221 protein-coding genes, 6 tRNA genes and 1 other RNA gene (2 of these 228 only partly in view) are annotated in these 230,686 nt (G+C 45.1%); 68 read left to right on the forward strand and 160 right to left on the reverse strand.

Annotation, left to right across the window (positions count from 1 at the left end; translation table 11 throughout):
• The 20 genes from ACMXYT_RS14025 to ACMXYT_RS14120 all read right to left on the reverse strand — a co-directional run.
• Nucleotides 1-365 carry the start of an electron transfer flavoprotein subunit beta/FixA family protein gene (locus ACMXYT_RS14025; RefSeq protein WP_415895160.1) on the reverse strand. The gene continues 385 nt to the left of window position 1, outside the view, so only the first 365 of its 750 coding nucleotides appear in the window; the start codon lies at nucleotides 363-365; the stop codon falls past the left edge of the window.
• A gap of 316 nt (nucleotides 366-681) precedes the next feature.
• Nucleotides 682-1,254: a DUF3365 domain-containing protein gene (locus ACMXYT_RS14030; RefSeq protein ID WP_415911593.1), complete on the reverse strand. Its 573-nt coding sequence runs from the start codon at nucleotides 1,252-1,254 to the stop codon at nucleotides 682-684.
• A gap of 103 nt (nucleotides 1,255-1,357) precedes the next feature.
• Nucleotides 1,358-2,101: an enoyl-CoA hydratase-related protein gene (locus tag ACMXYT_RS14035; RefSeq protein ID WP_415911594.1), complete on the reverse strand. Its 744-nt coding sequence runs from the start codon at nucleotides 2,099-2,101 to the stop codon at nucleotides 1,358-1,360.
• Nucleotides 2,101-2,673, reverse strand: coding sequence for a DUF2889 domain-containing protein (locus ACMXYT_RS14040; protein WP_415911595.1), 573 nt, complete (start codon nucleotides 2,671-2,673; stop codon nucleotides 2,101-2,103). Before ACMXYT_RS14040 ends, ACMXYT_RS14035 begins: the two co-directional genes overlap by 1 nt.
• A 25-nt stretch (nucleotides 2,674-2,698) precedes the next feature.
• Entirely contained in the window at nucleotides 2,699-4,369 is a 1,671-nt protein-coding gene (locus ACMXYT_RS14045) for an AMP-binding protein (RefSeq protein WP_415911596.1), read from the reverse strand.
• A gap of 49 nt (nucleotides 4,370-4,418) precedes the next feature.
• Nucleotides 4,419-4,847, reverse strand: a complete 429-nt coding sequence (locus ACMXYT_RS14050) for an SCP2 sterol-binding domain-containing protein (protein WP_415911597.1) — start codon at nucleotides 4,845-4,847, stop codon at nucleotides 4,419-4,421.
• A gap of 13 nt (nucleotides 4,848-4,860) precedes the next feature.
• Nucleotides 4,861-6,648 carry an acyl-CoA dehydrogenase C-terminal domain-containing protein gene (locus tag ACMXYT_RS14055; protein ID WP_415911598.1) on the reverse strand — a complete coding sequence of 596 codons (1,788 nt, stop codon included), beginning with the start codon at nucleotides 6,646-6,648 and terminating at the stop codon, nucleotides 4,861-4,863.
• 295 nt (nucleotides 6,649-6,943) lie between these two features.
• Nucleotides 6,944-8,188 carry a flagellar hook-associated protein FlgL gene (gene flgL / locus ACMXYT_RS14060; RefSeq protein WP_415899179.1) on the reverse strand — a complete coding sequence of 415 codons (1,245 nt, stop codon included), beginning with the start codon at nucleotides 8,186-8,188 and terminating at the stop codon, nucleotides 6,944-6,946.
• 10 nt (nucleotides 8,189-8,198) lie between these two features.
• Nucleotides 8,199-11,414 carry a flagellar hook-associated protein FlgK gene (gene flgK, locus ACMXYT_RS14065; RefSeq protein WP_415911599.1) on the reverse strand — a complete coding sequence of 1,072 codons (3,216 nt, stop codon included), beginning with the start codon at nucleotides 11,412-11,414 and terminating at the stop codon, nucleotides 8,199-8,201.
• 76 nt (nucleotides 11,415-11,490) lie between these two features.
• Nucleotides 11,491-12,528 (reverse strand): flagellar assembly peptidoglycan hydrolase FlgJ, encoded by a 1,038-nt coding sequence (gene flgJ / locus ACMXYT_RS14070; protein ID WP_415899181.1) that lies wholly within the window; start codon nucleotides 12,526-12,528, stop codon nucleotides 11,491-11,493.
• Nucleotides 12,528-13,616 (reverse strand): flagellar basal body P-ring protein FlgI, encoded by a 1,089-nt coding sequence (locus tag ACMXYT_RS14075; protein WP_415899182.1) that lies wholly within the window; start codon nucleotides 13,614-13,616, stop codon nucleotides 12,528-12,530. Before ACMXYT_RS14075 ends, flgJ begins: the two co-directional genes overlap by 1 nt.
• A gap of 11 nt (nucleotides 13,617-13,627) precedes the next feature.
• Nucleotides 13,628-14,305, reverse strand: a complete 678-nt coding sequence (gene flgH / locus ACMXYT_RS14080) for a flagellar basal body L-ring protein FlgH (protein WP_415899183.1) — start codon at nucleotides 14,303-14,305, stop codon at nucleotides 13,628-13,630.
• A gap of 21 nt (nucleotides 14,306-14,326) precedes the next feature.
• Nucleotides 14,327-15,112: a flagellar basal-body rod protein FlgG gene (gene flgG / locus ACMXYT_RS14085; RefSeq protein ID WP_415899184.1), complete on the reverse strand. Its 786-nt coding sequence runs from the start codon at nucleotides 15,110-15,112 to the stop codon at nucleotides 14,327-14,329.
• 21 nt (nucleotides 15,113-15,133) lie between these two features.
• Nucleotides 15,134-15,874 carry a flagellar basal-body rod protein FlgF gene (flgF, locus tag ACMXYT_RS14090; protein ID WP_415899185.1) on the reverse strand — a complete coding sequence of 247 codons (741 nt, stop codon included), beginning with the start codon at nucleotides 15,872-15,874 and terminating at the stop codon, nucleotides 15,134-15,136.
• A gap of 133 nt (nucleotides 15,875-16,007) precedes the next feature.
• Nucleotides 16,008-17,999: a flagellar hook protein FlgE gene (locus ACMXYT_RS14095; protein ID WP_415899186.1), complete on the reverse strand. Its 1,992-nt coding sequence runs from the start codon at nucleotides 17,997-17,999 to the stop codon at nucleotides 16,008-16,010.
• A 10-nt stretch (nucleotides 18,000-18,009) separates the two neighbouring features.
• A complete protein-coding gene (locus ACMXYT_RS14100; RefSeq protein ID WP_415899187.1) occupies nucleotides 18,010-18,708 on the reverse strand; it encodes a flagellar hook assembly protein FlgD in 699 nt (232 codons plus the stop codon).
• 23 nt (nucleotides 18,709-18,731) lie between these two features.
• The gene (flgC, locus tag ACMXYT_RS14105; RefSeq protein ID WP_415899188.1) at nucleotides 18,732-19,169 is read right to left on the reverse strand and encodes a flagellar basal body rod protein FlgC; all 438 of its coding nucleotides are present in this window, start codon (nucleotides 19,167-19,169) and stop codon (nucleotides 18,732-18,734) included.
• A 2-nt stretch (nucleotides 19,170-19,171) separates the two neighbouring features.
• Entirely contained in the window at nucleotides 19,172-19,570 is a 399-nt protein-coding gene (gene flgB / locus ACMXYT_RS14110; RefSeq protein ID WP_415882405.1) for a flagellar basal body rod protein FlgB, read from the reverse strand.
• Between the two features lie 246 nt (nucleotides 19,571-19,816).
• Complete coding sequence (locus ACMXYT_RS14115; protein WP_415899189.1) at nucleotides 19,817-20,668, reverse strand: CheR family methyltransferase; 852 nt, start codon at nucleotides 20,666-20,668, stop codon at nucleotides 19,817-19,819.
• Between the two features lie 31 nt (nucleotides 20,669-20,699).
• Nucleotides 20,700-21,635, reverse strand: coding sequence for a chemotaxis protein CheV (locus tag ACMXYT_RS14120; RefSeq protein WP_415899190.1), 936 nt, complete (start codon nucleotides 21,633-21,635; stop codon nucleotides 20,700-20,702).
• 76 nt (nucleotides 21,636-21,711) lie between these two features.
• Here ACMXYT_RS14120 and flgA point away from each other — a divergent pair, with 76 nt between their 5' ends.
• From flgA to ACMXYT_RS14140, 4 genes are all read left to right on the forward strand, one after another.
• A complete protein-coding gene (gene flgA / locus ACMXYT_RS14125) occupies nucleotides 21,712-22,407 on the forward strand; it encodes a flagellar basal body P-ring formation chaperone FlgA (protein ID WP_415911600.1) in 696 nt (231 codons plus the stop codon).
• Between the two features lie 134 nt (nucleotides 22,408-22,541).
• A complete protein-coding gene (flgM, locus tag ACMXYT_RS14130) occupies nucleotides 22,542-22,850 on the forward strand; it encodes a flagellar biosynthesis anti-sigma factor FlgM (protein WP_415892523.1) in 309 nt (102 codons plus the stop codon).
• 8 nt (nucleotides 22,851-22,858) lie between these two features.
• Nucleotides 22,859-23,338, forward strand: coding sequence for a flagella synthesis protein FlgN (locus ACMXYT_RS14135; RefSeq protein WP_415899192.1), 480 nt, complete (start codon nucleotides 22,859-22,861; stop codon nucleotides 23,336-23,338).
• Nucleotides 23,339-23,410: 72 nt separating this feature from the next.
• A tRNA-Arg gene (locus tag ACMXYT_RS14140) sits at nucleotides 23,411-23,487 on the forward strand.
• 19 nt (nucleotides 23,488-23,506) lie between these two features.
• Here the strand turns inward: ACMXYT_RS14140 and ACMXYT_RS14145 are convergent.
• A complete protein-coding gene (locus ACMXYT_RS14145; RefSeq protein ID WP_415899193.1) occupies nucleotides 23,507-25,105 on the reverse strand; it encodes a response regulator in 1,599 nt (532 codons plus the stop codon).
• A 290-nt stretch (nucleotides 25,106-25,395) separates the two neighbouring features.
• On the opposite strand from ACMXYT_RS14145, the gene ACMXYT_RS14150 reads away from it, so the two are divergent.
• On the forward strand, nucleotides 25,396-26,319 hold the full coding sequence (locus ACMXYT_RS14150) for a histone deacetylase family protein (protein WP_415899194.1): 924 nt from the start codon (nucleotides 25,396-25,398) through the stop codon (nucleotides 26,317-26,319).
• A gap of 77 nt (nucleotides 26,320-26,396) precedes the next feature.
• Here the strand turns inward: ACMXYT_RS14150 and ACMXYT_RS14155 are convergent, their stop codons facing one another.
• The 14 genes from ACMXYT_RS14155 to pncC all read right to left on the reverse strand — a co-directional run bounded on the left by ACMXYT_RS14155 (nucleotide 26,397) and on the right by pncC (nucleotide 38,576).
• Complete coding sequence (locus ACMXYT_RS14155) at nucleotides 26,397-27,701, reverse strand: sodium ion-translocating decarboxylase subunit beta (RefSeq protein WP_415885800.1); 1,305 nt, start codon at nucleotides 27,699-27,701, stop codon at nucleotides 26,397-26,399.
• An 11-nt stretch (nucleotides 27,702-27,712) separates the two neighbouring features.
• Nucleotides 27,713-29,491, reverse strand: coding sequence for a sodium-extruding oxaloacetate decarboxylase subunit alpha (gene oadA, locus ACMXYT_RS14160; RefSeq protein WP_415882414.1), 1,779 nt, complete (start codon nucleotides 29,489-29,491; stop codon nucleotides 27,713-27,715).
• A gap of 56 nt (nucleotides 29,492-29,547) precedes the next feature.
• Nucleotides 29,548-29,784, reverse strand: a complete 237-nt coding sequence (locus ACMXYT_RS14165; protein WP_415882415.1) for an OadG family protein — start codon at nucleotides 29,782-29,784, stop codon at nucleotides 29,548-29,550.
• 223 nt (nucleotides 29,785-30,007) lie between these two features.
• Nucleotides 30,008-31,471 carry a tRNA uracil 4-sulfurtransferase ThiI gene (gene thiI, locus ACMXYT_RS14170; protein ID WP_415902034.1) on the reverse strand — a complete coding sequence of 488 codons (1,464 nt, stop codon included), beginning with the start codon at nucleotides 31,469-31,471 and terminating at the stop codon, nucleotides 30,008-30,010.
• Between the two features lie 63 nt (nucleotides 31,472-31,534).
• Nucleotides 31,535-31,611 (reverse strand) — tRNA-Arg (locus tag ACMXYT_RS14175).
• A 21-nt stretch (nucleotides 31,612-31,632) separates the two neighbouring features.
• Nucleotides 31,633-31,709 (reverse strand) — tRNA-Arg (locus ACMXYT_RS14180).
• A 31-nt stretch (nucleotides 31,710-31,740) separates the two neighbouring features.
• Nucleotides 31,741-31,817, reverse strand: a tRNA-Arg gene (locus tag ACMXYT_RS14185).
• 9 nt (nucleotides 31,818-31,826) lie between these two features.
• Nucleotides 31,827-31,916: transfer RNA gene (locus tag ACMXYT_RS14190), tRNA-Ser, on the reverse strand.
• A gap of 61 nt (nucleotides 31,917-31,977) precedes the next feature.
• Nucleotides 31,978-32,166 carry a carbon storage regulator CsrA gene (csrA, locus tag ACMXYT_RS14195; RefSeq protein ID WP_415882418.1) on the reverse strand — a complete coding sequence of 63 codons (189 nt, stop codon included), beginning with the start codon at nucleotides 32,164-32,166 and terminating at the stop codon, nucleotides 31,978-31,980.
• Nucleotides 32,167-32,316: 150 nt separating this feature from the next.
• A complete protein-coding gene (locus tag ACMXYT_RS14200; RefSeq protein WP_415899197.1) occupies nucleotides 32,317-33,552 on the reverse strand; it encodes an aspartate kinase in 1,236 nt (411 codons plus the stop codon).
• Nucleotides 33,553-33,568: 16 nt separating this feature from the next.
• Entirely contained in the window at nucleotides 33,569-36,124 is a 2,556-nt protein-coding gene (gene alaS / locus ACMXYT_RS14205; protein ID WP_415912204.1) for an alanine--tRNA ligase, read from the reverse strand.
• 293 nt (nucleotides 36,125-36,417) lie between these two features.
• Nucleotides 36,418-36,882 carry a regulatory protein RecX gene (locus tag ACMXYT_RS14210; protein ID WP_415911601.1) on the reverse strand — a complete coding sequence of 155 codons (465 nt, stop codon included), beginning with the start codon at nucleotides 36,880-36,882 and terminating at the stop codon, nucleotides 36,418-36,420.
• Nucleotides 36,883-36,950: 68 nt separating this feature from the next.
• Complete coding sequence (gene recA / locus ACMXYT_RS14215; protein WP_415882421.1) at nucleotides 36,951-37,994, reverse strand: recombinase RecA; 1,044 nt, start codon at nucleotides 37,992-37,994, stop codon at nucleotides 36,951-36,953.
• 105 nt (nucleotides 37,995-38,099) lie between these two features.
• Nucleotides 38,100-38,576 carry a nicotinamide-nucleotide amidase gene (gene pncC, locus ACMXYT_RS14220; RefSeq protein ID WP_415911602.1) on the reverse strand — a complete coding sequence of 159 codons (477 nt, stop codon included), beginning with the start codon at nucleotides 38,574-38,576 and terminating at the stop codon, nucleotides 38,100-38,102.
• Between the two features lie 109 nt (nucleotides 38,577-38,685).
• Here pncC and mutS point away from each other — a divergent pair, with 109 nt between their 5' ends.
• A complete protein-coding gene (gene mutS, locus ACMXYT_RS14225; protein ID WP_415911603.1) occupies nucleotides 38,686-41,250 on the forward strand; it encodes a DNA mismatch repair protein MutS in 2,565 nt (854 codons plus the stop codon).
• Nucleotides 41,251-41,308: 58 nt separating this feature from the next.
• Here mutS and rpoS read toward each other — a convergent pair whose 3' ends face one another.
• From rpoS to rpsB, 26 genes are all read right to left on the reverse strand, one after another.
• Nucleotides 41,309-42,325: an RNA polymerase sigma factor RpoS gene (rpoS, locus tag ACMXYT_RS14230; RefSeq protein WP_415899201.1), complete on the reverse strand. Its 1,017-nt coding sequence runs from the start codon at nucleotides 42,323-42,325 to the stop codon at nucleotides 41,309-41,311.
• A gap of 72 nt (nucleotides 42,326-42,397) precedes the next feature.
• Nucleotides 42,398-43,135 (reverse strand): peptidoglycan DD-metalloendopeptidase family protein, encoded by a 738-nt coding sequence (locus ACMXYT_RS14235; RefSeq protein WP_415911604.1) that lies wholly within the window; start codon nucleotides 43,133-43,135, stop codon nucleotides 42,398-42,400.
• A gap of 165 nt (nucleotides 43,136-43,300) precedes the next feature.
• Nucleotides 43,301-44,245 carry a DUF368 domain-containing protein gene (locus ACMXYT_RS14240; protein ID WP_415899203.1) on the reverse strand — a complete coding sequence of 315 codons (945 nt, stop codon included), beginning with the start codon at nucleotides 44,243-44,245 and terminating at the stop codon, nucleotides 43,301-43,303.
• A gap of 4 nt (nucleotides 44,246-44,249) precedes the next feature.
• Complete coding sequence (locus tag ACMXYT_RS14245) at nucleotides 44,250-44,888, reverse strand: protein-L-isoaspartate(D-aspartate) O-methyltransferase (RefSeq protein ID WP_415899204.1); 639 nt, start codon at nucleotides 44,886-44,888, stop codon at nucleotides 44,250-44,252.
• 26 nt (nucleotides 44,889-44,914) lie between these two features.
• Nucleotides 44,915-45,664 carry a 5'/3'-nucleotidase SurE gene (gene surE / locus ACMXYT_RS14250; RefSeq protein WP_415899205.1) on the reverse strand — a complete coding sequence of 250 codons (750 nt, stop codon included), beginning with the start codon at nucleotides 45,662-45,664 and terminating at the stop codon, nucleotides 44,915-44,917.
• Nucleotides 45,665-46,711 (reverse strand): tRNA pseudouridine(13) synthase TruD, encoded by a 1,047-nt coding sequence (gene truD, locus ACMXYT_RS14255; protein WP_415899206.1) that lies wholly within the window; start codon nucleotides 46,709-46,711, stop codon nucleotides 45,665-45,667.
• Nucleotides 46,712-46,717: 6 nt separating this feature from the next.
• Nucleotides 46,718-47,005 (reverse strand): cell division protein FtsB, encoded by a 288-nt coding sequence (gene ftsB / locus ACMXYT_RS14260; RefSeq protein ID WP_415911605.1) that lies wholly within the window; start codon nucleotides 47,003-47,005, stop codon nucleotides 46,718-46,720.
• A gap of 72 nt (nucleotides 47,006-47,077) precedes the next feature.
• Nucleotides 47,078-48,373 carry a phosphopyruvate hydratase gene (gene eno / locus ACMXYT_RS14265; protein WP_415899208.1) on the reverse strand — a complete coding sequence of 432 codons (1,296 nt, stop codon included), beginning with the start codon at nucleotides 48,371-48,373 and terminating at the stop codon, nucleotides 47,078-47,080.
• 62 nt (nucleotides 48,374-48,435) lie between these two features.
• A complete protein-coding gene (locus ACMXYT_RS14270; protein WP_415899209.1) occupies nucleotides 48,436-50,064 on the reverse strand; it encodes a CTP synthase in 1,629 nt (542 codons plus the stop codon).
• 74 nt (nucleotides 50,065-50,138) lie between these two features.
• On the reverse strand, nucleotides 50,139-51,467 hold the full coding sequence (gene tilS, locus ACMXYT_RS14275) for a tRNA lysidine(34) synthetase TilS (protein WP_415899210.1): 1,329 nt from the start codon (nucleotides 51,465-51,467) through the stop codon (nucleotides 50,139-50,141).
• Nucleotides 51,457-52,416: an acetyl-CoA carboxylase carboxyl transferase subunit alpha gene (accA, locus tag ACMXYT_RS14280; RefSeq protein WP_415882439.1), complete on the reverse strand. Its 960-nt coding sequence runs from the start codon at nucleotides 52,414-52,416 to the stop codon at nucleotides 51,457-51,459. Before accA ends, tilS begins: the two co-directional genes overlap by 11 nt.
• Nucleotides 52,417-52,541: 125 nt before the next feature.
• The gene (gene dnaE / locus ACMXYT_RS14285) at nucleotides 52,542-56,033 is read right to left on the reverse strand and encodes a DNA polymerase III subunit alpha (RefSeq protein WP_415899211.1); all 3,492 of its coding nucleotides are present in this window, start codon (nucleotides 56,031-56,033) and stop codon (nucleotides 52,542-52,544) included.
• A gap of 19 nt (nucleotides 56,034-56,052) precedes the next feature.
• Complete coding sequence (gene rnhB / locus ACMXYT_RS14290; protein ID WP_415912205.1) at nucleotides 56,053-56,637, reverse strand: ribonuclease HII; 585 nt, start codon at nucleotides 56,635-56,637, stop codon at nucleotides 56,053-56,055.
• Nucleotides 56,638-56,642: 5 nt separating this feature from the next.
• Nucleotides 56,643-57,803, reverse strand: a complete 1,161-nt coding sequence (gene lpxB / locus ACMXYT_RS14295) for a lipid-A-disaccharide synthase (RefSeq protein ID WP_415911606.1) — start codon at nucleotides 57,801-57,803, stop codon at nucleotides 56,643-56,645.
• A gap of 8 nt (nucleotides 57,804-57,811) precedes the next feature.
• Complete coding sequence (gene lpxA / locus ACMXYT_RS14300; RefSeq protein ID WP_415899213.1) at nucleotides 57,812-58,582, reverse strand: acyl-ACP--UDP-N-acetylglucosamine O-acyltransferase; 771 nt, start codon at nucleotides 58,580-58,582, stop codon at nucleotides 57,812-57,814.
• A 3-nt stretch (nucleotides 58,583-58,585) separates the two neighbouring features.
• Nucleotides 58,586-59,023: a 3-hydroxyacyl-ACP dehydratase FabZ gene (gene fabZ, locus ACMXYT_RS14305; protein ID WP_415882444.1), complete on the reverse strand. Its 438-nt coding sequence runs from the start codon at nucleotides 59,021-59,023 to the stop codon at nucleotides 58,586-58,588.
• Nucleotides 59,024-59,026: 3 nt separating this feature from the next.
• Entirely contained in the window at nucleotides 59,027-60,064 is a 1,038-nt protein-coding gene (lpxD, locus tag ACMXYT_RS14310; protein WP_415899214.1) for a UDP-3-O-(3-hydroxymyristoyl)glucosamine N-acyltransferase, read from the reverse strand.
• Between the two features lie 14 nt (nucleotides 60,065-60,078).
• The gene (locus ACMXYT_RS14315) at nucleotides 60,079-60,576 is read right to left on the reverse strand and encodes an OmpH family outer membrane protein (protein ID WP_415899215.1); all 498 of its coding nucleotides are present in this window, start codon (nucleotides 60,574-60,576) and stop codon (nucleotides 60,079-60,081) included.
• A gap of 10 nt (nucleotides 60,577-60,586) precedes the next feature.
• Nucleotides 60,587-62,905: an outer membrane protein assembly factor BamA gene (bamA, locus tag ACMXYT_RS14320; RefSeq protein ID WP_415899216.1), complete on the reverse strand. Its 2,319-nt coding sequence runs from the start codon at nucleotides 62,903-62,905 to the stop codon at nucleotides 60,587-60,589.
• A gap of 39 nt (nucleotides 62,906-62,944) precedes the next feature.
• A complete protein-coding gene (gene rseP, locus ACMXYT_RS14325) occupies nucleotides 62,945-64,300 on the reverse strand; it encodes a sigma E protease regulator RseP (RefSeq protein ID WP_415899217.1) in 1,356 nt (451 codons plus the stop codon).
• A 7-nt stretch (nucleotides 64,301-64,307) separates the two neighbouring features.
• Nucleotides 64,308-65,120 carry a phosphatidate cytidylyltransferase gene (locus ACMXYT_RS14330; protein WP_415899218.1) on the reverse strand — a complete coding sequence of 271 codons (813 nt, stop codon included), beginning with the start codon at nucleotides 65,118-65,120 and terminating at the stop codon, nucleotides 64,308-64,310.
• Nucleotides 65,113-65,874: a polyprenyl diphosphate synthase gene (uppS, locus tag ACMXYT_RS14335; protein WP_415899219.1), complete on the reverse strand. Its 762-nt coding sequence runs from the start codon at nucleotides 65,872-65,874 to the stop codon at nucleotides 65,113-65,115. Before uppS ends, ACMXYT_RS14330 begins: the two co-directional genes overlap by 8 nt.
• 40 nt (nucleotides 65,875-65,914) lie before the next feature.
• Complete coding sequence (gene frr / locus ACMXYT_RS14340) at nucleotides 65,915-66,472, reverse strand: ribosome recycling factor (RefSeq protein ID WP_415885836.1); 558 nt, start codon at nucleotides 66,470-66,472, stop codon at nucleotides 65,915-65,917.
• A complete protein-coding gene (gene pyrH / locus ACMXYT_RS14345) occupies nucleotides 66,462-67,220 on the reverse strand; it encodes a UMP kinase (protein ID WP_415882452.1) in 759 nt (252 codons plus the stop codon). The genes frr and pyrH overlap by 11 nt, the downstream gene beginning before the upstream one ends.
• A 97-nt stretch (nucleotides 67,221-67,317) precedes the next feature.
• Nucleotides 67,318-68,178: a translation elongation factor Ts gene (tsf, locus tag ACMXYT_RS14350; protein WP_415885837.1), complete on the reverse strand. Its 861-nt coding sequence runs from the start codon at nucleotides 68,176-68,178 to the stop codon at nucleotides 67,318-67,320.
• Between the two features lie 108 nt (nucleotides 68,179-68,286).
• Complete coding sequence (gene rpsB / locus ACMXYT_RS14355; protein ID WP_415885838.1) at nucleotides 68,287-69,021, reverse strand: 30S ribosomal protein S2; 735 nt, start codon at nucleotides 69,019-69,021, stop codon at nucleotides 68,287-68,289.
• A gap of 244 nt (nucleotides 69,022-69,265) precedes the next feature.
• Here rpsB and map point away from each other — a divergent pair, with 244 nt between their 5' ends.
• From map to ACMXYT_RS14370, 3 genes are read left to right on the forward strand one after another with little or no spacing between them, the layout of a single operon-like run.
• Complete coding sequence (gene map / locus ACMXYT_RS14360; RefSeq protein WP_415899220.1) at nucleotides 69,266-70,039, forward strand: type I methionyl aminopeptidase; 774 nt, start codon at nucleotides 69,266-69,268, stop codon at nucleotides 70,037-70,039.
• A gap of 41 nt (nucleotides 70,040-70,080) precedes the next feature.
• Nucleotides 70,081-72,780: a [protein-PII] uridylyltransferase gene (locus tag ACMXYT_RS14365; RefSeq protein WP_415899221.1), complete on the forward strand. Its 2,700-nt coding sequence runs from the start codon at nucleotides 70,081-70,083 to the stop codon at nucleotides 72,778-72,780.
• 49 nt (nucleotides 72,781-72,829) lie between these two features.
• Complete coding sequence (locus tag ACMXYT_RS14370) at nucleotides 72,830-73,120, forward strand: DUF1244 domain-containing protein (RefSeq protein WP_415912206.1); 291 nt, start codon at nucleotides 72,830-72,832, stop codon at nucleotides 73,118-73,120.
• 65 nt (nucleotides 73,121-73,185) lie between these two features.
• On the opposite strand, the gene ACMXYT_RS14375 is transcribed toward ACMXYT_RS14370, so the two are convergent.
• Nucleotides 73,186-73,671: an LPP20 family lipoprotein gene (locus tag ACMXYT_RS14375; RefSeq protein WP_415899222.1), complete on the reverse strand. Its 486-nt coding sequence runs from the start codon at nucleotides 73,669-73,671 to the stop codon at nucleotides 73,186-73,188.
• A gap of 8 nt (nucleotides 73,672-73,679) precedes the next feature.
• Entirely contained in the window at nucleotides 73,680-74,405 is a 726-nt protein-coding gene (locus ACMXYT_RS14380; protein WP_415911607.1) for a FlgO family outer membrane protein, read from the reverse strand.
• A 215-nt stretch (nucleotides 74,406-74,620) separates the two neighbouring features.
• On the opposite strand from ACMXYT_RS14380, the gene ACMXYT_RS14385 reads away from it, so the two are divergent.
• Nucleotides 74,621-75,832, forward strand: coding sequence for a flagellar assembly protein T N-terminal domain-containing protein (locus ACMXYT_RS14385; protein WP_415899224.1), 1,212 nt, complete (start codon nucleotides 74,621-74,623; stop codon nucleotides 75,830-75,832).
• A gap of 60 nt (nucleotides 75,833-75,892) precedes the next feature.
• Here ACMXYT_RS14385 and ACMXYT_RS14390 read toward each other — a convergent pair whose 3' ends face one another.
• On the reverse strand, nucleotides 75,893-76,549 hold the full coding sequence (locus tag ACMXYT_RS14390) for an OmpA family protein (protein WP_415899225.1): 657 nt from the start codon (nucleotides 76,547-76,549) through the stop codon (nucleotides 75,893-75,895).
• A gap of 240 nt (nucleotides 76,550-76,789) precedes the next feature.
• On the opposite strand from ACMXYT_RS14390, the gene ACMXYT_RS14395 reads away from it, so the two are divergent.
• Together ACMXYT_RS14395 and ACMXYT_RS14400 are read left to right on the forward strand one after the other, a co-directional pair.
• A complete protein-coding gene (locus ACMXYT_RS14395; protein WP_415899226.1) occupies nucleotides 76,790-78,700 on the forward strand; it encodes a beta-ketoacyl synthase in 1,911 nt (636 codons plus the stop codon).
• Between the two features lie 14 nt (nucleotides 78,701-78,714).
• Entirely contained in the window at nucleotides 78,715-79,116 is a 402-nt protein-coding gene (locus ACMXYT_RS14400) for a hypothetical protein (protein ID WP_415899227.1), read from the forward strand.
• Here ACMXYT_RS14400 and ACMXYT_RS14405 read toward each other — a convergent pair.
• Complete coding sequence (locus ACMXYT_RS14405; RefSeq protein ID WP_415899228.1) at nucleotides 79,108-79,875, reverse strand: TatD family hydrolase; 768 nt, start codon at nucleotides 79,873-79,875, stop codon at nucleotides 79,108-79,110. The two genes, ACMXYT_RS14400 and ACMXYT_RS14405, sit on opposite strands and share 9 nt — an antisense overlap.
• Nucleotides 79,876-79,949: 74 nt before the next feature.
• Nucleotides 79,950-81,530, reverse strand: coding sequence for a peptide chain release factor 3 (locus ACMXYT_RS14410; RefSeq protein ID WP_415899229.1), 1,581 nt, complete (start codon nucleotides 81,528-81,530; stop codon nucleotides 79,950-79,952).
• 117 nt (nucleotides 81,531-81,647) lie between these two features.
• Between ACMXYT_RS14410 and ACMXYT_RS14415 the strand changes: the two genes are divergently transcribed.
• On the forward strand, nucleotides 81,648-82,901 hold the full coding sequence (locus ACMXYT_RS14415) for an ATP-binding protein (protein WP_415899230.1): 1,254 nt from the start codon (nucleotides 81,648-81,650) through the stop codon (nucleotides 82,899-82,901).
• Nucleotides 82,888-83,424 carry a response regulator transcription factor gene (locus tag ACMXYT_RS14420; protein ID WP_415899231.1) on the forward strand — a complete coding sequence of 179 codons (537 nt, stop codon included), beginning with the start codon at nucleotides 82,888-82,890 and terminating at the stop codon, nucleotides 83,422-83,424. The genes ACMXYT_RS14415 and ACMXYT_RS14420 overlap by 14 nt, the downstream gene beginning before the upstream one ends.
• Before the next feature lie 6 nt (nucleotides 83,425-83,430).
• On the opposite strand, the gene ACMXYT_RS14425 is transcribed toward ACMXYT_RS14420, so the two are convergent.
• Complete coding sequence (locus tag ACMXYT_RS14425) at nucleotides 83,431-84,099, reverse strand: energy-coupling factor ABC transporter permease (protein WP_415911608.1); 669 nt, start codon at nucleotides 84,097-84,099, stop codon at nucleotides 83,431-83,433.
• A 126-nt stretch (nucleotides 84,100-84,225) separates the two neighbouring features.
• On the opposite strand from ACMXYT_RS14425, the gene ACMXYT_RS14430 reads away from it, so the two are divergent.
• Nucleotides 84,226-85,140 carry a GGDEF domain-containing protein gene (locus ACMXYT_RS14430; protein ID WP_415899233.1) on the forward strand — a complete coding sequence of 305 codons (915 nt, stop codon included), beginning with the start codon at nucleotides 84,226-84,228 and terminating at the stop codon, nucleotides 85,138-85,140.
• On the opposite strand, the gene rimI is transcribed toward ACMXYT_RS14430, so the two are convergent.
• The 3 genes from rimI to ACMXYT_RS14445 are packed head-to-tail and all read right to left on the reverse strand — an operon-like array spanning nucleotide 85,137 to nucleotide 88,004.
• Nucleotides 85,137-85,601, reverse strand: coding sequence for a ribosomal protein S18-alanine N-acetyltransferase (gene rimI / locus ACMXYT_RS14435; RefSeq protein ID WP_415899235.1), 465 nt, complete (start codon nucleotides 85,599-85,601; stop codon nucleotides 85,137-85,139). The two genes, ACMXYT_RS14430 and rimI, sit on opposite strands and share 4 nt — an antisense overlap.
• Before the next feature lie 9 nt (nucleotides 85,602-85,610).
• On the reverse strand, nucleotides 85,611-86,429 hold the full coding sequence (locus ACMXYT_RS14440; RefSeq protein WP_415911609.1) for a hypothetical protein: 819 nt from the start codon (nucleotides 86,427-86,429) through the stop codon (nucleotides 85,611-85,613).
• A 33-nt stretch (nucleotides 86,430-86,462) separates the two neighbouring features.
• Nucleotides 86,463-88,004, reverse strand: a complete 1,542-nt coding sequence (locus ACMXYT_RS14445) for a 2-isopropylmalate synthase (RefSeq protein ID WP_415885858.1) — start codon at nucleotides 88,002-88,004, stop codon at nucleotides 86,463-86,465.
• 296 nt (nucleotides 88,005-88,300) lie between these two features.
• Between ACMXYT_RS14445 and ACMXYT_RS14450 the strand changes: the two genes are divergently transcribed.
• Nucleotides 88,301-89,455 carry a MalY/PatB family protein gene (locus tag ACMXYT_RS14450; protein WP_415901133.1) on the forward strand — a complete coding sequence of 385 codons (1,155 nt, stop codon included), beginning with the start codon at nucleotides 88,301-88,303 and terminating at the stop codon, nucleotides 89,453-89,455.
• A gap of 3 nt (nucleotides 89,456-89,458) precedes the next feature.
• Here ACMXYT_RS14450 and ACMXYT_RS14455 read toward each other — a convergent pair whose 3' ends face one another.
• Nucleotides 89,459-89,884 carry a hypothetical protein gene (locus ACMXYT_RS14455; RefSeq protein WP_415899237.1) on the reverse strand — a complete coding sequence of 142 codons (426 nt, stop codon included), beginning with the start codon at nucleotides 89,882-89,884 and terminating at the stop codon, nucleotides 89,459-89,461.
• Nucleotides 89,885-89,901: 17 nt separating this feature from the next.
• Nucleotides 89,902-90,870, reverse strand: a complete 969-nt coding sequence (gene epmA, locus ACMXYT_RS14460) for an elongation factor P--(R)-beta-lysine ligase (protein WP_415899238.1) — start codon at nucleotides 90,868-90,870, stop codon at nucleotides 89,902-89,904.
• A gap of 189 nt (nucleotides 90,871-91,059) precedes the next feature.
• Between epmA and ACMXYT_RS14465 the strand changes: the two genes are divergently transcribed.
• Nucleotides 91,060-92,037, forward strand: a complete 978-nt coding sequence (locus tag ACMXYT_RS14465) for an ion channel (protein WP_415899239.1) — start codon at nucleotides 91,060-91,062, stop codon at nucleotides 92,035-92,037.
• 54 nt (nucleotides 92,038-92,091) lie between these two features.
• Here the strand turns inward: ACMXYT_RS14465 and efp are convergent, their stop codons facing one another.
• Entirely contained in the window at nucleotides 92,092-92,655 is a 564-nt protein-coding gene (efp, locus tag ACMXYT_RS14470) for an elongation factor P (protein WP_415882477.1), read from the reverse strand.
• 126 nt (nucleotides 92,656-92,781) lie between these two features.
• Between efp and epmB the strand changes: the two genes are divergently transcribed.
• The 11 genes from epmB to ACMXYT_RS14525 all read left to right on the forward strand — a co-directional run bounded on the left by epmB (nucleotide 92,782) and on the right by ACMXYT_RS14525 (nucleotide 105,576).
• Complete coding sequence (gene epmB / locus ACMXYT_RS14475; protein WP_415899240.1) at nucleotides 92,782-93,795, forward strand: EF-P beta-lysylation protein EpmB; 1,014 nt, start codon at nucleotides 92,782-92,784, stop codon at nucleotides 93,793-93,795.
• A 105-nt stretch (nucleotides 93,796-93,900) separates the two neighbouring features.
• Nucleotides 93,901-95,052 (forward strand): hypothetical protein, encoded by a 1,152-nt coding sequence (locus ACMXYT_RS14480; protein WP_415911610.1) that lies wholly within the window; start codon nucleotides 93,901-93,903, stop codon nucleotides 95,050-95,052.
• 350 nt (nucleotides 95,053-95,402) lie between these two features.
• On the forward strand, nucleotides 95,403-97,385 hold the full coding sequence (locus tag ACMXYT_RS14485) for an FAD-dependent oxidoreductase (protein WP_415911611.1): 1,983 nt from the start codon (nucleotides 95,403-95,405) through the stop codon (nucleotides 97,383-97,385).
• Nucleotides 97,386-97,400: 15 nt separating this feature from the next.
• The gene (locus tag ACMXYT_RS14490; RefSeq protein ID WP_415911612.1) at nucleotides 97,401-98,711 is read left to right on the forward strand and encodes a cytochrome c3 family protein; all 1,311 of its coding nucleotides are present in this window, start codon (nucleotides 97,401-97,403) and stop codon (nucleotides 98,709-98,711) included.
• 47 nt (nucleotides 98,712-98,758) lie between these two features.
• Complete coding sequence (locus ACMXYT_RS14495) at nucleotides 98,759-99,340, forward strand: DUF3365 domain-containing protein (RefSeq protein ID WP_415882482.1); 582 nt, start codon at nucleotides 98,759-98,761, stop codon at nucleotides 99,338-99,340.
• A 24-nt stretch (nucleotides 99,341-99,364) separates the two neighbouring features.
• Nucleotides 99,365-99,700, forward strand: a complete 336-nt coding sequence (locus ACMXYT_RS14500) for a c-type cytochrome (RefSeq protein ID WP_415911613.1) — start codon at nucleotides 99,365-99,367, stop codon at nucleotides 99,698-99,700.
• Between the two features lie 10 nt (nucleotides 99,701-99,710).
• Nucleotides 99,711-100,511 (forward strand): group I truncated hemoglobin, encoded by an 801-nt coding sequence (locus ACMXYT_RS14505; protein ID WP_415899245.1) that lies wholly within the window; start codon nucleotides 99,711-99,713, stop codon nucleotides 100,509-100,511.
• 11 nt (nucleotides 100,512-100,522) lie between these two features.
• The gene (locus tag ACMXYT_RS14510) at nucleotides 100,523-101,488 is read left to right on the forward strand and encodes a 2Fe-2S iron-sulfur cluster-binding protein (RefSeq protein WP_415899246.1); all 966 of its coding nucleotides are present in this window, start codon (nucleotides 100,523-100,525) and stop codon (nucleotides 101,486-101,488) included.
• A gap of 228 nt (nucleotides 101,489-101,716) precedes the next feature.
• Entirely contained in the window at nucleotides 101,717-102,595 is an 879-nt protein-coding gene (locus tag ACMXYT_RS14515) for an HAD-IIB family hydrolase (protein ID WP_415899247.1), read from the forward strand.
• Nucleotides 102,596-102,600: 5 nt separating this feature from the next.
• Nucleotides 102,601-103,827 carry a glycosyl transferase gene (locus tag ACMXYT_RS14520; protein WP_415899248.1) on the forward strand — a complete coding sequence of 409 codons (1,227 nt, stop codon included), beginning with the start codon at nucleotides 102,601-102,603 and terminating at the stop codon, nucleotides 103,825-103,827.
• Between the two features lie 12 nt (nucleotides 103,828-103,839).
• Nucleotides 103,840-105,576: a sugar phosphorylase gene (locus ACMXYT_RS14525; protein ID WP_415899249.1), complete on the forward strand. Its 1,737-nt coding sequence runs from the start codon at nucleotides 103,840-103,842 to the stop codon at nucleotides 105,574-105,576.
• 18 nt (nucleotides 105,577-105,594) lie between these two features.
• Here ACMXYT_RS14525 and ACMXYT_RS14530 read toward each other — a convergent pair whose 3' ends face one another.
• The 3 genes from ACMXYT_RS14530 to ACMXYT_RS14540 form a co-directional block, all read right to left on the reverse strand.
• Complete coding sequence (locus tag ACMXYT_RS14530; RefSeq protein WP_415899250.1) at nucleotides 105,595-105,909, reverse strand: DUF1820 family protein; 315 nt, start codon at nucleotides 105,907-105,909, stop codon at nucleotides 105,595-105,597.
• Nucleotides 105,910-105,962: 53 nt separating this feature from the next.
• Entirely contained in the window at nucleotides 105,963-107,630 is a 1,668-nt protein-coding gene (locus ACMXYT_RS14535) for a SulP family inorganic anion transporter (protein WP_415899251.1), read from the reverse strand.
• A gap of 204 nt (nucleotides 107,631-107,834) precedes the next feature.
• Nucleotides 107,835-108,632: a formate/nitrite transporter family protein gene (locus tag ACMXYT_RS14540; RefSeq protein WP_415899252.1), complete on the reverse strand. Its 798-nt coding sequence runs from the start codon at nucleotides 108,630-108,632 to the stop codon at nucleotides 107,835-107,837.
• Nucleotides 108,633-108,953: 321 nt separating this feature from the next.
• Here ACMXYT_RS14540 and miaB point away from each other — a divergent pair, with 321 nt between their 5' ends.
• The 5 genes from miaB to lnt are packed head-to-tail and all read left to right on the forward strand — an operon-like array spanning nucleotide 108,954 to nucleotide 114,128.
• Nucleotides 108,954-110,318 carry a tRNA (N6-isopentenyl adenosine(37)-C2)-methylthiotransferase MiaB gene (gene miaB, locus ACMXYT_RS14545; RefSeq protein WP_415899253.1) on the forward strand — a complete coding sequence of 455 codons (1,365 nt, stop codon included), beginning with the start codon at nucleotides 108,954-108,956 and terminating at the stop codon, nucleotides 110,316-110,318.
• Between the two features lie 4 nt (nucleotides 110,319-110,322).
• Complete coding sequence (locus ACMXYT_RS14550; RefSeq protein ID WP_415899254.1) at nucleotides 110,323-111,315, forward strand: PhoH family protein; 993 nt, start codon at nucleotides 110,323-110,325, stop codon at nucleotides 111,313-111,315.
• Nucleotides 111,312-111,758, forward strand: a complete 447-nt coding sequence (ybeY, locus tag ACMXYT_RS14555) for an rRNA maturation RNase YbeY (RefSeq protein ID WP_415899255.1) — start codon at nucleotides 111,312-111,314, stop codon at nucleotides 111,756-111,758. The genes ACMXYT_RS14550 and ybeY overlap by 4 nt, the downstream gene beginning before the upstream one ends.
• Nucleotides 111,759-111,789: 31 nt before the next feature.
• The gene (locus ACMXYT_RS14560; protein WP_415899256.1) at nucleotides 111,790-112,626 is read left to right on the forward strand and encodes an HlyC/CorC family transporter; all 837 of its coding nucleotides are present in this window, start codon (nucleotides 111,790-111,792) and stop codon (nucleotides 112,624-112,626) included.
• Nucleotides 112,627-112,631: 5 nt separating this feature from the next.
• Nucleotides 112,632-114,128 carry an apolipoprotein N-acyltransferase gene (gene lnt, locus ACMXYT_RS14565; protein WP_415911614.1) on the forward strand — a complete coding sequence of 499 codons (1,497 nt, stop codon included), beginning with the start codon at nucleotides 112,632-112,634 and terminating at the stop codon, nucleotides 114,126-114,128.
• 9 nt (nucleotides 114,129-114,137) lie between these two features.
• On the opposite strand, the gene ACMXYT_RS14570 is transcribed toward lnt, so the two are convergent.
• Complete coding sequence (locus ACMXYT_RS14570) at nucleotides 114,138-114,668, reverse strand: zinc ribbon-containing protein (protein WP_415899258.1); 531 nt, start codon at nucleotides 114,666-114,668, stop codon at nucleotides 114,138-114,140.
• 136 nt (nucleotides 114,669-114,804) lie between these two features.
• On the opposite strand from ACMXYT_RS14570, the gene leuS reads away from it, so the two are divergent.
• The 4 genes from leuS to ACMXYT_RS14590 all read left to right on the forward strand — a co-directional run bounded on the left by leuS (nucleotide 114,805) and on the right by ACMXYT_RS14590 (nucleotide 119,365).
• The gene (gene leuS, locus ACMXYT_RS14575) at nucleotides 114,805-117,396 is read left to right on the forward strand and encodes a leucine--tRNA ligase (protein ID WP_415899259.1); all 2,592 of its coding nucleotides are present in this window, start codon (nucleotides 114,805-114,807) and stop codon (nucleotides 117,394-117,396) included.
• 24 nt (nucleotides 117,397-117,420) lie between these two features.
• Complete coding sequence (lptE, locus tag ACMXYT_RS14580; protein ID WP_415911615.1) at nucleotides 117,421-117,930, forward strand: LPS assembly lipoprotein LptE; 510 nt, start codon at nucleotides 117,421-117,423, stop codon at nucleotides 117,928-117,930.
• A 6-nt stretch (nucleotides 117,931-117,936) separates the two neighbouring features.
• A complete protein-coding gene (gene holA / locus ACMXYT_RS14585; protein WP_415899261.1) occupies nucleotides 117,937-118,959 on the forward strand; it encodes a DNA polymerase III subunit delta in 1,023 nt (340 codons plus the stop codon).
• A gap of 73 nt (nucleotides 118,960-119,032) precedes the next feature.
• Nucleotides 119,033-119,365, forward strand: coding sequence for a c-type cytochrome (locus ACMXYT_RS14590; protein ID WP_415899262.1), 333 nt, complete (start codon nucleotides 119,033-119,035; stop codon nucleotides 119,363-119,365).
• Between the two features lie 17 nt (nucleotides 119,366-119,382).
• On the opposite strand, the gene ACMXYT_RS14595 is transcribed toward ACMXYT_RS14590, so the two are convergent.
• Together ACMXYT_RS14595 and ACMXYT_RS14600 are read right to left on the reverse strand one after the other, a co-directional pair.
• Nucleotides 119,383-119,955: a lysophospholipid acyltransferase family protein gene (locus ACMXYT_RS14595; RefSeq protein WP_415882499.1), complete on the reverse strand. Its 573-nt coding sequence runs from the start codon at nucleotides 119,953-119,955 to the stop codon at nucleotides 119,383-119,385.
• A gap of 20 nt (nucleotides 119,956-119,975) precedes the next feature.
• Nucleotides 119,976-120,368: a hypothetical protein gene (locus tag ACMXYT_RS14600; RefSeq protein WP_415899263.1), complete on the reverse strand. Its 393-nt coding sequence runs from the start codon at nucleotides 120,366-120,368 to the stop codon at nucleotides 119,976-119,978.
• Between the two features lie 182 nt (nucleotides 120,369-120,550).
• On the opposite strand from ACMXYT_RS14600, the gene ACMXYT_RS14605 reads away from it, so the two are divergent.
• Entirely contained in the window at nucleotides 120,551-121,099 is a 549-nt protein-coding gene (locus ACMXYT_RS14605) for an HNH endonuclease (RefSeq protein WP_415899264.1), read from the forward strand.
• 108 nt (nucleotides 121,100-121,207) lie between these two features.
• Here the strand turns inward: ACMXYT_RS14605 and ACMXYT_RS14610 are convergent, their stop codons facing one another.
• The 14 genes from ACMXYT_RS14610 to ACMXYT_RS14675 all read right to left on the reverse strand — a co-directional run bounded on the left by ACMXYT_RS14610 (nucleotide 121,208) and on the right by ACMXYT_RS14675 (nucleotide 133,941).
• Entirely contained in the window at nucleotides 121,208-121,645 is a 438-nt protein-coding gene (locus ACMXYT_RS14610) for an OsmC family protein (protein ID WP_415899265.1), read from the reverse strand.
• Nucleotides 121,646-121,898: 253 nt separating this feature from the next.
• Nucleotides 121,899-122,882, reverse strand: coding sequence for a lipoyl synthase (lipA, locus tag ACMXYT_RS14615; protein ID WP_415899266.1), 984 nt, complete (start codon nucleotides 122,880-122,882; stop codon nucleotides 121,899-121,901).
• Between the two features lie 6 nt (nucleotides 122,883-122,888).
• Complete coding sequence (gene lipB, locus ACMXYT_RS14620; RefSeq protein ID WP_415899267.1) at nucleotides 122,889-123,536, reverse strand: lipoyl(octanoyl) transferase LipB; 648 nt, start codon at nucleotides 123,534-123,536, stop codon at nucleotides 122,889-122,891.
• Complete coding sequence (locus tag ACMXYT_RS14625; protein WP_415882505.1) at nucleotides 123,536-123,814, reverse strand: YbeD family protein; 279 nt, start codon at nucleotides 123,812-123,814, stop codon at nucleotides 123,536-123,538. The genes lipB and ACMXYT_RS14625 overlap by 1 nt, the downstream gene beginning before the upstream one ends.
• 9 nt (nucleotides 123,815-123,823) lie before the next feature.
• Nucleotides 123,824-124,690, reverse strand: coding sequence for an aminotransferase class IV (locus ACMXYT_RS14630; RefSeq protein ID WP_415899268.1), 867 nt, complete (start codon nucleotides 124,688-124,690; stop codon nucleotides 123,824-123,826).
• An 80-nt stretch (nucleotides 124,691-124,770) separates the two neighbouring features.
• Complete coding sequence (locus ACMXYT_RS14635; protein WP_415899269.1) at nucleotides 124,771-125,928, reverse strand: D-alanyl-D-alanine carboxypeptidase family protein; 1,158 nt, start codon at nucleotides 125,926-125,928, stop codon at nucleotides 124,771-124,773.
• Between the two features lie 103 nt (nucleotides 125,929-126,031).
• Nucleotides 126,032-126,862, reverse strand: coding sequence for a septal ring lytic transglycosylase RlpA family protein (locus ACMXYT_RS14640; RefSeq protein WP_415899270.1), 831 nt, complete (start codon nucleotides 126,860-126,862; stop codon nucleotides 126,032-126,034).
• An 18-nt stretch (nucleotides 126,863-126,880) separates the two neighbouring features.
• The gene (mltB, locus tag ACMXYT_RS14645; protein ID WP_415899271.1) at nucleotides 126,881-128,065 is read right to left on the reverse strand and encodes a lytic murein transglycosylase B; all 1,185 of its coding nucleotides are present in this window, start codon (nucleotides 128,063-128,065) and stop codon (nucleotides 126,881-126,883) included.
• 80 nt (nucleotides 128,066-128,145) lie between these two features.
• Nucleotides 128,146-129,285: a rod shape-determining protein RodA gene (gene rodA / locus ACMXYT_RS14650; protein ID WP_415898263.1), complete on the reverse strand. Its 1,140-nt coding sequence runs from the start codon at nucleotides 129,283-129,285 to the stop codon at nucleotides 128,146-128,148.
• Nucleotides 129,285-131,192, reverse strand: coding sequence for a penicillin-binding protein 2 (gene mrdA / locus ACMXYT_RS14655; protein ID WP_415899272.1), 1,908 nt, complete (start codon nucleotides 131,190-131,192; stop codon nucleotides 129,285-129,287). Before mrdA ends, rodA begins: the two co-directional genes overlap by 1 nt.
• Nucleotides 131,193-131,207: 15 nt before the next feature.
• Nucleotides 131,208-131,675: a 23S rRNA (pseudouridine(1915)-N(3))-methyltransferase RlmH gene (gene rlmH, locus ACMXYT_RS14660; protein ID WP_415904520.1), complete on the reverse strand. Its 468-nt coding sequence runs from the start codon at nucleotides 131,673-131,675 to the stop codon at nucleotides 131,208-131,210.
• An 8-nt stretch (nucleotides 131,676-131,683) separates the two neighbouring features.
• Entirely contained in the window at nucleotides 131,684-132,016 is a 333-nt protein-coding gene (rsfS, locus tag ACMXYT_RS14665) for a ribosome silencing factor (RefSeq protein ID WP_415904521.1), read from the reverse strand.
• A 9-nt stretch (nucleotides 132,017-132,025) separates the two neighbouring features.
• The gene (gene nadD, locus ACMXYT_RS14670) at nucleotides 132,026-132,676 is read right to left on the reverse strand and encodes a nicotinate-nucleotide adenylyltransferase (protein WP_415904522.1); all 651 of its coding nucleotides are present in this window, start codon (nucleotides 132,674-132,676) and stop codon (nucleotides 132,026-132,028) included.
• Nucleotides 132,677-132,684: 8 nt separating this feature from the next.
• On the reverse strand, nucleotides 132,685-133,941 hold the full coding sequence (locus ACMXYT_RS14675; RefSeq protein ID WP_415904523.1) for a glutamate-5-semialdehyde dehydrogenase: 1,257 nt from the start codon (nucleotides 133,939-133,941) through the stop codon (nucleotides 132,685-132,687).
• A 140-nt stretch (nucleotides 133,942-134,081) separates the two neighbouring features.
• Between ACMXYT_RS14675 and ACMXYT_RS14680 the strand changes: the two genes are divergently transcribed.
• A complete protein-coding gene (locus tag ACMXYT_RS14680) occupies nucleotides 134,082-135,764 on the forward strand; it encodes a hypothetical protein (RefSeq protein WP_415911616.1) in 1,683 nt (560 codons plus the stop codon).
• A 27-nt stretch (nucleotides 135,765-135,791) separates the two neighbouring features.
• Nucleotides 135,792-136,133 carry a 5-carboxymethyl-2-hydroxymuconate Delta-isomerase gene (locus tag ACMXYT_RS14685; protein WP_415911617.1) on the forward strand — a complete coding sequence of 114 codons (342 nt, stop codon included), beginning with the start codon at nucleotides 135,792-135,794 and terminating at the stop codon, nucleotides 136,131-136,133.
• An 80-nt stretch (nucleotides 136,134-136,213) separates the two neighbouring features.
• On the opposite strand, the gene rnr is transcribed toward ACMXYT_RS14685, so the two are convergent.
• From rnr to queA, 6 genes are all read right to left on the reverse strand, one after another.
• Nucleotides 136,214-138,868 carry a ribonuclease R gene (gene rnr, locus ACMXYT_RS14690; RefSeq protein ID WP_415911618.1) on the reverse strand — a complete coding sequence of 885 codons (2,655 nt, stop codon included), beginning with the start codon at nucleotides 138,866-138,868 and terminating at the stop codon, nucleotides 136,214-136,216.
• Between the two features lie 145 nt (nucleotides 138,869-139,013).
• Entirely contained in the window at nucleotides 139,014-139,934 is a 921-nt protein-coding gene (gene secF, locus ACMXYT_RS14695; RefSeq protein WP_415904526.1) for a protein translocase subunit SecF, read from the reverse strand.
• A 10-nt stretch (nucleotides 139,935-139,944) separates the two neighbouring features.
• Nucleotides 139,945-141,798, reverse strand: a complete 1,854-nt coding sequence (gene secD, locus ACMXYT_RS14700; RefSeq protein WP_415904527.1) for a protein translocase subunit SecD — start codon at nucleotides 141,796-141,798, stop codon at nucleotides 139,945-139,947.
• Between the two features lie 65 nt (nucleotides 141,799-141,863).
• A complete protein-coding gene (yajC, locus tag ACMXYT_RS14705) occupies nucleotides 141,864-142,196 on the reverse strand; it encodes a preprotein translocase subunit YajC (RefSeq protein WP_415882520.1) in 333 nt (110 codons plus the stop codon).
• Nucleotides 142,197-142,252: 56 nt separating this feature from the next.
• Nucleotides 142,253-143,392, reverse strand: coding sequence for a tRNA guanosine(34) transglycosylase Tgt (tgt, locus tag ACMXYT_RS14710; RefSeq protein ID WP_415885909.1), 1,140 nt, complete (start codon nucleotides 143,390-143,392; stop codon nucleotides 142,253-142,255).
• Between the two features lie 31 nt (nucleotides 143,393-143,423).
• On the reverse strand, nucleotides 143,424-144,458 hold the full coding sequence (gene queA / locus ACMXYT_RS14715) for a tRNA preQ1(34) S-adenosylmethionine ribosyltransferase-isomerase QueA (protein WP_415904528.1): 1,035 nt from the start codon (nucleotides 144,456-144,458) through the stop codon (nucleotides 143,424-143,426).
• A 135-nt stretch (nucleotides 144,459-144,593) separates the two neighbouring features.
• Here queA and ACMXYT_RS14720 point away from each other — a divergent pair.
• A tRNA-Leu gene (locus ACMXYT_RS14720) sits at nucleotides 144,594-144,680 on the forward strand.
• 158 nt (nucleotides 144,681-144,838) lie between these two features.
• On the opposite strand, the gene ACMXYT_RS14725 is transcribed toward ACMXYT_RS14720, so the two are convergent.
• Nucleotides 144,839-145,588 (reverse strand): tetratricopeptide repeat protein, encoded by a 750-nt coding sequence (locus ACMXYT_RS14725; RefSeq protein ID WP_415911619.1) that lies wholly within the window; start codon nucleotides 145,586-145,588, stop codon nucleotides 144,839-144,841.
• Between the two features lie 110 nt (nucleotides 145,589-145,698).
• The gene (locus tag ACMXYT_RS14730; RefSeq protein WP_415911620.1) at nucleotides 145,699-146,274 is read right to left on the reverse strand and encodes a hypothetical protein; all 576 of its coding nucleotides are present in this window, start codon (nucleotides 146,272-146,274) and stop codon (nucleotides 145,699-145,701) included.
• Between the two features lie 254 nt (nucleotides 146,275-146,528).
• Between ACMXYT_RS14730 and ACMXYT_RS14735 the strand changes: the two genes are divergently transcribed.
• A complete protein-coding gene (locus tag ACMXYT_RS14735; RefSeq protein WP_415911621.1) occupies nucleotides 146,529-147,293 on the forward strand; it encodes an NYN domain-containing protein in 765 nt (254 codons plus the stop codon).
• 79 nt (nucleotides 147,294-147,372) lie between these two features.
• Here ACMXYT_RS14735 and ACMXYT_RS14740 read toward each other — a convergent pair whose 3' ends face one another.
• The 8 genes from ACMXYT_RS14740 to ACMXYT_RS14775 form a co-directional block, all read right to left on the reverse strand.
• A complete protein-coding gene (locus ACMXYT_RS14740) occupies nucleotides 147,373-148,281 on the reverse strand; it encodes a DMT family transporter (RefSeq protein WP_415911622.1) in 909 nt (302 codons plus the stop codon).
• Nucleotides 148,282-148,692: 411 nt separating this feature from the next.
• A complete protein-coding gene (nhaD, locus tag ACMXYT_RS14745; protein ID WP_415904530.1) occupies nucleotides 148,693-150,582 on the reverse strand; it encodes a sodium:proton antiporter NhaD in 1,890 nt (629 codons plus the stop codon).
• A 437-nt stretch (nucleotides 150,583-151,019) separates the two neighbouring features.
• Nucleotides 151,020-151,217: a hypothetical protein gene (locus tag ACMXYT_RS14750; protein WP_415904531.1), complete on the reverse strand. Its 198-nt coding sequence runs from the start codon at nucleotides 151,215-151,217 to the stop codon at nucleotides 151,020-151,022.
• Between the two features lie 183 nt (nucleotides 151,218-151,400).
• Nucleotides 151,401-151,667: a hypothetical protein gene (locus ACMXYT_RS14755; RefSeq protein ID WP_415911623.1), complete on the reverse strand. Its 267-nt coding sequence runs from the start codon at nucleotides 151,665-151,667 to the stop codon at nucleotides 151,401-151,403.
• Nucleotides 151,668-151,679: 12 nt separating this feature from the next.
• Nucleotides 151,680-151,826 carry a hypothetical protein gene (locus tag ACMXYT_RS14760; RefSeq protein ID WP_415895223.1) on the reverse strand — a complete coding sequence of 49 codons (147 nt, stop codon included), beginning with the start codon at nucleotides 151,824-151,826 and terminating at the stop codon, nucleotides 151,680-151,682.
• Nucleotides 151,827-152,101: 275 nt separating this feature from the next.
• Nucleotides 152,102-152,764 carry a cupin domain-containing protein gene (locus ACMXYT_RS14765; protein WP_415904533.1) on the reverse strand — a complete coding sequence of 221 codons (663 nt, stop codon included), beginning with the start codon at nucleotides 152,762-152,764 and terminating at the stop codon, nucleotides 152,102-152,104.
• A 17-nt stretch (nucleotides 152,765-152,781) separates the two neighbouring features.
• Complete coding sequence (locus ACMXYT_RS14770; RefSeq protein WP_415899322.1) at nucleotides 152,782-154,362, reverse strand: pyridoxamine 5'-phosphate oxidase family protein; 1,581 nt, start codon at nucleotides 154,360-154,362, stop codon at nucleotides 152,782-152,784.
• A 69-nt stretch (nucleotides 154,363-154,431) separates the two neighbouring features.
• Nucleotides 154,432-154,977, reverse strand: a complete 546-nt coding sequence (locus ACMXYT_RS14775) for a carboxymuconolactone decarboxylase family protein (RefSeq protein ID WP_415904535.1) — start codon at nucleotides 154,975-154,977, stop codon at nucleotides 154,432-154,434.
• 156 nt (nucleotides 154,978-155,133) lie between these two features.
• On the opposite strand from ACMXYT_RS14775, the gene ACMXYT_RS14780 reads away from it, so the two are divergent.
• Together ACMXYT_RS14780 and ACMXYT_RS14785 are read left to right on the forward strand one after the other, a co-directional pair.
• Nucleotides 155,134-156,033, forward strand: coding sequence for a LysR substrate-binding domain-containing protein (locus ACMXYT_RS14780; protein WP_415899324.1), 900 nt, complete (start codon nucleotides 155,134-155,136; stop codon nucleotides 156,031-156,033).
• A gap of 379 nt (nucleotides 156,034-156,412) precedes the next feature.
• Complete coding sequence (locus ACMXYT_RS14785) at nucleotides 156,413-158,677, forward strand: EAL domain-containing protein (RefSeq protein WP_415904537.1); 2,265 nt, start codon at nucleotides 156,413-156,415, stop codon at nucleotides 158,675-158,677.
• Here the strand turns inward: ACMXYT_RS14785 and ACMXYT_RS14790 are convergent.
• From ACMXYT_RS14790 to ffh, 21 genes are all read right to left on the reverse strand, one after another.
• On the reverse strand, nucleotides 158,674-159,909 hold the full coding sequence (locus ACMXYT_RS14790; protein WP_415899326.1) for a diguanylate cyclase: 1,236 nt from the start codon (nucleotides 159,907-159,909) through the stop codon (nucleotides 158,674-158,676). The two genes, ACMXYT_RS14785 and ACMXYT_RS14790, sit on opposite strands and share 4 nt — an antisense overlap.
• A gap of 186 nt (nucleotides 159,910-160,095) precedes the next feature.
• Nucleotides 160,096-162,375 carry a DNA topoisomerase IV subunit A gene (gene parC / locus ACMXYT_RS14795; RefSeq protein ID WP_415899327.1) on the reverse strand — a complete coding sequence of 760 codons (2,280 nt, stop codon included), beginning with the start codon at nucleotides 162,373-162,375 and terminating at the stop codon, nucleotides 160,096-160,098.
• A gap of 129 nt (nucleotides 162,376-162,504) precedes the next feature.
• Nucleotides 162,505-164,397 carry a DNA topoisomerase IV subunit B gene (gene parE / locus ACMXYT_RS14800; RefSeq protein WP_415899328.1) on the reverse strand — a complete coding sequence of 631 codons (1,893 nt, stop codon included), beginning with the start codon at nucleotides 164,395-164,397 and terminating at the stop codon, nucleotides 162,505-162,507.
• A gap of 52 nt (nucleotides 164,398-164,449) precedes the next feature.
• Nucleotides 164,450-165,061 carry a YqiA/YcfP family alpha/beta fold hydrolase gene (locus tag ACMXYT_RS14805; protein ID WP_415911624.1) on the reverse strand — a complete coding sequence of 204 codons (612 nt, stop codon included), beginning with the start codon at nucleotides 165,059-165,061 and terminating at the stop codon, nucleotides 164,450-164,452.
• Between the two features lie 59 nt (nucleotides 165,062-165,120).
• Complete coding sequence (locus ACMXYT_RS14810; protein WP_415899330.1) at nucleotides 165,121-165,885, reverse strand: metallophosphoesterase; 765 nt, start codon at nucleotides 165,883-165,885, stop codon at nucleotides 165,121-165,123.
• Nucleotides 165,878-166,321 carry a DUF1249 domain-containing protein gene (locus tag ACMXYT_RS14815; protein ID WP_415882542.1) on the reverse strand — a complete coding sequence of 148 codons (444 nt, stop codon included), beginning with the start codon at nucleotides 166,319-166,321 and terminating at the stop codon, nucleotides 165,878-165,880. The genes ACMXYT_RS14810 and ACMXYT_RS14815 overlap by 8 nt, the downstream gene beginning before the upstream one ends.
• Nucleotides 166,322-166,346: 25 nt before the next feature.
• The gene (locus tag ACMXYT_RS14820) at nucleotides 166,347-166,967 is read right to left on the reverse strand and encodes an NUDIX domain-containing protein (RefSeq protein WP_415882543.1); all 621 of its coding nucleotides are present in this window, start codon (nucleotides 166,965-166,967) and stop codon (nucleotides 166,347-166,349) included.
• Nucleotides 166,968-167,103: 136 nt separating this feature from the next.
• Complete coding sequence (locus ACMXYT_RS14825; protein WP_415899331.1) at nucleotides 167,104-168,906, reverse strand: EAL domain-containing protein; 1,803 nt, start codon at nucleotides 168,904-168,906, stop codon at nucleotides 167,104-167,106.
• 124 nt (nucleotides 168,907-169,030) lie between these two features.
• On the reverse strand, nucleotides 169,031-169,900 hold the full coding sequence (nfo, locus tag ACMXYT_RS14830; RefSeq protein ID WP_415911625.1) for a deoxyribonuclease IV: 870 nt from the start codon (nucleotides 169,898-169,900) through the stop codon (nucleotides 169,031-169,033).
• Nucleotides 169,901-169,983: 83 nt separating this feature from the next.
• Nucleotides 169,984-171,717, reverse strand: a complete 1,734-nt coding sequence (gene recJ / locus ACMXYT_RS14835) for a single-stranded-DNA-specific exonuclease RecJ (RefSeq protein WP_415911626.1) — start codon at nucleotides 171,715-171,717, stop codon at nucleotides 169,984-169,986.
• The gene (locus ACMXYT_RS14840) at nucleotides 171,717-172,535 is read right to left on the reverse strand and encodes a YdcF family protein (protein ID WP_415899342.1); all 819 of its coding nucleotides are present in this window, start codon (nucleotides 172,533-172,535) and stop codon (nucleotides 171,717-171,719) included. Before ACMXYT_RS14840 ends, recJ begins: the two co-directional genes overlap by 1 nt.
• Before the next feature lie 91 nt (nucleotides 172,536-172,626).
• Nucleotides 172,627-174,021 carry a threonine synthase gene (thrC, locus tag ACMXYT_RS14845; RefSeq protein WP_415882548.1) on the reverse strand — a complete coding sequence of 465 codons (1,395 nt, stop codon included), beginning with the start codon at nucleotides 174,019-174,021 and terminating at the stop codon, nucleotides 172,627-172,629.
• Between the two features lie 12 nt (nucleotides 174,022-174,033).
• Nucleotides 174,034-175,335: a homoserine dehydrogenase gene (locus tag ACMXYT_RS14850; protein ID WP_415882549.1), complete on the reverse strand. Its 1,302-nt coding sequence runs from the start codon at nucleotides 175,333-175,335 to the stop codon at nucleotides 174,034-174,036.
• Nucleotides 175,336-175,527: 192 nt separating this feature from the next.
• Nucleotides 175,528-176,268 carry a DsbC family protein gene (locus ACMXYT_RS14855; RefSeq protein WP_415899343.1) on the reverse strand — a complete coding sequence of 247 codons (741 nt, stop codon included), beginning with the start codon at nucleotides 176,266-176,268 and terminating at the stop codon, nucleotides 175,528-175,530.
• Nucleotides 176,269-176,355: 87 nt separating this feature from the next.
• Nucleotides 176,356-177,201: a site-specific tyrosine recombinase XerD gene (xerD, locus tag ACMXYT_RS14860; RefSeq protein ID WP_415901135.1), complete on the reverse strand. Its 846-nt coding sequence runs from the start codon at nucleotides 177,199-177,201 to the stop codon at nucleotides 176,356-176,358.
• A 105-nt stretch (nucleotides 177,202-177,306) separates the two neighbouring features.
• Nucleotides 177,307-178,701 carry a hypothetical protein gene (locus tag ACMXYT_RS14865; protein ID WP_415904545.1) on the reverse strand — a complete coding sequence of 465 codons (1,395 nt, stop codon included), beginning with the start codon at nucleotides 178,699-178,701 and terminating at the stop codon, nucleotides 177,307-177,309.
• Nucleotides 178,702-178,884: 183 nt separating this feature from the next.
• Entirely contained in the window at nucleotides 178,885-179,241 is a 357-nt protein-coding gene (gene rplS / locus ACMXYT_RS14870) for a 50S ribosomal protein L19 (protein ID WP_415882552.1), read from the reverse strand.
• A 17-nt stretch (nucleotides 179,242-179,258) separates the two neighbouring features.
• Nucleotides 179,259-180,008, reverse strand: coding sequence for a tRNA (guanosine(37)-N1)-methyltransferase TrmD (gene trmD / locus ACMXYT_RS14875; RefSeq protein ID WP_415885961.1), 750 nt, complete (start codon nucleotides 180,006-180,008; stop codon nucleotides 179,259-179,261).
• 3 nt (nucleotides 180,009-180,011) lie between these two features.
• Complete coding sequence (gene rimM, locus ACMXYT_RS14880) at nucleotides 180,012-180,545, reverse strand: ribosome maturation factor RimM (protein ID WP_415899345.1); 534 nt, start codon at nucleotides 180,543-180,545, stop codon at nucleotides 180,012-180,014.
• Nucleotides 180,546-180,572: 27 nt separating this feature from the next.
• Nucleotides 180,573-180,821 (reverse strand): 30S ribosomal protein S16, encoded by a 249-nt coding sequence (rpsP, locus tag ACMXYT_RS14885; protein ID WP_415882555.1) that lies wholly within the window; start codon nucleotides 180,819-180,821, stop codon nucleotides 180,573-180,575.
• A 155-nt stretch (nucleotides 180,822-180,976) separates the two neighbouring features.
• Complete coding sequence (ffh, locus tag ACMXYT_RS14890; RefSeq protein WP_415899346.1) at nucleotides 180,977-182,389, reverse strand: signal recognition particle protein; 1,413 nt, start codon at nucleotides 182,387-182,389, stop codon at nucleotides 180,977-180,979.
• Nucleotides 182,390-182,609: 220 nt separating this feature from the next.
• On the opposite strand from ffh, the gene ACMXYT_RS14895 reads away from it, so the two are divergent.
• Together ACMXYT_RS14895 and ACMXYT_RS14900 are read left to right on the forward strand one after the other, a co-directional pair.
• Nucleotides 182,610-183,395, forward strand: a complete 786-nt coding sequence (locus ACMXYT_RS14895; protein WP_415899347.1) for an inner membrane protein YpjD — start codon at nucleotides 182,610-182,612, stop codon at nucleotides 183,393-183,395.
• 97 nt (nucleotides 183,396-183,492) lie between these two features.
• Nucleotides 183,493-184,764, forward strand: coding sequence for an HlyC/CorC family transporter (locus ACMXYT_RS14900; RefSeq protein ID WP_415882558.1), 1,272 nt, complete (start codon nucleotides 183,493-183,495; stop codon nucleotides 184,762-184,764).
• A 61-nt stretch (nucleotides 184,765-184,825) separates the two neighbouring features.
• On the opposite strand, the gene ACMXYT_RS14905 is transcribed toward ACMXYT_RS14900, so the two are convergent.
• From ACMXYT_RS14905 to ACMXYT_RS14920, 4 genes are read right to left on the reverse strand one after another with little or no spacing between them, the layout of a single operon-like run.
• Nucleotides 184,826-185,125 (reverse strand): MTH1187 family thiamine-binding protein, encoded by a 300-nt coding sequence (locus tag ACMXYT_RS14905; protein WP_415899348.1) that lies wholly within the window; start codon nucleotides 185,123-185,125, stop codon nucleotides 184,826-184,828.
• A gap of 6 nt (nucleotides 185,126-185,131) precedes the next feature.
• The gene (locus tag ACMXYT_RS14910; protein WP_415885970.1) at nucleotides 185,132-185,323 is read right to left on the reverse strand and encodes a DUF1289 domain-containing protein; all 192 of its coding nucleotides are present in this window, start codon (nucleotides 185,321-185,323) and stop codon (nucleotides 185,132-185,134) included.
• Between the two features lie 4 nt (nucleotides 185,324-185,327).
• On the reverse strand, nucleotides 185,328-185,852 hold the full coding sequence (locus ACMXYT_RS14915) for a gamma carbonic anhydrase family protein (protein ID WP_415899349.1): 525 nt from the start codon (nucleotides 185,850-185,852) through the stop codon (nucleotides 185,328-185,330).
• Nucleotides 185,853-185,860: 8 nt separating this feature from the next.
• On the reverse strand, nucleotides 185,861-186,469 hold the full coding sequence (locus ACMXYT_RS14920; protein WP_415899350.1) for a CoA pyrophosphatase: 609 nt from the start codon (nucleotides 186,467-186,469) through the stop codon (nucleotides 185,861-185,863).
• Nucleotides 186,470-186,653: 184 nt separating this feature from the next.
• Here ACMXYT_RS14920 and ACMXYT_RS14925 point away from each other — a divergent pair, with 184 nt between their 5' ends.
• On the forward strand, nucleotides 186,654-187,211 hold the full coding sequence (locus ACMXYT_RS14925; protein ID WP_415899351.1) for an NUDIX hydrolase: 558 nt from the start codon (nucleotides 186,654-186,656) through the stop codon (nucleotides 187,209-187,211).
• Between the two features lie 13 nt (nucleotides 187,212-187,224).
• On the opposite strand, the gene ACMXYT_RS14930 is transcribed toward ACMXYT_RS14925, so the two are convergent.
• From ACMXYT_RS14930 to ACMXYT_RS14995, 14 genes are all read right to left on the reverse strand, one after another.
• The gene (locus ACMXYT_RS14930; protein ID WP_415899352.1) at nucleotides 187,225-190,056 is read right to left on the reverse strand and encodes a cache domain-containing protein; all 2,832 of its coding nucleotides are present in this window, start codon (nucleotides 190,054-190,056) and stop codon (nucleotides 187,225-187,227) included.
• Nucleotides 190,057-190,307: 251 nt separating this feature from the next.
• A complete protein-coding gene (locus tag ACMXYT_RS14935) occupies nucleotides 190,308-192,119 on the reverse strand; it encodes a V-type ATP synthase subunit A (RefSeq protein ID WP_415911627.1) in 1,812 nt (603 codons plus the stop codon).
• Nucleotides 192,119-192,808, reverse strand: coding sequence for a DUF2764 family protein (locus tag ACMXYT_RS14940; protein ID WP_415899355.1), 690 nt, complete (start codon nucleotides 192,806-192,808; stop codon nucleotides 192,119-192,121). The genes ACMXYT_RS14935 and ACMXYT_RS14940 overlap by 1 nt, the downstream gene beginning before the upstream one ends.
• Nucleotides 192,808-193,491, reverse strand: coding sequence for an ATPase (locus tag ACMXYT_RS14945; RefSeq protein WP_415899356.1), 684 nt, complete (start codon nucleotides 193,489-193,491; stop codon nucleotides 192,808-192,810). The genes ACMXYT_RS14940 and ACMXYT_RS14945 overlap by 1 nt, the downstream gene beginning before the upstream one ends.
• A gap of 14 nt (nucleotides 193,492-193,505) precedes the next feature.
• Nucleotides 193,506-193,952 (reverse strand): ATP synthase subunit C, encoded by a 447-nt coding sequence (locus ACMXYT_RS14950; protein WP_415882568.1) that lies wholly within the window; start codon nucleotides 193,950-193,952, stop codon nucleotides 193,506-193,508.
• Nucleotides 193,940-195,721: a V-type ATP synthase subunit I gene (locus ACMXYT_RS14955; RefSeq protein ID WP_415899357.1), complete on the reverse strand. Its 1,782-nt coding sequence runs from the start codon at nucleotides 195,719-195,721 to the stop codon at nucleotides 193,940-193,942. The genes ACMXYT_RS14950 and ACMXYT_RS14955 overlap by 13 nt, the downstream gene beginning before the upstream one ends.
• The gene (locus tag ACMXYT_RS14960; protein ID WP_415899358.1) at nucleotides 195,718-196,320 is read right to left on the reverse strand and encodes a V-type ATP synthase subunit D; all 603 of its coding nucleotides are present in this window, start codon (nucleotides 196,318-196,320) and stop codon (nucleotides 195,718-195,720) included. The genes ACMXYT_RS14955 and ACMXYT_RS14960 overlap by 4 nt, the downstream gene beginning before the upstream one ends.
• Nucleotides 196,321-196,329: 9 nt before the next feature.
• Complete coding sequence (locus ACMXYT_RS14965; RefSeq protein ID WP_415899359.1) at nucleotides 196,330-197,688, reverse strand: V-type ATP synthase subunit B; 1,359 nt, start codon at nucleotides 197,686-197,688, stop codon at nucleotides 196,330-196,332.
• Between the two features lie 29 nt (nucleotides 197,689-197,717).
• Nucleotides 197,718-198,029, reverse strand: coding sequence for an NGG1p interacting factor NIF3 (locus tag ACMXYT_RS14970; protein ID WP_415899360.1), 312 nt, complete (start codon nucleotides 198,027-198,029; stop codon nucleotides 197,718-197,720).
• A complete protein-coding gene (locus ACMXYT_RS14975) occupies nucleotides 198,017-198,454 on the reverse strand; it encodes a hydrogenase maturation protease (RefSeq protein ID WP_415899361.1) in 438 nt (145 codons plus the stop codon). Before ACMXYT_RS14975 ends, ACMXYT_RS14970 begins: the two co-directional genes overlap by 13 nt.
• 17 nt (nucleotides 198,455-198,471) lie before the next feature.
• Complete coding sequence (locus ACMXYT_RS14980; protein WP_415911628.1) at nucleotides 198,472-199,767, reverse strand: Ni/Fe hydrogenase subunit alpha; 1,296 nt, start codon at nucleotides 199,765-199,767, stop codon at nucleotides 198,472-198,474.
• On the reverse strand, nucleotides 199,760-200,539 hold the full coding sequence (locus ACMXYT_RS14985; RefSeq protein ID WP_415899364.1) for a sulfhydrogenase subunit delta: 780 nt from the start codon (nucleotides 200,537-200,539) through the stop codon (nucleotides 199,760-199,762). Before ACMXYT_RS14985 ends, ACMXYT_RS14980 begins: the two co-directional genes overlap by 8 nt.
• A complete protein-coding gene (locus ACMXYT_RS14990) occupies nucleotides 200,539-201,375 on the reverse strand; it encodes an FAD/NAD(P)-binding protein (RefSeq protein WP_415899365.1) in 837 nt (278 codons plus the stop codon). Before ACMXYT_RS14990 ends, ACMXYT_RS14985 begins: the two co-directional genes overlap by 1 nt.
• On the reverse strand, nucleotides 201,372-202,478 hold the full coding sequence (locus tag ACMXYT_RS14995; protein WP_415899366.1) for a 4Fe-4S dicluster domain-containing protein: 1,107 nt from the start codon (nucleotides 202,476-202,478) through the stop codon (nucleotides 201,372-201,374). Before ACMXYT_RS14995 ends, ACMXYT_RS14990 begins: the two co-directional genes overlap by 4 nt.
• A gap of 155 nt (nucleotides 202,479-202,633) precedes the next feature.
• Between ACMXYT_RS14995 and ACMXYT_RS15000 the strand changes: the two genes are divergently transcribed.
• Complete coding sequence (locus ACMXYT_RS15000; protein WP_415899367.1) at nucleotides 202,634-203,866, forward strand: diguanylate cyclase; 1,233 nt, start codon at nucleotides 202,634-202,636, stop codon at nucleotides 203,864-203,866.
• Between the two features lie 43 nt (nucleotides 203,867-203,909).
• On the opposite strand, the gene dapB is transcribed toward ACMXYT_RS15000, so the two are convergent.
• The 5 genes from dapB to grpE form a co-directional block, all read right to left on the reverse strand.
• On the reverse strand, nucleotides 203,910-204,716 hold the full coding sequence (gene dapB, locus ACMXYT_RS15005; RefSeq protein ID WP_415899368.1) for a 4-hydroxy-tetrahydrodipicolinate reductase: 807 nt from the start codon (nucleotides 204,714-204,716) through the stop codon (nucleotides 203,910-203,912).
• Between the two features lie 14 nt (nucleotides 204,717-204,730).
• Complete coding sequence (gene cysE, locus ACMXYT_RS15010; RefSeq protein ID WP_415899369.1) at nucleotides 204,731-205,537, reverse strand: serine O-acetyltransferase; 807 nt, start codon at nucleotides 205,535-205,537, stop codon at nucleotides 204,731-204,733.
• A gap of 50 nt (nucleotides 205,538-205,587) precedes the next feature.
• Nucleotides 205,588-206,721: a molecular chaperone DnaJ gene (gene dnaJ / locus ACMXYT_RS15015; RefSeq protein WP_415899370.1), complete on the reverse strand. Its 1,134-nt coding sequence runs from the start codon at nucleotides 206,719-206,721 to the stop codon at nucleotides 205,588-205,590.
• A gap of 157 nt (nucleotides 206,722-206,878) precedes the next feature.
• The gene (gene dnaK / locus ACMXYT_RS15020; RefSeq protein ID WP_415899371.1) at nucleotides 206,879-208,810 is read right to left on the reverse strand and encodes a molecular chaperone DnaK; all 1,932 of its coding nucleotides are present in this window, start codon (nucleotides 208,808-208,810) and stop codon (nucleotides 206,879-206,881) included.
• 148 nt (nucleotides 208,811-208,958) lie between these two features.
• Nucleotides 208,959-209,564 carry a nucleotide exchange factor GrpE gene (gene grpE / locus ACMXYT_RS15025; protein ID WP_415899372.1) on the reverse strand — a complete coding sequence of 202 codons (606 nt, stop codon included), beginning with the start codon at nucleotides 209,562-209,564 and terminating at the stop codon, nucleotides 208,959-208,961.
• A gap of 199 nt (nucleotides 209,565-209,763) precedes the next feature.
• On the opposite strand from grpE, the gene recN reads away from it, so the two are divergent.
• Complete coding sequence (gene recN / locus ACMXYT_RS15030) at nucleotides 209,764-211,428, forward strand: DNA repair protein RecN (RefSeq protein ID WP_415899373.1); 1,665 nt, start codon at nucleotides 209,764-209,766, stop codon at nucleotides 211,426-211,428.
• 98 nt (nucleotides 211,429-211,526) lie between these two features.
• Here the strand turns inward: recN and fur are convergent, their stop codons facing one another.
• A complete protein-coding gene (fur, locus tag ACMXYT_RS15035) occupies nucleotides 211,527-211,949 on the reverse strand; it encodes a ferric iron uptake transcriptional regulator (RefSeq protein WP_415882585.1) in 423 nt (140 codons plus the stop codon).
• Nucleotides 211,950-212,069: 120 nt separating this feature from the next.
• Between fur and ACMXYT_RS15040 the strand changes: the two genes are divergently transcribed.
• Nucleotides 212,070-212,411 carry an outer membrane protein assembly factor BamE gene (locus ACMXYT_RS15040; protein ID WP_415882586.1) on the forward strand — a complete coding sequence of 114 codons (342 nt, stop codon included), beginning with the start codon at nucleotides 212,070-212,072 and terminating at the stop codon, nucleotides 212,409-212,411.
• Between the two features lie 24 nt (nucleotides 212,412-212,435).
• Here ACMXYT_RS15040 and ACMXYT_RS15045 read toward each other — a convergent pair whose 3' ends face one another.
• From ACMXYT_RS15045 to ACMXYT_RS15055, 3 genes are read right to left on the reverse strand one after another with little or no spacing between them, the layout of a single operon-like run.
• Nucleotides 212,436-212,732 (reverse strand): RnfH family protein, encoded by a 297-nt coding sequence (locus tag ACMXYT_RS15045; RefSeq protein WP_415882587.1) that lies wholly within the window; start codon nucleotides 212,730-212,732, stop codon nucleotides 212,436-212,438.
• Between the two features lie 14 nt (nucleotides 212,733-212,746).
• Complete coding sequence (locus ACMXYT_RS15050) at nucleotides 212,747-213,178, reverse strand: type II toxin-antitoxin system RatA family toxin (protein WP_415882588.1); 432 nt, start codon at nucleotides 213,176-213,178, stop codon at nucleotides 212,747-212,749.
• A gap of 17 nt (nucleotides 213,179-213,195) precedes the next feature.
• Nucleotides 213,196-214,560: a sodium-dependent transporter gene (locus tag ACMXYT_RS15055; RefSeq protein WP_415895265.1), complete on the reverse strand. Its 1,365-nt coding sequence runs from the start codon at nucleotides 214,558-214,560 to the stop codon at nucleotides 213,196-213,198.
• Between the two features lie 274 nt (nucleotides 214,561-214,834).
• On the opposite strand from ACMXYT_RS15055, the gene smpB reads away from it, so the two are divergent.
• From smpB to ACMXYT_RS15140, 17 genes are all read left to right on the forward strand, one after another.
• Nucleotides 214,835-215,308, forward strand: coding sequence for an SsrA-binding protein SmpB (smpB, locus tag ACMXYT_RS15060; RefSeq protein ID WP_415886001.1), 474 nt, complete (start codon nucleotides 214,835-214,837; stop codon nucleotides 215,306-215,308).
• A 184-nt stretch (nucleotides 215,309-215,492) separates the two neighbouring features.
• Nucleotides 215,493-215,852: a transfer-messenger RNA gene (gene ssrA, locus ACMXYT_RS15065) on the forward strand.
• 184 nt (nucleotides 215,853-216,036) lie between these two features.
• On the forward strand, nucleotides 216,037-217,260 hold the full coding sequence (locus ACMXYT_RS15070) for a tyrosine-type recombinase/integrase (RefSeq protein ID WP_415911629.1): 1,224 nt from the start codon (nucleotides 216,037-216,039) through the stop codon (nucleotides 217,258-217,260).
• A 34-nt stretch (nucleotides 217,261-217,294) separates the two neighbouring features.
• Nucleotides 217,295-217,552: a hypothetical protein gene (locus tag ACMXYT_RS15075; RefSeq protein WP_415911630.1), complete on the forward strand. Its 258-nt coding sequence runs from the start codon at nucleotides 217,295-217,297 to the stop codon at nucleotides 217,550-217,552.
• A 115-nt stretch (nucleotides 217,553-217,667) separates the two neighbouring features.
• The gene (locus ACMXYT_RS15080; RefSeq protein WP_415911631.1) at nucleotides 217,668-218,480 is read left to right on the forward strand and encodes a DUF6387 family protein; all 813 of its coding nucleotides are present in this window, start codon (nucleotides 217,668-217,670) and stop codon (nucleotides 218,478-218,480) included.
• Nucleotides 218,481-218,633: 153 nt separating this feature from the next.
• Nucleotides 218,634-218,837: a helix-turn-helix transcriptional regulator gene (locus ACMXYT_RS15085; RefSeq protein ID WP_415911632.1), complete on the forward strand. Its 204-nt coding sequence runs from the start codon at nucleotides 218,634-218,636 to the stop codon at nucleotides 218,835-218,837.
• A 17-nt stretch (nucleotides 218,838-218,854) separates the two neighbouring features.
• Nucleotides 218,855-219,268, forward strand: coding sequence for a hypothetical protein (locus tag ACMXYT_RS15090; RefSeq protein WP_415911633.1), 414 nt, complete (start codon nucleotides 218,855-218,857; stop codon nucleotides 219,266-219,268).
• Between the two features lie 46 nt (nucleotides 219,269-219,314).
• A complete protein-coding gene (locus ACMXYT_RS15095; RefSeq protein WP_415911634.1) occupies nucleotides 219,315-219,728 on the forward strand; it encodes a hypothetical protein in 414 nt (137 codons plus the stop codon).
• A gap of 769 nt (nucleotides 219,729-220,497) precedes the next feature.
• Nucleotides 220,498-220,839 carry a hypothetical protein gene (locus ACMXYT_RS15100; protein WP_415911635.1) on the forward strand — a complete coding sequence of 114 codons (342 nt, stop codon included), beginning with the start codon at nucleotides 220,498-220,500 and terminating at the stop codon, nucleotides 220,837-220,839.
• A gap of 263 nt (nucleotides 220,840-221,102) precedes the next feature.
• Nucleotides 221,103-221,207: an excalibur calcium-binding domain-containing protein gene (locus ACMXYT_RS15105; RefSeq protein WP_415912207.1), complete on the forward strand. Its 105-nt coding sequence runs from the start codon at nucleotides 221,103-221,105 to the stop codon at nucleotides 221,205-221,207.
• A gap of 110 nt (nucleotides 221,208-221,317) precedes the next feature.
• Nucleotides 221,318-221,845 (forward strand): hypothetical protein, encoded by a 528-nt coding sequence (locus ACMXYT_RS15110; protein ID WP_415911636.1) that lies wholly within the window; start codon nucleotides 221,318-221,320, stop codon nucleotides 221,843-221,845.
• Between the two features lie 36 nt (nucleotides 221,846-221,881).
• The gene (locus ACMXYT_RS15115; RefSeq protein WP_415911637.1) at nucleotides 221,882-223,018 is read left to right on the forward strand and encodes a hypothetical protein; all 1,137 of its coding nucleotides are present in this window, start codon (nucleotides 221,882-221,884) and stop codon (nucleotides 223,016-223,018) included.
• 49 nt (nucleotides 223,019-223,067) lie between these two features.
• On the forward strand, nucleotides 223,068-223,823 hold the full coding sequence (locus ACMXYT_RS15120) for a hypothetical protein (RefSeq protein WP_415911638.1): 756 nt from the start codon (nucleotides 223,068-223,070) through the stop codon (nucleotides 223,821-223,823).
• Between the two features lie 92 nt (nucleotides 223,824-223,915).
• The gene (locus tag ACMXYT_RS15125; RefSeq protein WP_415911639.1) at nucleotides 223,916-224,245 is read left to right on the forward strand and encodes a hypothetical protein; all 330 of its coding nucleotides are present in this window, start codon (nucleotides 223,916-223,918) and stop codon (nucleotides 224,243-224,245) included.
• Between the two features lie 34 nt (nucleotides 224,246-224,279).
• Nucleotides 224,280-224,654, forward strand: coding sequence for a hypothetical protein (locus ACMXYT_RS15130; protein ID WP_415911640.1), 375 nt, complete (start codon nucleotides 224,280-224,282; stop codon nucleotides 224,652-224,654).
• 75 nt (nucleotides 224,655-224,729) lie between these two features.
• A complete protein-coding gene (locus tag ACMXYT_RS15135; protein ID WP_415911641.1) occupies nucleotides 224,730-225,107 on the forward strand; it encodes a DUF2513 domain-containing protein in 378 nt (125 codons plus the stop codon).
• A gap of 85 nt (nucleotides 225,108-225,192) precedes the next feature.
• Nucleotides 225,193-225,717, forward strand: a complete 525-nt coding sequence (locus ACMXYT_RS15140) for a hypothetical protein (protein ID WP_415911642.1) — start codon at nucleotides 225,193-225,195, stop codon at nucleotides 225,715-225,717.
• Between the two features lie 284 nt (nucleotides 225,718-226,001).
• On the opposite strand, the gene ACMXYT_RS15145 is transcribed toward ACMXYT_RS15140, so the two are convergent.
• Nucleotides 226,002-226,457, reverse strand: coding sequence for a hypothetical protein (locus ACMXYT_RS15145; RefSeq protein WP_415911643.1), 456 nt, complete (start codon nucleotides 226,455-226,457; stop codon nucleotides 226,002-226,004).
• Between the two features lie 663 nt (nucleotides 226,458-227,120).
• Here ACMXYT_RS15145 and ACMXYT_RS15150 point away from each other — a divergent pair.
• Nucleotides 227,121-227,690 carry a substrate-binding periplasmic protein gene (locus tag ACMXYT_RS15150; protein ID WP_415899374.1) on the forward strand — a complete coding sequence of 190 codons (570 nt, stop codon included), beginning with the start codon at nucleotides 227,121-227,123 and terminating at the stop codon, nucleotides 227,688-227,690.
• 61 nt (nucleotides 227,691-227,751) lie between these two features.
• Here the strand turns inward: ACMXYT_RS15150 and ACMXYT_RS15155 are convergent, their stop codons facing one another.
• Entirely contained in the window at nucleotides 227,752-229,194 is a 1,443-nt protein-coding gene (locus tag ACMXYT_RS15155) for an SLC13 family permease (RefSeq protein WP_415911644.1), read from the reverse strand.
• A 288-nt stretch (nucleotides 229,195-229,482) separates the two neighbouring features.
• Nucleotides 229,483-230,686, reverse strand: partial view of a sigma-54-dependent transcriptional regulator gene (locus ACMXYT_RS15160; RefSeq protein WP_415911645.1) — the 3' portion only. The gene runs 140 nt beyond the window's last position; only the last 1,204 of its 1,344 coding nucleotides appear in the window; the start codon falls outside the window, past its right edge; it ends in the stop codon at nucleotides 229,483-229,485.

The following is a 230,686-nucleotide window of genomic DNA, read 5'->3' on the forward strand; positions in this document are numbered from 1 at the left end:
GAATCGATCGCTTGCTTACCAAGAATCACCATGCCTGGCGCTTCTTTTTCTACAATTTTGGCTAATAGCTTAGCGACGGAAAGGGAATCAGGGTTGGTTTCAACATCGACACGGATACCGCGATCGGCACCCAATGCTAACGCTGTACGGATCTGCTCTTCGCAGCTCTTATTACCAATAGAAACAACGACAACTTCATCCGCTGTACCCGCTTCTTTTAAACGTACAGCCTCTTCAATTGCTATCTCGCAAAATGGATTAAGAGCCATTTTCACGTTAGCTAAATCGACATCACTGTTATCTGCTTTGACACGAGCTTTGACGTTGTAGTCAATCACACGTTTTACGGCAACCAGTACTTTCATAACCGCCTCTTTGTATTGTTATTTTGGTAACCCATACACATAAGAAAATAGGGTTACTTTCATAGAGGGAAGCTCATTCCCCAAGCTATGTATAAATCTTAGTCTCAGACTGAAATTCAACAATGACAAAAAGCAGCTACATCGCTAACAAAAAATAGCAATATTAATCAAAGCCTCGTAAACAAAGGGCTTAAGAAAGGATCAAGCGCAAACAAATACAATCAAAAGGTATCAAAAAAGTTACCTTTTCTGGCAATAGCTAAAAAGACAGGCATAAAAAAAGGGCTAATAAGCCCTTTTTAGAATCCAATTTATCTTATAAATATTTTTTCAAACTGAAAGCACCACGAAGATCGCCTGTGGAAAAACCTGTCGCTTTGTCTTCTGGATAAAGGGTCTGAAGTTGCTCAGCAATCTCTGGTTTAATCTTGGAACCGTGACAAGCTAAGCATTGATCAGCGACGGGGATCGCCTTCATCATGCGGAATACTTTTCTACCTTCTTCGTCTACGACAACTTGCGAGAAACCTAAGGTTTTTAGATTAGCCCCTTGCTTAGCTTTGGATTCAAACTGTTCAAGAATCGCCTTTTCCCACTGATCAGGTGCATTTTGCGGGTTACGTAGTTTTAAACTAGTACGCTCAACCTGCCACTCAGACTTATCATTCACGCTTTTTGTAAGGCCTGCAGCCTTGGTATTACACACGTTGATGGCAGCGATAGCACCGCCCTCTTCTTTTGCCGCTTTGAGTTCTGAGCCAAGCGTTGTCACTAGCTCTTTAATGACACCTTTAGCTTCGTTCTGCAGTTCAGGAATATTTACCGAGAATTGTTCCGCTTGAACCGGAAGGGCAGCCGCTAGAGCAGCAGTAAAGAATAATGCTTTCACCTTGGACCTCACTGGATGGGGTGTTCATAAGATGAGGTCATTATACAATTTCATATAAATTAGTAAATACTAATATTTAAGATCTATATATAAAAAATGCATATTATTTTTGTAGGAAGGCCATAAATGCCTTTTGCGCTTCTTCAGATAACAAGCGCTGATAAAACAATGCCCCTTCACTATCAATCACTTGGTGAACAGACTTCAAGGTTTCGGCTTTCATCAACTGTTTAGCCGCAATCACCGAATCAACAGGGCTTTCCGCTAACTTTTTAGCACGATTTCGTGTTGTTTCTAGGAGCAGATCAGGTTCTGTGATTTGATTCACAATTCCAAGTTGCTCAGCTTTGATAGCATCAAAACTTCGACCTTCAACCAGCAACTCAAAAGCATGTCGATGCCCTACTAGTTGTGGAAACAACAAAGTAGACGCCCCTTCAGGTATTAAGCCCAACTGCACAAAGGGCATTTTACAACGCAGATTATCTGCAGAAACAACGAGGTCACAATGCAAGAGCATGGTCGTGCCTATACCAACAGCATCACCATGCACCGCTGCGATAATTGGCTTGGGAAAGCTTGCCAGTGTATGTAAGAACACCAATACATCTTGCAGGATATTAGGGTTATGCGCTGCAGATACAAAATCGCTTATATCATTTCCTGCACAGAAGGACTGACCTTGCGCTCGAAAAAGCACAACATGAACATTAGGATCTTCCGCTGCTTGCTTCAGTAACGCCGTCATTTCGACATACATTGCCAATGTCAGCGCATTTTTCTTATCTGGTCGGTTTAGATTTATCTCGAAAACAGAACCCTGCTTTTCGGTTAAAACGGTAGCCACTATTTAGGCTCCTCTACTACATTAACGGTTGTCGCAGGCTGATAATGTTCTGGCAGGTATGCGCGAACCATCTCACTGCTTCGCCCCCATGAATGACAACTATCAAGCATAAACTCAGCACCTTGAGCTAGCACATCTTTATCGCTACTCGGCCAGATAGATTGGATAGCAGTCGTCGCCAGAACAGGTAAAAGTTCATTCATATGCGTACAACCCGCAACACCACCTACACGGTCTTTAGCTATGCGCAGCCAGCCAGGCCCGATACGTGTGCCTTGCAGTTGCGCATAAGCTGCACCAACTTTTTTACAGATGCGAAACGGAGAATAATCTATACAAGCTTCGACCTGTTTGATCAGTAAACCTTTATCGAGGGTCAGGCGAATGCTCATATCATGAAACGCTTCGCCTGCTGGAACATAACCACCGCGTTCAGGGTTATCCACATCTCGCGTTTTAACATCGGTCATACGGGCTTCAATATCCCATAAACCATCATCACGAAGATAACCATTACACATCACAGTTCGATTGTGATGAGTTTCACGCCGAGTTGGTCGAGATAAAGGCATATTGATCAATTCCCTTTATTCGGCTTTAAGCTGCGTTGGCATTATCATCTGCAGAAGGTTTTAGCAGACGACGAAGCACCTTACCGACATTGGATTTTGGAAGGTCTTCAGCAAACTCGACTTGCTTTGGAACCTTGTAGCGAGTCAGTTTATCTTTACACCAATCCCTAACATCCTCACGGGATAGATCAGGATTATTGCTAACAACAAACACTTTAACGATCTCGCCAGTCTTATCATCCGGAATACCAATAGCTGCACATTCCACAACATCGGGGTGCTGGGTAATGACATCTTCCACTTCGTTTGGATAGACATTAAAACCAGAGACAATGATCATATCTTTGGCACGATCGACGATGCGGAAATAGCCTTCCTCATCAATCGTCGCGATATCCCCGGTGATAAAGTAACCATCATCGGTAAATGAGGAAGCGGTCGCCTCTTCTCTTTGCCAGTAACCTCGCATAACCTGCGGGCCTTTAACACAAAGTTCACCGGCTTCACCTTGAACCACATCCTGACCATCCGTACCAATAATACGAACATCGGTGTGAACCATAGGCAGCCCGATTGTACCTGTGCGGTTATCATCGGGTGGGTTGAAACATACCGCTGGAGAAGTTTCGGTGAGGCCGTAGCCCTCTATCACGTCACAACCCGTTTTATCTTTCCAAAGCACCGCCGTAGAAGGATTCAGCGCCATACCACCGGATGCGGTAAATTTCAGATTACTGAAATCGACCTGGGCAAAGTTCTCATCGTTACACAGCGCAACAAACAGCGTATTAAGACCGACAAAAGTACTCATACGCCACTTCTGCATCTCTTTAATAAACCCAGGAATATCTCTTGGGTTTGGAATCAAGACACTGTGACCACCCATCAACGAAACAACCTGAGCTACGGTGAAGGCATAGATATGATAAAGCGGCAGTGGCGAGATCACCGTTTCAGTCCAATCAACACCGGGAACGGTTAAACGCTCCTGCGCTTGTAACATGTTAGAGATCAGGTTGGCATGAGTCAGAATCGCGCCTTTAGAAACGCCTGTTGTACCACCGGTATACTGCAATACAGCAACATCAGATGATTCAACTTTAACCGGGTTCGGTTGCTGGCCATCATATTTGTAGAAGGCAGAGCGAAGCGGAATCGCTTGAGGCAAATTGTAATCTGGCTCCATCTTCTTCAAGTACTTAACCGCAGCATTGAGAAGATTACGTTTAATAAAATCGTGTAGATCCCCTACTTGGGTCACAAACAGGGTTTCAATCTGCGTCTTATCCAAAATCTTTTCAGCATTGTGCGCCATGCTCTTGTGGATAATCAGCGCCTTCGCACCGGAGTCATTAAACTGGTGCTGCATCTCTTGCGGGGTATATAGCGGATTGGTGTTCACAACCACCAGCCCTGCACGCAAAATACCAAATAATACAATGGGGTACTGAATCAGGTTAGGTAGCTGAATCGCTACCCTATCACCTGGCTGCAAGTTGGTTTCTTGCTGAAGATAAACAGCAAACGCCGCGGATAAACGATCCAATTCGTTGTAATCAATCGTGCGTCCAAAGCTGGTAAATGCCGGTTTAGGGCCAAAGTTCTTTTGCACATGCGCAAGAACATCTGGAACAGTTTTAAAACCGTAGTGATTTATATCAGCCGGAATTGTATCGGCGGCAGGAATTTGCTGCATCTAAGGTTCCTCATGTAATTATTTTTATAAGGGATCTATGTCGGTAATTTTAGGCTACGGGAAAAAGTACAGCCAATTTTGTCGCTAGCATAATGTCACCATCAGCCTGTACTCGACCCGCCATGAACGCCTGCATACCATCCGTTTCACCCGACATGATCTCTTCGAGAGTAATAAAGTCCATTGTCAATGTCACGGTAGCGTCATCACTAACACCTTCTGCGACATCACAGCTACCCTCTTTCACTGTCACAAACCAAGAATCACCATCGCTAATGTCGTACTGAAAAATTGCATCTGTGTCAGCTGCAGCATCGGCATTAAAACGATTTTTCATTTCAGTAAAAACTGCATTCAAGTCGGACATTTCAGATACCTCTTTGTCATTTTTATTCTTTAACGCATAACGTTTTGCGTTGAGTTTTAAGAGGCCGCGTAAAAGAGTGCGGCCTACTGGATTATTAAGTGCTTTCTTCACGTCTATACCTCGACTAGAAAGCAAAGTGCTCTTGATCCATATCCATCAGGTTGTCTGCCCCTGATTGCATTGTTTCAACCAAACTACGAGTACGCGGCAAGATTCGCTGGAAATAGAAACGTGCTGTAGTCAGTTTAGCTTGGTAGAAAGCAGCATCACCTTCACCTGCAGCTAACTTTTCTTGAGCCACTTTCGCCATACGCGCCCAGAAGTAACCCAATACAACATAACCTGAGTACATTAGGTAATCGACAGATGCTGCACCCACCTCATCGCGGTTTTGCATCGCTTTCATACCGATCTTCATAGTGAGATCACCCCACTCTTTATTCAGCTCAGTTAGCGGCTTGATGTACTGTTGTAGATCGCTGTTGTCAGATTCAGCCTGACAGAACTTATGTAGAATTTTGGTAAAGCCTTTTAGAGATTCACCTTGAGTCATCAATACCTTACGGCCTAGCAAATCTAATGCTTGGATCTGAGTAGTACCCTCATAGAGCATAGAGATACGGCTATCACGCACATTTTGCTCCATACCCCACTCCGCGATAAAGCCATGACCACCAAAGATTTGAAGGCCATGGTTAGCAGATTCGAAACCCACTTCGGTCAGGAATGCTTTTGCAATCGGTGTCAGGAAGGCTAGCAACGCATCCGCTTGTTTTTTCTCATCGCCTTCTGCTCGCTCAACTTTATCCACCAGCTGAGCACAGTAGTAGATCATTGCACGACCACCTTCAGCAAAAGCTTTCTGGGTCAGCAACATTTTACGAACTTCAGGGTGTACGATAATTGGATCGGCGGCTTTTTCTGGGTTAGCAGGGCCATTTAGAGCGCGCATCTGCAAACGATCTTTGGCATACACTAGTGAGTTTTGGAAACCCCACTCTGCATGCGCCAAGCCCTGTAAAGCTGTACCTAAACGCGCAGTGTTCATAAAGGTAAACATGCAGTTAAGGCCTTTATTCTCTGGCCCAATTAGGTAACCCGTCGCCTCATCAAAGTTCATGACACAAGTCGCATTACCGTGAATACCCATCTTGTGCTCTAGAGAGCCACAACTAACTCCGTTGTCTGTACCTATAGTTTCTGGCAGGTGCTTAGGAACGATAAATAGAGAGATACCTTTGGTACCTGCAGGCGCATCTGGCAGTCGTGCCAATACGATATGCACAATGTTGTCTGCCATATCGTGCTCACCGGCAGAGATAAAGATTTTGGTACCAGAGATCTTGTAGCTGCCATCGCCTTGAGGTTCTGCTTTAGTACGCAGCATACCTAAGTCAGTACCACAATGAGGCTCAGTCAGACACATCGTGCCCGTCCATTCGCCGGATACCAATTTAGTCAGGTAAATTTGTTTCTGATCTTCTGTACCATGGGCATGTAGAGTATTCATTGCACCATGGCTTAGACCTGGATACATACTCCAAGACCAGTTAGCCGTACCGACCATTTCATTCACAATGATGCCGATAGATTCTGGCAGGCCTTGGCCGCCGTATTCAGCTTCATGTGCTAGTGATGGCCAACCACCTTCAACAAACTGGTCGTAAGCTTCTTTAAAACCTTCAGGTGTTTTTACGGCACCGTCATCCCACTGACAACCCTGCTGATCACCAATCTGGTTTAACGGAGAAAGAACACGCTCAGCAAACTTAGCACCTTCTTCCATGATCGCTGCTACCATATCAGGCGTAGCATCCTCGCAACCTGAAAGACTCTGGTAATGCTGCTCAGCGTTAAGCACTTCGTTTAACACGAAGTCCATATCACGAAGGGGAGCTTTGTATTCTGGCATGACGTTTTCCTCATTCTTATTATCGCTCCGCAGATGCGGATAAGTGGTGCCGAGCACCAATACAGTATGTATTTAAGAATGGTTCAAAGGTCGTAATCCGCCAATAACAAAACTTACCAGTTTTAGTGACAAAAAATGGCAGCCAATATTAGACAGCGCTTTATTTACTGTAAAAAGGGGCTATCACATGGCATTTAAGATCACTAGCAATGACATATTTCGTCACAGCCATATTGCACTGCAATATAAAGACAAAAAAGCCGGCTAAGAGCCGGCTTTTAAAGAAATGAAGTTATTAGTTTATGTAATTAAATAAGCTCAGATCCTTAACCTGTGCAAAACTTGCATACGAGGCCTGTAAAGCGGTTTGCTGTAGCTGGAACCGGCTTATTGCTTCGTTATAGTCAAGATCTTCAAAGGAAGATAAAGCTTCAGTTGTGAAGAGTTCATAATCTTCATTAACAGACTGCTGCTGTTCTAAGGCATTAAGTCGTCCACCAATACTGGTCGTTACGCCAATGAGCTTTTCCTGAATACCATTCAAATTATCCAGTACAAAATCCATTGTCTCGGTAAATTCCTGCTTACCAGTGGCTGTTGTAAAGTCAGCATTATCCAATGCATCCTTCATATCTTTCGCAGTATCTAAAATATTATGCTGGGATTTAGATCCTAAAGTTGCAGTCCCATCAATGATTTTATCTAACGTAATATCCACCCCTCCAATCTGTATGACTGGATGAGTAGGGTTAGAAGCCAAATCAAAGTTATTCAATACTACCGACGGATTATCGGCCGTAATAGGCTGACCTGCTGCATTCACTACGGTTAAGTTGCCGCCTGAGAAAGTAAACGTCAGTTCACCGTTGTCGGTAATAAACTGATCAAATGCATCCGCATTGTCTTTAGTCAGAGCGACATCATCAATATGATTATTATCTTGGGTAATCACTGCATCAACATACCCAGAAATCTTTGGCACCGTCTCAAAGATATCAAAACCTGAATCAGTCGAAGCTATCTTATTTTCTGGTCCTATCTGAATGGAGCGCTGGCCGTCATCACCGGAATATTCATAACTATCAAGCGCAGCATTATATTCATAAGGCTTTGTGAATCCTTTATGCCCGGAAAATAAAAACTCCCCTTGCACATCTTTTGTATTCATTAAACCTTCTAACTGACCTAACAACTCACCAACTTCTGAGGATATAGATAACCGATCCGTCTGGGAAAGCACCCCATTTTTACCTTGGATCGCTAACTCTTTAAGTCTTATAGAAATGTTATTAATTTGCTCCAGCGTATTCTCTTCCAACTCTAAACGACGGCGCGAAACTTCAATATTGCTATTATATTGCTCAGTCCTAGCTATTTCTTTTTTGAACTTTTGAATTTGAGCAGAAGCAAGCGGGTCATCAGAAGGCTGCTGAATACGCTTCCCCGTCGATAATTGGTTTTGTGTCTTAAAAAGTTCACTATTAGTTTTATTGATATTATCAACATTACTAAGGAAGACTTGTTGAGTAGAAATTCTCATTTTCTATCTCCTATACACTTTGAAGCAGCGTATCAAAAATTGTCTGTGCTGCCCGAATCAACTGAGCAGAAGCCTGATAAGCTTGTTGAAACTGAACCAGTTTCGCTGCTTCTTCATCCAAATTAACACCTGAAATCCCTTCACGCGTTGCAATATTTGCATCTAAAACTGATTTACCAGCCTTAGCATTTACCTGTGCGACAGCTGCTTCTGAACCTACTCGTTCTACATTCAGTCCATACTGATCCTGATAAGAAGCACCATCAATCAATTTTGCCGCTTGAAGATCCGACATTAAGAGGGAGTTTCTGTTATCTGAAACCCCACCAGTATTTAGGGTAACCTGAAAAGTATCCCCTACTTGAGGTCTATTATTGATAACAACCTCATAGCCAGATAACGCTATTGGCGTGTTAGGCTCATATTCACGTACAACACGATCACCATCTGCATCGGTTAGGACAACATAAGCAGCTTCTTTTGAGTCGGGAGAGTGCTGAATAATAAAACTATCACCATTCCCCGGCACTTCAGGAGGGTTATTAACATCAATCGCAAAACCAAACGTTTTCGTCATGTCCAAGGCTCCAGATTGAGCCCCGCCATTAAACAAAACTGTTGAAGGGTTTGCAGAATCGGTAACTACATAAGTACTTGAACCACCGTCATAAACAACCTGAACAGGGAAGGTAACAGCCCCCATTAAACGCTCATCGGTTACTCGTATGTTATTGATAGTTGCTGCACTATTAATATTAGAATTCTGCTCAGGAGCGATCATCACCGTATCATTGACAGCAATATCTGTATCTACATGAATATCTAGGCCAAGGCTTGGCAATGAAAGGTTGCCATCAGCATTAGCCACCCCTGAATAAAGCGTGTTTCCTGCTGTATCAGCAACCTCATAAGTACCCGCTGGCACATTTGTATAGGTAACCGTTAGAGGATATTGCGCGGCACCAACCAATGCAGTGTCGGTAACTCTTGCTTCAATAGAACCTATTGCAGAAGGGCTACCCGTTTGCGCTGTAAAAACAGGAGTATGCTCTACTTTATTTACATCTGCAGGCTGTACCGTAAAGCTATTTAAACCTGCGCCATCAACAACCCCAGTAGCACTTATTTTCAGGCCAATCTGATCTGTCATATCAAAAACAACATCAGTACCTGATACTGAAGCAGTTACAACAAAAGGACCTCCTGACGCAGGAGTTACCTGATAATTCCCTCCCCCTAAAGAATCAAAGGTTAAGGGATAACCTACACTTCCAACTTCTTCGGCATCAGTTAGGCTGACTGCATCAGATGAAAAAGTTAAACCTGTAGTTCCTGTAGTAACGTTTAAATCTGCAGGTAAAGATACAAACTGATTCCCAGTATTCGCAGCACCTTCTAGCTCTGGTAAAAAGGCAACCTGTAGAGGAGGCGTTAACCTATTGTCATCAATTAACGTTGAGTCGTACTCGATTGAAGACACACCAACCGGCGATCCAGTTCCGCCAACGGTTAAGGTCAAACCATAAGCTGCATCAAGATCTATCTCTGTCGCAGTTGGAGCGGGCACAGCTGGACCAAAAATAGTGGCTCCCGTACTGTCTTTAACTTCATAACTACCTGTACCAGGTGCTAAATGCTCCACACTTATAGGAAAAGATAAGTTATTAATTTTCGTATAATCAGAAACTTGGAACGTTAAAGGCGTAACCGCAGGATCAACAACTGCTAATCCTGCAGTTGCTGGAGGTGTTAATGTGTTCTCAACATTAGACAACGTAGCAAACTCAGGATCCGTAATGATTACTTCAACTTCACCTGTACCTTGATTAGATCCTGATTCAGCCACTGCCAATGGCGCAGCCAATGCTAGTTGACGTCCATTTGTGATGACCGACTCAATTTCAGAAGCTGCATTTCGAGTCGGGCGAATTAGATACTGATCACCCGGAATAAAGCCAGTATCTGTACGCATACTTAGGCTAAATCCATCTATCCGTAAATCTAATTCACCAGTTAAAGGGTCATATGCATATTCGCCATCTTCATCAACATCAGATACATCCGATTGTAAATTAAGAGTATTACTTTCCCAACGCATACCATCAGACTCACGGGTAATAGTAAATGTCCCCGTATCATTAAAAATCAAGTTATATTCTGATGCTTGGAGTTTATCAGCTTCATTTATAATGACTGTCGAATTTACTGTTGATCCATTATCTCTATAAGCTATGACTCTATTCTGGGTAACCGCAGGTGCATTAATATCCGTAAACAAAAGGCCACCAGCATTACCATCAAGATCGATACCTTTTTGGTGCTGTTCATTCATTGTTTCAGCAAAAACCAAAGCGATCCGGCCCAACTCATCAAGAGACTGATTTAGTGTCGTATCCCTGTAAGTTAAAGTGCCGCCAATAATCCCGCCAGATACTTGCCTAGTTATATCAGCCTCATTATTCCCAGTTTTCAAGGAAATATTCAGCATACTGCTGTCTGCAGGGTTCAAAGAAGTAACTAGTTTATTAGCAGATAATCCCACCACCAAAGGCTCGCCGTTACCGACAAATACACTGACCTCGCCGGTAGAAGGCTCGCTAATCGTAGTAAAACCTATATATTCAGATAACTCTTCAAGCTTTGCATCACGTTGATCCAATAACTCATTGGAAACTTGCCCCGCAGCTGTAGCAATACGAATATCATCATTCAACTGCGCAATATTCTGAGCAATGGTATTTACTGCTGCAGTAGCACTTTCCAGCCGCCCATTGATAGTTTCATTTTGGCGTCGAATATTTGAATCAAGATCATTAAATCGTCGTACCAAGGCATCTGCTTGCGCAAGAAAGAGTTCGCGGTTTGGCAGGCTTACTGGATCATCAACAGCAGTCTGTAATGCACCAAAGTAATCATCCATCGCTTTAGATACACTCGTGACATCAGATGCCATTAAGTTATCCAGCTCGTTCGCATAATCACGATAGATCTCAAAACTTTTGTAGGTCGAACTATCAGACCAAATCTGCTTGTTCAGAAACTCATCAGCTATACGATCTACGTCATTAACCAATACCCCAGCTTGATCTTCACGAGAAAGGAAGACAGGTCTTTGCCTGCTATACCCTTCCGTATTCACATTACTGATATTCTGACCTGTAACTGTCAGAGCCGTTTGGTTAGCCTGTAGGCTTTGTGTGCCTAAAGATAGTAAACCGAAAGACATGAGAACTCCTTTTGAGATTTGGTCTGCTTCTAAAGATGAACCGAGGAGAGTTATGTAATAGCTTATCGACTATTACTTAACCCTCTTTAGATCCATCACTTCGACTAGCGAGCAGAGCTCCCTCAAAAATATTTTTAATCTTGTCAGCATAATTAGGATCAGTTGCATAACCTGCTTCCTGTAATTGCTGCACATATTTATATGGATCATCTGCACTTTCCAACGCAACCTTGTAACGTGGATTAGTTTTCAGAAAATCAACATAGTCTCTAAAGCTGTCTTCATAGCTGTCATAGCTTCTAAAGAAAGCCTTTTCCTTTTGCGCTAAACCATCTCTGTATTCCAAAGTGGAAACTTGCGCACTTTCGCCATCCCAGCGTCGATCTGCTTTTATATTGAAAAGGTTATTTGCATTGCTACCGTCTGCAGATCGAACCATAAATTTTCCCCAACCAGTTTCTAGAGCAGACTGCGCAAGTAGAACTCGAGGATCAACACCTAACTCGCCAGCCACCTTCTCAGCTAACGGCATTAGCTTTTCAACAAATTCTTCTGGAGACTCAAAACGATCAGGAAGATTTTCATCTGCTACTTTTTTAGCTGCAGCTAACTGTGATTCAAAAACTTCTTTAACCGTACTTTTCTGCTCTTCCGTCAGCGTAATCCCAGGAGGGTTTTCTTGGCCTTCAGCCTTCGCTAAAAGTGCCGCAGCAGCAACCGACGCAGCCTGATCAAAAGCTCTATTAAGTTCCCGGCTATTTGTATCTAGTGGTTTAAGTTCAGGCTTTTCTTTATCCACCTGACCACCAAGCTGCCTAACTAGAACATCTGTCAATCCAATACCTTGGGATCCCGACAGCTCCAGAGCAATCTGATTGTCATACATGCTTTGAAACATTTTGGTTTGACTGCTATTCATGAAGTTGTCTTCACCAAATGCGGCATTAGCTTCACGCATAGATTTCAATAACATGCTTACAAAAAGTTGCTCAAATTGCTGAGCAGCCAAACGCAGACCTTCATCACTATCGCCTTTAGCTTTAGCTTTTAATTTCTGAAGCTCAGCTAGATCGGAATAGAGTTGAGCATTATTGCCTGCGCCTGTTTTAATCATTAGATCACCACCAATTCAGCTTTTAAGGCACCCGCCTGTTTCAGCGCTTCCAATATAGCCATCAAATCACCTGGAGCAGCTCCAACCTGATTTACCGCTTCGACGATGTCCTGCAAGTTAGCACCAGGCGAAAATTCAAACATATGACCAGAGCCTTCATCAACTTCAATACCAGTACGTGGGGTAACAACCGTTTGGCCACCACCTAATGGATTTGGCTGGTTCACATCAGCAGCTTCTGCGATTGCGACTGTCAAACCGCCATGGGTAATAGCCACAGGGGATACTTGAACATTTTGACCAATGATGATGGTGCCTGTACGTGAGTTAATCACAACTTTGGCGGAATCTTTCGCCGGCTCTACATTTAAATTCTCAAGAACAGAGAGAAAAGAAACACGTTGATTAGGATCACGAGGCGCTCTTACTCGGATTGAAGTAGCATCCATTGAAGCAGCCATTCCCGCCCCTAATAAGTGGTTAATTTCTTCAGCAACTCTGCGAGATGTAGTGAAATCAGGACGGTGAAGGTTCAATACCAAGCTATCTCCTTGAGTAAAGCCACTTGGTACAGCTCGCTCAACTGTCGCACCATTCGGTATCCGACCTACGCTTGGTACATTCAAAGATAGACGAGAACCATCAGCTCCCTGAACACCAAAACCAGATACAACCAAATTACCTTGAGCTACCGCATAAACTTGGCCATCAGCCCCCTTCAAAGGAGACATTAGCAAGCTACCACCACGCAAACTTTTTGCATCGCCAATGGCTGAAACTGTAATATCGATTTGCTGTCCAGGTTTAGAAAAAGCTGGAAGATCGGCATGAATTGCCACTGCAGCAATATTTTTAGAAGACGGATTCATCGTAGATGGAATCGCCACACCAAAATTATTCAACATATTGCGGAATGTATGTGAGGTAAATGAAGTTTTATCACCCGTACCATCCAAACCAACAACCAAACCATAGCCAACTAATTGGTTAGAACGAACACCAGAAATACTTACCATATCTTTAAGACGGCTTGCCTCTGCAACAATCGTCACTAGCATGCAAGTTACGAGAATTAATGTATTTTTCATCATCATTCCCCTTAGAATGGCATTAACGCACTAATAAAGAACTTAGATACCCAGCCCATGACATTAGTGTCATTCACAGCTCCTGTACCACTATAAGCAATTCGCGCGTCTGCAAGCTTAGTCGATGCAACGGTATTGTCTGAGCCAATATCCTGAGGTCTAACCATACCGCTGATTCGGATATATTCATCGCCCTGATTTAGGGTTAACCATTTTTCCCCTTTAACCAATAGAACACCGTTTGGCAAAACGTTATGAACGGTGACCGTAATATTACCTGTGAGGTTATTGCTCATATCTGAAGAGCCTTCCCCTTCAAACGTTGTTGTTGGACCAGTAATCGAGGCGCTTAGAGGCTTGCCATTAAGTGATACCGCATCTCCTAATATAGTTGGCTGAGTCAACGTCAAACTACTAGACTTATCCAATTCTGTAGTCGCACTTTTCTGAGAACTTGTGCTTTCTTGTAAGGTAATAGTCAATATATCGCCGATTCTGTGAGCCCTACCATCCCCATACAAATTTATGCTCGTTGCAGAGTTATAAATTGAGCCATTCATTGGTGCAGGCTGCGTTAAAGCCTGCGGAACCACTGGAGCATACTCAGGATTATTAGGTTTAACCTGTTTCTGCACACAGCCTGTAAGCAAAAAGGTGATCGATACAAAAGCAGTGATAAATTTTTTCATTGTTAAAGCCTCAATAACCTATTAAAGCTGCTGGCTAACGTAAGAAAGCATCTCATCAGCAGTGGAGATAACTTTCGAATTCATTTCGTAAGCTCGCTGGGTTGTAATCATATCCACCAGCTCTTCTACTGAATTTACATTTGAATTTTCTAACGACCCCTGAATAAGTACTGCCGTACCATTCTCCCCTGGATTGCTAACTACTGGAGCACCACTAGATGCTGTTTCGCTATAAAGGTTTTGACCTTGTGCCTGTAGGCCCTGAGGGTTAACAAAGTCAGCTAGCTGCATTTGCCCTATCTGTGTACCTTGCGGGCTACCAGGAGTTGTAACAGTAACGATTCCATCTGTACCAATAGAGAAATTAAGTACATCATCAGGCAATGTAAGCTCAGGCTCGAGCAAATACCCCTCAGGGGTAACCACTTGGTTGTCACTATTTAAGTGTAATTGCCCATTACGTGTATAAGCGGTATCCCCATTTGGCAACGTTACTTGAAGAAAACCACGTCCATTGATTGCTACATCAAATGGCTCACCAGTTACTTCCATATCACCTGCAGAAAACAGCTTTTGTGTTCCTACAGTCCGAACACCTAAACCAATTTGCAAGCCTGATGGCAGCTGTGCTTCTTCTGCTGTTTGAGCACCTGGCTGACGACGAATCTGATACATCAGATCTTCAAAAACTACGTTATCTTTCTTGAAACCAACAGTTGATACGTTGGCCAAGTTGTTAGAAATCACCTTCAGATTTGTATCCTGAGCGGTCATTCCAGTTTTAGCTACGCTTAGTGCACCGTGCATTATTCGATCCTCAGGTGATTATTAAGATATTTTCAAAATTGTTGCTGCAGTTTCTGAATTTTCTTCTGCAGTTTTCATCATTTTAATTTGCATTTCGAATTGGCGTGAAGTCGATATGATACCCGTCAATTCGCTTACAGCATTTACATTACTTGACTCAATATAGCCTGAGCGGATACGGACATTAGGGTCAGCCAACTCAGGCTCACCACCATTTGTCATCAAGCCATCAGGGCCTTTGAAGAGAGTTTGAGGATCTGGATTTACAAGCTTAATTTGATCTGCCACCAACAGCTCTGCCGCATTTTCACCTAATGGGCGGATAGTAATTATTCCACTGGTAGATACTTCAATTTCTTCGAAAGGCGGCAATACAATAGGAATTCCGCCATTGCCCATTACCGGCAAGCCACTTCCTGTAACCAACTGGTTAGCGGCATTGATCTGCAGTGAGCCGGCACGAGTATACCCCTCTGTACCATCTGGACGAATTACAGAAAACCAACCATCACCAGCTACAGCGATGTCCAATTTACGTCCAGTTTCAATTAGCGTCCCACTTGTCATATCTGTCGCGGGACGTTCAGTTTGGGCATAAACTCGAGAGGCATGCCCCTCCCCAAACACCTGCATAGCGCGGGCTTGAGCCAAATCCGCTTTAAAGCCTGAGGTATTTGCATTTGCAAGGTTATTGGCATGAGCTTGCTGAGCCAGCATATTTTCTCTGGCGCCACTCATTGCTAAATATAGAACCTTATCCATCTTTATCTTCTCGTTTGAGCGGCATTGCCGCATCTCGTTGAATTCTTATATGGGATAGATAAAGCAAATGGTATGCCAGAAACACAAAAAGACCGCTTAAGCAGTCTTTTTGAAGAAAAATTACGCAGTCAGATTAAATCTGAAGAATATTCTGAGTAACTGTATTTAGTGTTTCCAAAGTCTTAGAATTCGCCTGGAAGTTTCGCTGAGCCTCAATCAACGCTACAAGCTCTGCCGACAAATCAACGTTTGATTGTTCAAGAGCAGCAGACTGCAACGTACCATTTAGACCAGTACCCGGCGGGTTCACAATTGCATTACCGGAGCTGAATGTTGCTGTCCATTCTGTATCACCGGAAGGAGACAAACCTGACTGGTTTTCAAAAGTCGCAATTGCAACAACACCTAAATCTTGATTTTGGCCATTGGAGAAACTTGCGACCATTTCACCCGTTCCACTAAAAGTGACACCTATCAAGTCCCCTTTAGTGTAGCCATCTTGCTGCGAAGCCTTCACTATAGATGCCGATGCAAACTGGGTTGTATTGGTAATATCCAACGTAATTTCAGTAGTCGCATCTGCAGGGTCAGCACCAACAATAGTTATACCCGGTACCACCGCACCTACTGAGAACTGCTGCCCATTGATTCCAGACAACAAACCATTTGACGGATTAAACTTAATCAGTATTGGTCCCGGTTCTGTACCTGTACCTGCCTCACCTGGATCAAGCGCCTTACCAATATCAAGAGTTTCTGTTCCGTTCAGGTAGGCAAACATTCGGTACACACCTTGGAAGGAGTTATCACCATCTTTAATCGTAGGTGTACCAATCTGATTGGTACCAGAAGTCGCAACAAAGGTTAAGGCTTCACTGCCATTGATATCACCGGCCTCAGCTTTATAAGTGATAGTAACTTGCTTATTGACGTTATCGTAAATAACCGACTCAACATCAGGGTTGGCATCTTTAATTCTGGCCTCTGATGCAGTGATAGCTGCTCCTATTTGATCGTCAGTAGATCCAGAAGGGATCGCAGGTAAAGTGATACCGCCGACTTCAAGTACTAAATCATCAACTGTAGAACCCGTTATTGGAAATGTATAAGTTTCATTTGCAGCAATCTCTGCAACTTCTACTACTCCAAGCTCACCACCAGCATCAGCGTCAACTAACTGTACTAGATCAGGCTCTGGATATTCTGATTTAAACCTTATAGTAATATCATCAGGGCCATTTACAATGATACTTTGAATACGCGCATCACCATTGATCGGATCCGTCATTTTGTCAAAGAAAGCGCCTGCCGCAGATATATTAGGGTCAGCATTCGCTGAGGATAAAGAATCTAAAGTATAAGGGTAACCTGGACCAGGCGGGACAGCCGCCAAGTCCAAATCAGCCAACGCAGTTAAATCTGCAGCATCAAGCTGAACACCTGAGATCTCATCATTCAGCTCAATACCAGTAACCTGCTGCTGAGCTTGATAAGGACGCGCTTCTGCCATATTAAACTTAATTGTATGCTCATTACCTAAACTATCGAACGTTCTAATTGTTGTACTATAGGTAAATGAACCAGGCTCATCTTTATCGTAATCTGGCAATAGCGTTGCGGCATCTTCCCTAGAATCAATATTGAAAGAAAGATCAATATCTTCTGTAGCTTTTGGTGGACTTTCTTTCTGGGTAACTGCCAAATTATCGATAGGCAATCGGTTACCTTCTGAATCAAGGCCATACCCCTGAAGAAAAGCACCAGTCTTAGATACCACGAAACCATTTTTATCTAACTCAAATGAGCCCGCTCGAGTATATGTAGTACTACCTTGACCATCATCTAGCTGAAAGAAGCCTGAACCATTAATAGCCAAATCAAGGTTATTGTTTGTAAACTGTATCGTGCCCGCTTTAAAGTCTTGTGCGATATCCGTTACTGTTACACCAGCACCGGCAACGTTTGATGAACCAGCCCCTACAACTGCCGTTGCGTAGATATCACCAAATTCAGTTCGAGATGATTTGAAACCGACAGTACTCGCGTTCGCAATATTGTTGCCTGTTACATCGAGATCTGTAGTAGCCGCTTTTAGGCCGTTAACGGCTGTATTAAAACCTGACATAGTCTTATCCTCACACGCCTATCTGTTTCACATCGCTGATATCAAATGTGCCAGCTGTAGTGTTCACTTTCATACCGATACCATTTTCACCCAGAGTTACGCTGTTAACTCTATAGGCCATATTGGTATCAACCGCTTGATATTCATTATCCTCAAGACGCTCGATAACGAAGGTGTAATCTCCCGGCGGATGCTCTGGATTACCGTCTTCATCAAATCGCATCTGCCAAGCAAACTCATGCTCGCCTTGCTGAACCGCTCCTAACTGCATATTGTCAACTAAAGTTCCGCTCGAGTTATAAACCTTAATTCTTACATCTGAGGCACTGGTTTCCAGATTAAAAGCACCTTTCGCGAACGGGTTCATAGCAGTTCCTACCTCAGAGGTATCACCAGGGATGAACACTGACTGCCCCACCATAGAAGAAGCTTGCAATGCGGCCTGACTCGATAGCATCGACTGCGACATCTCATTCACAGAGACATTTAGCTGATTGATGCTTTCGACTTGTGACATAGTGGCAATTTGCTGCATAAAATCTGTAGTATCTGCAGGGCTTGACGGATCTTGATTCTGCAACTGAGCAATCATCAGTCGCATGAACATATCACTGTCTTCTTCCGTCTTGCTTTTTTGCGTACTAGAAGATTGATTCGTTTTATTTATCTGATCAAAAACGTTCTGATTTACGCCATTAACGTTACTCATGGCCAAAAACCTCGTTTCTTAAATTATTGCTGCCCAAGTCTAATCGTCTGCTGCAACATCTGCTTGGCAGTATTCATAATCTCGGTATTAATCTGGAAAGATCGAGAAGCTGAAATCATATCCGCCATCTCTTCTACAACATTTACATTCGGGTAATAAACAAATCCTTCCTCATCCGCCATAGGATGCGCAGGATTGTATTCTTGACGTAACTCAGCCTCACTTTCCACAATCCCTAAAACCTGTACACCTTGTCCAGCAGCAATACCAAATTCATTCTCAGGCTCTGCTAAAGGGTCAACTTGCTGCACAGCAAACACAGGTTTTCGAGCTCGATAAGTTTCATCAATACTTGAACTAACACTCTCCGCATTAGCCATATTACTGGCAGTTGTATTTAAGCGGATCGTCTGAGCGTTCATAGCCGAACCAGCGATTCCAAATACATTACTCAATGACATAATTATTCACCTTTGATCGCTGATTTAAGACCAGTAAATTTCTTATTCAGGAAATGAAATGACGTCTGGTAATCCAAAGCATTTTCAGTATAGCGAGCCATCTCTTGCTGAACTTCTACAGTATTACCATCCACAGAGGCTTGATTAGGAATACGGAACATCATATCTGCCGCTAGGTCAGGCTCGAGTAGCTCGGTATTGTGACCTGCAGCAGTAGCAACCTGCTTAACATTCATTTTAGTCGACACATGCTCTAACGCTTCAGCAAACTCAATATCTCTCGCTTTAAAGTTAGGCGTATCAGCATTGGCTATATTATTAGCTAAAACCTCTGCACGACGAGCACGATGCATAAGTGCGTCATCATGAATTCCTAAAGCTGCGTCAAAACTAATTGCCATTTCATTGCCTCATTTAACATTACCCCTAACAAAGCAAACCGCATGCCAAACAGATAAAACCTCATATTTTCAATATGTTAAGTATTTTACACATATATTAACAACCACCTACCATCTAATAACGGCAAACTTAAACCGCCAAATTGCCGCTGGCGGCAAGGGAAACTAACTCAACAAAAAAGAGGCAATAAAAAAGCCGCTTACCTTAGGCAAGCGGCTTTTTCGAAAACAGATTGATCTATCTGACTAAATAGCTTGATAAATAATACCTGGGCGACAATGAATCATTTTGTATTTATCGGAAAGGCCAGAAAGGAATTCAGAGGCACCTAGTATCAGGTAACCTCCAGGTTTCAACACGCCATGCATCTTGGATAAGATCTCAGTTTTCTTTTCACTAGAGAAATAAATCAACACATTTCGGCAGAAAATCACATCAAATTTACCCATCGACGAGTATTGCCCAAGCAGATTAATACTCTGAAATCTGACTTTTGATTTGATTTCCGGTTTTACTGCCCAACTACCATTAGGCGTTTCACGGAAATGCTGGGTTAGACGTTCTTGGGACAAGCCTCTGCCTATTGCCAGCATTTCGTATTCACCTCGACGTGCTTGCTCAAGCACTTGGGTAGAAATATCGGTAGCGATAATCTCTTCAGAAGCCAACTTACCAGGATTTTTTTTCTTAAATTCATCCAGCGTCATACTGATTGAATAAGGCTCCTGGCCAGTCGAACACGCAGCAGACCAAATTCTAATTTTGTTCGAGCCAATTCCCTGACTCAGCATTTCAGGAACGATACGATCACGCAAAATATCGAAAGGATGAACATCCCTAAACCATAAGGTTTCGTTAGTGGTCATCGCATCGATAACTTGTTCACGCAATCGTTTAGATGTAGGGCTTTGCAGTTTAGTAATGAGCTCTTTCAGCCCAGGGCAATTATTTTCCTGAACAATTTTTCCTAAACGACTTTGCACAAGATATTGCTTATGCTTTGCAAGCAATATCCCACTACTATCCTCAAGGAAGCGACTGAACAATTCAAAGTCAGCATCCGTGATCGTAAAATTTGATCTACCGGAAATACTCATGGAAAGAGTAACACCCCTACCTTGTGCCTTATTACTTTTCTACTTGCTGAATACGCTGTACGACAGCTGTAGCAAGATCATCCGGGTTAAACTTAGCAAGGAAGCCATCGGCTCCCACTTTTTTAACCATAGACACGTTGAAGCCACCCGACAAGGATGTATGCAAAACCACATGCATATTACTCATGCGTTCATCTTCACGGATCATAGATGTCAATGTATAGCCATCCATCTCTGGCATCTCGATATCAGAAATAATCATCAAGAAATGATTTGTCACATCCGTACCGCGATCTGCCATATCACGCAATAAGTCCCACGCCATTCGGCCATTATTGCAAGAGGTAACCTTAATCCCCAAGTTTTCCAAACTACGCTGCATCTGATTTCTAGCAACCGAAGAATCATCAACGATTAAAATTTGATAATCACGAGCCTTCTCACGCACAGTATCATCAGCAACATCTTTACTAACTTCTGTAGGCATTGGATAAAGGTCAGCAAGGATCTGTTCAACATCGAGAATTTCTATTAGTTTATTTTCATACTCAAAGATAGCGGTCAGGTAGTTCTCAACGCCGATCTCTGTTGGCGGAGCCATTATTTGATCCCATTGAGTATTCAATATGCGGTCAACCTTACGCACCAAGAAAGCAAGTGTTCGACGGTTATACTCAGCAACTATCAGGAAGCAATCCTGCCTTTGCTCCTGAGGAACGGTTTGACGCCCAACAGCTTCTGACAAATCCAAAACAGGAATCGTCTCGCCACGAATATGCGCCATACCTTTAATAGCAGAAGTCTGACGAGGCACCTCTGTAAGCTCGGGGCACTGCAATACTTCACGCACTTTAAAAACATTGATGCCGTATTGCTGCTCTGATTCCAAAGCAAACAATAGCAGCTCCAACCTGTTCTGCCCTACCATTTGGGTACGTAGGTTTACACTATCTAGGATACCTGACATGATCTAATAATCCCGTAGAGATTAAATCTATTCTGTTTGTACGCCGTTACATAAACATAATGTTAGTTACAACAACGTGAATAAGCATAATTTAACACGACTTTTCCTCCTAACCACTGTTCTTTTGGCCCCATTCGGCGCTATAGCAGCCGATCAAACCGAAAAATTAGAGCAGAAGGCGCTGCTTTTTCTGCAAGAACACTACAAAAAAGCCAAGCCAGATGCGCGTACTGAGATCAAACTTAACCCGATTAGCCGAAAAATCAAACTAAAAAACTGCCAACAACCCCTAGAATTTCAATCACCTAAGGGAAATGGAAGCAGAATCACCTTTAGAGCTAAGTGCCCATCTCCTATTTGGCAGCTATTTGTAACTGCACAAATTAAACTCTATGGAACAGCGGTAATCAGTAGCACCAGCCTGCCTCGAAACACTCCCCTTAGCTCTCAGCACCTACACCGCTCGGAAGTCGATATAACTAATCTGCGCTCAGCCTATTTTCTCCGTACTGAAGAAATTATAGGCTGGACTACGAAAAGAAGTATTGCAGCTGGCACAATTTTTACTGCACCCATGCTAAAACCACCGCTGGCCGTATCTAGAGGAAATGCCGTAATCATAGAAGCAAGACGTAGCGGTATATCAATTAGAGCTGCAGGAACAGCACTACAGGACGGCGCTATAGGCCAACAGATCAAAGTTAAAAATGATCGTTCTGGCAATATTGTTAAAGCTATGGTTATTGAGCCTGGGCTTGTTCGAACCCCATAACCTAAGGTAATCCGACATGGTGTCATCTACCTACAGCTGCTATACTCGCTTTATTAAAGAAAAAAATATTTTTTCTAAAGTTTCCAAATTAGCCGCCGATAAGCTGGTTCAGATACAAGTTTGAGGACGGAAAAATGATCAACGACATCACGGGCCTGTCATCGTCGCAGACGAATAGCACTCGTGCACGAGCAGGTGAAAGCAATGCAACCAAAACTGGTAGCAATGACGCCCCTGCGCAGTCTCCGTCCAGTAAAGGTGATACAGTTAAACTCAGCAATGCAGCTCAGACACTGCAGAATGTTGAAAAGCAATTGGCCAATGCACCTGATGTGGACAGCGAGCGTGTCGAGCGACTAAAACAAGAAATTGAAAGTGGCAGCTATCAAATCAATGCTGAACGTGTAGCAGAGAAGATGCTGAACTTCGATAGCCTATTGTAAGTTTCGCTATGACCGAACAACAACATATAGAACTGGATACCCTGCTCAAGCAGGGTATTTTGCTTTTAGAATCACTTAACACTATTTACGACAGAGAGCTTGAAGCTCTCAGTAGTAAAGATCTTGAGCAATTAAGTGATATCACCCAAGAAAAGATGGGCGTAATTAACAACTTCCATAACTTTACTTTGGAACGTGTCGCTCTATTAAAGTCTTTTGGCATTGAGATGGATTCAGAGGATTACTCAACTGCAGAAGACAATACCTCAGCAGCACAGCAGACCAACACACTTTATGCTGAAATTAAAAAGCACTTAAAGGAATTGCAGCATAAGAATAAGCGTAATGAACAAGCGATTTACCGTAATCAGCAAAACGTGAATCAACTACTCGCTATTGTTCGCGGTCATAAGAAGCAAGATCAGCTCTATGGCAAAGCTGGCGCCTCAAAACTATACAAAGCACAGAGCAGCTTAGGGAAAGCTTAAACTGCTCTAACCTTCTAGACCTAGTGACTCGATCAGAAAATCTCGCTAGAATTCCGAAAATTCGAAAAGCATGTCCCAGTAGCTCAGCTGGATAGAGCGGTCCCCTCCTAAGGGACAGGCCAGGGGTTCGAATCCTCTCTGGGACACCATTTCCCAATGACTTAGAGTTTACCGCAATAAGTTACCCAATGAGCCTTTAGGCAATAACGCAACATCATGGCTTAGGTAACGCTTCAACTGATGCTGCTTATCAAGCTCAATACCTTCTAAGCTAAAACGCTCCGAAAGCTTTAGATATCGCTGAACCATTTTTATACGCTCATCGCGCTTCTCTTTGCTATCTCTAGCCGTTTCTAAGAAGAGCTGAGCTAAATTTAACAATGCGTTTACATTGCTGGAATCATATTCGGTCGCTAAACCAAAATATTTGAGCGCCTGAGGCATCTTTCCTGATAAATAGTGTTTCACGCCTAAGCGATTCACTTTAATACTCATATCAGGATCGTGTTTCTTACCTGGCACTTTCTTCTGCTTCGCAACAGGCTCCAATATAGGCACAGCATCACCCATAACACTCAAAAGCTCTCGATCAAGATCTAAAGGTGTAGCCAGTTCTGAATTAATACGCTGAGCATCTCGCGTGGCCTTATTCGCAGCATCGGTATCACCTACCTGGTGGTACATCTCACTTTTCAGAAGAGCTGCGCGAACTTGTAGTTGTTCATCCCTCGGAAACGCCTGGTAAGCCTGCGAAATGGTATTTTCAAATTCATTGAAAAGCTCTATCGCCATTCCACCATCGGCATTCTTTGCTTCTAGGCGCTTTACATTTGCAAGACGAAGATAAGGATCAGGGGATTTATAACAGCTGCGCCGACCCAGGACGATTGACTTCTTATAAGCCCCACCCGCCATATCTAGTTGTTTCGTTTGCGTAGCTAAACGGCCCAACTCCATCTGTCGGGGGATACCCATAGGAGATTTCTGAGTCGCTTCAGCAACGGCCTCTCTTGCTTGATCCAAATCCCCTTCCTTCTCATGGGTCTGAGCAAGCAAATCATATGCAGCAATCAGCAATGGATACTCTGCAATAAGTTCTAGCAGAAGAGCCTTCGCCTCTTTGAACTGCTCCTGCTGGAGCATAGCTTCTGCCCAAACGATACCTGCTTCTTTATCGTGGCTTTTCCAATATTGCTTCTCAGCAACTTTGGCACATTCTTTCGGCCTCTGAAATTTAAGCAACAGGCGAGCAAGGATTAGCTGCGCTTCGTCATATTCCTGATCATAAGGCGCAAAGTTATGCTGACAGAAAGTGATAGCCGCAGGTAGATCACCGATCTCTAGAGCATCATCAACAGGCTTAAAGACTGATTTTCGGTAAAGGATATTATCTAGACGATGTTTAAGCTCATCCACCGAAAACGGCTTCATGATCATATCATCGGGACGGCTGTCAATTGCATGCAATACAACTTCTTGAGATGCATCGCTAGTCATAAAGATCCAGCAAGCCGTAGGCTTGATGAAACCACGATAACGACACTCTTCCAGCAATTGGATACCGGTGACACTATCATTCACATTATGACCGAGAAGAATAACATCGTAGTTATTCTCAGAAATTTCATTTAAAACTCGGTCATTGATAGTAACGGCCTTGAGATTGGCAACGCCCATACTCCTCAGCATATAGAAGATAGTAGATCGCATGTTGCCACTGCTTTCTATCAGTAGAACTTGCTTATCAGAATAATCTACTTTCGCCACTCAACCGTCCATATACGCAAAAAGGATATTGGAAGTATAAAAGCCTATTCGATATGACAAAAGCATTTCCTGCAAACAAAAAAAAGCACCGGGTGTAGGGTGAACACTCGATGCCAAGACAGTTCTATGCTGTGACAACCATCCTATCCCGAGGGCATGCAAACACTAATGATCCAGATCAAGAAAAATCTAACTCTAAGGTGTAGGCTTGAGGTATTGAGACGATGTAATGAGATCCTGCTTTTTGGGTTTCAGGTAAACTAAACAAAACTTATAAAAAAAGCGTACTTATGACTACTGCATTTATCACTCATGAAGATTGCGGCCTACACAATATGGGCCCAGAACATCCTGAAAGCCCAATTCGCTTGGTAGCCATCCAGAAAGTATTGGAAAAAACGGGCCTAATGCAGGATCTTGAACGAATCCAGTCCGTCCACGTATTACCTGAACAAGTACAACTCGCCCACGCTCATCTACATCAAAAGCGCTTGGAGATGAAACTACCTGAACAAGGCGTGGTGTATACCGACGATGATACAGCTCTTTGCCCGCACTCCTTACATGCAGCCAGCTTAGCCGCAGGCTCTGCTGTAATGGCAGTTAACAGAGTAATCAGTGGCAAATCTAAAAACGCTTTTTGCGCTACGCGCCCACCTGGTCATCATGCCGAGCATAACAATGCGATGGGATTTTGCTTCTATAACAATGCTGCTATTGCAGCTATGCATGCCCTACAGCAGCCTGGTATAGAACGTGTTGCTATCTTTGATTTCGATGTACACCAGGGTAACGGTACCGTAGATATCTTTAAAGACAGACCTGAAGTACTGATTTGCTCCACATTCCAACACCCATTCTATCCAGAGCGTTACTGTGATTTTGTTCGAGATCACATCATTAACTGCCCTATGGATGCTCATAGCGACGGCATGGTATTCCGTAAACTTGTTGAGTCGCGCTGGCTACCTGCCATCCAAGCTCATAAGCCAGATATGATCATTATATCTGCAGGCTTTGATGCTCATCATGAAGACCCTATGGCAGATATTAAGCTTAATGAAGAAGACTATCGCTGGGTTACTCAGTTGCTCCTAGACGCAGCTCGCACTTACAGCCAAAACCGCGTTGTTTCGGTTCTAGAAGGCGGTTACAACCCTGTATCCTTAGCATTCAGCGTACAAGCTCATTTAGAAGTATTCGCCGGGCATTAGACGAGAGGGTATTTTAGCTCTCAAAAGAAACAAAAAAGGCTGCCAATGGCAGCCTTTTTAGTTCTACAAGCTAATAATTAGCTTACGAATTTGATCATTACGCCCGCTGCAATCGCAGAACCGATTACACCAGCAACGTTTGGACCCATCGCATGCATCAACAGGAAGTTTTGAGAGTTGTACTCAAGACCGATCTTGTTAGATACACGTGCAGCCATAGGTACCGCAGATACACCTGCCGAACCGATTAGTGGGTTGATCGCATTGCCACCCATCATCTTGTTCATAATCTTAGCCATGATCACACCAGCAGCTGTACCGATACAGAATGCAACGATACCTAGCGCCATGATGCCTAGCGTTTCAAGATCCAAGAACTTATCAGCAGAAAGTTTAGAACCTACAGATAGACCCAAGAAGATTGTAACGATGTTTATCAGAGCATTCTGAGCAGTATCGCTTAGACGATCTACTACACCACACTCACGCATCAAGTTACCGAAACAGAACATACCCAATAGAGGTGCTGCATCTGGAAGCAATAGTGCTACTAGGATCAACAGTACGATTGGGAACAGAATCTTCTCAAGCTTAGTTACGTGACGTAACTGGCTCATCTGGATCTTACGCTCAGCTTCTGTAGTCAACGCACGCATAATTGGTGGCTGAATCAGAGGTACTAGCGCCATGTAAGAGTATGCAGCTACCGCAATTGCACCCAATAGGTGTGGAGCTAGCAAACTAGTTACGTAGATCGCAGTTGGGCCATCAGCACCACCGATGATACCGATTGCTGCTGCTTCTTGGATGTTGAAGTCCATGATGCCCATAGAAGACATTGCAACCGCACCCAGTACAGTTGCGAAAATGCCGAACTGAGCAGCCGCACCCAAGAACAGGGTACGTGGGTTAGCCAACAACGGACCAAAGTCTGTCATTGCACCAACACCCATGAAGATCAACAACGGAGCTGCTGTAGAGCCAATTGCTACGCTATAGAAGTTGTATAGCATGCCATTCGCATAACCACCATCTTTAGCTACGTTGATTGCATCTTGAATCTGAGCAGCTGAAGCAGTGTTATGGTAGGCATACAGAATTTCTTTTGGATCAGTGCTAGTGATACTTAGCGCAGAAGCCAAACCATTCATCACTTCAGGAACAGCAAAGTGCACAGCATTTTCTACAGCTGTGTATGCTAAGCCAGCTTCTGGAATGTTCGCCATGATGCCACCGAAACCGATTGGCACAAGTAGTAGCGGTTCGAAATTCTTTTTGATGGCCAAGAACAGAAGCAAAAGGCCAACTAAAATCATTACGATCTGACCACCACTGATGTTGTAAGCACCAGAGGCAAGAAACAGGTCGATTAGCTTATCCATCAAACAGTACCTTACGCTAGAGTCAATAGAGTGTCGCCAACCTGTACAGCGTCACCTTCATTAACTTCTACAGTAGAAACAGTACCAGCACGTGCAGCACGTACTTCTGTTTCCATCTTCATCGCTTCAAGAATTACTAGAACATCACCTTCTTGAACAGCCTGACCTGGAGCAACCTGTACTTTCCAGATGTTACCAGCCAATGGAGCTGGAACGTCTTCACCAGCGCCTGCAGGAGCAGCAGCTGGAGCCGCAGCAGCAGCCGGAGCTACAGCAGAAATATCACCGCCTTCAGTTACTTGTACAACGTAGTTTTGGCCGTTAACAGAGATAGTGTAAGTCTGTGGACCAGTGTTTTTAGGTGCAGCCATTGCTAGTGCGTCCTCTAATGTAGGTGCAGGTTCAAATGCATCAGGATTGTTACGGTTTTCAAGGAATTTCAAGCCAACCTGAGGGAATAGAGCGTAAGTTAGAACGTCATCAATTTCGTTCTCACCTTCTGTTAGCTCAATACCTTTCTCAGCAGCAAGGTCTTTCAGCTCGCCTACCAACTTGTCCATTTCTGGTTCAAGCAGATCAGCAGGACGACAAGTGATTGCTTCACCACCATCCAATACACGAGCTTGAAGGTCAGCATTGTAAGGAGCAGGAGCTGCACCGTACTCACCTTTAAGAATACCCTGAACTTCTTTAGAGATAGTTTTGTAACGTTCGCCCATTAGGACGTTGATCACAGCCTGAGTACCAACGATTTGAGACGTTGGCGTTACTAGTGGGATCAGACCTAGGTCTTCACGTACACGTGGGATCTCAGCTAGTACTTCATCGAACTTATCTGCAGCACCCTGCTCTTTTAGCTGGTTTTCCATGTTAGTCAACATGCCACCAGGTACCTGAGCAACTAGGATACGAGAGTCTGTACCACGTAGAGAACCTTCAAATTTAGCGTACTTCTTACGTACTTCACGGAAGTAGCCAGCAATCTCTTCTAGAAGATTGATATCTAAACCAGTATCACGGTCAGTACCAGCCAACGCAGCTACTACAGATTCAGTAGACGTATGGCCGTATGTCATAGACATAGACGAGATAGCAGTATCAACACGGTCGATACCCGCTTCAACAGACTTAAGGATAGTCATATCAGACAAACCAGAAGTCGCGTGAGCGTGCAATTGAACTTCTAGATCAGTCTGAGCTTTCAGACGAGAAACTAGGTCAAATGCATCGTATGGCGTCAGGATACCGGACATATCCTTGATGTTGATGGAATCAGCACCCATATCTTCAAGAGTTTTTGCATATGCAACCCAGTTATCGATCGTGTGAACTGGACTCTTCGTGTAAGAGATTGTGCCTTGAGCGTGCTTGCCTGTCGCCTTAACTGCTTTGATTGCAGTTTCAAGGTTACGTGGATCGTTCATCGCATCGAAGATACGGAATACGTCTACGCCGTTAACAGCAGCACGTTCACAGAATTTGTTTACAACATCATCAGCGTAGTGACGGTAACCTAGTAGGTTTTGTCCACGCAGGAGCATCTGATGTTTTGTGTTTGGCATTGCTTTTTTAAGCAAGCGGATACGCTCCCACGGATCTTCTCCGATAAAGCGAATACATGAGTCAAATGTTGCGCCGCCCCAGCTTTCTAGGGACCAAAAGCCTACTTTATCTAGCTTTTCCGCGATCGGCAGCATGTCTTCAACTCGCATACGCGTAGCGAATAGCGACTGGTGTGCGTCACGCAGAACTACGTCGGTAATGCCAAGTGGTTTCTTTGCGTCGGTCATGGGTAATGGCCTTCTGTCGATTAATGCAGATTTATTCGTTATTGAGCCGTTCTTATTTACGAACGGTGTTTGTGAACCGCAGCTGTCATGACAGCAATTAACTCATCATTGTTATTTCCAGCTGGCGCTGGTGCAGTCTTTTTTGCTTTTGGCTGCGCTGGTGCTTCAGGGAAAAACTTGCCTACCACTTTGGACATTCCTGAAGTAGCGAATACCAACAAAGTAAGAAAGACAACAACGAAGCCCATACCAAAGACCATTAATTCAAGGCCTTCTGATAGCAGATTTTCCATTTTAATGGATGCTCCTGTACTTATCGAAACCCATACGTCAGATATGGCTTTTGACCACCTAATTATTAGGCTTTCACTGACGGATGTACTGGTTGCAAATGGACCATAATTAAACCCGAAAAGTCTACTTCAGGCAATAATTAGAGGGGATTTTTCGGTCAAAGGGAGGATATGGATCAAAATTTGCTTACAACCTTTGATCCATATTAAGTGAAATATGGCGTTATTCACTCTTTCCAGGGCGATAAACTTTTACATTACTAAAGCCGCGCTCCTGCATTTGATGCGCATGCATTTGACTCATAACACCCTTTTCACAATAAAGAAGATACTCCTTACCTTCTTCAAATTCGTCAGCAGCGGCGCCTAAAGCGAAAAACGGAATCAACTGAATTTCACAGCCAGGAATATTTAGCGGTTTCTTTTCTTGTTCATGCGGCGCACGGATATCTACAACGACTTGGTTATCAGCAACCTTGGTTAACGCCTCAACCTCAGCATGAATATTTACATCTTCTTCAATCTCATCAATGCTGATCACCTGACGACGTTCAAGCGCTCGTTCAAGCACCTCAAAATCAAAATCAGACTCTTCCTCTTCCACACGATCTTTCTTGGCACAGGTCGTTGGACGGTCAGAGATCACACCACAATACTCGGGCATATTTTTAGCGAAGTCATATGCACCGATTTCACGGGTGATATCGATAATATCTTGCTTATCCATTGTTACTAGTGGTCGCACAACCAATTTTTCAGTTGCCGCATCAATAATGGACAGATTAGGTAAGGTTTGACTAGATACTTGAGCAATACTTTCGCCAGTTACCAAAGCGTCTATTTTCATTTTATCGGCAATCTGCTCACCTGCGCGCATCATCATGCGCTTCAATACGACGCCCATGTAGGAGTGATGTACTGATTGTAAAATTTCACCAATCACTTCATCAAAAGGGATCGTAATAAACTTTACTCGCGCAGAAGAGCCATATTTTTGCCATAAATACAGAGACACCTGCTTCACACCAATTTCGTGCGCATGACCACCCAGATTAAAGAATACAAAATGGGTTTTACAGCCACGACGCATAGACATGTAACTGGCAACGATGGAGTCGAATCCACCAGAAATAAGAGAAAGCGTGGAATCTTGCGTACCTAGAGGGAAACCACCTAGACCTTTATAGGTATTAGTTACCACATAAAGACTGTCATTGCGGATCTCTAAATCAACATAAACATCAGGCGTATGCACATTCACGCCCGCTGTATCAGCATGCTGATTTAAACCACCACCTACATAACGCTCAACATCAATTGAACGGAAGTCATGCTTACCAGAGCGCTTAACACGCACTTTGAAGGTTTTGCCTTTCAATTGTTCTGCGTAGATAGCATGCGCTTTTTCGTAAACATCATGAAAATCGCCCAACGGGTACTCAGTCACTTCGATGAAGCTATGAATCCCTGGTGTACGGCCTAAAAGATCTACCACCTGTTCGATGATCTCTGCACTCGCACCAGCGCACTCTACATCCAGCTTGTCCCACTGCCCCTTAACTTTGATCTGCTCATCAATACGACGAGTCATATTCTGCAAATTGCTCTGCAAACGCTGAATTAGACGTTTACGTACAGGGCGACTTTTGATGGTAATTTCTGGAAACAAACGAATAGAGAACTTCATAGCAACGAGCTCAAAAAATAATTAGGACGAATATTATAAAGTGTAGGAAGGTAGAGTTACAGATGGCGCGCCCGAGAGGATTCGAACCTCTGACCGCCTGGTTCGTAGCCAGGTACTCTATCCAGCTGAGCTACGGGCGCATATCTGAGATTTTCTTGGAGTGGCGCGCCCGAGAGGATTCGAACCTCTGACCGCCTGGTTCGTAGCCAGGTACTCTATCCAGCTGAGCTACGGGCGCATCCAAGAAAATAAACCGTTGTTTTTTTGAGTGGCGCGCCCGAGAGGATTCGAACCTCTGACCGCCTGGTTCGTAGCCAGGTACTCTATCCAGCTGAGCTACGGGCGCACATCAAAATGGCGGTGAGCGAGGGATTCGAACCCTCGATAGGGGTAAACCTATACGCCCTTAGCAGGGGCGCGCCTTCAGCCACTCGGCCAGCTCACCTAAACAACGGCGCGTACTATAACCAAGTGATTATCAAAAGAAAAGAAAAGTTTTAAAAAAATTACGCTTTATTTCCTTCTTCGGCCTTTTCACGCTGAATGCGCTGATAGATCTCTTCTCGATGCACAGATACATCCTTAGGCGCGTTAACACCAATACGCACCTGGTTACCTTTAACACCAAGCACAGTGACAGTGACATCGTCACCAACCATAAGAGTTTCGCCAACACGGCGAGTAAGAATTAACATGTGTAGAATCTCCTTAGTACTTCCCAGGCCACTCCACCTAAACGGTAGAACACATACTGGCATTCATCCAAATCCCTGCCAGAACGCTGCCTATACAACAACAGCTAACCTAACTATAGACCAGCTTTTTCTAATAACCATTATGAACGGTTATTCACTAACCGAATCATCAACATCCATATCAAAAGCAGTGTGCAGAGAGCGCACCGCCAGCTCCAAATACTTTTCAGCTATAACAACTGAGACCTTAATCTCAGATGTAGAAATCATTTGAATATTAATATTCTCTTCAGCCAAAGCATCAAACATTTTACTCGCTACGCCAGCATGGGATCGCATACCCACACCCACGATAGATACTTTAGCAATCTGATTATCACCAACTACTTCACGTGCACCCAGCTCAGCAGACACCTTCTCAAGGACCGCTTCTGCCGCATCATAATCATTTCTGTGAACAGTGAAGGTAAAGTCCGTTGTATTATCAGCAGCAACATTCTGCACGATAACATCAACTTCTATGTTTGCCTGACTGATCGGACCTAAAATTCGTGATGCAACCCCAGGAACATCAGGCACACCCATTACGGTCAACTTAGCTTCATCGCGGTTAAACGCGATACCTGAAATAACTGGTTTTTCCACGGTTGAATCACCCTCAACAGTAATTAGAGTCCCCGGTCCTTCCTCAAAGCTAGAAAGAACCCGCAACGGCACTTTATATTTTCCTGCAAATTCAACGGCACGGATCTGTAATACTTTAGACCCAAGGCTTGCCATCTCGAGCATTTCTTCAAATGTAATTTGCTCTAGACGCTTAGCACTCGATACTACGCGCGGGTCAGTAGTATATACACCATCTACATCGGTATAGATTTGACACTCATCAGCTTTCAGCGCCGCAGCTAGCGCAACACCTGTTGTGTCAGAGCCGCCACGACCGAGCGTGGTAATATTGCCATCAGGGTCAACACCCTGAAATCCCGCCACAACCACGACTCGCCCAGCCTCAAGATCAGATTTTATAGAGGAGACCTCTATATCTTGGATCCTAGCCTTGGTATGCGAGTTATCCGTAAGAATTTTGACCTGACTGCCCGTATAAGAACGAGCAGGCACGCCGCGCTTTTCCAATGCCATACAAAGCAAAGCAATGGTTACTTGCTCTCCAGTGGAGACCAATACGTCCATTTCACGAGCATTAGGTTTTGACTGTATATCTTTAGCTAAGGCGATAAGACGATTCGTCTCACCACTCATAGCAGATACAGCAACAACGACATCATGCCCTTGCTGTTTAAAACCCTGAACCTTATCTGCGACTGCTTCTATACGCTCAACAGTCCCGACAGAGGTACCACCATATTTTTGAACAAAAAGCGCCATGCGTGCACCTAAACCGTTATAGAGCAGCCTCGACTAGAGCTGTAACAGACTCCAGTGTAGCAGGTAGAGCAGCTTGATCTGTACCACCACCCTGAGCGAAGTCAGGACGGCCACCGCCTTTTCCACCTAGCTTAGCTGTAAGCTCTTTAATCAAATCACCAGCGCGAACCTGACCAGTCAGATCTTTAGTCACACCTGCAGCCAAAGCAATTTTGTCATCAGCCACAGTTGCCAACACAACAACACCGCTACCTAGCTTATTTTTCAACTGATCAATGGTGTCTCGCAAGGCTTTAGGCTCTACACCCTCAAGCTGAGCTGCTAGCACCTTAACGCCAGAAACCTCCACTGCATTACTGATCAAATCAGCACCCTTAGCAGCAGCTAGTTTAGCTTTCATCTGCTCAAGCTCTTTTTCAAGCTGACGATTTTTCGCTTGCTGATCTTGAAGCTTCTGTTCAAATTGCGCTTTTTGGTCAGCAAAATAATCCAGCGCTACAGGGCCAGTTACCGCTTCAACACGTCGGATACCGGCAGCCACACCACCTTCAGAAGTAATTTTAAGAAGGCCAATATCGCCTGTACGCTTAGCGTGAGTACCACCACAAAGCTCGATAGAGAAATCACCACCCATCGAAAGCACTCGTACTACATCGTCGTATTTCTCACCGAATAGTGCTGCCGCACCTTTCTCTTTGGCAGCTTCTATTTCCATGATTTCAGTTACGACTTCTGTATTCAGACGGATCTGATCGTTAACCATCTTCTCAACTTCAGCGATCTGCTCAGCACTTACCGCTTCAAAATGAGAGAAGTCAAAACGCAGACGCTGATCATCATTCAATGAACCTTTCTGTTGTACATGCTCACCTAGAACAACACGAAGCGCTTCGTGCAATAAGTGAGTAGCAGAGTGGTTCAGCGCGATCGCCTGGCGGCGCTCAGAGTCAACTTGAGGAGCCACCTTATCGCCCACTTTCACAGAACCATTTTCGACAGCGCCGTGATGCAGGTTGTTTTTACCCTCTTTAGTACAGTTATTAACTACAAACGAACCGTTAACAGCAGTCAATACACCTGTATCACCTACCTGGCCACCTGATTCAGCATAGAAAGGTGTTTCATCAAGAACCACCAAACCTGTTTCACCGGCTTTAAGCTCATCTACAGATTCACCCTCTTTAAATAAGGCAACCACTGAAGATGCTTCGCCAGCAAGACTTACATAACCGGTAAAGTTAGTTTCACCGTCCAGTTTGATAGCATCGTTGTAATCAACTGAGAATTTGCCTGCCGCACGAGCACGCTCACGTTGAGCTTCCATCTCACGCTCAAAGCCTTCTTCGTCAATTGTGAGCTCATGCTCACGAGCAACATCAGCTGTTAGGTCATGTGGGAAACCGTATGTATCATATAGCTTAAATACTGTTTCACCTGGAATAACAGTGCCGTCCAGATTATCAATCGCTTCCTGCAACAAACGCATACCGTGATCAAGCGTCTTCGCAAACTGCTCTTCCTCTTTTAGAAGGACACGCTCAACCTGAGCCTGCTTCTCAGCTAGTTCAGGATAAGCTTCGCCCATCTCTGCTACCAGCGCGGCTACAAGCTGATTAAAGAAAGCACCTTTAGCGCCTAGTTTGTTACCGTGGCGTACAGCTCGACGAATAATACGACGTAAAACATAGCCGGCACCTTCGTTTGACGGCAGCACACCATCAACAATGAGGAAGGAACAAGAACGGATATGGTCTGCAATTACACGTAGCGATTTATTATCCATATCTGTTGTACCAACAGCCGCAGCAGTGGCTTTCAACAGATTCTGGAACATATCAATTTCGTAGTTAGAGTGAACGTTCTGCATAACCGCTGCAATTCGCTCTAAGCCCATACCTGTATCAACAGATGGCTTTGGAAGTGGCGTCATTTCACCATCTGCACTACGGTTGTATTGCATAAATACAACGTTCCAGATTTCGATGTAGCGATCACCATCTTCTTCAGGGCTACCTGGAGGACCACCCCATACATCAGCACCATGATCGAAGAAGATTTCAGTACATGGGCCACATGGGCCTGTATCACCCATTGACCAGAAGTTATCTTCATCCAATTTGGAGAAACGCTCTGGATCTACGCCAACTTCCTCTTTCCAGATACGCTCGGCTTCTGCATCAGAATGATGAACCGTCACCCATAGACGCTCTTTTGGAAGGCCTAGCGTTTCAGTCAGAAACGTCCAAGCGAAGTTGATGGCATCTTTCTTGAAGTAATCACCGAAACTAAAGTTTCCAAGCATTTCAAAGAAAGTATGGTGACGCGCTGTATAACCTACGTTTTCAAGGTCATTGTGCTTACCACCAGCACGTACGCATCGCTGGGAGCTTGTCGCTCGTGTGTAATTGCGCTTATCAGTGCCCAAAAACACATCTTTGAACTGTACCATCCCCGCATTTGTAAACATCAGGGTAGGATCATTAGCAGGGATAAGGGAGCTACTTGCTACAACCTCATGTCCTTGCTGGTTAAAGTAATCTAGAAAAGCCTGACGAATCTCGGCACTTGTCATATATTTCATTAGATGAACCGTATGCGTATCCATTCTGGTAAAGCCATCAGCAAGCCTCACTTGCCTACCAACAGCGCAAAATCACCACAAATTATGGGCGCGACATTATATATCGTGAGCGAAAATTGTTCGAATCTTTTTCAGAAATGGGCCTATTCATGCTAAATAGACAAAGAATAATCTGTTTGATTTCAGATTAAGATAGGTAGTGATTATCTGTATTACGAAGAAAAAATCTGCTTAACTGCCGGCAACTAAAAACCTAACCCTTTGAAATATATAACGATAAAATTTTAATACTCATCATTCGCAACTTGCTCTATCGCAAACTGAATCTCATCTATGGAAAATCCGCGCTGACTCATAAATCGCATGCGCTTACTGCGCTCTTTAAAGTCCTTATCCGCTAGAGGCTCTCTATATTTGCGCCGGTAAAGCTCCTCAGCTTGGACAAACCAATCTATCTCTAAATCCTCTAAGCAACTAGACAGCAATTCCGAAGCTATACCCTTCTGTTTTAAATCAAACCGGATTCTTATAAGACCATGACCTTGCCCCACTCTCATACGTACAAAGCTTTCACAAAAGCGTTGATCAGATAAGTACCCGTCCTCTTCTAGGCTTTGCAATACACTATCTATATCTGCCCCCTCAATACTACGAGCAAGCTTCTGGCTTAGTTCTTTATAAGAATATTCGCGCCGTGACAGTAACTGAATTGCCTTGCTCCATGCTTCTTTATTAGGACTCTCATCCATAACCAACCCTCTTAAAACGAAAAAACCTCCATCTATAGACGGAGGTTTTCCTGTGCTAGCTTAGCGCCTTAAATCAGATCAAGGCTTTCAGTTTTATCTTCAGCATCGTCTTCTTTCGGTGCAGGTGTCGAAAGCAAGCGATTACGAAGTTCTGTTTCGATTTCATTCGCAATCTCAGGATTCTCTTCCAAGAACTTAGATGCATTGGCCTTACCTTGCCCAATCTTATCGCCATTGTAAGCATACCAAGCACCCGATTTATCAACTAAGCCCTCTTTAACACCTAGATCAATAACTTCGCCCATATGGTAGATACCTTCACCATACATAATCTGGAACTCAGCCTGACGGAACGGCGGTGAAACTTTGTTCTTAACAACCTTCACACGCGTCTCGTTACCAACGACCTCATCACCTTTCTTAACTGCACCAGTTCGGCGAATATCCAAACGAACAGATGAGTAGAATTTAAGCGCGTTACCACCGGTAGTTGTCTCAGGATTACCAAACATAACCCCAATCTTCATACGAATCTGGTTAATGAATACCAACAAGCAGTTAGAGCTCTTAACATTACCCGTCAACTTACGTAGCGCCTGAGACATCAAACGAGCCTGAAGACCAACATGGGAATCACCCATATCACCTTCGATCTCTGCCTTCGGCGTCAAAGCAGCTACAGAGTCGACGATGATTACATCAACTGCGTTAGAGCGAACTAGCATATCTGTAATTTCTAGCGCCTGCTCACCTGTATCCGGCTGTGAAACCAGAAGACTATCTACATCAACGCCTAGCTTCTCTGCATAAATAGGATCTAGCGCATGCTCAGCATCAACAAAGGCACAGGTTTTACCCTGCTTCTGAGCTTCCGCTACAACCTGTAATGTCAGAGTTGTTTTACCAGATGACTCAGGACCATAAATTTCAACGATACGACCATACGGCAATCCGCCTATACCAAGCGCGATATCCAGACCTAGAGACCCAGTAGAAACAGATGGAATCGCTTCACGAGGCTGATCCCCCATACGCATCACTGCGCCTTTACCAAACTGCCTTTCAATTTGACCTAACGCTGCGTCTAATGCTTTTTTGCGATTTGCGTCCATCTTCGACCCTACTTTCTCTAAATTCATATTGTGCGCATCTAATTACTGCGCAAAACACTGTATGTATGGACAGTATTATTTCACAAGTTTTCCGGATTGCAACCCTCAATCAGATAAGTTCTGCAAAATCCCTTCTAACGCTACGCTAACTGCTTGTTTTCGAACTGATTCACGATCACCATCAAAACAGCATTTTTTTGTTCTAACAGGTTTACCTTGCTCAGCCCAAGCAAACCATACAGTACCCACAGGCTTCTCTTTACTTCCACCAGCCGGCCCAGCAATACCACTGGTCGCTACAGTTATATGCGCACCACTATTCTTGAGAGCCCCTTCTGCCATTTGAGCAACCACCTCGGCAGACACTGCTCCATTTTGCTCTAAGGTATCTTTTGATACCCCAAGCATCTTCTGTTTTGACGCATTGCTATAAGTGACAAAGCCACAATCAAACCAAGCAGAACTACCTGGGATCGCAGTAATCTCTTGCGCAATCCAACCACCGGTACATGATTCAGCTGTTGCGATAAACAAATTATTTGTCTGTAATTTTTCAGCAATATCCGTCAGCGGTAATTGCATACTGATCCACCCTATTCAAACTATTTAAGCCGCTTTATTTACCGTACAATGCCTCAAGTTAAGTTTGCGTAACAACTCTTTATATCATCATTTAGTAATTAATATCTCTATGACCAAACAAGCAGCAACTACTCACACCCCAATGATGCAGCAATACCTACGCATCAAAGCACAACACCCTGATCAATTGGTGTTTTATCGGATGGGTGACTTCTATGAGCTGTTTTATGACGATGCTAAAAAAGCTGCGGATCTGTTAGACATCTCTCTTACCGCCCGCGGCAAATCTGGCGGCGAGCCTATCCCTATGGCGGGTATCCCATACCATGCAGCAGAGAACTATGTAGGTAAGATTGTTCGTGCAGGCGAATCCGTAGTTATTTGCGAACAGGTAGGAGATCCAGCCACAAGCAAAGGGCCAGTAGAACGCGCGGTGGCTCGAATCATCACTCCAGGCACAGTCAGTGATGAAGCACTTCTTGATGAAAATAGAGACAACTTACTGGTAGCTATTAATCAGTCTTGCGACACTTACGGGTTGGCTATTGTAGATATCGCTTCGGGTCGTTTTAGCCTGATGGAAATTGATAATCAAGACACCCTTATGAGCGAGCTTGAGCGTTTACGTCCATCTGAAACACTCTACAATGAAGATAGCCAATTACATAACGTATTAAGCCAACGCAAAGGCCTGCGTCCGCAATCCCCTTGGCACTTTGAAACAGACACCGCCAATGATCTTTTATGCCAACAATTTAAAGTCAAAGATCTAAGTGGCTTTGGTTGCGATCACCTATCGGTCGCAACAACTGCTGCGGGTTGCTTATTACAGTATGCGAAAGAAACCCAGCGCACCTCACTACCTCATATCAGACGCATTCAGATTGAACAGCATAATGACTGTGTAGCTCTGGATGCAGCGACACGTAAAAACCTAGAACTTGATCAAAACTTATCGGGCGGTTTTGATAACACGCTCGCCAAAGTTATCGATAAATGCCGCACACCCATGGGAAGCCGTCTGTTAAGACGATGGCTACACCGCCCGATTCAAGACAGAGCAACACTATGTGCACGACAAACCTCTATTCAGTGGTTGATTGATAACTATCACTTCGAAACGATTCAAAGCACACTCAAACTCATCGGTGACAGCGAACGCATCTTAGCTCGTATCGCACTCAGATCAGCACGCCCGCGCGATTTGGAACGATTAAAGACATCACTTAACTCCTTACCTTTGCTTCAGCAACAGATCGAAGCAGCCAATGCTCCGTTAGTGAACGAGTTATCTGAGCAAATCTCAGAATTTCCAAACTTGGCAGAGCTGCTAACCAAGGCAGTGATAGAAAACCCGCCGGTAGTCATTCGTGAAGGGGGGGTAATTGCTGATGGCTATGATGCTGAACTCGATGAACTACGTGGCATTAGTGAAAATGCAGGTGCATACCTACTAAAGCTAGAACAGAAAGAACGAGATCGTACCGGCATTGCCACCTTGAAAGTAGGCTACAATCGCGTGCACGGCTATTTTATTGAGATAGGAAAAGCACAAAATGCCGAATTACCAGCTGAATATATTCGCCGCCAAACCCTTAAAAATGCTGAACGCTATATTACGCCGGAGCTGAAAGAGTTCGAAGACAAAGCCCTATCAGCAAAAAGCCGAGCGCTAACCCGTGAAAAGGCGCTTTACGAAGAACTAATTGAAACGATTGCTGAAGAGCTGGCTGATCTGCAAGATTCAGCTGCCGCTATCGCAGAGCTGGACGTCCTAGCAAACCTTGCGGAACGTGCAACAACGCTAGATTACGTACCACCAACACTGACAGATATACCACAAATTAAAATACAGCGCGGCCGTCACCCTGTAGTAGAAACGGTGTTGGCTGAACCCTTTGTAGCTAATGATTTAGACCTAGATACTGAGCGGAAGATGCTCGTCATTACAGGCCCAAATATGGGCGGTAAATCTACCTATATGCGCCAAGCAGCGCTAATTACCCTACTTGCGCATATTGGTAGTTATGTTCCTGCTTCAGCCGCAACAATTGGCATTGTTGATCGTATATTTACTCGTATGGGGTCATCAGATGACCTAGCGGGTGGGCGCTCAACCTTCATGGTTGAAATGACCGAAACAGCAAACATTATGCATAATGCGACTGAACGCAGCTTGGTATTGATGGATGAAGTAGGCCGCGGCACAAGTACATTTGATGGCTTATCTCTCGCGTGGGCCTGCGCAGACAATCTTGCCAGGGAAACGAAGGCCTTTACTCTGTTTGCAACTCACTATTTTGAATTAACTAGTTTGCCTGACCAAGCAGCCTCGGTCTTCAATGTACACTTAACCGCAGTAGAACATAATGATCACATTGTCTTTCTACATGAAGTACAAGAAGGGCCTGCGAGCCAAAGTTATGGTCTGCAAGTAGCACAGCTTGCTGGGGTACCTTTACCTGTCATCCAACAAGCAAAAACCAAATTAATGCAACTTGAGCAGGATGTCGCCGTTAGCGCTCAATTGAGCACCCCGCCACCACCGGTTCAAAATGACATGTTCGCAGCGCCGGAACCAAAGGCCCTGAAAGAGCTAAAGAAAATATCCCCCGACGACCTCTCGCCAAGGGAAGCTCTAGATATTCTCTACAAACTCAAAGAACTAGTTTAAATTCACCCACAAAAAAACCGCCTATCGGCGGTTTTTTTTTCGGAGAGTAAAGTTCAACTTACTGTTGCAGTAAGTCCTCTCCACTCAAACCATTCTTTTCAACAATATCACGAAGTTTACGTAAGGCTTCAACTTGAATTTGACGAACACGCTCACGTGTTAGGCCGATTTCACGCCCAACTTCTTCCAACGTGCTCATTTCATAACCCCTGAGACCAAATCGACGAGATAACACTTCTGCATGTTTTTCAGGCAGAGCATCTAGCCATTTATCCAGGTTACCACTGATATTTGAATTTTGTAGTAACGTTGCCGGATCAGAAGAAACTGCATCAGGGATCGTATCAAGCAAAGACTTATCCGAATCTTTGCCCATTGGCGTATCGACAGAGCTGACACGTTCGTTAAGGCCTAACATCCGCTCAACATTTTCAACCGGCTTATCCACCAGCTCCGCAATCTCTTCTGGCGAAGGCTCATGATCTAACTTTTGCGCGAGCTCTCTCGCTGCTCGCAAATAAACATTCAGCTCTTTAACAACATGAATAGGCAAGCGAATCGTTCGAGTCTGGTTCATAATCGCTCGTTCGATTGTTTGTCTTATCCACCAAGTTGCATAAGTAGAAAAACGGAACCCTCTTTCTGGATCAAACTTTTCTACGGCCCGAATTAAGCCTAGATTTCCTTCTTCGATTAGATCAAGCAGAGTTAAACCGCGATTGATATATCTGCGTGCAATTTTAACAACTAGACGAAGATTACTTTCGATCATGCGCTTACGCGCAGCTTCATCACCCTTTAGGGCGCGACGAGAGAAATACACCTCTTCTTCCGCACTCAGTAGCGGCGAGAAGCCTATTTCATTTAGGTAAAGTTGGGTTGCATCCAAGTTTTTGGCATTAAGAAGGTCTTTATGAGCCATACTACCGCGCCCACGACCACTATTTAGAAACTCTGGTTGTTCTTTCTGAGGCGTTCCATCTGTATCCTCATCAAGAGTTTCTTCTGTCAGCTCTTCGCTTTCAACAGCGATATCCTGCACATCCGTTTTGCAGTTATTATCGATATTTTCCATTGCCCGTTCCCTTAACCAATCAGTGCTATCACGCGTTTATTAGTTAGTTTTTATTATTATGTTTTCTTATAATTATTGTTTCGGCAGATATCGAAGAGGGTTTACTGGCTTACCATCACGACGTATCTCAAAGTGGAGCATCACGCGATCCGTGCCTGAATTTCCCATCTCCGCAATTTTCTGGCCTTTATCAACCATATCATTTTCTTTGACTAAAACACGACTATTATGTGCATAAGCACTTAAAAACTGCTGATTATGGTCAACAATAACCAAATTACCATAACCTAATAAACCACTTCCAGCATAGACAACTCGGCCTTTAGCCGCAGCCTTAACCTTAGAACCATAAGCGGATGCTATATTTATCCCCTTATTGACAGTACCTTTTGTTTTAAACGTGGAAACAATCTTACCGGACGCAGGCCATCCCCACTTAATTGGCCCCGAGGCAACTGTTGAAGGCTTAGCCTGGGCTTTAGGTGCAGGTTTTACTGCTGCTTTTTGTTGCTCAACTTTTGCTACAGTTTGAGCTTGCTTTGCCGATGCTTTTGGAGTCGCAGTAGGCTTAGAAGCTACTTGAGGACTTGTATTCTGAGGTTTGGTGGTCGTTTTTTGACGGCTAGAGACTATTTCAGGCTTTGGTGCGACAATAGAAGCGTCACGAACGATGGATGCTGAAACAGTACTTTTCGGTGAAGGTTTTAAACTAAGTTTTTGACCAGGGTATATATTGTAGTTACCAGAAATACTGTTTCTTTTTGCTAACTCACGATAATCTAAACCATATCTAAATGCGATGGAATACAACGTATCGCCTTTACGAACCTGATAGTGATTAGGCTTAGGCTGAGCAGAGACGGGCGCCGATCTATCGCTCACTGGCGCATAGGTTTTCCCTCCACATGCAACCAGCAGAAATGAGCAACACAGCAGCAGATAACCTTTTAAGCCCACCAAACTACCCCTCAGACTCTATGTCTCAGACCTCCGGCCCATTCGTTCTATCAATAACACCGCTGCAGCACCAAAAATCATTAATCCAACAGCGTATATAACAAAGGAAGGCTGACCCGTCATAGATTCAAACGAAAAGGGAGATATATTCTCCTGAACGAGAGGAACCTGCTCTCCATGCCGATTAATTGTGTAAGCAGTCGTATATTTCCACGGCCATACTTTATTCAGTGAGCCCAACATAAAGCCCCCTAATAAAGCCAAAGTCGTCGTTTTAAATGAACTAAACATCCAACTTAAAACACGAGAGAAGCTCAATAGACCAACAGCACAGCCTGCGGCAAAAATACCTAAAGTAAATAGCTCAATATTTTTGATAGCCATCAGAATAGGCGTATACATACCTAGCAGCAGAAGGATAAAGCTACCTGAGATACCCGGTAAAATCATGGCACAAATAGCTACCATTCCGGCTAAGAAAATAAATAACGGAGTCGCTTCGATTGTGGTTGGGGATATAGAGGTAATCATATAGGCAGCAATAGTTCCGGCAATAAATGCGGTAAAGCTATTACTATCCCACTGCTCTATATGTCTGCAGACAGACCATACTGAAGCCAAGATCAAGCCAAAGAAGAAAGACCATAGAAGTTCAGGATATTCAGCCAACCAAAAGAGCACCACCTTTGCAACAGTCACCAAGCTTATAAAAATACCTAAAACAAGCGTCAGTAAAAAAGTGCCGTTGACATGCTTCCAGGCTGCAATAGGGCCTTGTTTAAACAACACAAACAAAGCTTCAGGGCCAAACTGCTTTAAAGAGTAAATAAGCTCCTCATATATACCAGTCATGAAGGCAATAGTACCACCAGATACGCCTGGTACTGCATCTGCAGCTCCCATCATCATCCCTTTGCCTGACAATGCTAGATAGTCGCGCCACGTTCTTCCTTCTTGCTTCAATTTACTACCTCACCGTACCACTTAACAAAGGTACAAACTTCACACAATCTAAAATCTCGGTACTGAACTCATCTTCAGATAACCTGATAACCAGATTCAACTTTTGGGAATCGCTACCACCTACCGGAATAATTAGACGACCACCAACAGCAAGCTGCTGCTTTAACTCTTCTGGCACACTTTCTGGTGCACAAGCTGCCAAAATACCATCATAAGGCGCTTTCGCAGACCACCCCATACCACCATCTGTATGCTTCAGCTGTACATTATTGAGGCCAATCAACTTTAAACGCTCCCGCGCCTTATCCTGAAGAGGCTTAATACGCTCTACACTGTACAACTGACCAACCAATGGCGCCAAAATTGATGTTTGATAACCAGAACCCGTCCCCACTTCTAGGACTTTTTGCAGTGGTCCTTCTGAGAGCAGCACCTCTGTCATTTTCGCTACGATAAACGGTTGCGAGATAGTCTGATTGTAACCAATGGGCAAAGCAGTATCTTCGTATGCCCTATGAGCTAAAGCCTCATCGATAAAAATATGTCTTGGCGTATTCCTCATCACATCCAGAACACTCTCGTCCTGAATTCCCTGATCTCTTAATCGATTAATCAAACGATCCCTTGTTCGCTGCGAAGTCATTCCTATTCCGCGTAATTGCTGATCGTTCAAATACTATTCTCCAACCAATCACCCACATTATCCATGCCAGAGTATTGCGTCATATCTGCATGTAAAGGCGTTATAGATACACATTTCTCACTTAAAGCATAAAAGTCCGTGCCTGGGCCCGCATCTGCGGCTGGTCCCGCTCCCGCTATCCAATAACGTGTTTTTCCACGAGGGTCTTCTGTTGCTATTGGCTTTCCAGCACAGGTTCTATGGCCTAAACGTGTAACATGAATCCCCGCAAAATCATCAAGAGGGCAATCAGGCACGTTGACGTTTATTACTGTACGGGGAGCAACATTCAGGTGCTGGATGTTTTCGACCAAATTCTTAGCAACTTGAGCTGCAGAGTCGTAATGTGCTGGATGAAACTCTCCAGAGGAGATTGCAATAGCGGGAAAGCGAAGATGACGCCCTTCCATAGCTGCAGCAACCGTCCCAGAGTAGATGACATCGTCGCCTAAATTTGGACCAGCATTGATGCCAGAAACAACGATATCTGGCTCAAAACCGAATACACCTGAACTACCTAAATGCACACAATCTGTTGGGGTGCCATTAATCCCAATAAAGCCATTTTCATGTTCAAAGGCTTCTAGTGGACGATCCAACGTTAACGAATTACTTGCACCACTACGATTACGGTCTGGGGCAACCACCAGAATCTCTCCAACCTCGGCTAAGGCTCTTGCTAAAGCAGCAAGGCCTGGTGCATAAACACCATCATCATTAGAGATCAGTATCTTCATTTATCCCTCATTACTTTCAGGCTGGGTAACATTGCAAAGCTCCCGCAATACACTGGTTGCAAATGCCCCTGAAGGCAGGCCAAATTCAAGCCAACATTCAGTCTCATTAATCACATTAATTTCTAACTGCTGGGGAAGCAATCGAAGAGATCTACGCTCTTGTTTTAACGTTAGTTTTTCAAGCAAATCACTGACCTCAGACCAACGCCCGACCTGCTCTTGCTCCCATTTTTCAGCTGCAGCATTTGGTAGCATATCTCCACCGCCCCACATTGGGCCGGTAAGATTAATCTCTTTATCCGTTAAACGTTGCTGTAATTCATCGGTCGCTTCATCTTCGACAAAACAGCTTTGGCTTCCTGCCAACATCAGTGCATCACCATCAAGAATGGTATTCCACAAGCCTTGATCTAACCTTTGAGATAAAACCTGATTAAATACCCAAGAGCGAACAGCAGAGATATAAATACCCTTCTTATTTCTTTGCCGCTCCTGATATTCGCCGCGCAACAGCGCGATCCCTTTATCTAAATTACCATAGTCCCGACCGAACCGTTGCTCGCCAAAATAGTTGGGTACACCCTCTTTAGCCACATAATCTAAGCGCTGCAGCAGTTCATTCATATTAGTAATCTGGCGAAGTCTCAATTTAAAGCGGTTCCCCTGAAGGGTACCTAGGCGTAGCTTTCTTTGATGCCTAACAGCTTTAAGAACCTCTATGCTATCGCCACCAAATAACTTCCAATTCAAATTACGCTTGATCGGGAATTTCGCACAAAACCATTGCTCAGTTACAGCATGACGATCTTTTTTACCCGCATAACTAACATCTCTAGGGCTAATTTGGGCAAAATTTGCTAATTGCCTAGCAACCCAATCAGTATTTTCACCGCATTTGCGAATATAAAGAAACACATGTTCGCCTGATCCTTCAGGCTCAAACCCTAGCTGTTCGATAACCTGAAAATCCTCTGGGCAACTGCGGATCACGGCAGAACCAGTAGGCTTTTCATTGAGATATGTAAATTCTGTAGGTAGGGCTGTCATAAAAGGTTACTTCTCTGAGGCGGGTTCCACCAGCTGGAAAAAGGACTCATCATCTTTGATCATACCAAGCTCACTACGAGCCCGCTCTTCCAAAGCAGCATTACCCTTTTTAAGATCTAGAACTTCGGCTTCTAGCTCACTATTACGCTGACTAAGCTCTTGATTAATGCCTTGTTGCAGTTCTATTTTGGCATTTAGAGCCCAAATATCGCGCAGGTTCGCCTCCCCAAACCACAATCTGTACTGCAGTCCGAGTATCAAAAATAATATAAGGGCAACCAACCAGCGATACATAGATTTCTTATAAGTAAAAAAGGGGGCACTAAGCCCCCTTTTTATATCAGACTATTACGTAGGGTACTACGCTTAGCCCTGACCTTTCACTTCAGAAAGGCCGTTGTAGATTGCGCCGTCACCTAGCTCTTCTTCGATACGTAGAAGACGGTTGTACTTAGCAACACGATCAGAACGGCATAGAGAACCCGTCTTAATCTGGCCTGCAGCTGTACCTACTGCTAAATCAGCAATAGTTGTATCTTCAGTTTCACCAGAACGGTGAGAGATAACCGCTGTGAAGCCTGCATCTTTAGCCATCTTGATTGCGTCTAGCGTCTCAGACAAAGAACCAATCTGATTAAACTTGATCAGGATTGAGTTACCAATGCTCTGCTCGATACCACGTGACAGAATTTTAGTGTTAGTTACGAACAAGTCATCACCAACCAACTGCACTTTGTCACCGATTTTCTTAGTTAGGTAAGCCCAACCATCCCAATCAGACTCGTCTAGACCATCTTCGATGGAAACAATTGGGTAGTTTTCAGTTAGTTCTGCAAGGTAATCACCAAAGCCTTCTGCATCAAAGACTTTACCTTCACCGGAAAGGTCGTATTTACCTTCTTTGTAGAACTCGGATGCAGCACAGTCTAGTGCTAGCGTTACATCTTTACCTAACTCGTAACCCGCTTTATCGATTGCTTCTTTAATAACAACCAAAGCTTCTTCGTTCGATGCAAGATTTGGAGCAAAACCACCTTCATCACCTACTGCAGTGTTTAAGCCTTTTGCTTTTAGAACAGCTTTTAGTGCGTGGAAAATTTCCGCACCACAACGTAAGCCTTCAGAGAACTTGTCGAAGTTTACTGGCTGAACCATGAACTCTTGGATATCAACGTTGTTATCCGCATGCTCACCACCGTTAAGGATGTTCATCATCGGTAGTGGTAGGGAGAACTGACCTGGAGTACCGTTAATCTCTGCAATGTGAGCGTATAGAGGCATGCCTTTTTCTGTAGCTGCTGCTTTTGCCGCTGCAAGAGATACCGCTAGGATTGCATTTGCACCTAGGTTTTCTTTGTTTTCAGTACCATCAAGCTCTAGCATTTTATTATCTAGCGCGCGCTGATCTGTTACATCCATGCCCGTTAGCGCTTCACGGATAACACCGTTAACCGCTGCAACCGCTTTTTGTACGCCTTTACCTAGGTAACGGCCTTTATCACCATCACGCAGTTCTAGCGCTTCGCGAGAACCCGTTGACGCACCAGAAGGTGCACAGGCAGAACCAATCACGCCAGATGCAAGAATTACATCAGCTTCAACTGTTGGGTTACCACGAGAATCAAGTACTTCGCGGGCTTTGATATCAGAGATCTGTGCCATGGGGAAATAACTCCAGAAATTTTACGTTCTGGGGGCATCAAGCCCCCAATCCTTAATTCGTTTTACTGTTTAGCTTGTTGATCTAATGCAGCTTGAATGAAGCCTTTGAACAAGCCATGACCGTCACGCGGGGTGGATGTGAACTCTGGGTGGAACTGACAAGCGACAAACCAAGGGTGATCTGCAACTTCAACCACTTCAACCAGCTCACCATCAACAGAACGGCCAGAAATTCTTAAACCAGCGTTTTCCAGTTGCTCAACGTAGTTGTTGTTCACTTCATAACGATGGCGATGACGCTCAGTAATCTCAGTGTTACCGTAAGCTTGAGCAGCAGTAGAACCTTCTGCCAGATGACAAACTTGAGCACCCAGACGCATAGTACCACCCAGATCATCAGCTTCATCACGGGTTTCCACACCACCTTCAGAGGTAGCCCACTCAGTGATTAAACCAATTACCTGATGTTCAGCATCTTTATTAAATTCGGAAGATGTCGCATCTTCTAAACCTGCTACGTGGCGAGCAAATTCAATAACCGCAACCTGCATACCCAAACAGATACCTAGGTATGGCACTTTGTTTTCACGCGCATAGCGAACAGCAGCGATTTTGCCTTCGACACCACGTTCACCAAAACCACCTGGTACTAGAATCGCACTTGCGCCATCTAGAATTTCAACACCTTCACGTTCGATACGCTCAGAGTCGATACATTCGATGCGAACTTTTTTCTTCAATGCGATACCCGCATGAGAGATCGCTTCGATAAGAGATTTGTAGGCATCCAACAGTTCCATGTACTTACCCACCATAGCGATTTTAACTTCGCCTTCTGGGTTAAGATGAGCATCTGCTACACGATCCCATTCACCTAGATCTGCTTCTGTGCACTCTAAGTGGAAACGTTCCACTACGATATCGTCTAAGCCTTGCTCAGACAGCATTCGAGGAATGTTATAGATAGTATCTGCATCAGGAAGCGACACTACTGCACGCTCTTCAACGTTAGTAAACAACGACAGCTTACGACGAGAAGAGTCTGGAAGTGGGAAATCGGAACGACATACCAAAATATCTGGCTGAATACCGATAGAACGCAGCTCTTTTACTGAGTGCTGTGACGGCTTAGTTTTGATTTCGCCAGCTGTCGCAATGTATGGAACAAGCGTCAGGTGCATAAACATCGCACGAGCGGAACCAAGTTCAGCTTTTAACTGACGTACTGCTTCCATAAATGGTAGTGATTCAATATCACCAACAGTACCACCAATTTCTACTAGGGCAACGTCAGCATCACCAGCGCCTTCGATTACACGACGCTTAATTTCATCTGTGATGTGCGGAATAACCTGAACCGTTCCACCTAGGTAATCACCACGACGCTCTTTACGTAAAACATGCTGATAGATACGACCAGCAGTGAAGTTATTACGTTTAGTCATCGTTGTACGGATGAAACGCTCATAGTGGCCCAAGTCTAGGTCAGTTTCTGCACCATCCTCAGTAACAAAAACCTCACCATGCTGAATTGGACTCATTGTCCCTGGATCCACGTTAATATACGGGTCCAATTTCAACATAGTAACTTTAAGCCCTCTGGCTTCCAAAATAGCAGCCAAAGAAGCGGATGCGATGCCTTTGCCCAATGAGGACACAACACCGCCTGTGACGAAGATATAACGCGTCATGCAGAACCTGTTTGATCGTGTTTAAGCGAGGATATTTTAAGATCGAGATGGGGCTATAGGATAGCAAATGAGCGCTAATCAGACAACGATAAGGGACGCCATAAAAGCGAAAAACCTGAGCTTTCTTTATCCCAGCCATCGCAAACGCAGATACCTGGCACTGCAACTACGGTTTCACCCTGAAAAATCAGTGGCCAGCTAGCCTTCTCCCAAGGAGGAATATCTGCTTCTTGGAGCAATTTTTTTACCGATTTTGAATGCGCATGCCCATGAGGAACGCACCTTTCTCCACCCTTGCGACGTTGAAGAGTCAATGATTTCTGTAGCGGCTTAGCGAATTCGATGGTTAGCTCACCATCTCCTAATTCCCAACAGCCAGTCTCAGATATTTCGACATTATCGAGTAGCTCAGAGGATGGGGAGACTATATATAAATGATTGCGAAAGCGGCGCAGGGAGTACTCCTGAATAGAATAAATGGGGTTAGCATCCGATTGCGCCTGAATAACATCTTGTTGAATTTGCTCTAATTGCTGCTCATTAAGCAAGAAGCCAATCTCATTATAAACCCAGCGCCGAATCAGCTCGGAACGCTTTATCTCAATCAAAAGCCCCCATACATCCAGATTTAACTGCCTATTTGCAGTTAAACACTGACGCAAATCTTGATCTAAATAATGATTCAATAAAGACTCACTTTTAGCCACCAAGTCTGCATTTTTTTGCCAACGGGAAAGCAATTGCGGCCAACGCAGCTTTAATTCAGGTAATACCTTATGCCTTAAAAAGTTTCGGTCATAATCAATGAAATCATTAGATGGATCCTGAATAAATTCCAAGCCAATCTCAGTTACCGCTTGCTCCAATTGTTTGCGCGAACAATAAAGCAAGGGCCGTAATAGATAACCCCGCCCCAGCTCCCGCTGTTCAGGCATACCTTTTAAGCCAGTCAGGCCAGCCCCTCTTAACCAACGAAACAGCAATGTTTCAGCTTGATCATCAGCATGGTGACCAAACAGCACGCAATCACCCTTGTTTATAAAGTCATTAAACGCTGCGTATCGCGCATCCCTTGCAGCAACTTCAGAGGAATTATTAGGAGTGACCGAAACGGAATGATGAAGCACACCATTAAGCTCAGCCTGTCTCTCGGAAAATGTAGACCAACTATCTGCATCAACCTGCAAATTATGGTTGATATGAAGCACGACTATTTGGCTGCGTGGTAACACCTTACAAGCAAGGTACAGCAATAACTGAGAGTCTAATCCACCGCTATGGGCAATAACCCAACGGGAGATTGAAGAGGACGAATCAAGGGAAGAGATAAAACGGGAGGTCAGCGCCTGAAACTGGCGCTCACACTCCTGTAAAGCGGTGAGATTACCTGTATTAGGCTTCACCACCAAAACCGTATGCCATCAAGCGCTTATAACGACGCTCCAGCAATTCATCGGTAGATAGCTCATCTAAGCGACCCAGCACTTCAGATAGGTGACGCTTAAGATTAGCCGCTGTTAGGGCTGGATCACGGTGAGCACCACCAAGCGGCTCACTTACGATCTGATCAACCAGGCCCAACTCAAGCAGGCGATCAGAAGTAATACCCATTGCTTTAGCTGCATCTGCAGCACGCTCAGCGCTCTTCCAAAGAATAGAGGCACAACCTTCTGGAGAAATTACTGAATACGTAGAGTAACTCATCATCATTAGCTCATCGCATACACCGATTGCTAATGCACCACCCGAGCCACCTTCACCAATAACAGTGGAAATGACAGGTGTTTTTAGCTGAGACATCTTAGCTAGGTTAAATGCAATAGCTTCTGACTGACCACGTTCTTCAGCATCAATACCCGGGTAAGCTCCCGGCGTATCAATAAAGGTCATGATTGGCATTTTAAAACGCTCAGCCATTTCCATTAGACGTAGTGCTTTACGATAACCTTCTGGACGAGGCATACCAAAGTTACGTTTCTGACGTTCCTGTACACCACGACCTTTCTGATGACCAATCACCATTATTGGTCGTTCATCCATACGCGCAATACCACCCACGATAGCCTGATCATCAGCAAAATGACGATCACCGTGAATTTCATCGAACTCATCGAACATATAATCGATATAGTCCAATGTATATGGACGCTGAGGGTGACGGGATAACTGTGATACTTGCCAAGCAGACAGATCAGAGAAAATAGATTCTGTCAGAGTGCGGCTTTTGTCTTCCAGACGCTTAATCTCATCGGAGATATTCAGTTCAGCCGAATCCCCTACCAGACGTAGCTCTTCAATTTTTGCCTGCAGCTCTGCAATTGGCTGTTCAAAATCCAGATAGTTCGGATTCATATGACTCATCTATTCAATAGTAAAAAATTGTCCAAAGTGTACCTGTTTGCAGCTTTAAGAACCAGACCCTACAAGAGAAAGCCTCGCCTCCAAACAGGACAGCTAAATTACGCCAGTTAAACTGACTAATAGGTTAATGAAACGGCATCACTTCCGAACCGCTCCATTAATGCAATCAACAAATCATCGTTAGCCTGAACCTGCCAGTTATCGCCCAAAGTTATAGTTGCCTCTGCATCAGGTCGAGAGTAGCGCAACTGCACTGGCAGTGAGCCCTCTCCCTTATAACTATTAAGCAATTCCTGCAGCTCCTTCAGGCGCCTACCAGCTAACTGACTTTCGTTGCATTTTACCTGGATACCTTCTGCATACTGAGCACGCGCTTGCGGGATGGTCAGCACTTTACTTACGCGCACCTTGATTCCACCAGAGAAGTGATCCTCTGCCACTTCTCCTTCAACCACTAGCACTGCGTCTTTATGAACAAGTTCACGTACCGCATCATAAGTATCGCCAAAAAGAGTTACATCGATACGCGCAGTACGGTCGTCCAAAGTCACAAAACAAAGGTTATCGCCTTTTTTGGTTTTCTTCAGTCGAAGATCAACCACCAAGCCTGCCATTTTTTGGGTCTGCCCACGAGCAGGCTGCAACTCGACAATACGCTTACCAACAAAGTGCCTTAACTCCGACTCATATTCATCGATAGGATGGCCGGTGAGGTACAAACCGAGCGTATCTTTTTCACCCGTAAGACGCTCCTTATCCGTCCAAGATCTAACCGACTTGTAGTCTTCATATGAGCAGCGATCAGATTCAGCCTCTACCTCGCCAAATAGATCAAACATCCCTGCGTCTTGGTTTTTAGCCGCTTGATCAGCAGCTTTCAGCGCATCCGGAATAGCTTCCCATAGAATCGCTCGCTCTGCGCCTAGACAATCTAGCGCACCGGAACGAACCAAAGCCTCCAAAACACGCTTATTAAGCTTCTTCGCACCTACACGTTCACAGAAATCAAATAGATCCGTAAATGGGCCACCATCTGCACGCGCTTCCGTGATTGCCTCTATAGGTCCTTCGCCTACGCCTTTAATCGCACCCAGACCATAAACAATGACACCCTCATCGTTTACGGTGAACATGTACTCACCGGTATTAACGTCCGGCAACGCAGGAGGAATACCCATCACACGACACTCTTCAATGAAGATCACCACCTTGTCGGTGTTCTGCATATCAGAAGAGATTACCGCCGCCATAAACGGCGCAGGGTAATGAGCTTTAAGCCAAGCCGTTTGATAAGAAACTAAGGCGTAAGCTGCAGAGTGGGATTTGTTAAAACCATAACCTGCGAATTTCTCTACTAGGTCAAAGATATTCCCAGCTAAGTCACGATCGATCCCATTCTGCTCAGAACCATCAAGAAAAGAAACCCGCTGTTTAGCCATCTCTTCAGGCTTTTTCTTACCCATCGCACGACGCAGCATATCCGCACCGCCAAGGGTATAACCCGCCATTACCTGAGCAATCTGCATTACCTGCTCTTGGTAAAGGATAATTCCGTAAGTCGGCTCAAGTACCGGTTGCAGTGAATCCAATTGATAATCAGGATGTGGCCACGCCATCTCCGCGCGACCATGCTTACGGTTGATAAAGTCATCTACCATGCCTGACTGCAACGGTCCAGGTCGGAATAGAGCTACTAGCGCGACAATATCTTCAAAGCGCGAAGGCAATAGCCTGCGAACCAAATCCTTCATGCCGCTGGACTCAAGCTGGAATACTGCCGTAGTTTCAGCAGCTTGCAGAAGATCGAAGGTTTTTCTGTCTTCAAGATCAATCAGAGCTATATCGAGCGGTTCTTCACCGTTCTTTTCACGAATACGGTTTACCGTTTGCAACGCCCAATCGATAATCGTCAGCGTACGCAGACCCAAGAAGTCGAACTTTACTAACCCAGCTTCTTCTACATCGCCTTTATCGAACTGAGTAACAAGGCCATTACCCTCTTCATCACAGTACGTAGCAGCAAAGTCTGTTAATTTGGTAGGTGCGATTACTACACCACCGGCGTGCTTACCTACATTTCTCGTCACACCTTCGAGCTTATACGCCATATCCATGATTTCTTGAGCCTCTTCACTGGACTCAATAAACTCACCCAGCATAGGCTCCTGATCCAAGGCTTTTTTCAGAGTAATGCCCGGCTCAAAAGGAATAAGCTTTGAAAGTCGGTCTGCAAGACCAAACGGTTTACCTTGTACACGCGCCACATCTCGCACCACCGCTTTCGCAGCCATGGTACCGAAGGTTACGATCTGAGAAACAGCATCACGTCCGTAGGTACGCGCTACATAGTCGATTACCTTATCTCGGTTATCCATGCAGAAGTCGATATCGAAGTCAGGCATGGAGACACGCTCAGGGTTTAGGAATCGTTCGAACAGAAGGTCATATTCTAACGGATCAAGATCGGTAATTTTTTGCGCATAAGCTACCAAGGAGCCCGCACCTGAACCACGACCAGGGCCTACAGGAACACCGTTTTCCTTACCCCACATAATGAAGTCCATTACGATCAGGAAGTAACCTGGGAAACCCATCTGGATAATAATATCCAATTCAAACTCTAAACGATCGATGTATTCCTGGCGTTTCGCTTGATAATCAGGATCCTCTTTATCGAGAATGATCTCTAGGCGCTCCTCCAAACCATCAAAAGACACTTTTCGGAAATAATCATCCATCAACATCCCTTCAGGGATAGGATACTTCGGTAGATAATATGTGCCGATTTCAATCTCAATATTACAGCGCTTAGCAATCGCTACTGTGTTTTGGACCGCAGATGGGATATCACTGAAAAGCTCAACCATCTCCTTTTGGGAACGGAAGTATTGCTGGTCACTGTACTCTTTTGGACGCGTTGGATCCTCCAATGTACGGCCTTGGTTGATACATACACGTACTTCATGAGCCTCAAAATCTGACTCATTAATAAACATAACCTCATTGGTCGCCACCAATGGGCAGTTATAGGTTTTAGCTAACTCAACAGAATCATGAACGATCTGCTCGTCACCCACTCTACCTGTTCTCTGAACTTCTAGATAAAAGCTGTTTGGAAAGACCTTCATCCAGCGTTCTAAAATCGCCCCAGCCTGATCATTATTAGCCAAGATAGAACGACCAATTTCACCTTTCCGCCCACCTGACAATGCGATTAAGCCCGCTGATTTAGCCTCTACCCATTCAGGTTTAACCAAGGCCATATCCGCTAGAACATTTTGCCCCTCAGCATAAGCTTGCGAGATCAACTCCATCAGGTTGAGGTAACCCTCAGCATTTCGAACCAACAAGGTTAGACGGTAAGGAGCCCCACCAGGCTCATCTGTATTTTCCACCCACAGGTCGGAACCGCAAATAGGCTTAATACCACTACCTGTTGCCGCTTTAAAGAACTTAACCAAACCAAAGAAATTTGTTTGATCCGTCATACCGACGGCGGGCATATGGTCATCTTTTGCGGCATTAACCAGCTCTTTGACTCGAACCAAACCGTCAACTAAGGAAAATTCTGTGTGAACGCGAAGATGGACAAACTGCGGATCAGACATAAAGCAAACTTTTTAAAGGTTAGGAAAGCAGATCCCGTACGGGCTTAAAACTGCGACGATGTTCAGGTAACGGGCCATGTTCAGCCAGTTTTTCAAAATGTAGAACTGTAGGGTAGCCCTTATGCTTAGCAAAGCCATACTCTGGATACTGCTGATCAAGAAGCTCCATCTCTCTATCGCGATCGACTTTGGCCAAAATGGATGCAGCGCTAATTTCAGGGATCTTGCTGTCCCCTTTTACGACAGGTTCACTAGGACAATTTAGATCGGGACTTCGATTACCATCAACATATACAAACTCAGCAGGGATATCTAATCCTTCGACAGCCCTTTTCATCGCTAACATAGAGGCATGTAATATATTAATTTCATCAATTTCAGCTGGCGATGCCGAAGCGACACACCATGCCAACGCCTTTTCCTTGATTTCGATATAAAGCTGCTCTCTTTTTTTTGCAGAAAGCTTTTTCGAATCAGCCAAACCTTGAATAGGATTTTCTGGATCCAAAATTACAGCGGCAGCAACGACATTTCCCACCAACGGACCACGACCAACCTCATCAACACCGGCAACCCTTTTCCCCTGAGAAAAATCTAATTCCATGGTACTCACGAGATCACACCTTTATCTTTCAAAAGCGCCTCAATGGCATCTGCGGCTTTTTCGTCTGCATCCTGATGAAGTTGCTTGTGTATTGCTGAAAACTTATCACGCAAATAAGCTTTGTATTCACTATCTTGCAAACTCTTTAATACCGCAGGTCCTAGCACTGCTGGTTTTACTTGGTCCTGTAAGATTTCAGGCACTAAAGCCTCATCAACTAAAAGATTTGGTAAAGAGATAAACTTAGATTTGACCATTCGAGAATAAATAGCATAGGTCAACGGTGCCATTTTGTAGGCTACGACCATTGGCTTCTGCAAAATAGTAGCTTCCAGCGTCGCGGTTCCAGACGCTATCAAAATACTATCGGCTATCGCCATCACATCACGCGAATGCTTCATCACAAGCTGAATATTAAGATCAGAGTATTTTTCTACTATCAATTGATGTAACTGATCATGGCGTGTCTCATTGGCAGCAGGAATCACAAAACGAACATTCTCTAACCTCTCACTCAACCAGCGAGCGGTATCTAAAAAAGGCTCAGCCAAATATTTAAGCTCACTACCTCGACTACCAGGCAATAACGCAATAATTTTCTCGCCGGACTTTACTGCAAACTTTTTCTTACTCTCAACTACGTTGACACTGAGCGGAATACTATCTGCCAAAGGGTGACCGACAAAAGCGACTCGCTGCTGAGTAGGCGCATAATGCTTAGCCTCAAATGGAAACAGGCTAAGAACAAGATCCGTGGTGCGCTTGATTTTATAAATGCGCTTCTGCTTCCATGCCCAGACAGATGGGCTGACATAGTGCACCGTTGGAATTCCAGCTGCCTTTAACTCCCCTTCCATTTTAAGAGTAAAGTCTGGTGCATCTACGCCAATAAACAGATCAGGAGGGTTATCAATAAAGTGTCGAATCAGCTTTTTTCGAATACCAAGAAGTTCAGGTAGTCTCCCAAGGACTTCCACAAGCCCCATAACTGATAATCTTTCCAAAGGGTAATGAGAGTGACAGCCTTGAGCGATCATCAACTCACCGCCAATCCCCTCGACAGTGAGATCTGGGTAGCGTTTTTTTAAGGCTTTGATTAAACCACTACCTAAAATATCGCCTGAAGCTTCACCAGCTACAATGCCTACTCGTAGGGGGTTTGGCATAATCAACCTCAGCGAATTATGCCACGAGTGGAGGATTCAATAGATTGGATCATCGGAACAACTTCAGGGCATTCATTAGCCATCGCCTTTAATTCAGACAATGCCTGAGCTGTTGTAAGTTTATTACGAAAGATAGTTTTATAAGCACGGCGCAACTGAGCTATTGAATCAGCACTAAAACCGCGACGCTTAAGACCTTCAACGTTAATACCATGCGGCTTAGCGGTATTACCATTCGCCATAATGTAGGAAGGTATATCCTTAAGCACAACTGTACTGGTTCCACACATCACATGAGAACCGATTTTGCAGAATTGATGCACCGCAGTAAAACCACCAAGAATGGTCCAGTCGCCAATATGTACATGCCCTGCAATCGCCGTATTATTAGCCATGATTACATGGTCACCGACAACGCAATCGTGTGCAACATGCGCATAAGCCATAAATAGATTATGGCTACCAATTGTCGTAGTACCTGCATCTTGGATAGTACCACGATGGATCGTGACACCTTCGCGGATAACATTATCATCCCCAATAGTCAGGGTCGTCGGCTCACCCGCATATTTCTTATCTTGGCAATCTTCACCAACAGACGAGAATTGAAATATGCGGTTATTCTTCCCGATTTTGGTTGGCCCCTTGATAACCACATGAGGGCCAATAACGGTGCCCGCACCAATTTCCACATCAGGCCCAATGATTGACCAAGGCCCTACTTCAACATCATCAGCAAGCTTTGCAGTAGGGTCTATAAGAGCACGGGAATCTATCAAGATTTAAACCTTTCTATCAGCACACAAAATTGTTGCACTACTTACCATATCACCTTCAACGGTAGCTCGCACATCAAACTTCCAGATACCACGACGTTCAGAGATAACTTTTGCTTCAAGCTTCAACTGATCCCCTGGAACCACCGGTCGTTTAAAGCGTAGTTTATCTGAGCCAACAAAGTAATAAATCGAACCATCTTGTGGCTTTTTATCCATAGTTTTAAAACCTAGGATACCAGCTGCTTGCGCCATAGCTTCGACAATCAAAACACCAGGCATTACAGGGTGATCTGGAAAATGACCATTGAAAAAAGGCTCATTAACGGTGACATTTTTAATCGCAACAATGGATTCTCCCTTTTCTAACTCCAGCACACGATCTACCAGTAAAAACGGATAGCGGTGCGGAAGGTATTCCCGAATTTCATTTACATCCATCATTTCTTAAGAACCCTTAATCTCAGTAATCTTATCTTCTACAGACTTTATGCGGCGCGCTAGGTCGTCTAACTGACGAAACCTAACTACGTTCTTCTTCCACTGTTTATGTGGAAGCATACCGGTACCAGACGAATAAACACCTGGTTCAACAATTGATTTTGTAACTAATGACATGGCGGTGATATGACTGCCATCGGCAATACTTAAATGCCCTGTGATTCCACATGCTCCAGCAATCGTACAACCGGCACCAATTTTAGTGCTTCCAGCTACCGCCGTACAACCTGCAATCGCAGATTTTTCACCAATGCTAACGTTGTGTGCGATTTGTATTTGGTTATCTAAAATCACACCATCAGAAATTATCGTGTTCTCTAAAGCTCCACGATCTATTGTGGTCCCAGCACCAACCTCAACGTTGTTGCCAACCCTAACCCCACCTAATTGCGCAATTTTTACCCAATCGCCTTTTTCATTGGCAAAACCAAATCCGTCTGCACCTAAAACAGCACCACTATGGATGAGGCAATTTGTACCAATATGAACATCTGTATATAAGGTTACATTAGCTTTTATAACTGACTCAGCACCAATAACACAGTCAGCACCAATCACTGCATTGGGCTCAATTACAACCCCATCACCGACGATTGAACGCTCGCCAATAACAACACCATGAGCAATCGAGGCTGTTTTTGCGACTTTTGCAGATTCAGCAATATTCGCTGAAGCAGCTATACCTTTTAAGGAATCAGGGGGTAGAGCAAAAAGCTGACTAACACGAGCATAAGCAAGATAAGGGTTATCAAGAACTAGAGCATTACCTTCAAAATATTCTAAATCCGTAGGAGCCATCAAAACAGCTCCCGCCTGTGAATCAGATAGGTATTTCTGGTATTTACTATTTGCGATAAAACTCAAATCCGAAGATCGAGCTTTTTCTAAGGTAGCTAGGGCACTAACCTTGAAATCATCATCACCATGCAAATCTGCTGATAAGAATTCAGCTAACTGCTTTAGCGTATACTCATTTGAACTCATTCAGTATGGCTAGCCTACTGTTTGTTAAGCAGTTCAACTACTCGAGGAGTAATATCTAGTTCTTTTTTTGTAAACAGAGTTGCCTGTTTAGCGATCACTACGTCGTAACCTTCTTTCTCGATAAGATCACGAATAACCTTATCTAGACGAGGACGCATCTCTTGAATAAACGCCTGCTCACGTTGCATTTTCTTCTGTTGTAGCGCTTGACCGTTTTTTTGATACTCGGCAAAAACTTTTTGGAATTGAATACTCATTTTCTTCAATTCAGCCTCAGACGCTAGATCTTTGTTCTTCTTCAGCTTTTCCCTTGCTGCCTTGACCTGTTTTTCTAGATCAAGCATTTTCTTATCTTCTTTCGCGAACTCAGTTTTGAGTGACTGGCGATAATCTGCAGCAGCCTCAGAAGCAAGCAGCGCTTGTTGAACACCTAAAACAGCAACCTTTTCAGCACTTGCATTAAAACTTAATGTTGCTGCAAAAAGAAAACCCAAAACGGCTTTAAATTTCATATTCTATTCCTTAGAAAGTTTGACCTAATGCGAACTGGAATACTTCTGTATCATCACCAGTTTTATCATTGAGAGGAGCAGCCAAGGCAACAGACAAAGGCCCAATTGGTGTCAACCAACTCAAACCAAATCCAGCTGACAATCTCAGCTCATCAAGTTCTACGCCATCTGTACAATTACCCGGTTTGGATACAGACGAACAGTCAGTATCAAATACATTACCGGCATCAACAAATAACAATGTACGCCAAGATGTTCTTTCTTTTACAAAAGGAGTTGGAAAAATAAATTCTGCACCACCAGTAATCAAAACATCACCGCCAAATGGGTCATCTTTAGAATCACGAGGGCCTAAAGAATTTTGCTCATAACCTCGAACAGTTTTCAAACCACCGGCAAAGAAATGTTTATAAAATGGATATTCATTCTGACCTAGCTCTCCACCAAGACCTACACGACCTTTCAAGGATAGAATCCAAAAACGATCATCAGTCAATGGGTAGTACCATTTACCATTATATTGCGCTTTATAATAACTCAAATCACTACCAGGCAAACCGAGCTCTAAAGACAGACTCTGTGAATAACCTTTGGTCGGGAAGAAACCTCGGTTTAAATGATTAGAACTCCAACGCCCAACAACATTGAGATTTACATAATCATTACCTTCATCAGCAAGATACTGATTAATTTCATCCGGTGTTTCAGTGGAATTGGTTTTAATCGTCACTTTTTCAATATTCAAACCAAAATTCAAACGTTGATAGTCATCAATTGGATAACCAAAGTTAACACCACCGCCCATTTCATCCGTTGAGAACGCACTAGCGTTATCTTCATCAAAATCGCGTTCTCGGTAATAAACGTTGAAACCACGACTAACACCATCAACAGTGTAATAAGGATCTACGAAACTGTAGGAATATTCAGTTAATGTATCACTATTAGAGATACCAATTCCTACCCTCTTACCAGTTCCCAAGAAGTTATCTTGCTGCAGTTTAAAACCTAAGATAATACCTGCGCTTTGAGAGAAACCGACACTTGCGGAGAATGAACCGGATTGTTGTTCTTCAACATTGTAATCAATATCAACTAAATCGTTACTTCCAGGGACTGGCGTAGTTTCAACAGCTACTGTCTTGAAATAGCCTGTTTTCTCTAGTCTCTGTTTGGATTGTTCGATCAATTCATTTGACGCAACCGCCGCTTCCATTTGTTTCAAATGCTGACGAATAACCTCATCAGCAGTACGCGTATTACCTCGAATATTAATACGACGAACGTATGTTCGCTTACCCGGATCAACAAAAAACTTTACAGTGACGGTATTATCATCATGCAATTCCGGAGCTGGCGAGATGTTTGCAAACATATAACCTGCATCGCCAATACGCTTTGTTAGAGCGTCTTGAGACTCTGTTATCAAACGACGTGAAAATACCTGACCTTCTTCAACTCTAACAGAATCTAAAAGCTCTTCCTCAGGCACTACCATTTCGCCTGCAACAGCAACATCACGAATAGTATACTTTTCACCCTCAGTTACATTTAGCGTGATATAGACATTCTTTTTGTCGGGGGTGATAGATACCTGAGTCGAATCAATAGAGAAGTTCACATAACCGCTATCTAGGTAATAAGAACGCACTCGCTCCAAATCACCGGTAAGCTTTTGACGCGCATAGCGATCATCCTTCTTATAGAATGACCAGAAATTTGGCAGTTTTAAAGAGAATAATTCTTTAAGCTCTTCATCAGAATAAACCGTATTCCCCACAATATTAATATGTTGAATCGTTGCAACACGGCCTTCTTTGACATTGATATTCAGTGCAACACGGTTGCCCGGGAGGTTTTCTACTTCCGTGCTAATACTAGCACCGTAGCGTCCCTGTGAAGCATAAACACGAACAAGATCCTGTTTAATTTGCTCTAAGGTCGAACGCTTAAAGACATCACCTTCTTGTAAACCTGTTTGCTTCAAACCATCCAGTAACGCTTCGGATTCTAGAACTTTATTACCTTCGAGCTTAATCAAACTGACCGACGGACGCTCTTGTAAACGTAAAACAAGAACAGAGTCATCACGTAACAACTCAATATCGTCAAAATAACCAGAGGCGAATAGTTTTTTAGTAGCCTTGGACAATGACAGAGCATTTACTTGTTCACCCGCTGTAACAGGAAAATTCCTAAACACAATCCCTGGAGAAACACGTTGTAATCCTTCTAAACGGATATCTTCTACAACGAAAGATGATGTGTTTGCCTGAGCGAAAGAAACCCAGAAAAAGAGCGCTACCAGAAGTCCAATGCCACGTTTCATGAAGTGCGTCTAATCCGTAATAAATAATCGAAACAGCTGTCACAGCCGCATAAAGTCATTAAATAATGCTACAAACATCAATGAAAGCAGCATAGCCATACCAATTTTCAGACCAAGGAGCTGAATATTCTCACTTACAGGCCTCCCTGTCACTAATTCGACAGCATAATAAAGCAAATGCCCGCCATCTAAGACAGGGATTGGCAGTAAATTTAATATACCTAAGCTAATACTCAGATAAGCAAGAAAACCAATATAATATTCTACACCCAGCGATGCAGAAGAACCGGCAACTTTAGCAATGGTAATAGGGCCACTCAAGTTTTTTACTGACATATCGCCCGTCAGCATTTTCCATATAGAGTCGAAAATCAAACCAATCAGTTGCCAAGATCTTTCGAAAGCCATAAAGATAGATTCAATTGGACCATATCTTATCTGCCTTTCCATATTTTCAGGAAGAGAAACTTGCTGAGTGCCCGCCCCTATATAACCTATTTTCTCACCATCAGCGGTAATTTTCAGTGCAGGCGTTAGCTTAATAAAAAATTCCTGACCGCTTCTATCGATTTTCAAGTTCAACTCGTTTTCTGGGTTTGCTTTAACAACACCTACAAACGACAACCAATCTTGAACCTGAACACCATTGACTGAAAGAACCTCATCACCAGCTTTCAAGCCAGAACCAACGGCCCTTCCATCCTCTAAAAAGCTACCAAAAATTGCTGGGACATAAGGGCGCCAAGGCACAAGCCCCAATGCGGAAACTGGCGACTGTTTATCTAAGTCAAATGTCCACTCATCCAGTGCAATTCTGTATTCTTGCAGAAGAGTCGTGCCTTCTTCACGTAACTTAAGGGTTAATACCCCGCTTTCTGCAACACGCGAAGCAAGTCGTAGATTAACAGCATCCCAACTTAAAGTTTCATAGCCATCAACAGCCACTATTTCCGAATCAATAGGCAAACCTGCACTTTCAGCCAAAGATCCTTGCTGCACCCCCCCAATCACAGGAACGACTGCTGATACGCCATAAATAAAGAGAAACCAATATGCAAAAACAGCAAAGACGAGATTTACAAGGGGACCTGCTGCAACAATAGCGATACGTTGAATTACAGGTTTACGATTAAAGGCTTGGGAGAGCTGCTCTTCAGGCACATCACCCTCACGCTCATCCAGCATTTTAACATAGCCGCCTAAAGGTATACTGGCAATCGCATACTCAGTACCTTGACGGTCCTTCCAAGTATAAAAAGCTTTACCAAAACCAACAGAAAAACGCAGAACTTTAACCCCACAACGGCGAGCAACATAGAAATGCCCCCATTCATGGATTGTAACTAAAATCCCTAAGGTAACGATTGTAGCAAGAATGGTATGCAACAATTCCATATCAGTCTCAATACGCAATTAGATATTGCATACCCAACACAAATAAAGGCGAGGCTGCCGTCAGGCTATCGATACGATCTAGAACACCACCATGCCCAGGGAGTAGCTGACTACTATCTTTAATTCCACGATGTCGTTTCAACATACTTTCAAATAGATCTCCAAGAACCGAGATTAGCCCTGTTACTGTAGCAAGCGCAACAAGGAGAATAACTTGAAGCATTTCAAAGCCATTGTATAGCGCAAACCCCAATGCAATAACTGCACAGGCGACTAATCCACCGTAAAGACCTTCACGCGTTTTACCTGGGCTTACATTAGGCGCCAACTTAACCCGACCAAATTTCTTGCCTGAGAAGTATGCACCTACATCAGCACCCCAAACCAAAAGAAACAACAGCAAGATCAACATCTCACCGTTTTCTGAACCTTTAAGTCCAACAAATGCAATCCAGCTTGGTACCAATACAACCAAACCAACTAAGGCACGCTTCCAGCCAGCGCTCCAACTAGAACTCTTCGGATATTTCACCACCCAGAGAAGCGCAACCACCCAACCTAAGAGTGTAACTGACAAGATAAGTTCAATAGGAATGCTGGTATAAAAAAGATGCAGACTAGCAAGAATAGACGCCACCAAGCCGACATACATGAAACGCTGAATTCGACTTTCATAACCGGATAAATTTGCCCATTCCCAAGCACCTAAAAGAATGACAACATCCATAAAATAAAGAAAAGATGGTAACGGTAAAGCAAACACACCCAGCAATGCTAACGGTGCAAGCACAAGCGCGGTTAATATTCGCTGTTTAAGCATTTTGCTCCGCCTCTACCTGCTCACTCGTTTTCCCAAAGCGGCGTTGTCTGCCGCTATAATCTAGGATCGCTGTTTTCAAATGCTCTTTATCAAAATCAGGCCAATAAGCATCCGAAAAATACAATTCAGTGTAAGCGAACTGCCATATCAAGAAATTACTAATACGTTGCTCACCACCGGTTCTAATACATAAATCTGGCTCCGGCAGATCAGAAAGGTTAATACACTTCCCTAACGATTCTTCAGTAATTTCTTTAGGAGACAATTCATTAGCAATACATTTTTCAGCTAGTTGGCGAGCCGCTTGGGTAATATCCCAACGACCACCATAATTTGCTGCAATATTAAGCTGCAAACCATCACAATCGGCAGTCAAAGCTTCAACATGGTGAATTTTTTTCTGTAACGAATCACTAAAAGATGTTTTATCACCAACAACTCGTAAGCGAATATTGTTTTTCAATAACTTCTTCGCTTCTCGATCTAATGCTAGCTTGAACAACTCCATTAGACCTTTAACCTCCAACGGAGGTCGTTTCCAATTCTCAGAGCTAAAAGCAAATAAAGTCAGAGATTCAACACCTAACTCCACACAGCCTTCGATGACTGAACGCACACAATCCACACCCGCTTTATGACCTGCCAAGCCTGGTAGTCGACGCTCTTTTGCCCAACGGTTATTCCCATCCATAATGATGGCAATATGCCGAGGCGTATTAGTAATAACTTCTGAAGAATTGTTTTTTGATGTCATGCAAATAATTCAGCGGCACCTTACAGCGCCGCTGCTTCGATCAAATTTCCATTAGATCTTTTTCTTTCTGCTCCAGAAGACTATCTACTTCTGCAACATGCTTATCCGTAACTTTCTGAATCTGATCTTCGCCACGACGCTGATCATCTTCAGTAATCTCTTTTTCTTTCAAAAGATCTTTAAGATCGCCGTTTGCATCACGACGAATATTACGAATAGCTACGCGTGCACCTTCAGCTTCCTGACGCGCTTGTTTGATATAACCCTTACGCGTTTCCTCAGTCAACGGAGGCATTGGAACGCGAATATTTTCACCCGCAGTTGCTGGGTTCAAACCTAGATCAGAGGTCATAATCGCTTTTTCGATTACAGGCACCATTGGCTTTTCCCATGGCACGATAGATAGCGTACGACCATCCTCAACAGAAATATTAGCTACCTGACTCAAAGGCACATCAGAACCGTAATAGGAAACCTGAATCCCTTCCAGAATGCTCGGATGTGCACGACCAGTACGAATTTTTTTGAAGTTCGTTACTAGGGCATCAACACTTTTCTGCATGCGCTCGGCAGCATCCTGAGTGATTTCATTCAGCATATTTTTCTCCAACCGTTTCACTGCAATCGATCAAAGTACCCTCGTCGCTACCTACTACAAGGTTGGCGAGAGCACCTGGTTTATTCATATTAAATACACGCACTGGCATATTGTGATCTCGCGTTAAACAGATCGCGGTCAGATCCATAACACCAAGTTGCTGTTCTAAAACTTCATCATAACTTAGGTGACGGTAACGGCGCGCTGTAGGATCCTTAACTGGATCTGCTGTATATACACCATCAACCTTAGTTGCTTTCAGTACAACATCAGCCTCTACCTCTATACCACGAAGGCAAGCTGCTGAATCCGTTGTAAAGAAAGGATTACCTGTACCCGCCGCAAAAATCACAACATCACCTTGGTTAAGGTAACGCATCGCATTTCGACGGTCGTAATGATCCACTACACCACTCATTGGTATAGCCGACATTACTCTAGTGTTTATATTGCTACGCTCCAATGCATCACGCATAGCCAATGCATTCATAACGGTTGCGAGCATACCCATATGGTCGCCAGTAACGCGATCCAACCCAGCCTCATTTAGCGCTGCGCCACGAAACAAATTACCACCGCCGATAACCATACCGACTTGAACACCAATCCCTACTAGCTGGCCAATCTCTAGGGCCATTCTATTCAGGACATTTGAGTCTATACCAAAGCTCTCGTCACCCATTAGGGCTTCGCCGCTAAGCTTCAGCAATATGCGTTTATATTTTGATTGTTTCTCGGTGGTTGGCATCCGTATATCTCCACAGAAATTGGGATCAGGAGAGTGTAGCAAGAAAAGAGGGGATTGCGCATGGGTTAGATGCGCAATCCATAAGCTTTAGAGCTTATTAGCCGTTAAGCTGAGCAGCAACTTCTGCAGCGAAGTCTACTTCTTCAACTTCAATACCTTCACCCACTTCGATACGAGTGAATGCAGATACAGTAGCGCCAGCATCTTTTGCTACCTGACCAACTTTCTGATCTGGGTTTTTAACAAAAGCTTGCTCTACTAGGCTGTTTTCAGCCAAGAACTTGTTGATACGACCAGTAACCATTTTTTCTGCAATCTCTGCAGGCTTGCTCGCCATATCTGGCTGTGCAAGAATGATTTCTTTTTCTTTCGCAACAACTTCTTCAGGCATATCTTCTTTGTTAACAACCTGAGGGTTAACAGCTGTAACATGCATAGCGATGTCTTTAGCTGTTTCTTCATTACCACCTTCAAGCTGAACAAGCGCAGCAATTTTGTTGTTGCTGTGTACGTAAGCACCAACAACGCCACCTTCAACTAGGAATACGCGACGCACACCGATGTTCTCACCGATTTTTTGAACCAATGCATCACGTGCATCAGTTAGTTCACCAGCCATCAACGCTTCAACGTCAGTCGCTTTATCAGCAAACGCTTTTTCTAGCACAACATTTGTAAAAGCAAGGAAGCCTTCATCGCGTGCTGCGAAGTCAGTTTCAGAGTTAACTTCTACTGCTACCGCGTAGCTGTTATCGTCTGCAACTTTAACAACCACAACACCTTCAGCTGCAGTACGACCTGCTTTTTTAGCAGCCTTCATACCAGAAGCTTTACGTAGCTCTTCAATCGCCTTCTCGATGTCGCCACCAGCTTCTTTAAGTGCTTTTTTACACTCCATCATGCCTAGACCAGTACGGTCACGCAGATCCTTAACCATTGCAGCGGAAATGTTCGCCATATCGAATACCCCTATAAAATAATCGCGGGTTAATCAAAAAATCCAAAAAAGGGGGCAAGGCCCCCTCTATAAAGTCAAAGAGAATACGCTGCCGTATCCCCAGCAGAATTATTCAGCTGCTTTTTCTTCAACTTCAACGAATTCGTTTTTGTCGCCAGCAGTTGCTTCGATACCTTCTAGGCAAGCATCAGCTGCAGACTTAACGTAAATCTGGATTGCACGCAGTGCATCATCGTTACCAGGGATAACAACATCAACGCCATCTGGGTTGCTGTTAGTATCAACGACACCGATAACTGGGATACCCAGTTTATTTGCTTCATTTACTGCGATACGCTCGTGGTCAACGTCGATTACGAACAAAGCATCAGGCAGACCGCCCATCTCTTTGATACCACCGATAGAACGCTCTAGCTTTTCCATTTCACGCTGACGCATCAAAGCTTCTTTCTTAGTTAGCTTCTCAAACGTACCATCCTGGCTCTGACCTTCCAGATCGCGTAGGCGACGGATAGACTGACGGATAGTTTTGTAGTTAGTCAGCATACCACCCAACCAACGGTGGTTTACGTATGGCATACCTGCACGAGTAGCTTCTTCTTTAACGATTTTGCTAGCAGCGCGCTTAGTACCAACGAAAAGAACTTTATTCTTGTTGGAAGCCATACCCTGGATGCTATCTAGTGCACCGTTAAGCGCAGGTAGAGTGTGCTCTAGGTTGATGATATGAATCTTGTTACGAGCACCGAAAATGAATTTAGACATTTTCGGGTTCCAGTAACGAGTCTGGTGACCGAAGTGAACGCCTGCTTTAAGCAGGTCACGCATAGTAATTTTAGCCATTATATTTTCCTAAAATTGGGTTAAACCTCCACGATCCCCAACATCCAACCCGAAGGCACCCTGAACATTGTGTCGGAACGTGTGTGATATATATTTTTGCTTACGCAAATTGAGCGCGGATTTATACCATAACCACCCAATAATATAAAGCCTATTTCTATTCCTGCAGCAGGATTGCTACAATCCCCTTCAGTTAAACTTTAATACACCGCTTCTGGCGGTTTCACAGGACAATTGACAGCTTATGAGCATCAAAATTAAAACACCTGAAGAGATCGAGAAAATGCGCGTTGCAGGCCGTTTGGCTGCCGAAGTTCTCGAAATGATCGAGCCATATATAAAACCGGGTGTCACCACAAATGAGCTGAACCAAATTTGTCACGACTACATTGTGGATAAGCAACAAGCCATTCCTGCACCGCTTAACTACCATGGTTTCCCAAAATCTATCTGCACCTCAGTTAATCAGGTTGTTTGCCATGGCATTCCAAATGACAAAAAACTGAAAGATAGCGATATCATCAATGTTGATATCACGGTAATCAAAGATGGCTATCACGGCGACACCAGCAAAATGTTTTTTGTGGGCAAGGAACTACCTCATGCCCGTCGCCTAGTCGATATAACTTTGGAATGCATGTACAAAGGAATCAAACTGGTTAAACCGGGCGCACGCCTAGGAGATATCGGCCACGTAATCCAAACCCATGCAGAACAAAATCACTATACTGTGGTTCGTGAATACTGCGGCCACGGCATTGGTGCTGAATTCCACGAAGAACCTCAAGTTCTGCATTACGGTAAAGCAGGTACTGGCGAGATCCTTGAGGAAGGCATGATTTTTACAATCGAGCCAATGATCAATGCAGGAAAACGACAAGTTAAACTATCTAAGAAGGATGGTTGGACTGTTGAAACAGCTGATCGTCGCTTATCAGCACAATGGGAACACACAATTTTAGTAACTGCCGATGGTTACGAGATTCTAACCCTTCGTTCTGATGAGAATCTTCAGTAAATCATTCACTACGCGAAATAAACAAAGCGGGTAATGCTAAGATGTCGACCACCCTCCACCAGCAACTAGCCGAAGAAGAAATCATCGACATCGATGATTTTAGAACCAAGTTAGCGGAGACAACCTCCCCTATCCCACTGTACAAAGAGGCGCTGTGTACGATAAAAAACAGCCTTGATGATCGCTTCAAGGCTGGAGAGGATATCCGCAAACTAATCTACGGCCGTGCGTGGGAAATTGATCGCATCTTACAAGTCGCTTGGTCTCAATACCCCTGGCCTGAAGATAAGATCTCGCTTATTGCTGTTGGCGGCTACGGCCGAGGCGAACTGCACCCGCATTCAGATATTGACCTACTAATCCTCTTGGATGATGAGGTTAATGCTGAAGATCTACACGATTCAATCAGCGCATTTTTAACCACCCTATGGGATATCAATTTAGATATAGGTTCCAGTGTTCGAACACTCAGCGAGTGCTACAAAGAAGCACAAAGCGATATTACGATCGCCACCAATCTGATTGAATCTCGCACACTGACAGGCAATCCTGATCTACACACACAGATGTATGACAGGGTGACATCAGAAGGCGCTTGGACCGATAAAGAGTTCTTCCTAGCCAAGCAAAAAGAGCAAAAAGAACGCCACAAGAAGACCAACAACACTGAGTATAACTTAGAGCCCAACCTTAAAAATTCACCTGGCGGCCTGCGCGATTTACAAACCATAGGCTGGGTATCCAAAAGGCATTTCGGCTCTACCTATATTCGCGACCTAGTTGAAGATGGCTTTCTAACTGAAACAGAGCTAGATATCTTAAATAAAGGCGAGTTGTACCTATGGTCTGTTCGTTATGCACTACACATGCTCTGTAACCGTCGTGAAGACCGTTTATTGTTTGATCATCAGCGAACACTAGCCGAGTTCTTTGGCTACAAAGATGAAGAAGGCAAGCTTGCCGTAGAACAGTTCATGAGCAAGTACTACCGCATTGCCATGACCATGTCAGAATTCAACGACATGCTACTGCAACACTTCGACGAAGCGATCCTCCGCGGCAATGAAGAGCAAGTGATCATCCCTCTAAACAATCGTTTCCAGATTCACAACGATTACTTAGAAGTCACTCACGAAAACACTTTTGAACACCAACCTTTTGCCCTGATGGAGCTGTTTGTTCTATTAGCACAAAATCCATCCATTAAAGGTGTTCGCGCCTCGACTATTCGCTTAATTCGAGACAACCGTCACAAGGTTGATGACGAGTTTCGTAAGGATATTCGCAATACCAGTCTCTTTATGGAACTACTTCGCTCCCCAGAGCGAGTCTCCACCGAATTAAAACGAATGACACGATACGGAATTTTGGGTCGTTACCTACCTCAATTTGGCCGCATTATTGGTCAGATGCAGCACGACCTATTCCATATCTACACCGTTGATGCACACACCATGAAGGTGATACAAAAGTGCCGACAATTCAGACATCGCGACTACCGAGAAGAATTCCCAATTTGTCATCGCATTGTAAATCAGCTACCCAAAATCGAACTGCTATACATTGCCGGTCTTTTCCATGACATTGCCAAAGGCCGAGGCGGCGATCATTCAGAGCTAGGCGCTGAAGACGTACTCGAGTTCTGCGATGAGCACCATTTAGGCAAGTGGGACAGCCATTTAGTATCTTGGCTCGTACGTAACCACTTACTTATGTCCATGACAGCTCAACGCAAAGACATTTCAGATCCGGAAGTTATCCACACATTTGCGCAACAAGTACGAGACATTGTGCATCTTGATTATCTTTACGTGCTGACTATCGCCGATATCAATGCTACCAACCACACGCTGTGGAACAGCTGGCGCGCAACGTTGATGCGTAAACTCTATACCGACACTAAACGCGCTCTGCGTCGCGGCTTAGAGAACCCAATCAATAAAGAAGACCGTATCGAACAAATTCAGCACGAAGCTCAGATTCTATTGGATCGACAAGGCGTAGAGAAAACCGATATACACACTTTATGGTCGTCAATAGGAGATGATTATTTCCTTAGAGAGACCGCCCAAAGCATCGCTGAACACACCAAGGCAATTCTAGAACATACAAAAGCAGATGAGCCGCTGATCCTGATTCGCCAAACATCTCACCGTGTATTTGAAGGTGCAACAGAGATTTTCATCTACAGCAAAGATATCAAAAACCTCTTTGCAGCCACTGTAGCAGCAATGGACCAATTACATCTCAATATTCAAGATGCGCGCATTATCGTGACAGATAGTGGCGAGGTCCTTAACACTTATACCGTTCTGTCAGATGACAATACGCCATTGTCGGAAAACCCGAGCCATCTGCAGTCGATCAAGCAACGCTTAATTGAAGAGCTCGACGACCCAGATGACTACCCGGACATCATCCAGCGACGCGTTCCGCGTCAAATGAAGCTGTTTGCTACACCTACACAAGTTTATGTAAGCAATGATCCATCTGCTCAACAGACCGTATTAGAAGTGATCACACCCGATCGACCGGGTCTACTTGCACGGATTGGCGGCATTTTCGCAGAGCACAACCTATCTGTTCGTAAAGCTAAGATCGCGAGTGTCGGCGAACGCGTAGAAGACTTCTTCTTCATCACCGACGAACAAGGCTTGCCAGTCTCAGATCCTAACTTATGTCAGACCCTTCAGGATCAGATCTGCCAGCAGTTGGATGAACACATCCAACACGAACGTTAATAGAGCCGTGCCTCAGGTAATCGAGGCGCTAAGAGAAAGTGAGGAAAACATGGATCAACAAACGCAAAACGAAATCGAAGCGGCTGTATTCCGTCGTCTACTAGAGCACTTAGACAACCGCAAAGACGTACAGAACATTGATCTAATGATTCTGGCGGGTTTCTGCCGTAACTGCCTGAGCAAATGGTACAAAGCCGAAGCTGAAAAGCGCGGCCAAGAAGTAGATTACGATGCTGCGCTAGAGTTGGTATACGGTGAGTCTTACGACACTTGGAAAGATAAATACCAAAAGAAAGCGACACCAGAACAGATGGCAGCATTCGAAGCGACTCAAAAATGATCGCTTAGCTTTAAAAAGTTAGGTAATAAAAAAGGGAGCATCTGCTCCCTTTTTTATTACTAAAATTAGCGGCTAATCCAGGCTCGCTGAACCTGATTTAGATCCACTTCTAATGTAGTTGCGTAAGTATCTTCTTGCACCGGATAAGTCTTCACAACTCTTGCCCCTCTAACAATTCCGGAAACAGCAGCTTTGAATTGATCATTTTGCAAAATCATATCCTGTACCGATGTTGTACCAAACAGATACTGACCATGCACAACACCCGCCAATTCTTGATAAGCTCTCAATTTAGAAGCGCGCATAGCCATCAAAATTTTATGCTGACGATTTTTCCCCGGTTGCAAGCTAATCGGCGCATAGCCCGTCGCTCTCACCCAATTAGGCTCTTTAGGCTCCTCAACACGGGTTGGAAAATTAACATCCGGTAAGGCTTCAACCATATCAATGGTTGTCTCAACTGCCGTTTCACACCCCTGAAGAAGTAAAACTGGCGTCAATAAAAGCAGCCCTGCCAATTTACGAAAAAGATTTGTGTATGCTTTTTTCATCTGATGATTTACCTAACCGGCCCACTTCCATTTTCGATAATCAAATCTTCATTTAACGCTTTGAGAGGATTATACCCTGGTAACCCGCCTTCTAAACGCGCGTTACTTAAATGGCTCTGTCCAGTTGCCAACACCTGTCGAGTCGTTGTATCAATAACTCGGGCATTTATGACCATACCATCAGAATGTTGCGCATAAGTTCCTGTCACCAAGAAATACAATTTGTAGCGTGTTCTGAGGCCTGACAGGTTCTGTTTCGATAGCGGCTGCTTGGTTGATGTTGTTAACCCCGCCGCGCGGTAATCGATCAAGTTATAACCATGTTGTTGTAACTGATAAATAAACGCTTGTTCTAAACGTTCACCAAAGCGCCCAACTTTGCGCTCATTATGTAAGTTTGTGAATGGAATGACCGCCATTGGAAATTTTTTAACACGGTTCTGCTGCAAACCCGCCGTCATCTGTACAGCCATTTGCTGAACAGCCTCACTGAGAGGATCCAAACCATTTGGGGAAACATCAACCTGCACAACCTCTCGCTGCAACATCGCACGTTCTTTTTCCAACAGAGCTTCTTTTTCAGCGATATGCGCCTTTTCTAGCTTATGCAGTTCTGCAACGACTTCAGGACTCATACTTTCAATATGCACGGACTCAGGCCCAGCATCTTTATTTGTTTGCTGCATACAACCACTTAAACATCCGATCGCTAACAGCAGTAAAATATTTTTCATCCTGATCTTCCAAACTCAAAGGTTACGCACCACAATCTAACATAATCATCTAGGTATAGGGAGCAATACAAAACACGACCTTATACAATGATTTACAATCATATTGTAATTGCATACTGTCAGCTTTATGGGCCCTGAGATAAGATGCCCACAGTTCCAATATCTGTTATTTAAGTTATCTACATATAGTGTAAGTAATCGGTCAACGGTGAGATATGTTTAATCTAGTGCAAAAATTAATCTTAGCCTGCCTGCTTCTATTGCCCCTTTCAGTTCAGGCTGTTGTTGTTGAAGCGCAAGGCCAAGCGATTATTGCCAACAAAGATATAAACTCTGCTCGAGAAGCAGCAATTCGAGATGCTTCACAGCAAGCCTCTATGCAAGCCGCTGTTTATATTTCTAGCAGCCAAGTCGTTCGCGATGGCATCCTAGAAATCGACAATATGCAGATCAGCACCTTGGGCCAAGTATCCAATATAGAGATTATTGATGAGAAGGTCGTAGGCAATACTCTATTTATCCGTATTCGGGCTGATGTACTGATTGATCAAGGGTGCCACAACGGCGTAAGCAACAGTTACACAAAATCAATTGCCGTTACCGCCTTCCCATTACTAAAACTTAAACAAGCCAACCTAGGTGGCTTAGGCAGTGTGAGCAGTGTTTTTCCTGCTCAAATTGCACAACTGATGAATAACAAACAGTCTTTTGTTGCTCACAACGCCGGCCGTCTAAACCTTCATCCACAACCAGAATTCGCCCCAACCAATCAGTTGGATGACGGCGCCCTTTCCAGCATGCAACAAACAGCGGGCCAGCTAAATGTAAACTATGTTGTCTCCGGTGTTATCCGCGATATGTCGATGATGGATCCTCGCACTCATACTGAGAAAAACTTCCTAATCGACCTTTACAACACCTTGGATTACAAAAGCAAAAGACACTTAAGAAACTTTGAAATAGACCTATTTATCCATGATGGTATGACTGGCCATCTTGTCAGCCAAAAACACTATCAAACCGCTGGTCTCTGGAATCTAGATCGTACAATTAAAACAGGCTTCAATACTGCTGGTTTTTTCAAGCAGGATTATGGACAAAAAGTTAAAGAGCTCCAGCAAACCATTCTTGAAGAGCTTCAAAACGAATTACTGTGCGAGCCTTTCTCAACCATGATTACTCAAATTGAAGATCGAAATATTTGGATTAATTCTGGTAAACAACAGGGGTTAAAACGAGGTGATAAACTTACCATCTACCGCAAGTCCACTTATTACTCGCCAGATATGAAAGCGACCACTCAACTAACCAATACAAAACAAACATTGGTAATTGATGATGTCCAAATGGGTTCAGCTTCTGGCCACATCAGCAGTGCAGCTGCGTCATTCAACATTAGGCCCGGCGATTTAGCTATCGCTCGCTAGTGAAGAAAAGATAAGAAAGGACGCACTCGAGCCTTATAAGCTCGAGTGCCGTATCCATACTTAGCGACGCGTTCCGCTAATATTGATCTCTACACGACGGTTCTGTGAACGACCTGCAGAGGTTTTATTATCTGCAATTGGATAACGCTCACCATAACCACGCGCATTAATACGTAACCGCTCAACACCTGCACTCACAAGGTAATCACCTACTCGCGCAGCACGGCGCTCAGAAAGTTGCTGGTTATACTCAAAAGAACCAGAGCTATCTGTAAAGCCGTCAACATTCAGCTCAGTCTGATCAAACTTAGCCAATACCTTAGCTACTGAGTCCAACACCGGGTAAAAACTACCGGCAATACGATCAGAATCCACAGCGAATGTAATATTGCCAGGCATAATCAAACGAATAGAATCACCAATACGCTCAACTCGAACACCTGTACCTTCTAATTCTTGGCGCAACAAAGCTTCCTGTTGATCCATGTAATAGCCGATACCGCCACCAACAGCACCACCCACAAGAGCACCGGTCAAAGCACCTTTACCACGGTCACTTTTACTAGAAACAGCAGCACCAAGTACAGCACCTGCTACAGCGCCAATACCTGCACCCTTCGTAGTATTACCTACTTTCTGCTCACCTGTATAAGGATCTAGTGTTTGACACCCCGTTAGCAGAACACCTGTAACTGCTACAGCAATCAGTTTTTTCATGCATATCTCCTAAGATTCTTGCGCTCCCTGAATTCGGCCATAGTATGACTGAATATTGGCTGACTAAAAACAAATAAAATAAGTCATAGATGCTAGTCAGTACGGGTAAACACCGATAAAATAATACGATTGTAATTTTTAGATTTGGCCTATATCTACTACCGATTAAAATACGTTATTGTGTAGCGGTTAGATAGAGACCTTCGATTATCTGTAGTACTGCCCTTTGAGGAGATACAATTGTCCCAGCTTCCTGTCATTGTTGGTTTTGGTGGTATAAACCCTGCTGGACGTGCCTCATTTCACCATGCTTATCGCCGTTTAATCATCGATAAGCTGGATTCTAAATCTCGCACTGAGACATTAACCGATCTCGCTATTTTGACTGGCCTAGCAACAACATCTGAAGGCCAATATCTAAACCAAGAGGGCGAAGTTTGCACTGCAGAGGCACTTATTGCGTCTCTACAAGAACAACTACTCAATAGCACTCTGATCCGACAGATCGAAGGTAGCTGCTTTGACGTCAACAACGTCATGTTTAATAAGCCAGCAAGCATCAATTTAGGTGACGAAACCCTAAAATTCCAGCTACGTAAACGTCAAATGCCGCAAAACATTCCAAGTAATTGGCAAGTGACGGAGACATCTTCTGGGCAATTTGAAATCGAAGTCACAGGCAAATTAGAAGCAATTTTGCCGGATAGTAAAACAGCACCTGTTCAATCAGCAGGTCAACTGCCTAGCGGCTTCCAACCAGGCAAACTCTACCAATCTCGTAATCACCCACGTAATCTGCAGATGACTGTTTTTGCGGCATCAGATGCGATCTCTTCAAGCGGCATACCATTTGAACGCATCAGTGCTTACGTTGCACCAGACCAGATTGCCGTTTATGCGAGTAACTCTATTGGCCAATTAGATGATTTTGGTTTTGGTGGTTTAACTAAATTCCCAGCGATTGGTAAGCGCACAACATCAAAACAGATGCCTCTTGGCTATGCGCAAATGCCGGCCGATTTTGTGAATGCTTATATTCTAGGCAATGTAGGAACGACAGGCGGCGCTTTAGGTGCTTGTGCAACCTTCCTATATAACTTGCGCAGTGGCGTTAATGATATCCGCAGCGGTCGTCGCAAAGTAGTTTTAGTTGGCGGCAGCGATGCCCCAATTACACCCGAAGTTATCGAAGGCTTCCGCGCGATGGGCGCTCTTGCTGAAGATAAGGACCTTTTGGCTTTAGACAATCTTGCTGAACTCACCAGCGATGACTACCGCAAAGCATGTCGTCCGTTTGGTAATAACTGTGGATTCACCATTGGTGAAAGTAGCCAATTCGTATTATTAATGAGTGATGACCTAGCGGTTGAACTAGGCGCCGAAATCTATGGCGCTGTGCCAGAAGTATTTGTTAACGCCGACGGTCACAAGAAATCAATCTCAGCTCCAGGCGTGGGTAACTACATCACTCTAGCTAAGTCAGCTTCTTTGATCCGATCAATGCTCGGCGAAGAGTCACTGCAACAGCGCAGTTTTGTTCAGGCTCACGGAACAAGTACTCCGCAAAACCGCGTAACCGAATCTCATGTTATCAATGAGACAGCTAAAGCCTTCTCTATTGATAACTGGACAGTTTCCGCAGTTAAATGCTATCTAGGCCACTCGCAAGGTACAGCTGGCGGTGACCAATTAAGCACATCTCTAGGTACGTGGAAATACGGCTATGTCCCAGGCATCGTAACGACGCCTGCGTTTGCTGATGATGTTCACCAAAGTAACCTGAATCTAAGCAACCAGCACCATGAAGTGGGTGTAAACGGCATGGATTCTGTGCTTTTGAATTCTAAAGGCTTTGGCGGGAACAACGCATCTGCACCTGTGCTAGCGCCACATGTTGTCCACAACATGCTTAAAAAGCGTTACAGCGCTGCACAATTAAAAGAGTATCAGAACAAGCTTGAGCAGACGCGTGCTGTCGCCAGTGCTTATGACCAAGCAGCCATTCTTGGTGAAGCTAAACCAATCTATCGCTACGACCACAACGTTCTACAAGGCGAAGATCTTAAAATCACTGATTCACAAATAAAACTTCCAGGCTATGCCAACCCTGTGAGCTTAGAAGTTAGTAACCCTTTTGAAGACCTTTGCTAAATAAGGATATGAGTATGCGTAATGCAGTATTACTTTTAATTGCTGGTTTGGGCTTGAGCGGCTGCATGAGCATGGACTCCCTTTCTCTAGGCAAATCCGAACCAACTAAAACGGACTATTACCTAATCGATACGAAGTTTCGTTTTATCTGCTTAGGTAATACGACTCAATGTCGTGACATGACAAAGATTGTTTCTTCTCGTTCGCAGCTTGCGCCTATTGAAAAAGCTTACGGTACTCCAATCAAAGGTCCAAACTATCCAGTATCACTCACCCGTATGCTTCTAAACCCTGCCGATGGCAGTTACACCAGTTCACCTGCTGGAACCACAGGCCGCTACTTTAAGATTCCTGTTAACGACAAGACACAAATCGCTTGGGATGCTCTAGGCACTATTGAAAGCGGTTTATATTAATCGCAATAGGTTCTTTGATTGCTGGGTAGTGATAGCTGCAACCTCCTCCAGAGCTATTTGACGAAGTTCTGCTATCACACCTGCCACTTTTGCTACATTAGCTGGAAGATTAACCTCCCCCTGATATCCAGCCAAAGGCATATCTGGCGCATCCGTCTCTAACACAAACGACTCTAGCGGCAATTCGCACACTAACCGCCTTATCTTCTTCGCCCGCTCATAAGTAACCGTTCCACCAATACCCAATTTGAAACCTAAATCCAGATATTGTCTTGCTTGTTGCTCACTTCCAGAGAAAGCATGCACAATACCACCTCGCTCTAGCTGAATTAGCCGCAACTGTTTTAACATCTGGTCATGCGCTTTACGAACATGCAGCAATACCGGCAGGTTAAACTTCTTTGCCAAAGCCAATTGTTCATTCAAATAGAGTAATTGTTGATCTAGATTGGCCTCAGGAATAAAAAGGTCCAGACCTATCTCACCTACAGCACAGACCTGTTCAGTCGCCAACAAGGTTTCTAAAAGTTCAAGATCTGCCTGCGTGTGCTTTGCCATAAAGCAGGGATGTAAACCAAGCGCAGCGTAGAGGTTATGATCCGACTTAATCAGACTCAATAAGTCTTGCCACCTATCAGCGATAACACCAGGCACGACAATATCGCTTACACCGGCGCTTCTTGCCTGAAGAAGTATTTCTTTCCGAGAAAGATCAAATTCTGAGAAGTCTAAATGACAGTGGCTATCGATAAATTGCATAGCATTAGATTAGGGCGGGAAATACATGGCTGCAAGCCTAGATGCTTGCAGCCATTTATTTAGTGGTAAGTGGTTTAGTGCTCGCGTGTAGCACGGAAAGCTACATCAGGCCAACGCTCTTCAGCCAAACTCAAGTTCACGCGTGTTGGTGCTAAGTAAGTCAAAAGACCACTACCATCGATTGCCAAGTTATCATGATTCTTCTTCTGGAACTCAGCCAGCATTTTATCATCATCACACTCAGCCCAGCGCGCTGTCTGCACACTGATCGGCTCGTACTTACACTCAACCTTGTATTCATCTTTCAATCGGAATACAACAACATCAAACTGCAGCTGACCTACCGCACCCAAAATTAGGTCATTATTTTTCAACGGCTGGAATAACTGCACTGCACCCTCTTCCGATAGCTGCTGCAGACCTTTCTGTAGCTGCTTCATTTTAAGTGGGTCCAATGGGCGTACACGACGGAACATTTCCGGCGCGAAGTGAGGAATACCGGTAAATTTAAGATCTTCACCTGCAGTAAACGTATCACCAATCTGGATCGTACCGTGGTTATGCAAACCGATAATATCACCGGACCATGCTTCCTCTACGTTCTCACGATCACCAGCGATAAAAGTTACCGCATCTGCAATTTTCACATCCTTTTTGATACGTGCATGGCGCATCTTCATGCCTTTGCTGTACTTACCGGAACAGATTCGCATAAAAGCAATACGGTCACGGTGTTTTGGATCCATATTGGCCTGAATCTTAAAGATAAAGCCACTGAATTTTTCTTCAGCCGGTTCAACTTCACGGGTTAGTGTCGCACGCGGAATTGGCGCAGGCGCCCACTCAACGAAATCATTTAGCATCTCGCGGACACCAAAGTTCGCCAAAGCCGTACCAAAGAAGACAGGGGTTAGCTTACCCGCCATGAACTCTTCTTTATCAAATTCATGAGTAGCACCACGAACCAGTTCCACTTCATCCAGGAAGTCTTCGTAGATATCACCTAAAAGCTCTTTAGCTTCATCACTCTCAAGACCTTTAACCTGAATATCTTCAGGAATAGTATGACCTTGGCCCGGCTGGAAGACATGAATCGTATCGGTATAAAGGTTATATACACCTTTAAAACGCGGCCCCATTTCGATTGGCCAAGTGATCGGTGCCGCTGCAATTTTCAGAACCTCTTCGATCTCGTCGAGGAGTTCAATCGGATCACGAATTTCGCGGTCCATTTTATTCACAAACGAGAAAATAGGCGTGTCACGCAGACGACAAACTTCCATCAGCTTAATGGTTCGGTCTTCGACACCTTTCGCCCCATCCACAACCATCAACGCAGAATCCACTGCCGTTAATGTGCGGTAGGTATCCTCAGAGAAATCTTCGTGACCCGGAGTATCCAGTAGGTTAACCATGCGACCGTTATACGGAAACTGCATTACAGAAGAAGTGATCGAGATACCACGCTCCTGCTCCATCGACATCCAGTCAGATGTCGCCATACGATCGCCTTTTTTCCCTTTTACGCTACCCGCTTGCTGGATCAACTGTCCGAACAACAACAGTTTTTCAGTAATGGTCGTTTTACCCGCATCGGGGTGGGAAATAATCGCAAACGTGCGGCGTTGATTAACTTCTTCTTGCAGGATACTCATGGATAAACATCATTTATGGTGACAGAAAGCAGGCATTATACTCCGACTGTGACAAATTACCTCCACTGCGACATTTTGCCTCGCCAGTTTTTCACCACTCTACGGTATAATCTTTTGATGGCTAATCATCGCGATAATTTAATTCAACTTTCTTACATCAGAACCGTTACCCTTTTCGGGCAATGTATTGCGGTTATCTTTGCGATTTACGGTTTGCAGGCCGACCTTAATGTCTGGTTAGTAGGCACAACACTCGCAGCCTTAGCGCTGCTAAATGTGATGACCTACGCCCGACTTTTTTCACCTTGGCCGGTCACAGAGCCTGAGTTTTTTACCCAATTAATCGCGGATATGGCGTTGTATGGCGCGCTTTTATTTCATATGGGGGGAGCAACCAATCCCTTTATATTCTTACTGCTCGTCCCGTTGATTATCTCTTCAGCCACAATGTCGAGAGCCTATGTCTGGCTGATAGCTTTCATGATCATCGCTATCTATAGCTCTCTACTGTTTTATTATGAACCTCTAGTTCAGCTGGATAACAGTCATCAGCACCGAATTATGGAACTGTTCGATATCCATATTTTAGGTATGTGGATCAACTTCCTCCTAACGGTAATTGTTGTAACCTATTTTATTGTTCGCATGCGTCAATCCATGCAGATACAGCAAGAGACATTGGATCAAGAACGCGAGAAACGCATTCAAGATCAACAGCTTCTATCGCTCGCAAATATGGCTGCCGGCACAGCTCATGAATTGGGAACGCCATTGAGCACCATGCAAGTCCTACTCAATGAACTTGAGCATGAGCACACTGAAAACCCTGAGCTAGTAGAAGACCTACAACTCTTACGCCAGCAGACTGAACTTTGTGCGCAGCGCCTGAAACAGATGAGCCAAAGTGTGAAAGAAGAGCAAGCGACTGCACAGCAGATGTCCACCATGGCACTGGTAGAAGATGTTATTGAGCAGTTTATGATTCTTCGGCCAGAGGTAACGCGTACCTTCACTGTACAAGGTGACGGAGAACCGCCTTCTCTTAACTGCACAACATCATTAAAACAATCCCTGTTAAACCTGCTAAATAACGCCGCAGATGCAGAGCCCGAAGATATCAATATCGAGCTAGATTGGGATCAGCAGACAGTATATTTCCGTATCTACGATAACGGTCCGGGAATTAGCCTTGAACAGAGCAGCAATTTAGGTAAACCTTTTATCACTACAAAGGGTAAAGGTTTAGGAATAGGGCTTTTCCTTACCAGTACAACATTGGCACGCTATGATGGCGATGTAAGACTCTACAACCGCCCTGAGGGCGGTACGTTAACCGAAGTGACTCTTCCGATAAGGCATGCAGATGACTGAACGCTTTCTGATAGTTGATGACGATCCGGCCTTTACGCGCGTACTCTCACGCGCCATGACACGTCGGGAGTTTGAAGTTCAAGTTGCACGTAGCGCAGAAGAAGCCGAAAAGCTGATTCAAACGTGGATTCCGGACCTAGCGACTGTAGACCTTAAAATGGACGGCGACTCTGGGCTAATACTGATCCCAAAACTTCGACAACAAAACCCTACAATGAAAATTCTAATGCTGACCGGCTATGCAAGTATCGCCACAGCAGTAGAAGCTATAAAACTGGGCGCAACCCAATACCTTCCGAAGCCTGCAGATGCCGATCAAATCCTGACCGCTTTAAATAAGATTGAGGCAGATGCTGAAATTGAAGTGACTGAACAACCCATGTCGGTGAACCGCTTAGAGTGGGAGCATATTCAAAAAGTGCTCAATGAACATGATGGTAACGTTTCAGCTACAGCTCGGGCACTTGGCATGCACCGAAGAACCTTGCAGCGAAAACTTTCTAAACGCCCTGTAAAACGATAAAGCGCTTCACTGATCGTCTATATAAACCTTGGCATCGAAGGTGCGCACCCAATCAGGATGAAACACCAACATCCCGGTGAGAAATATCCCGTTCATCAAGCCTTCTGGGAACATAATAAGCGGTAGATAACGTACATATTCGTGAATAATTTTCTCGACGGTGTATACACCATCTAACACTAGAATCGCACTTGCAGATAAGCCTGCAACAGCGGCGGAGAGGCCCGCACCCAAAAAACCACAGACGAATAAGAAAACAAAAAAATTCTTCATCATTTTGGCCTCAACAAAACGATGAAGAAGCCATGTAGACGCTACAGGCAGCAGTACAGAACAGACGCCACTTAACAGTAAGCCATCCCAGCTTTCCTTCCCCACTACAGCCATCCCAATTAGAGCAACAGTCGCAGATAGTATCGCCAGATCCCAACCAAACACTAAGGTCATAATGGTCAGGCCCAGAAAATGAATACCTAAACCAGGTGAGATACCCGCTCTCATGAACCATAAAACCATCAACAAAGCAGTAGCACCAAACAACATATGCTGTAGTGTTCGGTTGCCGCCCAATGTAGACCAAGGTGCATTTCTGATGGCATAAAACAAAACCATACAGTAAATAAGGGCACCACCAATCAACCAATATGAATGTAATAATCCTTCGGAAAAGCTCATATTTTTCTACTTTTTAATGATTAGGACACATTTTACGTTGAAGATTAATTATCTACTTATATGATAAAGAGATACGGAATTTCTTTTGACGTGTATCACTTTTCCCTTAACCAATGCGGAGAATAAATGAACATCCTTGTAGTAGATGATGATCGTTTTATTCGTGAAATAATCAGCGCCGTTATTCAGGACGCCAATCATACACCTATTACCGCCTCTCAAGGAGACGAAGCCTTAGCTGCTTTAGATAAGGGTGGTATTGATCTAGTTTTAACTGATGTCGAAATGCCAGGCCTCAATGGTTTCGACCTCACCCGCGAAATCCGCAACCGCTTCCCCAACGATTGGTTCCCTATAATTTTCCTCAGTGGCCAAAGTGATGAAAAACACTATGAGGAAGGCATTGATGCTGGCGGTGACGATTACCTAACCAAACCGGTCAGTCCGATTGTGCTTAAAGCAAAAATATTAGCGATGGAACGTATCGCTAATATGAAGAAAGCACTCGATGCTGCCAACTCTCGTTTAGAAAAACTTAGCTCTCAAGATCCACTTACAAAGATTTCTAACCGTCGAGATCTGGAAACTAACCTGTTAAAAGAATGGAAACGCAACAAACGAGAGCAACTCGAGTTAGCAGCCATCATGCTCGATATAGATTTCTTTAAAACCTATAACGATCACTATGGCCACCAGCAAGGGGATGAATGTCTTAAAGCCGTCGCTAAACTATTGAAAGGTCAGCTTAATCGTTCTCATGACCTTCTGGCACGCTATGGTGGTGAAGAGTTTGTCATTATCCTACCGGATACTGATATAGAGGGAGCAGAAAAGATCGCAAGCAACATTGTCGCCTCCTTAGCCACCAAAGCCATTCCTCATGTTAAGTCTCAAGCTGCAGAGCATGTGACTGTCAGCATGGGCATTAGCTCAACTGCTAACAATGCAGAAACACCCTCTGCACTGCTAAAGCAAGCCGATCAAGCGCTTTATAAAGCCAAGGACAGTGGTCGAAACCGCAGCTACACCTTCTCTGATTAATTACAGAGTACTGGCTCTATAGACATACCCATTAGCACAGCGTCTTCGCGTTGTCCCCCTTGAACTGAAGGGTAGTAATTTTTGCGCACCCCTTCAGTTACAAAGCCACTTTTATCATACAACGCTATTGCAGCTAAGTTAGATTCCCTCACCTCAAGCATCACTCGAATAACGCCAGCATTTTGTAGCTGTTGAGCTCCCTGACTTACCAGTAGCTGTGCATAACCACACCCTTGGTGGGCCGGATCTATAGCTATCTGGAGCAGTTCCGCTTCATCTAGAACTTGCGAAAACATGACATAGCCAATTAAGTCCGGCGCATACAAACCAAGAACGACAGATCGCTCTGATTCTATTTGCTGTAGGTATTGTTTAGCCGACCAGGCACCATGAGCAAAACAGGATTGAGCAATACGTTCTACTGCTGGAAGATCCTTGGCCTGAAGGACATCAATGTTCATAAGAGAAGCTTAAGCAACGCTAGATTTCAGGTCTAACCAGATTTGACGTTTAATTCCCGGAAGCTGCATCGCTTCAGTCAAACTGTAGGTCGCAACCGCTTTAACGCCAGATTTAATCGTGAAGCTGATACCTTTAAGCTCTTCCAAGCTCTCTTTACGATCCATCACCATTTGAGCTGCAGCTTCACCAAAGAGAAGTACCGTTTGTACCTCTTCAGTTTGCAGTTCTTTTGACAGCTTATGCTGAACTGCACTAAGCGCCTGCTTATAACCCTGATCTAAGGTTTTGCTAGCAAACATCGGCCAAGGAAGCATAAAAGCAGCTACAGCTGGACCTGATCGACCTAAAGCAGCCACGATGGCTGCAGCCAACTGTTGATAATTGTTAGCAAAATTACCTCCCTGAGGCGGTAAACTGTCCACAATCAACACGCTACCGATCCGCTGGAAGACAAGCTTAAAGACTGGAGCTTCGTCCTGCTCCTGCGTTTGAACCTCATCAGACTCAGCAACTACATCAGCAGCGTCATTGGTAGGAGCTGCAACAGGCTTATTAACCTCTTCTGACACTAAACCTAACGCAGCGCGAGCTTCTGACATCCCCTGCTGCATAGTTTCAGGAGATGACTTTCTAGAAACAGGTGCTGTACTAGCTACATTTTGCTGCTGAGGGCGATTTGGAGAATCGAAAGGAATTTCTGGAGCGGGATACTGAAAGTCATCAACCCAATCAGGTGATGGTTTCGCTCCCGCTAGAGAAGCACAAGGTAGCCAGCTGGATATACCCATTGCGTCCAGGTATTGATGCCTAAGCTGTTCTTGCTCCATAGCCACTACCTTGCCTTAACGCTTAACCCTCAGTTACACCTGAGGGTGAGCTTTTTGAACGTTTGCATCCAGCATATTCAAAGCATGGATATAGGCTTTTGCTGATGCGATGATGATATCAGTATCCGCACCTAGGCCATTCACGATACGGCCTGCATTTTCCAGACGCACCGTCACTTCACCTTGAGAATCTGTACCTTCTGTCACAGCGTTTACTGAGTAGATCTGCAAGCTCGCACCAGAATCTGCAATCATCTCAATCGCTTTAAATGCCGCATCAACTGGACCACCGCCCGTCGCTTCCGCTGTTTTCTCTTCGTCACCCACTTGCATCACAATCTTAGCCACAGGCGTCTCACCTGTTTGAGAAGTCACAGATAGGCTTGTTAGCTTGAACTGCTCACTGCTTGCTGTAGCGCGAGTATCACTTACTAGAGCCACTAGATCTTCGTCAAAAATCTCGCTCTTCTTATCAGCAAGTTCTTTAAAGCGAGAGAAAGCATTGTTTAGTTCAGAGTCTGTCGCAAATGTTGTACCTAGCTCTTCTAAACGTGTACGGAACGCAGCACGACCAGACAACTTACCCAGTACCATACGGTTTGTGTTCCAGCCCACATCCTGAGCAGTCATAATCTCGTATGTTTCGCGGTGTTTAAGAACACCATCTTGGTGGATACCAGACTCATGCGCGAAGGCATTTGCACCCACGATTGCCTTGTTAGGCTGAACAGGGAAACCGGTCACACTAGAGACTAAACGCGATGCCGGAACGATCTGAGTTGTATCGACATTCGTTTCTACGCCTAGCGTATCTTTACGAGTGCGGATCGCCATCACGATCTCTTCTAGAGAAGCGTTACCTGCACGCTCGCCTAGACCGTTTACCGTACATTCAACCTGACGTGCACCGGCACCAACAGCTGCCAAAGAGTTAGCTACAGCTAAGCCTAAGTCGTTATGACAATGTACAGAGAAAATCGCTTTATCAGCATTTGGAATACGCTGGATTAGCTGACCGATTGTGTGAGCAAACTCACCCGGTACCGCATAACCAACAGTATCTGGGATGTTAATTGTACGTGCACCAGCATCGATTACTTTCTCTATGATACGGCACATAAAGTCCAATTCAGAGCGGCTTGCATCTTCTAACGAGAATTCAACGTCATCAATTAGGTTACGCGCACGCGTTACTGCTTTGACTGCTTGCTCAACCACTTGGTCAGGCTGCATCTGCAGTTTGTATTTCATGTGGATAGGTGACGTTGCAATGAAGGTATGGATACGACCCATTGCTGCATTCTGAAGTGCTTCACCAGCACGGTCGATATCAGCATCAAGCGCACGGGATAGAGAACAAACGCGACTTTCCGTCACAGCTTCTGCAATCGCTTTTACCGACTCAAAATCACCCGGACTCGCAATAGCAAAACCAGCCTCAATTACATCAACACGCATCTTCTCAAGCTGCTTAGCTACACGCAGCTTTTCATCACGCGTCATTGATGCACCAGGGCTTTGCTCGCCATCACGCAAAGTTGTATCAAAAATAATTACACGATTGTCATTGCTCATAAGGTTTGCTCCAAACCGACTCACCAGCGATCAATACTTACAATTATCGCTGCTCTCTAAATTCTTTACAAAATCTGTATTCAAAAAAAGGACAGGAGAGCACTATACTGTTCAAAAAGCAGGGATAGTTTTCAACGCTATCGACAATAAAAACCAGTCTTAAAACTTCGCGTTGCTTTACTCTCTTGATAGCTCATAGCTACAGGGATTTGTGTGGTAATCCAATGCCCACCACTATAACGCCGGGCGGCTGTTTTGCAACCCGTGTTTTCGGCAAATAACGAACAAGTAGAGAGATCATGTCCACAGAGTTTGATTATCAAATCAACCGTAAAGGTACAGCGAGTCAGAAGTGGGAAAAATACAGTGATAGCGACATCCTACCTATGTGGGTTGCCGACACTGATTTTATGTCTCCGCCCGCCGTGATTAAAGCGCTACATGAACGTATAGACCACGGTGTTTTTGGGTACACAAATGTTCCTGTTGAGCTTAATGAGCTGGTTATTAAAAGGATGCAGAGCTTTTACAACTGGGAGGTCAACAGCAATGATATTGTTTGGCTACCGGGTTTAGTTTGCGGCCTCAACCTCGCTTGTCGCAGCCTCGGAGAAAGTGGAGATACGGTTTTAACCCCTAAACCTATCTACCCACCCTTTATGTCAGCTCCTCGTCTCTCCGATCGCGAAGTTTGCACACTACCTATGCAAGACATTGATGGCCGCAAGATCATCAATTTTGATGCGTTAGAGAATGCCCTCACCGATAAAACACGACTGCTACTGTTTTGTAACCCTCATAACCCCGGTGGTACGGTCTATCGCAAAGAAGAACTCGAACGCCTTGCAGAGATCATTATTAAACACGATCTCTATATCTGCTCAGACGAAATACACTGCGATTTAATTCTCGAACAAGGGCTACAACATACACCTATTGCTTCACTCAGCCCCGAGATCGCGGCAAGAACAATAACGCTCATGGCGCCAAGTAAAACTTTTAATATCGCCGGTTTGGGCTGCTCTTTTGCCATTATTGGTAATCCAGAGCTACGTAAGAAATTTATTAACACTAAGAAAGGTGTTGTGCCTGATGTGAATCTACTTGGATACACCGCAGCTATTGCCGCTTATCAGGAAGGTGAAGCGTGGAATCAACAACAGCTTGATTACCTCAGAGCTAATCGCGATTACCTACAAAATGAGATCAATCAGATCCCCGGCCTAAAACTCGCCCCAATTGAAGCCACTTACCTTGCTTGGATTGATGTATCAGGAGCGAAATTGACCAACCCTGCACATTTTTTTGAGCAAGCAGGTATAGGCATGTCTCCGGGAAGAGACTTTGGCGACAATAACTATATGCGTTTGAATTTCGGCTGCACACGAAGCACGCTCGAAGAAGCCGTTCGCCGAATTAAACGTGCACTGGTCAATGAATTACCAGCCTAAAACCTAAAGATCCGACTTAGACTCAATCAGTTTAAGAGCGCGTTTCAATTCATCAAAATACTGCTCCGCTGAGAAATTCAGCGGAGCAAAATCTCGATAATCCCAACCATCCTGTTTAGACCGAGCTGGATTATTCCAATTGTGCCAAACAACGATATCTGAATAACAAGATTGCGTTAGGTTTAACTGCCAACAATCTATATCACCGCAGTTACACACAAATGGAGTCAATACGATCTCACTATCAGTACAAGCTCGCTGCAACATCTCTTGATTAAAACCACAGATGTAGGCGCCACTAATACTGCCTGCAAAAGCCGCTTCATAATCACTCACCCCATCAAGTAGTGGCTGATCATCAACCAAAATATCGCAATAGTGCCCAAGCTGGCTCTGATAACCACCGTAAACCAACTTAAACTCATTCATCGATTAACATACCCCACTTAAGCACGCGGCAGATCAAAAGGGATAACATTGGCTAAGGAAGATTCTCTAAGCGCTAACATCAACAACCGATCAACACCTAAGGCTACGCCAGCACAATCAGGCATCCCTACCTCCAGCGCATCCACAAGACGAGAATCAAGAGGACGCTGTGGCAGATCCAATGCAGCTCGTTGCTTTTGATCAGCTTCTAAACGACGCTTTTGTTCGACACTATCTGTCAGTTCGTAATAACCATTCGCTAACTCAACGCCTCTGACAAACAGCTCAAACCTTGCTGCGACAGTTATTCCCGCTGCATTCCTTCGCACTCGCGCCAATGCAGCTTGGCTTTGTGGATAGTCCATCACAAAAATGGCATCGACCTGTTCAAGCTGTGGTTCGATGACATGAGACATCAACAAATTCAGCCAAGTATCTGGATCAGAGTCATCTAGCTCGATATCTATGTGCTTCCGCGTTTCTTTAATTAGGTCTTCTAAAACGACTTCTTCCGGCCTGAAGCCTAAATAGCGGAAAAACAGATCCGAGTAGGTGATACGTTCTACCTGATCTAACTGTAAGACAGGCTTAATCAAGGCTTCAATTTCATCTATCAGGTCAGCATCATCAAAGCCCGGACGATACCACTCCAACATAGTAAATTCAGGATTGTGACGACGACCATATTCGCCATTTCGAAACACCTTACTCATCTGATAGATAGGCCCGCTACCAGCGGACAACAAACGCTTCATGGCATATTCAGGTGATGTTTGCAGATATAACTGTCGCCCTTCTGCGCCTAACGTTTCGCGGTACTCTACCTCAATGCTATCGATAAAAGGATCACTCACCGCACAGTTAGACATCACTGGCGTATCTACTTCTAATACACCTCTCTGCTTGAAAAAATCACGAATATATCCGAATAACTCGCCGCGTTTACGCAAGTTGTCTATTGAAGCTGAAGGCTGCCAATCATTCATACTGAAGTTACTTATTCCATCTAAAACCACTAGGCGTAACTTTATCAGCTTGCCCCCCTCCAATAAAAATTAAATCGATGAACCCACATACGTAACTGTCCATCTGTTTGGTCACTTCACTTATCCCCTTCTACACTTAAGTGCACTATGCATATCACCGAATAACGGTCGCTGTAGAGGTATGCAGCCATGACAACACCTAAAAACTGTTCTTATTGCAATCCAGATGGTTGGCAATGCAGTGAACCCGCCAATGACTCAGGCCTATGCTACTGGCACGACCCTTCTGTGGATAAAAGCCAGGATAAAGGCGTAAAGAACGCTGTGGAAAAATGGGCTCAAGCAGGCAAGCCTCTCGATGGATTTCAGTTAGCACGCGCGCAGTTGGAAGATATCAATTTAGTAAACCGTGGTAGCAAGCAGGGTTATCAATGTCGGGAAGCTGACTTTTACCGTGCGAATCTGCGCAATGCGCATTGTTTTGGGCTCGACCTTAGAGGCTCCTCCTTAATGAAAAGCACCTTGGCAGGTGCCAACCTTCATTGTGCCCATTTAGAAAACTGTAACTTACTCGGTGCAGATCTAAGCCACTCCCGACTTGAAAATATCGATTGGGGAGATGAACTCCAACAAGAACGAAGAGCACTTGAAGCCTTCCAGCAAAAAAAACCTCAAGAAGCCATATCTTTATGCCAGGAGGCCGAAGAGGTCGCAAGGATAATCCGCAAACAATGTGAGAAAGAAGGACTTTTTGATATAGCTGGTCATTTCTTTAAGAAGGAGATGATCTTCAGGCGCTACCAAATGCCCATGTACAGCTCTCGACGAATTATCTCAAAAGGGGTCGATCTTTTTTGTGGTTACGGCGAATCCCCTATCAGGGTCGTAATGTTTTCAGTCTGTCTGATATTGCTGTGTGCACTGGTGTATTTCTTTCTCGGAACAACCGCATCCAATCCCATTTATTCGGACAGCACCGGAGCTACTGCAATCTTCTTGGAGTTTCTCAATGCAATCTACTTTAGCGTTGTGACCTTCACGACTCTAGGTTACGGAGACATAGCACCTATAGGGCTTGCAAGGTTTGTTGCAGCTGTTGAAGCCTTTTTAGGCAGTTTTACAATGGCGCTGTTTGTGGTGGTGTTCGTCAAGAAGATGACAAGGTAGGAGAAATAAAGCTAGGAGAGGAAAAGGGACAGAGTGATCTGCCCCTTAACAACATTACGCGCGAGAAACGTATTCGCCCGTACGTGTATCAATTTTGAGTACTTCACCTTCGTTGATAAACAAAGGTACGCGTACAACAGCGCCAGTGCTCAATGTTGCTGGTTTAGAACCACCCTGAGCAGTATCGCCTTTAAGACCTGGATCTGTCTCAGTTACTTCTAACTCAACAAAGTTAGCTGGAGTCACAGAGATTGGGTTACCGTTGAACAACGTAACCGTTACAGAGTCCTGCTCTTTCAACCATGGCTTAGCTTCAGCAACTGCGTTTTCGTCCGCACCTACCTGCTCAAACGTATTTGGATCCATGAAGTACCATAGCTCACCATCGTAGTATGAGTATTCCATAGTCGTATCCATTACATCAGCCTGCTCAACGCTCTCACCTGATTTAAAGGTACGTTCCCAGATACGACCGGACATTAGGTTACGCAACTTAACACGTGTGAACGCCTGACCTTTACCTGGTTTTACAAATTCAACGTCAACCATTGCGCATGGATCGCCGTCGATCATTACTTTCTGACCATTTTTAAACTGGTTAGTAGAAATGTTGCCCATAATGTTCTCTGTATCTCTTGTAAGTTTTTCTCAACCAACAAACCCTGTTGATCGTAAAATTGACAGACATTCTACTTGAAAGGAAAATGCGAGCAACTTTCAGTCGTAATTCCGTACAAAAACATCATGAATTCTATTTCTAATCCCATTCCCGTCACGGAAGAAGCCGACTGGCAGCAGCTCCTGAGTCACACGATTGATGACCCAGCCGAGCTGCTTAAGCTATTAGATCTCCCCGCATCACTACTTCATGGCGCGCAACAAGGGAGCAATCTCTTCTCACTAAAAGTGCCAAAGCCATTTCTACAGCGGATAGAAAAAGGTAATCCAAACGATCCTTTGTTACGCCAAATTCTACCGCTAGATGCAGAAAGCGCGGATATTCCAGGCTATGTCACCGACCCTCTTGCCGAGATGGCTGCAAACCACAGTGATGGACTTATCCACAAATATCACGGTCGTGTACTGCTTATTCTCAGTGGAGCTTGCGCAGTAAATTGTCGTTACTGCTTCCGCCGCCATTTCCCCTATCAAGACAACCGCTTAGGTTCTGAGCAATGGCAACAAGTGCTTGAATACTTAAAAGCAGACGACAGCATCACCGAAGTGATCTTTTCAGGAGGCGATCCTCTAGCTACCTCGGATAAACGCTTGTGCAGAATGATTGCTGATTTAGAAGAGATCCCTCATCTAAATCGGTTAAGAATTCACACCCGTTTACCGATAGTGATCCCGCAGCGAGTAACCTCCGAGTTAACCACGCTCTTTGCCAAGAGCCGTTTCGATATCGCGATGGTTCTTCATGCCAACCATGCTAATGAACTGGATCAACAGGTGGAGCAAGCTAGCGCAGATCTGAGAACAGCAGGCGTTACCGTCTTAAATCAAGCGGTATTACTCAAAGGCGTCAATGATAGTTCAACCGCGCTAACTGAGCTTAGTGAAAAGCTCTTCCACTTCGGTATTTTGCCCTACTACCTATTCACCCTAGATCCGGTAAAAGGCGCAGCTCACTTTGATATTCCTGACGATCAAGCTATCGCGTTGCATCAACAGCTGCAGGCAACATTACCGGGTTACTTGGTACCAAAACTTGCTCGCGAGATCCCTGGCAAACGTTCTAAGACACTGCTGTTCTAACGAAAGGAAACTGAAACTTTTTCATATTCTTAGTTTCACCCTTTGATTCCCTCGACTGCGGCCGATAACTCTCGAATGGAATAATTAGTACTAGAGGGTGAAGCAATGCGTATTGCAGCTTCTGATATTGCACTGGAGAGTGCAGCACACCAATCGACCTATACTGAAATTAGAGAACATCTAACCGAGGGTTATGTTCGCGCTGGCGATGCTTTCAATAAAGAAAATTTGGTCGAAGGTAGCCACAGGAAGCGAGTGGTAAAAGAAGTAAATCAAAGCACTCAAGCTGATGACTCAACCTATGCCGATTTCCGCAAACAGATGGAACGGGAAAATGTCGGTAAATACAGCCTTGATCAGCTAATCACAAAGACGACGGGGAGTAGCTCAAGTCTATTTGAGTTAAACCCAGAAGATAAAGTCAAAATTGAGCTTCTAAAAAAGCTGTTTGAGAGCATGACTGGCAAAAGCTTCAACGTCGGCTTGTTAGATGCGCAAGCAGTAGGAAATAGCGGTAACAATTCTACTACTGAGCAAGCGACGACATCCGCCAGCCAACTGAGTATTACTTCTGGCGAAGCCCTAGAACACGGCTTTGAATACAGCTACAGCGAAACCACGACCTCGACCGAGCAAGTCCAGTTTCAAGCCCAAGGGCAAGTGCGTACTACAGACGGTCGGGTTATCGATCTCAACCTACAACTCAATATGAGCCGCTCACTCAGCGAGAATCAAAGTTTTCAAATTCGCTTGGGGGCAGCGCTTAAAGATCCTCTCGTGATCAACTTTTCTGGCCAAGCCGCCGAACTTAGCGCCGATACAATTGAGTTCGATATAGATAGCGATGGTGAGCTGGATACCGTTCATCGTCTTGATGACTCGAGCGGTTATATCGCCCTCGACAAAAACAACAATGGTTCAATTGATAATGGTAACGAGCTGTTTGGCGCACAGTCAGGTAATGGCTTTAAAGAGCTCGCAGCCTACGATGATGATAACAACGGTTTTATCGATGAAGGCGATGCAATCTGGGATCAATTACGCATCTGGGTCCAGCATGATGATGGCAGTAGCAGCATGTTCACTTTAGCCGACAAAGATATTGGCGCTTTATATCTTGGATATTCCCGGACAGACTGGGAGCTCAGTGCAGGTCAACATAGTGACGAAATGGCCGGAAAAATTCGTGCAACAGGTCTCTTTCTAACAGAGGAAGGCGAGACAGGTACCTTACAGCAGGTTGATCTAGTCGTGTAACTATGAAGCCTTTTGTTAACACTTAAATCACGCTTACTAATTCCCCCTCAATTGTATCCAAATTGGGGCAAACCGATTAAATCATCCCCCTCAAAAAACCGCTTTTGCTCCTTTTTGGCACACCGACTACGTAACTTTTTTGCGCAGTTTTATTGCTGTTTTTTTGACCAAGCCAATTTATGGTGCACAGCAACATAAAGAGCAGCCATATTCATACATACAAAAAACATCAAACTAACACACTGAATTTAAATGATTTTTTATAGAAAAATGTAAAGATAAAACATTTTTGGCAAGACTTTTGCTCTATCACTACCAAGGTCATTGAGCACGACCGAGGGGAGCAAATAATGAGCGAAGTACAACCAAAAGTGAGCAACGGTGCTGACAAATGGGATCAAGCGATCATTGTGGTCGGAGCTGGTCCTGTTGGATTCAGGTTTATTCAAGAGTTGCGTAAAAACGCACCTCAAGCACCGGTAATTTTATTTGGTAATGAACCCTACCTTCCCTATGACCGTGTTCGCCTGAGCGCCCTACTTGCAGGTCAAGACTCCGCAGAAAACTTATTACTTCCACTAGATGAATTAGATAACGACCCTCTTTTCAAATACCTCTTCAAAGAGATCGTTTTGATTGATACTGAAAACCACAGCGTTACAGATTCAGAAGCTAATCATTACAGTTACGCCAAGCTAGTCATCGCCACAGGCTCTCGTGCACACGTTCCACATATCACTGGTGTAGATCTGGAAGGTGTATTCACATTCCGCAACATGCGCGATGCCGAAAAACTCAAAGCACGTACAACACGCAGCCAAGATTTAGTTGTGGTTGGCGGCGGCCTGCTCGGTTTAGAAGCCGCGCGTGCCATGCAAGGCAATCTGACCAACATCACTTTGGTCCAGCAAGCTAGCCGCATCATGAATCAACAGTTAGATGATGATGCCGCTGCAATGCTACAAAGCCAGCTCGAATCTATGGGCATTCGCGTCATTGTTGGCGCTGGAGTTAAAGGCGTAGTCGGTGATCAACGGGTTGAAGGGGTCAAACTACGTGATGGTGAAACACTCAAATGTGACACCGTACTCATCTCTGCGGGTATCAAACCTAATATTGAGTTAGCGCGTAAAGCTTGGATCAAAGTAGGTACCGGCATTCGCGTCAACGATAGCTTACAAACATCTGATCCAGACGTGTACGCCATTGGTGAATGCGCGGAACACCGAGATAAAGTTTACGGGTTGGTAGCTCCTGGCTTCGAACAAGCCGCTGTTGCTGCCAATCACATGACCCAAGGCGATAGCCAATATTTAGGTTCTCATAGCATCGCTCGCCTTAAAGTCGTCGGCGAATCCGTTTTCAGTATGGGGGATGTCTTAGACGATCAGCCTTACGATAAAAAACAGTTTTTCAGCTACAAGACCAAAGATGGTGGATATCGCAAATTAGCCATTCGAAAAGGGCGTATTGTGGGTGCGATGGCGATTGGCGACTGGGATGAGATCCCTCGTATTCAGGAGCTGATCACCCACCAGCGCCGAGTTTACGCATGGCAGATTATGCGCTTCCGCTTTACCGGAAACCTTTGGAATCCAGCGTCTAATAGCCCAGAAAACTGGCCAGAAACCGCAGTGATCTGTAACTGTAACAACGTGACTCGTGGACAACTCAGCTACGCCATGGACCAGCAAGGCTGCTGTACCATGGAAACGATTGCCAAATGCACAGGCGCTACAACCACATGCGGTAGTTGTAAGCCGCTTGTTCAACAAATTCTTGGCTCCGAAGCAGAGCAACAAGCCGCACCAGACAGCAGAAATTTATTGATCACCTCTTTAGGGGTATTAGCCGCATTGATCGCCTTTCTTATGGTGCCAGCCTTTACTGTCAGCACATCCGTGCAAGATTCCATACGCTTAGATCTTTTCTGGAACGATAGTTTCTACAAGCAAGTAACTGGATTCACGCTGTTAGGCCTCACGATTGTTGGCCTTCTTATGTCGCTTAAGAAACGCAGCAAAGCACTTAAGCTTGGCTCTTACAAACTGTGGCGCAGTCTACACACTATTTTGGCCCTCCTCTGCCTAATCATTTTATTGGCCCATACCGGATTCAATAGTGGCCAAGCCCTTAACCAATGGCTACTGATCAATTTTTTACTCTTAGCGGGTTTAGGCATTGTGATCAGCCTCGCGATAGGCATGCAACACAAGCTGTCCTTCAATGTCGGTAAGCAACTACGCAGCATCGGCTTTTGGGGTCACTTATTACTGAGCTGGCCTCTGCCAGCCCTTTTAAGCTTCCACATTCTCAGTGTTTACTATTTCTAGGTCGGAGAGATATTCATGAGTCGTAAATTATCTATCTGGCTTGCTTGGTTAGTGCTTTGCTTTTCGCTGGCAGGCTATTTTGGTTACCAGATGTTCTTAGAAGAACAGAAGCCTGACTTCATAATCGGTGAAGCGACACACGGTCACCATCAAATCGAGATGAGTTGTGATACTTGCCACACCGATCCTTTTGGTGGTGAAGAGGTCATCCATGATGCGTGCTTAGGCTGCCACCAAGAAGAGCTGAAAACCTCCCACGATTCACATCCAATCAAAAAGTTTACCGACCCACGTAACGCTGATCGACTCGAAAAGATCAATGCCGTGAGCTGCGTGACCTGTCATGGGGAACATAAACAAGATCAAACCTTCGAGATGGGTGTAACGCTACCAGACGACTTCTGTTACGAGTGTCATGCAGAAATTGCCGAAGAACGACCCAGTCATGAAGGCATGGGGTTTGACACTTGCGCCTCGGCAGGTTGCCACAACTATCACGACAACCGCGCACTCTATGAAGATTTCCTTTTGAGCAACAACGAAGGCCCAATGATCAAAGCGATGGCCCAGGTTTTAGCTCGAACCGGTACGCAATCAATCAAACGTAAAGCAAGTCTATCAATAGATCATGCTGATGCGCCTTCTGCCTCGCCTGAACACCTTAAAGAGTGGAGTGAAAGCATACATGCGACAGCTGGTGTGAACTGTACCAGTTGCCATGCACCACAAGGACAAGCATGGCAAGACGATCCAGGTCTTGCCGCATGCAATAGCTGTCATACCCACGAAGAAAAAGGCTTTTTGGCAGGAAAGCACGGTATGAAACTATCGGTAGGGTTGGGCAAGATGTCTCCAGTCACCGGTCGAGCCGCTTTCCATGAGAACGCTGATACAACAGGTCTAGACTGTGCAAGCTGCCACGATGCTCATAAACCTGAGCCGAAGCTCGCTGCTGTCGAATCCTGTACCAGCTGTCACAACGATACCCATACACAGAACTATGCCAATTCACCTCACGCAGAACTTTGGAAGCAAGAGCTAAAAGGCGAGCTGCCTGCAGGCAGCGGCGTGGCCTGTGCGACCTGTCATATGCCGCGCGAAGTACACAAAGAGTTTGGTGAAGAGGTCGTTCGCGTACAGCACAACCAAAGCATGAATTTACGTCCGAATGAAAAGATGATCCGAAGCGTTTGCATGGATTGTCACTCCCTTTCATTCAGCATCGACGCGTTGGCTGACGAAGTACTGATTGAAAACAATTTTAAAGGGCTACCTTCTCAAAACATTCCGTCAATCCAGATGGTTTTAGACCGAGAAGCTAAATAGCCCTATACCGATTTACTTATGAGAACTTGGGGAACGAGGAAAATACTATGCTGAAAAAAGTAACTTTAGCCACTGCAATAGCGGCAACTGCACTAGCAATCACAGGCTGTCAGGAAGAAGAGAAAGCGGTTGGTATCGATCCAAGCAAACACACTGACGCACTCTTCGCAGTAATGAATGCTGACCGTACTAACTACACAAAATACATTGTTGGTCGTCTTGGCCCTAAAGGAGCTGATGCCGTTATGCCAGTTGAGCACTGGAAAGATGTAGATAACGGTGTACCACTTCCAGCGCAGATGTTCCGTTTAGGTTATGAATCTGTATCGGAAGTAACGGATGACTTCACATATTCTCTCCAGTCAATTTGGCCAATCAATTCACAAAACGCACCACGTACTGACATGGAGAAAGAAGGCCTTGAGTACGTTGCCAAAAACCTAGGTAAAAACTTCTACGGAACAGAAACATTAGGTGGCAAAGACTACTTCACTGCGGTTTACGCAGATGTTGCTTCTGTAAAAGCCTGCGTGAGCTGTCACAACGGCCATAAAGATAGCCCTAAAACAGACTTTAAACTCGGTGATGTTATGGGCGGTGTCGTTATTCGTGTACCTCTAGGCGAGTAATCACCCATGTTTAACGGTGCTCTGATGTCGCTGTTCACACTAATCCTAGTGTCTTTTATCGCCACAGGATGTGACTCAAGCGAGACAACGAAGACTGCTGCTCTGTCTCCCGAATTGCAACAAGGGAAAGAGATCGTAGAGGGCCGATGCTTTGCGTGTCATGCACAAAGCATCAACGGCGCCCCTATCGTTGGTATCAAAAAGATGTGGAAAACACGTGCGACTCAGGGCAAGGCCGTTCTGGTCGAACATGCCATTAATGGTATTGGCCTGATGCCAGCTAAAGGTGGTTTTACAGATCTTTCTGACGAAGAGATCGGCTTAGCAGTTGGCTACATGCTTTCACAAATCAAAGAATGAGGGATCTAACATGGGTTGTTTCTTCAGCAAATTGAAATCAATTTTCGGCGGGGCTAAGTGCCAAGCCTCTCTTTATGAACGACTAGGCGGCGAAACAGCGGTAGACGCTGCTGTGGATATTTTTTATCGCAAAGTGTTGGTAGATGATCGCATCAGCCACTACTTCGATGATGTTGATATGGAAGGTCAAGCCGCAAAACAAAAAGCCTTTCTAACCATGGTTTTTGGTGGCCCCCATAACTACACCGGCATGGATATGCGCGAAGGCCATAAACACCTCAAAGGGCTAAACGATAGCCACTTTGATGCGGTCGTTGAAAACCTAGCCGCGACCCTAACTGAACTGGGTGTTGGCAGTGAAGATATCGGCGAAATTGCAGGTATCGCGGAAAGTGTAAGAGATGACGTTCTTAATCGCCCTAAAGAAGGCGAGGCAGCCCAAGAGGAAAAAGAGATGAGTTTATACGAGCGAATTGGTGGCGAAGCAGCGGTAGATGCTGCCGTCGATATTTTTTACCGCAAAGTGCTTGCTGATGACCGTATCAGCCACTACTTCGATGATGTAGATATGGATGGCCAAGCAGCCAAGCAAAAAGCCTTCTTAACTATGGTCTTCGGCGGCCCGCATAACTACACCGGGCAAGATATGCGGGAAGGTCACAAACATCTTAAAGGACTTAACGAAACCCATTTTGATGCGGTCGTTGAAAACCTAGCCGCGACGCTGACTGAACTCGGCGTGAGTGAAAGTGATATCGGCGAAATTGCAGGTATTGCCGGCAGCGTTAAAGACGATGTGCTTAATCGCTAAGGAGTCACAACATGGTAAGCGTCAGATTTGAAGAGGCTGATATTACGGTCAAAGAAGGCTCTAACCTTTTAGAAGCCTTATTGGATGCTGGTCACGACATTCCCAATTCATGTCGTGCTGGCGCTTGCCAGTGCTGCATGCTCCAAGCAACAGAAGGTACGCCACCAGCTGATGCTCAAAAAGGTCTTAAAGAGACTCAAAAGCAACAGGGCTACTTTCTGGCTTGTCGCTGCCAGCCAAATACTGCAATGAGCGTTCAACGGAATGCGCAAGCATCCTCAACCGAAGGGATCTTAATCAGTAAGCAACAACTAACGGACTCCATTCTGCAACTCAAACTAAAAGCAGATATCGATTACTTAGCAGGACAATATATCAATTTAGTTCGTCATGATGGATTGAGCCGATCTTACTCAATCGCCAGCGTAAAAAGCCTCGATGACCATATAGAACTACAGCTACGTATTTTTAAAGATGGGCAGTTTAGCCAATGGGCACTCAATGAATTTGTACTGGGTGAAAGCATTGAGCTACAAGGGCCATTTGGCGACTGCTTTTATACCAAAACAGATCTCAACCAACCGATCCTTATGGCGGGTACCGGAACTGGGTTAGCTCCTCTTTATGGCATTGTCAGAGATGCCTTACAACAGGGTCATACCGGCCCAATCAGCTTATTCGCTGGCGCTAAAAATAGCGCAGGCTTATACCTAGTCGAAGAGTTAAAAGCGTTGAGTGAGCACTACGATAACCTCACTTATTATCCCGTTGTGCTCGAAGAAACTAGATCAGAACCAGACGGTTGCGAGATCGGTGATCTCAATGCCGTAGTCAAAAACAGGGTACCAAATACCAAGGGCTACCGAGCTTATTTCTGTGGTTCTGAAGATCGCGTCAAAACATTACGTAAACAAACATTTTTGGCTGGCGCCAATATGCAGGACATCTACTGCGACCTGTTCACTCCCTCGAGTTAGGTAACTTGCTAGCCTAACTCCACAAGCCGGCACTGCCGGCTTTTTTATTTACCAGCTGAAGATCTAAAACCCTCTATATACCTATTTCCGGCACGTTTCCTGCTGTTAACCCTATAAAACCCCAAATGCACCATTAGCTGCCAAATCACGATAAAAATCGCATGAAATGAGTGCAAACTGGTTAAAAATCAAAGAGAACAGCACCGTTTTGGTAAAGGAAGGTAAAACATGCACCAACCTCTACTTATATTCACAGACTTAGATGGATCCCTTCTGGATCACCATAGCTATAGCTATGCTCCAGCCATACCTACACTTCAGCAATTGGATAAGCAACATGTCCCAATCATCCCTACCACGAGCAAGACCTATGAGGAGTTACTTAGTCTGAGAAAAGAGCTCAATAACCAACACCCTTTTATCGTTGAAAATGGAGCCGCTATATACGTGCCGAAGGGCTATTTTCATTCCGAACCGCCTAAACACCATCTTGTTTCATCTTATGAAAAGGATGAATTTCATTGCTACGTATTCTCTAAATGCCGAGAAACATGGCAGTCACTGCTACAACACCTATCACGCTTCTTTCCCGATGAATTTATTACCTTCGCCCAGTTAGGCCCCTCAGGTATTCAAAGCAGTACCGGCTTAAGTTCAACAGATGCTGAAAAAGCAAACTCACGCGAGTTCAGCGAACCCCTAATTTGGAAAAGCACTGAGCAACGCAAGCAAGCATTTATAGCCATGCTTATAGAGTCAGGAGCCAATGTTCTGCAAGGCGGGCGTTTCTTAAACGTAACGGGCCATTGCGATAAAGGCCAAGCATTGAAGTGGCTATCCGCATACTACATAAAAGATCAAAACAACGATGACTTAATCAGCATTGCTGCTGGCGATAGCCAAAATGATGTCGCAATGCTAGATGCTGCGGACAACGCCATCATTATCCGCTCGCCTGTTGCTCCTAGCCCTCAAATTCGTAACCCCAATCAATATCAAACCCAAGCAACGGGCCCCGAAGGCTGGGCCGAAGGTATCAAATACTTTACCCGTCTGCGATCTAAAAGCACTAACGCTCATACTCAAGACATGCATACTAAGAGGTGATTTTTATGGCTGACTTTTATCAGAATGGCATTATCACGACGTTACATAATTTATCCGATCGCCCTTTAGTGGATCTAGAACGTGAACTTCTCCAATTCAGTCAAAAACGCCCTCTAGCACTGATTCTTCCGTCTCTTTTTTCTGAATTGGAAGGCCCTGCCCTTAGCCATATCATCGATGAAATTTGCGAAGTCCCGTACCTAAATGAAATTGTTATTGGGCTTGATCGCGCAGACGAGTCGCAATTTAGGTTTGCTCAAGAGTTTTTCGGCAAATTACCTCAGCACCACCGAATTCTCTGGAATGACGGGCCTCGCTTACGTGCATTGAACAAGGAACTCCAAGCATTAGATCTCGCGCCAAAAGAAGCGGGTAAGGGACGAAATGTCTGGTACTGCATGGGCTACATTCTGGCTTCAGGCCGGGCAGAATCAGTAGCTCTGCATGATTGTGATATCACCACTTACAACCGAGAACTACTCGCTAGACTGATTTATCCTGTTGCCCATCCTCAATTTAACTATGAATTTTGTAAAGGATTTTACGCTCGAGTAGCAGAAGGAAAAATTAACGGTAGGGTTTGCCGATTACTGGTAACACCTTTGCTCCGTGCTTTGAAAAAAGTGTTTGGAGAAATCGAGTATTTACAGTTTATGGATAGCTTTCGTTATCCACTGGCCGGTGAGTTCTCCTTTCGTAGAGATGTACTCAATGATATTCGCATACCGAGTGACTGGGGACTGGAAATAGGCGTTCTATCAGAGATGCATCGCAACTATGCGAACAACCGGCTTTGCCAAGTAGATATCGCTGATCGCTATGACCATAAACACCAAAACCTATCATTAGAAGATGCGAATGCCGGCTTATCTAAAATGTCGATCGACATAACCAAAGCCTTGCTTAGAAAATTGGCCACTCACGGACACACCTTCAGTACCGAAACGTTTAGATCACTCAAAGCCACATACTTCCGCATCGCATTAGATTTTGTCGAAACCTACCATAACGATGCCGTCATGAATGGCTTGCAACTCGATATCCACAGCGAAGAAGAGGCGGTCGAGATGTTTGCTCGAAACATCATGACTGCTGGCGAACAATTCCTTTCCAACCCAATGGAAACACCTTTTATTCCGAGCTGGAACCGCGTTGCCAGTGCTATGCCTGATGTTTTTGATCGTCTAGTAGAAGCAGTAGAACTCGACAATAAAGAACTGATGTATAGGTAAGGGAGCATTACAATGAATCACTCCCAAGAAGAACTCAGTTTTCAGGTCAAAAGTCATCTAGAGTTGATTTATCCTGATGGAGACACTGATCTCATCACATCTGAGCTGTTTACTTTAATGCGATTGGATGAGATATCTTTTACCCCCACTCCACATAAGAATCACTGGGATGCCTCAGATCTAATGGTGATAGCTTATGGCGATGCAATACATCACCCTGAAGAAACCCCATTAGCAACTTTATACCGGTTTTTACATGATCAATGCCAAGGCATGATCAACGGTATTCATATTCTTCCTTTTTTTCCGTACAGCTCAGATGACGGTTTTGCGGTATCAGACTTTTATCAAGTTCGATCATCTGCCGGAAGTTGGGATGACATTGAAAAGATATCATCAGAATTCCGCCTTATGGCGGATCTCGTTATTAATCATTGCTCTAGTGAAAGCCAATGGTTCAAAAATTTTCAAAAGGGGGAAGGTGAAGGCAGCGATTATTTTTTTGTTGAATCGCCAGAGGCTGATCTCAGCCAAGTGATTCGCCCAAGAACGAGCCCTCTTCTCAGAGAAGTGGAAACGCCCCAAGGAATTCAACACGTCTGGTGCACTTTTAGTCACGACCAAATCGATCTCGATTTCAGAAACCCTAAGGTTCTAAAGGAGTTCATCAAAATCATCCGTGTTTATCTGGATAAAGGTGTAAATATCTTCCGGTTAGACGCTGTCGCTTTTTTATGGAAAGAGTCTGGAACAAGCAGCCTTAATTTGCCGCAAACCCACGAGATCGTTCGTTTACTGAGAACATTGATCGAACATGCACACCCTGAAGCAATGATCATTACAGAAACCAATATCCCAAGTAGGGAGAACCTATCCTACTTTGGCAATGCTAATGAAGCCCACTGCGTATATAACTTCTCTCTCCCCCCTTTGCTTCTTCACACACTTCTCACTGGAGATTGTTTTTATCTAAAACAATGGATGATGAGCATGCCCCCAGCGCAAGATGGGACTGCTTACTTTAACTTTATCGCTTCGCATGACGGTATAGGTCTACGACCTGTCGAAGGCATCCTCAGCGATGAAGAAGTCAGCGCAATGATTGAAACCATGCAAGCCTTCGGCGGACATGTATCTTGGCGAGCACTAGATAATGGCCAAAACAAACCCTATGAAATAAATATATCCTTATTTGATGCGTTACAGGGCACTACCCAAGGTACTGATGAATGGGGTGAAGAACGATTTCTATGCGCGCATAAGATCATGCTAGCGCTTGAGGGAATACCAGGCATCTACATTCAAAGCCTATTTGGATCGAGAAATGATCATGAGCGCGTAAAGATGACGGGACACTTTCGATCTATTAATCGCCATCATTGGCAATATGATGACTTAGTGGATGCCTTAGAAACCCCTGACAACCATCATTATCGAATTTTCGAAGCGATGAAAAAGCTGATATCAATTCGCACCTATCAACCCGCCTTTCATCCGAATGCCACTCAGTTCACTCTACACTTAGGTGGTCAGATATTTGGATTTTGGCGTCAGAGCATCGATCGTCGACAAAGCATTTTTTGCCTTAACAATATTAGTGCAGAGCCTGCTGAGCTACTGCTGTCCAATCTCAACTTGATAGGTACAGACGAATGGTACGACTTACTCTCTGGGCTTCGTTGTGAAGATCTACACCAGACTTTGACGTTAAAGCCCTATCAGAGCCTTTGGCTATCAAACGTGTATTAATAGAAATTAGGATTTTGGCTATACAGGTGCTACCGGAAATGCCGCGATAGTACCTTTTGCCTCAGAAACTTTAGCCACGCCCTCGTTCTCCACCTCGTCGATGCGAACGATCGCATGGGAAGGAATATAAGAGCGCTTTACACCACTGAACTCGGTTTTGAGTTTCTCTTCGCCAGGATCGATAACGAGTTCAGAGCGATTCCCAAAGACCAACTCTTCAATCTCTAAAAATCCCCACATGTCGCTTTGATAAACATGCTTCGCATAGAGCTCAAAAACTTGATCCTGATTTACAAAAATCACTTTATAGATACGATCTTCTTTCTTAGCCATCTGTTCCGCAAACCTAGGTTGCTATTCACTCATTACAAGCCACGGCGCTTTGACTAAGCACCGGCATAAACTTGTGATTCATCAAGATACTGAACAGCTCGTTCCAAAGCTTCCGTACGAGTGCTAGCAAAATCCTTACTGCTGATACGGGACTCTAATCCTAGTTTGAGCAATTTATCCTGAGCTTCTTTTGATCGGGTAATAATCGATACATGCTTACCTAAATCTAGAGCCTCAAAAACTACGTTTTCGATCGACAGTGCCATAGTGTCGTCCAAGAAAGAGACATCACTCAAATCAAAAATAACCGCTTCGTGTCTTTCAATATCCTGACGTTCACGCGCTATTGCCTTGGAAACACCAAAGATCATTGCACCGGACAAATAGAAGAGAAGTACCCGACCGTCCGCCTTGTTCAGAAGAGTTTTCTGCTCTTCATCCAGTGGGATCTCATCATCCACATCCGACATGGCCCGCACCTTCTGCGCTTCAACCATAGAGAGTTTCTGGATAATGATGATATTGGCTACAAAAACACCGATACCTACAGCAACAATCAGATCAACAAAAACCGTCAGAAGCAGCACGGTGTACATAATCAAGGTACTATGGCGGGAGACTTTATGGGCACGTTTGATAAAAGACCAATCAAGGATATCCATCCCCACTTTCACAGCGATGGCAGCCAAGACGGCTAGCGGTATATTTTCGATCAAGGAGGCGGCGCCAAACACCGCTATGGCCAAGGCGACGACCCTAATCACCCCCGAAAGCGCGGTCCGACCACCCGACTGGATATTGACCACGGTCCCCATAGTGGCGCCCGCACCCGGCAGGCCACCAAACAGACCAGACATGATATTACCTAAGCCCTGGCCTACTAGCTCTTTGTTCGAGTTGTGCTCAGTTCGCGTCAAGTTATCAGCGATAACCGATGTCAGCATAGAGTCGATACAACCCAACATACCCAACACCATCGCTTCCACCAACATGATACTCAACTCAGCGTGAGTGAAGTGGGGAATCACCAATGAAGGGAGTGACGCATCGATCTCGCCGATACGCTGGATCTGCTCAAAATCAAAAACAAGCACCGACAGAATACTTACAAAAACCAGCGCTATTAACTGAGGTGGTAGGTACTTTTTAAGTTTTTCAGGCGTAAAGAAAAGCAACTGCAAGGTCACGACGAACAGTAAAAATTCGCCCAACTGGATATTCATAACCAGCTCGGGGAGATTCGACAATGTCCCCACCACGCCGCCAACAGGGGCGGTTTGACCCAACGCGGGGGCCAATTGCATGAGGATCAGTATCACGCCTATCCCAGACATAAAGCCCGAAACCACCGAGTACGGCATTAAGGTGATGTACTTACCCAGTTTGAGGAAGCCAAATATTATCTGGAAACAACCCGCCATCATGACGACGGTAAAGGCCATGGCGAGACCTTTTTCAGGATGCGTAGCAATTAGCGTACTCACAACAGCAGTCATGACTACTGTCATTGGGCCGGTAGGCTCTGAGATCAGAGTAGAAGTACCACCAAAGAGAGAGGCAAACAGCCCGATTAGAATTGCGCCATAAAGACCCGCTTCCGCACCCGCACCTGACGCCACACCGAAGGTTAAAGCAAGGGGTAACGAGACAACCGCAGCGGTCAAACCACCTAACATATCGCCGCGAAGGTTCTTCTTACTCAGCGTATTCAGCGCAAGCATCTAACTTTTCTCTTTGTGTACAGGAATCCAAGCTGTAATTTTACTAGTCGAGCGCAAGCGAGCAAGGTTTATCTGATCCAACTCGACTAAATAATCCTCATAAAAACCTTTCTAGGATAAAACTAGGAGCACTATCGGATTTTATTCAGCTTAGCTGAATAAAATCCGCACAAAAATAAGCTATTCCTAATTAATTAAAGGCGATTATTTGCCAGTTTTTACATGGGTTAGGTACAGAGGCAAACCTACCAACAAGAAGCCACCAACCAAGTTACCCAAAACCGTAGGAATCTCATTCCATAACAGGTAATCCACTAGCGTAAACTCGCCGCCCATAATCATCGCAAATGGGAACAGGAACATGTTCACAACAGAGTGTTCAAACGCCATATAGAAGAACAACATGATAGGCATCCACATTGCCGCCATTTTACTGCTAGCAGATGTTGAGATCAGCGCCCCAACAACGCCCATAGAAACCATCCAGTTACACAACATGCCGCGGATAAAAATCGTAATCCATCCCCAAATACCTTGCTCTTGATAACCTAAGGTACGAGATTCACCAATTGAACTGACTTTCTCCGCAATTGCCCCACCATCAATTTGGTAGCCATAAGTCAGGATAAAGGAAGCAAAAAACGCGACGATCGCAGCGCCAGAGAGATTACCCAAGAAAACTAACCACCAGTTACGTAAGAGCTTTTTAACGGTGCAGCCTGGACGTTTATCAATTACAGCGAGAGGTACTAGAGTAAAAGCTCCGGTGAGAAGATCGAATTTCATCAGGTTCAGCATGATAAAGCCTACAGGGAACAAGATCGCACCAATCAATAAATTCCCTGTATTGGTAATCACCGCAATGGCGAAGAATGCAGCCAAGGACAAAATAGCGCCAGCCATCAACGAACGGATATAAGTATCCCTAGTGGTCATAAAGATCTTTTGTTCGCCTGCATCGACCATCTTGGTAACAAATTCACGCGGCTCCAAATACGCCATAAACGCCTTCCCTTAAAGATTACTTAACATGTAAATAAAGATAAAAATTGGAAGGCAATCTTACCAAAACTAAAGTCTAATGAGTCCCCCTCTATGCACCAAGTGACTAAATACCAGTACCAAATGCCCATAAGTCACCTCGCATCCCTAAAAGCCCTTTGAAAACCAAGGCTTTTACGGCAACAACAACCGATAAAATGAGCCGATTTCAACTCGACTAAACTGTTCATTATCTGGCCGCTTAAGTATAATGCGCGGTCCTTTATGCACCCGGCCATATTTTCCTGCCGGGCTTTGATACACGCAAAATACAGGTGAACAATGGCGAAGAAGCTATTTATTAAAACCCACGGTTGTCAGATGAACGAGTACGACTCTGCACGTATGGCCGATCTGTTGGGGGAAAGTCATGATCTTGAGCTAACTGAGGACGCTGATGAAGCGGACGTTCTGCTCCTGAACACCTGTTCGATTCGTGAAAAAGCTCAGGAAAAAGTATTCCACCAACTAGGCCGCTGGCGAAAACTGAAAGCGAAGAACCCCGATATCAAAATTGGTATCGGTGGCTGTGTGGCAAGTCAGGAAGGGGACAACATTCTAAAACGTGCCCCTTACGTTGACATGATCTTTGGCCCGCAAACATTACACCGTTTGCCAGAGATGATTACAGAAACCGGTAATGGCGGTGTGGGCATCGTCGATGTCTCTTTCCCTGAGATTGAGAAGTTCGATCACCTTCCAGCCCCTAAAGTAGAAGGCGCTGAAGCTTTTGTTTCTGTGATGGAAGGCTGTTCAAAATACTGCACTTTCTGCGTTGTACCTTACACACGCGGTGAAGAAGTAAGCCGCCCTCTAGACGATGTGATTACTGAGTGCGTTGAACTTGCTGAACAAGGCGTGCGTGAAGTTAACCTACTCGGTCAAAACGTAAACGCTTACCGCGGGGATACACATGATGGCGATACTGCCGATCTGGCTGAACTGATCCGTTGTGTAGCAGAGGTTGATGGTATTGATCGTATTCGATTCACTACCAGCCACCCAGTAGAGTTTACAGACAGTTTGATCGAAGCCTATGAAGATGTGCCTGAGTTAGTGAGCTTCCTTCACTTACCGGTACAAAGCGGCTCTGACAAAATTCTAATGGCGATGAAACGTGGCCATACTGCGCTTGAGTACAAATCTAAGATCCGTCGTATTCGTAAAGCGCGTCCAGATATAGAAATATCTTCTGACTTTATCATCGGTTTCCCGAATGAAACTGACGCTGATTTCGAAGCGACAATGAAACTAATCGAAGATATAGGCTTTGATAACAGCTATAGCTTTATCTACAGCCGTCGTCCGGGTACGCCAGCATCTGACCTGCCTGACAATATTGACGAAGAAACTAAGAAAGCGCGTCTACAAATTCTGCAAAGCCGTATTATTCAAAATGCCCAGCAGATCAGCCGCCGTATGGTAGGTACTAAGCAGCGTATTTTGGTTAACGGTTATTCTAAGAAAGATCCGGGATTGCTTTCAGGTCGTACTGAAAACAACCGTGTTGTTAACTTCCGTTGCGACAACCCAGATCTAATCGGTCACTTTGCTGATGTGAATATTGCTCAAGCTTATGCCAACTCTTTAGTAGGTGAGCTAATCTGTTCAGAACTGGACGACAATTTTTCCTTGAAGGCGGGCTAAGCTGTTGAGCACTGCACAATCGATCAAACTTACGCTAGAACCTGAAAATGCTGAGTTTCTAGCGAACCTTGGTGGCCCGTTCAACGAGCACTACAAACTGGTTGAGAAACGTTTAGGGATTGAAATCCGTAATCACGGCAATCATTTCCAACTATTGGGTGATATCGAAAACATCACCTTCGTTTCCGAAATGCTTGAAGCGCTTTATAACGACGCTAAGCAGGACCAACGTATCTCACCCGACCAGATCCACCTTCTAATTCAAGAAAGTGGTCTAGAACAGCGTAATAGCAATCAACAGATTAAAGATACGGATATCAGTATCCGTACAAAAAAAGCGTTGATTCGCCCTCGCGGTGAAAACCAGCAAGGCTATGTACGCTCGATCCTTCAGCACGATATCAATTTTGGTATTGGCCCTGCGGGTACAGGTAAAACCTACCTTGCGGTTGCCTGCGCAGTAGATGCATTAGAGCGTGAAGAAGTTGATCGTATTTTATTGGTTCGCCCTGCGGTAGAAGCCGGTGAAAAGCTAGGCTTCCTGCCAGGTGATCTAAGCCAAAAAGTTGATCCATACCTGCGCCCTCTCTATGACGCGCTGTATGAGATGCTAGGGTTTGAACGTGTAGGCAAGCTAATTGAGCGCAATGTAATCGAGGTTGCGCCTCTGGCCTACATGCGTGGCCGTACCCTTAACAACTCATTCGTTATTCTGGATGAGAGTCAAAACACGACACGCGAACAGATGAAGATGTTCCTGACACGTATCGGTTTTGGTTCTACTGCAGTTATTACCGGTGATATCACTCAGGTCGATCTACCTAAAGGCACGCGCTCGGGTTTGATCCACGCGATGCAAGTGCTGGACGATGTAAAAGACATCGGCTTTACCCACTTCACCGCTAAAGATGTCGTTCGTCACCCACTGGTTCAGCACATTGTCCGTGCTTACGACCGCTTTGAGAAAAAAGAAGGCAAGCAGGATTCCCACAAATGAGTTTCGAATGCGAAGTTCAGTACGAAATTGAAGGCGATCTACCGACAGAAGCGCAGTTTCAGCAATGGATATCCGCTGCGCTGACTGGTCAGATCGATGAAGGCGAAGTTTGTATCCGCATAGTGACACCGGATGAGAGCCAAACCCTCAACCGCACTTATCGCGATAAGGATAAACCGACTAACGTCCTCTCCTTCCCTTTTGAAGTCCCTGAAGGCGTGCCCCTTCATCTTTTAGGCGATCTGGTTATCTGTGCCGATGTGGTTGCTAAAGAAGCAGAAGAGCAAAAAAAGCCTTTGTTTGACCATTGGACCCACATGGTTGTGCATGGCTGCTTGCATCTAATCGGTTTCGATCATATAAATGATGAAGAAGCCGAAGAGATGGAAAATCTCGAACGAAAAATTCTCGCCAGTATGGATATAAAAGATCCTTATCTGTAAAGTAACTAAATATTAGGACACTCGACACACCATGAGCGAAGATCGATCGGGACAGCCGAAAGGCTGGTTAGAAAAGCTTTCCCAAGCGTTTAATGATGAACCTCGCAGCCGTGAGGATCTGTTAACCGATTTGCGTCAAGCGACCGACGACAATCTGCTAGATAACGAAGCACTGACCATTATGGAAGGTGCAATGCAAGTATCTGATATGCAGGTTCGTGATGTAATGATTCCACGCTCACAAATGGTAGTTGTGGAAGCGGATCAAACACCTAAAGAGTTCCTGCCGGTTATTATCTCTAGCGCGCACTCTCGCTTCCCAGTTATCGGAGAAACGCCAGATGAAATCCTTGGCGTCCTGCTCGCAAAAGACCTTCTACCTCTAATCCTAGAAGGCAACCTCGACCAGTTTGATCTTAAAAGCAAGCTGCGCAGTGCGACCTTCATCCCTGAATCTAAACGCCTAAATATTCTCCTAAAAGAGTTCCGTGTTACTCGCAATCACATGGCAATCGTGATGGATGAGTACGGCGGTGTGTCTGGTCTAATCACCATCGAAGATGTTCTGGAACAGATCGTGGGTGAAATTGAAGATGAGCATGACAGCGAAGAGGATGATGGCAACATCAAGCCATTCGATAAAAACGCCTTTATTGTTAAAGCCTTGACTCCGGTTGATGATTTTAACGAATATTTCGATACGGATTTCTCTGAAGAAGAGTTCGATACTATTGGCGGTATCGTTACACAAAAATTTGGTCGCATGCCGAAAAAAGATGAAAGCGTAGATATCGAAAACTTCCAGTTTAAGATTTTATCTGCTGACACTCGTCGTATCCGCTTATTACAGGTAAGCCGTAACGGATAACTATTATGCCTCTGCAACTGCTACTCGTTTTGCTTGCAGGGGCATTGATTGCCCCCTCCTTAGCACCATTTAATACACCCTATTTAGCCCTACTGCCTCCAGCTATTCTGTATCTATGCAGCCGAAACCGTTCGGTAAAGCAAAGCAGTTGGCTTGGTTATATTTTTGGTCTAGGTTTCTTTGGAACCGGCGCCTCTTGGGTGTTTGTCAGCATTCATGAGCACAGTCATACCCCACTACCTATCGCCGTTACCTTAACAGCACTATTTGTAGCTGGCTTAGCCCTTCTCTTTGCGCTACAACAATTCGTTTGGAAAAAGCTGTTCTCTGCCCGTTTCCAAGCACTGAGTTTTATTGGCTGCTGGGTACTGTTTGAGTGGCTTCGTAGCTGGCTATTCACCGGTTTCCCTTGGCTATATTTAGGTAACGCAGCTTTAGATACGCCATTCCAGAATCTTTTACCTATAGGCGGTGTATGGCTAGCAAGCTTTGCCATGCTTGCAACAGCGATTGCTGCGGCCGAATTTATTCGCAGTCGAAATCTACGCCCATTGTTACTGCTGCCACTACCGTTGATAGCCAGTATGCTATCTATGCATCCATGGACAATTGCGACGGACAACGCCCTAAAAGTCGCAATCGTTCAACCTAATATCCCGCAGCAAATTAAATGGAATCCTGAATATCGTCCTGAGATCTTCGCCAAATATATCAAGCTATCTCAACCTCATATCGACGCTGAGCTCATGCTCTGGCCTGAAACAGCCATTCCTGCACTGTTCCAACATGCAGCTACGCCGTTAGCTGAATTACTGAGCGATCTTGATAGTAATGGAGCGACATTAATCAGCGGCCTTCCTAGCACGACAAGAGACAACAGCCACCCTAAAGGCTATCGAGTTCATAACAGCTTGGCGATTCTAACCACGGGCAGCGGCATCTACCACAAACAACGCCTAGTGCCCTTTGGTGAATACGTGCCGATGGAAACGCAGGTTAGAGGCCTGCTCGATTTCTTTAATTTGCCGATGTCGAGTTTCTCACTTCCGCAAGGGGAGCAGCCTTTACTATCGGTTGCGAACCAAAAGATCAGTGCCGCAATCTGCTACGAAATTGCCTATCCAGAACTGGTTAGAAAGAACTCGTTAAACGCTGATATATTGCTTACCGTGTCTAACGATACTTGGTTTGGTGCATCCATCGCACCAGCTCAACATATGCAGATTGCCCGTGTCAGAGCAGTAGAAAATGGTCGCTGGCTGATCCGAGGAACCAATAATGGCCTAACCGGCATTATCGATCCACAAGGGCAGATCGTAGAACAACTCCCACAGTTCCAAGCAGGCGTTTTACGAACACAAGTTTTTAGCATGCAAGGCATGACGCCTTTTCAGGAGTTTGGATCACTACCGATCCTCGTCTTAGCAGGACTGTTTATTCTGTTCGGGCTAGGGCGTCATCAGCTAGCCCTGCAAGACAATCCCTATCCCGATTTCAGTTAGAACTATCGATTATGGCCAAGGTTGAGAAACTCGCTTAAAGAACGTTTTTCCACAGGCCTGACAAGGCTCAAGTTTTTCTGTTTTCTTTAAAATAAACTGAGTTGAACAACTTAAACACTGCAACGTCCCTACTGTAGCCAACTCTCCAGCAATGTACTGATCCTCATCGTGATCTAAACGCTCTCGTAACAACTCTTGCCCAATGCGGGTTTGATCTGCAATCAACTTAAGCTGTTCGGCAAAAGTATGCTCTAACGCATTCAGATCAAATTTGAGCCAAGCAGCAATCCCAGCACCGGTTTCATGAGCATAATAGCCCAAGGTTTTAAGGTCTCGAGCCAAATAAGCTTTCAGCAGATCCAGCTCATCCCGAGTCATATCCTCTGCTGCCAGCTCTAACTCCACAGCATCATGAATTTTTTCCTGCAACAGATCCCAAGATCTAGCTTCTGACGTTTTCAGATCCTTAGTTAGTCGCAGGAGCACTCTGTCATAGTCTGTTGAAGCCAGTTTCGTTTTCTTATCGCTATCCGCGCCCATAAAACCACCTCGTTTTTAGCAGAAATGCTGTTTGCCCTCTTGTATATATTGTATGCTATGCCCCAATTAGCAAACTTTTATTAACCGGCGTCAATTGGATGCCGGTTTTTCATCATAGGCATAACGATTCACGAACATGAACGAACAATATCGTCCTCAGAAGATTGAACAAGCCATCCAGAAACACTGGCAAGATAACGACAGCTTCAAATGCGAAGAAGATCTGCAGAAAGAAAAATTCTACTGCCTGTCTATGTTCCCTTACCCAAGTGGACGTCTCCACATGGGCCATGTTCGTAACTACACCATTGGTGATGTAGTTTCCCGTTACCAGCGTATGCAGGGCAAAAACGTACTTCAACCAATGGGTTGGGACGCTTTCGGTCTACCTGCAGAAAACGCAGCGATGAAAAACAACGTTGCGCCAGCAAAATGGACCTATGAAAACATTGATTACATGCGTAACCAGCTACAGCAGATGGGCTTTGGTTACGACTGGAATCGTGAACTAGCAACTTGCCACCCAGAGTACTATCGTTGGGAGCAATGGTTCTTCACTAAGTTGATGGACAAAGGCTTAGTTTACAAGAAAGAAGCTGAAGTAAACTGGGATCCTGTTGACCAAACAGTCCTTGCCAACGAGCAGGTTATTGATGGTCGCGGCTGGCGCTCAGGTGCGCTAGTTGAGCGTAAGAAGATCCCTCAGTGGTTCCTTAAAATCACAGATTACGCAGATCAGCTGCTGGAAGATCTAGACAAACTAGATCAATGGCCAGAGCAGGTTCGCACTATGCAGAAGAACTGGATCGGCCGCTCTGAAGGTGTTGAACTAATGTTCGACGTTGACGGTTATGGTGAGCTAGAAGTCTTCACAACACGTCCAGACACACTAATGGGTGTTACTTATGTTGCCGTTGCGGCTCAACACCCACTTGCACTTAAAGCTGCTGAAAACAATCCAGAGCTTGCAGCATTTGTTGAAGAGTGCAAAAACGTTAAAGTTGCCGAAGCTGATATGGCAACGATGGAAAAGAAAGGTATGGCGCTTGGCATCACTGCCATTCACCCACTTACCGGTGAAGAAGTACCTGTCTGGACTGCAAACTTCGTATTGATGGATTACGGCTCTGGCGCAGTTATGTCTGTTCCAGGCCACGATCAGCGTGACTGGGAATTCGCAACTAAGTACGGTTTGGATATCAAACAAGTTATCCGCCCATTAGACGATACAGACGTTGATCTAAGCGTTGAAGCGTACACAGAAAAAGGCGCTTTGATTAACTCTGGCGCTTACGACGATCTTGAATTCGACGTTGCATTTAAAGCGATCGCATCTGACCTAGAAGCGAAAGGCAAAGGTAAAGTTACGGTTAACTTCCGTCTACGTGACTGGGGTGTATCTCGTCAGCGTTATTGGGGTGCTCCAATCCCTGTCATCAACTGTAAGAGCTGTGGTGCAGTACCTGTGCCAGAAGATCAGCTTCCAGTTGTTCTACCTACAGAAGTGGAGTTTGATGGTAGCGGCTCTCCAATCAAAAAGATGGAAAGCTTCATCAACACAACCTGCCCGAAATGCGGTGGTGCTGCTGAACGTGAAACAGACACATTCGATACGTTCATGGAATCCTCTTGGTACTACGCGCGTTATGCTTCTCGTAGCAGCGAAAATGCCATGCTTGAGCCAGAGAAAGCGAACTACTGGCTACCAGTAGATCAATATATCGGCGGTATCGAGCACGCGATTCTGCATCTACTTTACTCTCGTTTCTTCCACAAGTTGATGCGTGATGAAGGTTTGGTTGATAGCGACGAGCCATTCAAGCGCCTACTTTGCCAAGGCATGGTATTGGCTGACAGCTTCTTCTATGAAGATGAGAACGGTGGCCAAGTTTGGGTTTCACCATCCGACGTTGATATCAAAACCGATGAGAAAGGCCGCGTAGTTAGCGCAGCTCATCGCACTACCGGTCAGGCGCTTCAGCATGACGGTATGTCTAAGATGTCTAAATCCAAGAACAACGGTATCGATCCACAAGTAATGATCGATAAATACGGCGCTGATACGGTGCGTCTATTTATGATGTTCGCAGCACCACCAGAGCAGTCTCTAGAGTGGTCTGATACAGGTGTTGAAGGTGCTCACCGCTTCCTTAAGCGTCTATGGAAACAAGTTCACGATCATCTAAAAGTTGGCGGTTCTACTGTTGCGATCGATAAAGATAGCCTAACTGATGTTCAGAAAGAGCTGCGCCTGAAAGTTCACTCAACGATTCAGAAAGTATCTGACGATATGGAGCGCCGCCAGACATTCAATACAGCTATCGCTGCTGTGATGGAACTGTCTAACACTATCGCTAAGTTTGTAGATATCAGTGAACAAGGTCGCGCGGTAATGCAAGAAGCACTAGAAGCAGCAATACTGCTACTAGGCCCAATTGTTCCGCATATCAGCCACCAGCTTTGGATCGAGCTAGGTAACGAAGGCGACGCTCTAACTGCGGCTTGGCCACAGGTTGACGAAAGCGCATTAGTTCAAGACACCATTCAACTGGTTGTACAGGTTAATGGTAAAGTTCGTGCGAAGATCAACGTTGCTGCAGATGCAGACGAAGATGTAGTTCTTCACACAGCACTAGCTGACGAAAATGTTCAAAAACACATGGCAGATAAGACAATCCGTAAGAAGATTGTTGTACCTGGCCGTCTAGTGAACATTGTAGTTGGTTAATTAGTGCGGACTAAGGAGCAGATCATGATCAAACAATGGCAATCATTGACTGGAAAAATCATTCTGTTGCTCACTTTGTGTGGCTTCATGAGCGCATGCGGTTTTCAGCTGCGTGGCGCTCAAGAAGTATCTGCAGACAAGCAGCAAGTAACGATTGTAAAAGGCAATGCCAGTGGTGAGCTGCTCAAGCACTTACGCCAGAACATGAAGTTCAACGGTATCAAAGAAGTCTCTGGCGCCCCTTATCAAATCCAACTAAGCAATCATCGCTACAAACGTCGTGCTGCAACCATCAGTAGCAGTGCCGATGTGGATGAGTATGAGCTATCAGTAGAAGTTGTGATGCTAGTAGCAGACCAACAGGGCACACCTATAACCTCTGATATTAAGATCCAGCGCGAGCGTATTTATACCTACGATAAAAACGCCGCTGCTGCGAGCTCAGAACAAGAAGAGCTATTGCGCCGCGAGCTTTATAATTCCGTTGCACAATCAATTCTTCGCCGCTATCTGGCTACCAACAGCGTTCAATAAGCCTGTATGAAACTGCGCCCAGAGCAACTTAGCGGTCATCTAAAAAAAGGGTTATCACCGGTTTATTTGATTACCGGTGATGAGCCCCTACTCTCGGAAGAGAGTAGCGATCTTCTTCGTCACCACCTGCAACAACAGGGCTTTAGCGAACGCGAAGTCCTCCATGTTGATGGCAGTTTCAGCTGGGAATACCTACTGGAATGTGCCAATGCGCTTTCCCTGTTTGCTGAAAAGAAGATTATCGAGCTACGCCTGGGTAGCAGCAAGCTCAATAAGAAATCCAGCGAGATCCTGCGCGAATACCTCAATAATCCTGCACCGGATAACATCCTGTTTATTATTGCCGATAAACTCGATGGCACCGCTAAAAAGAGCGCTTGGTTTAAAGCGATCGATAGCACGGGGGTAATAGTTGAAGTATGGCCCGTAGAAGCTGAGCAACTACCCAACTGGATTCGTCAGCGCGCAGCACAGATCGAGCTAAAACTAGATGATGAGGCGATTCAGCTGCTTTGTGATCGCATTGAAGGCAACCTATTGGCAGCTAAACAGGAACTAAGCAAACTCAGTCTGTTGTTCCCAAACCAAGTTGTTACCGCCGACGATGTCATCAACGCCGTATCTGATAGCTCCCGCTATGATATCTACGGCCTTTCAGACGCAGCCCTACAAGGCCAAGCCTCTCGTTGCTGCAAGATTCTGCAAGTTTTACGACAAGATGGTACTGAGCCTCCAGTAGTGCTTTGGGCCTTATCCAAAGAGCTTCGCTCCCTAGCAGCGATCCAACAAGCACAAAACAACGGCCAATCATTCGATGCGGTATGCCAACGGGAACGCATCTGGGGTAAACGTAAACCCTTAGCCCGCAAAGCCTCACAACGCATTAGTAGTGCTCAGATCAACCAAGCTCTGCAGCAATGTGCCGAGGTAGATAAGATCGTTAAGGGCATGGCTGTTGGCGACGCTTGGCTATTGCTGACTTCAATCTCGCTAACCCTTTCTGGGCAAGCACTCGCACTTCCTAATTAAGCACTCAAGAACAGCTAGTTTCACCACTCTTCATCAGCTATGATGCGGTTAGATATCAATGAGATAGATAACCATGCGTTCACTCGCCTTAAGTCTATTATGCACAACAGCGCTTCTACTAAGTGGTTGCGACAGAGAGATTCCGCCAGAGCGAATGAAATCTGGAGAGGATCTATATGGTTACTACTGCAAAGAGTGCCATACCAAGCATGGCCCCGGCGCATATATGGAAAAGTTTGCCGGAAAGGAACCGATGGAAGCGTATAAGATTATTTTGATGATCAAATACGGCTATAACAAAGAAAAACACAGCATGCCGGTTTTTGATCAGCTTTCAGAAAAACAAGCAGATGCTGTAGCTCAATATGTAGTTAAACTTCAGCATTCACATATGACAGCTAAGTAAGCGCCCCCTTTAACTTATTACTGAGTGGGATGTAGATAATCCCCATATTGTTCAAAAATCTTTGCCAAATCAGCCTCATAATCGCCGCTGGTTTCGAAGCTACCTAGCACCCCTGCCTTCTTCTGCTTGTAATCGATAAAGCCCAAGGCAATCGGCACACCTGCCCCATGAGCAATATAGTAGAAACCGGATTTCCATTTATCCACTTTAGAGCGCGTGCCTTCGGGGGACATCATAATCCGCAGTTCGGCATGTTGATCAAATTGTTGCACCGTTGCTTCAACCATATTGTTCGACTTGCTTCGATCAACCGGAATTCCTCCCATCCATCGCATCAAACCGCCAAAAGGAAATTTAAAGATACTGTCTTTTCCCACCCAATAGAGAGGAACATCGAGTGAGAAAGCGACCATCAAGCTAAACGGCATATCCCAGTTTGTAGTATGGGGAGCACCAATCACAACACACTGCTTTAACTCTTTGGGGATATTACCCACAACCTTCCAGCCCAACAGTTTCAGAACAGTTCGAGAGAACCAGCGCAAACAAGGCTGAACCACAGGGGTGGAAAACATCGTTTTATGTAACATTACATCCCCGATAAAGGCGTTTAATTTGACTCAACAGCTATTATTTTAGCCTGACCATCAGCAGTTAGCGTCAGGTTTAACTTTACTTGGTGCCAACCCTGCGAAATTTTCACATCCTCAGCACTGATAGACTCATACCACTGCTGATCACCAATCTGCCAATCGATCAGCGCAGTCTCTCCGCGTAAAGGTCGCGCTTTAAATCGAAACGCGCAAAAACCATTTAGAGCTACCTGCTGACAAACAATTTTGCTCCTTGTGGATAAAACTTCGATCCGAACACTGGTTAAAGTTTGATTGGATAGGTTAGTTACAGTGATTTGATCAAGCTGGGTAGGTTTGCTTATTGGCTGCACATTTTGAGCACAGCCAGATAGCACGAATAAGATAAGAGGCGTTAGGAATTTGATCATAAGGGAAGTATAACGAGTCAGATAGTAAGAGTTAAATCATATAGAAGCTCATATCGCTTAACGTGTTCTCTCTACTGCATACAATTCTTTGGTGTTGAGATTGTTAGAAAAACAGTTCAAATTAAGCTAAGGCGAAATACATATCACATCACCAAATAATGCTCCTGTGAGATTAAAAATTCATGGCCGTATATAACACTGCATCCGATTCAGCTAACACGGCTGTTAGAGCCTTTCTTACAAAAGTTGGTGAGCATTATCTTGGCCACTCCTTTAATACCGGTAGCGGTAAGGGGAAGGCTCTATGGCTTTCAATTAGAGATGAAGACTTTAGGAATTGCTGCGGATATTGCGGAGAGAAAAATGACAAACTCCAAATTGAACATGTATTAATGTTCAATCGCGCTGAATTTGGACTTCACCATCCAGGAAATATAATTCCGTGCTGCAAACAATGTAATAAACGGGAACGCTTAGAAGATAAATCTTACTGCAACTGGGAGCAGCATCTCGCTAAGGTTTGCGATAATCGCGGGGAACCTGACAAATATGAAGCACGAAGACAGAGAATTATCGATAACTTTAAAAAGCATAATTACCCAGAACTTAATTCTCATGAAAAACATGCCATTAGAGTTATAGCTAGCAGTCTCTACAACAATATCAAAACGGAATCAGATAAATCCTTAGATCTATATAAAGAACTAGATAAAGCTTTTTTACAAAAATAGAGTTCAAAAGGGCCAAGTAAAATGTCTTAACCCTCTTTTATAGTCAACACACATTATGTAATGATGAAAAATCACCCTTAGCCAATTACTGTTATCGTTCCAAAAAACCTACCCGATATATTGATGTAGAACCTCAGTTTCCAACTTGATATTGTCGTGCAGCGGACAACGTACACAAACTCTATCTAAGAACGCTTGTTTCTCGGTTTCACTCAGATCAGCATCAATCTTTGCTTGAACGCTAATCGTCTGAAAGCCTACACGATCTTCAGTTTCTTTGCCCATAAGCCCCATTGGATTCAGATCACCATCGACTTGGATCTGCATGCTACGCAGCTCAATCTTTTCCTGATTCGCAGCAATTCGTGCGATTGAGCCGATACAACCCGCTAAAGAGAATAGGAAGTTCTCAAGTGGTGTAGGGCCTTCATTGGTGCCACCGCTCGCCTGCGGTTGATCGATCGTTACTTTGTGGTCACGGATATCTGCGTGGATTGCCCAACCCGCATTCATAGTGGCAGTCACAGAGATGGTTTTAGTACTCATAATTAACCTTAGTTTTAATCTTTACTGCCTTAGGCAGAATAAATATTAGATAAATCTAATATATAGATTTTTAAGTTATAAGGATAAGAACAAATAGCTATAAGAACAGCGGACCTAAGAACCAATATCAGCTATAACTACCAAAACCTAATCTAGATTCCTGCCTTCGCTGGGATGACCTTAGGCCACTAGCAATAAAAAAGGCCGTTCTAAAAACGGCCTTTGTGGATAACTTAACGTTAAAGGAGGGACATTAACCTACCTTTTCACCCTTCGCTTGTAGATCGGCATGATAAGAAGAGCGAACAAGAGGTCCGCAAGCTGCATGTTTGAAGCCAAGCTCTTTTGCAATGCGGCTAAACTCATCAAACTCCTCAGGCGTCACAAAGCGCTCTACCTTAAGGTGTGAACGGCTTGGTTGTAGATATTGACCGATTGTTAACATATCCACATCATGAGCACGTAGGTCTTTCATTACCTCGATGATCTCTTCATTGGTTTCACCAATGCCTACCATCAAACCAGACTTGGTACGTACTTCTGGGTTCTTAGCTTTGTACTTTTTCAACAAGCGTAGAGACCATTCGTAGTCAGAACCAGGACGTACCGCTTTATATAAGCGTGGAACAGTTTCCATATTGTGGTTAAACACATCAGGCGGTGTTTCTGTAAGAATATCGATCGCGATATCCATACGGCCACGGAAATCAGGTACAAGGATCTCCATCTCGATAGATGGAATACGCTTACGCGTTTCGCTAACACAGTTAGCAAAGTGCTGAGCACCGCCGTCACGGAGATCATCACGGTCTACTGAAGTGACTACGACATAGCGCAATTCCATATCCGCGATCGCTTCTGCCATCTCTCTAGGCTCATTCTCATCTAGAGCATTTGGACGGCCGTGAGCTACGTCACAGAATGGACAACGACGGGTACAGATATCACCCATAATCATAAAGGTCGCTGTACCATGACTAAAGCATTCGCCTAAGTTAGGGCAGCTTGCTTCTTCACAAACAGACGCGAGCTTATGCTTACGCAGCTTCTGTTTAATACTGTCCACTTTTGCACTGGATCCCATCCGCACACGTAGCCAATCTGGCTTACGCGGCATATCTTCTTTCTCAGTTGGAATTACCTTAATTGGAATTCGATCAACTTTGTCGGCGCCACGCAATTTAACGCCCTGCTCTACCCGCTTCTTCTTTACTTCGTTATTGTTATCTAATGACATCTAGGCTTAATCCAGAGTAGTTTGTCGAGTGACTTCTTTATACCCTAGCTTGGTAATAAGGATATCCAGAAGACGCTGCGTTGCCTCAACCTGATCAAGGTCAGAAGTTAACGCGTCAAGTTGTGTCATCGCCATACCGGCATAGCCACATGGGTTTATTCTTAAAAAGGGTTCTAAATCCATAGCAAGGTTAAGTGCCAAACCATGGAAAGAGCAACCTCGGCGAACCCTAAGACCTAAGGATGCAATTTTACTGTTATCCACATAGACGCCGGGCGCATCCGGCTTAGCGTAAGCGTCTATGCCATAGGACTGGACTGTTTCAACCACAGATTCTTCCATAATTGAAACCAGCTCACGCACACCTAATTTTTTACGTTTCAAATTTAGCAGTAGATAAACAATTGCTTGCCCAGGGCCGTGATAGGTGACTTGACCGCCACGATCCACCTGAACAACCGGGATATCCCCCGTACCCAGCAAGTGCTCCTCTTTACCTGCTTGCCCCTGCGTAAACACAGGCTCATGTTGCAGCGACCAAATTTCATCCACTACTGAGTCATCGCGCTCATTAGTAAAATTCTGCATCCGCTGCCATGTTGGTTCGTAAGGCTGTAAGCCTAAATCCCTGACAATTAGCTGATCAGGGTTCATCAGATCACCATTTTTACGCGATCAGACGCGATTAACGCTTCATGCAGAGCTTTAAGCTGCTCGACACTCTGCGCTGTAATTTTAAACCGCACGGATTGGAATGTGCCTTTACGGCTATCCTGCAAAGTTACCTGAGAGATATCCAGATCCGGAACATGAATCTGCACAATTTCGATAACGTGACCGCGGAAATCTTCACTATTTACCCCAACGACTTTAATTGGATAGTCAGGACATGGAAATTCGATCTTTGGCGGTTCTTGCTGCTTGTCTGTCATAAACTCTTTCTAATTCTCTGTTGGCTTACCGGTCATCAACTGGCGTTGATACTCAGAAAACTTTTCAAAAATTTTCCGCCAAACCGGACCTTTCTGGCCATCACCGATCTGATGGCCATCAACCTCAATTATAGGCACTATACCTCGGGTGGAACTGGACACCCAAACTTCATCCGCAGCCAATAACTTATCATAATCAATATCAATCTCCTGATATTGGATCGCATACTGGTCTGACAATTCGAGAATAAGCTCTCGGGTGATGCCACCTAAAATCTCTGAGCTGCGCTTAGGGGTATAAAGAACTCCGCGCTTCACCAAAAATAGGTTACAGGCTGAGCCCTCTGTTAATCTATCATCGCGAGAAAACAGCGCCTCATCCACCCCTTCATCTTTGGCCTGCTGTAACACAAGTATATTTGGCAGCAAACAGGTCGATTTAATATCGCAGCGATGCCAGCGTAGATCTTCTGTAACAATCGCTTTTAAAGGCACCACATCATCACAGCCCGCTTGCCAGATATCTTTGATCGGCGAGCAACAGGCAAAAATGGTCGGTTCTAAACTATCATCGTAAGCATGGCTACGTTTACCAGCACTTCCCCGTGTGACCTGAAGATATACCGATAGATTGCCGCCCCCATTCAGCTCAACTAGCTGATTCATGATGGCAACCCAATCGCAGTCACTTTTGATCCGTACTGCGCGCAAACTATGCTCTAAACGATCCACATGCTCCTGTAGACGAAACCCTATCCCCTGATAGTACGGAATCACCTCATAAACACTGTCCCCAAACAGAAAGCCACGGTCAAAAACCGATATTTTCGCTTCCTCTTCAGGGATGAACTCGCCATTCAGATAGACTGTATTCATATCACCTAAACGCAAATGCCCACATCTACGTATATAGATGTGGGCATCCGTGCAATTTTAAAGGGCTACGCTAAATGCGTTTAGCCAATTAAGCTAGAGAAGAACAATAGGATGGCATGCCAGATACGCTTTAATAAGCCTGCTTCTGGCACGGCTTCCATCGCTACTAATGGTACTTCCGTTACCAATTCACCATCTAAAGTAACGCGGACTTTACCCAACTCCTGACCTTTCTCGATCGGCGCCGTGATCACTTTGTCCACATCCATTGTCGCTTGTAATTTATCTGCCTGACCGCGAGGGATTGTTACAGTAAGGGACTCATCGATACCCATACGAAGCTGATCAGATACACCAGACCACACTTTAGCTGTATTCAGTACAACATTACTCTCATATAGTTTGTGTGTGCGGTAGTAACGGAAAGCATAAGAAAGTAGCTTCTGAGTTTCACGCGCACGTGCTTCCTCATCGCTCGTGCCAAGCACTACCGAAATAAGGCGCATACCGTCACGTTTAGCCGATGCAACCAAGCAATAACCGGCCTCATCGGTATAACCTGTTTTCATGCCATCTACAGTTTTATCACGCCAAAGTAGCTTGTTACGGTTTGGCTGGCGTATTTTGTTATAGGTGAAATACTTTTCAGAGTAGATGCTATACAGCTCAGGGAAATCATTGATGATTGCTCGAGCTAGCGTGGCAAGATCCGCAGCAGAAGACTTGTGACCTTCAGCAGGCAAGCCAGTAGCATTAAGGAAATTGGTATTTTGTAATCCTAGAAGATCAGCATGTTGATTCATTAAATCAGCAAAAGCAGCCTCACTACCCGCAATATGTTCAGCAACAGCAACAGATGCGTCGTTACCAGACTGGATAATAATACCTTTCATCAAGTCGCCTAGGCGGACCTGAGTGCCTTCACGGATAAACATACGTGAACCTTGGGTACGCCACGCTTTTTCACTGATCAACACAAGGTCATCAACGCCAACATTCCCTTTGCTTAGCTCATACTCAAGAATGTAGGCCGTCATCATTTTTGTCAGGCTTGCTGGTGCAAACGCCTTCTCGGCATTTTTAGACGCAATAACCTTCCCGGTATCGGCATCAACAACAAGATACGCAGTTGCTGCAATCTGAGGTTCAGCAGGTATTAGACGTGCTACTGCATGCGCTTGAAATGCAAACAGTGTCAGAAATAGTACGGTTATGTACTGGGAAGCCTTATTAAACATTGTTTTCCAGAATCTATTTTTAGAAATGAAGACCCGCCAGATCATCATTTTCTTAGGTTTTAAAAAGTCCACTTAAACGCCGTGGATAACTCTACTCAAGCGTTTAAGGGAAGTCCACCAGCCTAGGGTTCTTATGCCCCATCTGCTCAACTTTTTGGGTTAAATCAGACAACGAAGTATCCTGCTTCAACGGCCCAATCTGGACACGGTACAAGGTACGGTTATTAGTCGTCGTTGGACGAATCAATACCGCAAGTTCCGGCAGTAGTGGTCGTAGCTGACTTTCCACATATTCGGCTGAATCCCTATTGGAGTAAGCACCCACTTGCAGATAACGGCCTGCAATATTAGCAACAGGCTCTGGAGTAGCCGCTACAACTGCTCCAGATTTCTGCCATGCACGCGGGTCGATAGCTTCTAATCGAACTTGGCCAGTACCGTGTTTCAGAATATCTAACTTCGATGCCGCAGCATAAGACAGATCAATAATGCGGTTGCCGTGGAAAGGCCCACGATCATTCACCCTAACAATCACCTGCCGATTATTCGCCAAGTTAGTGACTTTTAGATAAGTCGGGATAGGCAAAGACTTATGCGCAGCAGACATCTTATACATGTCATAAATCTCACCATTAGAGGTTTTATGGCCATGGAACTTCTTACCGTACCAAGATGCTGTACCTGTTTCGCTGTAACCCAACGAACTATTCATCACCCAATACTGTTTACCAAATACCGTATAAGGGCTTTTATTGCCCCCACGACTCTTTGGTTCTACTTTTGGCACCGCATCTTTTACATGAGATACATCTACTGGACGATCAGGTGCTTTATCGTGACGCATTGAATAACGGCCACTATTAGTCGTGTTGCTCGTTGAAGAACAGCCGACCAAAGCAATTGCCAATAGAACTAGACCAATTTTTTGCAGCATAGCCTACTCTTAAATTTATTATTTTTTAGCCACTTGGCCTGCTTCCGCTTTCTCGTAAGCAGTTTTAATCTGCTCACTTAGGCGGTATACAGCCATCGCGTATAGCTTACTATGGTTATAACGGGTAATAACATAGAAGTTATGCAGGCCTAACCAATACTGCTCATCTTCACCCATAACTAAGCGCATCAAGATCGCTTTACCCTCTGGATCTAGATCCAGTTGCGGCTGAACACCACGCGCTTGCCATTCGCCTAGCGTGTGTTTAGGGATTAAACCTTTACGGCCAACGCTATACCAGCTCTCATCTCTTTCCTTTTGGAAAGACACAGAGCTAATCACAGGCTCACCCGGCTTCCATTTATGCTCAGCAAAGTAGTTAGCTACACTGCCAATCGCATCACGTTTATTCTTCCAGATATCACGTTTACCATCTTCATCAAAATCGATAGCAAAGTTACGATAGCTAGACGGGATGAACTGACCATAACCCATAGCACCTGCATAAGAGCCTTTCAGCGAAGTAATCTCCACCTGCTCTTCACGTACTAACAAAAGGTATTCTTTTAGCTGACCAAGGAAGAATTCGCTGCGACGTGGGTAATCAAAACCCAAAGTAGCTAGCGCATCTAATACACGATAACTACCAGTGATACGGCCGTAGCGCGTTTCAACACCGATAATCGAAACAATAATTTCCGCCGGAACACCGTAGGCTTTTTCCGCATCCATTAGCGCCTGACGGTTTTCCTGCCAAAACTGAACACCTTGGTTAATACGCTTCTCTTTAAGGAAGATGTTGCGGTACTGCCCCCAATTCAAGGTGCCTTCTGCAGGTCGGGAGATCGCTTTCAAAATAGAGGTTTGACGTTCCGCTTTACCTAACACATCACGCAGGTAAGCTTCTTTAAAGCCTTCGGCTTTCATCTCTTCGATAAACTGCTGTGCACGTGGATAATCCGCGTAAGAGCCACCGCGTACAGCCGCCAACACCTCTTCCTGAGTCATACGTTTCGTGGTTGTAGCTTTTGGCTTTTCAACCGCTTTAACTTCCGCTTTAGCTTCCTGCTTAACCACTGCTGCTTCTTTGGCTGCAGTTTCAGATTTAACCGCTGTTGGCTCAGCTGGTTTTTCCGCAGCTATACAGCCTGTCAGCAAAACACCCGCTGCGACCGCCGTTGATACAAGAAATTTAGACTTCATACCTGAAAAGCTCCCTTAAACACGTACAACATAAATAACACCCAAAACATCGGTCTATTAAAAATAACGCCGACACACTTCTACTTTAACAACATGGTGCGATAACTATGCACCGACATAATAATGCCAAATCCTGCCATCAGGGTCACAATCGATGTACCACCGTAACTCACTAATGGCAAAGGTACACCTACCACTGGCAGCAAACCACTTACCATGCCTATATTTACAAAAACATAAACAAAGAAAGTTAAAATCAGACTACCGGCCAATAATCGACCAAAACTATCAGGCGCACGAGCAGCTATCACCAAGCCACGCGCAATAATTAACAGATACAGGGTTAACAGTATGAGAACACCGATTAACCCCATCTCCTCAGCCACAACCGCGATGATAAAGTCAGTATGAGACTCTGGTAAGAAGTCTAACTGTGACTGAGTCCCGCTTAACCAACCCTTACCTGAAATACCACCCGATCCAATCGCTGTTTTTGATTGAATAATGTTCCAGCCAGAGCCCAGCGGGTCACTTTCTGGATCAAGGAAGGTTAATACCCTTTGTTTCTGATAGTCCTTCATCACCATCCATAACCCAGGTAGTGCAGCTGCTGCCAAACCTAATGCAGCAAAGATATAGCGCCACAGAATCCCTGAAAGAAGCAATACAAACACACCCGATGAGGCGATCAATAATGAAGTACCTAAATCCGGCTGTTTCATAATCAGCACGGTTGGAATACCCACCAGCATAAGGCTGATAAATATATGCTTAACACGCGGTGGAAGCGGCCTATGGGCCAAGTAAAAAGCTACAGTCAGCGGTAGAACTAACTTCATGATTTCCGAAGGCTGGAATCTGAAGCCAGGTAAGGCGATCCAACGCTGCGCCCCTTTAGCACCGACACCAAAGAGAATTACGCACACCAGTAGAGCGACCCCAATCAAGTAAAGCGCGGGCGCCCACCGTCCAAGGAATCTCGGGGTAAACTGTGCCAAGACAATCATGACAAAAAAACCTACACCCATACGGATGGCCTGACGGGTGACATAACCCATATCTTGGCCTGAAGCGCTGTAAAGGATAAATAAACCAAAACCGCACAGAGCAAGCAGAAGCAATAACAGCCAACCGTCTAGGTTAGTGTAACTCCACAAGCTTGGACGTTGACGCAGATGATCATGCGCCTCTGGCATATAGCGCTCAAACTCACGCCCCATCATCGTACTGCAACCTCCGGCTCTTTCTCTTCAGCAAAAGGATCTATACCGAGAAGGTAGGCATCCATGACCTGACGCGCTATTGGTGCAGCTGTACTGGAACCACCGCCGCCGTTTTCAACAATCACCGAGATCGCGATCTTCGGGTCGTCAATAGGTGCAAATGCTACAAACAAGGCGTGGTCACGGTGAATTTCCGCCAGCTTTTCAGCATCGTACTCTTCATCCTGTTTGATACCGACGACCTGAGCTGTACCGGTTTTACCAGCAATTTCATAAGCTGAATTAGCACCAGAGCTACGTGCTGTACCGCGCTTTCCATGCATAACTTCACGCATACCTTTGATAATGTCATCCCAATGCTTATCGTTATTTAACACTACATCAGGTAACGGACGTTTTACCCCCGCTATATCTGGCATGTATAAACTTGTCTCTTCACCTTCTTTAGCTTCTTTAATGCCTTGCAACATTCGTGGTGAGTGCCAAGTACCACGATTGGCAACAACCGCCGTAGCGGTGGCTAACTGCAATGGCGTTGCAACGAAGAAACCCTGACCAATACTCATATTAAGCGAGTCACCGGTATACCAAGGTGTTTTACGTGCACGCTTCTTCCACTCACGCGAAGGCAAGATCGCTCCGATTGCCTCTGGAAGGTCTAAACTCGTTACTTGGCCAAAACCAAACTTACCCAAGTAATCGGACATCGGATCTACACCCATTTTATGGGCAACATCGTAATACCAAACGTCACAAGATTGTGCCAGAGAATCATACATATCGACCCAACCATGGCCCGTTCTTTTCCAATCCCTATATTGACGCCCACCACGGGTGATTTGGTAAAAACCTGGATCAAAGACTCTATAGGATGGTTTTACTACACCTGTATCGATCGCGGCTAAAGCAACAATCTGCTTAATGGTCGAGCCGGGAGGATAACCACCGCGGATGGCGCGGTTAAACAACGGCAGATCTCTCGATTCCCTTAATGCCGAATAATCCTTCGATGAGATACCCGTCACGAACAGGTTCGGATCGTAAGCAGGGGTAGAAACTAAGGTTAGGATACCACCGGTTTTCGGGTCCATCGCCACAACCGACGCGCGTCGACCTTCCAATAGTTTTTCAGTGATCTGTTGCAGCCTTAGATCCAGATGAAGTACTAGATCTTTACCCGGTTTAGGATCCGTCCGCTCCAGAATACGCATCACTCGACCACGAGCATTGGTTTCTACTTTTTGGAAACCCACCTCACCATGCAACTGATCTTCATAGAATTTTTCTATACCGAGCTTGCCGATATAGTGGGTTGCCGCGTAGTTATCCTGATCAACTCGTTTCAGCTCTTTCTCATTGATCCGACCAACATAACCCATGGCGTGAACTAAAGACTCACCATAGGGGTAGTAACGGATTAGCTCGGCTTCGACTCGCACACCCGGTAAGCGATGGTAATTAACCGATATTTTCGCGATCTCTTCTTCCGTTAAACGGAAGCGCACAGGCACCGATTGGAAGGGGCGGCGACGCTGTTTTAGACGTTTTTTGAAACGCTCAACTTCACGATCGGTAATGGGGATCAGTGCTTGCAGATCGACTAGGGTTTTATCAATGTCTTTCACCTCTTCTTTAAGAAGCGTGACACTGTAACTAGGTCGGTTATCCGCTAACAACACCCCGTTGCGGTCGTAGATTAAACCTCGCGTCGGCGGTACTGGCTGAAGTTGAACACGGTTGTCTTCCGACATCGCCACATAACGGTCGTGCTCAATAACCTGAAGATAATAGATACGCCCAAGTAGAATCCCGAGCATAATGACCACGATAAAAAACGCCAAAGCCGCACGAAACTTAAATGTTCGGCTTTCTTTCGAGTGATCCTTGAGGCGCTCTGCTGCCATATTCCTAGCGTTCTTCTACTTGTGGTAAGGATGTCCCTGAATGACCGTCCAGGCACGATAAAGTTGTTCTGCTAACATCACCCGCACAAGCGGATGCGGTAACGTCAGTGCAGACAACGACCATTTCTGATCTGCCATTGTAGAGCAACGGCTATCCAGACCATCCGGGCCTCCAATGAGTAGACTGATATTACGGCCATCCATACGCCAGTCTTCTACTTGTGACGCCAGTTTTTCTGTTGACCAGTTTTTACCTAACACTTCCAAAGCGATAATTCGGTCGCCTTTAGGTATCGCAGCCAACATCTGATCTCCTTCCTGCTTCTTAGCACGAGCAACATCACTGCCCTTACCTCGATGCCCTAACGGAATTTCGATCATCTCAATCTGAAAATCTGCAGGTAGGCGCTTGGTATATTCCTGATAACCCTCGTTTACCCACGAAGGCATCTTGCCACCCACAGCTATGATCCGGATTTTCATAAAAAGTTCTACGCTTCTGCGTCAACGCCCCACAGGCGTTCTAGATCATAGAAGTCACGCGCATCTGGCATCATTACATGAACAACCACATCGCCAAGATCCACAAGAATCCAGTCGCTTACGCCCTGACCTTCAGAACCTAACGGCATCACACCTGCATCTTTCAGCTTAACAACCACTTCTTCGCCGATAGATCCAACATGACGCTTAGATGTACCGCTCGCGATAACCATGTAATCCGTTACGCTAGAGCGACCTCGAACATCTAGATCGACAACTTCTTTGGCCTTCATATCTTCTAGTGCTGTGTGCACTAGTTCTAAAACTTTTTCAGCTTGCATTATTTCACTTCAGTTAGTTAAACCGTATAAACGGTTATCTTGAATATATTGCCAGACCCCATCAGGAAACAGATAACGAGGCGACAAGCCCTGCGCTATGGTTTCGCGGATCTGCGTTGCTGATATCCCTAAGGGAGTCAGCTCATGAAACAGCACTTTGCCCGCCGGGAGCGCCATCGTCTGTTCCAAGTTTTGAGCTTTATGCTCATCTGTAAATTCTTTGATCTCACCCTCTGTAGGCAGATCGTAACCGGGCCGTTTTACTACAACGATATGGCAGTAATCGGTAAACTTATCCCATTCATACCAGCTGGGTAACGTCATATAAGAATCCATACCCATAATCATAAAGATTGGGCATTGATCACCTAATTCAGAACGTAATCCCTGCAATGTCAGGAGTGAATAAGAAGGCTGTTCAGAACTGATTTCTCGATCATCAGCACATAAACTTGGCTCATCGGCTACCGCCAACTTCACCATCTCTAAACGTTGTTCAGAGGTTCGACCTGGAGTCACTCTGTGCACGGGGGTTTTAGAGGGGATCAAACATAGCTGATCCACACCTAACCAATGCTGTAATTCCAGAGCCGTTCTCAGATGGCCATTATGGATGGGATCAAAGGTCCCACCCATAAAAGCAAAAGCGTTCGCTTTCATAATCTAAATTACTGACGGATGTGACCATCACCTAGTACAACGTACTTCTCGGAGGTCAATCCATCCAAACCTACCGGCCCGCGCGCGTGGATCTTATCAGTAGAGATGCCGATTTCAGCACCTAGACCGTACTCAAAGCCATCCGCAAAACGGGTTGAGGCATTAACCATTACCGAACTAGAATCTACTTCACGCAAGAAAGCGCGTGACTTAGTGTAGTTTTCAGTAATGATCGAATCTGTATGGTGTGAACCGTAACGGTTGATATGACGAATCGCTTCATCCATATCGTCCACCAACTTGATTGCCAAAACTGGTGCTAGGTATTCGGTTACCCAATCTTCTTCTGTCGCATCATTAACGAATGGCAACAGAGCCTTAGTACGCTCACAACCACGCAGTTCAACACCTACAGCCTGATAGCGCTCCGCTAGCTCTGGCAGTACTTCAGCTGCAATATTGGCATGCACCAATAGCGTTTCCATAGTGTTACAAGTGCCGTAACGGTGTGTTTTAGCATTTAAAGCAACGTTCACTGCTTTGCCTTTATCCGCCTGTTCATCAATATAAACATGGCAGATGCCGTCCAAGTGCTTAATTACCGTCACTTTCGCATCGCGGCTGATACGCTCGATCAAGCCTTTACCACCACGTGGAACAATCACATCCACGTATTCTGGCATTGTAATCATCTGACCCACCGCTTCACGGTCAGTCGTTTCAACAACTTGTACTGCATTTTCTGGTAAGCCCGCTGCACTCAAACCCTTACGGATGCACTCGGCTACCGCTTGGTTGGAATGAATCGCTTCAGAGCCACCACGAAGAATCGTCGCATTACCGGATTTTAGACACAGACTCGCTGCTTCAACGGTTACGTTTGGACGAGACTCATAAATAATACCGATCACGCCTAGCGGCACACGCATTTTACCTACCTGGATACCACTCGGTAGGTATTTAAGATCAGTGATCGCGCCTACTGGATCTGGTAAAGCTGCAACCTGACGTAGACCCTCGATCATAGTATCGATACGAGCATCTGTTAGCTCAAGGCGATCTAACATGGCATCGTCCAAACCGTTTGAACGACCATTGTCTAAGTCTTTTGCATTCGCTTCACGCAGTGCCGGTCGGCTACTATCGATAGCATCAGCCATTGCCAACAACGCCTGATTTTTTAGGTTAGTGTCTGCTTTAGCGACTAGGCGCGCCGCTGCACGGGCATTTTCACCTAGCTGAATCATATATTCTTGTACGTTCATTGCTGTCCTTCCTATCGATAAGCCCTTTATTATAGCGTCAGGGGCACTTGGGTTATACCTCTAATGCAAATCATATTCACCCTCGGTAGAATGACCTGTTATTATTTGCCCCTGCATCCGTTTTTGAGCTAACACTGACCGTGACTAACAACGCCAAATCAAAGCCTAATTTCAGAAGGAATCTGACGCTATCCTTAGGCATAGTGCTATTGGTGGGTTTTATCGTCAGCATTCTCTACATGCACTTAGCTACCAGCCGACAGGCGGTGCATGAGACACAAATCATCGGGCAGAACATCGCTAAACAGAGCGAACTCCTGATCCGACCACTGCTTCTCTCGGATGATCGCGTCAGCCTTAACTACTTACTCAGCGAATTAACCCAACTTGAGTATGTTGGCGGCCTGCATGTACAAGATGCCAATGGCTTCACCCTCGCCCGCGCAGGAAAGTCCAGCCAGCAAACTCTGCAACAACAGCTAATTCAACAAGAAAAGACCATCGGCACAGTAACGATCTGGTTGGACAGCGGCCCTGTCGAGCAATTACTCCGCAGCCAGCTCTGGCCTTTATTGATCATCGCTATCTTCACCGCGATTTTGCTGCTGACAACCAGTTGGTTCTTTACCCGATCAGATAAATTCATCTCTGAGAGCAGCGCAGATGAAGAAGAAAAGTTTGAGCCTTCGTTCTCCGATACGCTGGCTACTCAGACGCCTGCTGAAAGCACACCTCAAGAAATTACCGAAGACACTGTCACTATCGGCTCCGCAACAGCCGAAACAAGTGACTATGAAACCCAAGTACAGCGCTCAGCCGAAAGCACGCAAACATCTAGTGAAACAGCGCCCGTTATTAGGCCATCTTTAGAGACAGAAAACCTAGTTCAAGACATTACCGAAACTCGGCCTGAAACGGGGCCTAAAGCCTCGCCCGAAGCCATTTCCGAACCACAAGCACCAAACCAAAAGGCTTCTGATCTGCTACACACCCACGAATTGGTCGATCTTCTCAAACCGGCACCAAGTACTCAGCAGCAGATGCCTAAATTTGAGCATCAACCACAGCAGCTTGACGATTCTGAAACCGTCGCAAATACCGTCGAGACTCTCGTACTAGAAGAAGAACCGGTAGGCACGCAAGAAACGCATACTCCTATGCGCGAAAACCCTCTGCTGAAGAGCATGAATGAGCGCCATGAAGAGCAGCTGGACCTTTATAGCTTTGAACATGAACTCGAACTAATTCTTACGCCACAAGATGCCATCTATCTGCTCTATATCGATGCCAATACTGCCAGCAGCGATAATATGGAGCCTGACGAGAAAGCAACACTGCTGAATGTATACCATCACTTGGCGAAACAGGTCGCACGCATCTATAACGGTGCCTGCGAGCAATTGCCTAATAAAGACATTCTGCTGCGCTTTGAATTAAGGGACGAAAAGGATAGCCACGGTATTAACGCTCTGTGCGCCGGCCAGCTATTCAACCTGCTATACAAAGGCTTTAATCACTCTCGTATTCGTGGTTTCCAGCCGGTACTGAGTCTGCAGATGTCCCTCGCTCGCGGCCATCATAACAAACACGATCTGGTAAAAGAGGAAGCTCACTTCCTCACGCGCACGACTAGTAGCAATGATCTGATCAGCCATACCGCGCTAACTGAAGCCCCTTTACTGAAAGAGGCGATGCTGCAAGAAGCCGACATTAGGCGCGAAGATGAAGACAAAGTATTGCTGCTTAAAGTCACACCTAAGCATCAAACACTGCTACAGAAACAAGCGAATCACCTGTTAACCAAGATTTTTAAAAAGTCTTAATCAAGACGGCTTAAAAGGAGCTATCCCTTGCCCCACTTAATCATCGAATACTCCAAGCAGATTGAAGATAAGGTAGAAATTACGACTGTTATGGAGAAGGTTTTCCAAGGTGCTGTGGCTGCTAACCTCTTTGCTGAAACAGACATTAAAGTCCGCGCGCATGCTTACCAACAGCATATGAATGGTGCAGGGCTTAATGGCTTTATCCACGTTTCATCGCGGATTTTAAGCGGTCGTAATACCGAGCAGAAAACACAACTGACTCAAGCAGTGCTTAATGAGCTTAAAACACTCGGTTTGGAAGACCTTTCGATTACCGTCGAAGTACTGGATATAGATCGCGATAGCTACGCGAAACATATCGGTTAAGAATACCAATCCAATAAAAAAGGCGCTGCAGATAACTACAGCGCCTTTTTACAAAGACTCATATGTCTTACAAAAGCAGCCTATTTACGCTTTGGCTTTTTCACTTTTAAACCTTTCTGTTTGCCTTTCAACTTAGGCTTAGACGTAGCCTTACGCTTTTTAGACTTCTTACTCTTACCCCCGCTTGGGCCAGAAAATTCCATCAATTCGCGTTCTGCAGAAGATAATTCCTTACCGCGAGAAGGCTGAGCTTTAGCCGCCATACGTTTCTTCGGACCACCTTCACCGCTTGGCGCAGGCTTTTTACGCGATTTACGCAGAGCATCACGCTTAGAACCTTTCTTCGGCTTACTGCGTTCTTCATCCTTAGCAGGACGATGACCCCACTCGTGCTTATGACCTGGCAGCTTTTTATCGCCTTTAGAAGACGGACCGCCGATCTTGCCTTCAGCTAACAGCTGACGCGTGGTTTTCTTTTTCTTAACGGGCTGATGGTCGATTAGTTCAAAATCGATCTTACGTTCATCCAGATCCACACGCGCGACTTTAACGCGTAAACGATCGCCCAACTTGAACACTTTACGGGTGCGCTCACCCACTAAGCGCTGCTTAGCTTGGTCAAATACGTAGTAATCACCCGGCAAACCAGTGATATGCACGAGGCCTTCAACAAACAGCTCATCAAGCTCGACAAAGACACCAAAGCCAGTAACGGCAGCAATAACGCCTTCGTACTCATCACCCACATGCTCCTGCATGTATTCACACTTAAGCCACGCCACAACATCACGAGTCGCATCATCTGAGCGACGTTCTGTCATAGAACAATGCTCGCCCAATTGCAGCAGCTGCTCCATGCTGTAGTTGCATGCAAAATCTGCATTTTGAGCAAAATCATCAGGGCGCTTAATCGCTTTATCCTGACTTTCTGAGTGAATACGGGCACGAATTAAACGGTGCACCAATAGATCTGGGTAACGACGAATTGGCGAGGTAAAGTGCGTGTACGCAGGGTACGCCAAACCAAAGTGACCTTGGTTTTCAGGGCTGTAAACCGCTTGCTGCATGGAACGTAGCATCATGGTCTGAATCAGATGACGATCCGGACGCTCTTCGATGATCTCTGCCAGCTCTTGGTAATGAATCGGCTCAGGTGTATCGCCACCGCCAAGGTTAAGACCTAGCTCACCCAAATAAGCACGTAGGTTCTGCAGTTTCTGCTCTTTAGGGCCTTCGTGAACACGATAGATCGCTGGCACTTTCAGCTTGTTCAGGAAGCGCGCCGTCGCAACGTTCGCACACAACATGCACTCTTCGATTAGCTTATGCGCATCGTTACGATAAACCGGAACGATCTGGTCGATCTTACGATCTTCGCCAAAGATCATCCGTGTTTCAGTAGTATCGAAATCGATCGCACCACGGATTTCACGGGCTTTGCGCAGAGCAAAGTACAGACCATACAAATCTTCTAGATGAGGAACCACATCGGCATACTCCGCACGCAATGCTTTTGATTCTTCCTCTTCTGGCTGCATCAGCATCTTGCCAACCTTAGTGTAGGTTAGACGCGCATGAGAGCTGATTACCGCCTCATAGAACTGATAACCGGATAGATTGCCTGACTCACTGATCGTCATCTCACAGACCATCGCCAAGCGATCTACCTTAGGGTTTAACGAGCACAAGCCGTTTGATAGCAGCTCTGGCAGCATCGGTACAACAAACTCAGGGAAGTAAGTTGAGTTCGCACGCTGATAAGCTTCTTTGTCTAGTTCAGAATCAGGTCGCACATACCAAGATACATCCGCAATCGCGACCCACAAACGCCAGCCACCAGACTTTTTGCGCTCAGCATAAACAGCATCATCAAAGTCTTTAGCGTCTTCGCCATCAATAGTAACCAGTGGAAGATCACGCAGATCAACACGATTAGCCTTGGCACTCTCTTCAACTTCAGCAGTCAGCTCACCGATCTCTTGGCGAACCGCTTCTGGCCACTCGTGCGGGATCTCATAGTTATGGATCGCAACCGTGATCTCCATGCCCGGTGCCATATGGTCACCTAGCACTTCGGTCACTTTTGCTTGTGGCAATTGACGCTTGCTTGGCTGATTGATCAGCTCAGCAACAACCAACTGACCATCTTTGTACGTTAACGGTGTTTCAGCCTCAGGATCAGGAACAATCATGATCTCCTGGGTGATACGCTGATTTTCAGGACGAAGATAACCAAAACCATCCCGACCACTAAAACGCCCTACCAATTTACGGGTATTACGCTCCAGTACATCAACAATCTTACCTTCACGACGACCTTTAAAATCGACGTTGGTCTCTTGCACTAAAACTCGATCGCCATCGAATACTTGGCGCATTTGGCGAGGGCTTAGCTTGAGATCATCGCCACCCTCTTCTGGCTTAACAAAGCCATAACCATCTCGATGACCAATAACACGGCCTTTGATCAGCGACATCTTATCCATCAACGCAAATTCATTGCGGCGATTACTCATCAACTGACCATCACGACACATCGCCTTCAATCGGAAGAAGACCGCATCACGACTCTCTGGATCCCAGACACCTAAACCTTCGCACAGCTGTGCATGCCCAATCGGCGCGCCCCACTCCTGCATGTACTGCAGAATGTAATCGCGACTGGGTACCGGGTTGGAATACTTCTCCGCTTCCGCTGCGGCTTTAGGGTCATTTTTAGTCCAATCTTTACTCATAGAGCTCTCAAAAACGAAATGGCTAGGGCATTTATCTAACTAGCATAACACGCCGAAGGCTTTCTTTTAGAATAGCACCGCTTAAAGCGATGATTTACAGGCATTTTAAACGAAAAGAGCCGGCAAATGCCGGCTCTTGTCAAACTTAAGGGCGATCATCGACCTCGGTCTCTTTCTCCTCAGGAGGGAGAAGATCCTCTTTACAGATGTTCATCGCAATCAGGACGTTAGCCGCCACATAGATGGAGGAGTATGTACCAATAAATACACCCACCAACAATGCTGTCGCGAATCCGTGAATCATTTCACCACCGAAAATACTTAGCGCCAACAATACCAACAATGTGGTTAAAGAGGTCACCAAGGTACGGCCCAAGGTTTGCGTCAAAGAGATGTTCATTACCTCTAACGGCGTACCTTTACGCACTTTACGGAAGTTTTCACGAATACGGTCAGACACTACGATGGTATCGTTCAACGAGTAACCGATTACCGCCAATACTGCTGCCAGTACCGTTAGGTCAAAGTCCAACTTAAACAGGGCAAAGAAACCAAGCACGATCAATACGTCATGTGCCAAGGCCGCTACTGCACCTACAGAGAACTTAATCTGGAAACGGAACGCTACGTAAACCATGATCATGAACAATGCTAACAGCATGCCAAGACCACCTTGCTCACGTAGCTCTTCACCTACCTGCGCACCTACGAACTCGTTACGGCGCAAGTTAAGCTGTTGTGATTCGCCCGCCTGCAATGCAGAAAGAACTTTATCACCCAGCTGAGGGTCATGATCCTGACCTAAACGGATAAGAATATCGGTTGGCGAACCAAAGGTTTGCACTACAGCATCTTCAAAACCTACATCTTTTAACTGACCACGGATCTTGTTTAGATCGGCTGGCTGTTCGTAGCCAATCTCAACCAAACTACCGCCGGTAAAGTCCAAACCGAACTTCAAACCGTTAACAGCTAAAGCACCAATAGAGACTATCAGTAAGATCACAGAGCAAGCTGCAGCGATCTTACGGAAGCCCATGAAGTTATATATCTTTTGTGTAGACATCACAGCTTCCTCAGATTGATAGTTTGCTAACTTGGCGGCCGCCGTAAGTTAAGTTAACCAGTGCACGCGTTACAAGAATCGCCGTGAACATAGAGGTCAAAATACCTACAGATAGCGTGATCGCGAAGCCTTTAACTGGCCCCGTACCCATCGCAAACAGAATAACTGCCGCAAGAAGCGTTGTGATGTTGGCATCAAAGATGGTTGTAGTCGCGCCTTTGAAACCAGCGTTAATCGCTGATTGCGGTGGCAGACCATTTTTAAGCTCTTCTTTGATACGCGAGAAGATCAGTACGTTCGCATCCACGGCCATACCAACCGTCAATACGATACCGGCAATACCCGGAAGCGTTAGCGTTGCCGAAAGCATCGACATCACTGCAACCAATAGCATCAGGTTCAAGGTCAGAGCGATATTCGCCAGTAGACCAAACACGCGGTAGTACAGAATCATGAACAGCAATACTAAGGCTAGACCGATCTGAACCGACATCACACCGGTTTCGATGTTCTGCGCACCCAAGCTCGGACCTACTGTACGCTCCTCTACAAAGTAGATTGGCGCAGCTAGTGCACCGGCACGTAGCAATAGCGCTAGCTCAGAAGATTCGCCTGCTCCGTCCAAACCTGTGATTCGGAAAGAGTTACCCAATACCGCCTGAATTGTCGCAAGAGAGATAATGTTCTTCTCGGTGTAACGTACTTTTTCCGTTACCTGAACACCATCAACCGTCTTAGTCACAGTACGCTCTTTATCTTCAACAAACAGTACGGCCATGCGGCGCTGTACAGCGTTCTTAGTGGTACGAGCCATTAGCTCACCACCTTTAGAATCAAGCGAGATGTTTACCTGCGGCTGACCGTTTTCATCAAAAGAAGCTTGTGCGTTAGATACGTTATCACCTTTGATGATGACATCTTTCTCTAAGGTAGCTTTACGGCCTAACTCACTACGGAACTCGTAAACTTCAGTACGTGCAGAGCTCGCACCAGGTTTAGCTTCCAAACGGAATTCAAGCGTTGCTGTCTTACCGATAATTTTCTTCGCTGCCGCAGTATCTTGGATACCCGGTAGCTGAACTACGATACGGTTACGACCTTGACGCTGAACTAGCGGCTCAGCTACACCCAGTTCGTTTACACGGTTACGAAGTGTTGTCAGGTTCTGCTTGATCGCATAAGTTTCGATATCACGAACAGCTTGTTCAGTCAGATTTACTTCAACATAAAAATCACCATCGCGATCATCTGCAGTGACTAAGAACTCAGTATATTCCTGACGTAGAAGGTTAACCGCTGCATCACGAGACTCTAGCTTGGTAAATTTAATTGCCAAGGCACCGTTTTCACGGGTTTCTAGCTTACGGTAACGAAGCTTCTCTTCACGCAGACGACCTTTGATCTCAGACGCATAGTTTTCTAGCTTCTGAGTCACCGCTTTTGGCAGATCAACTTCAAGCAAGAAGTGAACACCACCACGTAGGTCAAGACCAAGCTTCATAGGGCCTGCGCCCATAGAAGAAAGCCACTCTGGCGTTGTAGGCGCCAAGTTAAGCGCTACGATGTAATCATCACCCACTACACGGGTAATAATATCTTTCGCTTTAAGCTGGGAATCGCCATCAGGGAAACGGATAAGGCCGGCTTTTCTCTCAAGCTCGGTTTCCTTAACAGATACACCTTCACGCTCCAGCGCAGCAGTAACTTTTTCGATTAGCGGCTGATCCACTTCAAATACATCACGTGTACCAGTTAGCTGAATCGCATAATCATCGGGATACAAGTTAGGTGCAGCGTATAAACCACCGAACACTAACACAAACAAAATAAGGAGATTTTTCCAGAGGGGGTATCGATTGAGCATAGCGCCCTATTCCCTGATAGAAACAGAAACGCCACTACTAGATGTAGTGGCGTCTGTGAATTAGCTTAGATGCTCTTAAGAGTGCCTTTTGGCAGAGCTGCTGATACGTGAGTTTTTTGGAAAGTCAGTTCAGTACCTTCGCTCACTTCTAGAACAATGTAGTCGTCGTTTAGGTTAACTACTTTACCCAGAATACCACCTGCAGTGATCACTTCATCACCTTTGCTAAGGCCACCTAGAAGCTCTTTGTGCTCTTTAGCGCGTTTAGCCTGTGGACGCCACATGAAGAAGTAGAAGATCAGACCAAAGCCAACCAAGAAGATCATGTTGAACATACCAGAATCCATTGGGGCACCGGCAGCACCTTCAGCATAAGCTGGGGAGATAAAGAAGCTCATTTAGCTACTCCTAAAAATAATGTAAAAATTCTTGTCGTTATAAAAGCACTAACAACTTATATGGAGTCAATTGCGGGCGTTTCAAGGCCACGCTTACGATAAAATTCGTCCACAAAGTCGCTCAATTTACCCTGTTCGATAGCTTGACGCAATCCAGCCATTAGCTGCTGATAATAATGCAGGTTATGAATGGTATTTAACTGCGCGCCTAAGATCTCTTTACACTTATCCAAGTGGTGCAAATATGCACGGCTAAAGTTCTGGCAAGTGTAGCAATCACAGTTCTCATCAAGCGGACGCGTATCGGTTTTATTTACCGCATTACGGATCTTAACCACACCCGTATCAGTAAATAGGAAGCCGTTTCGCGCGTTACGAGTAGGCATTACACAGTCGAACATATCAACACCACGGCGAACCGCTTCAACGATATCTTCTGGTTTACCTACGCCCATCAAGTAACGTGGTTTCTCGGCCGGCATTTTGTAAGCAAGATGATCCAGCACTTTCACCATCTCATCTTTAGGCTCACCTACTGATAGACCGCCAATGGCATAGCCATCAAAACCGATCTCTTCCAAACCTTTCATCGATTCATCACGTAGGTGCGGGTACATGCCGCCCTGAACGATACCAAACAGCGCGGCGGGGTTATCGCCGTGCGCATCTTTAGAACGCTTAGCCCAACGCATAGACAAGCGCATAGACTCAGCCGCTTCGGTTTCTGTTGCTGGGTAAGGTGTACATTCATCGAAGATCATTACGATGTCAGAACCCAACTCGCGCTGAACCTGCATCGACTCTTCTGGGCCCATAAATACTTTGCTGCCGTTTACAGGGGACTGGAAAGTCACACCCTCTTCGGTGATCTTACGCATTTTACCCAAGCTGAATACCTGGAAACCACCTGAGTCGGTTAGGATCGGGCCTTTCCACTGCATAAAGTCATGCAAATCACCGTGCTGCTTAACAATCTCGGTACCCGGGCGTAGCATCAGGTGGAAGGTATTACCCAAAATAATCTGTGCGCCTGTCGCTTCGATATCGCGCGGCGTCATACCTTTAACTGTGCCGTAAGTACCTACCGGCATAAAGGCTGGCGTTTCAACCGTACCACGTGGGAACTGCAAGCGACCGCGACGGGCTTTGCCATCTTCAGCCAGCTTATCAAACTGCATAAAACATTCTCTGCTCATTTAACTCTTACCTCTAATTTACGCAGTTAAATCACTGACCACTTTTACGTGTTAAATACATGGCATCGCCATAACTAAAGAAACGGTATTTCTGCTCAACCGCCTCTTTATAGGCCTTCATCATGTTGTCGTAGCCGGAGAACGCGCTCACAAGCATCAACAAGGTCGATTCTGGCAGGTGGAAATTGGTGATCATCGCATCCACAGATTTGAATTCGTAACCTGGGAAGATAAAGATATCGCTATCACCAAATAATGGTTCGATTTCACCATTACGGCTCGCGCTCTCCAAGCTGCGCACACTGGTTGTCCCTACCGCAATCACACGACCGCCTTCGGCACGAGTTTGCTTAACCAGCTCACAAACCTCTTCGCTCACTTCGATATACTCGGAGTGCATTACATGCTCATCGATATTATCGACTTTAACCGGCTGAAACGTACCCGCGCCTACGTGCAAAGTCACAAATGCACGTTTAACACCTTTTTCATCCAGCTTAGCCAGCAGGGCATCATCAAAATGCAGACCCGCTGTAGGTGCAGCTACCGCACCCGGCTTTTTGTTATAAACCGTTTGGTAACGCTCACGATCTTCTAACTGATCTTCACGTTTCATATACGGTGGTAGCGGCATATGACCATGCTGCTCAAGCGCCTGAACCAAACCGCCTTCAATCAAAAATTTAAGCTCAAAGAGGTTCTCGTGACGAGCAACCATCTCAGCTTCAATACCACCTTCAAGAATCAGCTTAGTACCCGGCTTAGGCGAACGACTGGAACGTACATGGGTTAAGGCACGCTTATCGTCTAAAACACGCTCAACCAACACCTCGACTTTACCGCCAGACTCTTTAGTACCAAATAAACGAGCTGGGATAACACGGGTGTCATTGAAGATCATCAGATCACCCGGCTGGATCAACTCAAGCACATCGGTAAACTGACCGTGATTGAGTTCACCAGAATCGCCATTCACAGACAACAAACGGCTAGCGCTACGCTGTTCTAGAGGAAAACTCGCAATGAGTTCCTCTGGAAGCTCAAAATGAAAATCTTTAACCTGCATTCAGGGAATTCTTCTATATCAACATCAAAGGGACTTAAGGGCGCGCATTGTACCGGAAAGGAGATTTTTTTTCAGGTTTTCAAAAGTATTGATTGACGCAAGCGTCCAGATTTCTATAATACGCCTCTCTTAAGTGCCAGCGTGATGAAATTGGTAGACATGAGGGATTCAAAATCCCTTGCCTTCACGGGCGTGCCGGTTCGAGTCCGGCCGCTGGTACCATCGAGTTCTTAAAGAAAAGGCCCGCTCATTGAGCGGGCCTTTTCTTTTTTTGGCTGAGTCAGAAAAAGGGCTTTGGCCCCATTAATTCTTAGCAATTAAGCTCTCGTAGATACCAATTTTTTCTGCTTCTAGCGCGACAAAATGACAACTATAAAAAACTATGCAACAAGCTCCTTAAATTCGCTAGTTACATGTACCGCAAACAAATCCTCATCCCGTCGCGCTTCCTTAATTAACTTCGGGTCCAATTGTAAAGCCCGCCGAAGATCACAAACAATCTCATCCAGTGCATATTCAAGCTGAGTTTTGTAACAAGCACGATTATAAAAATGAATTGCCCTTGGCTCATCACTTCCTAATTCTATTGCTCTATCTAAATATCTTAGTGCTTCCTCTATTTTATGATCTTTTCTAAGAATATAAGCTTTCCACGCTAGAGCAACTGGCTCTTCCCTCAGTTCCAATGCCTCATCTACCCACTTATTTGCGCCTGTAAAGTCTCCCATATCAACACTGGTAGAACACTTTAGGATTAGCATTTCACGCTTCGTTTCTTTATCAAGTTCCTGCATTTTTTTTCTTAGTTCTGCAGCAACTGTTGCATCAATTTCCCTCTCCACCTTTTGTAGCTTCAACTTCACTAAATTTTCAAATGACTCTGCATTCTGAAAATCCAACGGTGAATACAACTTTTCATGATGACGTGTGATCAGCACATATAAAACACACAAGGAAAACACCGGGTAAACAACATTAAAAATCAATAAAACTGATAGATGCCAACCGTCGAAGGTTTGTAGCGAAAAGGCTAAAGTAGATATGCCATACACACTAACTAGGAGCAATCCAATAATACCCAAAGGATTTTTTACAAAGTGCGCAGTACTTTTAAACAAATGGTTACTCATTATAAAGCTCTGTTATTGTGAACTCTGATATCTGATTACTATTACACAGCATCGAATAAAAGTAATAAAAGCAATAAAAGCAATAAAAGCAATAAAAGCAATAAAAGAGATCAGAGCCCTTTTATCTCTTTAGGTTCACTAGGAACAACCTGAAAATCTAACGGGGCTAATTCAAAACTAGCTAGATGATCTCCCTCTCCCTTTCCATCAAGCTCCTTTTGCAGCTTTTTATTAGACAGGTGCGTTAAAGCAGCCAATACATATACAAACACCTGAAAGCCTGCCGCATAAAAAAGAGCATATTCGATTGAAAGTTCTTTGAAAAAAATAAATACAAATGTCGTATAGAAAACGACTGATGAAGACCAAAGAGCCACTATGAATTCAAATAGCAATTCATCCTTATTCTTTTCTTCCGTGGAGCTGTAAGTTTTGGAAGGCTCTCCGTTCAACCTATCTTTCAAATTTACAGAGCGAACATGGATAGAAGCTACAAATAGGTTTAACCATACTATAGGCAAAGAAATACCCATCGACAAGATCACAAGCTTGAGCACATCTAAACTCTTAAAAAGCTCTGGATCAAAGTAAAAAATCGACAATACACCAGGCGCAATCCCCCCTGTAAAAACAAGTATGCTAATAAAAGCCTGCCTAGTAGTGATATTCTTAACTTCGTTAAACATCTGAATTCCTTTTCTAATCAGAGAGGTAATTCTGTATATCACAACCACGCAGCCTGACCAATCAATTAAAGGCAATTAAAGGGGCCTGAGTCCTTTTTCTAACCACTAGCAGCGAAGAGAATTAAAGGGGGCAGAGCCCTTTAATCTATGCAAAAGAGCTCTTTTATCCAAGTAATCCCTGTCTCCACTCGGTCGACTTGAACGCAGCCCTTTCTTTATGCGTAAATGACACTCCCAGATGAAAAGGACCTTCTATGAAAGACTTAGATAATACTAAAAAAATTGCCGTTTTAATTGATGCTGAAAATGCCCAGCACTCAGTACTTGGAGCTGTATTGAGTGAACTTTCAAAACACGGCCACATACTTGTTAAAAAGGCCTACGGTGATTGGAGTTCAAACTATCTAAGTAATTGGAAAGCCCCACTTAATGAGCTGGCGATATCCCCTGTTCAGCAATTCTCTTACACTTCAGGTAAAAACTCGTCAGATGCTGCCATGATAATTGATGCAATGGATCTGCTTTACTCGGATAAATTTGACGCTTTTGCGTTAGTAACCAGTGATAGTGACTTTACAAAACTTGCTGCTCGATTGAGAGAATCTGAAATATATGTATTTGGGGTTGGTGAAGCTAAGACTCCAATCGCATTCCGCAATGCATGCGATGATTTCATTCAGACTGAAGTTCTCCGAGATGTAGATCAATCTTCAGAAGAACAACAGAATATTTCAGAAAATTCTGCAACGGCTAAAACTAGGCAAGAATTGTGTTGTGATACGCGATTACTCAACCTACTACGAAATTCTATACGTGAATATGCTGATGACGACGGCTGGGCTCGACTATCCGTCTGTGGAGGTTTAATAAAACGTCAGCACCCTGATTTTGACCCTCGAACATATGGGTACTCCACTCTCACAAAACTCATCGAAGCGACTGAATTGTTTGATGTTGATAAAAAACCTTCCGGAAAAACGCATCTACATGTTGTTTATGTCAAAGACCTAAAGGGGTAAGCTTTAAAAACTCCTTTATTAAAAAAGCCTGCTTAGAGAGCAGGCCTTTTCTTTTCCTAATCACTAGCAGCAAAGCGTTCTAGCCACTAACCTCTAGCTCCTTCCGTACCTTCTTCCCCCGCCACCCAATAAACAACCCAGAAGATACGATCAACGCCGAACCAATCAACATGGACGTGGTGAACTCTTCACCAAAGAACAGCAGTCCCAGCGAGCAGCCAAACAGTAAGCGGGTATATCTAAACGGCGTCACCGCCGATACTTCGCCAGTACGCATTGCCTTCATTAAACAGGAATAGGCTATGACACCGGCTACCGTAGCTATCACAATCGACAACAGTTCGGACAGCGATGGCAAACGATAAACCTCGCCTGCCCAGCTTGAATAGAGAAGCCCAGAGATCAGGACTGAGAGAAAGCCATAAAAGCCGAGCCTTGCGGTACCTATAGTTGGTGGAGCCATGCGGCTTGCGAGATCCCTACCGGCAAAACCGATCATGCCTATTACTGCCAACAAAGAGAGCTGAGAGAAACCATCAGCGCCTGGCTGTACGATTAAGATAACACCCAATAACCCAATAAATATGGCTAACCACCTAACAGGACTGACTTTTTCCCCCAGAAACAGCACAGCGCCCGTCACAACTACAAGCGGAGTGGCTTGCAGTATCACAGTGGCAGTAGATAGCGGAATAAAGGCGATTGCGAGTACGTAAAATAGTCGCCCGATTACTTCAAAAACAATGCGAATACGCATAGGCAACGACAGAACATCTTTGATAAACAAAGGCTCACTGTTGAGTTTAAGCATGACAGCAAATAGGAACATGCCACCCAAACCAAACAGGACTAATACTTCCCCGACAGGCAGGGTTTGCGAGACATCCTTAACCAGCGCATCTTCAATCGCAAACGCAGCCATGGCAGCAATCATCCACAGGCTTCCGACTAGATTATCTTTACTGCTTGTACCCGTTGAGTGCGCCACGTGATCTCTTCGTTCCGATAGTTAGGTTGATTTAACGACCTACCATCCTACCTATCTCCTCTTAATCCCCAAGGCACAGCCAATAGAATATGCATAGTTACAGATCAGCAGAAAGCGGTAGAAAGCGGTAGAAAGCGGTAGAAAGCGGTAGAAAGCGGTAGAAAGCGGTAGAAAGCGGTAGAAAGCGGTAGAAAGCGGTAGAAAGCGGTAGAAAGCGGTAGAAAGCGGTAGAAAGCGGTAGAAAGCGGTAGAAAGCGGTAGAAAGCGGTAGAAAGCGGTAGAAAGCGGGATGGTGCCTTCTTTTTAATGAAAGAGGAAGAAGCCAAACAAAAAAGGCCTGCTCATTGAGCAGGCCTTTCTTTTTCTAGCCACTAGCAGCGAAGCGATCTAGCTACTAGTCACTGAGTGCAATCAAACACCGTTAATCAGTAAGTGTACGCCGATACTTGCCACATAACCGAGGGCAATCGCTGGCGTCCATTTAAGGTGAGATGCGAAGGTATATACGCCACGCGCTGTACCTAGTAGTGCAACACCTGCAGCAGAACCAATTGCAAGCATACTACCGCCCACACCCGCTGTTAGGGTTACAAGCTGCCACTGGCCTAGCGACATCGCAGGGTCCATGGTTAATACCGCAAACATCACCGGAATGTTATCTACAATCGCAGAGAGCACACCTACCAAACCATTCGCCCATGTTGGGCCAAGGTCGTTGTACATAAGCTCAGAAACGATCGCCATGTAACCAAACTGGCTCAAGCCAGCTACACACAAGATTACGCCGTAGAAGAACAGTAAAGTATCCCATTCGGCACGTGATACACGCTCCATCACGTCGAATTCTTTAACTTCTTCACGTTTCTCAGTCATATCTTCAAACAGCTCTACAGCACCCACTGTTTCACCGTTTTCATCAACAACCGGTGCAGCACTGAACATTAGGTATGCGCCGGAGTTACCGATATTGTCGAAGTAGTTAGCGGCATCGTAAGACTTACCGCCCATTGGGTTATCACGATACTTGTTTTGATAATGCTGACGTACGCCTGCACCTGATTCGTCTTCTAGGACAGCATCAGCCAAGGTTGGACGCTGCTCTTTATAGAAGCCTTTCCAGTGGTTTTTCGTGCCGATCATCTCTTCAGCTTTGATACCCGTTAGCTCTTCTAGTGCAGTATTCCAATGGGTAACGTTTTTCTCTTTATCGATCATAAACGCTGGATATGGCTGATCATTTAGATGCTCGCCAATATCCTTACCGTATGCCTGTAGAACGCTCAATGGGTTCTGATGTGCATCACTACGACCACCAAAGATTGAGTCAGCCATTACCGTGCGACCTTCAACCCTCTTCAGGTAGAACGAGTACAGACCTAGGTAACCTAGACCAAACATCATGCCAGCCGCAGGTGGTAGGTGTAGGAAGCTGTGGAAGCTTACTGCAGTTACGATAGTCGCTAGGAATAGCACCATCATCACTTTAGCACCACGTTTCATGAAGGACTTTTCCTGAGACGCTTCTGGGATCTCATTAGGAATCGCGAAGTTCATGATAATGGCAGGCACAAACCAGTTAACTAGCGATGGGATAAACAGCGGTAGGAACTCTAGAAACTCTACTTTGCCCTTCTGCCAAACCATCAGTGTTGTGATATCGCCGAATGGGGAGAATGCACCACCCGCGTTTGCCGCAACGACTACGTTGATACATGCAATCGATACAAAACGGATATTCGAACCACCTACAGCCATTACAACCGCACCCATCAGAAGTGCTGTAGTTAGGTTGTCGGCGATTGGAGAGATTACAAAGGAAAGTCCACCTGTAACCCAGAAAACCTTACGCAAAGAGTAACCACGGGATACTAGGTAAGCACGCAGCGCTTGGAATACGTTACGATCTTCCAGTGCATTAATGTAGGTCATCGCTACTAGTAAGAACAGGAATAGCTCTGCGTATTCGATAATCGCATGTTTAATCGCATGGTGTGCCTGCTCTGTGGCACCAATTTCCTTAAATGCTAGCGCTACTAGAATCCAGATCAGACCCGCAGCCACCAGAACCGGCTTACTTTTAAGCAGATGAATATTATTTTCCAACGGAACCAGTGAGTAAGCCAAAATAAAGATGGCGATACTTAGATAGCCATAGAAAGAAGCGCTCAGTTCCGGAACGTTAGCGGTCGCTCCGCCTGTTTCTGCAAAAGCAGTAAGAGGAAGCAGTAAGAGACCAACAACAGCCAACACAAAGCGTAAGCTTGCGCTGTTGATCTGTGGAAAAAACATCGACAGGTTCATGGTCAGAATCCGATTTTAAAATTGTTGTGTCTGGATCAGGTTACGGGTTTCAAAATACCCGCCGAAATCACATAAGAATTGACAATTCTTATGCAATTTCTGCCTAGCAACTTGCAGGGCTTGACCCATCGTCACGAGAAAGAGCGTCAAAAAATGACCAAATTCGAGTAGACCAACGTTAAGTCCAACCAGCTACTAGCATGGCGTGTATTCATGCCTATGCTAAAAATGCTGCAATGCACACATTTTTGAGCGGGGCTAGGGTAACGCTTTAAGACAAAAGTAAATACTGGTCTTTAGAGCAATAAAGCACCACCTTTTGAGTAAAGGAGTCCGGTAAAAAGACAAGGGGTCTGAGGTACTTGTAGGAAATTTACTCACTGCTGCGCTTTTTTACGTGGCATAGCGCCAAAAAGGGACACAAAAGCTAAGGACACTCAGTGAGTTTGAAATATGCCATCTTCTATTAACTGGCGAGTAAGATCTTCTTCTACTGCTTTATCCAGCCCTAAATGAGAAATGCCTCCCATCGCTCGTATTTCTTCAATACTAACTTCAATAACCTGAACCTCTTCATTAGCTTCGTCTCGAAGGCTGTCTAGGTCGTCCGAAAGGTTTTTAGTTTTATTGGTCATTGCGAGACTCTCATCCTTGTGCTTAAAAATACAATGTATCAGAAACAGTTTTAGTATTTTGGTTAAAAAAACGATAAGTTATCTTTTTTGATGCAGTAAAAACTGGCTTAGATACAAGGCTTTTGTATAAGGACCACAAGGAGGAGATCTGTTTTATCGACCTTTTTAATAGGAAGAAAGAGACTACTGCGAGACTTGTGCGCCACAATAGAGCTTGCGAACTTTATTCAGAAACCTGACACGCTGAGTATTGTTCGAGAACTCGGTCGCGACCACTTCGCCATTCACGACGCGGATAAGTGAAAAACAATCCTTCAGCTCTAAATGCTTTTTGCCTTGGCCCGCCGCATAGACACCACGAAGAAAGAAACCACTACTCGATTGCTGACCTTCAGTCACAATCTTGTCGTACACAGCTTTAAAAATTGAGGGATTAATCACAGAACCCATAAGCCTCTCCTTCTATCTTTCTTCAGCGTGTTTTAAAAAGTCGTAGATATCTTTGTGCTGCTTCGCCAACCAATCACTATTGGATGAGCTACTGTTGGACAGCTTTTCCGCAAGGTGCAGAAGTGTTTTGTACGATTCACGATCTTTGATTGAGTGCATAACTTCCTCTCCTCCAGTAAGAAAAGACTTAGCTGTTTATGCTCTTTGTGACTACAGCAGTGTTGCTGATTCTATTGGTGCTTAAGGTGGGAGAAGTTCTACCTGCCTGAGAGCGAGCAGGTAGAACTGTTCAGCAATGTTAATGGTGAGGTCGTCCATTGCCTATCACTTATGAGCGGGATCTAGATTATCAATAATGATAATGATTCGCAATAGCGTTTTATATTTTTTAGCAATAAATTTTTGTTCGACAGAAATACTTGTTGGCAGTGTTGTTACAGGTGTCCCGTTTTCACATAGATTAATGCGCCATCGTCCTTGGTATAAGGATGATGCTCACTCAAATGAGGACTACGCAACCAAGAACCTTTTGGGTAGATACCATGCTCATCGTAGAACGTGCCTTCAAGTACCAGTATCTCTTCGCCGCCAAAATGACGATGGGGATTAAACTGCGTATTCGGCGCCCACTTCACCAAGGCGACATGCTCGCCCTCAAATTCATGCAACGGCATAACGGTTAAACCATCGACCAAGCCTTGGAGCCAAGGCTCCTTAGTAGTATCAATCGCCTTTTGTTCTTTATCGGTTTCGTTAAACTGCTGCAGCTTTACAAAGATGATCGCACCCTCTTTGCCGACCCTCGGGGTGTGAGAGGTACCAATAGGGTTACGAACATAACTCCCTTGGGGATAATCTTGGTGTTCGTCAGAAAACACACCCTCAAGCACGAAGAACTCTTCCCCACCGCTGTGAATATGCGGTGAGAACTCACTAAAAGGTGCATAGCGGACAATCGAGGTCGCCCGTGCCGATTCATCACCAATACGGTCCAGCATCATGCGCTCTACACCCGCCATGGGTGAATCAACCCAATGGTAATCTTCGGGACGAATAATTACGCGTTGTTCAAAATCTGCATTGATTCGTGTGACCATCTGACTTACTACTCTTTTTATATATCTAGCACCAGTGAATCACCGAAGCTACGTGATACACAGGGGCAAATCTGTTTTTGAACTTGCTGTTCGTTCTGGGTGAGGCATTGATCTCTATGATCAGGCTCTCCATCAAGCACAGTGACCGCACAGCTTTTACACACGCCACTTTTACAGCTATTGGGAATATCAATTCCACTTCCAATAATAGCGTCTAGCAAAGTTTGTTCTGCAGATACTTCGACTACTTTGCCACTTCGTGCGAGTTCTAGTGATATAGAGCTATCATGCGCTTGTTTGCTTGCACCAAACTGTTCAAGTTGGATCTGTTGTGGATCAACCTCTAATAACTGAGCCTGCTGTTTCAAGCCTGTGAGTAACTTCTGAGGACCGCACGCGTAAACCACTGCATCAGGTGCTTTGGCAGATAAAATCTGATGTAGATCTATACGCTCGTTCGCATCTCCCCGATAAAAAAAACCATTACCAACAAACTCCCGCTGTAAACGATCAAAGAACGCCATCTCAAGTTGACTACGACCAGCATAGTGAAGTTCAAATTTCCTGCCTTGATCGCGGAGCTTTTGCGCCATGGCCTTAATGGGAGTAATGCCAATTCCCCCTGCGATGAGGATTGTTGGACGTGTATCTTCATGAAGCTTGAAATAATTTTGCGGTGGCTGGCACTTCAACGTCATACCCAGATTGAAGTATTGATGTACTGCAACGGACCCACCCTGCCCCTGCTCTTCATGCAACACAGCAATTTCGTATATATCTCGTCGTGCTGGGTTAGAACAGATCGAATAATGGCGCGTGGTTAAACTACCATCCTCTAGCTGTACAGGTATTTGCAAATGCGCACCAGCTTCAAATTGAGGCAGTTCCAAACCTTGCGGATGTCGCAGCTCATAAGCGCGCACTCTTGGGGTCAGTTGCCTAATACCTGAAATCGTTAACGTTATAGGGCCATCACCTAACGATTGCGGATATGCGGAGGCCACCAGATCGGACTGAGCCTTAAGGCGAACATTCTCATCGATTACAGGTGCGATAAGCTGCTCCATTTCACTTTCAGTAAAGCGCGGAGTGATATGTTGTGGGCAATTCCAGTCGAATGCTTCTATTTTGATGATAAAGGCACGCTCAATCTCGGCTCTATACCCCGCTACCTCAAGTTTGGCCTGTGTTTCCCAATCATCATCCTTTACCAGCTCGACTCTTCCCATAAGCTTTAAACGACGCTTATTGGGATAATCCATAAAGAAGATAGATACCCTATTGTTGGTACGAAAATTACCAGTACTGACGTATTGACGATTGCCACTAAAATCAGCGAAGCCTAGCGTTGATGCATCTAAAACCTGCATAAAGCCTTTAGGGCCACCTCGATGCTGCACATAGGGCCAACCGGTTTCACCGACACTGGCCATGTAAAAACTATCACGCTCGGCAATAAACTCGGCTTCGTATTCCGACAGCAGATAATTATAATCCTCACCCTCATCCATACGAGCGTAACCAGCACGACTATTCTGCTCTGATTGAACTTGGCGAACAGTCTCAGTGAATGCGATTTGTGCGTATTTATGTGCCATCGTCAAATACCCTTATTTTAGGATTTAGCAGAAAAGAACGGGCCTTTAAGGCCCGCAAAGGCAGACTACTTATGAAGTTTGCTGCAGCTCTACTTTGGGGAAATCTATTTCTACGCGACTCGCTTTACCCAAAATATTGGTTAAAACGTTCATTCCAACATGGGTAATAATTTCGACGATTTCTGCATCGTTGTAGCCGGCATTTCGTACTTCGAGCAGTTCGGCGGTAGTAACAGCACCATTATTCTCTGCTAAGGAGCGTGCGAACTTCACGGCAACAGCCGCTTTGGCATCCTGACTACTGCCGGAACGGTTTGCTTCAATTTCTGAACTAGACAGGCCAGCTTTACGACCAATTGCAGTATGTGCTGATACGCAATATTCACAGGCATTCTGTTCGGCAAGCCCTAGGGCAATACGTTCACGAGTACGAAGATCTAGGCTTCCTTCATTTGCAATCCCATGTAAGCCTAAGAATGCACGTAGTGCCGCTGGAGAATTGGCAAATACCTTAAGAAAGTTTGGCACCATCCCAAGTTGCCCTTCAATCGCGGCATACAGTGCTTGTTGCTCTTCATTTACTTGTTCGTTTGTTACTAAGTTAATGCGGCTCATATCTAATTCCTCAAACTAATGACCAGCCTCTGTATTTGGCCGTTTGGTTAAGTTGTAGGACTAGTTTGACAAGCAACGATAAATTAAAGAATACTCAGAAAAAGCAAATAACTATTACGAAAAATGGAATAATATAACTCGGAGGGCATAAGAAAAGTGGATCAGTTTCATTTGATGAATGTGTTTGTTGCTGTTGCAGAAGAACAAGGATTCGCTGCCGCTAGTCGCCGATTGAATATCTCCCCTCCAGCTGTCACCCGAGCTGTCTCTGCTCTGGAAGAAAAACTCGGTATTAAATTGCTAACCAGAACCACTCGACATGTACGAACCACTGACGCGGGCCAGCGCTATCTCCAAGATGCACAGAGAATTCTTCAAGAGCTAGAAAGAGCAAACGAATCTGCAATAGGTATCAATAGCGAACCCAAAGGTCATTTATCGGTAACAGCGCCTGTTCTGTTTGGACAAAAATATGTCATGCCTAGCATTGCTGAATACCTGAATAACTACCCAGAAACAGAGGTAGATGCCGTATTTCTAGACCGTGTGGTTAACTTGATGGAGGAAGGGTTTGATGTCGGCATACGTATCGGTCATCTTCCTGACTCAAACATGTATGCAAAACGGGTTGGCACGGTGCGTATGCACTGGCTTGCTTCGTCACAATACCTAGAAAAAGCAGGTATTCCACAATCCCCTGAAGATCTGAAGCAACATTCAACTATCATGACCAATAGCAGTAGCATGGTGCAAGATTGGAAATTTGATTACGAAGGAAAGCAACAGAGTTTACGCTTAAAGCCACGATTAACGGTTTCCACCAATCAATCAGCGATCAATGCAGCAAAGCTGCATTTAGGCATTATCCATACTTTGTCGTACCAAGTTGAAGATGAACTAAACCATGGCGAACTTAAAACTGTTCTGGAGAACTATGAACCACCAGCAATGCCTGTACACATAGTTCATAGGGAAGGACGACAAGCCAGTAGCAAGATCAGAAGCTTTATCGATATTCTTGCAAAGACCCTGAATAAGAATAAAACCATCAATTAAGCGTGCACAAACCTTAATCGATGCAGAATTTATAAATTGTTATTACATATGCCACAAAGCACTCTATGTGCAATTGAGCTCCCTACAAAGAGCCATGAATCTACTACCAAATATAGAGACCATTACATTCAAAACTGATTATATAATAAGAGAAGTTTACGTTAGGCAAAGCTGTATAACTGAACTAAAAATTGGATTTTGGCCCCGCCGATAATCTTTCGATCGTCGCAAGGAAGCTAGCCCTCCTTACAAGGAGCTCAGCTTTGACTACGCTATATGATGTAATTAGCAAAGGTACTTCCGATGATAAACACACGTTTCCCCGTATTGCTGTCTTATTCTCATATTGCTTAAACTCTCTGAGATTGAGTGAAGCTCTATGCTGTTTATAAGAAATAACATCTGGCTTGCGTTTTACGTCTTCCTTTTGGCAGGTTTTGCTGCGTTTATTTTCATTCTTACGAAGACTCACGAGTCTATCCGGGAAGATGTGAGATTAGAGCAAGAAAATCTGACTCGCATCACCTCTAACTCAGTTGAAGCCACTCTCAGGCAATATGAAACGCTGTTAGATATTCTTGGTCAGGAGCTGTTACACGAAGATAAGTATCTGGATCGAGAGAAATCGATTCAGGAGATAGATAAGTTATATATTGCTTCTCACACGACTCATAACTTCTTTCAGATAGATCTTGATGGCAATATCGTTGTTACAAACTCTCTCTCTCAAGATAAACGCGAATCTTCACTTAACCTGCTGAAAAACCCAAAAGCAAAAGAATCATTTAACCTCACCTTAGACAGTAATGCAGCCGTTATTGGACGGACCTATTTTAGTTACTGGGAAAACGCTCTAATCATCCCGATTCGTAAAACAATTAGAGATGCCAACGGCAAACCGCTATTCATCGTGTCTCTCACCATTAATATTGAGAAAGGTCTGCCGTTCTTTTCTAACACTAATGAGCATAGTGCTAATTACAGTGTGTTTATCTATCGAGATCGGGATCGTTATTTCCAAGTAGCACCTAAACGTCTCATCAACAATCCAGCCGTATATGAACATCAGTTTTCTGAAGGCAAAGTCCAAGAAAGCATCGATTATGTCGAAAAAGCCTACAATATCAGCTTTGAAACCATTAAAGAGAAGCAAATCGTTACGACCCATGTCACCGGTAAATTCAACGATGACTCTCAATCGATGATGTCGAATTTCTATATCAAAGAGTTTCAGCTTTGGGTCGGTGTAGAACGAGACACCCAAGTTATTCGACAGAAGTTTTTCCAAGCTGCCACCAATCTATCTTTGGTCTTCTTTTTTGCTTACGCCGTTATTTACTGGCTCTTTAGAGTGATCAGTAATAATGAGAAGAAGAAAGAAGAACTGTTAACTTATAGAGCGACACACGACTTCTTAACCAATCTGCCTAACCGCTATTTTCTGGACAACTACTTTTCAAAGTTAGAAGAGCAAAACAGTTACCACCTACTGTTTGTCGATATGGATAATTTTAAATCAGCCAATGATAACTTCGGCCACGATTATGGCGATCAGGTTCTGATTGAAATCACGAGAAGACTCAAACTAAACACTCAGGATAGAGAATGCCTTGTTGCGAGATACAGCGGTGACGAGTTTGTAGTCGTAGCCTTCAATCTCTCAAGCTTTGAAGCAGAGCGCTTAGCCGAAGATATTTTAGAAGAAATATCTAAGCCCTATCTAATGAGTGGCAATCGTTTAATTTTAAGTGCCAGTATTGGTATATCTCACTGCCCAACCGATGCTAGTTCATTTGAAGAGGTTAAAAGGCTCTCGGACTTTGCCTTGTATGAAGCTAAACATAATAAAAATTGCTACACAGTTTTCCATGAGGAACTAAAGAAGCGCTATCTAGATGACCTCTCACTGGAAACCAAACTTAGGGACGCGATTAAGAATGAGGAAATTTACGTCGTTTTTCAGCCTCAAGTTTCTTCAGAAGGATTATTAAGCGGCCTAGAGTCTCTGGTGCGCTGGCATAGTAAGGAATTTGGCCCTATTCCACCCAACCGCTTCATACCCATCGCAGAAAATTCTGGCCTTATGCCAGAACTTGGACGCTATATCATTCGTAAATCTTTAGATGAGGCTGGAAAATTAACCTCAAGCGATTGCTCAATATCAATTAACGTTTCTATCAAGCAGTTTTTCTCCGATGGCTTTTTTGAGTACTTTTCAGAGCAAGCTGATCAATCCCAAATCAATAAAAGTAGGCTTAAAATCGAGATTACCGAAAGCCTATTTATTCAGGATTTAGATTACGTCCTTGGGATGATAAACCAATTTAAAGCGGAAGGGATATCTGTATCTTTAGATGACTTTGGTACAGGTTACTCATCTTTGAGCTTATTGAAAAACCTACCTATCGATGAGCTAAAAATCGATAAAAGCTTTGTCGATGATATCGTCGAAGACCAAGACGCCAGATTGTTGCTCCAGGGCATCATCGATATAGCCCATAAGATGGGAATAACCATCGTGGCTGAAGGCGTTGAAACATTAGAGCAGAAGCAGATCCTTGACGATCTGGGATGTGAAGTATTTCAGGGTTATTACTTCTACAAGCCGATGCCCATGAAAGAAGCTGCGGAGGAATTTAATTAAGACTCTTGCAGAAACACACCATTCTTACCGCTTTTCTTAACGCGATACATACGTTCATCAGCCACACGCACCAGCGTTTCAAGATCTTGCCCATCCTGAGGGCAGTTTGCCCCCCCAACCGAACAGCTAACCTCTAGGCCTTCAGCAATATGAGCATAGCTCTCATTCATCACATCAAGTAAGCGTTCGGCAAGTCCTGGAGCACAGGTTGCTGTGTCATTACATTGGATAATCATGGCAAATTCATCACCACCTATGCGTGCTACAAAATCTCCTTCTCGTAGCGCAATGCTGAGACGAGAGGCCACTTCCACCAGCACTTTATCGCCGATTTCGTGACCATAGGTATCATTGATCATTTTAAAATCATCTACATCGACAAACAGCACTGTTAAACATTGTTCGCAAGCGGCTGCATTCTGCATGATCTCGTGCCCAGTGGTCATAAAAGCCTTGCGGTTTGGGACACGGGTCAATTCGCAATGATGCGCTTCGTAAGCCATAGCACGCCTTTGCTGCTGCGCTTCTTCTACCTCAGCGGTTGAATTAACCAACGCTTTTTCAACCTCACGCTTTTCTGCAATCAATTGGACGAATCGATTCATAACATCGTGATAATGATAGGCAGCAAGTACCACAAAAGGCATCGCTAACAAACCTATGAGAAGCGCATTAATTAGGTTAGTAATTTGCCTGTTCATATCCCGAGTGACAGCTTCGTGAAAACGGTTATTTTCTTGCTGAAGTAATGCTAACGCAGCCAACGCAGGAGAATCATCAATACGCACTTGTCTATCAATCTGTTGAGTCGGAGCTCCTCTTTCTACCGCCATCTGCGCCACATGAAGATTATCTCGGTACATCTGCAGCGTCTGTTGAATCACTAACAGTGCTTGGCTCTCTTTACTATTAAGATCTAAGGCCGAATAGAGTGAAATAATTTGAGTAGATTTTTCTATGTCACCACGTAAGCGCACAAGCAAACTTTGCTCTTGTCGTAGGACATAGTTTTTAAAATTGTGGATAAAACCACCGTATCCAATGGAACGATGTAACTCAGAAAGGGCCGTTGCACGGCTCTCGGAGGTATAACTATAAGCAGCCCAAGCATCTCTTACCCCCGAGGATAGGAACAAAAGAAGCCCTCCCATCAGCAAAATAACGATGGATAGAGAAACAGCTAGTATCGTAATGCGACGACTAAATCGCTTACGTAATAAACGTCCTTCCATGACGTACAGCACCTATATGGCCGACTAAAAACCGCCAAAAATGTAGGTGTATATAATAGTCTGTTTGTTTAGAGGGTCAAGATATAGCCTATTAGACTTACTGCGAAGCACAATTCTAATAAGCTACTCTGAATTTTGCTGAATTAACAGCTGATTACCGCTACTAGCATCTAGGTTAAGTAGGCTTTATTCCTCGCCTTCAGGTTGTTCTTGCGTACTGTTATTCACTTCCAGGCTATCTACACGTTGATAGCCTCTTGGTAGCTTATTACCTCGTCGGCCTCGCTCACCACGATAGTGTTCAATATCAGCAGGCTTAAGTTTCAAGTGTTGACGGCCAGCATGTACCAGCAAAGTATCTTCTGGAGAGAACACGGCTAAGGCAACCACCAATTCCTCTCGAGCAGAGGCTCTTGCAGATGGGATATTGATAATCTTATTACCTTTACCACGTGCCAGTTGTGGTAGTTCAGACACAGGGAAGACCAGTAAGCGTCCTTCATTTGTCACTGCAGCCAAAAGAGAATCTTCGACTGAACTCATCGTGATTGGCTGTAAGATCTGAGCGTTTTTAGGCAGGGTTAATGCCGCCTTACCGTTTTTAGTTTTGCTGGTCAGATCAGAGATCTTCGCGATAAAGCCATAACCCGCATCAGACGCCATCAAGACTTGATCGTTATCCTTACCTGCAATCGCGGCATCAACCGTGGAACCTTTTGGTAGCGTGATACGCCCAGTTACGGGCTCACCTTGTCCACGTGCTGACGGTAGATTATGGGTCTCGATAGTGAAACTTCGACCCGTGGTATCTAATAGGAGGGTCGGCTGATTAGTGCGGCCCTTACAACTTAACTTAAAGGCATCGCCGGATTTGTAATTGAGGCCCTCGGCATCAATGTCATGACCTTTTGCGGCACGAATCCAGCCCTGCTTAGAGATCACGACGGTTACAGGATCCGAAGACAGAAGATCTTTCTCACTGAATGCCTGCGCTTCTTCACGCTCTACGATTGGTGAGCGGCGGTCATCACCATACTCTTCAGCTGCATCTTGGATCTCTTTTTTGATCAGTTTACGCATCTTAGAATCAGAACCTAGAATACCTTCCAGCTTCTTACGCTCTTCTTCCAGCTCGTTCTGTTCAGACTGGATCTTAAACTCTTCCAGTTTCGCCAAGTGACGAAGTTTAAGGTCTAAAATCGCATCGGCTTGAATCTCAGTCAGTCCAAAGCGTTTAACCAGCTCTGCTTTTGGATCTTCCTCATGACGGATAATCGCAATCACCTCATCAATATTGAGATACGCGACCATCAAACCTTCGAGGATATGTAGGCGATCCAAAACCTTAGCCAAACGGTGGTTTAAGCGCTTGCGCACAATCTCAGTACGCCAGCTCAGCCATTCAACCAAAATCTGGCGAAGGTCTTTAACTTGCGGCTTACCGTCCACACCGATCATATTCATATTCACACGATAAGTGCGTTCAAGATCAGTAGAAGCAAAGAGGTGGGCCATTAACTGCTCGACATCTACACGATTCGAGCGCGGGATAATCACCAAGCGTGTTGGATTTTCGTGATCGGATTCATCACGCAGATCGCTCACCATCGGCAGCTTTTTCTGCTGCATCTGAGCGGCGATCTGTTCCAAAATTTTAGCGCCCGAAACTTGATGCGGCAGTGCCGTGATAACGATTTCGCCCTGCTCTTTCGTGTACACGGCACGCATACGTACCGAGCCACGACCCGTTTCGTAAACCTTCTTCAGCTCTCGACGGGAAGTGATGATCTCCGCATCGGTTGGCATATCGGGGCCAGGAACGATCTCAGTAATCTCGTCCAGATCAGCACGCGGGTTATCTAGCAAGTGAACACAAGCTTGAGCCACTTCACGGAGGTTGTGCGGCAGAATATCGGTCGCCATACCTACAGCGATACCCGTTGTGCCATTCAACAACACATTTGGTAAACGCGCAGGCAGAATCGCCGGCTCACGCATAGTGCCATCGAAGTTTGGTACCCAATCAACTGTACCTTGGCTGATTTCAGACAGTAAAACTTCGGCATAACGGGCTAAACGGGATTCGGTATAACGCATCGCTGCGAAGGATTTAGGGTCATCTGGAGAACCCCAGTTACCCTGACCATCAACCAACGGATAGCGATAACTGAACGGCTGCGCCATCAATACCATCGCTTCATAACAAGCAGAATCACCGTGCGGGTGGAATTTACCTAACACATCACCCACAGTACGTGCTGACTTCTTGTATTTTGCAGACGCTTTTAGGCCAAGTTCAGACATCGCATAGATGATGCGACGCTGAACCGGCTTCATGCCGTCACCTACATGCGGCAACGCACGATCCAAAATCACGTACATGGAGTAATCCAGATACGCTTTCTCGGTAAAATCTTTTAACGCGAGGCGTTCAGTGCCATCTTCGAAGGTTGTTTGTACCGTCATAATTCACATTACACTCGTAATAAGCTCAACTCGCTGCTATAACACAAACCTAGCAACCAGCTGTAAAAACTATCCTGTTTCTCTGCCTACAGTGACTGATCACAGAGAAATTCATGCTACTTTCAACGTCTAAACGTCTGCCAAGTTACCTTTGCTCTGCAACCAGTCTTTACGGTCACCTGAGCGTTTCTTAGCTAACAGCATATCCATCACTTCGTTTGTGCCATCACCCGGCTCTACCGTTAGCTGTACAAGACGGCGAGTATCCGGCGACATGGTTGTCTCACGTAGCTGAAGTGGGTTCATCTCACCCAGACCTTTGAATCGCTGCACACCAATTTTGGCATTCTTACGATCCGCTTTAATACGCTCGATAATGCCATCCTTCTCAGCGTCATCCAGTGCGTAGAACACCTCTTTCGCGACATCGATTCGATACAGCGGCGGCATCGCCACATAAACGTGACCCGCGGTTACCAGCGGCTTGAAGTGACGTACGAACAATGCACACAGCAGCGTGGCGATATGTAGACCGTCGGAGTCCGCATCGGCCAGAATACAGATTTTGCCGTAACGCAGACCATCAAAGTTTTCTGAAGCAGGCTCCACACCAATCGCCACGGAGATATCATGGATCTCTTGTGAACCTAAAACTTCAGTTGGATCAACTTCCCAAGTGTTTAGGATCTTACCGCGCAGAGGCATGATCGCCTGAAACTCACGATCACGTGCTTGTTTAGCAGAACCACCCGCAGAGTCACCCTCTACCAGGAACAGCTCTGATTGCATCGCATCGCCACCGGAGCAGTCAGCCAATTTACCAGGCAGTGCGGGCCCTTGCGTCACCTTTTTACGCACAACCTTTTTATTGGAACGCATACGGCGTTGAGCATTAGAGATAACAACCTCTGCAAGTTGCTCACCCTCTTCTACATGGCGATTTAGCCACAGGGAGAAAGCGTCTTTAATCGTACCGGAGATAAAGGCTGCGATTTCGCGGGAAGATAAACGTTCTTTGGTTTGACCGGCGAACTGCGGATCCTGCATTTTGGCAGAAAGGACGTAACAACACTTATCCCAAACATCATCCGCAGTAAGCTTAACTCCGCGAGGTAGCAAGTTACGGAATTCACAGAACTCACGCATCGCTTCAAGCAAACCTGTACGCAGACCGTTTACATGAGTACCACCTTGGGCCGTAGGGATCAGGTTCACATAACTTTCACAGGTCATCTCGCCACCTTCCGGCAGCCACTGTACGGCCCATTCAACTGCATCGAGCTCGCCCTGTAGAGAACCTGAGAATGGTTCAGCTGGCAGCACTTCAAAGACCTGAGTGGTGCCTTTTAGGTAATCAACCAATCCATCTTCGTAATACCACTCTTCCTTCTCACGCTTGGCCCCCGTCAGATCGGTAAAGGTCACCTTTAAGCCAGGACAAAGAACTGCTTTAGCACGTAGATTATGCTTTAAACGTGAAACACTGAATTTATGGGTATCAAAGTATTGTGGATCAGGCAGGAAACGAACCGTAGTACCGGTGTTGCGCTTACCGCAAGTATCAATCACTTCTAGGTCAGATACTTTTTCACCGTCGGCAAAGCCAATACGATAAACCTGACTGTCGCGACGTACCTGAACTTCTAACAACTTAGATAAGGCATTTACAACCGATACACCAACACCGTGTAAACCACCGGAATAGTTGTAGTTATCGTTGTTAAACTTACCACCCGCATGTAGTTTACACAGGATCAACTCGACCCCGCTGACACCCTGCTCTGGGTGGATATCCACAGGCATGCCTCGACCATCATCGGTCACGCTTAAGGACTGATCTTTATTCAGAACCACATCAATCTGTTTAGCGTGACCGGCAAGCGCTTCATCCACCGAGTTATCGATGACCTCTTGCGCCAAATGGTTTGGACGATCCGTTTCCGTGTACATCCCCGGACGACGTCTAACCGGGTCTAGACCACTAAGAACTTCTATGGAACCAGCGTTGTATTGCTTGGACATCAAATACTTTCCTGTCGCAAAACTTTATCTATGAATCAACGTTTAACGATATTTAAATCGGTTGTGCTTCGGGCAGATCAATACGCCCTTCAGCAAACGCCATAATGGCTGGAATCAGGTTTTCAAACTGCTCGAAACCATGACTGCCACCGGGCTGAACAAACTGCGGTGATGCTACAAATTTCTCGACCGCTTCTCGGTAATCCAGTGTTTCGTCTGCTGTTTGGGTTAAAAGCAGATAAGCTTCTGGCCGCTCGATCTCTTGGCAATTTAATGCCAACAATTGCGTCAAATGCTCTTGGGTAAGCTCGTACTCTTCACCAGAATACAGATTCACATTAGGCCCAAGATACTGCGGCAAAAGTTCAAACGGTCTGACCGATGGATTAATTAAAACTGTACGTACATGATCATAATGTTCAGTGAGCCATGTGCTGTAATAACCACCCAGCGAACTTCCTAATAAGATGATTGATCGCTGTTGGTTTTGCTCAACAAGAGCGCGTAACTGCTCCATAGCTTCTGCTGGCCAGTGGGATAGCTCTGGCACCATCACCTGATCGCCTAAACCTTTACCCTGCAGATATTCGACAAACAACCTCGCCTTCATCGATTGCGGCGAGCTGTTGAAGCCATGAACGTATATATAAAGCGGTGTATTCATTTTCTTCCTCTGGCAAAGAACTTACCGGAGGGGAAAGCAAGGCGCAATAGCCAGTAAAGCTATGCGGGTAATCTAATCACTTGTTGGTTAATTTTCCCACAAGAATAAAGCTGATAACGGCCATAAGCTGGCCCGGCTAGCTTAGGATCATCTTCCACTTCGGAACTGTCTGTCTGACCTTTAAACTGCGCAGCAGTCGCAGGCACAGAGAATAGTTGAATATCCCCTCTCTGAAGCGCCCAGCTTTGATGCACATGACCAAAGATAACGCCTTTCACTTGTGGATAAGGTTCAACAATTTGCCAAAACTGATCAGCATTAACTAAACAGATCTCATCCTGCCATCGGCTTTTTACAGACACAGGATGGTGATGCAGAACTAATAGCACGTGTTGATCAGGCGCTATCTGGCTTAATTCAGCTTTTAAAAAGATCAATTCTGACTCAGACAGCGAACCGCTACCTTTGCCATCAGGATTTGAACTACTATCTAAAAAGATCAGGTTCCAAGCGCCAAACGTTTTTACCCGTGGCGATAACTCACTATCTGCAAAGCGCGCCATCTCCTCTGGCAGGTCATGATTACCAGGAATCCAATAACTTGGGTAAGGAAGCTGATCGACATAAGAAACCAAACGATCATAGGCATTAGGTGCGTGATGTGTCAGATCACCCGTGAGTAACAAGGCATCAGCTGATTGAGATTCGATCTCCGATATCACTTGTTGAAAGCGTTGCTCAACATTCACACCTTTCAACAACATATCTGGCTCTTGTTGCAGGTGCATATCACTGACTTGGAGCAGAGTAATGGTTTCAGCCACTGAATACGGGTTCCATGCTGTGGCCGTGGTTTAAGCACTCGCTCAACCACTCGCCCAGATATTCATTCAGCTGAATTTTTTCATCAGGCAGGTGCATATTTTTGTTGGGGTAGGGGTAGACACCGGAGAGCTGTTTACGACGCTGCATACAGATTACCTCAGCCATGCCAGCATCGTGGTAAAGACGCACCACTAGCCCTGGTGCTTCTAGCCATGGAGAACTCGATTCAAAGCGATGGCTAATCAACAAGGTGGTCGTATACTTGAATCGCTCATCAACCTGCAGACGCAGATAGGCAGTATGCTCAGGCCAACTCACCTGAAACTCGCGTTCATCACAGTCATCCAGATCCGGTAATAGCTTCATAATACGAGCATAGTTAGCCTCGCAATGCGCCATCTGCCGAGTTAGATCTGGAATATATTTCCGCTTCATCTGCCTATCCGATTTTTTTTAATACTCACTGCCATCGCTGATCGAGCGCTGACTTATTTAACTGTAGCCACTGCAGCGCAATTATCGCAGGGGCATTATTAATTATACCTTGTTGTACTAATTCAAAGGCATCTTCCACCGGAATAACATGCACTTTGATATCTTCGCCCTCTTCAGGCAAACCATGGATGCCTTCGACACCACTGGAATCCACCTGAGCACAAAGTAGATCAATATACTCTCGCGTTGCTCCAGTGCTCGGTGAGAAACGGGTAATGTGCTTAATCTCACCTAACTGCGCACCCGCTTCTTCGACTGCTTCACGGCGAGCGACATCTTCAGTGGTTTCACCTTTCTCGACGATACCTGCCACCAGCTCCAACAACCAAGGCCCATCTGGGCTATCAAATGCTCCCACACGAAACTGCTCAATCAAAACAACTGATTGCTTAACCGCATCATAGAGCAGCGCACATACAGCATCATCTCGGTAAAACAGCTCACGCTGGATCTCTATTTCACTGCCAGCAAAAGTTTTATGCCGCAGATAGAGTTTGTGCATTTGAAAGAAACCATCGTACAGGGTTTCTTGTTTATCGATGTTGAAATCTTTTTGACCAAAACTTGGTTGCCATTTCTCAGACATGTGCTGTTCCTGTCATTGACTAGCGAATAACTCACTATATCAATTAACCAGCTCATCAAGCCAATTGATCAAGACATTTAGAAATGAAGAAGGAGATGTTAGCCCTGAGTAACAGGGCTAAGATAGAAATTTAAGCTTACGCAAAGCACCTTAAGCTATCGGCTACCGATGTAGTAATACAACGCCGACGGGATACAAACATCGCGCTCTCAGCAGACTTTTTAGCTTCTTTTTTGGCCATTGCCGCAAGCTCCGCCACCTCATGAAAGCTGTTACAACAGCAAGGATCAGGGTGAACAACACCGACAGCTAAGCCCAAAAATGAGAAAAAGGTGCGATTATCCTGACGATCACTCGCCCAGATTCCACCCGCTTTGAGATCCGCATCGCAGTAGAAGCCTTTTACAGCTTTATCGAACTCGCGAATGATCCGCTCACAACTCAACTGCCAATCAGGAGAGCGATAGATCACCACAAAGTCATCGCCCCCAACATGGCCGATGAAATTTGAATCATAAGAGGCATGTTGCACCAGTAATTCGCCCAACAAGCGAATCACCTGATCCCCTTTGGAATAGCCGTAGCAATCGTTAAAGGGTTTAAAGTTATTCAGATCAAAATAAGCGACATGAAAGTCTGCCGATTGATTAAGCAACGCATCCACTTCGTTATTGATCGGGACATTACCCGGCAAAAGCGTCAGCGGGTTGGCGTATTGCGCATTTTGTACTTTGAGTTCGGTTAAGCGCTTCAACAGATCTCGCACATTACCCATACCAACATAGAGATCGTTCTGGGTAATAACCAAATCCTGCTGGATCTCATTCTGCTCATTCTCTGTGATAAGCCGAGAGACCTCATCCAAGCTCATCCCGGCATCCACAATAAGAACGTCATGGGACAAGATCCGCTCGACCGGTTTCGTACCATAAAGCGCTCGACCATATTGGGTAGAGAAAAGCTCAAACAAACTGGACCTTCTCACTACACCTTGGGGTACGCCTTCATGCACAACCGGTAGAGAGCTTACTTCGGGGTGCGTCCTAAATAGGTCACTCACCGATAGCACTGTATCTTGAATCGAAACGGTTGGGGCGTTGCGCAATAGAGAGTGAGCCGTCTCACAGTTCTCAACTCGAGGGGCATTTGCAGATTCGTAGACATCAACAACTGGAGGCTCTACTGTTTGCGGCTCTGGGCTTGGATAACCAAGGTAAAAACCTTGGCCAATATTGATCCCCAGCTCTTTGATCGTTTTGACTTCTTCTTGACGTTCAATCCCTTCAGCAATGACTTTGCAGCCCATGGTATTACTGATGTTATAGATCGATCGTACAAATTCACGTTTCACCGGATCACTATCAATATCGGAGATAAAATGGCGATCAATTTTGACGTATTCAGGTTTTAGCTCCGACCACAATTTCAAGCCAGAGTAACCTGTTCCCAAATCATCTACCGCTACTTGGAACCCCATATTTCGGTAGTGCTCAACGGCAGCATGAGTCAGGCCCTGCTGATCAAAAGGATGCTGCTCGGATAACTCAATAACAATATCCGAAATAGAGATACCCAGCTCTTGTAGCAGCTCAGCTGTAAAGCCTTCGGTGTGCTCTGGCGTCCCTAACAAAGAAGCACTGATATTAAGAAAGAGCTGCCCACCAGGGTTCAACTCTGCAAATGCTTCAAGGGATTTGCGTCGAGATAACAACTCAAGTGTATGTAACAAATTGTTTTCAATTGCCGTCTGGAACAACGCGCCAGGCGAAGCCATAACCGTACCCGCAGGTCCTCTAATTAAGGCTTCATGACCAATAACAACATTGTTTTTTAAATCAACAATCGGCTGAAAATGTGGATAAAGTGATTCTGATTCTAAAATATCGAAAAGATACTTACGACGTGACTCAGCATCCACTTCATTTGTTGCAAGCAACATACTACTCACCTGTGACGCATTACTCTTAGACGCACAGGCTAGCGATAAAGGATGACACTTAAGTGACAGAAGCAAAAAATCTACTATTTATATGGGTGGATAACTGCCCAAATATTAGACAAGCCTAATCAAGCTCGCCTAATGTAAACTGTCTCAGCATCTGAATCTCTTCTGCCCAGATCGTCTCATCAATCGTTTCCAGCACTAACGGTATCCCTCGGAAACGATCATCACGCATAATGAATTTAAAGACCTCTAAACCGATCTCTCCCTGACCTAGACTGTGATGGCGATCCAAACGCGAGTCTAAACCACCTTTAGAGTCATTCAGGTGCATACCTTTAAGGTATTCAAAACCGACGATCTTGGCGAAATCTTCGAATACCTCAGCACAACTCTCTTGAGTACGAATATCGTAGCCAGCCGCAAACATGTGACAAGTATCAATACACACACCTACGCGGCTCTTATCTTCTACTTGATCAATAATGGCGGCCAACTGCTCAAAGCTAAAACCAAGGTTGCTTCCTTGGCCCGCTGTATTTTCAATGACCGCCACAACGGATTCAGTTTGCGCAATTGCCCAGTTAAGCGACTCAGCAATCTTAGCAATACACTCCTCTTCACTGATCTTGCGCAGATGACTACCCGGATGAAAATTAAGATAAACCAAGCCCAACTGCTCACAGCGCTGCATCTCATCTAAGAAAGCATCACCAGACTTCTGCAACGCTTCCTCTTCAGGATGGCCCAAGTTAATGAGATAGGAATCATGAGGTAGAATCTGCTCCGGCTTAAAATTTAGCGCAGCGCAGTTTTTCTTAAATGACGCGATCGTCTTGGAATCTAAAGGCTTTGCCACCCAACGCCGCTGATTTTTAGTAAAGAGAGCAAATGCATTCGCTTCAATTTCTTTAGCATTAAGCGGGGCGTTTTGCACACCTCCACTGGCGCTCACATGCGCACCAACGTAGTAAGGCAGTAGATCAGACATCAATTATTCACTTCAGTGTAGATAGGAAAGCAGCAATTTAGCTGCTTCCATTTAAGAATCAGAAAATAGAGACGGCAAAGATACTACTCAGGCAGCAGATGATCCACCAGCATTTGTACCGATCGTTTACCGCGGAACTCATTTACATCCAAACGATACACGGCTCTGACTTGAGTGATATCCTGATCCGGCCATAGTTCCATATCAGCGTTAAACTGAATCGCATCCACAGCTAAACCAGAAATCGGCTCCATCAACACCATTTTCAGATGCCTTTGACCAACCACTCGTTGCTGGATCAAGGTAAATTGACCATCAAACAGCGGTTCAGGGAACTGATGCCCCCAAGGACCGGCATCACGTAACAGCTCTGCTAACTCGATCGTCATATCTGCAGAGGTAAGCTCACCATCGGTTAACACCTCTTGCTGGAGGTCTGACTCACTTAATTGACGTCTAACTTCTTCATCAAAAGCGTTTTGAAACAGCTCTAGATCTGTAGCTTTGATAGTTAATCCAGCAGCCATGGCATGACCACCAAACTTACGCAAAAGCGATGGGTATCGCGCAGCAATCGCATCTAAACCATCTCGTACATGAAAACCTGGAATTGATCGTGCAGAGCCTTTTAACTCGCTTTCATCGCCTTGAGCAAAGGCAATCACTGGGCGGTGCGTTCGATCTTTAATCCGAGAAGCCAGAATACCGATCACCCCTTGGTGCCACTCAGGCTCATACAGAGATAGGCCATAAGGAAGCTGCGCTGAGTCCAGTTGCAGCTTATCGAGCAGATCGAGCGCTTGTTGCTGCATCTCCTGCTCTATCCCCTTACGCTCCTGATTAAGATCATTCAGCGTAGCGGCTAACTCTTTGGCTTTCTGTTCCGATTCGGTCAGCAAACACTCGATGCCGATCGACATATCCTCCAGACGGCCAGCTGCATTTAAGCGTGGCGCAATAGCAAAGCCAAGATCAGATGAAGCCACTTTATGCTGCTGACGACCTGATAGCTCGATTAATGCCTTCAGACCCGGCCTGCAGCGCCCTGCTTTGATACGTTGTATACCTTGATGAACTAGCACACGGTTGTTTTGCTCTAAAGGCACAACATCCGCGACCGTTCCTAAAGCCACAAGGTCTAAGAGCGAACCTAAATTAGGGCTCGGCAGCCCATTTAAGTTAAACCAATCTTTTTGTTGTAGCGTTCGGCGCAGTGCAATCATCACATAAAAGATCACACCGACACCGCAGGTAGATTTAGCGGTAAAATGGCAATCAGGCTGATTTGGGTTAACGATGGCACAAGCTGCTGGAAGCTCTCTCCCTGCCAAATGGTGATCCGTAACGATGACATCTAAACCCGCAGCATTGGCCGCTGCAACGCCCTCGATACTCGAAATACCATTATCGACGGTTATCAACAGATCAGGGGATTGTTTGAGTGCTTCCGCTACAATCTCAGGGCTTAGGCCATAGCCATATTCAAAGCGGTTAGGCACCAGATAGCCTACCTCTGACACACCCATCATTCGTAGCGCTAAAACAGCAACCGAAGTACTGGTCGCACCATCACAGTCAAAATCACCAATAATTAAGATTTTTTCGCGGTGCTCTAATGCCCTAACTAAACGGTTAACCGCCCCATCAATACCTGCCAAGCCACTATCGGGCAAAAGCTCATTCAAGTTTCGCCCAAGCCCTTGCAAATCATGCACTCCACGTGATGCATAGATACGGGCTAAAACTGGATTTACCTGCTGAAACACAGGTACAGATGTATCGACCTGCGGTCTAGGTGAAATGTTTAACTGCTTCATTAGTTCTCTAATTCAATGGTGCTAACAGGTGCAGGGAACAAGACGTCTGTTTTCTCAGTGTAGTGGTATGCCAATAGCCCTATCCACTCCCTTACAGCAGTGTTAAAGCCATTCATATTCTTGTTCAGGCCGGGGTCAAAACGCATTGTACCGACGCGATAATCAACAGGGAAAGGGATTACATCAATCCCCGCTTTACGATACACGCCAACCGAACGCGCCATATGGAAGGCTGATGTCACTAATAGCCACTTACCTTCGACCTGACCCTCAGCATTCGCGATCAAATCCTTGGTATAGATGGCATTTTGAAAAGTATTTCGCGAATCCCGCTCGATCATTACACGCGATCCCATACCCTGTTGATGCAACCATTGTTCAGCCACATCTCCGCCTCTAAATTCAGGCGCTAGAATGGACCCAGAGCCGCCGGTAAAAACAACTTTGGCATCTGGATAACGCAGCATTAAGCCCGGTAACGCCATTAAACGGTCTGCAGCCTGATTAAACTCAGGCCATTGTGTATGGGAGGACATCTCCGCATTTTCACCACCTCCCAGCACAATAATCCCAGCGATAGGCTCTTTAATTTCGGATAATACAGGTTGTGGAAAGCGCTGTTCTAACGGTTCTAAAAGATAATTAGCCACTGGGTATACGCTAATTGTTAGCATGGCCAAAACAGAAGTCCAGACTAGAAAAACACCCAACGCCCTGCGCCATAAGAACAGGCCAAACAGCAGCATTAGCAGTAAAAGATGATCCGGTTGCGCGACAAACCATAAGATCTTTGAGAGAAGAAAAAACTGATCAGCCATGTCCATAGGCCCCTGTATTTTTATTTTTCTGTCAGACACAAAAAACCCGACGTTAACGTCGGGTTTTGAGAATATCACATCTGATTAATAGTTACTCAGTGTGTACATGACTCGCAACATACTGCTGGACAGTATTCAGATCATTATCTAACACTTCTAGCTTCTCTTCACGTTCGAACAGATCAGCCATATGCGCAGGCAGTTGCGGTGCATCCAAACCCGCTTTAACCACTGGCTCAGGGAATTTAACCGGATGTGCTGTTGATAGAGTAATCATTGGCACTGATTGATCACGGTTACATTCACGACCCGCTTTAACACCAATCGCTGTATGTGGGTCTAGAAGATATTCTGTCTCTTCGAATACCTGCTTGATCACATCACAAGTTGTCTCATCATCGACTGCATAGCTATCGAATAGTTCGCGAACTTTTTCCCAACGAGCGGGATCTAGTTCAACAGACTCTTTCGAGAAACGTGCCATTAGATCACTGATCTCTTCACCGTTACGACCGTATACATCAAACAGCATACGTTCGAAGTTAGAAGACACCATGATGTCCATAGATGGAGATAGCGTGTGAACCAACTCACCTTTAGACATGTCGTTACCGGAGATAACACGGTGCAGAATGTCATTTTTGTTAGTTGCAACAACTAGCTGCTTAACCGGCAAGCCCATCTGCTTCGCCAAGTAACCTGCGAAGATATCGCCAAAGTTACCTGTAGGTACAGAGAAGCTTACTTCACGGTGAGGACCACCCACAGCCAAAGAAGCAGAGAAGTAGTAAACGATCTGAGCCATGATACGCGCCCAGTTGATCGAGTTTACTGCACCCAGCTTCATGCCTTTCAGGAAGTCCTGATTAGCAAAGCTGTCTTTAACCATCTGTTGGCAATCATCAAAGTTACCTTCCAGCGCGATATTAAAGACATTGTCTTTAATGATCGTCGTCATCTGACGACGCTGAACTTCTGATACGCGGTTATGCGGATGCAGAATAAAGATATCTAGGTGCTTGCTGTGGCAGCAGCCTTCAATCGCAGCAGAACCTGTGTCACCGGAAGTTGCTCCCATGATCACTAAGTGTTCGCCACGTTTCTCCAGTGCATAGTCCATCAAACGGCCTAGCAACTGCAGTGCGAAGTCTTTAAACGCTAGTGTCGGGCCATGGAACAGTTCCAGAACCCACTCGTTAGTACCTAGCTCTTTCAACGGTGCTACAGCGATGTGATTGAAACCGGCATAGGTTTCATCAATCATCTTTTTAAGATCAGCATCGTCGATGCAATCATCAACGAATGGCTTAATTACATTGTAAGCAAGCTCGTTGTACGGCAAACCAGCCCAAGAAGCGATCTCTTCTTTGCTAAATGTTGGCAGTGTTTCTGGTACGTATAGACCACCATCACTTGCCAAACCAGCCAGCAAAACCTCTTCAAAGTTCATTGCCGGAGCCTGTCCCCGGGTAGAGATATATTTCACGGGGTTTACTCCTTAACTATCAAAGTGCTCAGCACGGATACGTGTAACCGAACCATTGATTTCATCTAATGCTTCGATCTGAGCGATTGCATCATTCACTTTCTGCTCAAGAACAGACTGAGTCAGGATGATAACTGGCACCTGATCTTCAGTAGTTTCTTTCTGGATAATCGCTTCGATATTGATATCTTGCGCACCTAGGATGCTAGAGATCTTAGCTAGCACACCTGGTTTCTCCTGTGCGTTCATGCGCAGGTAGTAAGCAGATTCTGTTTGCTCGATTGGCAGAATCGGCGCATCAGATAACTCAGTTGGCTGGAAAGCCAAGTGCGGTACACGGTTGTCACGATCAGCGGTTAGCGTACGGACAACATCAACGATATCAGCAACTACAGCAGAGGCTGTAGGTTCAGCACCCGCGCCTGCTCCGTAGTACATAGTTTGACCGACTGCATCGCCGTCAACTAGAACAGCATTCATCACGCCGTTTACGTTAGCGATTAGCGCTGACTCAGGGATCAGTGTTGGGTGAACACGCAGCTCAACACCATTGTCAGTGCGGCGAGTGATACCTAGATGCTTGATGCGGTAGCCTAGTTCTTCAGCATACTGCACGTCTTCACGTGTAATTTTGCTGATGCCTTCAGTGAATGCTTTTTCAAACTGTAGCGGTACACCAAACGCCAAAGACGCAAGAATGGTTAGTTTGTGAGCAGCATCGATACCTTCGACATCGAACGTTGGATCCGCTTCTGCGTAACCAAGCTCTTGTGCTTCTGCCAACACATCTTCAAATGCACGACCTTTGTCACGCATTTCAGTCATGATGAAGTTACCAGTACCGTTGATGATACCCGCCAACCAGTTGATCTTGTTTGCAGAAAGGCCTTCACGGATCGCTTTGATGATCGGAATACCACCCGCAACAGACGCTTCGAACGCAACCATTACGTTCTTCTTCTGAGCCGCTTCAAAGATCTCGTTACCGTGAACCGCAATCAGTGCTTTGTTTGCAGTTACAACGTGCTTACCGTGCTCAATTGCTGTCAAAACCAGCTCTTTAGCAACGTCATAGCCACCGATCAGTTCAACGACAACATCGATTTCTGGATTTTTAGCTACAGCAAAAATATCGTTGGTAATCTGAGTGCCTTTGGTATCGCAATCTGGGTTTGTGTCGCGAGCACCAACCTCTTCAACAATAATCTTGCGGCCTGCTCGACGAGCAATCTCTTCCGCATTGCGCTTCAGCACATTAAATGTGCCACCACCGACTGTACCTAGTCCGCAGATACCAACTTTAACCGGTTTCAAACCTGCACCTCGCATGCTGTTGAACTAAAAAAAACCGCGATAGCCTCTTTTTTTCAGGCAATTACCGCAATCTACAAAAAATAAGGCGGGTATTATAGCCAAAACAAGGCAATAGCTCTATCTCTGAGCCCATTATGACCCAACAAATAAAAAAGGAGGCCATATAGCCTCCATCTCAGTAACCGCAGTGGGTTATTTTTCAAGATCTAACAGGTTAACCAACTGCTGCGCTGGTGCATAACCTGGGTACAAACGACCATCTTCAAAAATAATTGCAGGCGTACCTGTCACACCAACAGACTGACCCAACTGCAGCTGATCTAATACAGGGTTATCACAAGTCTTAACTGCTGGGCGAATGCCTGATTTAGCTTGATCCATAGCTTGGCGACGGCCTTCAGCACCTTCAGCACACCAAATTGATACCATGCTTTTAAAAGTACCGGTACCTGTTCCATTACGAGGGTAAGCCAAGTAATTAACTTGAACGCCTTGCTCATTGAGAGCAGGAATCTCTGCATGCAGTTTACGGCAATATGGACAATCTACATCTGTAAAGATATTCACAGTCGCTTTTACTTCACCCTTAGGCTTATAAACAACTAACTTTTCTTCATCTAGATTAGCCATCTGAACTTTGCGCTGTGCACTTTTCTTACGTTCAGTCAGATCAACAAAGCCTTCTTTGTCGGTGAAGCGATAGAGCTTACCAATAAGAAAATATTCGCCCTTTTCATCAGCATACAAAACTTCACCACTGTTTAACTCGACCTCACGCAATCCAGTTAAAGGCGCATCGCCAATCTCTTTCACGACGATACGAGCATCTACTTTCTTAAGGTTCTGCTCAATAAGCCCTTCAGCTTCTGCCGCCATTACTGATGTCGCTACACACGCCCAAAGACAAGCAAACGTTTTAAATAAGTTTTTCATAAAATTTCCAAATCTAATAAAGCTCAGACTTATTCCGATACCAAGAAGAGACTCTCGATCTCACGAAAAGTTCCACAGTCTAGCAGATTAACCTCGAGGGTGATGCTGTTGATGTAAGGATTGCAGTCGCTGCTGTGCTACATGGGTATAGATCTGCGTGGTTGATAGATCACTGTGGCCCAACAACATCTGAACTACACGTAGATCAGCACCATGATTGATTAAATGAGTTGCAAAAGCGTGTCTCAAAACGTGTGGTGATAATGGTTTATCAATACCTGCGGTTAAGGCATGGCGTTTGACTCGATGCCAAAAAGTTTGCCGCGTCATCTGCTGACCACGTCTACTTGGAAACACTACATCACCAACCTCTTCACCCATTAAAAGAGGGCGTACTTGTGCATCGTAGCGCTTCACCCAACTAATAGCCTCATCACCTAAGGGCACAAGGCGCTCTTTACCGCCTTTACCCATGACGCGAATCACCCCCTGATTAAGATTCATTTCATGGACTTTCAGAGAGACCAATTCAGAAACACGCAATCCAGTTGCATATAGAACCTCCAGCATCGCGCGATCTCTAAACTGCACTGGATCATTTAGCTCTGGCGCCTCTAGCAAAGCTTCGACATCGGTCTCAGTTAAGGTTTTTGGCAGACTACGACCTTTTTTCGGGCTTTGAATTAATAGCACAGGGTCTTCCTCTATCTCCCCTTCTCGAAGGAGATATCGGTACAAGCCTCGCAAGCAGGATAACATTCTGGAAGTTGAGCTCGGCCTTAACCGTTCTTTTACTCGCCACCCAAGGTAAGCCTGTATATCGGCCTTTGTACAGGTAAGTAAACGAACTGCATTGGGACGTAGCCAAATGGCAAACTGAGTTAGATCACGTCGGTAAGACGCTAAGGTATTATCACTTAACCCCTTCTCCATCCAAATCGCATCTAGATAGGTATCAATTAACTGCGCATCCTTGGGATGCACAGTCTCAGCCTCACGTTTTGCTACCACTTATACTCCAAACGTCAGACTAACGTACTAATGATATAACTGCGCACTTTGAATTTTATCGTAAGCCACAGGGTAAGTCGCAGTTCCGCGCCCACTTACCAAACGATGTTCTACAGTAACCACTGCATCTGTCACAGCAACCAAACGCCCCTCTACTTTCCTTCCAAAATAGGTGTAAAGAATCACTGGTTTCCCTATATGGCCACCTAACTTTTCAACTTCAATTTTTTTGAATGACTTCTCTACGGCTTTTTCCGGTTTAGGTCGTTGATATATAGGAGCTTTAGGCTTTTCTTCGGGCTCGACAACCTTTTCGATCTCTTCACCCAGAACAAGCTCAGGCGGCTCTTGGCTTTGCATCAACTCTCGAAGCAGGCGCTCCCCTTCTGGGTCCGGCTCTGACCATTCCAGCCCATCTAAAGCAACATACTTTTTACTAAACTCGACGTAAGGGTTTAACTCGCGCACCAAATCGCTTGGTGTTTGAATCATCGCCATAGACTGTAGACCAAATCCCTTAGGTACATCCACACGCAGGTATAAAGAGCTTCCTGGATTATTTAGACCTTCAAACGCATTAAACAACTCATCAGGAATTTTCCAACCTTCATAAGCCAAACGCTTTGAAAGCAATCCCTTATAACGTTCACGATAGCTCTTAACCGGTTCTTTATTTAAATTCGCACAGAATTTATTACGCTTTTTGTTATAACCACGATCGAAATATCGCGCCTCGATATGCTTAAGCTGCGGCTGAGCAAACACGATTGACTGCATATTTAATGTTTCACTCGCGACTTTCAGAACCAACGACATGCTCATATTTGCGACCTGTTTAGTCCTACTTTGCAGATCAAAATTCAGCTCTTTATCGAGAGGATCAAAATGGTATTGGAAGGAGACATCAGAATTAAGATTGCCATAGCCCATTTTGCGAATCTCTGGCAGACCTATAAATTCCAAACCTCCGCAAGCTAGGGCGTCATAGCTTTGACCAGCTTCGCGTTGCGCCTCTAGGGCAATCCGTCCCCAATCCTGCATATAGCCGCTATTCAGGTTGATATTGAGGCCCTTGAGATCGACATTAAATGCATCAGGCAACTCTCCCTTAGAGAGTTTTTCCTCTAAATCGAGCACAAAGCCCCATGACGGCGCCTTCAGCACAGCAGATTGAACCCCTATTTCACCCTCAGAACCTGTTGGGACAAATGAGATACCTTTAAGACCCACTTGAGCTTCTACAAGGTCGATATGAATATCTTGATAGGTCATTTTTGCAAAAGGAGCGATGTCCTTTGCGAAGCTTTCCGCTGCAGTAGAGACCTTCCACCAAACAAAACCGTACACAGCGGCGAAAAGCGCAATCGGTGCAAGAATCACCAATAGCACAGCGGCAATTTTTTTAATCACGTTAACTTGCATAAACCTTAGCCCCGAAAGCTCTCCCTATATGCACGGAACCCTAATGATAGTTGTTATTATGGGTGGGAATTGGCGAATCTGTCCAACCCTTTATCTATTCGCTTGACGCTTCTCAACGAATAACCAAAAAACAAAAACAAAAAAAGCGGCATAAAGCCGCTTTTTTTAAGAGAGGAAGATGAATTAACCCAACTTCTCTTTGATACGTGCAGACTTACCGCTACGCTCACGTAGGTAGTAAAGTTTAGCCTGGCGAACATCACCACGACGTTTAACTTCAATGCTATCTACAGTAGTGCTGAAAGTCTGGAAAGTACGCTCAACGCCCACACCGTGAGAGATCTTACGTACAGTGAAAGCAGAGTTCACACCACGGTTACGTTTGCCCAGCACTACGCCTTCGAACGCCTGTAGACGTGTACGGTTACCTTCAACTACTTTTACCTGAACTACAACAGTATCACCTGGTGCGAATTCTGGTACTTCTTTGTTCATTTGTTCAGCTTCAAGCTGCTGAATAATTAGGTTCTTGCCGCTCATCGCTTGCTCCTAAACATTCAACCTTCGGACCCTTGGGTCTCCCGGATAAAATCGGTTAACAATGACTTTTGTTCAGTGTCCAACTCAAGATCTTCTAGCAAATCAGGCCGGCGTTGCCAGGTTCTTCCTAATTGCTGCTTCAGACGCCAACGTCTGATCTCTTTATGGTTGCCACTCAACAACACTTCAGGCACTTGCATATCGTCGAACTGTTCTGGTCGAGTATAGTGAGGACAGTCTAGCAATCCATCATGAAACGAATCTTCTGTAGCTGAATCCTGATGCCCTAAGACCCCAGGTACTAAACGTGAAACTGCATCAATCATAGTCATGGCTGGCAATTCACCACCACTGAGGACAAAATCCCCTAACGACCACTCTTCATCAATTTCAGTTTCTATCAGGCGTTCATCAATACCTTCATAACGCCCTGCTACCAGAATCAACCTCTCACGCGAAGCCAGTTCCTGTACACCCTTATGATCCATGCGACGGCCCTGCGGTGAGAGATAAATTACTTTAGCTTCTCCACCCGCAGCAGCTTTGGCTGCATGGATAGCATCCCTAAGAGGTTGAACTTTCATCAACATTCCCGGGCCACCACCATAAGGTCGGTCATCTACAGTTTTATGCTTATCGTGTGCAAAGTCTCTAGGACTCCAACACTGCATCTGTATCAAACCATTTTTCACCGCTTTACCTGTTACGCCGTAGCAACGAATTGCATCAAACATTTCAGGAAAGAGTGTCACCACCCCGAACCACATGGTTCAGAACTCTGGGTCCCAATCGACCCACATAGCACCTGTTTCCAAGTCAATCTTTTTAATCACCTGATCAGGAAGATAAGGCAACAGACGCTCTTTTTGATCAATGCTGTCTGCTGTACCTTTCACAACCAATACATCATTTGCACCGGTTTCCATCAGGCGGATCACCTTGCCTAACAATTGGTCAGACTCGGTATAAACTAATAGGTTTTGTAACTGGCTCCAGTAGTACTCACCCTCTTCCAAAACTGGAAGCTGGCTTGCTTCAACCGCAATATCTAAACCACAATATTTAGCGGCAACATCGCGATCATCAACACCGGCCAGTTTTGCAATCAGACCTTTACCATGACGTTTGCTGGCTTCAACCTCTACAGGCTTTAATACACCACCAATTTTTAATAGCCACGGCTTGTAATTGAAAACATTCTCCATTGGATCAGTATGCGAGTAAACTTTTACCCAACCTTTGATCCCATAGACTGCAGTAATTTTTCCGACAATGAGTTGTTCATTATTTGGATTACTGCTCATTTTCAATCCTGATCAAAAACCTAAAAATTACTTAGCTGCTTTAGCTTCTTTTACTAGCTTAGCTACGCGCTCAGAAAGCTGTGCGCCTTTGCTCTGCCAGTATTCAACACGATCAAGATCGATACGAAGACCTTCTTCTTGACCACGTGCAGTTGGGTTAAAGAAACCAACACGCTCAATAAAACGGCTGTCACGCGCATTACGCGAGTCCGCTACTGAGATGTGATAGAAAGGACGCTTCTTAGCGCCACCACGAGACAAACGAATTATTACCATGCGTTAGACCCTTTTATTGAGTGGGTTTTGATATCGCCCACTGTTTGATGAACCAATCTGGTTTTAACGCAGATCGGACCGGAAAAATCAGGGCGGCAATTCTACGCGAATTTGCCGCCCTAATAAAGCCATTTCGTTTAATAAATGCGCAATTATTACATACGCGGGAAGCCGCCAGGACCACCCATGCCGCCCATACCACCTGGGCCACCGCCCATTCCTGGTGGAAGCATGCCTTTCATACCACGCATCATTTTCGCCATACCGCCTTTGCCGCTGAACTTTTTCATCATTTTCGACATCTGTTTATGCTGTTTAAGCAGGCGGTTAACATCTTGCACCTGCGTACCCGAACCCATCGCAATACGCTTTTTGCGGGAACCAGAAATGATATCAGGCTTACGACGCTCCATCGGCGTCATAGAATTAATGATCGCTTCCATCTGGTGCATGCCTTTCTCGGCATTTGCAGCATCAGCCGCTTGCGCCAACTGTCCCATACCCGGCAGTTTATCCAACATGCCCATCATTCCGCCCATATTCTTCATCTGAGAGATCTGTTCACGGAAATCTTCTAGATCAAAACCTTTACCTTTTTTGATCTTCTTAGCGAATTTCTCTGCTTTCTGCTTATCGATCTTCTGCTCAGCTTCTTCGATAAGAGAAAGAACGTCACCCATACCTAAGATACGGGAAGCGATACGATCCGGATGGAATGGCTCTAAAGCGTCAACTTTTTCACCTACACCCAAGAACTTGATTGGCTTACCTGTGATCTGACGAACAGAAAGTGCCGCACCACCTCGGGCATCACCATCCGTTTTAGTCAGAACCACACCAGTCAGCGGCAATACTTCATTAAACGCTTTGGCAGTATTAGCAGCATCCTGACCTGTCATCGCATCGACAACGAACAGAGTTTCGATAGGATTAACCGCTTCATGCAAACGTTTAATTTCACCCATCATATCTTCATCGACGTGCAAACGACCTGCAGTATCAAGAAGAACAACATCATGGTGCTGGATACGTGCATGGGCAATTGCAGCATTCGCGATATCAACTGGATCTTGTTCAGCCGTTGATGGGAAGAAATCAACCTGTACTTCACCCGCGAGGGTTTCTAGCTGTTTGATCGCGGCTGGACGATAGACGTCAGCAGAAACAACCAAAACCTTTTTCTTTTCACGCTCACGCAGGTGGCGACCAAGTTTAGCGACAGAGGTAGTTTTACCTGCACCTTGAAGACCCGCCATCATCACAACAGCAGGAGGCTTAGCTGCTAGGTTCAGCTGCTCATTAGCCTCGCCCATAACCTTGACCATCTCTTCATTGACGATCTTAACGAAGACCTGACCCGGCGTCAGACTCTTGGTTACTTCGGTACCTACCGCGCGCTCTTTAACGCTGTTTACGAACTCTTTAACAACAGGCAGCGCCACGTCTGCTTCAAGCAGCGCCATACGCACTTCACGCAATGTGCCCTTAATGTTGTCTTCTGTCAGTTTCGCCTGACCCGTGACTGAACGTAGCGTATGCGTAAGTCGTTCTGTTAAATTCTCAAACATGTCCTGCCCCACACTTCCTCTTCACAGACAGCCTTAAAAGGCCCATTAAATAGAGGAAATCGATAAACTTGGATTAATAATCGCAGTATTATACCGCACTCCAAGCATCCTTAGCAGCCCCTCTTCTTTTATCCTTCTTCTATCTGTGACAAACTAAGGCTCGATTTACACTCCACCCGTAAACACTGTTCTCCAGGAACACTGGACAGAAGAGACGAAGATGTTATCCATTTCTACATTAATTGCCGTTCTGCTTTACTCAACCGCAGGTTTTTTACAATGGCAAATAATGCGCGGAGATCGCAAACAATCTCGCTCTATCAATCAGTCCTTAGGTCTTGCGGGGCTGGTAGCACACACAGCTGCGATTTTTTTAGTTCTACACCAACCGGGCGGTATTAACCTCAGCCTATTTAGTGTTGGCTCACTGATTTCTTGGCTGGTAGCGGGTTTAGTATTACTCAGCAGCTTACGCCAGAGCATAGACAACCTATTTATTGCCGTATTCCCAATGGCAGCCATGACGGTATTAGCTACTTGGGTAGCAGGTGTAGGCGAAGGCAAAGCCTACGATGCAGGATTAATCCTCCATATTCTGTTGTCTATCTTGGCTTACAGTATTTTCACTATAGCTACGATCCAAGCCATTTTGCTTTCACGCCAAGTTTCAGCACTTAAGCATCACCACACGCGCGGATTAGTGTCCTCACTACCACCATTACAAACAATGGAACGTCTATTGTTTGAGATGCTTTGGACAGGATTAACACTACTTACTGCAGCTCTCATCACTGGATTTATATTCTTTGAAGACCTCTTTGCTCAGCATCTAGTGCATAAAACTGTACTTTCCCTGATCGCTTGGGGGCTCTATGCCATCTTGTTATTTGGCCGAAATAGCTTTGGCTGGAGAATCAATACAGCCATCCGCTGGACGATCACAAGCTTTATGATTCTGGCGATCGGTTTCTTTGGCAGTAAAGCCGTAATGGAATGGTTTATCTGATATCCAGATAAAAGCACGCATTATTCGAGAGTATGGCTTGACACTCTAAGAGCCACATTTAAAAATATCCCTCCATTACTAATATAGGCATACCGTCTTGGAAGACGCATCGATAAGTTTTCTCTTGGGAGTCCTTGGCTTCCTGATTCTCTGTTCCGCTTTTTTCTCTAGTTCCGAAACAGGCATGATGTCGCTCAACCGATATCGCCTAAAACACTTAGTTAAGAAAAAGCACAGCGCCGCTATTCGCGTCAGCAAACTCCTTGCACGACCAGACCGTCTGATTGGCGTTATTCTGATCGGCAACAACTTTGTAAACATCCTTGCTTCGGCTATTGCCACTGTCATCTGTGTTCGCCTATGGGGTGACGCCGGTATTATGGTTGCCACCTTTGGCTTGACTGTATTGATCCTTATCTTTGCAGAAGTATCTCCAAAGACGATGGCTGCAATTCATCCTGAGAAGATAGCTTTTCCTGCTTCTTTAGTTCTGGCGCCGCTATTAAAACTGATCTATCCGCTTGTATGGATCATCAACGGTATTACTAACAACTTCCTTAAGCTATTTGGTGTAAATGTAACCGGTGATAACAGTCATCACCTCAGCACTGAAGAGCTGCGCACGCTGGTACACGAGGCAGGCGCACTACTTCCGCAAAACAACCAGAACATGCTACTTGGTGTTTTAGAACTATCAGAAGTAACTGTTAATGATGTCATGGTGCCACGTAACGAGGTGCTGGGCATCGATCTAGATGATGACCTTGATACGATTATCGCGCAGTTAAGCCGTACCGAGCATACTCGCCTACCAGTCTATCAAGGTGAGCTGAACAAGGTTGTTGGCCTACTGCACATGCGCAACCTAGCGCAGGTTTTCCACAGTGGCACAGTAACTAAGGCGGCGATCCTTCAAGTAATCAGAGAGCCTTACTTTATTCCGGAAAGCACCCCTTTGCAGACGCAACTACTGCATTTCCAATCTCAAAACCGCCGTATCGGTATGGTTGTTGATGAGTATGGTGACGTACAAGGCATTGTGACGCTGGAAGACATCCTAGAAGAGATTGTGGGTGAATTGTCGTCGAACAACAAAGAAGCAGATCAAGATATCTTCTTACAGGAAGACGGAAGCTACTTTGTTGATGGCACGGCTTATATCCGTGATGTAAACAAAGCTCTGGATTGGGAACTACCAACTGATGGCCCGAAAACTATGAACGGCCTGATTACAGAAACATTGGAATCGATTCCTGATGCTAACGTTTGCCTGCAGTTGGAACACTACCGCATAGAAACACTACAAGTCAGCGACAATGTGATTAAAACCGCTCGCATTATCGCCCTACCTAAACCGGTAGAAGAATAGAGTTCAGAAGACCGACTCCCTTGGTAACTGTTTTACTAAAGGGAGTCATTTATCCGAGCGTCTAACTAAGTTTGGATTGAACGCTATCAACCTTATCCTGCATCGTTTGCTCTCTATCTGTACGCGTACCTAAGCGCATTGAAGTCGTTATTCTCGGCGCGCCCATCTCATGTACAACTTCATGACATTGTTTCACCGCCAACATCACCTCATCCCAGTCACCTTCCACATTAGTGCCATACGCATGCATCTGGTGACTTAGACCTGCCTCGTCAAAAACCTTCTGGCAAGCCGCCACATATTCAGATACTGAGACACCGACGCCTAAAGGGACGATGCAGATATCAATCATAACCTTCATGTGGAATTACTCCGGCAACTGACCTTGCTCACGCAGCTTAATCTTTTCCCAAACAGCGCGCTTTTCGTCATTTGAATAAACACCCCATTCAGCAATCTCGATACCACTTCGCTGACAGGCGATACATAAGTCATTTTCATCAAGCGCACAAACACCTACACAAGGGTTTGGCACAGGTTTGTTCTCTTGCTCGGTCATACTTCTACTTCTGAACGGTTAATTCTTTCTTAAATCGACGCATATTTTCGACGTAGTAAAGCGCATTCTGCCGAATGCCTTCCACCTGCTCGTCACTCAACGTACGTTTGATAACAGCAGGCGAGCCCACTACAAGCGAGTTATCCGGTATTTCCATCCCCTCCGGTACCAATGTTTTAGCACCGATCAAGCAACCTTTACCAATTTTGGCTCCGTTTAAGATAACGGCACCGATACCGATAAGCGAGCCATCACCCACTTCACAGCCATGAAGCATCGCCATATGCCCAACAGTCACATCACATCCTATGCTCATCGGGAAGCCACTATCGGTATGCAACACCGAACCATCCTGAATATTACTTCCTTCGCCAATAACTATCGGATCGTTATCGCCACGGATAACAACGTTAAACCAGATAGAAGCACGATCATGCAGCTCTACATTGCCGATAACAGTCGCGTTATCCGCAACAAAGTGCTCTTCACCCACTAACGAAACAGCTTGCTCACCTAACGAATACAACATAGTCCCCCTCAAGACCCACTGGTGAAATGACGAACCTTATGTTCGGGCCGAGGCTTCATTGGAATGTTAGCCCCACAGCCTTCATTTAATAACTCTGCCAACACGTAGGCAGTTAAACCCCAAATTATATGACCATTAAACTCCCATGCTGGAACATAGATACTTTGATTTTTAAAACGTATCTCATCCGTTGCATAACGATTATCCGCAAGAAAAAAACTCAACGGCACAGTAAATATCTCATCGAGTTCAGCGGGATTTGCAGTAAATTCAATATCTGACGGAATCACGCCTACCCAGGGGGTTACCTGCAAGCCATGTTTAGATCTCACCTGCCCCAATTGCCCAATGACATCAACATGCTCAGGCGCCAAACCAATCTCTTCTTCAGCTTCACGCAAGGCGGTAAAGAGCAGATCCGTATCAGTATCATCATATTTACCGCCTGGGAATGCTATTTCGCCACTATGAGATGACAGGGTTGACGAGCGTTTGGTCAACACAACATGAGGGTCGTCATGATCGGTCAAAGCAATCAATACACTGGCTTTAGGCGATGTGTCTGGCAAGCTGCGTGGTTCAAACCCCACTAAGCGCTCGCGAATAGTTGTGAGCATAAGCGTATCTTTTAAAACTGAAGCTCTGCTTAGATTAAAAATTATTATATAGCTTAATAGTAACAGAGCTATTGAGTGAACAGCCAAGAGAAACTTGGCTCTCGCTTTTTAACCTCATGGTGATAATCTAGGCTACTCATGCACTTCTTGCCTTAAGATAGATGGACTAACCTAGGTTAATTGAATGAACTACTGCCCTAACTGCGCCGGCACACTTACTTTCAGCATTCCTGAAGGAGATCACCTTCCTAGGCATATCTGTAACAACTGCAACACTATCCATTACTCAAACCCAAAGGTCATTACCGGCTGCGTGCCGATCTACCAAGATAAAGTCCTACTGTGCAAACGTGCCATTGAGCCTCGCAAAGGCTTTTGGACCTTGCCTGCTGGTTTTATGGAGAACAATGAGTCCACTTTAGAAGGCGCCATGAGAGAGACTCGTGAAGAGGCAAATGCTGAAGTTAAGATTAGTCACCTCTACACAATCACTTCGATCGTGCATGTAAATCAGGTACAGATGCTCTATCTAGCTTATATGGACAAACCGGAGTATTCGATCAGTTCAGAATCATTGGAAGTTGAACTGTTTAGTGAGGAAGATATCCCTTGGGATGAGCTTGCATTCCCAACCATCAAGAAGGCCTTAACCTATTACTTTTCCGATCGTAAAAACAACCACTTTCCCTTACGTGAAAATGTTGTAAACCGCTCCATGCAGCAGCCTACAAAAGCGGTTTAACACGACCTAATTTCTAACTAAAATAACGCTCAGTTACTGCATCGGCGGGGATCGGCTTCTCGTAATAGTAACCCTGCCCTTCCATACAGCCTGCCTGAGCGAGGAACTCAGCCTGCTCGGCTGTTTCAATACCTTCCGCAACTGTAATCAAGCCAAAGTGACTCGCCACATCGATAATTGCAGCACTAATTGCAGCATCATCAGGGTTACCTGGCAGATCATCAATAAAGGCGCGGTCAATCTTCAGCTGATCTAGATTAAAACGTTTCAGATACGCCATACTGGAGTAGCCCGTACCGAAATCATCCAATGACAGCTGTACACCTAGCGCTTTGAGGTCGTGTAACAACTGCAAAGTTTTATCCTGATCATGCATCAAAGTACTTTCTGTGATCTCTAGCACCAATGAAGCAGGTTCAATCCCCGACTGCATTAAAGCTTCCTTCACTTCTTCCACCAATTCAGGTCTAAATTGACGGACAGAAACGTTCACAGACATGGTAAACGGCTGATCAGATTGTTTACCCCACTCAGCCGCTTGCTGACAAGCCTGCTGTAACACCCATCCCCCGATTGGCAGGATCAAGCCGGTTTCTTCAGCTAGAGGAATAAAGTTATTCGGTGGTACCAAACCAAGATTTGGGTGCTGCCAACGAATCAATGCTTCGCAACCCGCTAAAGAGCCATCAGCAAGATTCACTTGAGGCTGGTAATAGAGTTCAAACTCTTGATGCTCAATCGCCTTACGCAGAGCGATCTCAACCTGTAGGCGCTCTGAAGCTCGTCGGTTCATTTCAGCGGTGTAGAACTGATAGTTATTGCGCCCCTGATTCTTAGCAAAGTGTACGGCGGCGTCTGCGTTTCGGAGCAACTGATCGAAATCATCACCGTCATCAGGGAAAACCGAGATACCGATACTAGGTGTAATCATCAAGTGACTATCGCTTTGCAACGGTTCAGAGACTCGGTGAATAATGCGTTCACATAAGTTTGCAGCCTGCTCTAGGCTATTTAGATTCGGCAATAAAACACTGAACTCATCACCACCTAAGCGACTTACAGTATCCCCCTCACGAACCTCATTCTGAATTCGTTCAGCCATCACTTGGAGGATTTCATCACCAAAACGATGGCCAAGGCTATCGTTGATGTTCTTGAAGTTATCGAGGTCTATATATAAAAGCGCAAAACGTTGCTTTGTCGCTCGACAGCTCAAAGAAATCGTTTGATCAACCTTATAGCCAAGCAAACGTCTATTTGGCAGATTTGTTAACGAATCATAGTCAGAAAGGTAACGTAGTTTATCTTCTACTTCTTTTCGTTCAGTTAGATCTGTGATGGCTGCAATATAGTTCTGAACTTCACCTTGTTCGTTATGTGAAGCACGGATAGAGAGCCACTGTGGGAAAATTTCGCCATTCTTACGACGGTTCCAAATATCTCCGCCCCAAGCACCTTTGGCATTAATTTCATCCCACATCTCTTTATAGAAATCAGCACTATGCTGACCCGATTGCAGTAAACGAGGGTTACGCCCCACCACCTCATCAGCGGAATACCCTGTGATATCTACAAAGGCGTCATTCACCGCTAAGAGGCGGCAATCAGCATCCGTTACCATAATGCCTTCACTGGCGTTATCGAACACTCGTGAAGCTAAAAGAAGAGCATTTTGTTTATTTTCAATCTCGCTCTGATATTTACCAAATTGACGGTTCAACCAACCAGAAAAAACAAACGTCAGCGATAGGGTGGCACAGGTTGCTAAAAACAGAAATGCATAGATCTGAGCACGATCCTCACGCATGGTCTTTTCGACCATCTCTTTCTGCTTTTGCATCAATTTTTTAATATCATCAGGATAGAAACCACCAACCAAGACCCAGCCTAAATCCGGCACAGTTTCTACTAACGATATTTTGGGATGTGGTCCTTCGCCGTTAGGGTAATACCACTCATATTCGATGAAACCACCACCGCTTTTAGCCGTTTCATAGATAAGATCGAGCACCTTGCGCTCTTTCTTACTTATTTTGGTGTTGGGGTTGTCCCCTGTCAGAGAGCTGACACCCGCAGTCGAGAGCAGATTGCCTTCTGTATCAAACACAGCCAAATAGCCATTTTCGCCGAAACGGATCGTCTCCAAACGCTTTAACGCCTGTTCTTTCAGATCATTCTCTATTTGGTAAAGATAATCGCCCGCACCAATAATCCAGCGATAGGGCTCAAACGCTTTCACAAACGCGATCTTTTCAGTCATCTGAGTTTGGTCGTGCGGTGGATACCAACGATATCGAGAGAACCCTTCCTTTTCAGGATTCTCAACCGCATCCAACAAACCACGCATAATGAAATGACCGGTATCGTCCTGATTATCATACAGAGACTGCCCCTCAACTCCGGGGGAAGTCGGCAATAGAATGCAGATACCTTGGTCGTCGTCGATAAAGATATAACCACGACCATTAAAAAAACGTAGATCACGCAAACTCTCTCGAATAAGCGCTTTAACTTCCGTTTCTGGTCTTAGCGGAGATTCACGATCGTAGATGGTTTGCGCGATGGTATGCGCTTTAAGGACTTCTTCACGAGATTTTTGCTTCAGAACGGCTTCGGCCTGAGCCACCATATACTGGATATAGTCTTTTGCACCATCAATCTCAGTGATCAGATGCTCTCGCCCTTTGTCCATAAACTCCTTTTCTAAGGAAGCTAGGCGATGTTCACTATCTCGTTGGTTTTTGTATAAAAAATGCGTAGCAACAGCTGCTAATAGCATTACTGCTATGGCAACTGAGCCCCAAAGAAGGTAACGCGGCAGAGCACCTACATTAGTCGGTGTCATAGAGACAGAACTCTATAATTGAAACGATGGATAGAAACCGCATCTACTTTTCCATCGCGATAAAGCCGATTGGCTGCGCACATCTAATAATTGGCCCAATACAAACAAAAAGAACCGACATAAAACTGTAACATATTTTGTCAACAAACAGACCATTCATCCGGTCAAAAATTTGATCTAGGTCAAACTACCATAATTTATAGCACCCTACAAAGAACAGGGACTTAAATTTGGACCGGTACAGATGTGGATTAACGCAGCGTTATCTTGGCATTTATCTCATCTAAATAGCGTCGGTAATCGGGGCTATCAGTGCGGCTATAATTCAGGTTTCTGAATAGTCCTGTAAGGGTTACAAAAAAATCCCTAACCTCAGATTTATCCTTAAAGTCATGCGTCGATGTCAGTACTGTTCTTAATAGAGTAAACAACGCCTGCTGGCGCTCGATGGGAGCCGATATATCGACATCATCAAAAGCATCCTGCTGCAAATAAACCTGATCTAAACAGATAGATTTGTGATAGAGAATATAATCCTGCAGGGTAACACCCTCTTCGCCGGTTACCTGCATCATCTGCTGCACCGCCTCACCTTGATCGAGCAACTGTTTCATCTCTTTCACCTGAGAAACCCACTCTTCGCCTAAATGCTCGGCATACCAATCGGCAAGTTGGTCTAAATAGCGCGACCATGAAATCAACGGATCTACAGCGGGATAGGCACGTTTATAAGCGCGTTCGGCACTCAAACCTAAAAAGGTCTTCACTGTACGCAAGGTTGATTGGGTAACCGGCTCTTCAAAATTACCTCCAGCAGGAGAGACAGTGCCAATCAGAGTAAGACTCCCCATTTCTCCGGCATTGTTTTCAATCAAACCCGCACGCTCATAAAGCGCCCGCACAGCAGAATCCAAGTAGGCTGGAAAAGCTTCCTCTCCCGGAATCTCCTCTAAACGCCCCGAGGTTTCTCGCATCGCCTGAGCCCAACGCGAAGTAGAGTCGGCAATCAGCAGCACGTTATAACCCATCTGACGATAGTATTCAGAGATGGTGATCCCGGTGTAGATCGATGCTTCACGCGCTGCCACCGGCATGGATGAGGTATTGCAGATAATCACAGTACGATCCATTAAGGTCCCACCTTTCGGATCTGGCATATTTGGAAACTCAGTGATCGTTTCCACCACCTCCCCGGCGCGTTCACCACAGGCCACAATCACTACGATATCGACATCAGAAAAACGAGATATCAAACCTTGCAACACTGTTTTACCTGCACCGAACGGTCCCGGAATACATGCGGTTCCACCTCGGGCTACAGGAAAAAAGGTATCGATAAGCCGAATCGAAGTAAGCAGCGGTTCTTGTGGATAATGCCGTTTACTTTTCCCCGACCTAAGTAAAGGCTCACTCACCGGCACACGCACTGGCCACTTCTGCTGCATAGTGACCTCAATCTCATCTCCGTGCTCAAGACGGAGACGTGCCACTGGCGTTGTGACCGTGAAACTCCCCTCCTGAATCCAGCTGATCTCTGCCTCACCGTAGAGGTTAAACGGTGCCATTATCCGATGTTTAAAGCGCCCCTCTTGAACATTGCCAATCAGATCACCGGCTTTAACACAATCGCCTACTTTAATACTGGGTTGGAAAGCCCAATGCTGTTGTTGATCAATCCCTTCAACTTCCAACCCGCGAGGAAGAAAAAAGCCATTCTGTGATGCAATGATCTCTAGAGGGTTCTGCAAACCATCATAAACCTGACCCAACAAACCAGGCCCAAGAGCAACCGAAAGCATCTCGCCGCTTTGCCTAACAGGGTCTCCAACAGCTACACCGCGGGTATTTTCAAATACCTGAACATCCGCCTCTCCATGACGCACCCGAAGCACTTCCGCCTGCAAATACTCCTGCCGTCCATCCATAGCGGTTCGAACAGGGCAGATATATACCACCTCATTTTTCAGAATCGGATAAAACACTCCCTCGTCATCTTGACCCAGTTCGATGGTGACAATGTCATCTCGTACTGCAACTACCTGAGCTGTAATCTTATGGTCCACTAGACCTCCCCCTGAGCTAACTGTTGCTCTAGGCCTGTCATTTCCAATAACTGCATATTTGCTCGATTAAACTCTGTTATAGCGACTTCAGCATCATAATTTAGATGGCGTTCGGCAATGACCCAACGCAACACAAAACAGGCTAGCGCCTCGAAGTTAAACCCATGTTGTTTCTCACAAAACGCTAGGTCCTGCCACAACCACTGATTTAAGGTTTGCTCCACCAGTAATGCATCCTCTTTCGCTAAAACACGCTGTAAAGGTTGTAGCTGAGGACACACCTCCTCTAAGCCAAATCCGGGTTCAAACCAATGTTTTCGAATACGTGGCAACCATCGACCTACTCCATAAAACAACGCTGAGTTTTCCATACCCGCTGAACGACTACGAAGTGCAGCCATCAACGTTCGCAGCTCCAAATGAAACAGTATCCGCTGACGCAGCACTTCGCTATTCACCTGATTCAGTTGATCAGCCCACTGCTGCACAACCTCTCTATCCGTCGATCCTCGTAACACCTTCTCATCGGGATAATAAAGACGCTCAATCAAAGCTAGCTGCTGTCTATCAGCATCGGTCAGCATGGTTAAACGCAGATCCAATGCAATACGCGATAGCGGCATCTGCTTACAATGCTCTAGATCAGGCAGCCAAGGGAGCGCTGTAATTAAGGTGTAATAGTCAGACACTAGCGAATCACTCCCTCGATGATCGCTCTGAAGCGAGGCTGAAGATGTTTTAACAACAGCTTAGAGATAGCTTCACTACTTAGATCGACTTCAACCTCCTCCCCTTGCAAACGAACACGAATCCCTTTGCCTTGGTGAAGATCAAAACTAACTCCATCTCGCATCTGTTCAGCTGCAAGTGATTGCACAAACTGGCTCAACTTACCTTCGCGATACTCTTTAGGATTACGGCGCAGCTCATCCAAGCCGATGTAATCATCCGGCAGAAGTAGCTCGATTTCCTCAGCATCAGCAATGCCATGATCATGACTTGCCTTAGCCACCAGCGACAGGATTAAGCTACGCATAAATTCAGCATTATCCATCTGCTGCGCAACCAAACGCTCCACTTGATCGGTGAAAGAATGAGATAGGGTTTCTCGAACTTCCAGATGCATATCACGCGCAGCGATCTTTAACGCATCTTCACCAGATTGTTGAAGTTTTTCCGCTTCTTTGCGTGCCTTACTGACGATCTGTTCCGCTTCTTGCTTTGCTTGCGATAGCAACCAATCTGCTCGATGCTCTGCTTCCTCAACCAAGGCTTCAGCTTCATGCTGGCCTTTTTCAACACCCTGCTGACGCAACTTCTCGATCAGCTCTTCAACGCCTGAAGACGCATGAGTTTGATGTTCATTACTCATCAGCAATCTCCCCCTTATAAAGGCACGCCCGCACTAATCACCAGCGCAAAGATAAAGGCGAATACTGCAAAGCCCTCCACAATCGCAGCCGGAGCTAACGACATGCCAAAGATCTCAGGACGGATTTTGGAAACATTGATTGCAGAAGCGCAACAACGCCCCTGCCATGCTGCGCTAAATAGAAGCGCTAAACCACACAACAAACCAATGGCAGCTAAGCCCGGTGCGTTATCGATCGTAATTTCTCGATTCAACGCAAACATAACCACGATGCCGTATATAGATTGCGACGACGGCATTGCAGCTACCCCAATATAACGACCATGACCTGTTTCGGTTTCTAACAATGCACCACAGGCAGCTTGCCCCGCCTGCGCACAACCAATCATGCTACCGATTGCCCCTAACGCCATTGGGCCGTATAGACCAGCCCAACCCAAAGCAATAATCAGGTTATCCAAGGTGAAACCTCCCGTTTAGCAAACGGCTGAAAGGCATAGCCCTCATCCGCCAGACTCCAGTTATAAAATTCGATTAAATTCAGACGCAAACCGTGAATCACACCGCTGATCACGGTAAGTACGAAATTAAGAAGATGGCCTACTAGCAAGATAAGCACCTTAAACAACAGGCCTATCGCAGGTAGCGCAGCTGCGACATCTACCGCAAGTTGATTAAAGGTCATCGCCAACGAAGCACTGGCCAACCCCAAAGCAAACAGACGCAGATAGCTCAGAACATCACCAAATATTTTGGTTATCCCTGCAAGAGCCAAAACACCATCGAAGAGCCGACCCACACTCCATTCTGACTTTTCACTAGAGAAAAAAAGCACTAATGACAAACAAGCCGCCAATAACAGCCAATGAAAAACCTCAAAACCAACGATCCAGCCCCAAAGGGCCACAGTGACCGAGCCTGCCCAACCTAATGCAGCATACCTTCGAGTGGTTCCACGCCTGACCCATGCCATCATCAAGTTAGCCAAAATCAGGTGTACGGCCCCAACAGATATTGAGAGCGACATCATGCTGTCAAAGTCATTGAGATCCATCAGTTTGAAACCCTGCAGCCACGCAAAGGGGGCTTGGGCACCGAAGTAGCTCCCCACCAACACACCCCAAGCAAAGCCTGCTACAGAAAGCGCTGCACCCATAGCACGCAAACGCAGCCCCGTTTCTGAGCGCCCCATATCTCGCCAGTAAAACAGCAAAATCGCAGCCAACAACAGCGAGTAGCCTGCATCGGACATGATCAACGCAAAGAAGCTCACAAAGGAAAAGAACACCACGCGCGAAGGGTCCCAACTGCGGTAACCAGGCATCTGGAAGAAATGCACCACCTCTTCACCACCAGCAACAGAGGTTGGATTCTGTAAAAGTGTCGGGGGCAACTCATCAGGCTTAGGAGCTTCGAGCTGTAACACCATACATTGCTGATCAGCAAAGCGCTGTAACGACTCTATGCTGTCCTCAGCGACCCAGCCCTGAATAGCAAAGATCTCATCCCGATCTAAAGTCTGATCTGATACTTCAGCTAGCTGGGCATCATCCTCGGTACCCGCAATGGATCGTTGCAGGAGATAGATCCATCTTGTAAACGCCTCGCGTTCGGCTTCAACGGTTTCTAGCTCGACCTCGATATCTTCCAACTCACGTTGCAACTGTTCGAGCGGAATAGCACCGGTATGAGTGCGGGTGACTGGCATAGCGTTTAACGGCGGCTCTGTTTCTGAAATAACCGTGATATAGCTATAGCGATTATCTCGATGAACCCTTTGCCAAGGCAGCTCCGTTTTCTCTACCTCTTTCATCTTGTAGTTAGGTACAAGATAAAACCACAAACGGCGGCCGTATAACTCACCTTCCTCGGGCAAGATAAAACTACCCCAAGGCTTGAGATCCTTTATACGTTTGCGCAAAAAATCATGCCGTTCCACCAGCTTAAGCCGCAAACTACGGTTTTGATCAACTTTGTCTGTAACCTCCAGCAGATCAAAATGACGTTCACTGACTACCTGCTTGCGCTTTTGCTTAGAGTTCAGAAGATAGTGCAACACGCCATGGAGCTGTTCAGGGCTCACTTGATGCTCTAGCTTCACTTGAGATTTTTTAGGCGCGACCAAAGGAATAACATGCATGACTCCCAAGGCTTGCAAAGCATCGAGAATAGATGCCTTTTCCTCCGTTAAGCCAACTAAGGTCGCTTTCTTAAGAGACTGAATACTCATAACTGCAGCCTCCGACGTTTGTTCTTCGCAATCTTGGCACGTACAACACCCGCCCGTTCTGCATCAGATAAAGCGATACGGATCTTGCGGATATTTTTTTCAGTCTGCGGAATCAAAACCTTATCGAATAAATTTAAGCGCTGGGTCGTTTTCTGCAGTCCAGTTTCCAATATCTGTAGGCGTTGTTGGTAGATCCTGATCTCCACTTCCAACTTTAAGGCCTGTTCCTGCAGTAATAAAACGGTGTCGACCCAATGAGGCAAGACCAAACGCGAGTATTCAGATAGCTCAACCTTAAACTCAGCTAGTTCAGGCAGCTCTAGTCCGACTAAATTGCTGTACTTCACTTCAACCTTTTGGACCTGTAGCAACTGGCTAAGCTCGATCTCCGCACCCGCCAGCATTGGCAGCTTTTCAGATACACAAAGGTAGAGATCTTGTAGCTTTAGCTGGTTAGCTTGTAGAAGCTGCAGGGTTTCTTGTCTCGCAGCGAGAAGCTGTTTTCGCTTTAAATCTAAGGCGGGCACGAACTGACGAAACGCTTTTAAGCGTCCGCCCTCGCGATTTAATGTGGTCTTATTGAGTGCTAGCTTCGCCACAATTCATCCCTAAGCCTGAGCTAAATTTTGCGCTGGAAAATATTTATCCACCAACGCCTGCTTCATCAACAATTCTTGCGGCTCGAAACATTCAGCCAGTGTCAGCCAGCACTGATCTAATGCTTGCTCTAACGGCATAGTGACATGTATATCCATAAACCGATCTCGGAATAGCTCACCAAATTTAAGTAAGCGCTCATCATATTCACTTAGCTCAAAAGACATTGCTTGTTTCTGCGCAGCATCTTGAGACTCTGCATACAAACGCACCATCGTATTCATAATCTGGCTATGATCTTCTCGGGTGACTTTGCCGATCACATGCTGCTTTAAGCGTGATAGAGAACCAAACGGATCGATCACTCCATCATGCAGATAGAACTGACCTTCTGTGATATAGCCGGTGTTATCAGGTACAGGGTGAGTCACATCATCACCCGGCATTGTTGTAACCGACAAAATGGTTACAGAACCTGCGCCTTTGTAATCGCAGGCTTTTTCATATCGGCGCGCTAATTGTGAATAGAGATCCCCGATGTAACCTCGATTTGAGGGTACATGCTCCATCGAGATACCCACCTCTTTAAGAGCATCGGCGTATGCGGTCATATCAGTGAGTAACACCAGTACGCGTTTACCCTCTTCAACGGCAAAGCGTTCGGCCACAGCTAACGCCATATCCGGAACCAACAAACCTTCTACGGTGGGGTCGGATCCCTGATGAACAAACATCACTGTTCGCGCTAGCACGCCTGCTTCTTCAAATGCCTGACGGAAGAAGTGGTAATCATCGAACACTAAACCTATGCCACCAAAGACCACCACATCGGCATCCGCATGGGTGCCAATCTGCGCTAGCAGCTGGTTATAAGGCTCGCCTGCCACGGAGAACACAGGGATTTTTTGACTCTCAACCAAACAATTAAACACATCAATCATCGGCACGTCGGTGCGAATCATATGCGAGGCTAAAACACGTCTAGCCGGATTGACCGTGGGCCCATCGATCTCAATTTTGGGCTCTTCTGTGAGCATCGGGCCGTTGTCGATAGCTCGACCCGTTCCTGAGAAAGAGCGTCCAAGAATATTAGGGGAGAAAGTGACTTCCATGGAACGACCAAGGAAGCGAACCACCGAATGAGTTGAGAGGCCTTTAGTGCCAGTGAAGACCTGAAGCGAGACCTCTTCACGATCGAGCAAGATGACTTGGGCCAAATTGGCTTCAGCACCATCATGTCTGTCATTTTCGATTAAAGCTAGATCACCAAAACAGATAGACGAAGCGCCATCTGTTAACGGTACATGTACTTTAACTATGTCACCAACAATCTCCAGAATACGAGAGTAACGTACCAATAACTGCGTCACTTCTACCTCCCTGTCATTCGGTTACAACTTTAAAATTCTTCTAAGCGCCAAACATCGTAGGCTGGCTCTTCGTAAGGGTGAGACGATTTCATTGCATCAACGGCCTGACGTATCAGCTCATCGCTACAAACCAGTTCAACTTTCCACTCATCAACCGTCTCTACATTACCTTGCTGCCCTATATGCGGATCACTACCTTCCAAAGGGCGAAACTGCCCCTGACCCAGCACCTGCCAACAGCAACAATCGTAGTTACCAATTCGCCCTGCACCTGTTGCGAAGACAGCTGCTTTAACTTGTTCCAAATTTTCATCGGGAACAAAGAAACTTAGTTTATACACCGAAGTTTTACCGTTTTATTTAACTGTTCAACCATGTTAGGTATCTGCTCAGATATACAATCCGATATAGGCGCCATAGTCTCAGTTTGACCTAGCTGAACCAGAAACAAACTGATCTGCGGCAAAGATTGTTCGAGTTTAAGCAACAACTGCCAACTCTCTGAGATACCCAAAGTATGACTACTAACTGGCACATTTTGCATATGCAAAAACCCAGACCCATCCTCAATATACCTGTACTCACCTGCTTTTTGCTCCATTTCACAGGCATCAATCACAATGACCTGATCAAACTGAGGCAATAACGTCACTAAAGAGTGAGCAGGGGTGGTTAATTTCTCGCAGACCACAGATTCAGGGAGTAAACCTTGCAGGGCATCCACCAGCACCCAACCGATTTGATCATCCCCATGGGAAGAGCCCAAGCCAAACACCCCTAAATTCAAGGCTTACGCTCCGTTGTTAACTTTAGAAAGTGAGTTGCGCAGGAGATACAAGGGTCATAATTACGAATCACTTTTTCGCTATGTAAGCGCAAAAGATCATCGGGTTGATCCAAGCCAAATTCACTGAGGGAATAAAGCAGATCTTGCTCGATACGTGCTTGGTTTTGGCTGGTCGGCGGGACGATTTTCGCTTCTGTAATTAAGCCTGCCTTATCCACTGTGTATCGGTGCCATAACAAACCGCGGGGCGCTTCACTCCAACCGTATCCAGTGCCTGCTCGTGGACTAACCTCAACTGCACTTTTTTCAAGAGACTGATACTTTTCCAGCAACTTAATCGCTTCATCCAAAGCAAAACAGATCTCCACCCCACGAGCCAACATGCTGTGGAACATATTCTGACTTGGGAAAGGGTTACCCAATTTACGAAGTAGCTTTTGTAGAAAATCAGGCAGTTGCTGATGATTCAGATTAATCCTTGCCAGAGGGCCTACCAGATAGTCTTGGCCATTTAGGTGACTCCACAGCGCCGTCGAGTTCGGCGACTGGCTTTCTGCAAAGTAGGTTTCATATTCATCCTCAGTGATATTCAATCCTGAGCTACTAACGAGACGACCTTCTCCAAGCGGATAGCTATTCGCTACTAGGGATACTGAATTAAAAGCCTGTCGATGATCAGGAATCTCAACCTCAGCTAACCATTCAACCATCGCAACTGCTTGAGGCAATATTTCCTGCAGGCTCTGCTTGAGTTCGAGGGCTTCAGATATTGAAGGCGCTTTATGAAAACCACCCACTTTAATGCCGACAGGATGCACAGAACGCCCACCCAAGAAGCGCATAATTCGGTTACCCGCATCTTGAATAGCAAAACCCCTTCGAACCTCATCGGGGTATTCCCCTGCGAGCTCCAACGCCGAGTTATGGCCAAAATAATCTGGCAACGCTAGCAAATGGATATGCAGACCATGACTTTGCAGCCACTCACCTAAATAGAGCAAACGCCGCATATCCTTTATCCATGGAGTTAGCTGAACCTGAAACAGAGATTCCAATGAATTCACTGCACTGACTTGATACGCCACAGGACATATTCCACAGATGCGCGCCACAATGTCTGGAACTTCGGAAAAGTGCCGCCCTTCTAGAAACTTCTCAAAAAATCGTGGCGGCTCATAAATTTTGAACTGCAGTTGCTGCAACCTACCTTGCTCAATTTTGAGATGGAGCGCTCCTTCTCCCTCAACACGGGCAAGTGAGGGCACATCAATCTGAATCTTTCGCTTAGTCATTCAGCTCTCCATTACCACCTTTAGGGAAAGGACTGGGGTCAGGATGAATCAATTGAAAGCGTCGACTAACTTCTTCATCAACAAGGCCTAAACCTGATAAACGACGTGCCAACGCTGCATGATGAGACAACTCTGCATCGCCATAGCAGCCATAGCATGCCCGACCAAATTTAGGACACAAAGCTCCGCACCCCAATCTTGTTACTGGCCCCATACAGGGCTCTCCAGCAGTGACTAAAGTGCAGACCTGACCTGAGCGTTTACACTCAACACAGAGCTTTTCGCGCTCATCCTGAGGCATCACGTCTTCAAGCATTAAGCTGATCGCCGTTGAGATTTGGCGACTATTGATCGGGCAACCCCAGAGTTCAAAATCAACTTTAACGTGATCTTTGATCGGCTCTGATCTATCCAAACTGTCGATAAATTCAGGCTGTGGATAAATAGCCCCCGGCCAAGTTTCTGGTGCATCCGCTAAGTTCTTTAATGCTTGAATCCCACCAGAAGTGGCGCAGGCTCCCATGGTAATAAGATAACGACTGTTCTTACGTATCTGTTGGATTCGCTGAGTATCATGTTGAGTCACAATACTGCCTTCGATAAAGGCAATATCGACCTCTGCGTTTTCATCCAAAACACCGGCTTCCGCAAAGTGCTTAATCTCAACGCGAGTAGCTAAAGTCACCAGCGCCTCACCCATATTAAGAAGAGCGAGCTGGCAACCATCACAGGAACTAAACTTATGCACAGCAATACTCGGTTTAGAGTTCATCACACGCCCTCCATACCTAAACGATCACGTACAGCAGGGTAAGAAAATACTGGACCATCCTTGCAGATAAAATCAGCCCCAAACTGGCAATGGCCACAATGCCCCATGGCACACTGCATATTGCGCTCTAAGCTAAGATAGATCTGAGCTGGATCTATCCCTAAACCAATAAGCTTTTCCGCTGCAGCATGCATCATCCCCTCAGGCCCACAAATCATCGCCAATGCATTACTGGGATCAACCGTCACTTGATCAATTAGTTCGGTGATACGCCCTTTATGGAATGGCCACGCCGGTCCTGATTCATCCGCAGCAAGAAACACCTCTACATTCTCAAACTGACGCCATAGATCGTAGCGCTCACTCCAGATAAGATCATTGCTGTGCTTAACGCCTTGAACAATACTCAAGCGTCGATAATGATCTCTCCTTTTCAGCGCATAATTGATTGCTGCTACGACCGGCGCACAACCCAATCCACCGGTAACGATCAGAAGGTCCTTATTTTTGGCGTCCGGCAGAGGCCAACCTCGACCAAATGGACCTCTTAGACCGATTTGATCTCCCTGTTTTAATTTCGCTAAGCCTTCAGTAACACGCCCTACGATCCTGATAGTGTGATCAATTACGCCTTCATCCTTAGGATCAGAAACGATCGAGATAGGCACCTCACCCACACCGAAAAGGTAAAGCATATTGAACTGCCCCGGCTTAAACTCATAGGCCTCTCGCTCTGCGAGGTCAGCCAACTGCAAACGAAGCGTAAAGATCGTTTTAGATTCGCAAATCACCTCAGTAACAGTTGCAACCAAAGGTTTCTGACAGAAAACACTCATTCTTTGTCTCCTGTTATCAGGTTTGCTTCTGCTACAAAATCTATCTCTGCAGGGCACCAGGTCATACAGCGCCCGCAGCCAGTACAACCTGAGCGGCCATATTGGGTCTGCCAAGTATCTAGCTTATGGATCATCCATTGCTGATAGCGCTGCTTAACGGTTTGTCGAACTTGAAATCCTGCAAGCTGGCCATGAGATTCTCCAAAACAGCTATCCCACTCTCTGACGTGCTCGCTCTCAGCACCATTAAGCTGTGGCTCTTCATGCTGTCGATGGCAGAAACAGGTGGGGCAAACCATAGTGCAGTTACCGCAGGCAAGGCAGCGCTCGGCAATATTATTCCATTGCGGACGATCTCTTCGGCTTTGCAGATCATCTTTAGCAATAAGGTTGAGTGATCGGGTTTGTTGATTAGCAGCCGTTTGAATCTGTTCCTTGGCTATGTCGGTCATCGCTTCAGTCACTCTGTGTAGCGGCAACTGATCGACGATGGCCGCACCTTTATCCGAGCCCGATTGAATAAGAAAACCGTCGTCTAATTCAGTCAGCAGGATGTCATACCCTTGCTTTACCTCAGGACCATCACCGGTAGAGGCACAGAAACAGGTTTCTGCCGAGACATTGCAATTAACAGCAATTAAAAAAAGCCCTTGCCGCTTTGCTTGGTAACCGGGGTCTACATATTCACCTTCTAGAAAATGCTGATCCTGCAGTTTCAACGCGGTAAGGTCACAGGCCTTTACCCCTATGACCGCAACTTTATCTTGCGCTTGTTCAGGCACTAAAAATTGCAATCGACCATCACCACTCCGCTTTGCTTGCCAGATGACTTCTCGAGTAGGATATAACAGCGGTTTTAGTGCCGAAGGCCCATTTGCCCAATTAAACTGGCGTGGAGAACCACTGTGCTTGAGTCGATACCTCCCCGGAGCCTGTTGATCTGTCCACCCTTGCGGTAGATCACTAACAGATTGGAGATCATCAAAAACAATTGCGCCATCGCGAACTTGAGGACCATGCAACCTAAAGCCTTGCTTAAGCAAAAGCTCAAACAGCTCAGTTAAATCCGTCCTCGTGAGAAAAGCAGATTGAGAAATCGCCATTCACTCCCCCTCCCTTACTCTTTTAATATTAGCCTAAACTACTAGACAAGCTTCGAGATTTGGGGTGGTTTTTGCCTTCAATTAAGCAATCATAAATGACACTATGACAAGGTGTGCTAACCCAGACATTAATCGCATCTATTTTGAGTTTAGATATGAAAGTTCTTGTCGTTGAAGATAGCCAACTAGTAAGCCGCGTACTACAAAGACTGTTTCAAACTGCAGATCTCCCAGTGGAAGTCATCTTCTGTGAAAGCCTTCTTCAAGCTCAGGAAAAGATAGACCTCTACGAAGATATTTTTGCAGCACTTGTAGATCTAAACCTGCCCGACGCGCCCAATGGCGAAATTGTCGATCTCATTCTCGCGCAAAACATACCGACAATCGTTCTGACAGGTAGTTACGACGACGATAAACGCGAGTCTCTGCTGCAACAAGGCGTGGTGGATTACATCATCAAAGAGAGCCGCTTCTCCTACGAATATGCCGTTCAATTAATTCACCGTTTACTTAAAAACCGAACGATAAAAGTCCTATTAGTCGAAGACTCCTCCTCCTATCGTTTACTGATTCGTAAACAACTAGAAAAGCACCTATATCAAGTTATTGAAGCTAGCAATGGCCAAGAGGGCTTAGCTAAGTTGCAGCAAGACCCGGAAATTAAACTGATTCTAACTGACTACGAGATGCCGAATATGAACGGCATTGAGTTGGTACAAGCCATTCGACGCGAATACGAAACCTCGGAACTGAAGATTATCGGCATATCGGCTGCCGACAGCCCCTCCCTATCGGCTAAATTTATTAAAAGCGGTGCAAACGATTTTCTAACTAAGCCGTTTAACTATGAAGAGTTGCATTGCCGAGTGATGCATAACATCGAGCAGATGGAACTCATTGCTCAAATCAAAGATGCGGCTAACCGCGACTTTCTCACAGGTCTACACAACCGCCGTTATCTATTCGAACAGTCTGAAAAGTTATTAACACAATCACAAAACCAAGCCTGCTTAGCCATGATGGATCTGGACTTCTTTAAACAGATAAATGACAACTATGGTCATGACGCTGGCGATGCTGTACTGACACAGATAGCCACCTTGCTGAATCGTTCCTTTAATCGCTTCTTACATGCCCGTATTGGCGGTGAAGAGTTTTGTGTTTTGTTAAGCGGTTTAAATTTAGAACAAGCAGATATTTTGATGCAGCATTTCTGCACCTTAGTGCATGACACTGAATTTGTATTCGCTGATCAAATATTACCTGTCACAGTGAGTATAGGTTTGATCGAAAGGGATGATGATAACTTCAGCCAGATGATCAGCCGAGCAGATGAGATGTTGTATAAAGCGAAAGAGGCTGGTCGCAATACCGTTGTGTGCGATTAAAAAAGCCGCTGATAAACAGCGGCTTTTTAAAGTAGATCTAAAACTATTTCAGACCAAGAATATCCTGCATATCGTATAGGCCATTCTCTTTACCTTCCAACCACTTACAAGCACGAACAGCGCCTTTAGCGAAAGTTAGACGGTTACTCGCTTTATGCGTGATCTCGATACGCTCACCTTCTGTACCAAATAGCACAGTGTGATCGCCTACGACATCACCAGCACGGATCGTTTCAAAACCGATCTCACCACGAGGACGCGCGCCTACCTGACCTTCACGGCCATAAACAGCGCACTCTTTAAGATCACGACCTAAGGCATCAGCAACCACTTCACCCATACGTAGTGCAGTTCCTGAAGGCGAATCCACTTTGTGACGGTGGTGAGCTTCGATCACTTCGATATCGTAATCATCGTTACCTAAAGCTTTAGCTGCGATCTCAAGCAGTTTGAAGCACAAGTTCACACCAACACTCATGTTTGGTGCAAATACAATGGCAACACTCTCAGCGGCTTTCTCTAGCACTGCTTTCTGCTCATCAGTAAGACCCGTCGTACCGATAACAACTTGCTTACCGTGAGTAGTACAGAAACGAACATTCTCTAGCGTGACTTCTGGTGCTGTAAAGTCGATTAGCACGTCAAAATCAGCAACCGCTTCATGCAAAGAACCAACAATCTTAACGCCTAGCTTACCAACACCTGCAACTTCACCGGCATCTGCGCCGATCAAAGAACTATCAGGCTCAACAATAGCTGCACCTAATTCAATGCCTTCAGCCATCTGTAGCGCTTCGATATTTGCTTTACCCATACGACCGGCTGCGCCAGTAACTGCTACTTTAATCATGTAAGTTTCCGCTCTTATTTGTTTTTGTCGTGAAGGATATTCTGGTCCATATCCAGTGCCGGTTTATCGCATTGAGGATGACCAACAGCACGGGCAGGTACGCCTACAACTGTTGTATGCCTTGGCACATCATCCAACACAACACTTCCACCACCTACTTTGGCACCTGCGCCCACTTCGATGTTACCGAAGATCTTGGCACCTGCCGCAATCATAACGCCTTCACGAATTTTCGGATGACGATCACCACAATCTTTACCTGTACCGCCTAAGGTTACAGATTGCAGGATAGAAACATCATTCTCGATCACGCTGGTTTCACCCACAACAATACCTGTTGCGTGATCAAACATTACGCCATGACCGATTTTAGCCGCAGGATGAATATCAACCTGCAACACACAACTAACTCTGCTCTGGATATAAAGCGCCATGCTCTTACGGCCTTTATTCCACATATAGTGAGCCACACGATACGCCTGAATTGCATGAAACCCCTTAAGGTACAGCAATACAGTCGCATATTTATCGATTGCAGGGTCTCGGGTACGAACCGCAGCTATATCTGCACACACAGCCTGTAAGATCTCTGGCGCTTCACGAAATACTTCTTCGATCACTAGACGAAAAGTTACTGCTGGCACTGCATCATCATGCAACTTGCGGCTCAACAGATAAGCCAAAGCAGAACACAAACTCTGATGACCTAAAATATTGGCGTGATAAAACCCCGCCAATACAGGCTCGTCAACTACTTCACGTTCGGCTTCTGCCGTAATTTCATCCCAAAGCCAAGTTGGGCATTCTGGATTCTGGCTCATGCCATCCCCATTCTTATAAAAATTTAAGGGGCAATAAATGCCCCTTAAAATTAGGTCATATCTTCAAAAAACTTTTTCACAGAATCAAAGAAGCCGTGCTTCTTCGGGCTGTGTTTATGCGTACCTTGTTCCATCTCGTCTTGGAACTCACGCAATAGTTCTTTCTGGCGACTGCTCAACTTAACCGGCGTTTCCACAACTACTTTAACCAGAAGATCTCCCGTAGATCCACCGCGAACAGGCGCTACACCCTTGCCACGTAGACGGAACATTTTTCCGGTCTGCGTTTCGGATGGTACTTTCAACTTAACACGACCATCAAGGGTTGGAACTTCTAGCTCACCGCCCAATGCTGCATCAACAAAGCTGATCGGCACTTCGCAGTATAAGTGTTTACCGTCACGCTCAAAGATCGGGTGATCTTTAACATGAACTTGTACATATAGATCGCCTGCTGGACCACCGTGAGTACCCGCTTCGCCTTCACCCGCTAGACGGATACGATCGCCTGTATCAACGCCCGCAGGGATCTTAACGTTAAGCGTCTTAGTCTTCTCTTTACGGCCATGACCATGACAGTCAGTACAAGGATCAGTAATGATCTTGCCTTCACCATGACAGGTTGGACAAGTCTGTTGTACCGAGAAGAAGCCCTGCTGCATACGAACCTGGCCTTGACCGCCACAAGTACCGCACACTTTTGCAGAAGTACCAGGCTTAGCACCAGAACCATCACAAGTTTCACACTCTACAAGCGTAGGAACTTTGATGCTCTTTTCTACACCACGAACCGCTTCTTCCAGCGTCATTTCCATGTTGTAGCGTAAGTCAGCGCCACGTTGTACCGAGCTACGGCCACCGCGACCACCGCCGCCACCGAAAATATCGCCAAATACATCGCCAAAGATATCAGAGAAGTTACCGTCGAAGCCGCCACCGTGACCACCACGCATGTTCGGATCAACACCGGCATGACCGTATTGATCGTACGCAGCTTTCTTCTGAGCGTCAGATAACACTTCGTAAGCTTCGTTTACTTCTTTGAACTTATCTTCTGCTTCCTTATCGTCCGGGTTACGGTCCGGATGATATTTCATCGCCATACGGCGGAAAGCTTTCTTGATATCGCGATCAGATGAACCCTTAGATACACCCAATACTTCGTAATAATCTCGTTTTGACATGGTCACTACACTATACAGTCACAACACTGTTTTCGGCTTTAAGCCGGATATGACAACGCGGGCATAGAGCCCGCGGTGCCGAGTAATTCGACTTTGCAGCATCAAGAAACACTGCAAAGTTCTACGCTTAGTTAGCTTGATTCAGCTAAAAGGCGACTTATTTTTTGTCGTCTTTAACTTCTTCGAACTCAGCGTCTACTGCATCATCGTTACCGCCAGCTTGTTGCTGTTCAGCACCGCCTGCGCCTTGCTCAGCTTCAGCTTGCTGTGCAGCTTCTGCGTACATCTTCTGAGCAACACCAGAGATCGCTTCAGTAAGTGCAGTAGTTTTAGCTTCGATAGCGTCTTTGTCGTCGCCTTTAAGCGCTTCTTCAAGCTCAGCAGTTGCTGCTTCAACAGCTGCTTTCTCTTCGTCAGTCGCTTTGTCGCCCGCTTCTTCCATTGTCTTCTTAGCAGAGTGAACCATCGCGTCACCCTGGTTACGCGCAGTAGTCAGCTCTTCAAACTTCTTATCTTCTTCAGCGTGAGCTTCTGCATCGCTTACCATCTGCTCGATCTCGTCATCGCTCAGACCTGAAGATGCTTTGATTACGATAGACTGTTGTTTGCCAGTCGCTTTATCCTGTGCAGATACGTTCAGGATACCGTTAGCATCAAGGTCGAAAGTTACTTCGATCTGAGGCACACCGCGTGGTGCTGGTGGGATCTCAGCCAAGTCGAAACGACCTAGAGATTTGTTCTGTGCCGCTTGCTTACGCTCACCCTGTACAACGTGAATTGTTACAGCGTTCTGGTTGTCGTCTGCAGTAGAAAAGATCTGAGACTTCTTAGTTGGGATAGTCGTGTTCTTCTCGATTACTGGAGTAGCTACGCCACCCATAGTTTCGATACCAAGCGTTAGAGGCGTTACGTCTAGAAGTAGAACGTCTTTAACGTCACCAGCTAGTACCGCACCTTGGATCGCTGCACCCATTGCTACAGCTTCATCAGGGTTAACGTCTTTACGTGCTTCTTTACCGAAGAATTCAGCAACTTTTTCCTGAACCATTGGCATACGAGTCTGACCACCAACCAAGATAACTTCGTCGATTTCAGATGCGCTTAGATCAGAATCTTGTAGAGCGATCTTACATGGCTCTAGAGAGCGCTGAACTAGCTCTTCTACTAGAGACTCAAGCTTCGCACGAGTGATCTTAACGTTAAGGTGTTTTGGACCTGTTGCATCAGCAGTGATGTAAGGTAGGTTAACGTCAGTCTGCTGTGCAGAAGATAGTTCTACTTTAGCTTTCTCAGCACCTTCTTTTAGACGCTGAAGCGCTAGTGGATCGTTGTGTAGATCGATACCAGTGTCTTTCTTGAACTCATCAGCCAAGAACTCGATCAAACGTAGGTCAAAGTCTTCACCACCAAGGAACGTATCACCGTTAGTAGAAAGTACTTCGAACTGGTGCTCGCCATCTACTTCAGCGATCTCGATGATAGAGATATCGAAAGTACCACCACCTAGGTCATATACAGCGATAGTTTTGTCGCCTTTAGACTTGTCCATGCCGTATGCAAGAGCAGCAGCAGTTGGCTCGTTGATGATACGCTTAACTTCTAGACCAGCAATTTTACCCGCATCTTTAGTCGCCTGACGCTGAGCATCGTTGAAGTATGCTGGTACAGTTACAACGGCTTCAGTTACTGTCTCGCCTAGGTAGTCTTCTGCAGTTTTCTTCATCTTCTTCAGAATCTCTGCAGAGATCTGAGGTGCAGCAAGCTTGTCGCCCTTAACTTCTACCCAAGCATCACCGTTGTCAGCTTCAACGATTTTGTATGGCACCATTTTGATGTCTTTCTGAACAACATCATCTTTGAAACGACGGCCGATAAGACGCTTGATAGCAAATAGCGTGTTGTCTGGGTTAGTAACCGCCTGACGTTTTGCAGGCTGACCGACTAAGATTTCACCTTCATCAGCGTAAGCAATGATGGAAGGCGTTGTGCGATCGCCTTCAGCGTTTTCGATAACTTTAGCGCTGTCGCCATCTAGGATAGAAACACAAGAGTTTGTAGTTCCTAAGTCAATACCGATGATTTTACCCATTTGTATCTGCTCCAATTCTTTCTAAGCTGCCCGTTCTGACGGACAGTGATTAATTCTATAATTGACTTACTAGTCAGTATGAAATCTATATAAGTACGTTTTGCAGGGTTTCAAGGCCGAAACCAAAATTAAATTTACCTAACGTACCTTAAGCTTTAGCCACAACAACCATCGCAGGGCGCACTAGGCGGCCGTGCAATGTGTAACCTTTCTGCATTACTGCAATAACTGTATTTGGCTTCGCATCTGGTGACTCAACCATAGACATTGCTTGGTGTAGTGCCGGATCAAATGCTTCTCCTTGAGGATTAACCTGTTCCATCTGGAATTTAGCCAGACCCGAGAGGAACATGTTCATAGTCATCTCAACGCCTTCTTTCATCGGCTTAACCGCTTCGTCATCACCGAAGGCTTCAATAGCGCGCTCTAGGCTATCGACGATTGGCAACATTTCGTTGGCAAACTTCTCTACGCCAAATTTGTGCGCCTTTTCTACATCCTGTTCAGCACGACGACGAACATTCTGAGCATCAGCCTGAACACGTAGCATCTGATCCTTTAGCGTCTCAACCTCAGCTACTGCTGCAGCTAGATCAGCTGCCAATTTATCCGCATCCTGAGCAGTCTCTTCTGCAGCAACCTGTTCCGCTTCACCTTGTTCAGCGTTTTCTTCTTGCGCTTCTTCCGCTGCTACAACCTCTTCTGGCTGCTCAACTTTCTGCTCTTCTACTGGGTTCAGTTCTTCGTTTGCCATTGTGCTCTCCAGCCAGCCCATTCAATAAACTCGAGGGCGTCTGTTGGGTGTTAATATCAATTGCTCTTGAATATGGGGACAAAGAGATCGCTTTCAACAGATAAATTCGATTTTTTTACGCTAATTTCAGATAAAGATTGCATCCGATCAAAATATGACTTATACAGAAACCACTGTATAAAAACACATGTATTTTATTATGCTGAATCAATTATCTATTTGTGACTTTGCCATTGTTGATCACCTTGATCTAGAACTAAGCCAAGGCATGACCGTAGTCAGCGGTGAAACAGGTGCGGGTAAATCGATTATGCTCGACGCCCTAGGCCTAGCCTTAGGTAACCGCGCAGAGAGCGGTGCCGTACGTCAAGGCGCTGAGAAAGCCGACATCACAGCAAGCTTCAACATAGATAGCATCCCTGAAGCCTCTCAGTGGCTATCAGAGAATGATTTAGACAATGACGGTGAATGCATACTGCGTAGAGTGATCACTAAAGAGGGGCGCTCACGCTGCTATATCAATGGTCGCCCATCGCCTGCCAGCTTAGTCAAAAACCTTGGCGAGCTACTGATTGCTATTCATGGTCAACATGAACACCAACGCTTACTGAAAAAAGATCATCACCGAACACTACTCGATAATTTTGCCGGACAGGCCAAACTCGTCAGCCAAGTTCACAGTAGCTACCAGCAATGGCATAAGCTCGATAGCGAACTGAAACGTCTCTCTGAGCAAAGCGCCGAACAAACAGCACGAGTGCAGCTATTAAGCTATCAGATTGAAGAGTTAGACCAGCTCGCCTTAACCGATGGCGAACTAAAGCAACTGGAAGAAGAGCAAAAAACCTTAGCCAATGCCGAGAGCATTCTGAACACAGGCCACCAGCTGATCAATCTAGCCAGCGATAGCGATGACGCCAATTGCGTACAACAATTGAATCACTGCCTGCAGCTTCTATCTGAAATCCAATCAGAATCCCCTTCAGTTCGACAAGCCAACGAGATGCTGAACTCGGCATTGATCCAAGTTGAAGAAGCTAGCAACGAGATCCGCCATTACATGGATCGCGTCAATGTCGATCCAAGCAGACAACAAGATGTCGAAGAACGCCTATCAACAATTTACGAGATTGCACGTAAGCATCGCATCAACCCAGACGAGCTATGCGAATTCCATCAATCGCTTAGCCAAGAGCTATCCAGCCTAAGTCGCTCTGACGAAGAGTTAGAGCAACTCGCCCTTGACGTTGAGAGCGCCAAAACTGAATACCTCGCTTACGCTAACAAGTTAAGTACCAAACGCTCAGCCTCCGCTAAAAAATTAGGCAAATTAGTCGATCAGCAACTGCATAATTTAGGCATGCCATCTGCGCAGATGTCTGTTGCATTAACCGCTTTAGAAAAACCAAGTCTGAACGGTTTGGAAGAAGTAGAGTTCCTGATTATTACCAATGCAGGCCAACCACCAAAACCATTAGGCAAAATCGCATCCGGTGGTGAGCTATCACGTATCAGTCTTGCTATCCAAGTGATCACAGCACAAACCTCCACCACTTCGACACTAATCTTTGATGAAGTCGATGTAGGTATTGGTGGTGCGATTGCGGAAGTCGTGGGTCGCCTGCTAAGACAACTGGGTGAAAAAGCACAAATTCTATGTGTAACTCATCAGCCGCAAGTCGCGAGCCAAGGCCATCAACATCTATTTGTGAGTAAACAGACGGATAAAAAGACCACTCACACGCAGATCAATCAACTCTGCGCGGACAGTCGTGTTCAAGAAGTTGCACGTATGCTGGGCGGGATCGATATTACAGAGCGATCTATTGAGCATGCTAAAGAGATGCTTGCTCAAGCAAGCTAGACCTCAAGCCCCATACACATAGTTTTTGGAAGGGTATTCCATACACTAAAAAACCCGCTAGTAGCGGGCTTTTTAGTTGTCACCAGAGCAAGTACTGCTTATTTTTCGTCTGCGTCTTTGTGAACGCCGTACAGGTAAATAGTACGATCAGTCACAGTAAAGCCCATAGACTCAGCGATCTCGTTTAGAAGCGCATTCAAACGTGGATCGTTAAATTCTTTTACGATGCCACTTTTTACGCAAACAATGTGATCGTGTTCTTCATCACGCGCCAATTCAAATACAGAGTGACCACCTTCGAAGTGGTGACGCGTTACTAGACCAGCCGCTTCAAACTGAGTTAGTACACGGTAAACCGTTGCCAAACCAACATCTTCACCTTTTTCCATCAGCAACTTATAAATATCTTCAGCACTGAAGTGATCGCCTTCACCAGCCTGTTCTAGGATCTGATAAATTTTTACGCGAGGCAAAGTAACCTTCAGGCCTGCTTTTCTTAGTTCCTGATTTTCAAGTGACATAGTTATCTATTCTCTAAGCTGTTGGTGATTACATAATCATGCGGAAGCTGAATTGCTTGTTCAATAGCGCACGAAACTTTATTATCCGCATTTACGCACAATAGTGGAAGCAAAATTCTGATGCAAAAACTACTAATTGCTACAACTTTTACTGTAGCACTGACTCTGACCGGTTGTTCTGGTTTCCCAGGTGTATATAAATTCGACATCCCGCAGGGCAATGTTGTTACTCAAGAGATGGTAGATCAGCTGCGCCCTGGCATGAGCCAAAGCCAAGTGCGCTTCATCATGGGTTCACCATTAATCACTGATACCTTCCACGAAGGCCGTTGGGACTACCTATACACAAAGAAAAGTGGTGAAGATGGCAGCTATAGCAAAGAACGCATCTCTCTATACTTTACAGATGGCAAGCTAAATGCCTTAAATGGTGACTTCCGTCCAGGTGGTAAGCGTAGCTAAACCTTAGCTACGCAGGCGTGCAGCTTATTCAGCTTCTTTCTTTGCTTTCACCTTAGCTGCGCGCTTAGCCCTTGCTTCCTTCGGATCAGCAATTAAAGGGCGATAAATCTCAACACGCTGACCTTCCCGCAAAATTGTCTCTTTAGGGTTCTTGATTGCTTTAGCAAAGATACCCATAGGATCATTCTCAGGATCGATCTGTGGATAAAGCTCCACAATGCCAGACTGGATAACCGCATCATAAGCAGTGCAATCATCAGCCACAGTCAAAGCTATGATTTTTTGCTCTGTAGGAAGGGCATAAGCGACTTCAACATTCATAGTGACACTTTCTCTTAAACGTATACTTGATCTGCGCGGGTTACGAAGGCATCAACCATAGTCGTTGCAACTTGATTAAAAACCTTACTCATCGCCATAGAAGCAATTTTACCCGAGAACTCAAACTGTAAGCTTAAGCTTACTTTACACGCTTCATCACTAAGCGGTTTGAAATCCCACACACCACTCAAGCGGGAAAAGGGCCCCTCTTCCAATTCAAGTGTCATGCTTACAGGGCGGTTAAGCTGATTTCGAGTGGTAAAGCTATATTTCAAGCCACCTTTAGAAAGGAACAAAGTCGCAACCAACTCATCGTCAGTGCGACTTATAATCTCGGTGCTAGCGCACCAGGGCAAAAACTCAGGATATCGTTCTACATCATTTATAAGATCAAACATCTCTTCTGCAGTGTGCAATACCAATGCACTGCGATCTACCTGAGTCATGCCTTTTTTTCATTCCTTTACTTCAACTTCTCAACAAGGTTGAGAATAAAGATTACAGCTACCGCTACTGGCGATACATATCGCAGCGCAATATACCATGCATTGAACAGTAAAGGAGAGGAGATTGCCAATTCATCTTCAGCCATTTTACGAGTTACAAACCAACCCGCGAAGATTGCGATGAACAATCCACCCAATGGCAACATGACATTAGCCGTCATAAAGTCTAGGAAATCAAAGACATTGAAGCCCATCATCTTGAAGTCGGAGATGAAGTTGAAAGAACCTAGCGCAGCAATACCTAAGCCCCAAACAACAAGGCCTAGCGCGATACACGCAGGAACACGGCTCCAGCCAAACTTCTCTACCAACCAAGCAGCTGCTGGTTCGATTAGAGAGATAGCTGAAGTCCAAGCAGCAATACCTACAAGCAAGAAGAATACGAAACCAAAGATCTGACCGCCAGGCATCTGACCGAAAGCAACAGGCAGCGTTACAAACATCAGACCAGGACCCGCACCAGGATCCATACCGTTAGCAAATACGATCGGGAAGATAACCAAACCAGCAATCAAAGCAACGATAGTATCCATTGCCGCAATTGTGATTACAGAACCACCGATAGAGGTCTTCTTAGGCATGTATGAACCGTACGCCATGATCGCACCCATACCCAGAGATAGGGTGAAGAAAGAGTGACCTAACGCGATCAATACAGCATTCCAACTCAGCTCCGAGAAGTCGAAGTGGAATAGGAAATCAAAACCTTGAGAGAAGCCTTCTGTCTGCATGGAGTAACCAAGCATGATCAATAGAAGGATAAATAGCGCAGGCATCAATAGCTTAACAGCGTTCTCAAGACCTTTCTTAACGCCACCAACGATAACCACCATTACCATTGCAACAAAGATCGTATGCCAGATCAGCAATGTCTGAGGGTCAGCTAGCAAGTCATTGAAGACCTTACCCGCATCATCACTACCAATAGAGATGAAATCGCCAGTACCCATACCAGCAATGTAATAAAGCACCCAACCCGCAACTACAGAGTAGAACGAGAAGATCATAAAGCCGGCTAGAACACCCATCCAACCAACAAATGACCATTTCCCTGAATGATTGGCTTCTATCGCCACATCCTTCATAGCATTGATAGGACTTTGTCTACCACGTCGACCGATGAAGACCTCTGCCATCATGATTGGAACACCAACCATCAAGATACAGACAAGGTATACCAGTACGAACGCACCGCCACCATTTTCGCCCGCAATATATGGGAACTTCCAAATATTACCTAAGCCAACTGCCGAACCAGTGGCCGCCAAAATAAAGATCCAACGAGATGCCCAAGCACCGTGGATAGACTTCTTTTCCTGCATGAACTGCTACTCTTCTGGGGGGTTAGTCGCGAAAAAACGCAAATTCTTTCACTTTTTACTTATTAAGTACATCGTTGACTGCTCAAAAAGTGCACACCCCGCTAGCTCCCCAGAACTTTAGGGATTTCCCCTGTTTTAGATAGCAAAAACAGAGCTTTTTATTGTGCAGATTGCACATTCAGAACTTTGTAGAAGTAGATGAACAAATAGAAATAGTTTTCCCTGATTGCAAGGCGCTTTCCCTTAGCAAGCCTGATCTATATAATCGCCCGCCATGGCCAAGAAAAAGAAAGCCCCATCGGGCAACACAATTTGTCAAAACAAAAGAGCACGTCACGAATACCTAATTTCGGATAAATTCGAAGCAGGTCTCGTTCTGACTGGCTGGGAAGTAAAAAGCCTACGCGAAGGACGCGCGCAACTGGTGGAATCCTACGTGGTGATCCACAAAGGCGAAGCTTGGTTAGTTGGTGCACACTTCACTCCGCTGAAAACAGCCTGCACCCACGTAGTCGCAGATCCGACCCGTGATCGTAAATTGCTACTTAACCATCGCGAACTAGTAAAGATCATCAACGCGACTGAAGCTAAAGGCTTCACTTGTGTAGCACTCTCCCTTTACTGGAAAGGCAATCGCATCAAATGCGAAATTGCGCTAGCCAAAGGTAAGAAGCAACACGATAAACGCGCCGCAGATAAAGACAAAGACTGGGCTCGTCAGAAACAACGCCTTATGGCAGCTAAATAGCTGCCATAGCACAACCTCTCCCCCCCCTTCTTTACCGACCTCTCTTTCCATCGCAGCAGCGTATTACAACCCCTTTTTAGTTTCTCCAACAAAGCCCCAAAGGAACTTACACAAAAAAATTGGGTCGAAGCTTCACAATCTACTCGTCTATATCCAACACAATAGGTATAATCGCGAGCTATCTGGGGATGACTTGGCTTCGACGCTGATTACAAAACCTTAGGTGCATGTCGAGAATGTAGTGAATCTCGTAAATCCCTCACTACACAGTTATAGTTGCTAACGACGATAACTACGCTCTAGCTGCATAAGTCAGCTTGTGCCGCTCCTTCAGGTGTCTGTAACTAAAGGATTTTGCGGTATCATTCGAGACAGAATCGCCCGGATGCTTCGCCTTAAGCTGAACGGCTAAAACTTAAAAAGGCTCGCCCATAACACCCTGGCTCTCGGGTCGTGACGGGTTAACTCAATAGAGAAGCCTAAACATGTAGATCTTGAGGCGGAGGATTGACGGACGCGGGTTCGACCCCCGCCATCTCCACCAAACACAAATCCTGTGACTTCCTAACAGGTCCCGCAGGCCTTGAAATACCAAGGCTTGCGGTCTACTCTCTATTCCAGTGACTTCCAACAAGTTTATTGAAAGCCCCCACTTAACTGGGGCTTTATCGGGGGCCTTTACCCATCACCAAAACCAAGGCCCCCAATTACAGCTAAAGGAGTATGCTGTGCCACTGACGGATAGAACCATCAAATCTGCTAAACCCAGAGAGAAGGACTACAAACTCTCGGATGAGAAAGGAATGTATTTACTCATCAAGAAAAGTGGTTCTAAACTCTTCTACTTGAAATACAGGTTTAATGGCAAAGAGAAAAAATTAGCATTTGGCCCCTACCCTGACGTCACTCTCCAAAAAGCGAGAGAGAAGAGGGACGAGGCCAGAAGACTGCTATTAGATGGCATAGACCCTTCAGCCCACAAAAAATCTCAGAAAGCCTCAGAAAAACTTAAAACAGCCAATTCATTCCAATCGATTGCGCTGGAGTGGTTTAACACCCACCAAAGCGACAAAACCCCTGGATATCAGAAAAGAGTATTACGAGCGCTGGAACACGATCTATTCACCTCAATCGGTGACACTCCCATAACCGAAATAACAGCCCCTATGCTGCTAAATGCCCTGAGAAAAGTGGAAGACCGAGGTGCAATAGAAACAGCCCATAGAGACAAACAAATTGCCGGACAAGTTTTCAGGTTCGCTATCGCGACTGGAAGGGCTGAGCGGGATCCCACTCCAGACCTTAAAGGAGCTCTTAAACCAGCACCTACCAAACACTTTGCAGCGATCACTACCCCAAAAGAAGCTGGACGGTTAATGACTGCCATAGATCAGTTCGAAGGGACCCCTGTAGTTTCTGCAGCCCTAAAATTGTCAGCCCTCTTCTTCTGCCGTCCTGGAGAGCTAAGACACCTGAAATGGTCCGATATTAATCACGAAGAATTACGCATAGAGCTGGTGGCCGAGAAAACCCACCAGCAGCATATAATCCCTCTGAGCAGTCAGGCCCTAGCCATACTGAAAGAACTACACGCCCTGACAGGACGAGGCGAATATATTTTCCCATCAGCTCGAGGCCGAAGCCGGTGCATGTCGGAAAATGCTATCAGGGTAGCTCTCAGGACCATGGGGTACGATAACGAAACTATGACCCCGCACGGTTTTAGAGCAATGGCTAGAACCCTCTTAGATGAGCAGCTTAACTATCGGGTAGAGTGGATAGAACAGCAGCTAGCCCACGCCGTTAAGGATGCTAACGGTAGAGCCTATAACAGAACTAAGCACCTCGCCCAGCGTACTGAAATGATGCAGCACTGGGCAGATTATTTAGACCAACTTAAAGCCCAGGCATTAACTGGGAATGTTATAACCGCTAACTTTGGGCAAAACTAATACCCAACACTCATTTATCAAGGAGAGATAACTCATGACTACTTTTTCCGAGCTACCTAATTTTGTTAAACACTTAATAAATCAGGCTCCTACCGATCAGTCGAACGGCTTTTTCGATAAAGCTGAAGCCGCTCTAGAGGAATGCTTACAACTACTTACTCTGATTAATAAAACTGCTTTCTACGCAGCAGATAACGTATCTGCCGACATATCCACATCCGAGTTAGCTGAAGCGACCACCAGTCTATCCGAACTCAGTCGCCTTCTAGCTCAAATTAGTAGTCAAAAGTAACTAAAGTTTTCTGATAGACCAGTACATACGGTGCCTAGGGTCGCTCCCGAAAAACTGTTCCCTGACAGCCGGTGCCGTAACTTCTTACAGGGCCTATCATCATAGGGAGGTGAAAATGAAGAAAACTGGAGTTAATGAACTTCCAGAATGGTTCAACTTAGCCAACTACGAGGCTGTTACCAACTTTACTAAATCAGATTGGTACAGAGAGCTTTACCATAGATCTTCTGCACGTGATGACTTGGAGGTTTTAGGGGAATTTCAAACCAGTCTAGAAGCCGTAAAGGAAATTAGGCAATCGGGATTACTAGACCAACGCTGGGATCCTTTGCGCGAAAAAAACGTATCAGTCATAGAAGACCCACTAGACCTAGACGGAGAGAAACATGGCTATGATAGTGGAATTACAACGCCCGCTGTAACCCCCCTTTTAACCTTCCAAATCCTATCCGCAGGCAATGTCGTCTCTCAAAAGCTCGACGAATTGGCCAAAAGCAAAGAATCTACCGATCACCTATTACTACAAGCACCTTATGATCTTTTTAGGAAACATAACGATATCGACGGTCACGATCATTTAGCCTTTTTGTCTATCGACATGACTCTTCCTAATAACAAGATTATTGAACAGTTTAAGCAGCTTTTACCCAAATATCGTAAAGCCCTGGGCATTACAGCGACTAGCAGAAAAGACACAGACGTTAAGATGTACGATCTTAAGAAATATAAAATACTGGCCATAATCGATTTACTGATCTGGGAAGAAGAAAACAATAAAACTATTAACAGGCAACTCTTGGTCAATTCCGTCTATGGGCCTTACGGAATAGTCCAGGACCGAGGTTTATCTCAAACAGTAATCCCACTCGCTCGGGAGGCAGTAGACGAATCTTTCCTTAAAATACTGGAGAGCAGTATCACCCAATAAAATTAGATGAAAATTGGGCAAATTTTCCTATAAGAAAAAAACTTAGGACTTTTTCATCTAATAGATACTTTTACGAAATTTTACACTAGTGCTATCACCCTCCCCTTTCATCCAATATCTCTCCTGATTCCAACAACGATTCAGGAGAGACATATGGATTCCAAAAGACTGATTCGCCGACCAGAAGTTGAGCAATTAACTGGCTTAGCTCGCAGCACGATCTACTTCCGCATTAAGTCAGGTAGCTTCCCAAAACCCATCCACTTAGGTGGCCGGCTGGTGGCTTGGCTAGAGTCGGACATTCAAAAATGGATCGACGACCGTATTTCAGAAGCCGAAAAAAAACAGACTGCATAAAGAAGGAGGGGCTAAAAATGAAAAAGCAGCGAGCGGCTCTCGATACGAAAGCCACCAGCACAAAAAAGCTAAATAAGCCTAACTCACCCCCAACGAAACTTGAACTCAGCTCTTATGAGTCACTAAAAGCCGGTACAAATGGTATCCATAAACTAGGTGCTTCTATGAAGGTATATGGCGAAACGGCACTACCATCAACCATATCGAATCTAGTTCGAAGAATTGGACTTACCCTTTCAAAAAAACGTACAAAAGACACCCATCGAGCTGGTGGCTTAACTTTCTTTACTTGGTACTGGTTACCAGATCGCAAAGAGGCGGAAAAAGCACTGGCGTTCGTAAACGAAACGCGAAGTCTCCGATCCGCCTCACTCATAACTGAGAAGGAAAGCCAATACCTTCTTGCTCAGTTTCCTAACCCACGTCCTTAACCATAAGTTATGACAGTCTAAAGCCTAGCACGATGGGGTACTAAATATGGGAAGTATGAAACGCTCCCCAAAAAAGAAAGGCCGATTTGTTGGGATACCTTACCACGTAGCCAAAAGCTTGCCCTTTGCTCAACTAAAGGCTGCTGAAGTGAAGTTATTAGTCGATTTACTTTGTCAGTGTAACGGGCGTAACAATGGATGCCTATCTGCCTGTCACGCTCTGATGAAGGAAAGAGGTTGGGCTAGCTCGTCACTTCATCGAGCCTTCTCTGGGCTTATTAGTAAAGGATTTCTAGTGGTAACCCGACAGGGCTGGAAGCAAAGAGGTAGACCAACACTAGTAGCTATAACTTGGAATGGGATTGATGAGCCTGTTAAAGGTGTTCAATACGATGATGGCATTAGCCCAGGCAATATTCCACTGGGGTACTGGTGCAAATCACCCTCATCTTGGAAATAGAATTATCAAAACAACTCCTCCTATATGGAGTAGGTTTTGATAGTTACTCCTCCTATATGGAGTAGATAACTGGTTGCCCTCCTGTCAACTACTCCATATAGGGGTAGTAACTGGAACATTTAGGTCTATGATCTACTCCACATTGGAGAGTCTTATATATAACCATACACGTACCTATTATATAGGGAGCTTAAATATCACCATTCGCTTAAAGTTCGTTTTGCTTTTCCTCCCAATGGATAGATTTTATACCTAACCCTTTACCGCCCAATACGACGAAGGGAACTTGGTCGCGTTTGAAATTCAATCAAAATTAATAGGGTATTCGAAATATCGGGTTGATATTCACAGTTAGGAGAGCAGTAAATTAATCTTTCGAACAAGTAGTTGGGCATACATATCGACTTCCGCTTTATGCCAAAAGTGGACATGTTCGATCTATTCCTCTGAGGATAGAAAGCTTCTCAAATATGACTATCTATACAGTATATTTGGATAACTCTGAGTTATAGGCTCGTTTTTCTACCAATGCTCACTCTCTTTTCTCCTTGCATTTTCAATTATTCAGTTACATATTAATCACTTAGGGAATTTACTGTGCAGACTTATGCGCACAGTCAGTCATCAAAACACGCATGCTCGTTTTTATCGGAGGAAAATGGCGGTGCTGTCTAAAAGCTACTTAGATTCAATCTCTTACAGTTTTTTATGTTTTTCTCAATGGCAGAAAAACGCGCGCGCTTTTGATTAAAATGTTATGCATAAATAAGTGAAGAAAATGGATTTTATAAATTACTTCGGTTTTGAGGACTTACTGATCACTGTTTTTGAAATAACGGTGCTATTAGCTCTTCTCAGCACTTATTTCAGTCTTAAAAAATCTGCTATATCGAGCAAAGAGCCTTGGGTTCACCTGTTACAAAAGGCGGTTGGTTTTTTTGTGCTGTCTATATTGCTGCCGCTTATTATGAGTATGGTTTTTGTGTTGGTACTAGAGGACAGCTCAGATATGTTTTGGGGCATAATCACAATCGCCTGTCTTTACGTGCCGTTAGCTCTAGGCGTACTTTATGTATTCAAATTGGGCAAACTTGCATGTTCCAAGGCATAACAAGTCAATCAAATCGCTTCGCTTTGACGCGCTTTGCGCGCCATTTATTGAGGCGTTATAGCTCTATTTGAATAAGGATATTTACTTTGAGAAAGCTAATAATATTAGGCTTAGTTATTGTTGCAGGCTGGCAGTACTACCAGAAACCTACGAATATATCCGATTTGTCTTTTTCTAATTCCAAAGAGAATCAAGATATGGAAAGGACTGCTTATTCTTCTAACTCAAAGTTCTCGTGCGATGGTCGTCAACATTGCAGCCAAATGACTTCTCGTGAAGAAGCGGTTTTTTTCATTAATCATTGCCCAAATACCAAAATGGATGGGGATAGAGATGGAATACCTTGCGAAAACGATTCTCGGTTTTAACTAATAAGCTATAACAAGTTTGTTAATAATCGCCCTTCGGGCTGGACCGCACACTGCGCTGCTTCGCAGCAATGCGGCCTATTACAAAAGCGTTATGCGTAAAAGGAATTATGGTCGATATTATTTTAATACTAGGTTTTTTCTTTTTATTAGCCTTAGGTTTACTTGGGTTGGTTTTTGCTATTCCTAAGTTTGTGATCTTATCTACAGAATCAGAAAACGATCCTGATCATATTTATACGATTTTTATGCAAGAGAGCGGTTATAGAGGGCATAAAGTCATATCGGCCGCTGGTTGCCTATTCCCATTCATAACCTTTTCAAGGCCAAATTTTGAAATTGAAAATCTCATTTATACAGGTATGGCGGCTGCTGCTTGCGCTTTCTATCACTCAAGTGTTTATAGAGGGTACCCAGTGCTAACCAGAGCTATGAGCATAGGAATGGCTGCATTATTTGTTTTTTGTACGTGTATCACTGCCCTTGCAAAGCTCGGTCATATTCCTGTTGGGTACTTTATCTTTTTATTGGTTAGTTCTGGCTCAGCTTGGGGTGCTTATGCCGTTTACAGGCGTTCAGAGCTAATACGCATAACAAGGCGCTCAAGTAAGGACGCGCAATGCGCGCCACTTAGCTGAGCGTTAGTTGGCATAAGAAACAGAGAATGAAATTAGATGAAAGAATTATCAATAAAATTATCTGACGATGTATATACCCTTCAGAAAATGATTTCCAGCTTAAGAGATTCCCTTAGATTAAAGGAAGTTCCGATTAGCTTAAAAGAGGCGTTTGATAAGTTTGATAAGTCTATTGACTCTTATTCAAACGCAATTGAGGGTTCAAGTGATGAACAAGTATTGCAAGCGATAAAGATGATTGGCGTTTATGGACAAACGGTTGCGCAAAACTTAAACAAGGTTAAAGATTTACTTGAGTCTCAAAAAGAGGAAGGCAGAAATATCTTGTCACACTCTCAACAATTAAGGAGTGCCGTAGAAGACAGGTCTGTATTACTTGAAGGAAAAGATAAGACGGAAAATAAGAACCTAAAGACACTAAGTATCAAGGCATTAAATAATGAATTAAATGCCATCAAAGAAGATCATGAAAAACATGATGCTCGTATAAAAAAGCTGCTAAGTGAGAACGAATCAAGAGTATCTTTGTTTGGTGAAAGTACCAAAGATATTGAATCAAAGGTGCAAGCGAAATTAGATGAGATTACTAAGCTTTACGATGACGCACTTAGTACAGTTAGCTCTAAAAAAGAGCAAATTGAAGAACAGCTTGCCCACGCAACTGGTAAAAATATTGCCGGAAACTTCGATAAAAGTGCTATTGATGAACGGAATTCAGCCAATTGGTTAAGAGCAGGATCTCTGCTGTGCATGTCGTTGATTGTTGCGGTGGTGGCATATTCTTTTTGGGATACTACAAGAGCCAACTTTAGTTGGGAAAACTCAATTTTTAGATTAATTTTGGCTTTTCTACTATCAGTGCCAGCAGCATACCTTGCTAGGGAATCAGCTAAGCATAGAGAGCAGCAATACAACCATTTGCAAACGTCTCTAGACTTGAAATCAATTACACCTTATTTGGCATCCCTTCCTGAAAGTGAACAGCATAAACTAAAAGTTGATATCGCAAAGCGTATTTTTGCAGCTAGGGATTTTTCAAAAGTTGGCTCTGATCCATACCCTTTGAATACTCATGAAATCCTCATGGAATTTATTAAAAAAATTGAGTTCCCTAAAGAAAAACAGAAGCCAGATGAAAAGCCAGCTAACAAGCAAAGTCAGCCGGACGCGTAAACGCGCCGCTGCTTTGGGCGTTAAGTTTCCCTACTAGCAATGGAGTAGCATGAAAGTAGTAGAGCATGATTATTTAGATTGCCCAGAAGATGACACTGTAATCTGGCGATATATGGATCTAGCACAATTCTTGGACGTATTAGTTCACGAACAGATTTATTTCCCCAACATGAATATCCTTTCGGATAAATATGAAGGCACTATTCCGAAAAATATCATCGAGCAAAAAAGAGCAGAGTTAGAGCACCAAGGCCTTGCTGGCAGGGATTTAGAAGAAGAAATGGCTAGCTTTCACTATTTTACCCACCCAATGCCAGAGCTTTCATTGGTCAATTGCTGGTCTATGGAGCGTCTAGAATCTTATGCGCTTTGGAAAATATACCTAAAAGGTTCTTCATCTGGAGTAGCTATCCGCTCAACTGTTGGTGCCCTCAAGAGGGCACTGGAAAACGGTGGAGATAAATATAGTGAAGAAATCTATATGGGCAAAGTTCGGTATGGCAAACACGGTGATCCTAATAGTACTAGTCGGTTTCATTTGCTGACTCAAAAAATGCCATATTATAGTTACGAAAAAGAATTAAGATTGATGATTTTTCGTTATCCCTTGTCGGAGGGTGGCGTTGCTTGTAAATCTGACGGCCCAGGTCGTTACGTAAAAATCGATGTAGGCAACCTAGTTGATAGAATTTATGTTTCGCCCTTTGCCGCTGGTTGGTTTTATAAAACCATTGAGCAAACAATCGAGAAAGTCGCACCTGACTTAAAAAGTAAGATTTATGCTTCTAGAGTGCAGGACAGCTAAGAACTTAACAAGGCGCTCAAGCAAGGACGCAGCAAAGCTGCGCCGTTTAGCTTGGCGTTATGCGTATTTCCTACTAGAGGTGATATCTACAAATGAAGAAATTAGAGGACTTCACTGGCACCGCTTCAAAGATAAGCGGCAACGGGCATGTTTACTATGAGCTATGGTTCAACACCGAAGGTGCAACTTATGTACGTATCACCGAGAATTTGCCTGACTTTAGTGAAGTAAAGCCCGGAACTCATAGTCGGCACCTGTACTCACTAGCGGCTTATGCACCGGCACGGTTTTTAAAAGAAGCACTTGGCGAACTTGAAGCCTATGATCTAGTCGAGAAAAAAATGGTAGCTGTTAAAGACAACAACAACGGTGGTTTTTTGAAAGCTGCGTTGAGAGACCTGCTTCCAAAGAATGCAAACTAACTACGCATAATGCGGCATTATGTGAAAAAAGAACATGGATGAATCGACATTAGCTACAAAAATCGCCACTCAGGTGGTGTCTGACACCAAGTTCTGGATAGCACTGATCGGAATCCTTGGTGGTATTGTGGGGTCATTGCTCACACTGGGCGGCAATATCATCCTGCACAAGATCAAAGAAAAACCGCAGAAAGAACTGGATGCGAAAAGGAAGGCAACCCTTAAGCTCATGCTTGAAGATGATCGTTTCCCAGATAAATGGCGTTATCTCGAAACGCTTTCTGCTGTAATAGGAGCTAGCGAAGAAGAAACAAAGCGGCTTCTAGTTGAACTTGAAGCGCGCGGGTCTGAAAAAGCAGATGGCAAATGGGGGCTAATTAAACATCACCCATTCCCAAGCCAACAATGAAATAAACACATAACAAGAAAAGCCATCAGACGCATACTGCGCGGCTGCTTTAAGCGTTAGGGACAAGGAAGAGAGATGAGAAGAAATCCTGAAATAATAAGAAATATCATGCTGGCTGCTGAGAAGTGCGAAGCCAATCAAAGGATTTCTAATCAAGATATCGAGTGTGAGGATGGTCAAGAGTGGGATGTTTCTGCTCACATCAAATTACTAGAACAAGCCGGCTTCATCGAGGCATCTATCAGCAAAGAGCTAAATCCCCAAAGACCTCATACTTGTTATATTTATAGAATTACATGGCAAGGCTATGAGTACCTCGATAGCATCAGAGATCCAGAAATTTGGTCTAAAACAAAACAGTCAATTTCAAAGGTTGGTGGCTCCTTAACTATCGATTTAATTATGGCCATCGCTAAACAGGAAATTAAAAATAAACTAGGCATTGAAATCTAATGCCTAACAAGGTGTTCAAGTAAGGACGCGCATAAATGCGCGCCGCTTAGCTTGGCGTTAGTTGTTTTTGCACTTAAGAAACGAGATGGAAGAAATAGATTTTGTGAAATGGTGGGGCGCTGTTCTGGCAACAGTGGCCTTTGGCTGGAATGTTTGGAACTCTTTAAGCAATGCTCCAAAATTAAAAGTAAAATTGCGTCCTAACACCACATATCCAGACGCAAGGGTGATTTCGACTGAAGTTACTGAGCATGGTGAAAGTAAAGAGCTAGCCTCATATTGCCATATTGAAATAACAAATGTTGGCAAGCTCCCTGCGACAGTCACAAATATCGAAGCAACACATTCTGAAAACGGTAGTGGCCGACTATTTTCTTCCTCACAACGTTTTTTAAGTCACTCTAAAGATAATATCCCTCTTTTTATTGAGCCTGGCCAGCTTTGGAGCTGCAGGTTAGAAATGGAAGATTTATATCGTATGGCGGAGCGCGGCACACCAGAGATTCACATCACTGTTTCATATAAAGATAAGCCGATGGTAGTAAAACCAAAAATCACAGCTAACAAGTCAAGCCAGCAGGACGCGCGAACTTCGCGAGCCTCTGCTTAAGGCGTGAGGTTTCTATGTTCCTAGTGAAGTTCAAATGCCTAGGGACCCTGGAGGTAGCCTCCCACCACGGGGGACAAGCAAACCCCGGTTTCCGGCTATTTTACGAGCTTTTATACGCCTCACCACCAGAGGTATACAAACCTTATACTTTCAATCAGTTAGGGGTGAGGAAGGTGAGGCGAAGCATGAAGAGACCGTTACTAGAGACTTAAGAATCACGATTAAAAAAGCCCCCCTTCTGAAGCCTCTAGTGCCTAGAGCCGCTAAAGGCCTTAGAAGTAGCATTATGTGTATTTTCTTGGATTGCGATTCAACTCTCTTCTTTTGAGTTCAGCCAGAGAAACTCCCATACCTAACAATTCAGTTTCCGCGGATAGAATTCTAAGCTTGTATAAATCATCTTCCCTGGGCTGCACTTCGTTTTGCCACTTGTAGAGACCAATAACAAATAGAAATAAAGCAAACCCAGAAACTAAAGCCAATACCTTCTGATAGGTTTGCCTGTTCTCTTTTTCTACATTCACTAACTGTAGGAGCAGCTCTTTCTTTTCTGGATTAACAACTTCTCCTGATCCACCAGCCTCATATTCCAATATTTCCAAAGTCCATTGAACCATTTTGGTTCGAGACGAATCGTAGACGTAAACATAGCCCAAGAGAGTTGAAACAAGCAGCGTGAAACCGAATAAAGTATAAAACTTATAAATATTGTCTGTTGGGACAGATAAACCAGGCGACATTTCCCCTCCATTGCAATCCAAAAGAGATCTAAAGTAAGCACATATTGCTTAAGTAGGTATAAGAAAAATTCCTAATTTAATATTTTAAGCAATGATAATCAGGGGGCTTATTTGGGGGCCCACTCGCAAGAAACAATCCACAAATCCTATACAAATCAATGCACTAAATATACTATTCAGTTGACGCCATCCCACCAAATACAAATAAAAAAGCCACCTTCGGGTGGCTTTTTTATTTGTATTGTCCCGTCCTGAATAAGGTTGACACTTTACCTATCATCTTTGGATAAGTTTTTAAGAATTCAAAAAGCAAACACACAAAACCATCTCCTTTTAAAATATTGCCGATAATTTCACCTGCCATCGTGTGATTAAAAATTCGTTTAGCTCAAAGGCTTTGGACTAAACTAAAAATTTTAAGTTAACTGTGATTTGAACCCAAAGCCGATGAATAGGATTTTTAAACTGACGCGATTAGGCTTACTAGGTGCTGTGATAGCTCTCTGCCCCACAATATATGCAGATACATTTGTAATGGGCTTTGGTGAAGACCCTACATCAAATCCACAATACAACTTCTACAGTAAAGTTTACTCGGCAGCTTTCAATACACTGGGGTATGAATTTTCATATATCCTTTGCCCCAGTAAAAGATGCTCGAAAATGGCAAACGATGGAATTATAGATGGGGAACCTCAAAGAATTAGAGACTATAGCTCCCGCTATTCAAATATGGTCTTAGTTGATGAACCTATTTTCTTTAATAGAGTCATTGGACTATCCAAGAATGCCGAATTAAGTTTCAGTAGGCTCGAAGATCTCAAAATGCTTGATTTAAGAATTGAGTACCTGCGTGGTTCTGTTTGGTCCAAAAACAATCTTATAAAAGCAACCAATAAAGAGCACCTATCCGAGGTAGGCTCTATTGAACAAGGTATAAATAAATTACAAAGAGGAAGAACTGATATTTTCTTTGCTTTAGAAGTTCCTATTTTGAAAGCACTTCACAATAAAGGCTTACCAACAAAAGACATCACTATTGTCGGAGTCGCGGGGCAAAACATTTCTTACCCATTTATACATAAATCGCACTCAGGCCTAGCTCCGGCTTTGGCTCAAGCAATAAAGGATATGAAAACTTCGGGTGAATACTGGCGTATTCTTCAGGAGGTCATGCCATACATGCAAAAGCTTGAAAAAGAGCTAACTCCTCTAGCTATTGTAAACCAATGAAAATCAGATCGCGGGGAGCTGAGCTGCCCCGCGAGCAATGACTCTTTACTACTTTATATTCCTAAACACCAAAAACAGCTGGTAGGAGTGTTACGCTAGCAAGCGTAATCAGGCCTATTGCAACAAAATTCAACACAAAGCCTGCACGCATCATATCTGCCATTTTCAGTTTACCTGAACCAAACACAATCGCATTTGGCGGCGTAGCTACAGGCATCATAAAGGCACAGCTTGCTGCAATTGCAGCAGGAATAACCCATACAAGTGGTGTACCTGTAATCGACTCAGCCACTGGTCCTAATAACGGCAAGAAGCCTGCCGCCGTTGCTGTGTTACTGGTGATTTCCGTCAAGAAAGTAATCAGCGCTGTAACAATCAACACACCCACTAATAGAGAAACAGCGTCTGCACCTTGAATCTGTAGAGCGATAAATTCAGCTAAGCCAGAAGACTTAATAGTCGCTGCCAAAGTTAGGCCGCCACCAAAAAGGATCAAGATACCCCAAGGGACTTTTTGTGCGCTTTCCCAATCTAGAACACGCTCGTTATCGCCAGATTTAACAGGCAGGGCGAATAGCAGAATAGCCGCCGCCATTGCGATTCCGGTGTCAGAGATACCAATACCTGTCCACTTAGCAAGGTATGGGCGCATTACCCAACCGATTGCCGCAAATAGGAAGATAAATAACACTTTCTTTTCGCCAGCAGACATCTGCCCTAGCGCTTGCAACTGTTCTTTAAATACAGATTTAGCGCTAACCGCACCAGCCTGATCGACTTTATAGCTAATTTTGGTGAGTAGAACCCACGCTAATATCAGCATAATAATTGATAGTGGTAGACCCATCGCCATCCATTGAGCAAAACCAATTTCCATACCGTAGCTATCAGATAGGTATGCAGCCATCAGCGCGTTCGGTGGCGTACCAATTAACGTTGCTATACCACCGATACTGGCAGCATAAGCGATGGACAAGAGCATTGCTTTAGCAAAACTCTCGTTGTTCGGTTCACGATCGGTGACAATTTTCACTACGGATAGAGCTATAGGCAACATCATTACCGCTGTAGCTGTATTGGACATCCACATCGATAGAAATGCCGTCACCAACATGATTCCCAAAATTTGGATACTTGGTTTGGTGCCTGCTAGTAGCATAGTTTTTAGCGCAATACGCTTATGCAGGTTCCAGCGTTCCATTGCGATAGAGATCAGGAAACCGCCTAGGAATAGGAAAATCAGCGGGTGAGCATAAGGTGCAGCAACCGCTTTGATGTTTGCGATACCTGCAACCGGCACCACAAATAAAGGTAATAGAGAGGCCGCAGGGATTGGAACAGCTTCAGATATCCACCAGCTCGCCATCCAGAACGCTAATCCGGCGGTGCGCCACGCTTCAACTGAAAGCCCCGCGAAAGGCGGATCAATCAGTAATGTCATCAACATGACTAAAGGGCCGAGGGATAACATTAGCCAAGGTATCTTTTTATTTTTGTCATTCATACTCTTCTTCCAACCTAAATTTAAACGGTATTTAAATTAGTGAATGTTTGGTTTTCACATCATGGGAAGAAGAGATAGCAAGAGTATTGCCAGCTTTAAAAATTAAGTTAAAACCTTTTAATTAACAGACAGTTAAAAAGAATAGCTATTTTTAAACAAGGTACATAATGCGGATAGCCACACAGCCTTAGCGGGTGATTTGTCACTAAAACCACACACAGATAAATCACGAAAAACAGGGCTAATTAAGTCAACGTTTTGCGGTATAAACCACGCTAATGCACTAGCTCAGTCTTTTACAAAACTTCGCCTTTGAATTCCGTATTTTGCCAACTTATCGTAAAAGGTTTTTCTGGGGACGCGCAGTAGCGAGATCGCCTCTTTTACGGAACCGGAGGATTGGCTCAAGGCCTCCTCTATTACAGCGCATTCAAAAAAAGCGACCTTTTCACTTAAGGACAGATCCTCTGGCATGGCCACACTTGGCTGATCGGCGTCGATCGAAATTGGCATACCCAGCAACACCCTTCTTTCTGCAGCGTTGCGAAGCTCACGCACATTACCCGGCCAATGGTAAGCCATGAGTTGATTGGACTCTTCACTAGCAAGCGCTGTTAGCGGTTTGTGATAACGCCCAGCAGCTATAGAGCTAAAGTGTTTAAACAACAATGGGATATCGGCTTTGCGCGCACGTAAAGGCGGTATATCTACTTTAACTAGGTTTAAACGATAATAGAGGTCGGTGCGAAACAACCCTTGCTCCGCGAGTTCTAGCAGATCAATTTTAGTTGCTGCTACAAATCTAACATCCAGCGGGATTGCAGTATTACTGCCAACAGGAGTAATGGTTCTTTCTTCTAACACCCGCAACATTTTCACCTGCATAGACATCGGCATGCTTTCTATTTCATCGAGAAAAATAGTACCACCTTGGCCGAAACCTAGCTGCCCGGTACGGTTTTCTGTCGCGCCAGTAAAAGCCCCCTTTTTACTCCCGAACAACTCACTCTCGATTAAGCTTTCGGGTATAGCGCCACAGTTAATCGCAACAAAATTTGCATCAGCGCGACTGCTCATCTCATGTAAGTAGCGCGCAACCATCTCTTTACCGGAACCGGTTTCACCACTAATCAAAACATCTGCTGGGGTATCAACTACGGTATTAAGCAGCCGCATCATATCTTTCATTTCAGGGGTGTCGCCAAGTATCCGCACCCCTTTTTCTGGTACTGCTTTCAAACTACTTTTAAGTGCTCGATTTTCTAGGACAAGGGCTCTTTTTTCACTGGCACGCTTAACACTATCCAACAGCTGCTCTGTGATCGGCTTTTCAAAAAAATCGTAAGCTCCTTGATGCAAACATGAGACTGCAAGCTGTACATCGGCATAGCCGGTTAGCATGATGACCGGTATATCGACATCAATGGTTTGGATCTCACTAAGAAGCTTGGTGCCGCACATCTCTGGCATATTAATATCTGAAATCACAACA

Source organism: Neptuniibacter sp. QD37_11, assembly GCF_047778105.1.
Classification (GTDB): domain Bacteria; phylum Pseudomonadota; class Gammaproteobacteria; order Pseudomonadales; family Balneatricaceae; genus Neptuniibacter.

Coding starts and splice junctions, on each gene's coding strand:
- ACMXYT_RS14040 (WP_415911595.1), bottom strand. CDS start 2,673: ATGCCTTTATCTCGACCAACTCGGCGTGAAACTCATCACAATCGAACT.
- ACMXYT_RS14045 (WP_415911596.1), bottom strand. CDS start 4,369: ATGCAGCAAATTCCTGCCGCCGATACAATTCCGGCTGATATAAATCAC.
- ACMXYT_RS14055 (WP_415911598.1), bottom strand. CDS start 6,648: ATGCCAGAATACAAAGCTCCCCTTCGTGATATGGACTTCGTGTTAAAC.
- flgL (WP_415899179.1), bottom strand. CDS start 8,188: ATGAGAATTTCTACTCAACAAGTCTTCCTTAGTAATGTTGATAATATC.
- flgK (WP_415911599.1), bottom strand. CDS start 11,414: ATGTCTTTCGGTTTACTATCTTTAGGCACACAAAGCCTACAGGCTAAC.
- flgJ (WP_415899181.1), bottom strand. CDS start 12,528: ATGATTAAAACAGGCGCAGGCAATAATGCTCAACTCTATTCCGATCTA.
- ACMXYT_RS14075 (WP_415899182.1), bottom strand. CDS start 13,616: ATGAAAAATACATTAATTCTCGTAACTTGCATGCTAGTGACGATTGTT.
- flgH (WP_415899183.1), bottom strand. CDS start 14,305: ATGAAAAAATTTATCACTGCTTTTGTATCGATCACCTTTTTGCTTACA.
- flgG (WP_415899184.1), bottom strand. CDS start 15,112: ATGCACGGTGCACTAAGCGTAGCTAAAACTGGAATGACCGCTCAGGAT.
- flgF (WP_415899185.1), bottom strand. CDS start 15,874: ATGGATAAGGTTCTATATTTAGCAATGAGTGGCGCCAGAGAAAATATG.
- ACMXYT_RS14095 (WP_415899186.1), bottom strand. CDS start 17,999: ATGTCAGGTTTTAATACAGCCGTTAACGGCCTAAAAGCGGCTACTACA.
- ACMXYT_RS14100 (WP_415899187.1), bottom strand. CDS start 18,708: ATGAGTAACGTTAATGGCGTAAATCAGAACGTTTTTGATCAGATAAAT.
- flgC (WP_415899188.1), bottom strand. CDS start 19,169: ATGTCATTGAGTAATGTATTTGGAATCGCTGGTTCGGCTATGAACGCT.
- flgB (WP_415882405.1), bottom strand. CDS start 19,570: ATGGCAATTAGTTTTGACGCAGCTTTAGGAATTCATGATGACGCACTT.
- ACMXYT_RS14115 (WP_415899189.1), bottom strand. CDS start 20,668: ATGAGTATTTCCGGTAGATCAAATTTTACGATCACGGATGCTGACTTT.
- ACMXYT_RS14120 (WP_415899190.1), bottom strand. CDS start 21,635: ATGTCAGGTATCCTAGATAGTGTAAACCTACGTACCCAAATGGTAGGG.
- flgM (WP_415892523.1), top strand. CDS start 22,542: ATGATCAACGACATCACGGGCCTGTCATCGTCGCAGACGAATAGCACT.
- ACMXYT_RS14135 (WP_415899192.1), top strand. CDS start 22,859: ATGACCGAACAACAACATATAGAACTGGATACCCTGCTCAAGCAGGGT.
- ACMXYT_RS14150 (WP_415899194.1), top strand. CDS start 25,396: ATGACTACTGCATTTATCACTCATGAAGATTGCGGCCTACACAATATG.
- ACMXYT_RS14155 (WP_415885800.1), bottom strand. CDS start 27,701: ATGGATAAGCTAATCGACCTGTTTCTTGCCTCTGGTGCTTACAACATC.
- oadA (WP_415882414.1), bottom strand. CDS start 29,491: ATGACCGACGCAAAGAAACCACTTGGCATTACCGACGTAGTTCTGCGT.
- ACMXYT_RS14165 (WP_415882415.1), bottom strand. CDS start 29,784: ATGGAAAATCTGCTATCAGAAGGCCTTGAATTAATGGTCTTTGGTATG.
- thiI (WP_415902034.1), bottom strand. CDS start 31,471: ATGAAGTTCTCTATTCGTTTGTTTCCAGAAATTACCATCAAAAGTCGC.
- csrA (WP_415882418.1), bottom strand. CDS start 32,166: ATGTTAATTCTTACTCGCCGTGTTGGCGAAACTCTTATGGTTGGTGAC.
- ACMXYT_RS14200 (WP_415899197.1), bottom strand. CDS start 33,552: ATGGCGCTTTTTGTTCAAAAATATGGTGGTACCTCTGTCGGGACTGTT.
- alaS (WP_415912204.1), bottom strand. CDS start 36,124: ATGACAAGTGCCGAGATTCGTCAGGCTTTTCTAGATTACTTTAACCAG.
- ACMXYT_RS14210 (WP_415911601.1), bottom strand. CDS start 36,882: ATGGATGAGAGTCCTAATAAAGAAGCATGGAGCAAGGCAATTCAGTTA.
- recA (WP_415882421.1), bottom strand. CDS start 37,994: ATGGACGCAAATCGCAAAAAAGCATTAGACGCAGCGTTAGGTCAAATT.
- pncC (WP_415911602.1), bottom strand. CDS start 38,576: ATGCAATTACCGCTGACGGATATTGCTGAAAAATTACAGACAAATAAT.
- mutS (WP_415911603.1), top strand. CDS start 38,686: ATGACCAAACAAGCAGCAACTACTCACACCCCAATGATGCAGCAATAC.
- rpoS (WP_415899201.1), bottom strand. CDS start 42,325: ATGGAAAATATCGATAATAACTGCAAAACGGATGTGCAGGATATCGCT.
- ACMXYT_RS14245 (WP_415899204.1), bottom strand. CDS start 44,888: ATGACTTCGCAGCGAACAAGGGATCGTTTGATTAATCGATTAAGAGAT.
- surE (WP_415899205.1), bottom strand. CDS start 45,664: ATGAAGATACTGATCTCTAATGATGATGGTGTTTATGCACCAGGCCTT.
- truD (WP_415899206.1), bottom strand. CDS start 46,711: ATGACAGCCCTACCTACAGAATTTACATATCTCAATGAAAAGCCTACT.
- ftsB (WP_415911605.1), bottom strand. CDS start 47,005: ATGTATCGCTGGTTGGTTGCCCTTATATTATTTTTGATACTCGGACTG.
- eno (WP_415899208.1), bottom strand. CDS start 48,373: ATGGCACAGATCTCTGATATCAAAGCCCGCGAAGTACTTGATTCTCGT.
- ACMXYT_RS14270 (WP_415899209.1), bottom strand. CDS start 50,064: ATGACGCGTTATATCTTCGTCACAGGCGGTGTTGTGTCCTCATTGGGC.
- accA (WP_415882439.1), bottom strand. CDS start 52,416: ATGAATCCGAACTATCTGGATTTTGAACAGCCAATTGCAGAGCTGCAG.
- dnaE (WP_415899211.1), bottom strand. CDS start 56,033: ATGTCTGATCCGCAGTTTGTCCATCTTCGCGTTCACACAGAATTTTCC.
- rnhB (WP_415912205.1), bottom strand. CDS start 56,637: ATGGAATTAGATTTTTCTCAGGGGAAAAGGGTTGCCGGTGTTGATGAG.
- lpxB (WP_415911606.1), bottom strand. CDS start 57,803: ATGCCAAACCCCCTACGAGTAGGCATTGTAGCTGGTGAAGCTTCAGGC.
- fabZ (WP_415882444.1), bottom strand. CDS start 59,023: ATGATGGATGTAAATGAAATTCGGGAATACCTTCCGCACCGCTATCCG.
- lpxD (WP_415899214.1), bottom strand. CDS start 60,064: ATGAGTTCAAATGAGTATACGCTAAAGCAGTTAGCTGAATTCTTATCA.
- ACMXYT_RS14315 (WP_415899215.1), bottom strand. CDS start 60,576: ATGAAATTTAAAGCCGTTTTGGGTTTTCTTTTTGCAGCAACATTAAGT.
- bamA (WP_415899216.1), bottom strand. CDS start 62,905: ATGAAACGTGGCATTGGACTTCTGGTAGCGCTCTTTTTCTGGGTTTCT.
- rseP (WP_415899217.1), bottom strand. CDS start 64,300: ATGGAATTGTTGCATACCATTCTTGCTACAATCGTTACCTTAGGGATT.
- ACMXYT_RS14330 (WP_415899218.1), bottom strand. CDS start 65,120: ATGCTTAAACAGCGAATATTAACCGCGCTTGTGCTTGCACCGTTAGCA.
- uppS (WP_415899219.1), bottom strand. CDS start 65,874: ATGACATCAAAAAACAATTCTTCAGAAGTTATTACTAATACGCCTCGG.
- frr (WP_415885836.1), bottom strand. CDS start 66,472: ATGCTGAATGAAATCACTCAGGATGCTGCCGAGCGCATGCAGAAAAGT.
- pyrH (WP_415882452.1), bottom strand. CDS start 67,220: ATGCCAACCACCGAGAAACAATCAAAATATAAACGCATATTGCTGAAG.
- tsf (WP_415885837.1), bottom strand. CDS start 68,178: ATGGCGAACATTTCCGCTGCAATGGTTAAGGATCTGCGTGACCGTACT.
- rpsB (WP_415885838.1), bottom strand. CDS start 69,021: ATGGCTAAAATTACTATGCGTGACCTGCTTAAAGCAGGCGTTCACTTC.
- map (WP_415899220.1), top strand. CDS start 69,266: ATGAGCATCAAAATTAAAACACCTGAAGAGATCGAGAAAATGCGCGTT.
- ACMXYT_RS14365 (WP_415899221.1), top strand. CDS start 70,081: ATGTCGACCACCCTCCACCAGCAACTAGCCGAAGAAGAAATCATCGAC.
- ACMXYT_RS14370 (WP_415912206.1), top strand. CDS start 72,830: ATGGATCAACAAACGCAAAACGAAATCGAAGCGGCTGTATTCCGTCGT.
- ACMXYT_RS14375 (WP_415899222.1), bottom strand. CDS start 73,671: ATGAAAAAAGCATACACAAATCTTTTTCGTAAATTGGCAGGGCTGCTT.
- ACMXYT_RS14380 (WP_415911607.1), bottom strand. CDS start 74,405: ATGAAAAATATTTTACTGCTGTTAGCGATCGGATGTTTAAGTGGTTGT.
- ACMXYT_RS14385 (WP_415899224.1), top strand. CDS start 74,621: ATGTTTAATCTAGTGCAAAAATTAATCTTAGCCTGCCTGCTTCTATTG.
- ACMXYT_RS14390 (WP_415899225.1), bottom strand. CDS start 76,549: ATGAAAAAACTGATTGCTGTAGCAGTTACAGGTGTTCTGCTAACGGGG.
- ACMXYT_RS14400 (WP_415899227.1), top strand. CDS start 78,715: ATGCGTAATGCAGTATTACTTTTAATTGCTGGTTTGGGCTTGAGCGGC.
- ACMXYT_RS14405 (WP_415899228.1), bottom strand. CDS start 79,875: ATGCAATTTATCGATAGCCACTGTCATTTAGACTTCTCAGAATTTGAT.
- ACMXYT_RS14410 (WP_415899229.1), bottom strand. CDS start 81,530: ATGAGTATCCTGCAAGAAGAAGTTAATCAACGCCGCACGTTTGCGATT.
- ACMXYT_RS14415 (WP_415899230.1), top strand. CDS start 81,648: ATGGCTAATCATCGCGATAATTTAATTCAACTTTCTTACATCAGAACC.
- ACMXYT_RS14420 (WP_415899231.1), top strand. CDS start 82,888: ATGCAGATGACTGAACGCTTTCTGATAGTTGATGACGATCCGGCCTTT.
- ACMXYT_RS14425 (WP_415911608.1), bottom strand. CDS start 84,099: ATGAGCTTTTCCGAAGGATTATTACATTCATATTGGTTGATTGGTGGT.
- ACMXYT_RS14430 (WP_415899233.1), top strand. CDS start 84,226: ATGAACATCCTTGTAGTAGATGATGATCGTTTTATTCGTGAAATAATC.
- rimI (WP_415899235.1), bottom strand. CDS start 85,601: ATGAACATTGATGTCCTTCAGGCCAAGGATCTTCCAGCAGTAGAACGT.
- ACMXYT_RS14440 (WP_415911609.1), bottom strand. CDS start 86,429: ATGGAGCAAGAACAGCTTAGGCATCAATACCTGGACGCAATGGGTATA.
- ACMXYT_RS14445 (WP_415885858.1), bottom strand. CDS start 88,004: ATGAGCAATGACAATCGTGTAATTATTTTTGATACAACTTTGCGTGAT.
- ACMXYT_RS14455 (WP_415899237.1), bottom strand. CDS start 89,884: ATGAATGAGTTTAAGTTGGTTTACGGTGGTTATCAGAGCCAGCTTGGG.
- epmA (WP_415899238.1), bottom strand. CDS start 90,870: ATGAATGATTGGCAGCCTTCAGCTTCAATAGACAACTTGCGTAAACGC.
- ACMXYT_RS14465 (WP_415899239.1), top strand. CDS start 91,060: ATGACAACACCTAAAAACTGTTCTTATTGCAATCCAGATGGTTGGCAA.
- efp (WP_415882477.1), bottom strand. CDS start 92,655: ATGGGCAACATTTCTACTAACCAGTTTAAAAATGGTCAGAAAGTAATG.
- epmB (WP_415899240.1), top strand. CDS start 92,782: ATGAATTCTATTTCTAATCCCATTCCCGTCACGGAAGAAGCCGACTGG.
- ACMXYT_RS14480 (WP_415911610.1), top strand. CDS start 93,901: ATGCGTATTGCAGCTTCTGATATTGCACTGGAGAGTGCAGCACACCAA.
- ACMXYT_RS14485 (WP_415911611.1), top strand. CDS start 95,403: ATGAGCGAAGTACAACCAAAAGTGAGCAACGGTGCTGACAAATGGGAT.
- ACMXYT_RS14490 (WP_415911612.1), top strand. CDS start 97,401: ATGAGTCGTAAATTATCTATCTGGCTTGCTTGGTTAGTGCTTTGCTTT.
- ACMXYT_RS14495 (WP_415882482.1), top strand. CDS start 98,759: ATGCTGAAAAAAGTAACTTTAGCCACTGCAATAGCGGCAACTGCACTA.
- ACMXYT_RS14500 (WP_415911613.1), top strand. CDS start 99,365: ATGTCGCTGTTCACACTAATCCTAGTGTCTTTTATCGCCACAGGATGT.
- ACMXYT_RS14505 (WP_415899245.1), top strand. CDS start 99,711: ATGGGTTGTTTCTTCAGCAAATTGAAATCAATTTTCGGCGGGGCTAAG.
- ACMXYT_RS14510 (WP_415899246.1), top strand. CDS start 100,523: ATGGTAAGCGTCAGATTTGAAGAGGCTGATATTACGGTCAAAGAAGGC.
- ACMXYT_RS14515 (WP_415899247.1), top strand. CDS start 101,717: ATGCACCAACCTCTACTTATATTCACAGACTTAGATGGATCCCTTCTG.
- ACMXYT_RS14520 (WP_415899248.1), top strand. CDS start 102,601: ATGGCTGACTTTTATCAGAATGGCATTATCACGACGTTACATAATTTA.
- ACMXYT_RS14525 (WP_415899249.1), top strand. CDS start 103,840: ATGAATCACTCCCAAGAAGAACTCAGTTTTCAGGTCAAAAGTCATCTA.
- ACMXYT_RS14530 (WP_415899250.1), bottom strand. CDS start 105,909: ATGGCTAAGAAAGAAGATCGTATCTATAAAGTGATTTTTGTAAATCAG.
- ACMXYT_RS14535 (WP_415899251.1), bottom strand. CDS start 107,630: ATGCTTGCGCTGAATACGCTGAGTAAGAAGAACCTTCGCGGCGATATG.
- ACMXYT_RS14540 (WP_415899252.1), bottom strand. CDS start 108,632: ATGGCGTATTTGGAGCCGCGTGAATTTGTTACCAAGATGGTCGATGCA.
- miaB (WP_415899253.1), top strand. CDS start 108,954: ATGGCGAAGAAGCTATTTATTAAAACCCACGGTTGTCAGATGAACGAG.
- ybeY (WP_415899255.1), top strand. CDS start 111,312: ATGAGTTTCGAATGCGAAGTTCAGTACGAAATTGAAGGCGATCTACCG.
- ACMXYT_RS14560 (WP_415899256.1), top strand. CDS start 111,790: ATGAGCGAAGATCGATCGGGACAGCCGAAAGGCTGGTTAGAAAAGCTT.
- lnt (WP_415911614.1), top strand. CDS start 112,632: ATGCCTCTGCAACTGCTACTCGTTTTGCTTGCAGGGGCATTGATTGCC.
- ACMXYT_RS14570 (WP_415899258.1), bottom strand. CDS start 114,668: ATGGGCGCGGATAGCGATAAGAAAACGAAACTGGCTTCAACAGACTAT.
- leuS (WP_415899259.1), top strand. CDS start 114,805: ATGAACGAACAATATCGTCCTCAGAAGATTGAACAAGCCATCCAGAAA.
- lptE (WP_415911615.1), top strand. CDS start 117,421: ATGATCAAACAATGGCAATCATTGACTGGAAAAATCATTCTGTTGCTC.
- holA (WP_415899261.1), top strand. CDS start 117,937: ATGAAACTGCGCCCAGAGCAACTTAGCGGTCATCTAAAAAAAGGGTTA.
- ACMXYT_RS14590 (WP_415899262.1), top strand. CDS start 119,033: ATGCGTTCACTCGCCTTAAGTCTATTATGCACAACAGCGCTTCTACTA.
- ACMXYT_RS14595 (WP_415882499.1), bottom strand. CDS start 119,955: ATGTTACATAAAACGATGTTTTCCACCCCTGTGGTTCAGCCTTGTTTG.
- ACMXYT_RS14600 (WP_415899263.1), bottom strand. CDS start 120,368: ATGATCAAATTCCTAACGCCTCTTATCTTATTCGTGCTATCTGGCTGT.
- ACMXYT_RS14605 (WP_415899264.1), top strand. CDS start 120,551: ATGGCCGTATATAACACTGCATCCGATTCAGCTAACACGGCTGTTAGA.
- ACMXYT_RS14610 (WP_415899265.1), bottom strand. CDS start 121,645: ATGAGTACTAAAACCATCTCTGTGACTGCCACTATGAATGCGGGTTGG.
- lipA (WP_415899266.1), bottom strand. CDS start 122,882: ATGTCATTAGATAACAATAACGAAGTAAAGAAGAAGCGGGTAGAGCAG.
- lipB (WP_415899267.1), bottom strand. CDS start 123,536: ATGAACCCTGATCAGCTAATTGTCAGGGATTTAGGCTTACAGCCTTAC.
- ACMXYT_RS14625 (WP_415882505.1), bottom strand. CDS start 123,814: ATGACAGACAAGCAGCAAGAACCGCCAAAGATCGAATTTCCATGTCCT.
- ACMXYT_RS14630 (WP_415899268.1), bottom strand. CDS start 124,690: ATGAATACAGTCTATCTGAATGGCGAGTTCATCCCTGAAGAGGAAGCG.
- ACMXYT_RS14635 (WP_415899269.1), bottom strand. CDS start 125,928: ATGTTTAATAAGGCTTCCCAGTACATAACCGTACTATTTCTGACACTG.
- ACMXYT_RS14640 (WP_415899270.1), bottom strand. CDS start 126,862: ATGCTGCAAAAAATTGGTCTAGTTCTATTGGCAATTGCTTTGGTCGGC.
- mltB (WP_415899271.1), bottom strand. CDS start 128,065: ATGAAGTCTAAATTTCTTGTATCAACGGCGGTCGCAGCGGGTGTTTTG.
- rodA (WP_415898263.1), bottom strand. CDS start 129,285: ATGGGGCGTGAGTTTGAGCGCTATATGCCAGAGGCGCATGATCATCTG.
- mrdA (WP_415899272.1), bottom strand. CDS start 131,192: ATGGCAGCAGAGCGCCTCAAGGATCACTCGAAAGAAAGCCGAACATTT.
- rlmH (WP_415904520.1), bottom strand. CDS start 131,675: ATGAAAATCCGGATCATAGCTGTGGGTGGCAAGATGCCTTCGTGGGTA.
- rsfS (WP_415904521.1), bottom strand. CDS start 132,016: ATGCAAGCTGAAAAAGTTTTAGAACTAGTGCACACAGCACTAGAAGAT.
- nadD (WP_415904522.1), bottom strand. CDS start 132,676: ATGAAAGCGAACGCTTTTGCTTTTATGGGTGGGACCTTTGATCCCATC.
- ACMXYT_RS14675 (WP_415904523.1), bottom strand. CDS start 133,941: ATGAACGTACAAGAATATATGATTCAGCTAGGTGAAAATGCCCGTGCA.
- rnr (WP_415911618.1), bottom strand. CDS start 138,868: ATGAGTAAAGATTGGACTAAAAATGACCCTAAAGCCGCAGCGGAAGCG.
- secF (WP_415904526.1), bottom strand. CDS start 139,934: ATGTCTACACAAAAGATATATAACTTCATGGGCTTCCGTAAGATCGCT.
- secD (WP_415904527.1), bottom strand. CDS start 141,798: ATGCTCAATCGATACCCCCTCTGGAAAAATCTCCTTATTTTGTTTGTG.
- yajC (WP_415882520.1), bottom strand. CDS start 142,196: ATGAGCTTCTTTATCTCCCCAGCTTATGCTGAAGGTGCTGCCGGTGCC.
- tgt (WP_415885909.1), bottom strand. CDS start 143,392: ATGAGCAGAGAATGTTTTATGCAGTTTGATAAGCTGGCTGAAGATGGC.
- queA (WP_415904528.1), bottom strand. CDS start 144,458: ATGCAGGTTAAAGATTTTCATTTTGAGCTTCCAGAGGAACTCATTGCG.
- ACMXYT_RS14725 (WP_415911619.1), bottom strand. CDS start 145,588: ATGAGTAACCATTTGTTTAAAAGTACTGCGCACTTTGTAAAAAATCCT.
- ACMXYT_RS14730 (WP_415911620.1), bottom strand. CDS start 146,274: ATGTTTAACGAAGTTAAGAATATCACTACTAGGCAGGCTTTTATTAGC.
- ACMXYT_RS14735 (WP_415911621.1), top strand. CDS start 146,529: ATGAAAGACTTAGATAATACTAAAAAAATTGCCGTTTTAATTGATGCT.
- nhaD (WP_415904530.1), bottom strand. CDS start 150,582: ATGAACCTGTCGATGTTTTTTCCACAGATCAACAGCGCAAGCTTACGC.
- ACMXYT_RS14750 (WP_415904531.1), bottom strand. CDS start 151,217: ATGACCAATAAAACTAAAAACCTTTCGGACGACCTAGACAGCCTTCGA.
- ACMXYT_RS14755 (WP_415911623.1), bottom strand. CDS start 151,667: ATGGGTTCTGTGATTAATCCCTCAATTTTTAAAGCTGTGTACGACAAG.
- ACMXYT_RS14760 (WP_415895223.1), bottom strand. CDS start 151,826: ATGCACTCAATCAAAGATCGTGAATCGTACAAAACACTTCTGCACCTT.
- ACMXYT_RS14765 (WP_415904533.1), bottom strand. CDS start 152,764: ATGGTCACACGAATCAATGCAGATTTTGAACAACGCGTAATTATTCGT.
- ACMXYT_RS14770 (WP_415899322.1), bottom strand. CDS start 154,362: ATGGCACATAAATACGCACAAATCGCATTCACTGAGACTGTTCGCCAA.
- ACMXYT_RS14775 (WP_415904535.1), bottom strand. CDS start 154,977: ATGAGCCGCATTAACTTAGTAACAAACGAACAAGTAAATGAAGAGCAA.
- ACMXYT_RS14785 (WP_415904537.1), top strand. CDS start 156,413: ATGCTGTTTATAAGAAATAACATCTGGCTTGCGTTTTACGTCTTCCTT.
- ACMXYT_RS14790 (WP_415899326.1), bottom strand. CDS start 159,909: ATGGAAGGACGTTTATTACGTAAGCGATTTAGTCGTCGCATTACGATA.
- parC (WP_415899327.1), bottom strand. CDS start 162,375: ATGACGGTACAAACAACCTTCGAAGATGGCACTGAACGCCTCGCGTTA.
- parE (WP_415899328.1), bottom strand. CDS start 164,397: ATGTCCAAGCAATACAACGCTGGTTCCATAGAAGTTCTTAGTGGTCTA.
- ACMXYT_RS14805 (WP_415911624.1), bottom strand. CDS start 165,061: ATGAATACACCGCTTTATATATACGTTCATGGCTTCAACAGCTCGCCG.
- ACMXYT_RS14815 (WP_415882542.1), bottom strand. CDS start 166,321: ATGAAGCGGAAATATATTCCAGATCTAACTCGGCAGATGGCGCATTGC.
- ACMXYT_RS14820 (WP_415882543.1), bottom strand. CDS start 166,967: ATGTCTGAGAAATGGCAACCAAGTTTTGGTCAAAAAGATTTCAACATC.
- ACMXYT_RS14825 (WP_415899331.1), bottom strand. CDS start 168,906: ATGTTGCTTGCAACAAATGAAGTGGATGCTGAGTCACGTCGTAAGTAT.
- nfo (WP_415911625.1), bottom strand. CDS start 169,900: ATGTCTGATCTACTGCCTTACTACGTTGGTGCGCATGTGAGCGCCAGT.
- recJ (WP_415911626.1), bottom strand. CDS start 171,717: ATGAAGCAGTTAAACATTTCACCTAGACCGCAGGTCGATACATCTGTA.
- ACMXYT_RS14840 (WP_415899342.1), bottom strand. CDS start 172,535: ATGGCTGATCAGTTTTTTCTTCTCTCAAAGATCTTATGGTTTGTCGCG.
- ACMXYT_RS14855 (WP_415899343.1), bottom strand. CDS start 176,268: ATGAAAAACTTATTTAAAACGTTTGCTTGTCTTTGGGCGTGTGTAGCG.
- xerD (WP_415901135.1), bottom strand. CDS start 177,201: ATGGAGAAGGGGTTAAGTGATAATACCTTAGCGTCTTACCGACGTGAT.
- ACMXYT_RS14865 (WP_415904545.1), bottom strand. CDS start 178,701: ATGCAAGTTAACGTGATTAAAAAAATTGCCGCTGTGCTATTGGTGATT.
- rplS (WP_415882552.1), bottom strand. CDS start 179,241: ATGAGCGGCAAGAACCTAATTATTCAGCAGCTTGAAGCTGAACAAATG.
- trmD (WP_415885961.1), bottom strand. CDS start 180,008: ATGTGGTTCGGGGTGGTGACACTCTTTCCTGAAATGTTTGATGCAATT.
- rimM (WP_415899345.1), bottom strand. CDS start 180,545: ATGAGCAGTAATCCAAATAATGAACAACTCATTGTCGGAAAAATTACT.
- rpsP (WP_415882555.1), bottom strand. CDS start 180,821: ATGGTAATAATTCGTTTGTCTCGTGGTGGCGCTAAGAAGCGTCCTTTC.
- ffh (WP_415899346.1), bottom strand. CDS start 182,389: ATGTTTGAGAATTTAACAGAACGACTTACGCATACGCTACGTTCAGTC.
- ACMXYT_RS14895 (WP_415899347.1), top strand. CDS start 182,610: ATGTTATCCATTTCTACATTAATTGCCGTTCTGCTTTACTCAACCGCA.
- ACMXYT_RS14905 (WP_415899348.1), bottom strand. CDS start 185,125: ATGAAGGTTATGATTGATATCTGCATCGTCCCTTTAGGCGTCGGTGTC.
- ACMXYT_RS14910 (WP_415885970.1), bottom strand. CDS start 185,323: ATGACCGAGCAAGAGAACAAACCTGTGCCAAACCCTTGTGTAGGTGTT.
- ACMXYT_RS14915 (WP_415899349.1), bottom strand. CDS start 185,852: ATGTTGTATTCGTTAGGTGAGCAAGCTGTTTCGTTAGTGGGTGAAGAG.
- ACMXYT_RS14920 (WP_415899350.1), bottom strand. CDS start 186,469: ATGCTCACAACTATTCGCGAGCGCTTAGTGGGGTTTGAACCACGCAGC.
- ACMXYT_RS14925 (WP_415899351.1), top strand. CDS start 186,654: ATGAACTACTGCCCTAACTGCGCCGGCACACTTACTTTCAGCATTCCT.
- ACMXYT_RS14930 (WP_415899352.1), bottom strand. CDS start 190,056: ATGACACCGACTAATGTAGGTGCTCTGCCGCGTTACCTTCTTTGGGGC.
- ACMXYT_RS14945 (WP_415899356.1), bottom strand. CDS start 193,491: ATGAGTAATGAACATCAAACTCATGCGTCTTCAGGCGTTGAAGAGCTG.
- ACMXYT_RS14955 (WP_415899357.1), bottom strand. CDS start 195,721: ATGAGTATTCAGTCTCTTAAGAAAGCGACCTTAGTTGGCTTAACGGAG.
- ACMXYT_RS14980 (WP_415911628.1), bottom strand. CDS start 199,767: ATGACTAAGCGAAAGATTCAGATTGATGTGCCCTCACTTGCCCGTGTT.
- ACMXYT_RS14985 (WP_415899364.1), bottom strand. CDS start 200,539: ATGAACTCTAAACCGAGTATTGCTGTGCATAAGTTTAGTTCCTGTGAT.
- ACMXYT_RS14990 (WP_415899365.1), bottom strand. CDS start 201,375: ATGAGTGTTTTCTGTCAGAAACCTTTGGTTGCAACTGTTACTGAGGTG.
- ACMXYT_RS14995 (WP_415899366.1), bottom strand. CDS start 202,478: ATGGCGATTTCTCAATCTGCTTTTCTCACGAGGACGGATTTAACTGAG.
- ACMXYT_RS15000 (WP_415899367.1), top strand. CDS start 202,634: ATGAAAGTTCTTGTCGTTGAAGATAGCCAACTAGTAAGCCGCGTACTA.
- dapB (WP_415899368.1), bottom strand. CDS start 204,716: ATGATTAAAGTAGCAGTTACTGGCGCAGCCGGTCGTATGGGTAAAGCA.
- cysE (WP_415899369.1), bottom strand. CDS start 205,537: ATGAGCCAGAATCCAGAATGCCCAACTTGGCTTTGGGATGAAATTACG.
- dnaJ (WP_415899370.1), bottom strand. CDS start 206,721: ATGTCAAAACGAGATTATTACGAAGTATTGGGTGTATCTAAGGGTTCA.
- dnaK (WP_415899371.1), bottom strand. CDS start 208,810: ATGGGTAAAATCATCGGTATTGACTTAGGAACTACAAACTCTTGTGTT.
- grpE (WP_415899372.1), bottom strand. CDS start 209,564: ATGGCAAACGAAGAACTGAACCCAGTAGAAGAGCAGAAAGTTGAGCAG.
- recN (WP_415899373.1), top strand. CDS start 209,764: ATGCTGAATCAATTATCTATTTGTGACTTTGCCATTGTTGATCACCTT.
- fur (WP_415882585.1), bottom strand. CDS start 211,949: ATGTCACTTGAAAATCAGGAACTAAGAAAAGCAGGCCTGAAGGTTACT.
- ACMXYT_RS15040 (WP_415882586.1), top strand. CDS start 212,070: ATGCAAAAACTACTAATTGCTACAACTTTTACTGTAGCACTGACTCTG.
- ACMXYT_RS15045 (WP_415882587.1), bottom strand. CDS start 212,732: ATGAATGTTGAAGTCGCTTATGCCCTTCCTACAGAGCAAAAAATCATA.
- ACMXYT_RS15050 (WP_415882588.1), bottom strand. CDS start 213,178: ATGACTCAGGTAGATCGCAGTGCATTGGTATTGCACACTGCAGAAGAG.
- ACMXYT_RS15055 (WP_415895265.1), bottom strand. CDS start 214,560: ATGCAGGAAAAGAAGTCTATCCACGGTGCTTGGGCATCTCGTTGGATC.
- smpB (WP_415886001.1), top strand. CDS start 214,835: ATGGCCAAGAAAAAGAAAGCCCCATCGGGCAACACAATTTGTCAAAAC.
- ACMXYT_RS15075 (WP_415911630.1), top strand. CDS start 217,295: ATGACTACTTTTTCCGAGCTACCTAATTTTGTTAAACACTTAATAAAT.
- ACMXYT_RS15080 (WP_415911631.1), top strand. CDS start 217,668: ATGAAGAAAACTGGAGTTAATGAACTTCCAGAATGGTTCAACTTAGCC.
- ACMXYT_RS15085 (WP_415911632.1), top strand. CDS start 218,634: ATGGATTCCAAAAGACTGATTCGCCGACCAGAAGTTGAGCAATTAACT.
- ACMXYT_RS15090 (WP_415911633.1), top strand. CDS start 218,855: ATGAAAAAGCAGCGAGCGGCTCTCGATACGAAAGCCACCAGCACAAAA.
- ACMXYT_RS15095 (WP_415911634.1), top strand. CDS start 219,315: ATGGGAAGTATGAAACGCTCCCCAAAAAAGAAAGGCCGATTTGTTGGG.
- ACMXYT_RS15105 (WP_415912207.1), top strand. CDS start 221,103: ATGACTTCTCGTGAAGAAGCGGTTTTTTTCATTAATCATTGCCCAAAT.
- ACMXYT_RS15110 (WP_415911636.1), top strand. CDS start 221,318: ATGGTCGATATTATTTTAATACTAGGTTTTTTCTTTTTATTAGCCTTA.
- ACMXYT_RS15115 (WP_415911637.1), top strand. CDS start 221,882: ATGAAAGAATTATCAATAAAATTATCTGACGATGTATATACCCTTCAG.
- ACMXYT_RS15120 (WP_415911638.1), top strand. CDS start 223,068: ATGAAAGTAGTAGAGCATGATTATTTAGATTGCCCAGAAGATGACACT.
- ACMXYT_RS15125 (WP_415911639.1), top strand. CDS start 223,916: ATGAAGAAATTAGAGGACTTCACTGGCACCGCTTCAAAGATAAGCGGC.
- ACMXYT_RS15130 (WP_415911640.1), top strand. CDS start 224,280: ATGGATGAATCGACATTAGCTACAAAAATCGCCACTCAGGTGGTGTCT.
- ACMXYT_RS15135 (WP_415911641.1), top strand. CDS start 224,730: ATGAGAAGAAATCCTGAAATAATAAGAAATATCATGCTGGCTGCTGAG.
- ACMXYT_RS15140 (WP_415911642.1), top strand. CDS start 225,193: ATGGAAGAAATAGATTTTGTGAAATGGTGGGGCGCTGTTCTGGCAACA.
- ACMXYT_RS15145 (WP_415911643.1), bottom strand. CDS start 226,457: ATGTCGCCTGGTTTATCTGTCCCAACAGACAATATTTATAAGTTTTAT.
- ACMXYT_RS15150 (WP_415899374.1), top strand. CDS start 227,121: ATGGCAAACGATGGAATTATAGATGGGGAACCTCAAAGAATTAGAGAC.
- ACMXYT_RS15155 (WP_415911644.1), bottom strand. CDS start 229,194: ATGAATGACAAAAATAAAAAGATACCTTGGCTAATGTTATCCCTCGGC.